Genomic DNA, 176,507 nt, shown 5'->3' with positions numbered 1-176,507 from the left:
GGCGCGACCAGATTGACCACCGGAATGGTCATCAGGAAAGTTAGCGCGATACCGGCAACCCAAAGTTTTTTCTGGCGGCTTTTGCGAATGGTTTCGACGGTGCGCGCATCATATCGGCGCGCGGCAACCAGTTCAAAATATTCGCGCGACAGAAGATAGCCGTTCATGGTGTAGAAGGCGATAATATAAAGCGGCCCTGCCAGAAGAAGCGGCAAAATCAGAATGTTAAGTGCAAGGGCGGTCAGTGCGAATTTAAGACCGCTGATCAGGGCTTCGGAAATGGGCTGCGGGCGGGTTTCGGGCAGGGTCGGGTAATGCTTGTCTTCGACCGCGTCGGCAATCTGATCAAGCAGCAGACTTGAAATCAGAACTGTGGCCGCAGGGAACAGCAAAATCACCAACAGGGTCAGGCCGATGCCCAGCAACCAGTCGACGGCCTTTTCAAGCCAGCCACCATCGGTGAAAAAGGTTACCGAACTCAGGCCAAACCAGATCAGGAACCAAAGACCAATAATGGTCGCAAGCGCACCGGCAACACCGATCAGAACAACTTTGCGAAAACGCGGGTCGGAAAATTGTGCGATGGATTTCAGAAAGTCGTTGATCATCGAACGTGTCGGTCCTGTTCAGTCTTGTGTCGATCATTCCCGTATCGGGAAGCATGCCTGCTATTCTAAGGGTAAAACCCTAGGCAATTAAAATTAACAGCCCGTGAAATCCTTATCAGAAGACGGGAATTTTCACCAATCGATCCTGAATGATTTTTGTCATAGCGTGCAGGTTAGGCAAAAAAAAGGCGTCCGGCCAGGGGGGAGAACCGGACGCCAGCGCTCCGATGATCTGGAGCGTGAGGAAAGGTAGGGGAGACCTTTTCCTCACACGGGGTTCCCGTCGTTTAGGGGAACCTTGTGACAGACTCATATATAGGAAGCGATCCGGCCTGCTGCCATGGGGTTGAGCCCGAAACAGGCACAAATTTTTATCGTTTAAAATGATTCCAAACCGTTGGTCATTTCATTACGAGTTCACAATAATTTCCACGCATATGCCAAGCAGTTGAATCAGAAAATATTCTTGATCCGGCAGCCGTTTACGGCCGGGAAACATCGGTTAAGAAGTGACGGGAAAAATTTCTGTGCTCAACTGCCGCGCTGTGGCCAGACGCGTTCAAATTTGAACAGTTCCGGGTCAAGCTGCATGCCTTCTTTGGTATTAAACAGCGTCACCGTGGTTTCAATCCCGGTCGGGTCGGTGACGATCCATTGACGCAGCTGCATCGGCTTTTCGGAAAAGACCAGAGTTACGCTGCCCGCCCCCGGATCGGATTTGCGCACCAGCGTGACGCGGATGGTTTCGGCCGTGCGGCGATAATCGACAATCCGGACCTTGTCGGTCAGCGAGATGTTTTCAGCCAGAATGATGCCCGCCGGGGTTTCATCAATGTCGATATAGGTCGGCGCGTTGATTTCCTTGTCATAATAGATGAAATCATGACCGGTCGCGACCAGCAGGATCTGTGCGGGCGGGTTATATTCAAACCGCATCTTGCCGGGGCGTTCCATGAACAGTTTGCCTTCGGCCGCACCGCCATCCGATGAAATCTGCACGAAATCGGCTGTCAGCGTGGTGATCCCGGCGAGATAGTCTTCGATCTTTTTGACAATCTCGGGGCTAATCTGGTCGTTTGACTGGGCGGTTGCCGGGCTTGGCAACAGGGTCAGACTGGTCAGGGCACCAAGACCGACGGCGGTGGCAAGCGCGCCAGCGGCCAAAATGGCGCGGCTTTTCTTGCCAAAGGATTTCCAGAGGGTGGATTTCCGAAGCGTCTTGGGTTCTTGGGTCAAACGGGTCATATGCCTTGTTGCCGTAACAATTTGTTGATTGCAATCATGGCGATTGCAGAAGGTGAATGGCGAATGATAAAAATCGAGCCATCTATTACGCGAAATACATATCGCATCATTTGGCCGGGAAGGCCAGCCGGGTCAAGCCATGCCCGCAAATGACCTTATTTGGCCGGTTTGGGCCATATTTGCGGAGTAAAGACCGGCTTGATCAACGGTCTAAAGGAGAACGCTTTATAATGAGCCGTATCGTCGCCATCCAGATGGACCCGATTGAAAGCATCGACATCAAGGGGGATTCCACCTTTGTCATGGGCCTTGAAGCCCAGGCGCGCGGATATGAACTTTTGCATTATCATCCCGATGACATGTTCTATGACCGGGGCCGGATCAAGGCGGAAGTCCGCCCGATGACGCTGCGGTACGAGCATGGCAACCATCATGATCTGGGGGCACCGCGCGTGATTGATCTGGCGCGCGAAACTGACGTTATCCTGATGCGTCAGGACCCGCCCTTTGACATGAACTATATCACGGCGACCCATCTGCTTGAGGCGATCCACCCGGAAACCTTCGTGGTCAACCATCCGGGCCATGTCCGCAATGCGCCGGAAAAGATCTTTGTCACCGAATTTCCCGATCTGATGCCGCCGACCCTGATCACGCGGTCCGGCGCGCGGATCAAGGATTTCCGCGAAGAATACAAGGACATCATCGTCAAGCCGCTGTTTGGCAATGGCGGGGCGGGTGTGTTCCACCTGAAACCCGGCGACGAGAACCTGAACTCGCTGCTGGAACTGTTTGCCGCCCAGTCGCGCGAACCGTTGATGGTGCAGGCCTATTTGCCCGATGTGCGCAAGGGCGACAAACGCATCATTCTGGTCGATGGCGAACCGGTGGGGGCGATCAACCGTGTCCCGGCCGAGGGAGAAGCACGGTCAAACATGCATGTTGGCGGTGTGGCCGAAAAATCGATGCTGACCCCGCGTGAACGCGAGATTTGTGATCGCATCGGCCCGGAGCTCAAGAAACGTGATCTGATCTTTGTCGGGATCGACGTGATTGGCGATTACATGACCGAAATCAACGTCACCTCTCCGACAGGCTTGCAGGAAATCAACCGGTTTGACGGCTCCAAGCTTGAAGGCCTGATCTGGGATGCGATCGACAAGCGTCTGGGCTAAGTCTGCGCCAAGTCAGGCTTTTAAAAGTGCTTTGAGACGAAAACGGGCAGGTGTTGATCACCTGCCCGTTTTGTTTGCAAGCCGGTAAGGCTTGTTATTTGGCTTCGATCTCGACAAAGGTGATCGGGAAATCATTTTCGTTAATCACGTTGTGCGCAACCCCGGTCTTGCGGGAATAGGACTGCCCGGCTTTCATTTCCGACGGAAACGTTGTGCCATCGTCGTTCACAATGGTCAGGGTTCCCGTGGTCATCGGGACCACGACATAATCCATGCCATGGACGTGGTCGCCGGTTTCCGATCCCGGGGGGAAATGCCATTCGGTCACCCGGAAGGTGTCATCATCGACCTGAACGGTGGGAATGGCTTTGGGGCGCTGTGTTGTCATGGGGCTTTTCCTGTGTGTGGCGTTATTACTGCAAGACCAAAAAAGACTAACGTATTCGGGCATTTAATCAATTGCCGGTCTTTGGAAGCCTTTTGTCCATGATGCTTTTTTGTTCGAAATTCCCGGCCCAATTGATTTTAATCGTTGGCACGGATCGCACCCGGATGATCAGGTCCTGATCCAAAGGGAACCAAAACCGCGATCAAACGTATGATTTAAGGGCAATTTTGGCAGGTTAGAAAGCGCATGACGAGTACCGAGGCGAAAACACTCAGCGATCAGAATCTTTTCGGACCGTTTCTGTTCGCCCGGGGCGCTGACACCAGGACGGTGAAACTGGCCGCACTTGTGGTGGCGCACGAAGGTGCTGAAATCCCCGAACTGCGCGCAAATGGCCGTGATGTTATTGCCCCGACCAAGCTGGCAACCCTGTTTGGCCGAAGCTATTGGCGGTTTGACTTTGAACTGCCGAAAAGCCGCACTGCGGGATATAGTTTCGGAAACGAAACATACGAGGTTTGCACGGATCTTGGGGATGATCTTCGCATCGGGTTTGTATCGTGCAATGGTCAGGAAGACGGTGATCTGGACCGGCCGCTTGAAGATCGAAACGCACTTTGGGCGGATCTTGGGCACGAACACGCCAAGCAACCCTTTTCCCTGTTGCTGCATGGCGGTGATCAGATTTATGCCGATGGCGTCTGGCACTGTCATCCCGACATCATTGCCTGGGACAAGGCCAAGCGGCGCGAACGGATGGCGACCGGCTTTTCCGATGTCATGCGCGATGCGGTTCTGAAATTCTATCTGGATCATTATCTGGCGATTTATGGTCAACCCCAGATCAGCCACATGCTTGCACGGGTACCGTCGCTGATGATGTGGGATGACCATGACATTTTTGATGGCTGGGGCAGTCACAAGAAATGGTTTCAGGGCACTGCAGTCGCCAGGGGCATGTTTGCCTGCGCACGGGAGGCCTTTTGCCTGATGCAGCTTGGCTGTGCGCCGGATGAGCTGCCCAACATGGTAATGGACCGCGATGGAAAAAGCCTTGCCTGGCGGGTTGATTTCCCCGGTGTGACGATCATCGCGCCGGATTTGCGCTCGGAGCGCACACCCGATGCCATCATGGGCGAACATGGCTGGCGCGATGTGCCCAAGGCGCTTGAAACGGTGCCGGATGGCAATCGGATTTTGCTGATGTCGAGTGTGCCGGTGATCGGGCCGCGATTGTCACTGGTCGAGATGATGCTGCATCTTTTGCCCAAGGCCCAGAAATACGAGGATGACCTGCGTGATCAGTGGCAAAGCCGCTGGCACCGCCGCGAGTGGTGCCGGTTTCTTGAGCTGATCGAACAGGTCGCCAATGACCATGATCACGAAATCACGCTGCTTTCGGGCGAAATTCATGTGGCAACGCGCGGCACCTTTGAAACACGGGGCAAAACCATCCATCAGCTGGTGGCATCGGGTATCTCGCACACTGCACCACCGGTGACCTTTGCGCGGGCCCTGGGGCTTTTGGCGTGGATCGGGGACAACCCGCTTCCGGACCGGCCGACAAAGTTAAAACCGCTGCCTGAACGCAAAGGTACCTATTGTGCGGCGCGAAATTACCTTACACTGTCACGTGACGATACCAACTGGCATGCGAACTGGCATCTTGAAGGGATCGGCTGGACGCCGGATTTACGCATTTGACGGTGTTCATGGACCCAAGGGATATCAGCTGATGGCAAGGGGCTTTGGATCATGATGCAGCTTTATTACGCGCCGACTTCACCCTTTTCGCGCAAGGTGCGTGTTATCCTGCGTGAACTTGGTCTGGAAAAACAGATCAGCGAAATCCTGATTGATCCGTGGACGGATGAAGCGCTGCGCGCCCATAACCCGCTGTCAAAGGTCCCGACCCTGATCCTTGAAGACGGCATGGCGGTTTTTGAATCCGCCGTGATCTGTGATTATCTGGATCAGCTTGCCAAATCCCAGGGCATTTCAGAGGGCGTCATCCCCGAAAGCGGCCCGGGCCGCCTGAGTGCCCTTAAATGGCAGGGACTGGCCGATGGCATGATGGCGGCAACAGGGCGGCTTTATGCCGACTCAAACCGCGAAGACAGTGATCGTTCCGAAGTCGTAATGGAACGACAGGCACAAGCCATCACCTCTGGCATTGCGGCGATCCTTGACGGTCTGGCAAGCCTGCGCACCGAGGCGCCCCATCTTGGCACCTGGTCGGTGCTGGTGGCGCTTTATTACATTGATTTCCGCTGGCCGGATCGCCGGTTTGAGATTCCGGTGCGGGTACGCGACTGGATGGCGATCATGTCCGAACGCGAATGCTTTACCGAGACGACTTTTCACCTGCCACATGATGATGACTGACTGGCCTACCAACGGTTGGGATAACGGTCAGGTTTGAGATCAGAAAAAAAGCACCGCCCGTGGACAAGGCGGGCGGTGCAGGACAACGCAAGGATATGGCGCAGGGGGATGGGGGAAACTGTCCACGCCGATCATGTGCGTTGATAACAGGTTGAGGCAGACGCAATCAGGCGGCCTTTGCGCCGGATTTTTCCCATGCAAAACGCTGGAACGGTTCATCAACCGGGGTTTCGGCAACGTGGTTGATGTAATTTGACATCACTTTCTGGGCCAGACCCAAGATGATCTCAAGCACCTGCTGCTGGGCGTAACCCGCTGCATAGAAGGCATCGAGCTGATCGGCCGTGACATTGCCGCGCCCGCGGGTTATGGCAAGGGTGAAGGTACGCAGTGCTTCAAGCTTTTCGGAGGCCAACGGGGTTTCATCGCGCAGCGCATTGATGGTGTCAGCATCGATTTTCATCATATGCGCAATCGCGGTATGGGCCGGAACGCAATAGTGGCAGCCATGCTCGACATTAATCGTCATCCAGACAACGGTCAGTTCATCGGCATCGAAGCTTGTCTTCTGAAACAGGCCGTGCAGGACCTGATAGCCTTCAAGCACAGCCGGGGCTTCGGCCATGACACCGTGCAGGCCCGGGATCATGCCAAAGGCATCAAGGGAGTTTTGCAGAAGCGGCTTGGAATCGGCCGGGGCGGACTCTTTGTCGTGAATTTTGAAGTCGGACATGGCGTAATCTCCAGAATTGTTGAGTGATTGCTCAATAACGATNGGCCGACGCTACCTTGACGATTTGACATTGGCAAGTTATTTTTGAGTGACTGCTCAATAAACAAGGAAATATNGTGGCGAGACCAAGCTCATTTGATCGNGAAGATGCNCTGGCNAATGCGCGNAACCTGTTCTGGCGCAAGGGGTTTCATGCGACCTCGCTCAAGGATATCGAAGCGGCCCTGTCGCTTAAGCCCGGCAGCATCTATGCCGCCTTTGGCAGCAAGAAGGAGCTGTTTTCCGAGGCGCTGAACTATTATTCGCGCGGTGTCGAAGACGAATTTCAGGCCTTTCTGGCGCAATCCGACTCCCCGCTTTCGGGACTGATCGGCTATGTGCGCAGCATTACGCAGGGCGGCATGAACAAGATGCCGTCAAATGCCTGCATGGTATTCAAGACAGCCCTTGAGCTGGCCAATGACGACTCCGATCTGAAAGACCTGGCCGCACAGAAACTGGCTGGCATGGCCAAACTGTTTGCCGGGGCCTTTGAACAAGCCCGTGCAAAAGGCGAAATCGCCCCGGATGTCGATCCGCATCGGGCCGCGCTCAAGTTGCAAACCAGCATTACCGGCCTGCGCGGCATGATCGAAAGCGGCCTCCCGGCGGATGACGTACAAAACCTGATCGACGATATCATTGCGGACATGGAACGTTTGCGGGTGGCGCATTGAGTCCCCATCTGCATTGATTGGGTGCGACAAACGCCATCAGACGTGCTATCGCCCCACCTTAACGCCCCATCCTAACGCCAGAACCGCGAACGGAACTGCAAAACAAATGACCGAACCGACCATTACCAAAGCCATGCGCGAACGCGCCTGGGTCCGCGCCGAACGGATTGAGGGCGAAGACCCCAAGGAAGTCCGCAAGCACGCGGCCAGTGGCATCACCATGAAAAAGGCCAGCTTCGGCAAGTTTCGCAATTTCGGCTGGACCGTGGTGAATGAAGAAGCCGTGCCCTGCCGCAAGGAATTCCTGCCGCCGCGTGAAACGGATACCGACGCATCGAAATAACTGCCTATCGCAAATGTGATGGGCGATGCCGTCGTGGTGAATTGACACGGCCGGTGATGAAGGGCGCTATGAACCGATGGTTCTTGCGCCTTTTTTAATGCCTCAACTGGTTTTGCCCCGATGACACCCCGAACTGACTCGATTTCGTTTGGACAACTTGACGATGTCGCGCCCGTGACCCTGATTGCCCATATGTCCGATCCGCGAATGGCCGACCATATGCCGTTGCTTGACGGTCCATGGGATCAGGATGACGTTGCGAAGTTTCTAACCGCCAAGCAGGCCTGCTGGAAGCGGGATGGTCTGGGGCACTGGGCGATCTTTCTCGGCCTCGAGTATGTCGGTTGGGGCGGTTTTCAGAAAGAAGGTGATGATTGGGATTATGGTTTGGTGCTGCGCCCCGAATGGTTCGGGCTTGGCATGGCGATCACCAAAAAGGCGCTTGATTTCGCCCGATCTGATCCCCGCATTCCGTCGGTCACCTTCCTTTTGCCGCCGACCCGCACCAAGCTTGGGGTCCTAAGGCGCATTGGTGCTGTTGATGAAGGAACGACTTTTCTGCACGGGGCGTGCTTTCGCAAATTCAGGCTAAAAACCAGATAACATGATCGCGTGAAACAGAAGTCGGAGTTAATCACCCGGATCCCGAGACAGGTTGGTTAATGCCGCGAGAAGCTGTTTCGGGTCGGACTCAGCGACCTGGTTTTCCAACTGATGCTGCGTTTCCTGCCAGATCGGAAAGGCGCGCGCCAAAAGCGCCATACCATCCGAGGTCAATGCAAGAAGACGACTGCGTCTGTCATTGGGATCGGGGGCGATTGTTACCAAACCTCGCCGTTCAAGCGGTTTGAGGTTGGCGGTCAATGTGGTGCGATCCATCGCCAGAAGATCAGCAACATCTTTCATATGCGGTGGGTGCGGCCGGTTTAGCGACATCAAAAGCGAATATTGCCCACTGGTCAGATCAAGCGGCCGAAAGGCATCGTCGAACCGCCTGGCAATGGTGCGCGCTGCGCGCCGGACATGCAGGCAAAGGCAGGAGTCCCGAACCATTATGGTGTCGGCAAACGGGACCGTCTGATCGTTATGGTTGAAATCTTCTTTTGACATGGATAAATTATGTTGATATCAACGTATTTGTCAAACGGGAAAATCATAATTTACTGATAAATGCGCCGTTTGATCGTCGCCGCCGAACAGACACATTCTGCCAGGCAAGGAGGATGCCCCATGCAGAAGATCAGCCCCTTTTTGTGGTTTAACCAGACTGCAGAAGAAGCCGTGAATTTTTATGTTTCGGTTTTCGCCGATGCCAAAATCGGCGAAATCATGCGTGCAAGTTCCGCTGGTCCCGGCCCGGAGGGCAGCGTTCTTACCATTCGTTTTGAACTTTTTGGTCGGCAATTTACCGCCTTTAACTTTCCCTCAGATTTCGAGTTTACCGAAGCTGTTTCCTTTGTGGTCGATTGCAAGGACCAGGCAGAGGTCGATTACTACTGGGATTGCCTGTCTGAGGGCGGAGAACCGCGCGATTGTGGCTGGGTCAGGGATCGGTTTGGTGTGTTTTGGCAAATCACCCCGACCCGCCTGATTGAGCTGATGACGGACGCGGACCCGGTCATCGCAGCACGTGCGGCGAGTGCCATGATGACCATGCAGAAAATTGATATTGCCGCGCTTGAACATGCGGTCGCGAACGGCTGACCGATCTGGCTCCGTTTCGCTGCAACGACCAAATCCCCCTTGCACCACCACAGCCAGGATAATTCTGATGTCAGAAAAACAAGCCAAGGACCGTCAGGCGATTGCTAATCTTTTTGATCGTTGGGCGACGGCCAATCGCGACAAGGATATCGATGCGATCATGGAGCTTTATCACCCAGATATCTGTTCCTATGACGCGGCTGGACCGCTGCAATTTACCGGTGCCACCGATTACCGCGCCCATTGGGAAAAATGTCTGTCCCAAGATTCTGAGATGGTTATCGAGATTCAAACACCAAACATTCGCGTCTCTGGTCATCTTGGTGTTGCGCACTTCCTGATCCGTTGTGGCATGCGCGCACAGGATGGCAGCGAACAGGCAAGCTGGATGCGTTCAAGCACTCATCTTGAAAAGCGCGACGGCCAATGGCGCATCGTGCATGAACATTTTTCCGTGCCGTTTGACTTAGAAAATTGTCAGGCCCAGTTCGGGCTTGAACCATAAGTCGCCCCACCGATCCTCTCTTGCGAAGGAAGCCCCGATGAAAGTGATCAGCTATTTGAATTTTGACGGCAATTGCTGCCCGGCAATGGAGTTTTATCAATCTGTTCTGGGGGGTGAACTGATCGTCGTTCCCTATGGCGATACCCCGATGGCCGGTGACATGCCCGATATGGCCGACAAGATGGCGCATGCCTGCTTGGTCGGTGATGGCTGGAACATCATGGCCTCAGACTGCCCACCGGGTAACTTTGAGGCGATGAAGGGCATGAACATCTCGATTCATGCGCCGACCGCTGCCAAGGCCCGCGAGTATTTCGATGGTCTTGCCGTTGGTGGCACTGTGATTATGCCGTTTGAAGAAACCTTCTGGTCGAAGGGGTTTGGTCTGGTGAATGACAAGTTCGGCACGCCCTGGATGATCAATACCGATATGGGCCCGGCATAGGCAGTCACTGACTGCCAAGCCACTGTCGCTGAACGATATGTTGCCTTGATACCTATTTCCCGTCAAAGTAATGCAACTTTGGGTTACGGGGGCGGCCAATTGACAGCGCGGGTTACGACAGTTGCCTTTGCCGGGATTGAAACCATACCGGTCGACGTTCAGGTGCAGATGGCAAGTGGTTTGCCGGCCTTTACCGTGGTTGGCCTGCCCGACAAGGCGGTGTCCGAGGCGCGCGAACGGGTGCGATCTGCGCTTTCGGCCATGGGTCTGGCCCTGCCGCCCAAGCGGATTACCATCAATCTCGCCCCGGCCGACCTTTTGAAGGAAGGATCGCATTTTGATCTGCCGATTGCGCTGGGTATCCTCGCCGAGATGGATGTCATCGGCCATGACGATATCGAGCGGTTCCTGGTGCTGGGCGAATTGGGGCTTGATGGCAGTATCACCAAGGTGGGCGGGGTTTTGCCCGCCGCCATGGAAGCCGGAATGCAGGAATGCGGGGTAATTTGCCCAGAAGCCAACGGGGCGGAAGCACTTTGGGCCGGTGATCTGGAAATCCTGGCGGCCCCAAGCCTTGTCCGGCTGATCAATCATTTCAAGGGCACGCAAATTCTGCCGCGGCCGATCCGCCGCGATGCGGATGAGATCAATGATTTCCATGGCGATCTGCGCGATATCAAGGGGCAGGAAAGTGCCAAACGCGCGCTTGAGATCGCGGCAGCCGGTGGCCATAACCTTTTGATGTCGGGCCCGCCGGGATCGGGGAAATCGATGCTTGCCGCGCGCTTGCCGGGTATTCTGCCCGATCTTGATGCCAGACAGGCGCTTGAAACCACGGTCATTCATTCGGTGTCGGGCATGTTGCCAGAAGGCGGCCTGATCCGAACCCGCCCGTTCCGGCAACCACATCATTCAGCCTCGATGCCAGCCCTCGTTGGCGGGGGCCATCGGGTGCGGCCGGGCGAGATCTCATTGGCGCATAATGGTGTGCTGTTTCTTGATGAATTACCGGAATTTCAGCGCAATGTGCTTGATGCCCTGCGCCAGCCGCTTGAAACCGGGCAGGTGTCGGTCGCGCGCGCCAATGCACATGTGACCTATCCCGCACGCGTGCAGCTGGTGGCGGCAATGAACCCGTGTCGCTGTGGTTATCTGGGCGATAACGAACTGGCTTGTACCCGGGCGCCACGTTGTGGCGAGGAATATCAGGCAAGGCTTTCAGGACCCCTTCTGGATCGGTTTGATATCCAGATCGAAGTCCCGGCGGTCAAGCCCGAAGACCTTGATTTACCGGGCAAAGGCGAAACCAGCCAGACGGTGCGCGAACGGGTGTTTCTGGCACGCGAACTGCAAATGTTACGATATAAAAACGAAAACATCTCAACCAATGCCGAGGCCGATGGTGAAACCCTGCAAAATGCCGCCGGGCTTGATGCGGATAGCCGCGGATTGCTGCAGGATGCCGCACGTCAGATGAAGCTGTCAGCCCGCGGATATCACCGGATTCTGCGGGTTGCCCGCACGATTGCCGACCTGTCAGGCAGTGGTGCTGTCAAGCGTGGCCACATCGCCGAGGCGCTGAATTACCGCCAGATGGTCTATCGCCGCTAAGCTCCTGCCTGCATTGACAGCAAACCGAAGTCTTACTGATCTTCCCACCAGCGCGGGAATTCCGGCAATTCTGCATCCAGATCAACCGGCGCGCCGATGAGTGGCGTGACGAGGTGATAGGATTTGCCTTCGCTGGCCGCAGCAAAGCGATCAAACGGTTCTTTCCAGGAATGGTTGGAAATGGCGAATTTGCCAACATGGGCCGGCATAAGGGCCTTGGTACCGAGTTCCTCGGCCGCAATGGCGGCTTCTTCCGGGGTCATGTGGATATAGGCCCAGCTTGGATTATATTGGCCGCCATCAAGGGCGACGAGGTCAAAGCCGCCGAAATTTTCGCCGATTTCGGCAAAGTGCGGGCCATAGCCGCTATCGCCGCTAAAGAACAGGCGCTTGTCATCCGAGATCAGCGCGAACGCCACCCAAAGCGCCTGATTGGAGGCAAACAGACGGCGGGTATAGTGACGGGCTGGCAGGGCATGCAGGGTCAGGCCCGGATCAAGCGTCAGGCTTTCATTCCAGTCCAGCTCATGGATCTGGCCTTCGTCATAGCCCCACATCTTGAAATAGGCGGCAATGCCCAGTGCGACGACCGCATGGCGGGTTTTGGGGCGGAGTGCGACAACCGCATCGTAATCAAGATGATCCCAGTGTTCGTGGGTGATCAGAAGATAGTCGATGTCGGGCATGTCATCGGCCATGTAGGGCGTTGCCCCGTCAAAGGCCTCGTTGGTAAAGGGCACAGGGGCGGCGTAGGTCGCAAAGACAGGATCAATCAGGATCGATCGCCCGCCAAGCTGGACATAAAATGACGAATGCCCCAGCCAGATGACGATGTCGCGGTTGATATCAAGCGCCTTGAGGTCGATCTTTTTGCTCGGCAACGGGTTGGCCGGGCGCAGATCGTCAGGCTTGGCTTCCGTCAGGTTACGCCACACCATGCCAAGGAAACTGACATCCTCGGTAAAAAGCGGGGTGTCCAGCTGATTGCGAAATTCGCCGTCAACATAGTTGGGCGAGGCCGCGACCTTTGCACTGTGCATATCCTCGGTCGACGGGCCGAATTTCGGATGCTGCAAAAAGGCGCAGCCACCCCCGGCAAGAACGATTGCGAGTATTGCCACAAAGAAGATCATTTTCGTCATGTGTCGGTCCCGTATCGCTCTTTGTCAGGGGAATTGAAAGGATCAGTCGCCGGACTTTTCGATCTGGATCGTGCCGGAAAGGGACGTGATCTGATCCGCGCCAGAAACGGCGTGGCCCAGCTCATACAGGCCCGAAGCAGAGCCAAAGCCCTTATAGAACATCACGACATCGCCCCAGGGCGCGTAATAGGCAAGTGTGCCGACATTGGCCTTTTTCACAAGCGGGGTGTCGCTGGTTGCGAGTTTGTTTGGCGGATAGAAGATCTTTTCAAGTCCGCCATAATCCTCGACCTCAATCGTCATCGGCAGCTGGGCATAAAGCTCCTTGGAGGCCGTGCTGTCATTGAGTTCATAGGCAATCGAAACGCCATTGGTGCTTACGGTGATTTGCATGGGTTTATCCTCCGTCGCGTTGGCCGGCACGACAAGACAGAGCAAAACTGCCAACAGCGAAGCCGTGGCAGTACAGAATGAGCGTAGATGTCTCATGGTGTCTCCTGTCTTTTCCGGTCAGAGCACGGACGTTTTGTGTGGGGAAGTGGCAAGCGCATCCCGGCGATCAGACCGGGATGCGAATTGTCGAACGGCGATGCTTACTGGGTCTGAACCGTCGGGCGGAACAGGATTTCGTTCACATCGACATCTTCGGGCTGGGAAATCGCAAAGGCGACCATGCGTGACATGGTGCTGGGCGGAACACCGATATCATTGACGATGTCGGTCACGGCTTCGGCCAGACCCGGCTCAGTAATGTGGCTGGTCAGTTCGGTCGAAACCGCACCCGGCGAAATGGTGGTGACACGGATGTTGTAGTCTTTGACTTCCTGACGCAGGCCTTCGGAAATGGCGCGCACCGCATGTTTGGTTGCGCAGTAAACGGCACCCGTAGCAACGGTGATGTGACCATAAACCGACGAAACGTTGATGATCTGGCCGGATTTCTGCTCCTTCATGTAAGGCAGGGCGGCGGCGATGCCATAAAGCGTGCCCTTCATGTTGACATCAATCATCTGGTCCCATTCATCAACGCGCAGGCTTTCCAGCGGGGAAAGCGGCATCAGGCCGGCATTGTTAAACAGGACATCGACCTTGCCAAAGGTTTCCTTGGCGGTATCGACCAGTTTCTGAACGTCTTCGCGTTTGGTGACATCGGTTGCAACGGCAATCGCTTCGCCGCCGGCATCCTTTATTTCCTTGACCAGCTTTTCCAGACGGTCGGCACGGCGCGCACCCAGCACGACTTTCGCACCTTGGGCTGCAAGATCGCGTGCAGTGGCTTCGCCCATGCCGCTCGATGCGCCGGTGATGACAAGCACTTTACCTGAGATGTTCTCGGTCATTTTCCTGCTCCTTGGTTTTGGCGGGATCCGCAATGGCGTGGATCGAAATGTCCGCGCCCGGACCCTGCACCAGAATTTCATCGGACCCGCCACAAATGGCCGATCCCGTTTTTGATGTTGCCGATTGTACGCAACTTCGCGTGCGGGCGTTAAAATGATCCTGCGGAATTCTTGCCTATTCCTCCTTATATAAAGAGCATCGTGTTGCCGTTCTGTTTGCCGCTGTGCTAAAGAATGATGACAAATTCCAAAGGGTGAGACTTGCGGTCCTGCCCGAAACCAAGAGAGTTCCGGCGATGGTCGATATCGCAAAACAGACATCCAGCAAGCAGCCAGAGACCAGTGGAAAGTCACAAGAAAACCGTGAGTTTCCGGGGCTGGCAGGGCGCATAGCCAAATGGGCGGCGGGTGAAAATGCCGTCGAGGGCTTGCTGCCCGGATTGACCCTGCATCGCTGGGAAATGCCGACGGCCCAGACCAGCTATATGCTGGCACCAAGCATTTGCCTGATCGGACAGGGTCGTAAACGCGTGATGCTGGGCGAGGATGTTTTTGACTATGACGCCAACCAGTTCCTGATCACCTCGGTCGATCTGCCGGTGGTGTCAAATGTGTTGGAGGCGAGTGTTGAAAAACCCTATCTCGGCCTGACGCTTGACCTTGATATCCGGATGATGGCGCAACTGATCACCAATTCGGAAATGCCCTTGGCACGCCCGCAGGTCGACCGTCGCGGGATTGCGACAAGTGCGGTGTCCGATCCGTTGCTTGATGCGTTTAACCGCCTGCTTGATCTGATCAATACGCCGCGCGATATCCCGGTTCTGGCGCCGCTGATCAAACAGGAAATCTATTACCGGCTTTTGATGGGCGAACAGGGTGCAAGGTTGCGTCAGATCACATCATCGGAAAGCCACAGCTATCAGATTGCGCGCGCGATTGACTGGCTTAAGAAAAACTATGATCAGCCCTGCAAGGTCGAGAATCTGGCAGATCTGGCGGGGCTGAGCAGCTCGGCCTTTCACAACCATTTTCGCAATATCACCGCGATGAGTCCGCTTCAGTTCCAGAAACGCATGCGGCTTAATGAAGCACGGCGTTTGATGTTGCTGGAACGTATGGATGCCTCCACAGCGGCCTTTGAGGTCGGCTATGAAAGCCCGTCGCAGTTCAGCCGCGAATATAGCCGCCATTTCGGCCTGCCCCCGTCGCGCGATATCAAATCGCTGATGCAGGCGGCAGAGTAGGAAAAACTGTTTTTGTAGGGACTCAGGCGGTCTGGAGGATGTCCGGGCGGCTTTTACGTTCGATCTTGTAGACCGACGAGGGCGGGACATTGCGGACCGTGGTGCCGATGCGCGTCGCCTGCAGATCAAGGCGGGCCAGAATGGCAGATGGCACCGGACAGCGCGGGCCATAGGTGAACTGGTAAAACGCGCCGTCTTCGCGCAGATATTCAAAACTGCCCGATAAAATCCCCATGATCTGACGCGGCTTCATCGACAAAAGCGGCAGGCCGCTAATCGCACTTGCCAGTTCGCCCGGACCAAACAGGCCCTGGCGGCCCAGCCGGCAGGCATCCATCTGCAAAACGCGGGCCTTGGGATACCGTTCTGCCAGCAAGCGGGAGAAATCCGGTCCGGCTTCGATCAATGTCAGATCATCCTGCGGCACACCGCGATCAAGTAAAGCACGCGTAAACACACCCGTCCCCGGTCCAAGTTCCAGAACCGGGGTGTTGTGCGCGGTGACTTCGGACGTGATCAGCCTTGCCAACGCCGGGCTTGAGGGCGAAATGGCTGACACTTTTCTGGGATCGGTGACCCAGGCACGAATAAACGGCAACAAATCCGACATCGACTGGCCTGTTTTGGTTGCGAAGAAGGCGGCATTAGTGAGCGCGCCCTTTATGTCGCTACAGGTGCATGTTTGTGTTCATTTTGCGAAATGCCACCCCGCCGGTTGCGAGGTGGCATTTTTAAACACGTGATCAGGCAGCGCGATTGCGGCGCAGGATGTCGATGATTTCGGCCTTGTGCGGGTCGGCATGAAAGGCATCGGCCATGATCATGACACCCTTGGTGCCGTCATTGGCCTCGATCATGAACAGGGTTGCCTCGTCACCGGGATCGGTGCCGTGGTCGGTGCTGTTGGAATGGACAAGGCGTAGCTCGTCGGGGGTATAGAGCTTGCCGGTGCCGTCACTGCGCACACCGTCTTCCTCGGCCATGAAATGATGTTCAAAGCCGTGGTCTTTTGCGTTTGCCTGAAGATCAGCCAAGGTCATTGCGGGCCTCCTTGATCAAAATTCCTGATATCTAAGGAACGCAATGACCGGCTGCTTGTTCCGGAGGTAGTCGCGCTATCCTTGCTTGCGGCGCAAATGATCGACCAGTTCGGCCTTGTCCGGATCGGTGTGGAAGCTGTCGGGCACGATCAGCATGCCGCGCGTGCCATCCTTGGCCTCGATCATGTAAAGCGTGGCATCGTCGCCCGGATCGGTGCCGGCATCAACCGACCGGCAATCAATGATGGTCAGGTCATCGGCGTGATAGCGGGTTTCACGGCCATCACAGGTGACGTGATTGTCCGATGCGCTGAAAACATGGGAAAAGCCGCGTTCGCGGGCGAGATCCTGCAGTTCGATCAAATTCATGGGGGCCTCCGATCTTGTGCGTTGGGGTAGGATAACCATCCTAGCAAAGATCGGGGCCAATGGTATTGCGCAAGCGCAAAACAGTCCAAATGGGCGGGCGAAAACCACCTAAAACCTTACGAAATCTGCATTTTCATGCCTTCGTGGCTGGCGACAAAACCGAGCCGTTCATAGAAGCGATGGGCATCCTTGCGGGTTTTATCGGTGGTGAACTGCAAAAGCGCCGCACCTAGTGATTTCGAAATCGAAACGGATTCAATGATCAGCTTTTCGCCAATTTTCTGACCGCGCGCAGAACTCGCCACCCGGACCCCTTCGATCTGGGCGCGCAGCTGTCCGCGACGCGACAGTCCGGCAATCAGGGTCAGTTGCAAACAGCCGACAATATCGGTGCCTTGAACGGCGAGCAGGTATTTGTTGGGCAGCGCATCGGTCGATTGGGATTCCATGCCATCAAACGCGGCGTAATAGGCATCGGGCAGCGGATCGGTAAATTCCTCGCGGGTTTTGCCTTTTTCGTCATCGGCCAGAAGGGCGACGATGGCGGGCAGGTCATCGCGGGTGGCATAGCGAAACGTGATGTCGGCAGCTGCGGTGGTGTTTGACATTAAAATCCCTTTCCTGATGGCGGGACATCATGGGCAAAGCTCGGTGATTGCACAAGTCGCCAAAGGTCTGGGATTGTTCACTTTTGGTGTATGGGGTGGCCGCCAAATGGCAATGATGCCGCCTGCTGGTGTGTCAGGCGACATCATTGCGTGTACTGCAGGAACCGTCAGAAGAAACCGGCACGGGGATGGGGGGATGATGCCGATTCCACGCCAAGGATTCCCGCAATCATATGGACCAACGCAGCTTACGGTTTAAGCCAAACCGCCATTGGCGCGGATGGTCTGACCGTCGACCCAACCGGAATCCGTTCCGGCCAGGAAGGACACCACACCGGCGATGTCACCCGGTTCCCCAAGCCGTTCAAGCGGCGGCATTTTGGAGAACTGGGCGATCTGCTCATCGGTCTTGCCACTCAGGAACAGTTCGGTTGCTACCGGCCCGGGGGCGACGGCATTGACCGTGATCTGGCGACCGCGCAGTTCCTTGGCATAGACGGCTGTCATGGCTTCGACCGCGGCCTTGGTGGCGTTATAGACGGCATAGCCCGGCAGTTTGAGGTGAAGGGCTGTGGTCGAGAAATTGATCACCCGGCCATGATCACGCAGATGCTTGGCCCCTTCGCGCAGCATGTTGAAGGTGCCACGCACATTGATATCCATCATCGCGTCATAGGTGGCGTCATCCATGTCGGCAATCGGCGTGGTCATCATGACGCCGGCATTATTGACAATGACATCCACCCCGCCAAATTCGGCGATTGTCTTGTCAAAAAGGGCTGTGACCGCATCCGGGCGGGCGATATCGGCCTTGACCGCAAGCGCCTTGTGGCCCTGGGATTTCAGGCTTTCGGCCAGTTCCTCTGCGGCCTTTGCAGAATTGGCATAGTTGATGACAACGGCAAAGCCATCGGCTGCCAGACGCTTGGCGAGGGCTACGCCAATACCGCGCGAGGCGCCGGTGATGATGGCCGTTCTGTTTTCATTGGCAGACATAGAAAGTCTCCTGGGTGGCTAAGGGGGCCTCAAGGGCATGGCCCGACTATGCCCAAGATGACTTTTCGGATAATTAGCCTATATTGGAATTGATTATTCGAAATCAGATAACAATAGGCGTGTGGATGGACCGGTTTGAGGAAATGCGCAATTTCGTGCGCGTGGTGGAGCGCAAAAGCTTTACCAAGGCCGCCAGTGATCTTTTGGTCCCGCGTGCGACCATGACCAACTCCATCCAGCGTCTTGAAGAGCGGCTGGGCACGCGGTTGCTGGAACGTACAACACGCACCGTCAATCCGACCCATGACGGGGAAGCCTATTATCAGCGCTGTATCAGGATTCTCGCCGATCTTGAAGAAGCCGATGGCAGCTTTACCAATGCTGATCCCAAGGGATTGTTGCGCGTGAACCTGCAGGGCACGCTGGCGCGGACCTTTATCATTCCGGCCCTGTCGGATTTTCGGGGTCGCTATCCGGGGATCGAGCTGGTGCTGGCCGATGGCGACCGGTTTGTCGATTTGGTGCATGAGGGCTTTGATTGCGTGCTGCGCAGTGGTGATCTGGCGAGTTCATCCATGATCGGGCGGCGCTTGGCACTTTTGCATGAGGCGACTGTGGCAAGCCCGGACTACTTTGCGCGTGTTGGCATGCCCGAAACAATTGATGACCTTAAAACGCAGGGCCATCAGATGGTCTGTTTTCTGTCGGGTGCGGATGATCAGCCGATCCCGCTTGATTTCATGGTGGATGGCAAGGTGTGCGAGGTCATGCTGCCGGCGAGCATTTCGGTCACCGGGGCGGATAGCTATGCCGCCTGTGCCGCCGCCGGATTGGGGATCGTACAGGTGCCGCGCTATCGCGTGGCCGAGGACCTCAGATCGGGCAAACTGATTGAAATCCTGCCGGATTGCCCGCCGGATCCCATGCCGGTTTCGATCCTTTATCCGCAAAACCGCCAACTTTCGGTGCGGGTGCGGGTGTTTGTCGACTGGCTGAGCGCACTTTTCGCGAAGATCGATTTCGCTGAGTCAGTCCGGGTTTGACTGGTTGGCAAGCAGTTTGATCCGGTTTCGCAATGAAACCAGATGCGCCTGCCAGTAATGGGTCATCATCGGCTTGAAGCGGTTGTTATTCAGGCCATTGCGGCCGGGATGGGCCATGGAAAGCTTTTCAAGGCCCAGATGTTCAAGCGTGATGCGGGTGTAGTCGCCCTGAGCGCTAAAGCGGATATCAACCAGTGTTGCCGGTTCTTTTGCGTCGGCCATCGGCCATTGCCATTCAAACGCAAGGCGCTTGCCCGGTTCCCATTTGGTGACCTTGCCGGCACGGACGATGAAATCGGGGCGGCGTTTATCGACTTCCTGCAAATAGCGCACGCCATCACTTTCGCCAAATTCCATGATGCCCGGACGATTGCCAATCAGGCGGTTGCGCGGCCCCTGCTTCCACCAGTGATCAATCTCAGCTGTGAACTGTTCAAAGGCCGTGGCGGCGTCACATTCAACGCGAAGTGCAACAAAGGTTTTGGCTGACATCGATCATCCTGTTTAACAGCAACGCCGCTGGTTTGGCGGGCAACGATCTTTCTTTTGCAGAAAGCCCGCATGCGGACAAGCAAAACCCGACCCGGCGGGGATTTTGCGCCGGATCGGGTTTGATAAGGATCGGGATGTTCTGGATGGAACGGCTTAGTAGCCGATCTCGCGATTGACCAGACCGCGCGGGGTTTCACCGCGCGCCAGACGATCAAGGTTTTCGGCAATCTGATCGACGGATTCTTCGAACCGGGTGGCAGCCGCGATATGCGGCGTGATGCGGATTTTCGCATGATCCCAGAACGGATGGCTTTCGGGCAGCGGTTCGGTCGCCGCAACATCGAGAAACGCACCGCGCAGATGGCCGGTATCAAGCGCGCGCAGCAAATCGGCCTCGTTAATCATCGCACCGCGCGCCGCATTAATGATCGCAGCCCCCTTGGGCAGGAAGGAAAGCGTGCTGCTGTTTAGCACATTTTCGGTCTCGGATGTGCGCGGCAGCAGGCAGATCAGGATATCGGACTGACCGAGGAATTCGGCGAGCGTTTCCTTGCCGGCATAGGTCGCAATGCCCTCGATCGCCTTCATCGAGCGGCTCCAGCCCGACACGGAGAAGCCAAGATTGGACAGCGAGACGGCAACGGCAGACCCCAGCGCACCCAGCCCCATCACACCGACCCGGCATTGCGAAATGCGTGCGACGTCATGCTGGGTCCAGTCGGCCTTGGCCTGCTGGGCGCTATAAACATCAAAGTCGCGCATGAAGTGAAGGGCTGCATAAAGATGATATTGCACCATCTGATCGGCCATGCCGGCATCTTCCAGGCGAATAACCGGCAAGTCTGTTGGCAGGCTGGGGGAGGAAACCACATGATCCACCCCGGCGCCGAGCGAGAAGATGGCTTTCAGGTTCGGCAGCGTCTTGATCAGACCCTGCGGCTGTTTCCAGAACAGAGCATAGTCAATCGTTTCAGGATCGTAACTGTTGTCTTCGGTCACGATATTGGCGTCCGGCAGACGATCGACCATCACGCTTTTCCACTTCTCATCATCGCCGGCAGCGGAAATCAGAATGTTGAGCGGGGCGTTGGTGGTCGACATCGGGGTCTCCTGGTCAAAACTTCGTAAGTTGGGGCGAAAATTGGGCTGCAAAACGGTTTGCACATATCAAACGCGCCAGAGCGCAAAGCGTTCCGGCGCGGTCAATACAGTCTGTCATGGACCGGCCCGCTTTCACAAGGCCGGTTGGGCGCTTTTACCTGCCAAAATCAGTGGGCAAAGATCATGGCCGGATCGCGGAAAGTCTTGAATTCAAGGCCATTTCCCGCCGGATCTTCGACAAAGAAGGTGCCCTGCTCGCCCGGTTCACCCTTGAAGCGGATCTTGGGTTCGAGCAGGAATTTGACATTGGCGGCCTTCAGCTTGTCGGCAAGCTGATGCCATTTTTCCCATTCCAGAACCGCCCCGAAATGCGGGATCGGCACTGCATCACCATCGACATCACCCGATCCCTTGTTCTGGCCTGCTTCCGGGCGGACATGGGCGGACAGCTGATGGCCAAAGAAATCAAAATCAATCCAGGCCTCGGTCGAGCGGCCTTCGTCACAGCCAAGAATATCGATATAGAACGCGCGCGTGTCGGCAATCGATTTGATCGGGAAGGCTAGATGGAATGGGGGCAGTGACATGGATGTCTCCTAGATAATCTAATGCTGTGTTGTTAGAGCCAGTCTAAATCAGCATAATACCGGGCGTAAAATCAGAAGTTCTGAATTTATCATCAGGAAAGCTATTGCTATGGCCCTGCGCCCGACCACCCCGCCGCTAAATGCCCTGCGCGCCTTTGAGGCCGCCGCCCGGCTTGGCAGCTTTGCCCGCGCGGCCGAGGAACTTTCAGTGACGTCGGGTGCCATCAGCCAGCAGGTCGCCAATCTTGAAGCCAGCCTTGGCATTAGCCTGTTTGAGCGCAGTGGCCCGAAACTGAGCCTGCGTGAAGCGGGCCGGGCCTATTTGCCCAGTTTGCGCCGTGCGCTCGACGAGATCGAGGCCGCCACCCTTGATCTGGTCACCCATGGCGCGGGGGAGCGGAAGCTGGTCATTGGTGCGCTGCATACATTGGCCAGCTGCTGGCTTATTCCAAAATTAAATCGATTTCAAAATGAACATCCTGATATCCGCCCGGTGATCGAGACGCTGGCGCTTAATTTCGCCACTCCGGAACGCAGCCCCGACCTTGGTGCGCGCCAGATCGATGTCGGGCTATATTTTGGCGACGGTCGTTGGACCGGGATGATTTGCGACAAGCTTTTTGATGAAATTCAAGTGGTTGTCGCCAAGCCCGGATATGTTGCTTCAGGTGATGAGACGGGCGAAAACAGCCCCATCGACCCGGTAGAGCTGATCGGACGTTACCCAAGACTGGTCCACACCACTCGGCCCAAGGCATGGCATGACTGGGCGCAGGCCAATGGTGTTGTCCTTACAGGCGGCCCCGGACCGGCGTTTGAGCACTTCTTCATGCTGATCGAGGCAGCCAAGGCCGGCATGGGAATCGCCCTTTTACCAAGGGTTTTGATCGAAGGACCACTGGCTGAAGGCAGTCTTGAAATCGTTAGCGAAGCCGGCCTGAAATCACGTGGCGCATACTACCTGATCACGCCCGAAAGCCGCCAGGACGTGCCGGAAGTCCGCGCCTTTCGTGACTGGGTGCTCGGTTTTGCAAGCCAATCCAGTTTGTCAGAATAATCCGACAAGTATCTGAAAGTATGGATGGATGTTCCGTGCGTCGGGGGATTAGGCGCGGCGATAGATGCTGTGCAGCAGGTGATCTTTCTTCGGACCGGTGATTTTTATTTTTGTTTCGAAATGATCTGGCCCGTTCCAGATCATGCAATGGTGATAAAAGTCATCCCCACAGGGATGAATGTCACGGGCACAGAGACCAGAATCGCCCCCATCACCCTCCTCGCCAAATTGCAGCAGCACATAGCGATTTCCGAAACTTAGGGGGTCGCGGAACAGAAGCTCAATCGCTGCCGGGTCTTCGTGCAGGACGAAATCATATTCGCGGTAGCCATCAAACCGCTTGCCATCCGTGCGGGTCAGAAACCCCTCTTCGCGATAGCGCAGCACATTGGGTTCGGCTGGATCGGCAGCATGAAACGTGACATCGCCGGTAAACTGCCCGGCCTCGCCCAGATCGCGCACAAGCGTCCAGTTGCCGGTAAGGGCCTGGAAAATCTCGGCTGCGGTGGGGGTGTTGGATGCCATCGGTGATCTCAGATCCATGTCAGGACAAAAAAGGCAGGGCGCGCGATGCGGAACCCTGCCTTTTTAATGGTGTTTCAGTCGCTTAGGCGCCCGGCAGCATTCGCGGCAGTTTCTCGCCGCCCAGAATATGGACATGCAGGTGTGGGACGTCCTGGCGGCCGTGTTCACGGGTGTTGGCGATCAGGCGGTAGCCGTCTTCCACCACGCCGGCTTCCTTGGAGATTTTGCCGATTGCACGGGTATAGGCGATGATTTCAGCGTCCGAGGCATTCAGCGCAAAGTCGTCATAGCTGGTATAGGCGCCCTTGGGGATGACCAGCACATGGGTCGGGGCCTGGGGCGCGATATCATTGAAGGCCAGCACATGGTCATCTTCATAGACCTTGGTGCACGGGATTTCACCGCGCAGGATTTTGGCGAAGATGTTTTCCGGATCGTAGGGCTGAACGGCCATGGTGATGCTCCTGAACGCTATTTCTCAACTTTGATCGTCATATTGGACAGGCTTGTCGCCCGGTGCAATTTCGATTTTGCGAAAGTGCGACCATTTTCCAATTTCCGTCATTCCGGGCGGAGCAAGGCGGAGGCCCGGAATCCATGGTAGCGGTTGTATCGATATGGATGCCCGCCTGCGCGGGCATGACGGGTGTTGGGGTAATCCTTAGTCGCTTTTGCGCGATGCCTTCTCAGTGATACCTGAAATGCCCTGACGCTCTGCCAGGATCTTCCAGACATCTTCGGGATTTACCCCCTGGTCGGCCCAAAGCACAGTCAGGTGATAAAGAAGGTCGGCACTTTCCGATGCGACCTTGTCCGGGCTTTCGGCCAAAGCGGCAATCACGGTTTCAACGCCCTCTTCGCCGACTTTTTGGGCGATTTTGGGCGTGCCCTTGGCAAACAGCTTGGCGGTATAGCTGGTTTCCGGGTCCGCACCCTTGCGCGCGGCAACGGTTGCGTAAAGCGCATCAAGGATATGTTGGCTTTTATCCGTATCGGGCATGATTTCAGTCCTCGCGCACCGGAATACCGGCAGCTTTCATGTGTTCCTTGACCTCGCGAATGCGATAGGTGCCGAAATGGAAGATCGAGGCGGCCAGAACGGCTGATGCGTGGGCATCACGCACGCCTTCGACCATATGATCGAGCGTCCCCACCCCGCCCGAGGCAATAACCGGCACATGCACGGCATCGGCAATGGTACGTGTCAGCGGGATGTTAAAGCCTGACTGGGTGCCATCGCGATCCATCGAGGTGACAAGGAGCTCGCCAGCGCCATATTCGACCATTTGTTTTGCAAACGAAACGGCATCAATCCCGGTGGGTTCGCGCCCACCATGGGTAAAGATTTCAAACTTGTCCGGGCCGGTCGATTTGGCGTCGATCGAGACCACAATGCATTGCGATCCGAACTTGCGCGCTGCTTCGCGCACGAAATCGGGGTTTTTCACCGCTGCGGTATTGATCGAAACCTTGTCCGCACCGGCGAGAAGCAGCTTGCGGATGTCTTCAAGGGTGCGCACCCCGCCGCCAACCGTGACCGGCATGAAGCAGGCCTCGGCCGTGCGGGCAACCACATCAAAGATGGTATCGCGGTTGTCACTTGATGCGGTGATATCAAGGAAGCAGAGCTCATCCGCGCCCTCGGCATCATAGATGCGCGCCTGTTCGACCGGGTCGCCGGCATCGATCAGATCAACGAAATTGACCCCTTTGACGACGCGGCCGTCCTTGACGTCAAGACAGGGAATGACACGGGTTTTCAGCATGGTCTGTTTCCTGTTGGGTCGGTTACGAAAGGGCCGCGATGGCCTCTGCCAGATCGATGCGGCCATCATAAAGCGCACGACCGGAAATCGCGCCATCAATGCCCGAACTTGTGTGTTTTTTGACCGCGATCAGGTCATCCAGCGACGAAACCCCGCCCGAGACAATCACCGGGGTCGAGATTTCCGATGCCAGGGCCACGGTGCTTTCAATATTCGGGCCACCCATCGCACCATCGCGGTCGATATCGGTAAAGATGATCGCCGCCACACCGCAATCTTCAAACTTCTTGGCGAGTTCAAGGGCGGTGACTTTGGATGTTTCTGCCCAGCCTTCAACCGCGACATAGCCATCACGCGCATCAATGCCGACCGCAACCCGGCCCGGCCATTTCGCACAGGCTTCCTTGACGAAGTCCGGATTGCGAAGGGCAACCGTGCCCAGGATCACGCGGGTGATGCCTTTGTTCAGCCAATAATCAACCGTTTCCATGGTACGGATGCCGCCACCAAGCTGCGTCTGGGCCTTGCCAGAAACCGCAGCAAGGATCGAATCCACTGCTGCACCATTGACCGGTTCGCCCGCAAAGGCGCCGTTCAGATCAACGATATGAACCCAATGGCAGCCTGCGGCGACAAATTCGCCGGCCTGTGCGCCCGGGTTATCGTTAAACACGGTTGCCTTATCCATGTCGCCGCGCAGCAAGCGCACACAGGCGCCGTCTTTCAGGTCAATTGCGGGATAAAGGTTCACTGATCGGTGTCCTGTATTTTTTTGGTGTAGTAATAGCCTTCGACCATCTTGCCATCGACCATCGCGTAATAGGGATTGATCCCCCAACGGACATATCCAAGCCCGTTATAAAGCGCGATGGCGGCCTGCTGGGTTTCCCGAAGGTCGAGTTTCAAAACGCTATAGCCCGCTTCACGGGCGAAATATTCAATCGAACGCACAATCGCCTTGCCGTTGCCGCGCCCGCGCGCCCAAGGGGCGACGAAATGGCCGGAAATCTGGGCCGAATGGCGCTGTGCTTCGAGGTTGGCCGGTGTTTCGATCAACTGGGCGGCACCCGAAATAATGCCATCAACGCGCGACACAAACAGATGACGACCCGGCATCAGCAACACGCCGCGCCAGTATTTTTCCATGTCCGGACGATCCGGCGGGGTGAGCCAGCCAAAGCCGCCACCTTCGACAATCGCCTGGGTGCAGGCATCGACAATGTCGGAAAGCTCGCCCGCGGTCAGTTCGGTGACGCGTTCAGCACTTACACCCGGTTCAATGGTATCTGATGGTGCGATCATGGCTTCCACCCCAGGAAGTTCCCGATGATGGTAAGCCCGGTCTTCTGGCTTTTTTCCGGGTGGAACTGGGTGCCAATCATGTTGTCACGCCCGATCATGGCTGTCAGATCCCCGCCATAGGAAACCGATGCCAGACGCTGATCAGGGTTGGTGACATGCATGTGATAGCTGTGCACGAAATAGGCGTGATCGCCGTCCGAAATGCCGTTCAGCACCGGGTGCGCCTTGCCCGCCGGATCAAGCACCAGCTCGTTCCAGCCCATATGCGGGATTTTAAGGGTCGGGTCGCTGGGCTCGATCGCAACGACTTCGCCAGCAATCCAGTCAAGGCCATCAGTCACTTCAAATTCGCGGCCGACGGTCGACATCAACTGCATGCCAACACAGATGCCAAAGAACGGCTTGCCGCCCTTAATCACCTGTTCGGTCAAAACATCAACCATGCCGGTGACGGCATCAAGACCGGCACGGCAATCGGCATAGGCGCCAACGCCCGGAAGCACGATATGGCTGGCGTTGCGGACCTTTTCCGGGTCATCGGTGACAATGATCTCGTCAGAAAAGCCGGTTTCACGCGCAGCACGCTCGAACGCCTTGGCGGCAGAGCGCAGATTGCCGGAACCGTAATCAATAATCGCAACACTCATGGGTAGGATGGGCTCCCGGTTGAGGGGGTGGAGGTAAGGGCAGCTGCGGAGTGTGGGACGCGCAGCCGGGAATTTTTCGAACGCTCAAAGCAGCGATGTTCGGCGTCAGATTCATCATGACCTGCAACGATATCGACCATCTGCCAGCCTTTGGCGGCCAGCTTGCGACGACGCAGATCATTGGCAATCAGGCCAAAGCCGATCCCGGTCACAAGCGCCAGGGTAAAATCCATTTCCGGCCCGCCATCAAACAGCTCGACCGCAAAAGTGCAGAGGAATGAAACCGCGACAAGCCCGATAAAGCCCAGCCACAGGCGATGATACAACGCCCAAAGGCCCGACAGCAGAAAGGCCCAGAAATTGAAGCCTTCGCGGATCAGGATGGCGTTTTCCATCGGATCGACATCGCCGGGATGGGTATGGACTGTGTAAACCTTCATCGAAAACCGGTTCTTTGGACCGATGGCATTTTTGGGTTTTCATGCCACCGGTTATTTTCGATCAGACCGAACTGATCCGCTTACAAGGAGCCGCCAAGCGTGCCCTTGGTCGAAGGAATGGCATCGGACTTGCGCGGATCAATTTCGATTGCCACGCGCAGCGACCGTGCAAGCGCCTTGAAGGCACTTTCGATGATATGGTGGTTGTTCTCACCATACAGGTTTTCGACATGCAGCGTTATGCCGGCCGCCTGGGCAAAGCCCTGGAACCATTCACGGAACAGCTCGGTATCCATATCGCCCAGCTTGTCGCGGGTAAATTCGACATTCCAGATCAGATAGGGACGGCTTGAAATATCAAGTGCGACACGGGTCAGGGCCTCGTCCATCGGCAGCAGGCAGCTGCCATAACGCGTGATGCCCTTCTTGTCGCCAAGCGCCTTGGCAAAGGCCTCACCGATTGCAATGCCGCTATCTTCGGTGGTGTGGTGGAAATCAATATGCAGGTCGCCCTTGGCCCGGACTTTAAGGTCCATCAGGCTGTGACGCGAAAGCTGTTCGAGCATGTGATCAAGGAACCCGACCCCGGTCTCGACGTCGTAAACGCCGGTCCCGTCAAGGTTCAGTTCAACCATGATCTGGGTTTCGTTTGTGTTACGCTCAACGCGGGCCTTGCGCATGCAAAGCTCCTTTCCTGCAGATATTGATGCATATGACGGGTCGTATGTAGCAATAAAGCTGTGGAAAAGCCAGTTTTAGGTGCCTACGTATTGGCCGCAAAATCACACGAATTCGTGTGGCCTGCCGCCAGACTGCCTTTTGACCGCGCTGATAGCCTGTTTTGGTCCTAAACGAAGTCGAATTTATCGACGTCAAACAGGCCGCGATCGGTCATTTTCAGGTGCGGGATCACCGGAAGTGCGAGGAAGGCGACCTGCAGGAACGGTTCGGGCAAGACACAGCCCAGATCCTTGGCCGCCTTGCGCAGATCAATCAGGTGTTCCTCGACGGTTTCAAAAGGCTCAAGGCTCATGAGCCCTGCGACCGGAAGGGCCAGTTCGGCGGTGACCTTGCCACCGTCAGCCACCGCAAAGCCGCCGCCCATTTCAATCAGGCGATTAACCGCTGCGGCCATGTCGGCATCATCTGCACCGACCACGGTGATATTGTGGCTGTCATGCCCGACGGAGGATGCAATCGCCCCGCGTTTCAGGCCAAAGCCGCGCACGAAGCTGCGCCCGATATTGCCATTGATGCCATGGCGTTCGACGACCGCGACCTTGATCACGTCGTTATCGAGATCGGGTTTAAGGCCATTATCGCCAATTTCAAGCGTCGCTTCATCACGGAAGGTCAGGATTAGCCCCGGCTTGACCTTGATCACCGGTGTCTGGTTCTGCCCCGGTTTGGGATCGCAGGCAAAGGCCTCTGCCGAGACCGGGGTGGCCTTCATTGAGTTCAAACCGACCGGATCGATGGTTTTGCGTTTGGCAAACAGGTCCTTGGTCACAAGGCGACCACCGGCAATGACATCGGTGACGTTGCAGCTATCAAGATCATCAAGGATTGCGATATCAGCCCGCCAGCCCGGCCCGATCAGACCGCGGTCGCGCAGGCCGAAAATGCGGGCTGCCGAGTGGGACGCTGCGCGATAGGCATGATGGATCGGGCAATTACGCGCCTTCAAATGACCAATTAATCGCGCAACAAGACTATCAAGATGACCTTCTTCGCCAATATCAAGCGGGTTGCGGTCATCGGTGCAGAGTGCGACGAAGCTTGAGCTGTTTTCATCGAGAATTTCGGCCAATGCTTCGAGGTCCTTGGATACCGATCCTTCGCGGATCAGGATCGCCATGCCTTTGGCGAGTTTTTCGCGGGCTTCCTCGGCCGAAGTGGCTTCGTGATCGGTGCGGATGCCTGCGGCCATATAGCCATTAAGATCCGATCCGCGCACCAGTGGTGCGTGACCGTCAATATGACCATCCTGAAAGGCTTCGAGCTTGGCCATGATGCCCGGATCAAGATTGAGCACGCCGGGATAGTTCATCATTTCCGCCAGACCGACGACCTTTTCGTGCGAGCGGAACGGCAGAAGGTCCTCGATTTCAAGCCGCGCACCGGCGGTTTCGAACGCGGTGGCCGGAACGCACGATGACAGATTGACCCGCACATCCATAACGGTCTGCTCGGCGCAATCAAGGAAGTATTTGATGCCCTCGGACCCTAGCACATTGGCGATTTCGTGCGGGTCGCACAGGACCGTGGTCACGCCATGCGGCAGGACGCAGCGATCAAATTCAAGCGGGGTGACGAGTGAGCTTTCGATATGCAGGTGGGTATCGATAAAGCCGGGGACGGCGAATTTGCCGGTGCAATCAATCTCGGTCTCGCCGGTATAGCTGTCATGGGTGCCGACAATCCGGTCGCCGACGATGGCGATATCGGTCTCGGTGACCTTGCCCGTTATGACGTCCAACAACCTGATATTGCGCAGGACCAGATCCGCCTTGATTTTGCCCTGACCGGCAAGGATGCATTTGCCAAGATGGGTTTGGGTAAGGTCGGTGCTGGTCATGGGTTCTGGTCCTGTCATTCTTGAAATTCTTTTGCGCCCCCAAGGGTAAAGCATGTGGCCCTTGAGCGCTTTGAAATTTTTATGGAATGGACGATTGAAACTGTGTTTGCGTTTTGGGGAAAGAGTGTGCGCCGCCTTGGCCCTTGACCGGGGCGTCTGCCGTGCTAACTCTTGGGCGAAGCAATCGAGAAGATTCAAGGATTATTCATGAGCGAACAACAAAGCTGGCATGGCACGACGATCCTGTCCGTGCGCAAGGGCAATGAAGTCGTGGTGGCCGGTGATGGTCAGGTCTCGCTTGGTCCGACGGTGATCAAGGGCAATGCGCGCAAGGTGCGCCGGATCGGCCAGAAGGGCGAGATCATGGTGGGCTTTGCCGGGGCAACGGCGGATGCCTTTACCCTGCTGGAACGTCTGGAAGCCAAGCTGGATCGTCATCCGGGCCAGACCATGCGCGCCTGTGTCGAACTGGCCAAGGACTGGCGGACGGATCGTTATCTGCGCAAGCTCGAAGCCATGATGGCCGTCGCCGACAAGGATGTGTCACTAGTTCTGACCGGCCAGGGCGATGTTCTTGAACCCGAAGATGGCATCATTGCCATTGGATCGGGCGGTAACTATGCGCTTGCTGCGGCCCGGGCCCTGATTGATCAGGATCTCAGTGCCGAGGAAATTGCGCGCAAGGCGATGGCGATTGCGGGTGAGATTTGTGTCTACACCAATGGCAATGTCCTGCTTGAGAAAATCGATATCGAGGAAGCAAAGTAAGGCGCTGGTTGATCCGGGCCTTTCACCTGCCTCCGTCGCAAAAAGATACGGAATAAATTTATGACCCAACATTACAGCCCGCGCGAAATTGTTTCCGAACTGGACCGTCACATCATCGGTCAGAAGGATGCCAAGCGCGCGGTCGCCATTGCGCTGCGCAACCGTTGGCGCCGTCAGCAGCTTGACGAAACCATGCGCAATGAAGTGCTTCCGAAAAACATCCTGATGATCGGTCCGACCGGTGTCGGTAAAACCGAAATCGCGCGCCGCCTTGCCAAACTGGCAGAAGCCCCGTTCATCAAGATCGAAGCAACCAAGTTTACCGAAGTCGGTTATGTCGGGCGCGATGTTGAACAGATCGTGCGTGATCTGGTGGAAGTTTCCATCGACCTGACCCGCGAAAGCATGCGCAAGAAAGTCCGTGCCAAGGCGGAAATGCAGGCTGAGGAACGTATTCTTGATGGTCTGGTCGGGGAAACAGCATCGCCGGAAACCCGTCAGAAGTTCCGCAAGATGCTGCGCGAGGGCGAGCTTCAGCAAAAAGAGATCGAAATCAACGTTCAGGAAAGCAGCACGGCCTCGATGCCGACCATCGATATCCCGGGCATGCCCGGCGCACAGATGGGCATGATGAACCTGAGCGACATGTTCGGCAAAGCGTTTGGCAACAACACCACGCCGAAACGCATGACGGTCGAAGAAGCCTTTGAACGCCTGATCGATGAAGAAGGCGACAAGCTTCTGGATAATGACAAGGTCACCGCCGAGGCGATCGAAAATGTCGAACAGAACGGCATTGTGTTCCTGGATGAGATCGACAAGATCACCGCACGTTCCGAACGCGGCGGGGATGTATCGCGCGAAGGTGTTCAGCGTGACCTGCTGCCACTGATCGAAGGCACCAACGTTTCTACCAAGCATGGCACGGTCAAAACCGACCATATCCTGTTTATCTGCTCGGGCGCGTTCCATCTGGCCAAGCCATCCGACCTTCTGCCGGAATTGCAGGGCCGTTTGCCGATCCGTGTTGAGCTGAAGGCGCTTACCGAAGGTGACTTCCGCCGCATTCTGCTGGAACCGGAAGCGTCCCTGATCAAGCAGTATATCGCGCTGATGAAGACCGAGGACGTCACACTCGACTTCACCGATGATGCGGTCGACGAGATTGCCCGGATTTCGGCCAATGTAAACGAAACCGTCGAAAATATCGGTGCGCGTCGCCTGCACACGGTGCTTGAAAAGCTGCTCGATGACATCAGCTTTACCGCCACCGACCGAGGTGGCGAGACGTTCAAGGTCGATGCCGATTATGTCCGTGAACAGGTCGAGGATCTGTCCAAGGATACCGATCTTTCGAAGTTTATTCTGTAATCGAAACGTTCGACTAAGTTAGCTTCAAATCAGATACGCAAAAGGCCAGCACGATGTTGCTGGCCTTTTTAATTTAACCCTCAGCCACCGAAATTTGGTCTATGCTAAGATCTTGGGAATGCATCGATTTTGGGGGCGATCATGTCTTATGACGTCGTTTATCTGGCAGACAGACCTGATTGCGTAGACGCCTGTGCAGCTTGGGCATATGGGCGTTGGGGTGTGCAAAAGCCTAACAGCAGTCTTGAAAATGCCAGGGCGTACTTCGCCCAGTGTCGTCAAAAAGATGCACTGCCCCTGACCCTTCTGGCAATTAACCGGGAAACCGGTTTGCCCATCGGCATGGCAAGCTTATGGCCGCAGGACGGGACAGATTGGCCGGAAAAGACGCCATGGATTGCGGCTGTTTACACGCTGTACCGCTATCGTGGGATTGGGATCGCGAGATGTTTGGTGAACCGTCTGCTTGATGAGGCAGAGCGTCTCGCGATTAAAACGGTGTATCTCAAAAGCGGTTCGGCTGCTGAGATGTATCGCGGTTTCGGCTTCGAGGAGCTTGATCGCCAGCCTTCATTGACGGCAGAAGAGGGCTATAAGACCCTGTTTTACAAGCACATCTGACTGCTATCCAAAGCAGATCAGGCGGTGTGGAGTTTCCGGACGTTATCGCCGGTTTTGGCCGGCAGATAGACCGTAAAGACCGATCCGACACCCTGTTCGCTTTCGATCTGCATGGTGCCGCGGTGGCGTTGCACCAGATGTTTGACGATGGCCAAGCCAAGGCCGGTACCGCCAACCGCGCGCGAGCGGGCGGTATCGACGCGATAGAAACGCTCTGTCAGGCGCGGCAGATGTTCACGGGCGATGCCATCGGAATGATCGCGGATGGCAACGGCCATGATGCGGTCATGGCGGAAACGCGCCAGCGCACCCGGCGGGTTTTTGGCCAGACTGATCGAGACTTCGACATCGGTATTGGCGTGGCCGTATTTGATGGCGTTTTCGACCAGATTGACAAAGACCTGGGTCAGTTCCTTTTCCTCGCCGACCATACCAGTATCGTCAAGGGTGCTGGTGACACGGATATTCATGCCCTTGTCCTGCGCCTTCATGGCAAGGCTTTGGGCGACCTTGCCAATGATCTTGCCAACATCGCAATCTTCAGAAGGCGGGGTATGTTCGTTCAGCTCAATCCGGGCAAGCGACAACAGATCTTCGATCAGATGCTGCATGCGCTGGGCCTGATCGCGCATGACCGGCAGGAACTGATTGAGCGCATCCGGATCGTCCTTGGCCGGGCCTTCGAGCGTTTCGATAAAGCCAAGCAGTACCGAAAGCGGAGTACGCAGTTCATGCCCCGCATCGGTTGCGAAGTCTGCGCGCATCTGCTCAAGCTTGCGAAGTTCGGTCAGGTCGGAAAATGTCAGAACATAGTTCCGATCCCCGGTCGCCGCCGGCAGACGCGCGGTCAGCACATCAAAATGACGGTGCGCATCAGATGCCAGAACAAATTCCGCATGCTTCATGGTTTCGCGTTCATTGGCGACATCATCAAAGGCATCAAGCAGGATCGGGTCACGAATGAAACGCGTCAGGTCGCGACCGGTTTCAAGGTTGTGAAACAGCCCCTTTGCCGCGCGGTTAAAGCCGGTGACGACACGCTGGCGATTGACCATCACCACCGGGTTTGGCAGGTGATCAAGGATTTCGGCATCGGTGCTGGTCTGGGCTTCCAGAAGGGCGATGCGATCACGGAAGGCCGCGGCAATCTGGGTATAAAGTGATGAAAGTTCGGATGCGGCCGCAAAACTGATGTGTTGCGGCGGGGTGCCTTTATAGCGGTCGCGCAGATCGGTGGCATAGCGGGCCACGCGGCGCAGATCGCCAAAATAGATGCGCAACATCGCCACCACGCCAAGCCAGGACAGCAGTGCCGACAGGATCGCCGTTCCCACGCCAAGCTGCCCCATCGACGCAAGGACGATGAAGACGATGCCGACCGGAAAGGCAATGGCCAAAGCCGTAAGTATCAATTGGCGGAAACCCAATTAACGCTCCTGTTTAAACGAGGTGGTGGGGGTTTATCACGCGTGTTGTAAAAAGTGGACCTAAAATGGTTATGCGCCGGTAAAGATCAAATAAAAGTTTGATGACAGTTTTCTAAGCCCTGAAGTGATTGAAAATATCTGTCGGGTGCGCGGCAAACCCGCCATCTGCAGCGATGCAATCGGGTAGATGTGTCATGTAGGGAGCGGATCGGACTCCGCCAAGCGGCGGGCCATTGGTTAACGGCCCGCCGCTTGGGGATATTGTTCGGTACTTTACACCCTGGATCAGATGATCTCGGCACCCTGATCGAAGCTCAGACGTGGCTGGCGCGGGAAAAGCTTGCTGCCATCGCCATAGCCGATGTTAAGCAGGAAGTTGCTTTTGTACGTGGTGCCGGCAAAGAATTCGGCGTCGACCTTTGCGTTGTCAAAGCCCGACATTGCACCGCTATCAAGGCCAAGGGCGCGCAGGGCAAGGATGAAATAGCCCGCCTGCAGGGTGCCATTACGAAATGCGGTGGTGTTGATGGCATCTTGCTTGCCGACAAACCAGGAGCGGGCATCGGTATGCGGAAACAGATCGGGCAGTTTTTCATAGAATTCCATGTCATGGGCGATGATCGCGGTCACCGGTGCAGTCATGGTTTTTTCGACATTGCCCGGTGCAAGGCAGGGTTTAAGCCGTTCGCGCGCAGCATCGGTGGTGACAAAGGTCACGCGCATCGGTTCGCAGTTGGCACTGGTCGGTGCCAGAACCGTCAGGTCCCAAGCCTGTTTGAGCAGGGCCGGATCAACCGGTTTGTCCTGCCAGACATTGTGGGTACGGCCATTACGGAAGAGAAGGTCAAGTCCATCGGAATTAAGCATGGGGCCTCTTCAATGAAGGTATTAGTCAGACTATCGATATAGATAGTTCATCAGTTATGACGCAATGCACAATTGGCAAGACCTCATATGAACTGTGGAAAAACAATCAGTTCACTGGTATTTTCGACGTCAAAATGACCCTGCATAACGCTCTGCGTTGGACAGGGGGCGGGTTTTCTACTGGGGGGAGACCCGAGGACGCAAACGGGTTGCGTCCCGGCGTGGGTGGATCGCAAATTACTGGAAACAGATATGGCAGTTGAGACCAAAGGGCACGGCGCGATTATGACATCGATGCGGGCAAGGCCGTCACGCAGCTTGCAACGCCTTCTTGTGGGGGTCTCTTTCGCGGTTGGACTTGGTTTTGGTGCGACAACCGGCTTTGCCCAGGTGGCTTCAGACCAAGCCCCGGCGACCGAGGATGCGGTTCAGGAAACACCAGCTGCTGCTCCTGCCGCTGATGAAGTCGAAGCAGAAACCCCCGAAGCCGACGTAGCGGAAACCGAAGCGCCATCAAGCGAAACCCCGGCGGCGGAAGCGCCTGAGACAACTGCACAGGACGCAGCGCCGGCTGACACATCTGAGGAAGTGGTTGCAGCTGGTGGAGATGCGAGCTCGGCCGTGGTCTTTATGTATCATCGCTTTGGCGAGGGGGAATATCCCTCTACCAACATCACGATGGAACAGTTTGCCGCCCATGTGAAGGAACTGACAAGCGGCCCCTATACCGTGATGGGTGTACCCCAGATCGTCAGTGCGCTTGCCGATGGGGCGGGCCTGCCGGATCGTACGATCGGCATTACGGTTGATGATGCTTATCGCTCTGTTTACGAGAAGGCTTGGCCGGTCTTTCGGGAGAACGACCTGCCCTTCACGGTGTTTGTATCTACCGAACAGCTTGATTCGGGTTATGCCAATTATATGACCTGGGACATGGTGCGTGAATTGTCCAAGGCGGGCGTGACCATCGGTGGCCATAGCCAGAACCATGCCCACCTGCCCGATTTTGATATTGATCGCGTCAAGGCGGAGCTTGCCAATTCAGCGGCCCGCTTTGAAGAAGAGCTTGGCTACGTGCCGGAAATCTTTGCGTACCCGTATGGTGAAGCCAATAACGAGGTGATCGCAGCGGTCAAGGAAGCCGGTTATCGCGCGGCCTTTGGTCAGCAAAGCGGTGCGATGCATACGAGCTCAGACTTCATGTATCTGCCGCGCTTTGCACTTAATGAGCATTATGGGGCGATGGATCGCTTTAATCTGGCGGCCAATTCCCTGCCGCTTGTGGTCAGTGATGTGACGCCGTCGGACTATACCCTGACACGTAATCCGCCGGCATTTGGCTTTACCCTGGCGGAACCGGCACCATCGATGAATTGTTATCCGTCCGAAGGGACGCCGACCATGTCGCGGCTGGGTGAAGAGCGGGTTGAAATCCGCCTTGATGCCCCGGTTTCAAGCGGCCGCTGGCGGATCAATTGCACCGCCATGGGATCGGAATCACGCTGGCAATGGTTCGGGATGCTTTACACCGTTCCATAAGAACCGGCAGGGTTTTGCAAAATCCTGTGGCTGAACGCAGTCCTTGAAATTATAATCAAATCAACGCCATGTCCGGATTTCCGGCATGGCGTTTTTCGAAGATTGCGGCGGGATTCATTGGGTTCTTGCGCGCGCTTGGGGGACAATGTAGGTTAACCACACTTCTTACCCGTAATTAATTGGTAATCACAGTGTCAGGTGCCTTAAATCGAAAGAGTGTCCTTCTGATCATCTCGGGTGGCATTGCCGCCTATAAGGTGCTTGAGGTGATCCGTCGGTTGCGCGATCGCGGGATTGATATCCGTGCGATCCTGACCAAGGGCGGGGCAGAATTCGTGGCCCCGCTTTCGGTGGCGGCACTGACCGAAAACAAGGTCTATCAGGATCTGTTTTCCCTGACCGATGAGGCCGAAATGGGCCATATCCGCCTGTCGCGCGAGGCCGACCTTGTTCTTGTCGCCCCCGCCAGTGCCGATATTCTGGCCAAAATGGCCACAGGCCAGGCCGGTGATCTGGCGACCACGGCCTTACTTGCGACCAACAAGCCGGTGATGATTGCGCCTGCGATGAATGTCGAGATGTGGAACCACCCGGCGACACAAGCCAATATCGCAACCCTTGAAAGCCGCGGCGTGATCCGTGTTGGCCCGTCTGCAGGTGATCTTGCCTGTGGCGAAACCGGATCGGGGCGCCTGGCCGAACCGGCCGAAATCATCGCAAGTGTTGTTGATTTTCTTGAGGCGCAAGACGCGCCAAAGCCACTTTCTGGCAAAAAGGCCGTCGTGACCAGCGGCCCGACCCATGAACCGATTGATCCGGTGCGCTATATCGCCAACCGGTCCTCGGGCAAGCAGGGCCATGCCATTGCCGAGGCGCTGGCACAAGCTGGGGCGGATGTAACGTTGGTAACGGGTCCTGTGACCTTGCCCGATCCGGCGGGTGTCAAGGTCGTGCGTATTGAAACCGCGCGCGAGATGCTCGGTGCCGTTCAGGCGGCCTTGCCTGCCGATATTGCGGTTTGTGCTGCGGCGGTGGCCGATTGGCGAACAGCCGATGAAGCCGGTCAGAAGCTTAAGAAAGATGGATCGGGTGTGATCCCCGACCTGAAGCTTTCGGAAAATCCCGACATTCTGGCAACCATCAGCAAGGCCGGGGCAACCCGCCCGGGGCTTGTGATTGGTTTTGCTGCCGAGACCGAGAATGTCACCGATCATGCGCGGGCCAAACGGGCGCGCAAGGGCTGTGACTGGATCCTTGCCAATGATGTAGCACCGGCAACCGGTACCTTTGGCGGCAATGATAACGAGATTTGCCTGATTTCAGGTGACGACGAAACAACAGATGAACGTTGGGAACGCCAAAGCAAGACCGGGGTTGCCCGTGCTTTGAGTGCCCGCATCATCAAACATTTTTCCTGAAGGGCATCGCCCGGCCGGAAAGCAGAAAGACACGACCGGCAGATGATCCTGCCGGATAAAGACAAGGATTAGGAATGTCGCTTTTAAGCGTTGATTTGAAACAGCTTCCCCATGGTGCGGATCTACCGTTGCCGGAATATGCCACCGCGCAGTCAGCAGCCGTGGATTTACAGGCCGCGATTGACGGGAAGCTCGTTTTGGAGCCGGGCAAACGGGCCATGGTTGAAACCGGGATTGCCATTGCCCTGCCCGCAGGCTTTGAGGCGCAGGTTCGCCCGCGTTCGGGCCTTGCGGCCAAGAACGGGGTTACGGTTTTAAACAGCCCGGGCACGATTGATGCCGATTATCGCGGCGAGATCAAAGTCATCCTGATCAATCATGGTGACGCAGCCTTTGAAATTGAACGCGGCATGCGTATCGCCCAGCTGGTTGTCGCCCCGGTGACGCAGGTCAGCTGGAATGCTGTAGAAGACTTGGATGAAACCGCGCGCGGTGCGGGTGGTTTCGGTTCGACCGGAACAGCCAGCCCGGCCAAATAGGCCCGGGGAAACAGTGCTGGTCAATCAGGTTTGACGCTATCTGGTTGTGTCGTCTGGGGGGATGGCAGAACCGCAAGGGGAGTTGAGTGAAAAGATGCTAAAGCTTTCTAAGAAGATGCTGTTTGCGATCGAGGCGGTCGTGGACATTGCCTATAACGCGGCGGGTGAGCCGGTCCAGAGCCGGGACATCACCGCGCGTCAGGGCATTCCGAAACGCTATCTCGAACAGACCCTGCAGCAATTGGTGCGCGCAGACATTCTGGTCGGTGTGCGTGGTCCGCGCGGTGGATATCGCCTGGCACGCGAACGCCGCCGCATTACGCTTGCCGATATCGTATCCGTCATCCGGTCGATGGAAACATCCGACGACCCGATCGAGGATCCGGCAGGATCGCCATTGGGCAAGGAAGTCGTCCGGCCGCTGTGGCGGGAGTTGCAGGACGAAATGATGAAGCAGCTTGAAAAGATCACGGTCGAAGACCTGTGCAACCGTGCACGTGATGCCGGCCTGCGCAGCGGGATTGAAGAGTCCCCGGATTTCATCATTTGATCTTATCGACCGGCGGCGGTTTGTTGTATCGTCATTCAACAAGAAACTGCTGCTATTGACGGTAAAACTACAAGTTTATGGAACGTTGCCGGGCGCTGAACATGTAAAAAATCCTTCTATCCATTTGACCTGGATGAATAGCGAGATAAATACATGTTAAATATGTGCTTGAAGGCAAAAATACAGAAACGTGCGAGGAAAACATGACTGAGTTTCGCGGCAAGATTTACGACAGCATCATCGACACCATTGGCGCAACCCCGCTGGTGCGTCTTTCGCGTCTGGCAGAGGCCGAAGGTGTCAAAGCCGACCTGATCGGCAAGCTTGAATTCTTTAACCCGCTGGCCTCGGTCAAGGACCGTATCGGCCTTGCGATGATCGAAAACGCCGAGAAATCCGGCAAGCTGAAGCCGGGCGCAACCCTGGTCGAGCCGACCTCAGGCAATACCGGTATCGCGCTGGCTTTCGTTGCTGCTGCCAAGGGCTACAAGCTGATCCTGACCATGCCGGAAAGCATGTCGCTTGAACGTCGCAAGATGCTGATGCTTCTGGGCGCGCAGATTGATCTGACCCCGGCGGCCAAGGGCATGAAGGGTGCGGTTGCCCGTGCCGAAGAGTTGGTGTCGGAAATTGACGGTGCCATCATGCTTCAGCAGTTCGACAATCCGGCAAACCCGGACGTTCACCGCAACACCACCGCAGAAGAAATCATCAAGGATACCGCTGGCAAGGTGGATATCTTTGTTGCCGGTGTCGGTACCGGCGGGACGCTTACGGGTGTTGGTGAAGTGCTTAAAAAGCATAACCCGAACATCCAGATTGTTGCGGTCGAGCCGGAAGACAGCCCGGTTATTTCCGGTGGCGCACCGGGCCCGCACAAAATCCAGGGCATTGGTGCCGGCTTCATTCCGGGCAACCTCAATACCGATGTGATTGATACCGTGATGACCATTGGCAACGAGACCGCCTTTGCCACCGCGCGCAAGCTGGCATCGATCGAAGGCCTGCCGACCGGTATTTCGTCGGGGGCAGCCGTTGCAGCCGGGGTCGAGCTTGGCCAGAAGCCGGAAAACGAAGGCAAACGGATCGTTGTGATTATCCCGAGCTTTGCCGAACGCTATCTTTCGACCCCGTTGTTCGAAGGTCTGCAATAAGAATGTCAGCCAAAGCGCTGTTGATCAAAGGCCCGGTTTCTACCGGGCCTTTTTCATATCAATTTTTGTATGCCTCTGGATGTTGAAAGCCATGGACCCAATGTGAAAGGGTCCTAACCCTAGGGATTTGATTGCCGGTGCCTAGGGGAAGAACGGGTTTAGAGATAGCGACGATGTATTTGCTTCGCATCGCCTTTGCGATGGTCATCATATTTGGTTTCGATATCAAAACGGGTCACGCCGACCATGGCGAGGATAATCTTCGCATCGCGGTGGCCGACGATGTTCTTGAAGATTACAAACGGTTTCTTGATGGCCGCGATCCCCTTGATATCGAGGTGTTTGAAGGCGAATACAGCCGTCGCGATGTTGTTGAAGTCGTTCTGATCCAGCAGGCCCTGCGTCGCGGCGGGTGGCGTGGCGATATCACCCTGATTGCTGGCGGCGGCTATGTCCGGATGATGAAATTGCTTGCCGATGGCGATGCCGATATTACCGGATCGACCACCTGGCTGGATGATATCGAGAAAAAGGCAGGCGAGATCGCACCATCGCGCGCAATGATCCCCAAAGGCCGGTTTGAAGCGGGCTTCTACATGCTTGCCGATAATCCCGAGCGGTTGAAGGTCAGAAATATTCGCGGCCTTCGCTTGTTGCGCGCGGCATCCAATCGTAACTGGGTGCCCGACTGGCAGGCGCTGGCGCGATTACGTGTCGCCGATCTGATCAATGTGCCGTCATGGAAACTGATGGTCGAGTTCGTCGCCACTGATCGTGCCGACTTCCTGCTGGCACCATTCCAGCCGGGGCCAGACATGGAGCTTGTCGTGGACGATGTTCGGATGTTGCCGATCCCGGATTACAAGATCGCCCTTGAAGGTAGCCGGCATTATGCGGTCAGCGGCGTCCAGCATTATAGCGACACCCTTTTGACTGCGATTGATCAGGGGCTTCTGGAGCTTGATCGCATTGGCCGGATTGAACAGGCCTATCGTCAGTCGGGTGCTTTCCACCCCGGGGTCACGGACTGGACCATGATTGGTCTGGACGGGTTCGGGCAATCGCATCTGATGCCTGAACGGCAGGCAGGCCGTTCTCACATTTACGTGGAAAACCAAATCTTTTCCTTGAGCGATGCTATCCGCAGGCTATATCCAGAAACAACTGCCTTCTAGTCCGGCCTGACAGGATACATAGACCGCGTGAGTGATTTCGATTTTAGCGAAAATGAAGTGCAACGCTATGCCCGCCATATCGTCCTGAAGGAGGTTGGCGGCACGGGGCAGATGAAGCTCAAGCGCGGGCGGGTTCTGATCGTCGGTGCTGGCGGGCTGGGATCGCCACTTGCGATGTATCTGGCAGCTGCCGGGGTTGGCACAATCGGCATTGTTGATGCCGACACGGTCGAGCTTTCCAACCTGCAACGCCAGATCGCGCATGGCATGAAGGATATCGGCACCCCCAAGGTCGACAGTGCCAAGGCGACCATGGCCGATATGAACCCGGAAGTAACGGTTCATGCCCATAATATCCGACTTGATGCGTCAAATGTCATGGATCTGATTGCCGGTTATGACGTGATTGCCGACGGGTCGGATAATTTCGATACGCGGTTTTTGCTTAATGATGCCTGCTATCTGGCCGGCAAGACGCTGGTTTCCGGTGCTGCCCTGCGTTTTGATGGGCAGGTTTCGACCTTCAAGGCCCATTTGGGCGCCCCCCATCCCTGTTATCGCTGCATCTATCATGCCCCGCCGCCTGAAGACGCCATTCCGTCCTGTGCGCAGGGTGGTGTTCTGGGATCGGTTGTCGGCATGGTCGGCGGAGTTCAGGCGACCGAGGTGCTGAAAGAACTGATGGGCATCGGCGATAGCCTGTCGGGGCAACTTTTGATCATGGATGCGCTGTCGGCATCTTTCCGCAAGATCAAGGTGCCACGCGATCCGGGTTGCCCGACCTGTTCAGAAAACGCTACAATCAAGGACCTTTCAATCCATGAGCACTGAGTCTGATACGCCCAAAAAACTCTCCCTCGTGGTGTTTTCCGGATCTTACGAAAAGGTTCATTACGCACTCGTAATGGCATCTGCGGCACTGGCATCAGGGCGCGACGTCACGCTGTTCTTCACCATGGAGGCCAGCCGGGCGCTGTTTGCACCATCGGGGTGGCGTCATCTGCGCACCGAGGTTGACGGGGCAACCGCGACCTCGATTGATCTCAGCTACTCGACACGCGGCATCGGCACGTTTGAAGAATTGCTATCGGCCTGTGCCAGCCTCAATGCCAAATTCATGGTCTGTGAAATGGGCCTGCGCGCCCTTGGGCTTGAAGACCAGGCCAAGCGCGAAGACCTGTCGATTGAGGCTGGTGGCGTGGTGACGTTTCTCAATGACGCCAAACAGAATGGCGAGATGCTGTTTATCTGAGAATGCGTGCTGTCAGCTTGAAAGCAGTTTGACGCCAAGTCCCGCCAAACAAAGTCCTGCACCGCGTTCGATCCATATTTTGAGCGTTGCAATGCGGGCCTGCACAGATGGCAGGGTGAGCGCAATCGCCACCAGTGCAAACCAACCCATGTGACAGGCCGCGATATAAATTCCATAACCGATTTCCTGAACCAGTTCTGTGTCTGGTGAGATCACCTGACTGAACAGCGAGACGATGAACAGCATTGTTTTCGGGTTAAGCGCATTGCAGGCAAAACCGATCCAGAAAGCCGATCCGTCGCGCCGTTCCTCAAATTGGTCGGGTTGCGTCGCGCAGTTGTCACGGACATCCTGGTTTTTCCAGCACTTGGGAGCGATAAACACCGCCCGGATATCTGGCCATAAGGCTGAAATGCCAAGCCAGATCAGATATGCTGCACCAAGATAACGTAGCGTACTTAGCACCCAGACATTGTTGGCAAACAACACGCCCATCCCTAACAGCGTATAGGCGAGATGGACCGAAACCCCGCTTCCGATTCCAAGGGCACATAGCACACCAGCGCGCCGCCCGCGCGCCAGCGCAATACGAGTGACCATGGCAAAATCGGGCCCCGGACTGATAACGGCCAGAATGGTAATGATGCCAACAGCAATGATTTCGATGGACAGGAAGTCCGACGTGCCTTCAAACATGATACTGATCCGATTTCGTCTTGATCTGTGAATAAATTCAGTATCAATCTGTATTTCAGACCAGAAAATCGAAAATTATTGGTATTTATTGTGAGTAATATTCACAGAAAACGCAGCTTGCCACCGCTGGCAGCCCTGCCCGCGTTTGAAGCGGCTGCCCGACACCAAAGCTTCTCGCGCGCAGCAGAAGAATTGAACCTGACGCATGGGGCGGTCAGTCGGGCTGTGGCGCAGATTGAAGAGCGACTTGGGATTCAGTTGTTTGTACGGCGTAATCGGCGGGTATGGTTGACCCCGGCGGGGGAACGGCTTTTGCGGGCAACCGGTAGCGCGCTTGATGGTCTTGAGCACGCTGTCGAGGATATCCATCGCCACGACGGAAATTCGCCAATTCTTACGGTGTCTTGCGAGCCCAGCCTGGCGATGCGTTGGTTGATGCCGCGCCTTGGGGCATTTCGCGAAGCATTCCCGGACTTGAACATTGACCTGCGCATGGCTGGCGGGCCGGTGGATTTGCTTTCAGATGGCTGCGACGTGGCCATTCGCCGGGCCGATTACGGTATTTCCGATCATTACATCACCACCCACCTTTGGTCCGAATATGCCGGCCCAGTCTGTGATCCCGAATGCTGGGAAACTATTCTGGACCGGAATTTGTCAAATGCGCGTTGGTTGCACACCCGGACACGTCCCGAAGCATGGGATGATTGGAAACGGGCTAGCGGAAGTGATGCACTTCCGGCGAGTGAACAGTATTTCGACCATTTCTTTTTCGCTCTGCAGGCGGCGGTCAACCGGCTCGGAACCGCGATCGGGCCGTTGCCGCTGGTAGCAGATGACCTGACAGCCGGGCGTTTGATCGCACCGCTTGGGATGGTTGCGACCGGATATGATTATGTGTTGATCACACTGGATGTCCCACAGCGTGACCCGCGGATCGCGGTGTTTTTTGATTGGCTGATGACGACAGCCCGCGAGATGGAGATGCCACCTAAGGCCGGATAACCGTCGCTGGCTGGAACATTCACCTGATTTCAGGCGTTCAGAGAGTTCCTGAAACCAGACAGGCCCGAACATGTTGACCGACCTTCCCTATTTCGCGACGGCGGAAAAATATTTCGATATCGGCGTGATTGATATGATCGCGCGCCTGTGCGCAGCCACGGTTATCGGCATGTTGATCGGGCTGAACCGTGATGTGAATGGCAAGCCGACCGGCATGCGCACGCTGGCCCTTGTGTCACTCGGGGCGGCTGTTGTTGCGGTGGTCGCCGTTCATTTTCAGGATCTGATTGATCATCCCGACGCGCTGTCGCGCGTTGTTCAGGGGATTTTGCAGGGTGTCCTGACCGGTATCGGCTTTATTGGCGCGGGTGTGATCCTGCGTCAGCCAAAAAGCATGTCGGTGTCCGGCCTGACGACGGCGGCGACCGTCTGGATGACAGCGGCCCTTGGCATTGCCTGTGCGCTGGCAGCCTGGCATATCGTTGTGATCGCCTCTGTTCTGACCTTTCTTGTCCTGATCGCACTTAAGCCGATCGAGACATTGCTGGTGCGCTGGGTCGGCACGGGTGACGGGGAAAATGCCGACAATCCCGAACAGCAGAAATCAAACGCCAAAAGCTAGCATCCAAGCTCGGCGCCAGACCGGCGCTTAAGCGGTGGCGGGTTATTTCGCCATCAATGGGTTGGCAAGGGCGGTGTCGGAAAAGACGGGGTATTTGGCGCGCGCATTGGGTAACTGATAGTGCCACCATTCGTGATCGTAAAACTCGAACCCGGCGCTGACCATGATGCCAAGCAACAAAAACCGGTTGGCTTCGGCCTGTTTGGAGATCAAATCCGAACCGTGATACGAGCGGATATGCATTTCATCAAACCCTGCCCCCATATCCAGTTCCTTGCCGTTTTGATCAATCAGGGTTAGATCAATGGCCACACCACGACCATGTGGCGATCCGAAATCCGGGTGGGCGACGAAATCGGGGTTGGGCGTATGGTTCCAAAGCGCACGCTGTGCTTCCTGGGGCCGGAATGCATCAAGAATGCGGAGCTTGACCCCCTGACGGCGCGCCATGGCAGAGGCCTTTTTCAGGCACTTGGCCGCATCCGCATGAAGATAGCAGGCAGATCGTGTATAAATCGGTGCCCCGGTGAAATTGCGATCCGTGGCATAGACGATATCAATTTCGACATCATATTCTTGTGGCGTAATTTCGACCAGCGCCATCGCCGGAGGCCCCCTGTTCTTGTCGTTCACCGATTACATAAAGAAAATGCTGACTGGACAGTCGCACCGATTGGATACGGCCGACCATAGCGCATCCGATGCGCCAAAGCCAAAGGCCGAAAGGTCCGGACCGACGATTTTGGCAATTGATACCGCCTCGACGTCGCTGTCGACCGCTGTTCTGATCGATGGCGTGGTCAAGGGCGAGCTCTATGAAGACATGGAACGCGGTCAGGCCGAACATCTGATGGGCTTTATCGCCAAAACGCTGGAAACCGCAAAAGTCGATTTTGCCGACCTTGATGGCATTGCCGTGACGGTGGGACCGGGTGCCTTTACCGGCATGCGGATCGGCCTTTCGACTGCACGTGCGCTTGGTCTGGCGCGCAAGATCCCGGTGGTTGGTGTTAGTTCGCTTGAAGCGGTGGCCTATGGCGTGTCCGAACGTGATCAGCAGGGGCGCAATATCCTGGTCGCGCTTGATAGCAAACGAAACGAGATTTTTGCCCAGGCCTTTGATGGCAAGAAACGTCCGCTCAGCACGCCGGAGTGTGTCGCGCCGCGTCAGGCGCTGATGATGGCGCCACCCGGCGACACGTTGTTGGCCGGTGATGCAACCCCGCGTCTTTTGACCGCTGCTGCCCATGCGCCCGATGCGTTTTATGATTGCACGGCACCCGGCCTGCCGCGCGCGGGTAATGTCGCACGGATCGCGGCCGAGCGATGGGAAAGCGGGGAAAACCTCGCACCCGTGCCGCTTTATTTGCGGGCGCCCGATGCACGTCGCATCGAAGATCAGGGACCGCAGAAAAAGAAATGACCCCGGCCAACCCCAATGATGGCAGTGCTGATGGCAAGAACCCGCAAATTGCGCTGGTGCCATTAACAGCAGCCTTTGCGTCGGTGGCCAGTGCGCTGCATGCCAAGGGGTTTGACGATGCCTGGGATGAAGATGCGATCATTCGATTGCTTGATGTGCCCGGCGCATTCGGGATTCTGGCCTATCGCCCCGGTGATGCGGCGAAAAATGCCGAAGACCAGCCCCTTGGTTTTGTTTTGATGCAAACCGTTCTGGATGAGGCGGAAATCAATACCATCACGGTCGATCCCGATGCCCGCCGGATGGGGGTTGGGCGTGCGTTGCTGGATGCTGTTACCGACCGGCTTCAAGAATGTGGTGTTAACCGTATCCTGCTCGAAGTGGCAGTCGATAATGATGGCGCGATTGCGCTTTATCGTCAGAACGGCTTTAGCGAGGTCGGCCGACGCAAGGGATATTATGCGCGTGCCGGTGGTCGGAAAGTTGATGCGCTCGTTCTTGAGCGCCTGATCTAGACAATTTTTCGCGATGCCGATTGCCTATGCCAACCATGCAAGGAAGTTTGGTTTCCCAACATGGTCTTAGGCAATTTGGAGTAATTTTAATAAGTTATATCCACATAAATAGTGTGGTTTTGAGCGCCAACCTGTTGTAGTGTAAGCCTGCATCGGAACTGGTGGTTTCACGAACCTTTGCGGATTGTGAGCCGATAAGTTCCCGGTGTGTCAGCGATTTCGACCAGTTCGACGACTTCGTCGCCCATCTCGGTTACCGAGCGCGGAACGTTTTTAAGCGGTTCACCGGCGCCAAGGGTAACTTCAAGAACCTGACCTGCTGTCATGGTTTCGAGTTTGAGACGGGTGCGCACAAATGTCATCGGGCAGACGTCATTTGTGATGTCTATTTTCTGGTCGGGGGTTGCGGTGGCCATGCCGGTCTCCTGCCTTGATGCGCAACTGTGAAGTAGCGTCCTTCATCGCGGGTGGCAAGTGGCCACGGGAATGCCGATATGATTGTGATTGCCGGTGGTTGATACCGGCGATTTACAAGAAGCGGAATTTATCGCGAATTCGACCTTGCGATATGTGGCGGATTTTTCAATATTTAGCCACAAGAGATCGATGCCTGAGACACGTCTCGGCTGGGGACAGGTGGAACCGGAAACGGAAACGAGAAACAAGACAATGCTTGCAGAATCAACTATCGAGCAGAAATGCATCGACGCGGGCCTGAAAATGACAGGCCAACGCCGGGTGATTGCCCGTGTGCTCTCTGAGTCCGAAGACCACCCGGACGTTGAACTGGTTTATCGTCGGGCGACCGACATTGATCCGAAGATTTCGATTGCGACGGTTTATCGCACCGTGCGCCTGTTCGAAGAGGCAGACATCCTTGAAAAGCACGATTTCGGTGACGGTCGTGCCCGTTACGAGGAACTGACCGAAGAACATCATGACCACCTGATCAACATGCGTTCCGGTGAGGTGATCGAGTTTTCGAACGAAAAAATCGAAAAGCTTCAGGAAGAGATCGCCAACGAACTGGGCTATCGCCTCGTTGGGCATCGTCTTGAGCTTTATGGTGTTCCTTTGAAAGACGGCAAGTAATTCTGCTGTTCAATCGCGCACGCGACTTGTGATTTTCAAGGCCACTTGCTGATATCGGCAAGTGGCCTTCATATTTTTGTTACCTGTTCTTCACAAAGCCTTCACTCGCTCTTCACGCAGTTCTTGCGCAATATCCGTGCAGTTGAACGAAAGGGTGTTGTCATGCGTGACGAAAAACAGCTTCAGCGGCTTGAGGTTCGCCTTGCCGAGAATGAAACCGAAATTCTCGCCAGCCAGAAGCTTCGCTACAAAGTGTTCTATGAAGAGCGCGGCGCCAAACCGACCGATGAAATGGCTGCCGAAAAGCGCGACTTCGATCACTATGATCCCCTGTGCGACCATCTTCTTGTTCTTGATCACACGCGCGGTGCGGGTGCCGATGCAGTTGTCGGCACCTATCGCCTGCTGCGCCAGTCGGTTGCCAATGAACATGGCGGCTTTTACAGCGCTGATGAATATCACATTGAAAGCATGCTTAATGCGGTGAAGGAAACCGGCGAGATCATGGAACTGGGTCGTTCCTGTGTCGAAGCCGAATACCGCACCATGCCGACCCTGCAGCTTCTGTGGCAGGGGATTGCTGCCTATGTGTTCAAATACGACATCAAACTGATGTTTGGCTGTGCGTCCTTCCACGGCACCGACCCGGATGCCTTCAAGGATGTTCTGACCTATCTGCATCACAATCACCTTGCCCCCGAAGACATGCGCCCGCGTGCGATTGCCGATCGCTACGAGCCGATGATGCGAGCCGAGATCGATGGCATCGATCAGCGCCAGGCGCTGCGCGACCTGCCGCCGCTGATCAAAGGCTATCTGCGACTGGGTGGTTTTGTTGGTGACGGGGCGGTGGTCGACCATCAGTTCAACACCACCGATATCTGCATCGTGTTGCCGACCGAAAAGGTGACCGATCGCTATTACAAGCATTACGAACGTACCGCGAGGGTGTCGTGAACTGCTACGTGTGTGCTGCCATCCGCCTGATGGCCTATGCGCTTTTGACGCTGGTTCTGTTGCCGGTTCAGATGGTCGCCATTTCGGCGCGATTGAAGCTGGCCGACGAATTGCCGCGCTTCTATCACGCGCTTTGCCTGCGCATCCTGCATATCGAAGTCCGGGTTTCGGGTGTTGATATGATGGATGGTCCGGGCGTGATCGTTGCCAACCACGCATCCTATCTTGATATCCCGGTGCTCGGCGCTTTGACCCGCGGCAGCTTCATTGCCAAAACCGAAGTCGCCGACTGGCCGGTCTTTGGTTTGCTTGCCAAACTTTCGCGCACAACCTTCATCGAACGCCGTGCTGCACGCTCGCGCGAACAGAATGACCAGCTCAGCCAGCGTTTGCGTGATGGTGACAAGCTGATCCTGTTCCCGGAAGGCACCAGCAATGATGGCAACCGGGTGTTGCCGTTCAAATCAACGCTGTTTGCCTCGGCCGAGCGGGTGATGCCCGATGGGTCGCCGGTACGCTTCCAGCCGATTTCGATTGCTGCCACCCGTCTTGACGGGGCGCCGATTGGTCGTGATTTGCGGGCGTTTTATTCCTGGTACGGGGATATGGACTTGGCCCCGCATTTATGGCAGTTTCTCGCGCTCGGCAAGGTGACGGTTGAGATTGTTGTCCATCCGCCCGTGACGCTGGCAGATGCAGCCGGATCACGCAAGGAACTTGCCCGGATGTGTGAAGCCCGCGTTGCCCAGGGACATCAGGCAGCTTTGCGTGGCCTGCATCAGGGTGTGCCGGTTCAGTTGATTGACAGCGATCTGTCCGGTGAGCTTATTGGCAGTTCGCCGCTTGCGATCATTTCGGAAGATTTTCGACTGTTTGGCCCGGATCGACAGTTCGGCTCCTGATCGTTTTGCCGTATAATGCACCGGTTGATGTGAAATTCGGTTTCACCTGACCGGGATTTCAGATAACGAGATGTCCGACGGGTTCCGGTTATTGATGATGTGGAACCCAGGCGCGGTGTGAGCGATCACACCGCTTTTCGGCGTTTTGAGAGAGCGAAACGGATCTGGCGTGACTGAACCGAAGAAACTTTTTGTGAAAACCTATGGCTGTCAGATGAATGTCTATGACAGTCAGCGCATGCAGGATGTTCTGGCACCGCTGGGTTACCAGTCGGTCGACAGTGCCGAGGGGGCCGATATGGTCATCCTCAATACCTGCCATATCCGTGAAAAGGCCGCCGAAAAGGTGTTCTCCGATCTCGGGCGCGTGCGCAAGCACAAGGAAGCCAAGGAAGCCAATGGCGGCGACAAGATGATTGTCGCGGTGGCGGGATGTGTTGCGCAGGCCGAGGGCGCTGAATTGATGAAGCGCGAACCCATGGTCGACATGGTGTTTGGTCCGCAGACCTATCATCGCCTGCCGGAAATGGTGGCGCGCGCCAACCGCGCGATTGGTCGCAACCGCATTGTTGATACCGATTTCCCCGCCGAAGAAAAATTTGACCATCTGCCCGAACAAGTTTCCAGTCAGGGTTATTCGGCGTTTCTGGCCATTCAGGAAGGGTGCGACAAGTTCTGTACGTTCTGTGTTGTGCCCTACACCCGTGGCGCGGAATATTCCCGCCCCGGTGCCGATGTGATTCGCGAAGCCAAACAGCTGGTGGCGCAAGGCACGCGTGAACTGACCCTTTTGGGGCAGAATGTGAATGCCTATCACGGCGAAGCGCCCAATGGCGGGGAATGGACCCTTGGTCGGTTGCTGCGCGAGCTTGCTGAAATCGACGGGTTGGATCGCATTCGCTACACCACCTCGCATCCGCGCGATGTGGATGAAGATCTGATTTCTGCCCATCGCGATATCAAAAAACTGATGCCGTTCCTGCATCTGCCGGTTCAGGCTGGCGGTGACCGGGTTTTGCAGGCGATGAACCGCAAGCATACCAATGCGGACTATCGCGAGATTGCCAAACGGCTGAAGGATGCCTGCCCGGATCTTGCGCTGTCGTCGGACTTTATCGTCGGATTCCCGGGTGAATCGGACAAGGATTTCGAAGACACGATGGAAATCGTGCGCGATATCACCTTTATCCAGGCCTTCAGCTTTAAATACAGCCCGCGTCCGGGCACACCAGCATCGGCAATGGAAATGCAGGTGCCTGAAAAAGTCAAAACCGAACGGATCATGCGCCTGCAGGCACTTTTGGCCGAACAGCAGTTGGTGTTTAACCAGAACAGTGTCGGCAAGGAGATGGATGTTCTTCTTGAACGTCGTGGCAAATATGAAGGCCAGCTGGTGGGCAAAAGCCCCTATATGCAGCCGGTCCATGTCAGCGGTTTGCCGGAATCGGCGCTTGGACAGATCGTTCGCTTGAAAATCACCGAAGCGCTGCCTAATTCCCTTGGCGGCGAACTGGTCGACGCCACCCGTAGCGACCAGAAATCTGAAAGGAACGTTGCGTGAGCGGCACCCCCACGAAAAGCAAGACCAACACCAAAACCAAACATGCCCCCAAGGATTCCGATCAGATCGAGTTTCAGGACAATGCGCTTGCGCAGGTTTTGTATGGCCCGCAGGCCGAAAACCTGACACGTCTGTCGGAACGCACCGGGGTTCAGGTTTCAAGCCGCGGGCTGGTGGTGATGCTGGCCGGTGATCCGGCAAAGGTCGCCCAGGCCAAGAAGGTCCTTGCCCAGCTTTATGCGCGCCTGCGTGATAAGGAAATTGATCATATTGATGTCGAAACGGTAGACGGTGCGGTCCGCCTTTCCGAACCGGACGACGCCGATCCCTGGAGCGGCCAGACCAAAGACATGTTTGGTGGATCACGCCTGACGATCCAGACCAAGAAGCGTCGCATTTCGCCGCGCTCCAAACGTCAGAAAGACTATGTCGAGGCGATCCTTGATAACGAGCTGATCTTTGGCATCGGTCCGGCGGGTACCGGCAAGACCTATCTTGCGGTCGCGATGGCGGTGCAGGCATTTATTCTTGGTCAGGTTGATCGCATTATCCTGTCACGTCCGGCAGTCGAGGCGGGTGAACGTCTTGGGTTCCTTCCCGGTGATTTGAAAGACAAGGTCGATCCGTATCTGCGCCCGCTTTATGATGCGCTTCATGACACGCTTCCGGGTGATGTCGTGATCAAGCGAATGGAAAGTGGCGAGATCGAAGTTGCCCCGCTGGCCTTCATGCGTGGCCGTACCCTTTCGCATGCTTTTGTCATTCTTGATGAGGCGCAAAACACCACGCCGATGCAGATGAAAATGTTCCTGACCCGTCTGGGTGAAGGATCGCGCATGGTGGTGACCGGCGACATGACCCAGATTGACTTGCCGGACGGCACGAAGTCTGGTTTGCGCGATGCGCTTGAAACCATCGGCGATGTCAAAGGTGTCGCAACGATCAAGTTCGATCAGCGCGATGTCGTGCGCCATCACCTTGTGACCAAGATTGTACAGGCCTATGACGCGGCTGATGCCCTGCGCGATCGCCTGAAAAAGGGCTATCGCGGTGAAAAGGACAGTGCAGCCAAGGATGCGGGTGATGACCGCACCGCTTGAACTGGACCTTGAGGTCGAAGCAGGCGACTGGCAGCGCGAAGAGATCGCCGCTATCGAGGCTGCCGTGATCGCGGCCCTTGATGGTGCGCTGGCTGATGGTGCGCTTTGGGATGATAACGTGGTCGCGACCGACGGCACGGAAGATGAAGGCGATGGCGCATCGCTTTTATCAGTTGCCCCGGTGATCGAGATCGGCGTGCGGTTATCTGATGATGCGTCGGTTCAGATCCTTAACCGCGATTACCGCGACAAGGACAAGCCGACCAATGTGTTGTCCTTTGCTGCCCTCGAAAGTGCCGAGGATGCCGAGGCCTTCATGATGGCGCCTGATATGCCATTGATGCTTGGTGATATCGTGATTGCGCGTGAAACCTGTGCTCGTGAAGCCGTTGAGCAGCAAAAGCCATTGAAAAATCATCTGGTTCATCTTGCGGTTCATGGCACGCTACATCTTGTCGGCTACGATCATATGGTTGATGATGAAGCCGAAGAGATGGAAGAACTTGAACGTCAAATTCTTGCCGGACTCGGGATTGATGATCCCTATGAGCCGATTGAAGATGAACCTAACTAGAATACGGTTTGTTTGAATTAAAGGATGTCGAAACCGACCCATGAACGACTCTAGTCAACGCGACGACGACCACGAGAGTATGCGCCCTCGCACCGGCGAGGATACAAATCAGGACGCCGAGAACGGCTCCTTATGGGACAATGTGGCCTCGGCCCTGGGCTTCAAGCGGGGCAAGTCCCGCAACGGCGAAGCGTCGCTCAGCGACACGCTTGAAGAACTCGCCGAGCGGACCGAGCAGGATGAAGAGCCGGTCTCGCTGCACGAACGTTCCCTTTTTGAAAACATCATTGCGCTCCGCGACATGACGGCAGAAGACGTCATGATCCCGCGTGCCGACATTGTGGCGGTGGCCAAGACCATTATCCTTGATGACCTGGTCGAAGTGATGGTCAAAAAGGCCCATTCACGTCTGCCGGTTTATGGCGATACCCTCGATGACATTGCGGGCATGGTCCATATCAAGGATGTGCTGGGCTGTGTCGCGGCTGGTCGGGAATTCAGCCTGCAGTCGCTGTTGCGCCGGGTGTTGTTTGTCTCGCCCGCGATCCGGGTGCTGGATCTTCTTTCGGAAATGCGGCTGTCGCGCACCCACATGGCGCTGGTGGTCGATGAATTTGGCGGGATTGATGGTCTGATCACCATCGAGGATCTGGTCGAGGAAATCGTCGGTGAGATTGATGACGAACATGATATCGACCAGACGCCCAAGCTGATCCGTCTTTCGGATGGCTGCTATATCGCCGATGCGCGGTTCGAAGTCGAAGACCTTGAAGAAAAGCTGTCCTTTGGTTTGCTTGACGAGGATGAGGACGAAGATATCGACACGCTTGGCGGTCTTGTCTTCTCGCTGGCCGGGCGTGTTCCGGCGCGCGGCGAACTGATCGAACATCCAAGTGGCATTCAGTTCGAGGTTCTGGACGCTGATCCACGGCGTATCCGCCGTCTGCGCATTCATATGATGCGCCGCGAGGAGGATCAGGAACCCGCAGCAGCACCAGACGCGCAGGAAAAAAAGGATGATTGATGCCATGGCGCGCCGGATTGCCGGTCTTTCAGGCTGGCGCAGGCGTTTTGTCTGGCTGTTGTCCGGGGCGGTGGCGGTTTTGGCTCTGCCGCCCTTCTTTATTATCCCTGTTCTTCCGATCTGTTTTGCGGTTCTTCTTTGGAGCCTTGAGGGCGTTCGCTGCAACAAGGGCGCACTTTCTGCTGGCTGGTGGTTTGGTACCGGCCATTTTGCCGCAGGCTTTTACTGGGTCAGTCATGCCTTTCTCGTACAGCCGGAAATCTATGGCTGGATGATCCCGTTTGCCTTGCTGGGGCTTGGCGGTGGCTTGGCGATTTTCCCGATGCTGGCGGTCTGGGCCAGCTGGCGTCTGGGCGATGGCCCCATTCGGCGCGCGGTGTTGCTCGCCGTTTTCTGGGCGGTGGTCGAATATCTGCGTGGTCACTTGCTGACCGGTTTTCCCTGGAACCTTTTGGGGCATGTCTGGGCGATTGATGCCGCCCCCATGCAGTTTGCCTCGGTCGTCGGGGTTTATGGCTTGTCCTTTGTGACAGCCCTTTTTGCAACCTTGCCTGCGACCATTGTTGCCGGGAAGCCGGGTAAGATCGCGGCTCTTGGCGGGATCATGATTGCGGTGGTCCTTTGGGGTGGTGGTGTGGTGCGCCTGATGATGGTCGGGCCGGTTGCACCAGATACTGCCCTTTCGGATCTGCCGGCCGATGTGCCGATTGTTCAGATCGTTCAGCCCAATATTCCCCAGCGCGAAAAATGGCGCCCGGAGCTGCAAAACCAGCATTTCACACAGTTGCTTGAGATGTCGCGTCGGCCCGAAGGTCTGCGGCCTGATCAAAAGCGGATTGTTATCTGGCCTGAAACGGCAGCGACCTTTTTTGTCGAAACCCAGACAACGGCGCGCATGCAGATGGCCGAAATACTGGGGCCTTATGATATCCTGATTACCGGCGCGCCCCGGACCTATCCGCGTGATACCGATGAATACAAGGTCTGGAACGCCATTCAGGTGATTGATGCTGGTGGCCATATTGTCGCCAGCTTTGACAAGTTTCATCTGGTGCCGTTTGGCGAGTATGTGCCGTTCCGGTCAATCCTACCCTTCCCGAAACTGACAGCGGGCCGAACGGATTTTTCGGCCGGGCCGGGACCACAGACCCTGTCTGTAAGGGGGATGCCCAGCTTCTCGCCACTGATTTGCTATGAAGTAATTTTCCCCGGCGCTGTGATTGACGATGACAAACAGCCCGACTGGTTATTAAATGTTACCAATGACGGGTGGTTTGGCCACAGCGCGGGCCCATATCAACATATGGCAGCGGCCCGTTTCAGGACTATTGAGGAGGGCCGCCCCCTCGTAAGGGCAGCCTATACAGGGGTATCGGTGACGTTCGATGCTTATGGACGCAAGGTGGACAGCCTGTCCTTAGGAGAGAGGGGTATCCTCGTGCACCCCCTTTCGAGTGATAAAAACCATACAACAGTATATTATTTGTGGCGTGACTTGCTATTTTACGGTATTGTTACCTTCTTCGCCGTTCTCGCTATGGGATATAGACGCAAAGTAAAATCCCTCTAGGCGGCTGAAAAATTTGCCGAACCGTCCAGAAATTGTCCCTCAAAACAAGGACGGATCAGGTCGGAGTGAGAGAAGGAACTACCTCAAAATGTCGCCTAAGGATGAAACTAAGATGGTAAAGAACACACGTGGTCGGGGCCGTGGCCGGACTGCAAGTGGGGCTCCAAATCCTGTCGATATTCACGTTGGTGCGCGTGTTCGACTGCGCCGGACGCTTCTTGGCATGAGCCAGGAAAAGCTTGGCGAAGCGATTGGCCTGACATTCCAGCAAGTGCAGAAATACGAACGTGGTGCCAACCGTGTCGGTGCATCGCGTCTCTATGATCTGTCACGGGTTCTTGAAGTGCCTGTATCATTCTTCTTCGACGACATGCCCGACGAAATTTCGTCCAAATCGGTGCATGAACGTCGTGAAATGTCCGAAAGCCCGGACCCGTTTGACAATGATCCGATGAACCGTCGTGAAACGTTGGAACTGGTGCGTGCCTATTACCGGATTACCGATCCGAACCAGCGCAAGAAAATCTTTGAACTCGTCAAATCGATGGGTGCATTGCAGGGCACTGATTCCGATCAGAAATAATCGGATTACCCGATCATTTGGGACACAGGACGTAGTTCACAGAACGTGAATTACGTCCTTGTCTTTATAAGTAAAATTAACCCGCATGTAAGATCATCCGGGTTACGGTTTTACGTCGATGATGCTTGACCTTCACAAAGTGATCAGGCACAAGCGACGAAATAGTTTGGCTTCTGGCTGAACACTGTGGACGGATTTGGACCGCTTGCCACCACATTAAAAAAGGCTAAGTGGGCGCTATCGATACGGCCTCGTATCGGGAGCCCTCCGGTCCAGTTTTGGAAACCCATTACCGGAGAAGGTCTTATATGTCTCTTTCCGATTATCTATTTACCAGTGAATCCGTCTCGGAAGGTCATCCGGACAAAGTCTGTGATCGCATTTCCGATTCCATCGTTGATGCTTTTCTTGCTGCGGATGAAGATTCGCGCGTTGCCGTTGAAACCCTTGCCACCACCAACCGTGTGGTTCTGGCAGGCGAAGTACGTGGACCTGAAAGCGTGACCAAAGAGGTCATGATTGAAAAGGCCCGTCAGGCAATCCGTGACATCGGCTACGAGCAGGATGGCTTCCACTGGAAGACCGCCGAGATCGAATGCCACGTGCATGAACAGTCAGTTGATATTGCACAGGGCGTTGACTCCGCTGGTGAAAAAGACCTTGGCGCTGGTGACCAGGGCATCATGTTTGGTTACGCTTGTGACGAAACCGATGAACTGATGCCGGCACCGATCCAGTTTTCGCACCGTATCCTGCGCGCGATGGCTGCTGATCGTCACTCGGGCAAAGCCCCGCAGTTCGGTCCGGATGCCAAAAGCCAGGTAACCCTGCGTTATGCCGGTGGCAAGCCGGTTGCTGCAACCTCTGTTGTTGTGTCGACCCAGCATGCCGAAGGCCTGTCGCAGAACGACGTTCGCGAACTGGTTCTGCCTTATGTCGAAGCTGCCCTGCCGGAAGGCTGGTTGCCGCCGGCTGATGAAATCTACATCAACCCGACGGGTCGTTTCGTGATTGGTGGTCCTGATGGTGATGCCGGCCTGACCGGTCGCAAGATCATCGTCGATACCTATGGTGGTGCGGCCCCGCATGGTGGCGGCGCGTTTTCGGGCAAGGACCCGACCAAGGTTGACCGTTCGGCTGCTTATGCTGCGCGTTATCTTGCGAAAAACGTTGTTGCCGCTGGTCTCGCGGAAAAATGCACCATTCAGCTTGCTTACGCGATTGGCGTTTCGAAGCCGCTCGCACTTTATGTCAACAACCACGACACCGGCAATGTTGACGAGACGAAACTCGGCGACGTTCTGCGTCAGCTGATGGATCTCAGCCCGCGTGGCATTCGTGAGCATCTTTCGCTTTGCCGTCCGATCTATACACCGTCTTCTGCTTATGGTCACTTTGGCCGTCAGCCGACCGATGATGGTGGCTTCTCCTGGGAGCGCACCGATCTGGTTAGCGATCTGAAGTCGGCATTCGGCGCCTGATTGGCAGAAAGCGCGTAAAACTGCGATTTGCCAAAATCGCATGACGTGATAAGAGGCGGGCGGCCCGGAAATAACGGGCCGCCCGTTTTGATTTAAAGACGACCTGACCCGCAAATCCCGACCCTGATCGACAGAAACGACCATGCGCAACAAAGACCGCCCGATCCCGACACCTGATCGTCCGAACTTCTATGGCCGTCGCGGCAGCCGACCGCTCAAGGATTCCCGCAAGGCTCTTGTCGATGCGATGTTGCCCAAGATCGGCATCACCTATCCGGACGAAGCCGGGATTGATCCCAACAGCTATTTCGATGGTACGCCCGATCAGCTTTGGCTGGAAATCGGCTTTGGCGGGGGTGAACACCTTGCCGGTCAGGCCGAAGCCAATCCGGGCGTCGGGATCATCGGTGCAGAGCCGTTCATGGACGGGGTCGGAAGCCTGTTGCGCCATCTCGATGAGCGAAATCTTTCCAATGTTCGCGTGGTTGCCGATGATTCGCGCCCGCTGCTGTATAAGCTGGTGGATGCCTGTTTTGATCGGGCCTTTTTACTGTTTCCTGATCCGTGGCCAAAGAAACGCCACGCAGAACGACGCTTTATCGGGCCAAAGAATTTGGCACTGCTTGCCCGTCTTCTGAAAGACGGGGCGGAGTTCCGGGTGGCCAGCGATGACATGCAGTATATTTCCTGGACCCTGCAGCATATGCACAACCATCCGGATTTCGAATGGCTGGCCGATGGCCCCGATGACTGGCGCACCCCGCCAAGCGATTGGGTCAAAACCCGCTATGAGCAAAAGGCACTGCGTCAGGGCAAGAAATGTAACTATCTGCGCTTCCGCCGCAAAAAGCGTGCTGCCTGAAGCCGTGCTGCCTGACAATTCAGTTTGAGAACACCCGCCTGTTTCAGGCGGGTTTCTTTTTGGAAATCCCGTTTGTGATTAGGTGACTGTACGTCAGCATAAACAGGATTATATTGAGAATGATTTTCATGTGCGATAGAGTGCGTGGCTCATCTTCTTGATGTCGATGTCAAACCAGCGTGTTTTGGCCCCACCTTAATGCCGGTTTGCAGATCAGTCCAAAGGTCCGACCCGTGCCACATTGGGATGTAAACAAGCTCTTTCGAACCTATCATTCGCGGCTTCTGCAATTTGTGCGGCGGCGCAAACTGTCGTGGCACATGGCAGATGACATCGTGCAGGACACGTTCCTGCGCATCATTGCAACGCCATCACTGCCCGAGCAGGATTTTGCCAAGTCCTATCTGTATCGCACCGCGAATAATCTGGTGATTGATCATTTCAGGCGTGAACGGATCCTGAGCTTTGTCCCCGATCCGGACAAAGCATTCGAAATGCTGGCAGACGATACCCCGTCGCCCGAACAAATCGCCTGGTCTCGTCAGGAGCTGAAACGGTTGCAGAAAATCTTGCAAAAGCTCCCCAAGCATCACCGCGACGTTTTCATTCTGGCCCGTATTGAAGGTCTGACATATGTGCAGATCGGTGAAAAACTCGGCATTCCCAGCCAGACAGCTTTTAGCAGAATGGTTCGTGCACTTGGCCTGATCAAAGAAGCGATGGATCAGGCGGAAAAAAAGTGATCGGGACTTCGGATATTTCGCGCGTTCGTTCGTTAAAACCTATAGAGCGGAATTATCCCTGTGTTCGGGTAACGCGGTTAGAGCTGCACCGCACAGTTGAAACCAGAAAATAACCAGACAATGGCACGAGCAAACAGCATGAACTCTTTGCAAGATCCGGTATCAGAGCAGGCAGCCTATTGGTTCGCCTTGCTGCTTGATGGCAGTGAAAGCGAAGAAGATCGCCAGAAATTTGCGCAATGGGTGGCGCAAGACCCGGCGCATCCAAAGGCATTTTCCGATATCGAGCGACTGTGGAGTGGTAGTTCAAGCCTTGATTTCACGTCTTCGACCCATATCGGACGCCGCGCCATGCTGGGAGGTTCACTGGCGGCCATTTTGCTTGCAGGAGGCTGGGGGGCATATCGCTACCACCCGCTGGCCGATATCAGAACGCAAACCGGGCAGCGACGTGAAATCAGCATCCCCGGACAACGCGGACGTAGCATTATTGCCAGCAACAGCATTCTTTCTTTCGTGTCCGATGGCCGCATGACCGGCGTCGAAATACATCAGGGCGAAGCATGGTTCGAACATGAAGGTGATGATGGTGCCTTTTTCGTCCGCGCCCAAAACGGAAGAACCCTATCGACCGGCGGAACGTTTGATGTTGCTGCCTATGATGGCAAGATAACGACGATCGCCGAAACCAATCCGCTTATGATCGATATTGCCGGTGGGCGTCACACCCTCGCAGAGGGCAATACCATGACATACGATGCCACTGGCGTTTCACGGTCGGCGCATCCGGTTGATGTGCACTCGGCGCTGGCCTGGCGTCAGGGGCAATTGGTCTTCATGGGTGAGCCGCTTGCCCATGTTGCCACGGTGCTTGAGCGCTGGCAGCCGGGCAAGATCGTTATTATGGGTGATGCATTGAAAAGGCGGCCGGTAACGCTGGTCGTCGATCTCGACCGGTCACGTGACGTCGTGCCGGTTCTTGCAGATGTCTTGCATGTCGATGTGACCCGTTTCACCGATTATCTGACCGTTATCCGGGACGTCTGAGCCAGATTTATGGGTACAGACCCTGAAGCCAGATAACCAAAATAGTTGCAAATAACAATTATTTTCAAAAAAGATCATTTTGTTTCAGATAAGTGCAAAACCCCCTCGTCTGAGAAAGTAGCGAAACAGCAATGCGACTAAGTTGCATTCGTGAAATCAGGAGACCATAATAAAATGCCTTCAGATGGGGTGGGTCGCCTCGGCGATACCAAAAAGACAACTCTCAAAACGGGGACATCCTTGGGGGATGTGACGGCCTTGGCGTTTGGTGCGCTGGGCTGTGGATTGATTGCAATAGCGCCTGTTGGGGCAGCAGCACAATCAATCGAAAAAACTAGCGCTGACATGCCGTCAGCATTTGAGATCGCACAAGCCAATTCATCTTCTTCAGCGCTTTCCAACGAGACCCATGCGTTTGACATCGCGCCACAGCCGCTTGCGATGGCGCTGGTGGCCTTTTCAAGAATTTCCGGGGTTGATGTTGCAATTGACGGCTCTTTGCCCGACGGGGTTCAAAGTACTGCAATATCGGGCGAAATGAGCGCGACCGAAGCATTGGACAGAATGTTGTCGCAAAGTGGTCTCGTCTGGCAGGTGCTGAACGCAACGACGATCTCGGTTATCGATCCAAGCCGTACAAGCAATAATGGCAATGACTTCGTGACAGCGCCCGTCGTTGTGAAGGCACGCCGTCGCGCCGTGGGGCCAAATGGTGTTCCCGACGAGGTTTATTCAACCCCCGGCTCTGTAGCGGTGATCACGCAGGAAAGCATGCGCAAAGCCCCGGTGCGTGAGGCACGCGAGATTTTCAATAATGTTGCCGGTGTGGATATTGCAAATGATGCCCAAGATCCGGGTTTGACGGTCAATGTGCGTGGTCAGCAGGAAATGGGCCGGGTAAACGTCAATATTGATGGTGCGCGTCAGAACTACAATCAGCTGACACATGGCACGTCATCACGTGTTTATGTCGATCCGGCGCTTCTGGCCGAGGTTGAGGTCGAGAAGTCTGATTTGGCGAAGAATGGTGGTGCGGGTACATCTGCCGGGATCGTCACCATGCGAACGCTTAATACACAGGATATTCTCGACCCGGACGAGGATTGGGGCGGCAAAGTCAATCTTAGCCGCGGTACAAACCAGTACGACTTTGCGGGCGACGTTGCCGTTGGTGCACGTGTTTCGCCAAAGTTTGATCTATCTGCGGCAGTTAGCCGGAAAGTCGTCGGTGATTATCGTCCCGGGACGCATAACCCGGGCCTTTATCAGGAAATCGATAGCTCACCAAAATATGTCGATGTTTACAGTTCGCGCCCGGAATACAGTTATGTCCGGCAAACGTCGGGGCTGGTAAAGGCGAACCTTTTTCTGACGGAAGATCAGGAGATAAATCTTGGTTACGTCGGAAGCAGCACGTCATACACAAAGTCGAGTGATTCGACGAACAACTACCAGGACCACAATAAAACGGACGTTCATACCCTAACCGCCAAGCATGTCTGGAACCCGGAATCAGACCTGATTGCCATGAATAGCGGCGTCTACTGGACACGGACACAGAACCACCAGTTCCGACCGGCGCGATACAATACAAGCGGCGCCGTTACGACGGACTCCTTTGATAACCAATATACACTCGATACGTTGGGCGGTGAGGTGTCAAACAGTAGCAGCTTCGACTTTGACCTGAGTAGCGACATCGCCAGTCATCTCGGTCTGGATTACGGTGTCGAGTATTTTCAGGACACGGCGAAAACAAGTGCCGAGCTTGGCGGTCTTGGCGGCGCGGGTGCCGCGTATGAAATCGAAGGTGGCACCCCGGCCGGCGAACGTGACGTTTCCGGGGGCTTTGTTGCCGCCACTTATGACCTTAACAACATGTTCGAACTGCGAGGTGGCCTTCGCTATGACCGATACTCACTGACCGGTGATTCCTATTGGTGTGAGGAGCAGAACTCCGCCAATCTCTGCGAGGATGGTGGCACGCCACTGAACATCGATCTTAGCGAAGACGGGTTTTCACCATCGGTTGGTGCCAGTGTCAACGTGACCCCGGGAATTCAGCTATTTGCAAACTATCGCCGGAACATGCGTGCCCCGACCATCATGGAATCAATGATCAAGGGCGATCATATTGGTGACAATGCCGGGTTGCCGTTTTACTCCAACGCAAACCTGAAGCCTGAAGAAAGCGAGACGAAAGAAGTTGGTGTCAACTTCAGCTTTGACAATGTGCTTCGCCAAGGCGACGGGTTCAGGGCAAAGGTTGCTTACTATCGGACCGCAATTGATAACTACATCACCTTGGCGAACGTCCCACAGCCAACCCCAAGACGAACGAACCTTGGGGTTATTACGAATACTTCGGTTGAGGCCGAGGCAATCGTCAATTTGACTGACCCGGTATACATCAATGGCACTGAAGCCGAGCTGTCTTACGATGCTGGAGAATTTTATCTCGGTGGTACGATTTCGATCTCGGATACCGATCTGTCAGGCAACCACAATCCATATGTTCTCGACGCAGCATACGATCCCTATGCCGCGGTAAACTATACCCAATTGGGTGCAACCTATCTTTCCTACAGCGATGTAAATTATGGGACCGCTGATAGGCTTTTCGGGATTTATGCAATTCCAAAGCGAAAATACACGGTCGATGGTGGGTTCCGACTGTTTGATCAGGACCTTGTTCTTGGAATGCGGGCGTCATTTGTTTATCCGCAGGATAACTTCGGCAGCAGCAACTCGTCCTCAATCGTCTCTGAGTATTTCAAGTACCGGGTGTTTGATTTCTATAGCTCCTATGAAATCAACGAAAACCTCACACTGAGATTTGCGGTGAACAACATGCTTGATGAGGCCTATGTGCAAGGGACCGGCGGAACATTTGCCCCGGCACCAGGACGAACCGCCATACTGACTTTTAGCGGCAATTTTTAACGTAACGCCGCATCGGCAAGATGTTGAACCCAACCAGGCATGTGCCTGGTTGGGCTTTCGTGTTTGTCAATTTAAACTACTGATATTACACAATTTTTTCCGTTGACTCTTAAAGATAATAAGAGTCATTCTCATGACGTTATCCACTAAATGGGTAGCTTTATGACAGGAGAAACTGACATGACTATTACGATTGATCTCAACGCGGCATCTTCGGGTGCTGGTGTAGACCTGCATGGGGTTATTGAAGACTTCAACACCAACTTCTCGCTTGGTTCGGGCAACCACGGTACTTTCTATGATGGCTTTGCACCGTCGAGCTATTACGGTGGTTCACAGTTCCTTGCGACCGACCAGGATAGCAGCAGCAGCTACACCGGTTCTGTGCTTGCGACTGCGGGAAGCTCTGACTTTGCCTACGACATCAACACGCACACGATCGCGGGCAATCTCGACAAGCTGTCCTTTGGCAGCACCTTGGGTGTCGCGGACAATGGAACCGAATTTGATTTCACCGATTCTCCGGTTGATATCTCGGGCCTGAACCTGTCGAACAGTGACACCAATGGTGTCCTTGTCGACATCTATTCCGGCAGCACCGACACGCTGGAATCTGTTCTTGATTCCGGTGTTGAAATCAACGGCAGCGCCGGCGATGACGTGATCGGCGGTTGGGCCGGTGATGACATTCTGACCGGTAATGGCGGTGCGGACACCTTTGAGTTCGATACCTCGTCAAGCTTTGGCGACGACACCATCACCGACTTCACCGATGGTACCGACGTTCTTGATATCGACTACAGCTCGGTCACCATCGGCGATGACGGCGCAGGCAATGCCGTGATCACCCATGCCAACGGCACCGTCACCCTGACCGGTGTTGATTTCAACGACCTTGATGCAACGGACTTCGTTTAACAAAACGGCCCGTCCCGCAAGAAGCGGAACGGGCACAAGGTCTTGATTGCAGGGTGCCGCGAAACAGCGGCACCCACCCCAACCTACCCTAGATCACTGGTGTATCAAAAGCGTGTTTGTCAAAGCATCCCAAAGCCCCACCCAGCCTTCGACGCATTCCGGCCCGATGAGCCGTGCCCTTGGCGCATTGCGCGGTGCCTTTCTGGCCGTCGGCGCGATGAGTGGTGTGTCCAACCTTTTGATGCTGACCGGCCCGCTTTTCATGCTTCAGGTCTATGACCGCGTTCTGGCAAGCCAGAGTATCCCGACCTTGATTGCCCTGATCGGGCTTGTGGTCGGCCTTTATCTGTTTCTTGGTGCCGTGGATGCCCTGCGCGCGCGCATGCTGGTCCGGATTGGCTGGCGGGTCGATGAACAGATCGGGCCGATGGCGCTTGCCAGTACCCTGGATCTGCGTTTGAAAAACGGTCGTGAAAACACCCAGCCGCTTGGTGATCTTGATCAGATCCGGCAGTTCCTTGGCGGTTCCGGGCCCGTCGCGATATGCGATTTGCCGTGGATGCCGCTTTTCCTTGGGATTGTTTTTGCCTTTCATCCCTGGCTTGGCGTACTGGCGCTTGTCGGCGGGGTGGTTCTGATTGTTCTGACCCTGATCAGTGAATTTGTAACGCGCAAGAAAGTCGCGCGGATGAACAGCCAGATCGTCAGGCGCAATGCACTGATTGAAGCCGGGCGGCAAAATGCCGAAGCCATTCGTGCCATGGGCATGGAAGATGCCTTTCGCGGGGCATGGGCCAAGCAAAACAATCTGTATTTAAACGACAACACCGCAGTGGGTGACGTCAACTCGACGTTCTCGGCCTATATCAAGGTCATTCGTCTGGCATTGCAATCCGGTGTATTGGCACTTGGTGCCTATCTTGCGATCAAGCAGGAAGTCACCCCCGGTGCGATGGTCGCAGCATCAATTTTAACTGCGCGTGCGTTGTCACCGGTTGAACAGGCCATCGCCAACTGGCGCGGATTTGTCGCGGCCCGACAAGCTCGGGGTCGTCTTGATGCGCTTCTGCCCGATATTTCCGATAAAGCGGACACCACAACTCTGCCCGCGCCGTCTGAGGGCCTTTCGGTTTCCGGTCTTGTGATCGGCACGCCCGGTAATCAGAAAGCTGGCAAAGACAAGGTTCTTTTGCGGGTTGGCGAGCTTTCCCTAAGCGCCGGCGACGGGCTTGGTGTGATCGGGCCAAGTGGTTCGGGAAAATCGACGCTTGGGCGGGCACTTGTTGGCATGGGGGCGTTTCGCGGAGGCAGTATCCGCCTTGACGGGGCGGAGTTATCGCACTGGAACCCGGTCGATCTAGGCCGCCATATCGGCTATCTACCCCAGGATGTGGCGCTGTTTGACGATACGATTGCGCGCAATATCGCCCGGTTGCAGGCTGACGCAACCGACAGCGTCATTGTTTCGGCCGCAAAGGCAGCTGGCGCCCATGAGATGATCCTGTCCCTACCCAATGGCTATGACACCCGGATTGGCAGCGGAGGAGTTGTCCTATCAGGCGGGCAGCGGCAACGCATCGGCCTTGCCCGTGCCTTGTTTGGTGATCCGTTCCTGATTGTCCTTGATGAACCCAATGCAAGCCTCGACAGCCTGGGTGAGCAGGCATTGCTTCAAGCGGTCAGGGATGCGCGTGCCCGCGGGGCGATTGTTGTTCTGATCGCCCATAGACCCAGTGCACTTGCGACCGTGAACCTCGCGACTGTTATCCAGGACGGACGTCAGGTGGCCTTTGGCAAGCGCGACGACATCATGCGTAAAACCGTCAGACAGGTGGGAGAAACCGCATGACCAGATTACAGCTTGCCACCGGGCCGAGCGGATCGGCAGATCACAACGTGATCTCGCCAGCAATTGCAACATTGCGCCGTCATGTTGTTTGGGGTGGCGGGATTGTCGCCGTGCTGTTTGCCAGCTGTGTGTTGTGGCTTGTTTTTGCCGAGCTTTCTGGTGCGGTGGTAGCCACCGGCAAGCTCGTTGTCGAAAGCAACGTCAAGGACGTGCAGCACTCAGAAGGCGGCATCGTTGGCCAGATCAATGTGAAGAATGGCGACCGGGTTGCGGCCGGTGATCTTCTGATTCGGCTGGACGATACAATGGCACGCGCAAGCCTTGGGATTGTTGAAACACAATTGTCGGCCTTGATTGCCAGACGCATGCGCCTGAGTGGCGAACGTGACAACCTGTCCGCCCTTGAAGTGCCTGCGGCCTTTATTGATCGCCAATCGGAGCCAAAGATATCCGAATTGATCGCGGCCGAGGTCAGTTTGTTTGCCGCCCGCAAGAACAGTCTTGAAGGTGAAAAGGAACAATTGCGCCAAAAGCTTTCCCAGCTTTCTGAAACGGTTGTCGGCCTGACTGCACAGAAAAACGCCAATGAGGAAGAGCGTCATCATATCGTTGATGAACTGACCGGTCTTGAAACCCTGTTTGCCAAACAACTTGTGCCGATCACGCGGGTTGCTGCCCTGCGCCGCGAACGCGCAAGCCTTGATGGTCGACATGGCGAATTGACGGCCCAGATTGCTGCAACACGCATGCAGATTTCCGAAACCGAGATGCAAATCCTGCAGCTTGACCGTGATCGGCAGACAGAAGTTCTTGGTGAGCTGACCGATATTGATCAGCAAATTGCCCAATTGATGCAGCGTGAAATCGCCCTGCGGGACCAGCTGCGCAGGATCGATATTCGCGCGCCTTATGACGGGACGATCTATCAGCTTGCCGTGCACACGGTTGGCGGTGTGATCGGTCCGGGCGACAGGATCATGGGGATTGTCCCGGATCAGGACGAGCTGGTGATTGAGGCAAAGGTCAATCCGCGTGACATCGAACAGGTCGTTGTCGGCCAAAAAGCCATGTTGCGCTTCACGGCGTTTAATCAGCGAACCACCCCGGAACTGACCGGACAGGTATCCTTTGTCTCAGCCGATCTCGATCGCGATGAACTGACCGGTGAGACATATTATAATGTAAGGGTGCGCATCGAAGCCGGTGAAGTGGCCAAACTTGACGGCCGTGAATTGGTGCCGGGCATGCCCGTTGAGACCTTCCTTGCCACCGGGGAACGATCAGCCCTCAGTTATCTGTTCAAACCATTGTCGGATCAGTTTGCCCGCGCGTTTCGCGAGGACTGATTGTGACCGTGGAATGATTTCGCACGGTGAATGTCAGATATCAGCCCGCCTAATCCGTCTTGAAAACAGGGAGCCGAACGGCAATGGACCATTCGGCCGGACTCAGGATCGGACTTAGGAAAGGGCAACGGCAATGAATGCTGTATCAGGTCAGGCAATGGCGGGCATGACCCGTCTTGAAGAACTCAAGCAATCGACGCGCAGCGCGCATCAGTCGGTCGATGACATGGTTATGGCCATGGAGCCGTTCGATAGCCGCGACAACTATCTGCGCTTCTTGCGCTTGCAACATATATTTCATGGCCGGATGAAATCACTATATGCGGCAGCTGATCTGAATGATGCCATTCCGGGCTTGGCGGAGCGCAGCCGATATGATGCCGTCTGTGCCGATATGACGGACCTTGGGTATGACGCGGATGAAGACTGGAGTCGGATGCCGATTAACGCCGATGGCGCGGAAAGGGTTGGCTGGCTGTATGTTTGTGAAGGCTCATCGCTTGGGGCGGCCTTTTTGCTTAAGGCAGCGGACAAGATCGGCCTGCATGCGCAATTTGGCGCCCGTCATCTGGCCGGCCATGTCGAAGGGCGCGGCAAGTACTGGCGTGAATTTGCGGAGCAGGTCAATGGCTTGGCGCTTGATGCAAAGGACGAGCAGGCGGTGCGGGACGGGGCTGTAAATGCCTTTGCCTTCTTCCGTGGTTTGGCCGCCCCGCAGCCGTCGGTTTGAACCCGCGCGGAATCCTTGGGTTGAATGGTGTTGGCTGCCGGTATCCTGACTTGATTTTTGCACAAACCGGCTGTATAACGCCGCCAAGCTTTTTGTAAATTCTGACAAAGAGTGGGCCCCGCGCCCGCTCTTTTGTGCTTTTTGGGGTATGGCATCGCTTTATGGCTGAGCTGATTGGACAACAGTTAAAAGACCCGTTGATGGCGAAAATCGCAGAGATTATCGAGCCGTCAATCAACGCACTGGGCTTTGAGCTGGTTCGCGTTTCGATGACGGGTCAGGACCACAATATCCTGCAGATCATGGCGGATCGTCCGGACGCGAAAGGCAGCATCAATGTTGAAGATTGCGCCGAAATCAGCCGTACGGTTTCTGCCCTGATGGATGTCGAGGACCCGATTTCAGGTGCCTATCACCTTGAAGTCAGTTCCCCGGGTATCGACCGCCCGCTGACCCGTGCTGCGCACTTTGATGTGTGGAAGGGCTTTGAGGCAAAGGTCGAGCTGGTGATGGCCATGGATGGTCGTCGCCGTTTCAGCGGTGTGCTGGATGGGATTGAAGATAATGCGGTCGCCCTGATTGTGGATGGCGAACGTGTCTTGTTGCCGTTGGCCGATATCGCGAAAGCGAAATTGGTGCTGACAGATGAATTGATCGCGCACGTCACCGGCGACCGCCGGAATGACGACAACGCAGAATAGAGGTTGGATATGGAAGCAACTTCGGGAATGCCGCGGCCGGAACTTTTGCAGGTCGCTGATGCCGTCGCTCGTGAAAAGGGCATTGATCGTGACGAAGTTCTCGGTGCCATGGAACAGGCCATTCAGAAGGCCGGTCGTTCCAGATATGGTCACGAGCATGACATTCGTGCGCATATCGACCGTAAAACCGGCGAAATCAAACTCGCCCGTTACATCGAAGTCACCGATGAAATCGAAAACGATTTCACCCAGATGTCGCTCGAACAGGCACGTATCCGTGACGAGAACATCAATCTTGGTGAGTTCCTGGTTGATCCGCTGCCGCCGATTGATTTTGGCCGTATCGCTGCCCAGACCGCAAAGCAGGTCATCGTGCAGAAAGTGCGCGACGCAGAGCGCGAACGCCAGTTCGAGGAATACAAGGACCGCGCAGACGAAGTCATCAACGGTGTCGTCAAGCGTGTCGAGTTTGGCAACGTTCTTGTCGATATCGGCCGTGCAGAAGCCATTCTGCGCCGTGAAGAACTGATCCCGCGCGAGACCGTGCGTCAGGGTGACCGGGTTCGTGCCCTGATCCTTGATGTTCGTCGTGAACAGCGTGGCCCGCAGATATTCCTGTCGCGTACCCATCCGACCTTCATGGCAAAACTGTTTGCCCAGGAAGTTCCGGAAATCTACGACGGCATCATCGAGATCAAATCGGTTGCCCGTGACCCGGGTTCGCGCGCGAAAATCTCGGTTCTGTCTTCGGACAGCTCGATCGATCCGGTCGGTGCCTGTGTCGGTATGCGCGGTTCGCGCGTTCAGGCCGTTGTTGCCGAACTGCAGGGCGAAAAAATCGACATCATCCAGTGGTCGGAAGACCCGGCAACCTTCGTTGTGAATGCTCTGGCCCCGGCCGAGGTCACCAAGGTTGTTATTGATGAAGAAACCAACCGCATCGAAGTCGTCGTTCCGGACGATCAGCTTAGCCTTGCGATCGGCCGTCGTGGTCAGAACGTACGTCTGGCTTCCCAGCTGACCGGTTGGGATATCGACATTCTGACCGAGGAAGACGAAAGCGAACGTCGTCAGGAAGAAGCACGCAAGCGTGCGGAAATGTTCATCAAGGCCCTTGATGTTGACGAAGTTATCGCCCATCTCCTGGTCGCCGAAGGCTTCACCTCGATCGAGGAAGTCGGTTACGTGCCGTTGGCAGAACTGGCCGAGATCGAAGGTTTTGAAGAAGAAATCGCCGAAGAGCTGCGCAACCGCGCACGTACCTTCCTTGCCGAAGAGGCCGAGCGTCTTCAGAAGCGTCGTGAAGAGCTCAAGGTTGCTGATGATCTGGTTGAATTCCCGGGTCTGTCGCTGGCTGTTGTTGTTCGCCTTGGCGAAAACGACGTCAAAAACCTTGAAGATTTCGCAGATCTCGCAAGTGACGAGCTGATCGAATATGTCGGGGATGCCGATACCATTACCATGGATCAGGCCAACGACATGATCATGGAAGCCCGTCGCAAGCTTGGCTGGTTCGAAGGTCTTGAAGAAGAGACCGAAGAAACGGCCGAAAGCGAAGAGGCCTAAGGCCGATCGGAGGATGCCATGTCGCATCGTAAAGGCGGCAAGGTAGCCGAGGTTCCGGAACGCCGGTGCATTGTCACCGGCGAAGTCCGGAACAAGGAAGATCTTCTCAGGGTTGTGATCGGGCCGGATGGTTCGGTTGTTCCCGACCTTGAGGAACGGCTGCCGGGACGGGGATTATGGTTGTGCCCGTCGCGGGATGTGATAAATACCGCCTGTGCAAAGAACGCTTTTGCCAAGGCGGCGCGGCAAAAAGTCGTGGTCGACACCGCACTTGCAGACCGGATCGAAGAACTGCTGACACGCAAATGCATCGATCTGTTGTCGCTGGCGCGACGTGCCGGACAGGCTGTTGCAGGATTTGAAAAGGCACGTGCCCAGATTGCCGAGGGCGCAGCCTTGATATTGGCGGCACGCGATGGTGCCGCAGACGGAAAATCAAAGATCGAGGCCAAGGCCCGGGATCTGCCGATTTATTCCGTTCTGGATGCTGCTGAAATCGGCGCGGCCTTTGGTCGTGAAAAAGCAGTACATGTGGCCGTTGCGCCAGGAGGCCTTGCCAACCGGTTGGGGCGTTCGTGCAAGCGGCTTGAAGGATTTCGCGCTGTCTGACATCAGACCAGCGCCAGACGGACAGGACAGGATCGGAATATGTAGCCGATCCCGCAGGAAATGAGGAAGTTGTACGGATTATGAGTGATCGCGATCAGGAGAAGAAACCGCTGAGCCTCAACAGATCGAAGCTTGAATTGAGCAAGACGGTCGAGGCAGGTCAGGTTCGCCAAAACTTCTCGCATGGACGGTCAAAATCTGTGACCGTCGAAGTGCGCAAGAAGCGTACATTCGAAAAGAACGAATCCGGTCGCTTCCGTGAAGTGAAGAAGGACCTGGTCGAAGAGCAGGCCCCGGCAGCAGAAAAGCCGGAACCGGAAGTCAAGAAAGAGCCGGTTGAAGAGCCGAAATCGCGTCAGGCCGTTGATGATCACGGCAACCTGACCGATAGCGAACGTGCTGCCCGCATGGCTGCTTTGAAGGCTGCTGAAGAGCGCCGCAAGCAGGACGAAGCGGACGCAGAAATTCGTGCCCGCGAAGAAGCCGCACGCAAGGCCGAGGAAGAAGCCCGCAAGGCAGAAGAAGCCAAGGCTGCTGCCGAAGCCAAGCAGGAAGAAGCACCGGCCAAGTCTGAAAACGACTCCCCTTCTGTGGAAGAAGTCGAACAGCAGCTTGCCGCAGCGACCGCAAAGGGCAAAACTTCCAAGCCGAAACCGGCTGCCAAGCCGAAGGCAGAAGAAAACGTCATGCAGGGTGAGCCGGCAGAGCCGCTTGTCCCCGAAGAGCGTCGTCGTTCCGCCCCGGCAGATGGCAAATCCAAAAGCCGCAAGGAAATCGAAGAAGAAAATGCCCGTGTGGCAGCCCGCAAGCGTGCCGAGGAAGAAGCCGGCAAAGCTGCGCGCACCAAGGGTGACGATGGCCGCCGTCGTGGCAAGCTTTCGATCAACAATGCCATGAGCGGTGACGAAGGTGGTCGCCGTCGTTCCATGGCATCGATCAAGCGCCAGCAGGCCAAAGCAAAAGCGCGTGCCCAAGGCCCGCAGAAGCCGAAGGAAAAAGTCGTGCGTGATGTGGTTATCCCGGACGTTATCACCGTCCAGGAACTGGCCAACCGTATGGCTGAACGTGCAGCAGACGTGATCAAGACCCTGATGAGCATGGGCGTTATGGCGACCATCAACCAGAGCCTTGATCCAGATACCGCACAGCTGGTTGTCGAGGAATTCGGCCACAACATGCGCCGTGTTTCCGATGCCGACGTTGAAGAAGCATTGGTCAGTGCAGATGACAACGAAGAACAGCTTGTTGGTCGTCCGCCGGTCGTGACCGTCATGGGCCACGTTGACCATGGTAAAACGTCGCTGCTTGATGCGCTGCGTTCCACCGACGTTGCCGGTGGCGAGGCTGGCGGCATCACCCAGCATATCGGTGCCTATCAGGTCACCATGGCAACCGGTTCGAAAATCACCTTTATCGATACTCCGGGCCACGCCGCATTTACCGAAATGCGTTCGCGCGGTGCCAAGGTAACCGATATCGTGGTTCTGGTTGTTGCTGCTGATGACTCGGTCATGCCGCAGACGATTGAAGCAATCAGCCATGCCAAGGCTGCTGGTGTTCCGATGATTGTCGCGATCAACAAGATCGACAAACCGGGTGCCAACGCATCGAAAGTGAAAACCGAACTGCTTCAGCACGAAGTCGTGGTCGAGGAAATGGGCGGTGACGTCCAGGCTGTTGAGGTTTCGGCCAAACAGCGCACCGGCCTGACCGAGCTGGAAGAAGCCATTCTGCTGCAGGCCGAGGTCCTTGACCTCAAAGCCAACCCGGGACGCGTTGCGGACGGTGTTGTTGTTGAGGCCCGCATGGAAAAAGGTCGCGGTCCGGTCGCAACCGTTCTGGTTCAGCGCGGTACGCTGCGCACCGGTGACATCTTTGTCACGGGTCCGGAATGGGGTCGTGTCCGTGCTCTGATCGACGATCACGGCAACCGTGTTTCGGATGCCATTCCGGGCATGCCGGTCGAGGTGACCGGTCTGAACGGTGTGCCGTCTGCCGGTGACGACTTTGTGGTTGTTGAAAACGAAGCCAAGGCCCGTGAGGTCTCTGACTTCCGTCAGCGCCGCATTCGTGAAACCCAGGCTGCTGCGATGAAGAAATCCGCACTCGAGAACATGTTCTCGCAGAGCGGCGAAGTTAAAGAACTCCCGATCGTCATCAAGGGTGACGTGCAGGGTTCTGTCGAAGCCCTTATCGGCACCTTGCAGAAACTTGGTAACGAGGAAGTCTCAGTCCGTGTTCTGCATAGCGGTGTGGGCGGTATCAACGAATCCGACGTGACCCTGGCGCGTGCATCGAATGCGCTGATCATCGGCTTTAACGTGCGTGCAAACCAGCAGGCCCGTGAACAGGCCCGTCGTGACAACGTCGATATTCGTTACTACTCGATCATTTACGATGTTGCTGATGACATCAAAAAGATGCTGTCGGGCATGCTGTCTCCGGAAGTTCGCGAGAAGTTCCTGGGTTACGCAGAAATCCGCGACATCTTCACCATCTCTGGCAACAAGATTGCCGGTTGTATGGTCACCGAGGGTATCGTCAAACGTGGCGCAGGCGTCCGCCTGCTGCGCGACGATGTCGTCATTCATACCGGCGAACTTTCGACGCTCCGTCGCTTCAAGGACGAAGTCAAGGAAGTCCGCGAGGGCTATGAATGCGGTATGTCGTTTGCCAAATACAACGATATCCAGGCTGGCGATGTCATCGAGTGCTTCGAAAACGAGGAAATTGCCGTCGAACTTTAAGACGGTGAGGAACTGAAATGGCGAAGCAACCGGCCAAAGCACCAAGTCAGCGACAGCTCCGTGTGGCGGAAGAAATCCGTCAGGCGCTGTCGCAGGCATTGGAGCGTGGAGACATTTACGATCCGGATCTGACACGTCGCCCGGTAACCATCACGGGCGTCAATCTTTCACCGGATATGCGCAATGCTATGGTATCTTTCACCCCGCTTGGCGGCGGGGAAGCAGAAACGTCGATGAAGGCGTTGATGCGTCAGAAAGGTCACCTGCGCAATCATGTGGCCCATACGGTTCACATGAAATATGTGCCTGCATTGCGATTTGTCGAAGACAAGAGTTTTGATGTCGCTGACCATCTGAGTGCCCTTCTGCGCGACCCGCATGTTGCGCAGGATCTTGTGGACGATCGGTCGGGTGACCAGGAAGATGAGGACGACTGATGGCGCGTCGCCGTCGCGGTAAAAGCATTAATGGCTGGCTGGCGGTCGATAAGCCCTTGGAGATCACGTCATCAACCGTGGTCAATCAGGTGCGCCGTCTGTTGGACGCCAACAAGGCCGGACATGGCGGAACGCTTGACCCGCTGGCGTCCGGTGTTCTGCCAATTGCCTTTGGCGAAGCAACCAAAACGGTTGCCTATGTCATGGATGGCAGTAAAAGCTATCGTGTGACGCTGAAATTCGGCGAAGCGCGCAGTACGGACGATGCGGAAGGCGAGGTGATTGAAACCTCTGACCATCGTCCGACTGAAGACGAAATCAAGGCTGTGCTGGGTGAATTCATCGGTGAAATCCAGCAGGTGCCGCCAAAGTTTTCGGCGATCAAGGTCAATGGCAAGCGTGCCTATGACCTTGCGCGCCGCGATGAAGATGTGGTGTTGCAGCCACGTCCGATTCTGATCAAGGATCTTCGACTGGTCGACATGCCAGATCGCGATCATGCCGTGCTTGACGTTGTGTCGGGCAAAGGCGCGTATATGCGATCTTTGGCGCGCGATATCGCGCTGCGCCTGGGTACTGTCGGCTACATCGCCGCGCTTCGCCGGACTTCGGCGGGGCCGTTTTCGGAAGGGAACGCCATTCCCCTGCAGGAACTGCTGGATATGGACCCGGACGAGGTGATGAAGAAACTGCTTCCGGTTGAGACCGCGCTGGACGACATCCCGGCGCTGGCCCTGACCGAAGTCGAGGCGCAACGCCTTTCCTCTGGCCAGCCTGTCGGGCTGTTGCCGGTGGCAAAGCGCAATGCCCTTGAAAACCCCGTCGTGCAGGACGAAATCGTCTGTGCCATGCTCGATGACCGCGCGGTAGCGCTGGCTGAGATCAATGGTGGCGAAATCCGTCCTGTGCGTGTTTTTAATCTCTAAAGGCGAAAGGATGCCTGATGTCGATTACTGCTGAACGCAAAGCTGAGCTGATCAAAGAATACGCTCAGAAAGACGGTGACACCGGTTCCCCCGAAGTCCAGGTTGCTATCCTGACTGAACGGATCAAGAACCTTACCGAGCACATGAAAGAACATAACCACGACTTCCACAGCCGTCGTGGTCTTCTCATGATGGTTGGTCAGCGTCGCCGCCTGCTGAAGTACCTGCAGCGCAAAGACCAGTCGCGTTACGAGACCGTTATCGAACGCCTCGGTATTCGCCGCTGATATCAAACTGCGGCGGAGGGTGACCTCCGCCGTCGTTTTTTTTATTGTTCCGGTGGATCGGAACACGAGAAGCAGGGTCGGATGGGCCGACCCGATGCTTACGCCGGACCCATTACTCATGACGCTGTCATGCAAGCCTCATGAGTAATGTGTTCGGAACTCGTGTACTATTTCGGGTCCGCCAGAGGTTTGTAAGAGGAAGAGAAAATAATGTTTAATGTCGTCCGTAAGGAAATGCAGTGGGGCAATGCCAAGCTGGTTCTTGAAACCGGTAAAATTGCCCGTCAGGCAGATGGTGCCGTCAAGGTGACCTACGGTGAAACCGTTGTCCTGTGTACTGCTGTTGGCGCCAAACAGCCGCGCCCGGATGTCGACTTTTTCCCGCTGACGGTTAACTACCAGGAAAAAGCATTTGCTGCCGGCAAGATCCCGGGTGGTTTCTTCAAGCGTGAAGGCCGTCCGTCCGAAAAAGAAACCCTTGTTTCGCGTCTGATCGACCGTCCGATCCGTCCGCTGTTCCACCCGCAGTACCGCAACGACACCCAGATCGTTTGTACCGTTCTGTCGCACGACATGGAAAACGATCCGGACGTGGTTGCGATGATTGGTACCTCGGCTGCGCTGACCATTTCCGGTCTGCCGTTCCTCGGCCCGATCGGTGCGGCACGCGTTGGTTACAAGGATGGTGAATACCTTCTGAACCCGTCGACCGAAGCGGTTAAGGAAAGCGACCTTGATCTCGTTGTTGCCGGTACCCGCGACGGCGTGATGATGGTTGAATCCGAAGCATCCGAACTGTCCGAAGACATCATGCTTGGCGCAGTCAAATTCGGTCATGACCAGTTCCAGGGCGTTCTCGACCTGATCATCGATCTGGCTGAAGAAGCTGCCAAAGAGCCGCGTGACGTTGCCGGTCTTCCGGATGGTTATGACGCGCTGGTCGAAAAAGTTGCCGCTCTGGGCACCGAAGGCCTGACCGCTGCTTACGCAAATGTTGTCAAACAGGAGCGTTCGGCTGCTGTTGCTGCTGCGAAGGCAGACATCGTTGAGAAACTTGGCGATGAAGTTCCTGATGAACTCAAAGGCAAGGTTTCCTCGATCATCAAGGATCTGGAAAAAGACATCGTTCGCGGTGCGATCCTGAAAACCGGCAAGCGTATCGATGGCCGTACCGGTGCTGACGTTCGTCCGATCATGGGCGAAGTTTCGGTTCTGCCGCGTTCGCACGGTTCCTCGATCTTCACCCGTGGTGAAACCCAGGCACTGGCTGTTGTTACCCTTGGTACCGGCCAGGACGAGCAGATCGTTGACGCGCTTGACGGTGAATACCGTGAAAGCTTCATGCTGCATTACAACTTCCCGCCGTACTCGGTTGGTGAAGCTGGCCGTATGGGTTCGCCGGGCCGTCGTGAAATCGGTCACGGTAAACTGGCATGGCGCGCCCTGCACCCGCTGATGCCGGGCAAGGACGCCTTCCCGTACACCACCCGTATCGTTTCCGAAGTGACCGAATCGAACGGTTCTTCCTCGATGGCAACCGTTTGCGCAAGCTCGCTTGCAATGATGGATGCCGGTGTTCCGCTGGCACGCCCGGTTGCGGGTATCGCCATGGGCCTGATCAAGGAAGCCGACGACTTTGCCGTTCTGTCCGACATCATGGGTGACGAAGATCACCTTGGCGACATGGACTTCAAGGTTGCCGGTACCGAAAACGGTATCACCTCTCTGCAGATGGACATCAAGATCACCTCGGTGACCGCAGACATCATGCAGATCGCATTGAAACAGGCCCGTGATGGCCGCCTGCACATTCTGGGCGAAATGGCGAAAGCCCTTCCGGAAGCACGCGGTGAAGTTTCGGGCAATGCACCGACCATTACCCAGTTCTCGATCCCGAAAGACAAAATTCGTGATGTCATCGGTTCGGGCGGCAAGGTCATTCGCGAAATCTGCGAAGAAACCGGTGCAAAAGTCGACATCGAAGACGATGGTTCGATCACTGTCGCACATACCGACGGTGCCAAAGGCAAGCAGGCCGTGGATTGGATCAAATCCATCGTTGCGGAACCTGAATTGAATCATATCTATGACGGTAAGGTCGTTAAGGCTGTTGATTTCGGCGCATTTGTGAACTTCTTCGGTGCGCGCGACGGTCTTGTTCACATCTCCGAACTGGCACCTGAGCGTGTCAAACAGGTTTCGGACATCGTGAAAGAAGGCGACCAGGTTAAGGTCAAAGTCATCGGCTTCGATGACCGCGGCAAAATCAAGCTGTCGATGAAACGTGTTGACCAGGAAACCGGTGCTGACCTCGACGCAGGTGACGCCGAATAAGCTAACGGGATGCCGGACGACGATAAAAACGCGACGTCGTCCGGCGCTCTGCACGATATCTTGGTATCGTGGGCAAATGCCGAATGGGAGAGACGAATTTGAAAGCCCTTAAACCGCTCGTCATGTCGGGTAAAGAGGTCTTGCCAGTTGTTGAAGGTGGCAAAGGCGTTGCTGTATCGACGGGTAAAAGTTCCGGCGCATGGGCTGCTGCCGGTGGTATCGGGACTTTTTCCGCTGTGAATGCCGATTCTTATGACGAGAACGGCAATCTGGTCCCGATCGTATATGCAGGAAAAACCCGTAGCGACCGCCATCAGGAACTGATCGCCTATGGTATTCGTGGCGGGATTGCGCAGGCACAAATCGCGCACGAAATGCGGAACGGCGAAGGTCGTTTGCATATGAACGTTTTGTGGGAAATGGGCGGTGCTGAACCCATTCTCCATGGTGTTCTTGAAGGGGCCAAAGGCCTGATCCACGGGGTGACCTGTGGCGCGGGTATGCCTTACAAGATCGCCCAGATTTCCGCGCAATATGGCGTGCACTATTATCCGATCGTGTCATCAGCGCGTGCATTCCGTGCGCTGTGGCTGCGGTCTTATAAAAAGATCCCGGAATGGCTTGGCGGCGTGGTCTATGAAGATCCGTGGCGTGCTGGCGGCCATAACGGTCTGTCAAACTCCGAAGATCCGCTGGTCCCCGAGGATCCGTTCCCGCGTGTTGCAGCCCTTCGTGAATTCATGAATTCCGTTGGCCTCAATGATGTTCCGATCATCATGGCTGGCGGTGTCTGGTTCCTGCGCGACTTCGAAGACTGGATCGACAATCCGGAAGTAGCCCCTGTGGCCTTCCAGTTCGGGACGCGCCCGCTTCTGACCCAGGAAAGCGAGATTTCCGATGACTGGAAATCCCGTCTGACCAAGCTTCAGAACGGCGACGTATCGTTGCACAAATTCAGCCCGACCGGTTTCTACAGCTCGGCTGTGCGCAACGACTTCCTCGAAGACCTGCATCAGCGTTCTGATCGTCAGGTACGCTATTCGCGTACGGCAGAAGCCGATTTGCATGTCGGTATTCCGCTGGGCCGTCGTGGTCGTCCGATCTATGTGCGCGAAGACGATGCCGACAAGGTTAAGGCTTGGCTTGAAGCCGGCTACACCGAAGGCATGCCGACCCCGGATGACACCATGGTGTTTGTCACCCCGGAAAGCGCACTTACGATTAAGAAAGACCAGATCGATTGCATGGGCTGCCTGTCGCAGTGCCAGTTCTCAAACTGGGAACAGCATGAAGGCACCACCGGCAAGCGTGCTGATCCGCGGTCCTTCTGTATTCAGAAGACGCTGCAGAACATCGCACACGGTGCAGATGTCGAGCACGAACTGATGTTTGCCGGTCACAATGCCTACAAGTTTGGCGAAGACCCGTTCTATGCCAACGGCAACATTCCGACTGTGAAAGAACTGGTCGACCGCATCATGACGGGCGACTGATCCAGACGTCAGAACCAAATAAAAAGGGGCCGGTTTTTACTGGCCCTTTTTGTTTGTATTTAGCGTTATTTCATCCCGCGATTATAGTTGATCAAAATCAAAGAACAACGCGTTCGGGTTCTTTAGTCTATGCCAAGAATTCAACAGGGCCATTGTGATTGTGGCCCGACCACGACAAAGGGGCAAAGCTATGGGACATACATCGCGTCCATATACCAACGCGCTTAACCGGCTCAAGGATGCCAATCTGCGTCCGACGCGTCAGCGTCTGGCACTGGCTCGTTTGCTGTTTGATGATGGCCATCGTCACGTCACGGCAGAACAGCTGCATTCCGAAGCCATGAGCAATAATATCAAGGTATCGCTGGCAACGGTTTACAATACCCTGCACCAGTTCACCGATGCGCGCCTTCTCAATGAGATCGTGATTGATTCGGGTCGGTCCTATTTCGATACCAACACCGAACCGCATTATCATTTCTATTGCGAAGAAGACGGCATGCTGTCCGACATTCCGGCCGGTGACGTCAAGATCGCCAACATTCCGAACATGCCCAACGGCACGGAACTGGCATCGGTTGATCTGGTGTTCCGTCTGCGTCGCAATCAGGCGGCACAGAACGCGGCCTAAGATATACCCGCCGTCCTTCGCGCAGCCTTGCGCAGGTGACAGGCAGATGAAATCTGGCGTCTGATCAGTGCAATTGCCCCTGCTCTGCTTGACGACGGTGGATTTGACGACAAATAAAGGGCGGCAGAACCACTTGGTTCTGCCGCCTTATTTTTTGCGACTTTTGCCCATACAACACGGCTGTATTGGGCGAACAATAACAAGGATCAGCGCACATGGCGCTTAAGGGAACACGTACCGAGGCAAACCTGCGCGCGGCCTTTGCCGCCGAGGCGCAAACCAACCGACGCTATCTTTACTTTGCCCAGCAGGCTGACATTGAAGGTGAGGCCGAGGCCGCCGAGCTTTTCCGCACCGCGGCCGAGGCCGAAACAGGCCATGCCTTTGGCCATCTGGAATTTCTCGAATCTGCGGGTGATCCCCTGACCGGTAAGGATATGGGCACAACCCGCCTGAACCTCGAAGCCGCGATCGCGCAGGAGAAGGACGAGGCCGAAACAGCCTATCCGGAAATGGCCCGCATCGCCCGTGAAGAGGGCCTTGAAGATGTGGCGGCCTGGTTTGAAAGCCTGGCACGGGTCGAAAGTGCCCATGCCGATCGCATTGAGCGCCTTCTTGCCCGGATGGGTAGTCAGACGGATGCAAGCTGATTGAACCTGATCGCCAGAACGTGATTTGTGATCAAGGCTGAAACCAACGAGTTTTGGGGCATCCCAACCAAAACCGATGACAGGAAAACCGATGTTTGTCGTTTCGCTGAGCTACAAGGTGCCGCTTGAACAGGTTGATGCCCATATCGAGGGCCATATTGCCTGGCTCAAGCAGGCCTATGCCAAGGGCATGTTTTTGGCATCCGGGCGCAAGATCCCGCGCGATGGTGGGGTGATCCTGGCCAAGGGTGATCGCGCAGCCCTTGAAGACGAACTGACACGCGATCCGTTTCATCAGCATGATCTGGCCGACTATCACATCACGGAATTTGATCCGGTGATGGTGGCAGACGGTCTTGAGGCGCTTAAGGCCTAGCCTTCGATCAGGTCGGGGTTGGATGAATTGTCCTTCAACGCCACACCCGACAGGCCCATCTTGCGCGATTCGGTCATCAGATAGGCGATCTTTTTCGCAGCCTTTTCCGGGGTCAGACCGGCCGGGCGGATGTTTGAAACGCAGTTGCGATCTGCGTTCGAACGTCCGCGCTTTGGTCCCCATGTCAGATAACAACCAAGCGAATCGGCACTCGACAGACCCGGGCGTTCGCCAATCAGCATCACTGTTAGTTTCGCCCCTAAGGCCGCACCAATTTCGTCACCCAGTCCGACGCGCGATTGGGTTGCCAGCGTCACCGGTGCGACCGACCAGCTTTCACCCAACTGATCAAGGATCAGCGACAGGGTATTGGCCGCATGGTCATGGGTGGCGCGGGCCGACAGACCATCAGCCAGAATGAAGGCAACGTCATAGTCCCCGGCATGTTGGCCCAGCGTCGCAGCCGACTCGTCATCAAGCAAACGACCCAAATCGGGGCGTTGCAGATAGGTCGGGCGATCCGGGGCGGCGGAATGAACATCGAGGATTGGGTGATCAAGCCCATCAAGCTGGGCACGCACGGAATCGGCCTCAAAGGCCATATGCACCGAATCTCGGGCGCGTGCATGCGCCATCTGGAATTCCAGCAACCGTTCGGTTGGCAAGCCGTCACCGACCCGGCCAAGGCCGATACGGGCATCGGTATGAACCCGAAGGGCATTCCACGGATCAAGGCCGCTCGGGATTTTCTTGTTGGTCAGATTGCTCATTTAAGCGGCCCCCGACCAAGCCAGAAGGTTCTGGGCTGCTTGCCCGTCAAGCTGCGGGCGGGTGCGGCCATTCTGATCAAGGATTTCCATCTTGCGCAACCAGGCGGCAAATTCCGGTGCCGGCTGCAGACCCAGCACAGAACGCAGATACATCGCATCATGGAAGCTGGTGCTTTGGTAATTAAGCATGATGTCATCCGCACCCGGCACCCCGATAACGAAGTTGCAGCCTGCAACCCCCAGAAGGGTTAGCAGGTTGTCCATGTCATCCTGATCGGCCTCGGCATGGTTGGTATAGCAAACATCACATCCCATCGGCACGCCAAGCAACTTGCCACAGAAATGGTCCTCAAGACCCGCACGGGTGATCTGCTTGCCATCAAACAGATATTCCGGGCCGATAAAGCCGACCACGGTGTTGACCAGAAGCGGTGAGTATTTGCGTGCGACGGCATAGGCGCGTGCCTCGACGGTTTGCTGATCGATGCCTTCGTGGGCATCGGCCGAAAGGGCAGCACCCTGTCCGGTTTCGAAATACATCACATTGTCGCCAACCGTGCCGCGCTTAAGTCCCTTGGCGGCGTCTTCGGCCTCGGCCAGCATGGACAGATTGATGCCAAAGCTTTCATTGGCCTTTTGGGTGCCAGCAATTGATTGGAACACCAGATCAACCGGCGCATTACGCGCCATGACATCAATCGCCGTGGTCACATGGGCCAAAACGCAGGACTGGGTCGGGATATCGATCCGTTCACGGACCTCGTCGATCAGTTTAAGAAGCTCGATCATTGCTTCCGGGCTGTCGGTGGCCGGGTTGATGCCAATTACCGCATCGCCACTGCCATGCATCAACCCATCAAGGATCGAGGCGGCAACGCCGGCCGGATCATCCGTCGGATGGTTCGGCTGCAGACGGACCGAAAGATGGCCGGGCAGGCCGATCGTATTGCGAAAGGCGGTCACGACATGGCATTTCTTGGCAACGGCAATCAGGTCCTGATTGCGCATCAGTTTTGAAACCGCCGCCACCATCTCCGGCGTCAGGCCGGGTGCGAGATGTTTAAGCGCTTCAGGCGTGGCGTCATCGCCCAGAAGCCAGTTGCGAAATTCACCCACAGTCATCGAGGATACCGGTGCAAAGGCATCCGCATCATGATCGTCAATGATCATGCGGGTGACGTCATCATCCTCATAGGGAACAAGGGCCTCGCTTAAAAACCGTTTGAGCGGCACATCAGCCAGCGCAAAGCGCGCCGCCACCCGTTCTTCATCCGAGCTTGCGGCAAGACCAGCCAGCACATCGCCGGACCGAAGCGGACTTGCCTTTGCCAACAGGGTTTTCAGGTCGGGAAAGGTAAAGCGTTCAAAACTGAATGGCGCGCCGGTCTGCAAGTTCTGCCTCCTGAAGCATGAAAGACATCGCCAGGGAATTTTACCCCCGTTCGCAAAGGAAAATAGCGTCAAACATGACGCTGTTGCGATGCATGATCATCATTCGTCCATGGAAGCAGAAAATGCCTCAAATGCAAAGTTTTTAATCACAAGGAAAGCTGCGCCTTCCTATTGAGCAGCCAGTGCGGTGTCTGCCAGATCGTTGTGACCAACAGCGGTATTGTGACGGCTGTTGGTTTCATCGCTGGGACCGCGCAGCACGATGTGCGGATGGCCGAGCGAGTTGAGCTCGACATGACCATCGACCTGATAGACATCGCGCAGAAGGTCGCTGTCGATCACATCCGAGCACGGACCAAACGCCACCATCCTGCCATCGCGAATGGCCATGGCCTGATCGCAATATTGCAGGGCGTGGTTCAGATCGTGAATGGCGATCAGAACGATGATGTTCTGGCCTTTGGCGACGTCACGCATGAAGGACAGGACTTCCATCTGGCGATGCAGATCAAGGGCTGAGGTCGGCTCATCCATCAGAAGGATCTTCGGATCACGCACCAGCGTCTGGGCAATCGCGACCAGCTGGCGTTGCCCGCCGCTCAGCTCGCCAAGATTCCGGCCGGCAAGATCACCAATACGAAGGGCGGCAAGAATCTCATCAATCCGGGCCAGTTCCTCGGCGCGCACGCGCAGGCTCGAACCCTGTTTGGCGGCGAGAATGACCGACTCATAGACTGACAGAACGGCGGTCGAGCCGGTATCCTGTGGCATATAGCAAATCGTATTGCGATCCGGGCTATGTGATCCAAGATCGACAACACCGCCGCCCTGTGCAAGGCCGGCAACACGGCGAAACAGGCTCGACTTACCAGCCGCGTTCGGGCCAATGACGGCGGTCACGGTGCCGGGCTGAATGGTCGGGGTGGTGACACCGGATACCACCTGCACCTTGCCATAGCGGGTTCCGATATCTTCAAGACGCAGCGTTACCATGATTTCCTCCGACTTGCGAAGATCAGCGAGAAGAAGAAGGGCACACCGACAAGGGCGGTGATCACCCCGATCGGCAGGATCGCACCCGGGATCAGCAATTTCGACAGCACCGATGTCGCCGACAGGATCAAGGCGCCGCACAGAATGGATGCCGGAAGGAAGAAGCGTTGATCTTCACCGACCAGCATGCGGGCAATATGCGGCCCGACAAGACCGATAAAGCCAATCGTGCCGACGAATGAGACCGGAATGGCGGCCAGAAGGCTTACGATCAACATGGTTCGCAGACGAAGCCCCTGCACATTCACGCCAAAACTTTCCGCCTTGGCATCGCCGAGCCGAAGGGCAGTCAATGCCCATGCCTGACGGGTAAAGAGCGGAATGGCAATCACGACCGCAACGGCGGTTACCGCCACCTTGGTCCAGGTTGCCTTCACAAGTGACCCCATGGTCCAGAAGACAACAGCCGCCAGGGCCTGCTCACTTGCCAGATACTGCAAAAGGGCCAGAAGCGCGTTGAAGGTAAAGACCAGCGCAATCCCCAGAAGCACGATGGTCTCGACCGTCACACCGCGCAGGCGGCTAAAGAAATGAATGATCAATGCCGTGCCCATCGCCATGATGAAGGCATTGAGCGGAATGATGAAATCAACAAAGGCCGGCAGAAGCGCAACACCGAGTACCAAGGCCAGAGCCGCGCCAAACCCGGCGGCGGCCGAAATGCCCAGCGTAAAGGGGCTGGCCAGCGGGTTGGCAAGGATGGTCTGCATTTGCGCGCCTGCGGTCGACAGGGCAGCACCCACGGTCAGCGCCATGAGCGCGACCGGCATGCGGATATCCCAGATCACCACGCGCAGCTGATCGGTGGCTGACCATGGATCAAGCAGGGTGGCGATCACGTCCGATAACGGATAATTCGCCGGGCCCGTGGCCAGATCGATGGCAAACGAAAGAAACAATGCCCCCGCCATTGCAAGCAGGAGCAGAAAACGACGCAGGGAGCGTGCCTTGTAATGCACGCTCCCGGCTTCGACGCTGATTTGGTTGGTCGTCATTAGTTTGTGGCTGTATCGCTGATCGAGATGAAGTAGCCTGGCTGGTAATCCAGCGGCAGGAAGCGTTCGTGCAGTTCCTTGAAGGTTGCTTCTGCATCGATGTCAGCAAACAGGTCCGGGTGGAACCATTTCGCCATCTGTTCGATCACAACGAACTGGTACGGGCTGTTATAGAACTGGTGCCAGACGGCATGGACTTCACCGTTTTCGACCGCTTTGACGCCGGTAAAGGCCGGGCGTTCCATCAGGCCAACCAGTTTACGGCGTGCTTCAACCATATCGGCATCCGGGCCAAGACCGACCCATGCGCCACCCGGGGAATAGGCTTCCCAGCTTGCACCGGTGCCGACGAACTGATCGGGGTTGGACGCAACAACCTGTTCCGGGTTGATCGTGCCAAAGGTGCCCGGAATGATCGATGCCGCGATGTTCACGCCACCGGCCATTTCAACCATGGTGCCGAAGTTTTCGTTACCAAACGACATGCAGCATTCATCGGAATAACCCGCCGCGCGTTCAATGAAGACCTGCGGTTTTTCCGGGTTTGCCTTGGCAATGCGGTCGGTGACGTTCTTGATGCTGTTGGTGCGGAAGGTGATGAATTCCGCAGCACGGTCTTCCTTGCCGGTTAGCTGACCGAGGATTTTCATGCTGTTGTCGGTGTTTTTCATCGGCGCTTCGCGGAAGTCGATATAGACCAGCGGAATGCCAACAGCGGCGAGTTTTTCGTCAAAACCGCCATCTTCGGTCGCACTTTTGGCTTCCAGGTTCATGATCACGACGTCCGGGTTGACCGAAATGGCCTGTTCGATGTCGAACGTGCCGTCTTTCATGCCACCAAAGGTCGGAATGTCGTCAATGCGCGGATATTTTGCAGCATAGATGTCGTAGGTCTGCGGATCGGCCTTTTTCAGGTCGTCGCGCCAGCCGACAACACGCTGGAAGGGGTCTTCGCTATCAAGCGTTGCCAGACCATAAATCAGGCGTCCTTCCCCCAGAATGACACGTTCGACCGGCAGTTCGACCGCGACTTCACGTCCGGCAATGTCGGTGATCGTGACGGTTTCTGCGGCTTGTGCCGTTCCTGCCAGCAGTATGGTAACTGCGGCAAATGCACCCAATATTTTCATTCCCATTCCCTCAAAATTAGGATTGCCTGAGGCCGGGATTATCAGTTATTAAGAATGCAAATCAATATGTTTCGCAAAAATAGTGAAAATTTTTGATTTATTAAAAGATAATAATATTCAATTTAGAGTTGAGCAACGCGGCAGGTTTCTGCCGTTTTCGGCCAAGAGAGATCCGGAAAAATGAGCCACGCCAGCAATTACAATCTGCGCGAAGAGATCAAGGAGTACTGGTCGATGCGCGCAGAAACCTTTGATCAGCAGCCCGGCCACGAGATTTTTTCAGAGTCCGAACGCAGTGCCTGGCATGCCCTGTTTGAACGCCATTTTGGCAAGGGTGACGGGCGCAAGGCGCTTGATCTGGCAAGTGGGACTGGCGTGATCAGTCATCTGATGCATGATCTTGGCTTTGATGTGACCGGCATGGACTGGTCGGAAACGATGCTTGAAAAGGCACGCGCAAAATCAAAGCAGCGCGGATCGAACATCCGTTTCCTGCTCGGCGATGCGGAGCGGACCCTTGAAGACGATGACAGCTATGACGTGATCGTCACCCGTCATCTGGTCTGGACGCTGGTCGACCCGGCGGCGGCGTTTGCGGAATGGTTCCGGGTTCTGAAACCCGGTGGCAAGCTTCTGGTGGTTGATGGCGATTTCGTTTCCCCGACCTGGGCGACGAAATTCAACAAGGCAATGGCTGGTTTCCTTGAAAGTCTGGGTCTGCGCAAACCGGTTGAACCGGTGGCACATATGCAGACCCATCATGACATTCTGGCCCGCGTGCATTTCTCAAACGGGGCAAGGGCCGACGAAGTCAAAGCCATGCTGAGCCAGACCGGGTTTGATCCGATTGCGGTGGATTTCGATCTGAAACAGATCCACAGCGCTCAGAAAAAACATATCAGCTTTGCCAAGGGGCTGGAGCGCGGCGCACAGCATCGCTATGCCATCTGTGCGCAAAAGCCCCTCGCGAACTAGGCGTCAAACCGGCTCGACAACGACTTCAGTTTTGACTGAATTGGCAAGAAAGCACGCTTCGTGCGCCCGGTGATGCAGGTCCGCGACAAGTTTTGCATCCGGTGCCTTGCCGCCATAACGGATATCGGGACGCAACGTCACCTTGGTGATCATGGTTTTGCCATCGACGTTTTTCATCTCGCCGATCGCAGCATCGGCATAATGATCGACCACCAGCCCGTCATCGGATGCGAAATGCAGGAAGAACAGCATGTGGCAGCTTGATAGGGCGGCGACAAAGGCTTCTTCCGGGTCGACATTTTCTTCCAGCGAATAGGGCAGCGGCACCACATGTGGGGATGAAGATGCCGGAACTTCGACCCCGCCATCAAAGCGCCAGACATGACCGCGTGAATAGCGGCGATCGGTAAAAATTTCGGCTTCCTTGCGCTGCCAGATGACTTCTGCGCCAAAGCTGCTCATGCGGGGCTCCTCGGTCTTCAGGATTGATCAATCGGGATCAATGTGCCGGCGGTGACGCCGATATGGGTGCTCAAAACCTTGCAGGCGGTGGCGATATCCCCGGCTGCGATGGCATCAAGAATTTGCTGATGTTCTTCGTAAAATGCACTTCGCGGTCGCGATCCCTTTGGCTGCAGGGCATAGGCGCGCTTGGCCTCGCTGCGAAATCCTTCGATCATTGTGAGAAGCCTTTGATTGCCGCATGCGCCATAAAGGGTGGCGTGAAATTCCTGATCCAGCTCAGCCAGCATGTCAGGATCGTCTTCTTCAAACAGGTCCTCATTCAGGCGCTTGGCCTTGCGCAGGGCTGACGGGCTCAGATTGGGGGCAGACAGTTCAAGTGCGGTGACCTCTAGCGAGATGCGAATCTGACAAAGCTCGCGCACGTCCTTGCCGCGCAAACCGGTGACAGCAAGGCTTCTGTCCGGGCGCTTTTCAAGCAGGCCGGATTCGTGCAGTCGTTCAAGCGCGTGGCGGATCGGCTGGCGACTGACACCAAAGCGCGCAGCGAGTTCTTCCTGCTTAAGCACGGTACCTGGCGGCAAGCTGCCAGCTTCGATCTCTTCACGCAGGGTTTGTGTAATCGTATTTGTATCCATGGATCCAAACTATGACGGGATGCATTTTTCGTCAACAAGAAGTGTGCGTGGGTCGAAGGTGATGGGCGGCCAAGGAGTAAGTTGTGCGGTTGTTAGCGGTGTGTGCAGATGTGTGAATGCAGCGCGCGATTACTCGGCGGGGATGGCTTCCGTTTGCGCATCGGCCATATCGCAATGGCTTTGGATGAAGTCGATGATACGGTCGTGGGCATGATCAATGTCTTCATTGACGATGCCGTGGCGTTCGGATTTCAGCATCTGGACCTCGATCTCGGCACCCTCATTGGTGCTGGTTGCCAGACGCCGGATCATGTTGGCGCTGGCCGGATCGACGACCTTGTCACCATCGCCCTGCAGGATCAGGGTTGCGCAGTCCAGATCCGGCAGGCGGCGCTGCATCTCGGCCACGGTCTGGCGCAATTGATGCAATCCACCAATCGGGATATTGCGGTAATTGATCTCGGGATGCTCGGATTCGTTGGGCCGGAAGCTGAGCAATTCCTGCGCAGACGGCATCCAGCCCATCAGCTTGTTCGCACCATACAGCAACGGCACAAACATCAGATTGCGATTGCGGAATTTAAGCGGCGTACCCGCCAGAACAAGTGCGCGGAGTTTTTCGGGTTTGTCGGCGGCATGGATGGCCGAAAGTGCGCCGCCGGTCGAAAAGCCGACAATGATCACCTGATCACAAAATGGACTCAGGATTTCATAACCGCGCCGGACCGATGCCAGCCAATCGGTCCATTTGCGTTTTTGCAATTCATGGGGTGATGTGCCGTGTCCGGCAAGCCTAACCCCCATTACTGCGTGGCCCATGGCCGCAAACTTTTCACCCAGTTCGCGGAGTTCCGCCGGTGATGCTAGAAAACCATGTACCAGCAATACACCGCAGTTAAATCGCGTCTGCCCGTTCGGCAGCAGCAAATAGGGGCGGCTATCGGCGGTCGCGGTTTCCTGACTGTTGATCGCATCATATTTCGGTTTCTGGAACTTGGTGTGGTTCCACTGCCAAGCCAAAATTTCGTCATCAAAGCGACGATGGGCGATGTCGGTCGGACTTAGATGATCCACCTCGATCCGCGCACGTTCAAGCGCCTGCCAGGCGGCATGGATCGGTGCCATTTCATTGGCATAGACCATGATCGGATTGTCCATGCGGATCTGATCAAAGCTGGCCTCGGCCTGCAATTTCGGCAGGAAGCAGTATTTCTGATCGCGACGTTCAATCAGGCCCAACTGAACCGCACTGTCGATAAAGAAGCGGATTTGCGGGCAGTTGAGTTCGAAAATGCCGACATAGTCCGCCGGATTGCGCATGCCGCGATGCAGATGGACATTCTCCGCCTGCTGGATGTTCTTTATCGCCAGATAAAGGGTGCGGTCAAAGTGGCTGATATCGATCTCGGTCACGCCATCCTCAAGCCACATCATGATCAGGCGCGATGCCAGATGGCTGACATTGATCGTGAGGTTGGAATACATCACCGACATGCAATGATCGCGGAGCGGCTTGATATTGCGCGTAATGGCAAATTGCGGAATGCGGTCGGTGATCTTTTCAAGCGTCTTGGCCGGTTTGAACAGATCATCCATGCAGGTGGCCTGCTCAACCCGTTTTGCCAGCAAACGACGGTCAAGCCAGTTGAACTGATCACGTGGATCTACCGGGTCGCCGAGACGGATGTCCATATCGGTCTTCTTGAACATCAGATTGCCTTCGATGATCATTTCCTCGGCCATCTTGGGGCTAAGCCCGCCGGTAAACATGTCGGCTGCGCGGGCCAAAAGGTTCTGATCCACACGTAGCGGATGGAAGGTGATATTGGCCGGAAACATCAGGGTCGGCTTGGCAAGGATCGCGCGCAAATCATCTTCGCTGCGCTCCAGAAGGGCAGCCCAGCGTTTGAGTTCGTGGGTTTTGCCCTTCTCGATCAGGGCGGACAGCCCGATCTTGAAGCCATCAATGCAAAGTCCAAGCAAGGCCGCACCGGTATGGTGCGCGCGTCTGGTGTCAGCTGATCTGGAATATATGCTGTAATCAGGGCGTTTGGGGTGCGGGCGTATCTCGGTCAGAACCCGGCGATCCTTGACCATGCCGCCCTCGGGAAAGACCACTACCTTGCCACCGCGCAGGATTTCTTCGGCCAGAAACGGCAACAGCCGTTCATAGTCATTGGGCACACCACCAAGGGCGCGCAGATAACGGGAGAATGTGTTGTCCTGGGCAAAGAATTCGCCCGATGCGATGGATCGGCAATAGACCCCGGTTTCAAGCGCGATGAGGAACTGCGGGATAAAGGTTTCAAACCGCGCGAAGTGGTTGAACATGAAAATGTCACCCTGCGACAAATGGTCGCGCGGCCCGTGCATCTTGATGTTGATGTCGATATTGGCCCGCAATGCCGTCATCGCGCGAATGGTCCATTCGCAGGTCTTCGGGCTGATGGCGAATTGTTCGCGTTCGATGTCGCGGAATGTCTGAACCATGCGTGGCAATATCCCGGCCCAGGGTCGAAACCCTGATATAAGGCGTTGGTTTCTTGGACGATTTTATCTGTTATTGATGACTTCGTTATTAAGATAGATATGTGTCGCAATTCCCGGTTTTGGAAGGCGTGCCGTCTTCGATTTACGAAGAATTGATGCTTGAGCGACCTGTCTTTCGTATAATCCCGTGACTTGCCGGGCCGCATTCTGCCCGCGTGTTCCTGTCAAAAACGGTCTGGTGTCATCGCCACCTCATGATCCCGACCCCATGATTGGAGGCCTCGTGCCTGTTCCCGACCCTGCCCCAGATCCGGATCAATCAAGCCAGCCAGTCAATCAGGATGTGGTGCAAGGATCGATTTTTTCTGATCGCAATTTCCTTTTGTTTCTTGTCGGGCAATGCATCACGACCCAGGGGCTGTGGATTCAGAAAATCGCCATGTCCTGGCTGGCATGGTCGCTGACCGGGTCGGCTTTCTGGACCGGGATGATCGCAGCCCTTAATTTCGCGCCGGCCTTTTTCCTCGGTCCGATTTTCGGTGTCATGGCCGATCGGGTTGATTTGCGGCGGACAGCCATGTTGCTCAATCTTGGGCAGGCCGGTGTTTCGTTCCTTCTGATGGGGCTGTCCTATGCCGACATGATGACACTGCCCTGGATGGTGGTGCTGGCCGGGTCGATGGGGATCCTTGGCAGTGCGATGACGCCCATTCGCCTGTCACTCGTGCCGGTGATTGTGCCGCGCGCCTTCATGAACCGGGCAGTGGCCTATGCCGCGATGAATTTCAATATTTCACGGCTGGTCGGGCCTGCTGTCGGTGGTGTGGTGATCGCCACTTGGGGCACAGGGGCGGCTTTCATGATCAATGCGATCAGTTATCTGCCGATGGTGTTTGTCATCTCGGTGGTGACCATTCACATGGAACGCGCCCCTGATGCCAAAAGCCGGCGTATCTGGACGTCGCTTGTGGATGGGGCAAGCTATGCGCTGAACCATCCAATGATCCGATCGGTACTGGCGCTTTCCTGTTTCGTCTCGCTGGTCGGGACCGGCATGGTCGAACTGATGCCGGTCTTTGCCGAGGCGGTCTATGATCGCGGTGTCACCGGGCTTGGCATGTTGGCATCAAGTGCCGGGATTGGGGCGGTGGCATCAACCTTTATCCTGTCGCGGATTGCATCAGATGCCATTGCCTATCAACGTGTCACCATTATCGGTGCCTTTGCGGCAGCCATTGGTATGACCGGGCTTGGATTTGCGCCGTGGTATGAGATGGCGGTGGTTCTGGTCGCACTGACCGGGGGAGGATTGACGCTGGTCGGTGTCGGCTCGCAGACGGCGCTTCAGCTCACGGTCGATAACCGCCTGCGCGGACGGGTGATGAGCTTCTGGAGTGCGACAAGCTTTGGCGGCATGGCGCTTGGCGGAACGTTATTAGGTGCTATTTCCGAAGCAGGTCACATTCAATATACCGCACGCGGATCGGGTGTTTTGATCCTGTGTGCGGCTTGTGTCGGACTTTGGCGGTTGTATCGGATCGGCGCTTTGCCGCACACGGGTGCATTGCGGTAAAGGATTATTAAGGCCTGCCATCCTATGGTGATCCATCGTGAGAAGATGGGGATTTCCAGATGCGTTTGGTTGGGATTGTCGGACTGTGCTTGCTGCTTTCGGCCTGTTTTACCACAGGTAATTCTGCAACCCGGCCGAGCGGGCCGATGCCAAGTGACACGGTTCAGACCCTTGCCAGCGTCAATATCCCGTCTTCCCGCCTGAACAACTTCACCCCCACTGACAAGTTCCTGCAATGCGTGCCCTATGCACGCGAAGTTTCCGGCATCCAGATTTATGGCGATGCCTGGACCTGGTGGGGTCAGGCTGGCCAGAAAAACTTCCAGCGCGGCAACCGTCCGCAAGTTGGTGCCGTTCTTGCGCTGCGCAAGACCTCGCGCCTCAAACTCGGCCATGTTGCCGTGGTCTCGGCCATTCTTGATAGCCGAAAGATCCTTGTGAACCACGCCAATTGGGGCAGCGATTCACGCACGCGCGGCAAGGTGCATTACCGCCAGCCGGTGGTCGATGTATCGCCCAATAATGACTGGTCGGAAGTCCGCATGATGAACACGCTTGGTTCATTCGGCAGTGTTTATCCGGCCCATGGCTTTATCTATCAGCCGCGCGAAACTGCCGAGGCGAACTAGGTCTTTTGCCCGGGCGCCGAGCTGGCGCGACGTATTCCCCCGCATCTCAAAGAAAAGTGGCGAAGCCCCCACGGATAGAGAGCTTCGCCAATTAAACCCGTGCGGGCGGCACGGGTTCGGGGGTTGAACCCGACAAGGCGTTCAGAAGCACCGTTCTGGCGGTGGCGGACCCCTGTGCAGTGGAATTTCCCGCACCGACTTGGCGGCGGAGTCTGCCCTGCAACATTGGGGTGTCATTGAGTTCTGAGACGCCTCGAATTCAAATTATCTATAAAATGACGTTTGGTCTGTTAATTACGCCGGGATTGGGCGTTGAAATCAACGGGAAAATCGTGGAGTCAAAGAGATTCCCCGATGTTTCTACCTGTATGACGATTAATTATCTGATTCAAATAGGAAAATATTATCTATAAAATGGAGATACTTGAGTGGAATTTATGTCTTCGAGGAGAATTTCCGTGCAGGTAAACCTGAATCCGAGTGCGTTTTCACTCGGACCGGTTCGTTTTGTCGAAAAACGGGCGGGGAATTTGGGAAATGATGTGGGTCGGTGCACTCGGAAAGGCGTCTAGGAGCGGACCATTTTACCGGGCTTGTTACCGATCCATTTGACATGCCGGGCAAGGGTGGCAGCGGCGACGTCGATCTGGTTGCTGCGCAGTGCGGCGAGGATCGCACGGTGGTCCTGATCGGTCGGGGCTTCCCATTCCATGCGAAAGCCCGAGAACAGGAAACGCGCGCTGGCCGCATGCAGGTCATCAATCGTCGCAAGCAATCTGGGCATGCCACAGGGTTCAAGGATCACGCGGTGGAACGCCTTGTTGGCCTGTTCCCAGGCATGAACGTCAGCGGCATTTTCGCCAGCGCGATTATGGGCCTCTGCCACATCAAGGATTTCGGGGGTCAGATGCGGGGCGGCATGACGCAGGGCAAGGACCTCAAGCGATGCACGCATTTCGGCGACTTCACGGACCTCGGCAACATCAAAACTGGCAACCCGAACCCCGCGACGCGGCTCACTGACCGCAAGGCCCTGTGCCTCAAGCCGACGGAATGCTTCGCGTACGGGTACATGGCTGGCACCGAATTCCTCGGCGAAATGGTCCTGACGCAGTTTCATGCCCGGTGCGAATTCGCCGGAAATGATCCGCTCTGCCAGTGCCCGGGTAATGCGGCCCGCGACCGTGGTGTCTGTGCTGCGCTTTGTCATGTTTTATAGATAATTTGTGACAATTGATTTGTCGACCGGATTGATGTGCAACAATGTTGTGCGGTGCAATATACTCTAGAACAATTGTCGTTCCCCGCATCGCACATGCGAACCCAAAAGGGGCAGAGAGGCGCCATCATGATGGAACAGACTGCCAAACGAGATTTCCCCGAAATTGATCCCTCCTTGCTGCAAACAGACCCGAAAACCGGTCTTGCGCAGGACGAGGTAAGAAAACGGACCGAGCAGTTCGGTGAAAACCGGCTCAAGGATGATCAGACCAGCGCGCTCAAGAAGCTTTTGTCATTCTTCTGGGGGCCAATCCCCTGGATGATCGAAGGTGCCGCCATCTTGTCGGCCGTGGTGCAGCACTGGTCGGACTTCGCGATCATCATGGTGATGCTGGTGCTGAATGCCGGGGTCGGGTTCTGGCAGGAATTCAAGGCCGATAACGCCATCGCTGCCCTCAAACAACGCCTTGCCCCGGATGCCCGCGTGTTGCGCGGAGGCAAATGGTCTGACCTTCCGGCACGTGAACTGGTGCCCGGTGACATCATTCGTATCAAGCTTGGGGATATCATTCCCGCCGATGCCAAACTGTTGACGGGTGATTATTTGCGGGTTGATCAATCCGCGCTGACCGGGGAGTCGCTTGCGATTGATAAGAAGATCGGCGATGACGTCTTTTCCGGTGCGGTGGCGCGTCAGGGGCAGATGACTGCGATGGTGACTGCCACTGGCATGGCGACCTATCTTGGCCGGACGGCAAGTCTGGTCAAAAGTGCCGGCAAACAATCACATTTTCAGCGCGCGGTATTGCGCATCGGTAACTTCCTGATCCTGATCACGCTGGGGCTGATTGCGCTGATCATGACGGTGGCCCTGCATCGCGGTGATCCGTTGATGGAAACCCTGTTGTTTGCCTTGATCCTGGCGGTTGCGGCCATTCCGGTTGCCTTGCCAGCGGTTCTGTCGGTGACGTTGGCGGTTGGGGCTGAAAAGCTTGCGCGGATGAAGGCGATTGTTTCGCGCTTGGTGTCGATCGAAGAACTGGCAGGCATGGACATCCTGTGTTCTGACAAAACCGGCACCCTGACGCAAAACCACCTGACGGTGGGATCGCCGGTTCTGATTGATGCAAAGGATGAAGCGACCCTGATCCGGGCTGCTGCCTTGGCGTCGGAGGCCGATAGTCACGATCCGATTGATAGTGCGGTCTTTGCCACCCTTGGCGATCCGGCAAAGCTTGATGGATATGACGTCACGACATTCCGCCAGTTCGACCCGGTTCGTAAACGCGCCGAGGCCGAAGTCACCCATGACGGCCAGTCCATCATGGTGGCAAAAGGCGCGCCGCAGGCGGTTCTGACTCTTCTGTGCGGCGATGAGGCATCCGATATTGAAAGTGTCGCGGTCTATCGCCCGGTGATGGAGGCGATCAAGACCATGGCCGAGCACGGATACCGTGCCCTTGGCGTGGCGCAGCGTGATCAGGACGGTAACTGGCAGTTTCTGGGATTGCTGCCGCTATTTGATCCGCCGCGCGAGGATGCGGCATCGACAATTGCCGAACTGCGGAGCAAGGGCGTTGATATCCGCATGATCACCGGCGATCACGAGGCCATTGGCCGCGAAGTCGCCGGGCAACTCGGACTGGGTCAGAATATCATGCCCGCCGATGCGGTGTTTGACCAAAACAACCGCGCCCGCGATCCGTTGGCCATTGAACAGGCCGATGGGTTTGCGCGCGTCTTTCCCGAACATAAATATGCGATTGTCCGCCAGTTTCAGGATCGCGGCCACATCGTTGGCATGACCGGCGACGGGGTGAATGATGCTCCTGCGCTTAAACAGGCCGATATCGGTATTGCCGTATCCAATGCCACGGATGCTGCGCGTGCGGCCGCCGATCTTGTCCTGACCGCGCCGGGGATATCCGTGATCACCAGTGCGATTGAAGAATCGCGGCGCATTTTCGAACGCATGGGCAGTTACGCGACCTTCCGGATTTCCGAAACGATCCGTGTACTGCTGTTCATGACGATTTCGATTTTGGTGTTTGATTTCTATCCCGTGACGGCGGTGATGATCGTGTTGCTGGCGTTACTCAATGACTTTCCGATCATGATGATCGCTTATGACAATGCCGATGTCGCCGAACGCCCGGTGCGATGGAATATGGGCAATACACTGACCATGGCGTCACTTCTGGGCGCCATCGGGGTTGTCTCGTCCTTTACCTTGTTATGGGTCTCGGAAATGTGGCTGCATCTGCCACCCGCGGAAGTTCAGACACTGGTGTTCCTGAAGCTTCTGGTGGCAGGGCATCTGACGATCTATCTCACCCGGCACAAGGCGTTCTTCTGGCAGAAACCCTATCCCAGCATGAAGCTGTTTCTCGCGACCGAGATCACGCAGGTTATTGGCACGCTGGCCGCAGTTTATGGTTGGTTCGTGCCGCCGATTGGCTGGTATCACGCGTTGGTGGTCTGGGGCTATGCGCTGTGCTGGTTTGTCGTTGCCGGCTTTATCAAGGTCTGGGTCTATCGGCTTTTGACCCACCGCCATCATAGTCATCACAGCCATCTGGCCCGGGTTGAGGGATCGCTTCATCGCGGCCGGTAAGATTGGCGCAGACATGAAAAAAGTCGGACCATTATGGCCCGACTTTGATTTCTTGTTTTGATCACGCTTATTCGGCGGCGATATCGCAATGCTCGTCTGGCATATCGGCAAAGGCGTCACGGAGCGCGTTTGACCAGGCATCTGACAGGGCGCGAAAACCGTTGTCTTCGGCCTCGATCCGGCGGATTTCGGAAAACTGGCAGGCATCATCTGGCAGCACCGCCAGATCAAGCGGCATGCCGACGGATAGGTTGGAGCGCAGCGTTGAATCCATCGACAGCAGCACCGCCTTGACCCCGTCCTGTATCGGGGTGTCTGGCGTGATCACGCGATCAAGGATCGGTTTGCCGTATTTGTGTTCGCCGATCTGAAGATAAGGGGTGTCGGACGTGGCTTCGATGAAGTTGCCCGCGGCATAGATCAGAAACAGGCGCTGATCGCCGCCCTTGCGCTGACCACCAATCATGATCGAGGCAGCACTGCTTTCATGGTGCTGCTCAAGCGTATCATGGTATTTCAGTTGCACCTTCTGCATGGCTTCGCCGACCAGTTCGGCTACGCGGAACATGCTTGGTGCGCTCAGGATGCAGTTGCCCGGTTCGGTTTCGGGATCGTCGATGGCCTCGTGCAGGGTGCTCATCACCGCCTGGGTGATGGCAAGGTTGCCAGCCGAAAGTGCGACAATCGCGCGTTCACCGGGCACTTCCCAAGTGAACATCTTGCGATAGCGCGAAATGTTATCAAGGCCCGCATTGGTCCGCGTGTCCGAAAGGAAAACCATCCCTTCGTTCAGCATCAACCCGACACAGTAGGTCATCTTTTTGTCGTCCGACTATTGTTGTGACTGCGCAATGACGACTGTTACATCCAAATTTTCATTCGCGCCACCAGTATGTACGCCCCTAACGGGTGTGGCGACTTGGCCATCAAGCCCCGCGCCGAGCCGGATGTAATAATCGGTCGGGCAGCACTTGTTGGCCGGATCGAACCCCACCCAACCGAATTCGGGCAAATGCAATTCCGCCCATGCATGGGATGCCTCATGCGGTTTGCCATCCTGATCGGCAAACAGATATCCCGATACATAGCGGGCAGGAATGCCAAGATGGCGGGCAGCCGAGATCAGAACATGGGCATGATCCTGACAAACACCCTTGCCATCGGCCAACGCATCCGCCGCCGTAGTATGGACGTGGGTTGTGCCAGGCGCATATTCAATGGCATCTGCCACAGCACCGGCAAGGGCATGTGCCAGATCAAGTTTTGTGCCGTCCTTGGACTTTTTGGCGACTTTTTCGGCAAGTTTGCGGATGGCGGCACTGGATTTCGTCATGGGTGTCGAGCGCAGGAACACGTCGGGAAAGGCCCGTTCCTTGTGACCGCGCAAAACGCCGGCGGTGTCGGTGGTTTCGACCTCGCCAGTGACGACGATTTCAATCGCGTCGACAGGGCCGTTTGAGGTAAGCGTGCTGATGACATCGCCATTGCCGTCGGTGAATTCCGATCCGATGGAGCATCCCTCAGCCGTGATCGACCAGTTGATGATTTTCTGGCCTTCGAACTCGGCCGGGGTCAGCTTAAGACTTTGCACCGCGTGATAGGCCGGCATTTCATAGCGATAGTGGGTTCTGTGTTCGACGGTCAAGCGCATCTTACTGCCCCCCGAAATGATAGGCGTCAGCAATCGCCAGCGACAGGATACGGTTGCGGCCTTGGAAATCGTTCAGGAATTCATGCAGCCCGGTCGAGAAGATCTCGTCCATGTCGCTTTGCGTCAGCAGGGAATACATCTCGACCGCCTGGCGGTGCACGCTATGGCGCTGGCCATAATGGCGGGCCAGCCGTTCAAGATGCTGGGTAATCTGTTCAGCGCAATGGGCAAGGGACCGTGGGCTGAACGGATTAAGGATCAGGAAATGCGCAATCCGGTGCGGTGAATAATCATCACGATAGACCCAGTGGAACGCTCGCAATGATGACGCCGCGCGCAGAACTGTGGTCCATTGATAGTTATCGACACCATCGCCAACCATGCTGGTTTCCGGCAGCAGAACGTAATATTTGACGTCAAGCAGTCGGGCGGTGTTATCGGCCCGCTCGATAAAGGTGCCCAGACGGATGAAGTCATAGCCGTCATTGCGCAAAATGGTGGAATCCGTGGCACCACGGAACAGCGCGCCCTGTTTTTTGACCCAATCGATGAATTCCGGCAGTTCATTCTTGGCCAGATTGTGCATCGACGGACGGCGAAGCTCCATCAGGGCATTGTTCAATGCTTCCCACATTTCGGCGGTGATGGCGGTGCGCATGGCGCGTGCATTGGCGCGCGCATATTCAAAGCAATTGATGATCGATGACGGGTTATCACGGTTAAAGATCAGGAAATTGGCGACCTCTTCCTGGCGCAACGGGGCATCGGGATCATATCCCGCTGCGCAACCCGATGCTGACAGAACCGATTCCCATTCCGACCGGTTGCCAGTGGCGGCCGCAGGCATCAGCGCCATGCGATAGCCCATCTCCATCAGGCGGGCCATGTTTTCGGCCCGTTCAACATATCTCGACAGCCAGAAAAGGTTGTCTGCGGTACGACTAAGCATCTCTCAACCCTTTCCTTTTAATCGCTCATGATCCAGGTGTCCTTGACCCCGCCGCCCTGCGACGAGTTCACGACAAGCGACCCTTCGCGCAAAGCAACACGGGTCAAACCACCCGGTGTCAGGCGCACATCATCGCCAACAAGGCAGAATGGCCTGAAATCGACATGGCGGGGTGCGACACCGCTTTCAACAAATGTCGGGCAGGCCGACAGCGACAGGGTCGGCTGGGCGATGAAATCACCGGGATCGGCTTCGATCCGTTTGGCGTAGGCCGCCTGTTCTTCCTTGGTCGATGCCGGCCCGACCAGCATGCCATAGCCACCTGACCCGTGGACTTCCTTGACCACCAGTTCACCCAGGTGTTCAAGCACGTATTTCAGATCATCGGGCTTGCCGCATTTCCAGGTCGGAACGTTATTGAGGATCGGCTCTTGGCCCAGATAGAAGCGAATCATATCAGGCACATAGGTATAAACCGCCTTGTCGTCGGCAACACCGGCCCCCGGTGCAGAACAGATCGCCACCCCGCCCGAGCGATACACATTCATCAGGCCGGGAATGCCAAGAACCGAGTCAGGTTTGAAACAGAGCGGATCGATATAGGCATCATCAATGCGGCGATAGATAACATCAACCCGGGCCGGACCGCGCGTGGTGCGCATATAGACCCGGTCTTCATGCACAAACAGGTCCTGCCCTTCGACCAGCTCAACCCCCATCTGATCGGCAAGGAAGGAATGTTCATAATAGGCACTGTTCATCGCTCCCGGGGTCAGGACGACAATGTTGGGATCACGGTCGCATTTGCGCGGTGCGATGCTTTTAAGGGTTTTCAAAAGCATGTCCGGATAGCTTTCGACCGGCTCGATCCGAAGGCTTTTGAACAGATCAGGGAACATGCGCATCATGATTTCGCGGTTCTCAAGCATATAGGACACGCCAGACGGCGTGCGGCAGTTATCTTCGAGAACATAAAAATCTTCGGGGCCGGTGCGCACGATATCGACACCGACAATATGGCTATAGACATTGCGCGGTGGATCAATGCCGATTACGGCTGGCTCGAACGCCTCGTTACGAAACACCAGATCCGCCGGAATGATGCCGGCCTTGATGATTTCGGCATTGTGGTAGACGTCATAAAGAAACGCATTCAGCGCCCGGGCGCGCTGTTTGACGCCACGGTCAAGCTTGCGCCATTCCTGGGACGTGAAGATGCGTGGAATCAGATCAAAGGGAATAAGCCGTTCGGGATCCCCGCCCTCGCCATAGACGGCAAAGGTGATGCCGATCTTGCGGAACAGGGTTTCGGCTTCAAGGCGCTTTTGTTCGAGAACCTCGGGGCCGCTTGCTTCCATCCAGTCAACCAAGGCGCGATAAGGTTCGCGAATTTGGTCGTCAACACTCATCTCGTTGAACATGCATACTCCCCTTTATTACCCTTTGATTAAAGGGCGGCAGGCAGGGGACGGTCAAGGATGTTCACGGTTGAAATGACAGATTTTTCAGCAAACTACTGATCTGATGAAAAAATAAACTCGGTGATCAGATGGTTTGTACAAAAAACGGGCGGACTTCACATCCGCCCGCCTCAATCAGGCTTTTGCCGGGCGTAGAACATGGGTGTGATCAGCGGCATATAATCTAGAGTCGGTAAAATCTTTCCGACCGAAAACTTCGCCCACCATGATCAGTGCGGTCCGCGTGATGCCGCTTCCTTTGACCTTTGCGCGGATATCGCCAAGGGTGCCGAAAATGTATTTCTGATCGGGCCAGGTCGCGCGATAGGCAATCACAACCGGGCAGTCCTCACCGTAATGCGGCGTCAGGTCGCGCACGACATTGGCAAGGTTGTTGATCGACAGATGCACCGCCAGCGTCGCACGTGATTTGCCAAGTTCCTTGAGGCTTTCACCATCGGGCATGCTCGATGACCGCATGGCGGTCCGCGTCAGGATCACTGTTTGCGAAATATCTGGCAGGGTCAATTCCGCACCGATTTCAGCGGCCGTCGCGGCATAGGCCGAAACGCCCGGCGTGATGTCATAGGGTATGCCCAGATCATCCAGACGGCGGATCTGTTCGGCAATGGCGCCATAAATCGATGGATCCCCGGAATGTACGCGCGCGACATCCTGACCCTTGGCGTGGGCAGCCTCGATCTCGGCTATGATTTCATCAAGGTTCATGGGGGCTGTATCGACCACATGTGCGCCATCGGGGGCAGCCGTGACGATTTCTTCAGGCACCAGTGACCCGGCATAAAGACAGACCGGGCATTTTTCGATCAGACGCAAGCCACGCACAGTGATCAGGTCCGGGGCACCGGGGCCGGCGCCAATAAAATGAACAGTCATTAGTCTGCCTTGTCGTTTTTTGGGGTGTCGGAAGTGCTGTGCGCAGATGTGCTCAGGACCGGTGCCTTGGCGGCGTCCGGGCCCTTTTTGGCATAGCCGCGCGGGGTATAGACCCATTCGTTTTCGCCGCGTGTGATGTGGCGGCTGTTGCTGGACCCGACCAGCACGGTGGTCAGCATGTCGACCATGTCGACTTCTAGTTTCGAAAGCGGAACGACCGTGATTTCCTCATCCGGGCGGCCAAGCTGCCGGCCAAGAACCACAGGGGTATCATCCTGGCGGTGTTCAAGCAGGATATCACGCGCTTTCGCTAGCAAGTCGCGGCGGCGCTTGGATACCGGGTTATAAAACGCAATCACGAAATCGCCCTCGGCTGCGGCTTTCAGGCGGCGCAGGATATCCTCGCGCGGGGTCAAAAGGTCTGACAGCGAAATCGCGCAGAAATCATGACCCAGCGGCGCACCGATCCGCGATGCCGCCGCCTGCAGGGCGGAAATGCCCGGTGACACCTGCACCGCGACCCGGTTCCAGTCGGCGCGATCTTCGCGATCAAGCAATTCAAACACCAGGGTGGCAAGCGCATAGATGCCTGCATCCCCCGATCCGATCAGGGCGACATCCTTGCCGGTAGCAGCCAGTTCCAGCGCATGACGGGCACGGGCTTCTTCGGCGCCAAGATCTGAATGATGGCAATCCTTGCCATCGATCAGCGGGCCCAGAAGATCAAGATACATCTGATAGCCGACAATGTCGGTGGCACGTCCGATCAATGCGGTGGCCTCCGGGCTGCGCCAACCGATCTGACCCGGTCCGATGCCAACAATCGAAAGTCGGCCCTGCGCGGTTCCGACGTTCTCCGGGATGATGTCATCCTGGGACAGGGCAACGGCACAGGTGGATTTCTTGGTCTTGTGCTTGGGCACGATCAGCTTGCCCTTGGCACCGACAGTTGCCAGTGCAGCTCCCTCGGCAACGCCGTGGCAGCCGGTTTCGGCAAAGACGACGTCAGACGGGGTGACAAGTCGGTCTGCCTCTGCCTCAAGGGTTTTGGCATCAAAGAATCGTGCCGGTACACCAAGACGGCTTGCCAGTTCATGGACGCAAGCTTCATCGGCCTTCAGATCAATCGAGCTCACACAGGCAATCGCCTTGGGGCTCAGACATTGTCCGGCCAGTGTTTCCATCACCAGATCATAAAGATCATCGACCGGGCAGCCGCGTTCGCAGCCAACACCCAGTGCCAGAACCGGCGGATGATAGGTGATCGCGGTCTCCGGTCCGTTTTCTTCGGCATCCGACTGATCGGTTGCGCGTGCGGTGGCGGTGATTACGACCCTGCCGTCATCAGATTGGGCAATCGCGCTGTTGGTCAGCCATGCGGCCGATCCGGCCTCGATCTCGAGCCTTGCGGATGCCCCCGCCAGAAGTGCTGCCGTTGCCGGTTTGACGGTTTCGGGGGTGCCCAGTTTCCAACCGGCTGGCGGTTCATCAAGGGCAAGACCAAGCATTGCATCGCCCGGCGTGGTGATGGCGGCAAAGCCGCCCAGTCGATCAGCCAGATCGCGCGCCAAACGGTTGCCGCCGTGATGCCCACCCAGAAGCGGGATGAAGGTATCACCGGCTTCATCAACGGCAATAACCGCGGCGTCCTGCCACTTGCCACTCAGCAACGGGGCAAGGGCGCGGATCAGGATGCCCGATGCGCAGACGCCAATGATGACATGCCCGGTCGAAAAGGTTTGTTGCAGATGCGCAATGGTATCGTCAAAGGCGATATCGACATCGCTTGTCGAAACCCGGGTGCGCAGGCCATGCACGGTCGCACCTTGCAGGTTTGATGCAATCTTGCGCGCGGTCGGAAGAGCGCGCTGGGTCAGGCAGATCACCGCAATCGGGGCAATCGGATCGGTCGGCAGTGCCGGATTGTTGTTATTGTTCTGGGCGGTCATCGCCATGCGTCTCCGCGACGGTGGATCAGGATCATGGAAAAGTACGGGGCCTTGGCATCGTCTGGCAAATCGCCAAGCGGCACCATTTTCTGGGTCTCAAGCGTTGCGCGTTCGATATAGCGCGCCCGATCCGTCAGGCCGAGTTCATCAATCACGGCACGAACCTTGGCAAAGTGACGACCCAGTTTAATGATCGCAGCGGCATCGGTTTTGGCGAGCTGTTCGCGCAGGCGGTCGGCATCAAGCGGGCCGGGAATGACTTGCAAGACATCGTTCTTGGCGGCAAGCGGTGCGCCAAGCTGGGCGGCACAGGCCATCATGGAGCTGACACCCGGAACGGTTTTGACCGGATAACCGGCCTCTGCCAGACGGCCAAACAGATACATGAAGCTGCCATAGAAGAACGGATCTCCTTCACACAGAACAGCAACGGTTTTGCCATCTGCCAGATGCTTGCCGATTTCAAGTGCGGCTGCGTCATAGACCGGATCAGCGGGCTTGCCCATTTCAATGCGAATGGCGATTTCAATCCGGCCGTCGGGGATGTGTGGATCAACGATCTGACGCGCCAGACTGACACCGTCCTCAAGGGCTGGATAGGCAATCACATCGGCCTTTTGCAGGACGTTATAGGCCTTAAGCGTGATCAGATCCGGCTCGCCCGGTCCGATGCCAAGCCCATAGGCCGTTCCGGCCACCGGAAGGGGCCTTGCGGGACGTTCCGCACTGCTCATGCTTTTACTCCGAGGTAATGGGTGACCGGGGCCAGATTGCTCCATCCCTTGAAACCGCCGCGCGGCACCAGCCGGGAAACCGACAGGCGCGTCAGGCTGCCACCATTTTTATTGTAAAACCGTAATAATTGTTCTTCGCCTTCGAGCGTCACCGTATTGGCCACCAGCCGTCCATGGATTGGCAGCAGGTCCCAACAGGTATCAAGCAGGCCATCAATGGTGATTCCCCCGCCGATGAAAATGGCATCGGGCTTGGGCAGGCGATCGGTAAAGGCCAATGCCTCTTCAATTGATTTCTGCTCGACCGCCAGGCTTGGCACGCCAAGGCGAATGGCGTTCTTTTTGATGAGTGCACAGCGTTCTGCGTCCCGCTCGATCGCAACTGCCAGACCCCCCATGCGCTTCCACTCAATCGAGATGGAGCCACATCCAGCGCCCAGATCCCAAAGCACGCCACCCTCAAACGGGGCGAGAGAAGATAAAGTCTGCGCACGGATTTCCGATTTCGTGATCATGCCATCATGGATAAAGGCATCATCAGGAAGACCGGGACCCTTGGGCAGCGGTTTGGCGTTGGGGCCGGCCTCGAGATCAATCATGATCAGATTGAGCGGATCAATCGGCTTGATGTCGGGCATCGATGTTGCCCGCGCCTGCCAGGTTTGTGCGGTCTGGGTGGTAATGCGTTCTTCCGGGCCACCAAGGCGTTCGCAAACCGACATGCGGCTCTGATCAAAGCCAGCCTCACACAGCATGACGGCCACCAGAGCCGGCGTCGATCCATCAGCACTCAGTGCAATCAGTTTGCCGTGCGGGCGCAGATGGCTGCGCAGGCTTTCGGGGTCGCGGCCATGCAGGGTAATGACATCACAATCGGCAAGCGGCCAGCCAAGGCGCGATGCCGCCAGTGAAATACTTGACGGCGCCGGGATGGCGTAAACCGGTTCCGGCCCGAAATAGTTGATCAATGTATTGCCAACGCCGAAATACATTGGATCACCACTGGCCAACACCACAGGGTTCTGATCAAGACAATCCTCGATCAGGGGCAGGTTGGCTTCAAACGGTGTGATCCATTTGTTCTGGGTGGCGATGTTGCTGCCCGGCAGCATGGCAATATGGCGTTTGCCACCAAAGATGACGCTGGCTTTTTCAAGGATTTGGTGGGCAAGTGGGGAAAGGCCGTCATAGCCATCCTCACCAATGCCAATCACCGTAATGCGGCCCTTGATCGGGGATTGTTCATTCATGACAACCCGCCTTTCTTGCGATCAAGCGTGCCATCGGGTGTGGCATCATCATCGCGAGCCATGCGGGCCAATGCGTTGACGGTGGCCGCTGTTACCGCACTGCCGCCAAACCGGCCGCGCAGCGTGACAAACGGAATGCCGTTGGCATGGGCAATCAGGGCATCCTTGCTTTCCGCTGCACCGACAAAGCCGACCGGCATGCCGATAATGACTGCGGGCTTCGCCATCCGGTCATCGTGGATGGCTTCAAGCAAATGGAAAAGGGCGGTCGGCGCATTGCCAATCGCGATTATTGCGCCTTCGATATGATCTTTCCAGCCCTCGACAGCGGCAGCAGACCGCGTTGTTGCCAGCTCGGCTGCCAGACCATGCGTATCGCCGTCATTCAAGGTGCACAGCACCGGATTTTCGGCGGGAAGAAGCCGGGAAATGACGCCATGGCGGACCATTTCCGCGTCACAGAGAATAGGTTTTCCGGCCCGAAGCGCGGTGATGGCTGCCGATGCCACATCCCTGCCAAAGGTGATCTGATCGGCCATTTCGACCATGCCACAGGCATGAATAATGCGAATGGCGATCGGGCGTTCATCCTCTGAAAAGCGCGCAAGCTTTGCCTCGGCCTCGATGGTGGCAAAGCTTTTGGCGTAGATTTCCTGCGGGTCACGCAGATAGTCAAACATTACCGCGCCTTTCAGGGGACAGGGATCGACCGGTCAGGAACCGGTCGGCTTTTTCGCATCGTCACGATCATGGGCGTGGCTGTGCCCGTGATCATGGCTGTGGCCATGGCTATGACCGTGATGATGATGTCCGTGGCCATGATGATGGTGGTGACCATGGTCATGGCTGTGCCCGTCGGTACCGATGCCCATCACATGATGGTGGTGGCCAACCTGCGGGGTGCCGACATCGCCTTCATAACCAATGATCTGCTCGCGGTATTTGCACAGCTGGCAGTTCATGTTGTTATCGCCGGTATCGATCTCGGCCAGGCGCTCGGCAAAGCTTTCAAGCACCATCGGGTGATCCTTGAGATAGCCCGCCTTGATGAATTCAACATCGCCAAATTCGGCTGCGACTTCATCGGTATGGGTATAGATGCGATCAATCAGGATGCCGGCAAACAGGAAGTACGGGAAGACGACAACGCGCTTGTAACCAAGCTTCATCGCTTCGCGCAGGCCCGCATTGACGCGCGGATGGGCAACGCCGGAATAGCTGATTTCGGTCCGGCCAAAGCCCATGCCTTCTTGTAGCATGCGCGCGACTTTATAGACGTTGGAATTGGCGTCCGGGTCGTTGGTGCCGCGCCCGACCACCATCAAAAGCGTGTCCTTGCGCTCGATGCTGTCATCAGCGTCGACAAGTGCTTCTTCGATGCGCTCTTTTGCTGCCATCAGAAGTTTGGGATCAATGGCAAGATCGCGGCCAAACAGGACTTCGATATCCGGGTTCTCATGGGCGAAATTGTTCACTTCGCTCGGCAGGTCGTTTTTAACGTGACCGGCAGCAAACAGCATACCCGGCAGGGCATAAATCTTTTTGTGACCCATGGCTTTGAGCTTTTCAAAGCCGTCACGCAGGATCGGGTGGGCAAATTCGAGAAAGCCGCTTTCGACATCGTAGTCGGCCAGGTGGGTTTGTTTCATCGTTTCAACCATGGCGTTGAACTGTGAAACCGCGCGTTCGTCGCGCGAACCGTGACCGCAAATCATTACTGCGCCTTTGGGGGACATAAAAGGCTGCTCCTTTGTCTCTCTCTGATGGTGTTCTTCGCACGACATTTTTGCCATGCGGTACCCGATGCCACCCCCGTTTTCACCGATTGGCTTGCGGAATGCAAGCGGCAGGTACGCCAAGATGATGCGCAAGGGGCACGGGCGATGAAAATACTACTTATTGTGGGCTGCTATCGGCCCGGTATCGAAGATGTTGTGGCGTGATGATCTGGCTTTCTGTTCTCTTGGCTGTTCTGTAATGGGGTCCCGTGGGGTGCCGGGCGATGGTTGATTGCCTTTACGTGGTTCAGGGCAGGCAGGATTTATCAAGACGATGTATGATAAATTAAAATTTTGTATGAAACGTTTCTAGCAAACCGAAAACCTGATGGCAAATTCCCTGATTCCATTGGGACTTATACCTACCCATCGTCATTGGCATTGACGCCTTGTCGATCACCGCGCACATTGCCGCCATGGAACCGAACTTCACCGATTTTCTGATCCCGGAGCCCGCGTTTTTCGGGCCGCTTTTCACAATGCTGGTGTTGGCACTGGTGTTGGATGCGGTGTTTGGTGATTTCCCATGGCTGTTTTCGCGGATCGGGCACCCGGTTGTCTGGGTTGGCAATCTGATTGCCTGGTTTGAAAAACGTCTGACCCGACCAGATCGCAGCAATGCCGACCGGTTGCTGCGCGGCACGATTACAAGCCTTGCGGTTATTGCTGTTGCTGCCGCCTTCGGTGGGGTGGTGCAATTTATCTCCGCATTTGGGGAAGTCTTCATGGTGTTTGAGGTGCTTCTGGTCGCGGTTCTGATCGCGCAGAAGGGCCTTTATCAGCATGTCAAAGCCGTATCGATCGCGCTTAAGAAAGATGGCATCGCCGGTGGCCGCAAGGCGGTTTCAATGATTGTCGGGCGCAATCCCGATACGCTGGACGAGGCCGGGGTTAGCCGGGCCGCCATTGAAAGCTGTGCGGAAAACTTTTCGGACGGCGTGGTGGCACCTCTGTTCTGGTATGTTATCGGCGGGCCGATTGGCATTTGTGCCTATAAGGCGATCAACACGCTTGATTCGATGATTGGTCACCGCAATGACCGCTATCTTTACTTCGGGCGTTTTGCCGCGCGCCTTGACGATGTGGTGAATTTTATCCCGGCCCGAATTGCTGGTGGTGTGATTTGCCTTGCCGCGTGGATCGGTGGCAAAACCAGTGGCAAAGCGGCGTGGGAAACCATGCTGCGCGATGCCAAAAAACATAAATCCCCCAATGCGGGTTGGCAGGAAGCCGCCTTTGCCGGCGCCCTTGAAATCGCCCTTGCAGGGCCGCGCCAATATGGCAGTGAAGTGGTGGCTGACCCCTATATCGGCGATGGTCGCCGCGATCTGACAGCGTTGGATATCGACCGGGCATTGAGGCTTTTCACAACCTCCTGTCTGATCAATGGCGCTTGGCCGATTGTTCTTAAAGTGATCTGGGTCTCGCTATGAGTGCCGGGCAACGCGCCAGTGACATTCCGCTTGGCCGCGAGTTCCATGACGGCATCCTGCAAAACCCCGTCAATCGTCTGATCCTTGACCGGTTTTCTGCGCTCGGGATCGAAGACTGGTGGTTAACCGCTGGCTGCCTTGCCCAGACGATCTGGAACATCAAGGCCAACCGTGCCCCGGAATCTGATATTGCCGATTATGATCTTTTTTATTTCGATCCCGATACGGAATGGCAAGCCGAAGACCGCGTGATCGCCCAAGGAGCTGAACTGTTTGCAGATATCGCGGCTTCGGTGGAAATCCGCAATCAGGCGCGTGTGCCGATCTGGTATCCGGAAAAGTTCGGTGTGCCATATGGCGCCGTGCGTGCGGCCAGCGACGGTATTGACCGCTTTGCCTATCAGACAAGTGCGATTGGCGTGCGCAAGGATGCAAACACGGACGGCATTGATGCCTATCGCATCTATGCGCCGTTCGGTCTTTCGGCCGTGATGGAAGGTCGGGTTGTCCCGAACACGGTTCTGCCGGTCAAAAAGGTTTATGAAGCCAAGGTGACCCGTTGGCAGAAAATCTGGCCGGATCTGATCATCGAGCCTTGGCCTAATGACGATGATTTGGGGTCGGACGCTTAATCCTTGCCCTTGTTCATCCGTGCGATGGTCGATGTGGTCGAAAAGCCATCTTCAAGGTTGGCCAGAACCACTTTGCCGCCATAGGCTTGAACGATTTCAGCACCGACAACCTTGTCGATGGTGTAATCGGCACCTTTGACCAGAATGTCAGGCTTGATGGCCGAGATCAGCTCAATCGGCGTGTCCTCGCCAAAGATCACCACACCACTGACTGTTTCAAGGGACCCCAGAACGGCGGCACGTGCGGCCTCGGACTGAACCGGGCGGGCTTCGCCCTTCAGGCGTTTGACCGACGCATCGGAATTCAGACCGACAATCAGGCGATCACAGTTTGCCCGCGCCTGTTTCAGCAGGCTGAGATGGCCCGGATGCAACAGATCAAAGCAGCCATTGGTAAAGCCGACTGTGTATCCCTTGCGCCGCCAGCGTTCTGCGCGATCGACCATACGATCAAGCGGCATAAGTTTGGCTTCACCGATCATCAGATCATGATGATGCAGGGTGGAAATCAGCTCGTCGGGATAGACAACAGCAGTGCCGATCTTGCCAACCACGATACCGGCGGCAACATTGGCAATGCGCGCGGCATCGGCAAGGCTTGATCCGGCTGCAACCGCCGACGCAAGGCAGGCAACGACCGTATCGCCAGCACCCGACACATCAAAGACTTCGCGCGCTTCGGTTGGCAGGTGAAGCGCCTCGCCATCCTTGGTGACAAGCGTCATGCCATCCTGACTACGGGTAAGCAGGACATTCTCGATGCCGCATTCGGTAATGATTTTGGTCGCGGCTGCAACCGCATCTTCATCGCTAATGACGGCAATGCCGGTTGCTGCTTCGGCTTCTGCGCGGTTGGGCGTTACCACCGTTGCTCCGCGATAGATGCTGTAATCATTGCCTTTGGGGTCGACGATAACCGGCTTTCCTGCCGCGCGCGCAGCTTCAATTGCCGCGGCGACAACATCGGCATGCAACACGCCCTTGCCATAGTCTGAAAGAACAATCGCCGCAACATCCGGGGCCAACTGACCAGCCAGGGTCGAGATGTTGCTGATAGTGGCCGGAGCAATGTCATTTGTGGTTTCGTTGTCAGATCGCAACAATTGCTGTCCGCCAGCGATATAGCGGGTCTTGATTGTCGTCGGGCGGTTGCGTTCCGTCTGGATATAGGGCTCAACACCGTTGTCGCCTGCGACATATTCCATGACTTCGCGACCGGGCAGATCATCCCCCACCAGCGACAGGAACTGCACCGACGCACCAAGGGCAGTCGCATTGCGCGTGACGTTCCCCGCCCCACCCAGCATCGCACTTTCGCGTTCCACCCGAATGACGGGAATGGGTGCTTCGGGCGAAATACGGGTGACCGACCCGTAGACAAACCGATCCAGCATGACATCGCCAATACAAAGGACTTTGGCATCGGTCAGTTGTTCAACCTGTTGGGCCAGATGGCTAAGATCGGTCATGGTCGCAATTCTTTGTTTTGTCAGAGTATTCAGGCGTTTTGGTTGGTCGCCGGTTATTTCTTCGTCAGGCCAAGCGTGTGTTCAAGCGCACCGACCAGCATCTGGCCAATCTGGATATGCATTTCTTGGATGCGGGCGGTGGTGTTGCTCGGAACGATCATCAGCGGGTCACACAGATCCACCATGTCGCCACCGGTCTTGCCGGTCCAGCCGGTTGCAATCAGCCCCATTTCCTTGGCCTTGGCCAGTCCAAGATTGACGTTCTTGCTGTTGCCCGACGTCGAAATGCCAATCGCGACATCATCCGGGTTACCTAGGGCTTCGATCTGGCGTGAAAACAGGTGATCAAACCCGAAATCATTGCCGATCGCTGTCAGGGCGGAGCTATCGGTGGTCAGCGCAATCGCCGGCAGCGCGCGACGATCATTGATATAGCGAACCGTGAATTCGGTGGCGATATGCTGGGCGTCGGCAGCAGAACCGCCATTGCCGAAGAACAGCAGTTTGTTGCCGTCATTCAGCGCATCGGTGCAAATCTCGACCAGTTCAATAAAGGCATCACGCGTGTCTTCGCGGGTCTTGTTGACCAGATCAAGATGCTCGTCAAACTCGGCGTCGAAAAAGGCTTTGATATCCATGGGTAATTCAGGTCCTGTTCGCTAAGTCGTCTCAGCCGTGTTTCGCAATCAGATCGCGGAAATATTCGATGGTAGATCCAAGGCCCGCTTCAAGTTTCACGGTCGGTTCCCAGCCATCAAGGGTATTGCGCGCAAAGGTAATATCTGGTTTGCGCTGCAACGGATCATCTGCCGGAAGATCCTTGAAGATCAGCTTGGATTTGGCGCCGGTCATTTCGATCACCCGTTCGGCAAGTTCTCGAATGGTAATTTCATGCGGGTTGCCAAGGTTCATCGGGCCGGTAACAGTTTTGTTCGTTGCCATCAGCCTTACAAACCCCTCAATCAGATCGGTGTAGAAGCAGAAGGATCGGGTCTGCTGGCCATCGCCATAAATGGTGATGTCTTCGCCATGCAGTGCCTGAATGATGAAGTTAGAAACCACACGGCCATCCTGCGGATGCATGCGCGGGCCATAGGTGTTGAAGATACGGGCGACCTTGATATCAAGGCCATGCTGACGGTGATAATCAAAGAACAGCGTTTCTGCGCAGCGCTTACCTTCATCGTAGCAGGCGCGCGGGCCGATCGGATTGACGTTGCCGCGGTAATCTTCAGTCTGCGGATGGACTTCCGGATCGCCATAAACTTCGCTGGTCGAAGCCTGGAAAATCTTGGCGCCCACGCGTTTGGCAAGGCCCAGCATGTTGATCGCGCCATGCACGCTGGTCTTTGTTGTTTGGACCGGATCGTGCTGGTAATGTATCGGCGATGCCGGGCAGGCAAGGTTATAAATCTCGTCCACTTCCAGATAGAGCGGAAAGGTGACATCGTGGCGCATCAGCTCGAAATGCGGTTTGTCGAGCAGATGGACAATGTTGTCTTTGGTGCCGGTAAAGAAATTATCGACGCACAGAACGTCATTGCCTTCTTCAAGCAGGCGTTCACACAAATGAGAACCAAGGAACCCTGCGCCACCCGTTACCAAAACGCGTTTGCGTCGCCACATATCGTCTTCAACCTTATCGCTCTGATATCAAAACGGCCTGAAACTAGCAGCTTGGTTGGTGGAAAGCTACGACTTATCGTTTCGTCGACATGTCTGAAATTGCCCGATATTCCCGTTTGGTTTCAACTTGTATGAATGCTAAATACATAACCTGTTAATGGACGGGCGTTATCGTGGTTTGGGCAGATTAGCGGCTGTGATTCCGTCAAAACAATCTTCTGGTTATTGCATTCATGTCTGATAGCTCACTTCCATCGCCCGAAGCCTTCCTCGTTGACTATGTGCGACGCCTTGAGCGGCGCAAGGACGGCGTTGGTGCAATCCATGTGCATTTTTCCAAATTGTTGCCCTTTAACCGCCGTGATCACCACATCCGGACAGCCATTACCGCGTTTGAGGAAATCGTCCCCGAAGTCACCGGGCGTATCTTCACCCTGTCCAACCAGGATCTGATTTTCATCTTTGATGCAGCAGAGATGGACGAGGTCAATGCCGTCATCTTCCGGCTGAAATTCCTGTTTAATGATGATCCGCTGATCAGTGATGGCAAGGATGAAAGCGGCGCGCCTGCCACCTTCACCGACTATTACGACGTCGGTCAGCAATATAAGGAATTCCTGCATCTGACCCAGATGCTGGTCCGGGCCAATGCCAATCGCCCGAAAATAGTCAGCAAGGCGGCCGAACGTCACAATGACCATCCGGAACTGAGCGACGATCGCGCACCGCTGACTCCGAAAATCTTGGGACGAATTGATGAGTCGCTCCGCCGTGCCGATTTGTCCAACCTGATGCGGCGTCAGGCGATCTGTGCCGTGGTGGGTGACGCGCACCCGACGCCGGTTTTCCATGAATTGTTTATTTCTATCAAGGATTTGCAGGATACCCTGCTGCCTGATGTCAATGTGCTGTCAAACCGCTGGCTGTTTCAGCATCTGACCGAAATTCTTGATCGCCGGATGCTCTCGCTTCTGACGCGATCAAATGACGCATCGGTAACGGGTTCGGTCAGTATCAATCTGAATGTTTCGACCCTGCTGTCACCCGATTTCCTGACCTTTGACAGTAACGTCAAGGCCGGTCAACGTGGCACAATCGTGCTTGAGCTGCAAAAGATCGATATCTTTGCCGATCTTGGCGCGTTCTTCTTTGCCCGTGATTTCTGCCGTGATCGCGGTTATCGCATCTGTATTGATGGCATCAGCCACCTGTCCCTGCCCTATATCAACCGCAACAAACTTGGCGTTGATATGATCAAGATGCTGTGGGATCCGGAAATGGAAAACATGGATGACGAACATCGAGAAACGATGCGCGCGGCCGTGGCTGAATCCGGTGATACCCGCGTTATTCTGTGCCGCTGTGATGATGAACGTGCGATCAAGTTCGGTCATTCGATCAACATCACCATGTTCCAGGGCCGCCATGTCGAGCAGCTTATGAACGAGCGGACAAAAAAATAGCGCCGGATACCCGGCGCTATTGGGCGTTTGATCAATCAAGTCGGGCGATCAGGCATCAACCGTCGTCCTTGCCATCGATCCCGGCTTTCTCAAAGGTCGCCATACCGGTGTGGCATTCCGCAGCAGCACGCAAAAGCGGGATGGCAAGTGCTGCCCCAGACCCTTCGCCAAGGCGCATGCCGAAATTGATCAGCGCTTCCTTGCCGAGCTTTTCAATCAACCTTGCATGGCCGGGTTCTGCCGACACATGCCCGACCAGACAATGATCAAGGGCATCCGGGCGCATCGCGGCCAGAACAGCTGCCGCAGCGCAGGAAACATACCCATCAAGCAAGACCGGAACCCGTGAAAAACGTGCGGCAATGATCGCACCGGCCATGGCGGCAATTTCACGCCCGCCGACACAGCGCAAAACATCAAGGCCGTCATGCATCTGGTTTTTATGCAGGATGATGGCATCGCCCACCACGCGCGTCTTGCGGCTCAGGGTCGTGTCATCAATTCCGGTGCCGCGCCCGGTCCAGTCTGCGGCGTCTCCGCCATAAAGCGCGTGCGAAATTGCCGCCGCCGAGGTGGTGTTGCCGATACCCATTTCGCCAGGCACAAACAGATCCAGCCCCTTTTCAATCGCGCTCATGCCAAAGGCCATCGCCTCGGCACAGCCTTCATCATCCATCGCAGGCTCATTGGCAAAATCGTTGGTCGGAATTTCAAGCGCGACTTCCATGACACGCAGTTCCGCATCGACCGATTTGCAAATCTGGTTGATCGCAGCCCCGCCATTTATGAAGTTTTCGACCATCTGCTGGTTCACACTGGCCGGGAAGGCCGAAACGCCTTGCGCCACGACACCGTGACTACCGGCAAAAACCGTGACACGCGGCCGCGACATACGCGGGCGTGATGTGGCCTGCCAACCCGCGAGCCACAGGCTGAAATCCTCAAGCCGTCCAAGCGACCCTGCAGGCTTGGTCAATGTCGGCTCGCGTTCACGAACAGCGGCTTGCGCTTCCTGATCGACATCGGGAAGTTCGGCGAGAAGGGCGCGAATTTCCTCAAGATTTTGCGGCGGGTGTTTCGGATTGAACATGTGGGTCTCCGGCTGGCGGCATCGGTGCTTGATGTGTTCCGCTTGGCTTCCGCGATGGTAAGGATTAGGCTCGGAAACCAATTTATTAAAGCGGTTCAGGAAGTCAGCCCAAACTAGGCCCGGGCGCAACAGATTGCCAGTTTGAAAATCGGAAATTTATGGTGTCCAAAGATCATAACCAAAACGAAACAAATATGCAAAGCGCAGATTCATCGGGCCAATCCACCCACGACACCGGGGCAGATGTACCAATTACGGTTTCGCCGATTTCCGACTTCTGGCGTGCTTCGGCGTTGCTAAGCCGTGTTCCGGTTCGGGGGATTGATGATTTCCGCGCCGAGCTGATCGCACGGTCGGTCTGGTCCTGGCCGCTGGTCGGGCTTTTGTTGGCCGGGTTTGCCCTGCTGCCCGCCATGCTGGTCTATACCCTGACGGCCAATACACTGATTTTTGCGATTGTAGCTTTGGCTGGCATGGTTTTGTTGACCGGCTCAATGCATGAAGATGGCATGGCTGATTGTGCCGATGGATTTGGTGGCGGGTTTGAACGCGCGCGGAAACTTGAAATCATGCGCGACAGCCATATCGGCACTTACGGCGTTGTTGCCCTGATCCTGTGTTTTGGCCTGCGGCTGATCCTGCTGTCTGCGGCGGGTGATGCCGGGCAGGCAGCCATTCTGTTTCTGGTTATGGCAATCGTATCGCGCGCAGCCATGCCGGTTGTGATGCATGTCCTGCCCCCGGCACGCGCTGATGGTTTGAGCCAGGGGGCTGGCAGACCAAATCTGATGATGGTGGGGCTTGGCGTTAGCCTAGCCGCGATTCTTGCGCTTGTTTTATCGGGGGTCTTGGCGACGCTGGCCATTCTGCTTAGTGGGATTTTGGCGGTTGGTCTTGTCGCTCTCGTGGCGAAATGGCAGATCGGTGGTCAGACGGGCGATGTCCTGGGCGCGACCCAGATTATGACCGAACTGTTTATCGGCATCGCCTTTATCGCCATTCTTTGATCAGCCAGCACAGCAATTAAAAGGAAAGCCGTGAGTACTTTGAAAACAACCCGCTGGTGGCTGGTGCGTCACGCCCCGGTCGAAAATCCCAGACGGCTGGTCTATGGCCAAAGTGATATGCCAGCCGACCTTTCCGATCAAAAGGCGCTTGCAGCGTTAGCACGTCAACTGCCGAAAGATGCAGCATGGGTAACAAGCCACCTGTCGCGTACACATGCAACAGCCCGCAGTCTTCAGGGCTTTATGGATAAGGACATATCGCCACAGGCAGAAAGCGGTTTTGCCGAGCAACATTTCGGTGATTGGGAATTACAGAACTGGAACGATTTGCCCAAGGGCGAAACAACCCGGTTCTGGACGGATTTTGCCCGTCAACAACCGCCAAATGGTGAAAGCTTTGCTGATGTGGTTGCGCGCGTCGGTCCTGTCTTTGGGCGTCTCAGCGCGGATTGGGCCGGACGCGATATTGTTGCGGTCGTTCACGGCGGCACGGTGCGGGCGATGCTCGCCAATGCGTTGGGCTTGTCACTTGAAACCGCACTGGCGTTTCATATCGACACCCTTGGCCTGACCACGCTTGAATATATCGACGGGGTCGAGGAGCCGGGCTGGCGCGTGACCGGGGTCAATCAGCGCTTTTTTGGTCAGGCTGAAGCCAGTTCGATGTCGGACGCCATATCATCAAGCGCATGTTCCGCCAGATAGCGGTCGACCATATCCGGGCTCAGATCATATTTTTCGCAGATGTCGAAAACATCGCGCAGATAGGCCTGATAATAGGGTACCGGACGGCTGCGCGATTTGCCGCGCAGCTTGGCAACATTGGGAAAATCACCAGCAAAGGATGCGTTTTCAATCACCTGAATGACGGTGTCATCAATGATTGCGGCCGGCATCCCGCAATAAGTCTTGCCACAGGCGGACAACATTTTGCTCGCGGTCGGAACCGAAATACCAGGCTGGGAAAGAAGTTCGTTCAACTCTTCCTGACCAAAATCCGAAATCGACATCAGGGTCACAAGGGTCGGCATATCGCGGACAAGCAGCGACAGTGCGTTCACCCGAATGCCACGTTCATGGGACCAGATGATGGTCGCGATCACGCCTTTTCCCGCATCCTTGGCAAAGATTTCACGTACATCGCGCCGTGCCAGCGTAATCTCGCCTTCGGTCGCGTATTGTTCGAGAAATTCCTGAAAGGATTGATCCGGGCTGTTCAGACGGCCCAGCAACCCCAGCCACATGTCCTTGCGAGACGACGTGGTCCAGGTTGGCGCGTTCAACTGTCGGATTTTGGTTAGATGAGAACGAATAGCCATTGGTCTTGAAAAATCCAGATTACCCCAAGTAGTTTCGGCCAAGCGTGTTCCTTGGCCAGCCGGGAGATGTCTTTAACCCCGGGTTTCACCAGATCGCGGATTTTTCCGTCTCTGACTCCAGTTCAACAATATGATGTTGGCTGAAATGGTATGACCTCTCAAGAAGACAATTCTTACAAATACTGACCTTCCGATTAGGGTGCGTGCACAACGAAGGGTTAAGTACCCAGAATGACCTTTGGCATTTTTGGCAAACCTGATAGGTTCGCCGCACCGTTCGGTGATGGGAAATCGGTGCAAGGCCGATGCTGCCCCCGCAACTGTATCGGGTTGGGAGATCCGGGTCGGCGCTATGGTGCCAGACCAGCCACCGGGCAACCGGGAAGGCGGATCGCTTTCATGCCCGCAGCCAGGAAACCTGCCGAAGGTGTCACTATTCTTTAGATGGTGGCGACGCAATCGGGCCTCGGTGGGAGGCCATGGCGAGGAAGAAACGGGATGACCCAGAATTTACCCCCCACAGCCCCCCTTGGCGCGACGCATCTTATCCTTGGTGGGGCACGATCCGGCAAAAGCCGGTTTGCTGAAAACATCATCAATCAGGCAGGCGGCGGAACCTATATCGCAACCGGGCGGGCCTGGGATGATGAAATGGCTAACCGCATTGATCTTCACAAACAATCGCGCGGCGACCTTTGGCAGACTCTTGAAGAGCCGCTTGAACTTTGTTCGGCCTTGCAGACCTGTAATGTCGCGGACGGCAAGCCGGTTCTGGTCGATTGTCTGACCTTGTGGCTGACCAATCTGATGCTCGAAGATCGCGACATTGATAACGAAATCAGGGCCCTTTGTGATCTGGTACCAACGCTTGTCGTGTCGGTCCTTTTTGTTTCGAACGAGGTCGGTTTTGGCATCGTGCCGGAAAATGCAATGGCACGTGCCTTTCGCGATCATGCCGGGCGCCTTCATCAACGTATCGCGGAACGGGTAGACAAGGTCACTCTGGTGGTCGCCGGCATTCCGATGCAGGTCAAATAGTAACATAAAGAATTGATTTTTAAGGATTTTACAAATGGCACAATTGGGCAAGATCCCGGCAACCGTCATTACCGGTTTTCTGGGCGCTGGCAAAACAACCATGATCCGCAACATGCTGGAAAATGCTGATGGCAAACGCATTGCGCTGATCATTAATGAATTTGGCGATCTCGGTGTCGATCGCGGCATCATCAATGGCTGCGGAATCGAAGGTTGCGCGGAGGATGATGTGGTTGAACTGGCCAATGGCTGCATCTGCTGCACGGTGGCCGATGACTTCCTGCCAACCATCCAAAGCCTGATTGATCGTGAAACGCCGCCAGATCATATCGTTATCGAAACTTCTGGTCTTGCCCTGCCAAAGCCACTGGTAAAGGCGTTTAACTGGCCGGAAGTCCGATCGCGCGTGACGGTTGATGGTGTGGTGGCTGTTCTGGATGGTGCAGCGCTTCGTGATGGCCTTTTTGCCCATGATCATCATGCGGTGCAGGCCCAGCGCGAAGCTGATGACAATCTTGATCATGAAAGCCCGCTTGAAGAATTGTTCGAAGAGCAGCTTCACTGTGCCGATATGGTGGTTCTGAACAAGACGGACCTTCTGACGGATGCAGAACGCAGCAAGGTCGAGGCCGACATCCGGGCAGAGCTGAAAAAGCCGTCGGTCAAGATCATCGCGACCGCTCATTCACGGGTGGAGAATGCCATCCTGCTGGGGCTTGGTGCGGCGGCTGAAGACGATCTTGATAGCCGTCCGAGCCATCATGACGATGGTCATGAACATGATCATGATGATTTCGACAGCTTTGTTGTCTTGCTTGATGCGATCAGTGATCCGGCAAGCCTTGAAAAGCGTCTGATTGATGTTGTGCGCCAGTTTGACGTTCTGCGGATCAAGGGCTTCCTTGATGTGCCGGGCAAACCGATGCGCCATGTGGTTCAGGGTGTTGGTGAACGTTTCCAGCGCTATTTCGATCGCCCGTGGGCGGACGGGGAAACCCGCCGCTCGGAACTGGTGGTAATTGGTCTGCATGGCCTGGATCGCGATGCGATCGAAGCCGCCATCAAGGCCGCCTGATCCCATTTGATCTAGTGAAACCTACCCTGACCGGATGCAAACAGCCATCCGGTCAGGGCACCCTTTTCGACATACCGACGCAAGGATACGGATCGCGCGATGCATCTTTTGGCAGCCCAGCCCGGAATGGTCACGGACGGCAGTGAGGCCGTCGACCTCGGACAGCAACCCGGCGATGTGGTGATCCTGTCAGCCGCGGAGTCTGAACTGGCCTGTCTTGCCGGGGCGCAGGGGCGTTTGTTCGAGGCATTCGGGGACGCGACCCCTTCCTTGCGTTTGGCAAGTTTGCTGCAGCTTGGCCACAACATGTCGGTCGATCTCTATATCGACGATGTGCTCTCTGATGCCAAATTCATCATCGTGCGCATCTTGGGTGGGCGCGGCTATTGGGATTACGGCATCGAACAACTGGTCGCCCTTGCGCGTGCCAAGGACATCCCGCTGGTCCTGCTGCCCGGTGATGATCAACCCGATGCGGAGCTTTTATCGCTTTCGACCGTCAAGGGGCGTGAATATCAGAATATCTGGCGCTACCTGATCGAAGGCGGACCACAAAATTCCGAGAATTTACTTCGTCTTATATACGAAAACCTAAATTCAAACGTGAACTGGAACTGGTCGCCCGCCGCCCCGCTGGTCAAGGCCGGGGGATATTGGCCGGGAAAGGCGCAAGCCGGTCTTGATGAAATCCGCGCGAATTGGTTTGAAAATCAACCAGTTACACCGATCATCTTCTATCGCTCTTTGGTGCAGGCCGCCAATCTGGATGTTATTGACGCGCTGGTTGAGGAACTTGGTGCCAATGGCATGAATCCATTGCCGATTTTCGTCGCCAGCCTCAAGGATCCGGTGGCAGCAGCATTGGTCGAGGATTGGCTGGCCGAAACCAGCGCGGATTTGATCCTTAATACCACCGGCTTTGCGATATCTGTTCCGGGAGTGGAACGAAAAGGCGGGCCGTTCGACGCGGTGGACGCCCCGGTTTTTCAGGTGGTGCTATCGGGCGGTGGCGGGGAAGCTTGGCGTGACGGCGTCAATGGTCTGGCCGCGCGCGATATCGCGATGAATGTCGCCCTGCCCGAGGTCGATGGTCGTATCCTTGCGCGTGCCGTGTCGTTCAAGGGATCGGCTGGCAAGGACGAGCTCACCCAGATCGATCTGGTGAAATACATCCCGGTGCGTGATCGCGTGGCCTTTACCGCCGAACTTGCTGCCAACTGGGTACGCTTGCGCAGAACTGATACAGCTTCGCGCAAGGTTGCGATGGTTATGGCGAACTATCCCAACAAGGATGCCCGTCTGGGCAACGGCGTCGGGCTTGATACACCGGCCGGCATGATCGAAACCCTTCGTGCCATGCAGGGCGAAGGGTATGCGCTTGATGATCTGCCAGCCGATGGCGATGCCCTGATTGCGGCGATCAAGGCCGGGCCAACCAATGATTTCAAATCGCTTGCGACCCGCGATATTCGTGTGACCCTATCGCGCACGGACTATCAAACGGCGTTTGATGCCCTGCCGCAATCTATCCGCGATCAGGTGTTAGAGGCTTGGGGTGACCCAAAGAACGATCCGTTCTATCTCGCCGATCAGGATGCCTTTGCCCTTTCGATCTTGCCGCTTGGCAATGTGGTGGTCGGCTTGCAGCCCGCGCGCGGCTATAACATCGATCCGCTTGAAAGTTACCACTCGCCCGATCTGGTGCCGCCGCACAACTATTTCGCGTTTTATATCTGGCTGCGACATGTGTTTGGCGTCGATGCGATCATTCATTTTGGCAAGCATGGCAATATGGAATGGTTGCCGGGCAAATCACTGGCACTTTCCGAGGAATGCTTCCCTGAGGCCGTCTTTGGCCCGACCCCGCATTTTTATCCCTTTATCGTCAATGATCCGGGCGAAGGCACACAGGCCAAGCGCCGCGCACAGGCAGTCATCCTTGATCACCTGACTCCGCCTTTAACGCGGGCGGAAAGTTACGGGCCGCTCAAGGATCTCGAAGCGCTGGTTGATGAATATTATGACGCCGCTGCAGTTGATCCGCGCCGCCTTGTGATCCTCAAACGTGACATCCTTGAACTGGCGATCCGCATCGGGCTTGACCGTGATTGCGGGATTGAGGCCGGCGAAGACGAAGAAAGTGCGCTTGCCAAGCTTGATAACTATCTGTGCGAGCTCAAGGAACTTCAGATCCGCGATGGCCTGCATATCTATGGCAAGGCCCCTGAAGGTGATCTTCTGACCGATCTGCTGGTTGCCCTCGCTCGTCTGCCGCGCGGGTCGGACACCGGCCCCAAGGCATCCCTGCATCGCGCAATTGCCAAGGACATCCTTGATGATCCGGCCTTTGACCCGCTTGATTGCGCCTTTGCCGAATTCTGGCCGGGGACCAAGCCCGACGTGCTGGCAGCCTATGATGCGGGTGATATTGGTCCATGGCGCACCACCGGCGATACCGTGGAACGGATCGAGCTTCTGGCACGCGATCTGATCAAGGGCGCGGTGAAGGCTGATCCGGCATGGTTTGCTGTATGTGACGTTATTTCTGATATCGAAACAAATATTCGCCCCTCTGTGACCGGCTGTGGCCCGGCGGAGATCGAGGGCCTTTTGCGGGGTCTTGCTGGCAAGTTTGTTGAACCCGGCCCATCTGGTGCTCCGACCCGTGGGCGCCCGGATGTATTGCCGACCGGGCGCAATTTCTATTCGGTCGATACCCGCACCGTGCCAACCCCGGCGGCCTGGCAGTTGGGCTGGAAATCGGCCGAGTTGTTGCTGGAACGCCATGTGCAGGACCATGGCGAATGGCCAACTGCGCTTGGCCTGTCGGTCTGGGGGACCAGCAACATGCGCACGGGCGGAGATGACATCGCGCAGGCACTTGCCCTGATGGGGGTGCGCCCGACTTGGGATAGCGCATCGCGCCGGGTAACCGGTTTTGAAATCATGCCGGCATCGGTACTGGGTCGGCCGCGTGTGGACGTGACCCTGCGCATTTCCGGCTTCTTCCGCGATGCCTTTCCGGGCCTGATTGATCTGTTCGACAGTGCCGTGCGTGCGGTGGCCGATCAAGCCGATGAACCGGCTGATACCAATCCGATTGCCGTGCGTGTGAAGGCCGAGGCCGAAAAACTCCGCAGCCAAGGTGTCGCGGATGATCAGGCTGCCCGACAGGCCGGTTTCCGCGTGTTTGGCTCAAAGCCCGGTGCTTATGGTGCCGGTCTGCAGGCGATGATTGATGAAAAGCTTTGGGAAGATGAAGACGATCTTGCCGATGCCTACCTTGCCTGGGGCAGCTACGCCTATGGCAACGGGGCAGAGGGCACGGCGGCACGCGATCTGTTTGAAACCCGGCTTTCGAAGGTCGACGCAATCGTCCATAATCAGGACAACCGCGAACATGATCTTCTGGACTCGGATGATTATTATCAGTTCGAAGGTGGAATGACATCGGCTGTACGCAATCTATCAGGCAAGCAGCCGACAGTTTACCACAGTGACCATTCCCGCCCGGAAAGCCCGAAAATCCGCACGCTGGAAGAAGAAATCGCCCGTGTTGTGCGCGCACGCGTGGTTAATCCCAAATGGATCAAGGGCGTGATGCGCCACGGCTATAAGGGCGCATTCGAGATGGCAGCAACAGTTGATTATCTGTTTGCCTTTGCCGCGACGGCGCGTTGCGTTGCCGATCATCACTTCGATCTGGTCTATGACGCCTATCTTGGCGATGCCGAGGTGCGCGATTTTATTGCCGATCACAATGCGGATGCGTTGCGCGATATCAAGGATCGGCTGCGTGAGGCGATTGAACGCGGGCTCTGGCAGCCGCGGCGCAACAGTGTTTCCGCCGATCTGGGAAGCTAACGGGTCAACTGCTGCTTGTTATTGGAATCACGGGAATTTTACCGTCGGAACAAACCGGGCAGTTGAAACGTTACGTTTTCGCACCATATCTCAATTAACCAACTGTTAATAAGTTGTGAGGGACGGGGCACCCCTATCGGATCGCCTGCACGGGAAGCAGGTTGATTGAACAGATCGGAGGCCGCGATGGATATCAAGACCAACGTTCGTTTGCCTGATTATCTGCAAACTCCAATGCCTGCCCATGACAGGCATGCAGATATCATCAACTTCCTGCTTTCTGATTTTGACATGCCCGGCTGGCTGCGCGCCGACTTGCACGGCAATGGCCGCTATCGCCCTGCCCGTGGGGCCATTCGCGCGGTTCTTGAGGTCCGCGAGCGTTTCAACGGCGTGCATCGCCCGGTAACGTTCGATGAATTTCATGCAGGCATGACGGAACTTGCCCACCATCTTCCCGGTCCGGATCAAACCAAATTTGAAATCAATGCCAAGGTGAAGATCTACTGGCGCTACCTGCAAGGGGTCGAACGTCAGGTCTGGCGTACTGCCATTGCCGTAGCCCACCTGCGCCTTGATCATTTCCCGGTGGTGCGGGATTTCAAAACCCTGATCGAACAGGTCGCGATCAGCCGTGACTGGCTGGAAAAACGCCTTGAGGTGGTTGAGAAAAGCTTCCAGAGCCCGGCAACCCCGCGCAACGACGCGGTTCGCAAGGCGCTGCATCGATTGCGCCGCATGTCGCCGGGGGATCGCCTGCAGCTGTTTAACAAGGCCCGGATGCGCCGCCCGGAACTGCGCAATATCGACATGCGCGAACCCGATAAATGGGCCGATCTGGTGACCGGCGATCTTGGATTGACCACCGGCGAAAGTGCCAGCTGGTAACTGCGTCCCGGCCCAACCGATTTCAAAAGCGCGATCTTACGGGTCGCGCTTTTTGTTTGCGGGATTGTCTTGGCCGATGCAGGCGGGCAAAATCGATCTGCAACGTTTCATGGCAGGTGGCGTATCGCGTGAAGAACTTGATTTCAAAATCCTTTTTGCTCCCGGCAGTGATGGTTGCCGGTCTGCTGGCGAATGGTTCATTGGCGCAGGCTGATGACGCCTTGCACTGGACATCTGTGCCAAACGGCCGGTTTCACTGGCAGCTTCAGGGAACGCTTGATGTCGATGACGTCATCCGCGTGGTCGGTGCTGATCTGTTCGATACGTCGGCTGATCAGGTCGCAGCCTGGCGCGCGGCCGGGCTTTATCCGATTTGCTATATTAATATTGGCGCGGTTGAGGACTGGCGGGGTGACGCCAACGACTTCCCGCAAGACGTGATTGGCAGCCCTTATTGGGGGTGGGATGGCGAAAACTGGCTTGATATCAGCCGGTTCGAACGGTTTGCCGATGTGATCACGGCCCGTCTTGATCTGTGCCGGGACAAGGGATTTTTGGCCGTTGAGCCCGATAACATTGATGCCTTTGAAGCGGATCAAAGCAGCAAACCAACCGGTTTTGACATCACACGTAGTGATCAGCTGCGCTATGTGAACTGGTTGATCAAAGAGGCCCATACGCGCGGCCTTGCCATCGGGCAGAAAAATGCTGCCGACCTTGTGCCGGATCTTGTCGATCAGATGGATTTTGCCCTGCTGGAATCGGCCCACCGTCTTGGTTTCATGGGTGAATTTGATCCCTATGTCGCGCAGGGGAAGCCGGTTTTTGCTGTCGAATATATCGATGAAGGGGCCGATGCAGCGGCCTTTTGTCCGGCGGCGGATGTCCACGGATTTCAGGGCGTGATTGCACGCACGGAGCTTGATCACGCACCGCAAAACTGCCCTTGATCCCGGAGGTGCTTTCGCCGCATTCTGGGGCGGCATTTCAAAGGGAAGAAACAATGACTGACAAAAGCCAGCCAGACGTCGATGTCAACGCGCGCCATGATGAAAAAATGAAGAAAATCAAGGCCGCGCGCGACAAGATGATGGCCCAGAAGATCGATAAAAAGGGCCTGATCATTGTCCATACCGGCAAAGGCAAGGGCAAGTCATCCTCGGCCTTTGGCATGGCGATGCGCTGTGTCGGCCATGACATGAAAGTCGGCGTTGTTCAGTTCATCAAGGGCGGTTGGGAAACCGGAGAGGCCAAGCTTCTGAAAAAATTCCCCGATCTTTGTGAATTCCACGCCATGGGGGCGGGCTTTACCTGGGAAACCCAGAATCGCGCGCAGGATGTCGCGCTGGCGCGTGAAGCCTGGAACAAGGCGTTGGAAATGCTGCGTGATCCGAGCTACTCGATGGTCATCCTTGATGAGATCAATATCGTCCTGCGCTATGATTTCCTACCGCTCGAGGATGTGCTCGAAGCACTGGCCAACAAACTCCCCGATCAGCATATCGTGCTTACCGGCCGCAATGCCCCGGATACCCTGATTGAGGCCGCCGATCTGGTCACGGAAATGACCATGGTCAAACACCCGTTCCGCGAACAGGGCATCAAGGCACAGATCGGCGTCGAGTTCTGATCAGACTTCGATCTTTTACAGGAAAGTTTTGAAACCGGAATGAGTGCGCAATCTGTTCCCGCCCTGATGTTGCAAGGTACCGGTTCCGATGTCGGGAAATCCTTGCTGGTGGCCGGATTGTGCCGGGCCTATGCCCGCCGGGGTCTACGGGTACGACCATTCAAACCGCAAAACATGTCGAACAATGCCGCCGTCACCGATGATGGCGGCGAGATTGGTCGTGCGCAGGCGCTTCAGGCGCGTGCGGCGGGGGTTGCGACGACGGTTCATATGAACCCGGTCCTGCTCAAACCGCAAAGCGATATCGGTGCGCAGGTGGTCGTGCAGGGTAAGGTCCTGACCAGCGCCAAGGCACGCGATTATTACCGGTTGAAACGCGATCTTCTGCCCAAAGCGATCGAAAGCTTCGAGATCATGGCATCGGATGCCGATCTTGTCCTGATCGAAGGGGCCGGCTCACCGGCCGAGGTCAATCTGCGGGCATCCGACATTGCCAATATGGGCTTTGCCGAGGCGGTGGGTGTTCCGGTCATTCTGGTGGGTGACATTGATCGCGGCGGGGTGATTGCCTCGATAGTTGGGACGCATGCGTTATTGTCCGAGGATGATCGCCGTTGGCTTAAGGGCTATGTGATCAACAAGTTTCGCGGCGATGTTTCCCTGTTTGAGCCGGCGACTGGCATCATTGCTGAAACCTGCGGCCTTGAAAGTTACGGTATCGCAACATACTGGCTGAATGCCCATAAACTCCCCGCCGAAGATGGTGTGGCGCTTGAGAAGGCCGGGAAATATCACCGCGAAACCGGGGAAGAGGCGGGCGCAGTTCTGCGCATTGCCGTGCCGCATCTGCCGCGCATTGCCAATTTTGATGACCTTGATCCGCTGGCGGCCGAGGATGATGTCGAACTGCTGGTGATCAAACCGGGGCAAGTAATCCCGGGTGATTGCGATCTGGTGCTGTTGCCGGGTTCAAAATCGACCATGGCCGACCTTCGGTTCCTGAAAGAACAAGGCTGGAATATCGATATCCTCGCCCATCACCGGCGTGGCGGGCATGTGATTGGTATTTGCGGCGGCTATCAGATGCTGGGCCGTATGGTCCATGATCCCAATGGCGTCGAAGGTGCCGCCGGCAGCGAGGCCGGGCTTGGCTTGCTTGATATTGAAACGGTGATGGCTGGCGACAAGACGCTGCGCAAGACGCGTGGTCTGACCATCGGCGATGATGCCGGGCTTGCTGCCGGGACACCTGTCGATGGCTATGAAATCCATATGGGTCAAACAGATGGACCGGATCGGGCGCGCAGCTGGCTTGATCTGAATGGTGTTTCTGATGGCGCGATCAGCAGTGACGGCCGGGTTCTGGGCTGTTATCTGCATGGTTTGTTTGGCAGCGATGATTTCCGCCATGCCTTTCTGGGGCGGTTACGCTCGGGTGATGCCCATCAGACGACGCATTTCGAGGCTGGCATTGACGCTGCCCTTGATGAACTGGCCGATCATCTGGAAGCCTGCCTTGATCTGGATGGTATGCTGGAACTGGCAAAAAGCCGCGCCTGACAGGCCGGGTTTAAGCTTTCTGTCAGTCATGACCGGTACGTATGGCAAAATTGCACTTCCCGGCGCTTGAAGCTCTTTACTTCGCACGCGTTGCATGGTTTGAGATATCTTGCAGTTCCGGGTTGGAAACGAACCGGGTTATTTGCGGTTTTGGGAATGTTTGCGACCCCGGGAAGGGTCTTTGTAAAACGTTCATCCTTGGTCGGGTATCTTCACGTTCATGCGTCAGTTATATCATTTTTGGCTCTCACCTTTTTCGCGCAAAGTCCGTCTGGTCCTGGCCGAGAAGAAGCTCGATTTCGAACTCACGGCCGAACCGGTCTGGGAGCGGCGTGACGATTTCCTGCTGCTTAATCCGGCGGGTGAGGTCCCTGTTCTTGTCGAAGAAGACGGCGCGGTGTTTTGTGACTCCACCGTCATTTGCGAGTATCTCGACGAGGTCTATGAGGACGAGCCGAAACTGTTCGGATCGGATGCCAAGCAGCGTGCCGAAATCCGCCGCCTTGTCGCGTGGTTTGACGGTAAATTCAATCGCGAGGTCACCGACCATTTACTCGGTGAGAAGCTTCTCAAACGCTTCTTTTCAACCGGCACGCCCGATACCAAGGTCCTGCGCGCCGGGCGCACCAATGCGGCCTATCACATGGACTATATCGGCTGGCTGTTTGAACGCCGCAATTGGCTGGCCGGTGATCACCTGACCATGGCCGATCTGGCGGCTGCCGCACAGGTATCCGTGATCGACTATATGGGCGATATCAACTGGTCCAAACATCCCCGCGCCAAGGACTGGTACATGCGGATCAAAAGCCGCCCCGCGATGCGCGATATTCTCGCAGACCGACAGGCCAGCTTCCCGCCATCCAGCCATTATGCGGAACTGGATTTTGAATGACGAATTCATCCATATCTGATGAATTCTACCCTGCCGGAGGCCTCAATACGGCCAGTTACGATCTTCGCGCTGATCTTGATCGTAAGATTTTCGAAGATCCCATTCCCTTCTATTCCCGTCTCGCAGAAAGCCTCGCACACGAGAACGGTGTGCTTGAACTGGGCTGCGGCACCGGGCGGATCAGTGCCGCGATTGCCAGGCTCGGTATCGCGGTCGAGGGGCTTGATCTATCGCCTGCGATGCTGGATCAGGCGCGTGCCAATTACCCCGATCTGACATGGCATCTTGGCAATATGTGCGACTTCGATCTGGGACGTCAATTTGATCTGGTCATCATCCCGTTTCGCGGGCTTCAGGAAGTCACCGATGCAACCGATCAGCGACGTGCCCTTGAGCGCGCCTTTGCCCATCTGAAACCGGGCGGGGCAATTGCGCTTGATCTGATGGATCCCGATTTGCGCTATTGCTTGCCCGAAGGCGATCCGGACCCGCTGGAGCTTCCCGTCTTTCCAATGCCTGATGGTGTCGGTAAGCCGGGCAGTCGCCTTCGTATCACGGCGATGGAACGCACCAATGATCCCCTGACCCAGAAGTTCAGCGAACATTGGCGCTTTGAAGAAATCAATGATCTGGATGAAGTGATTAAGCGCGAGGATTGCTGGCATCATCTGCGCTGGGTTCATCGCAGTGAAATGCGCCTTATGTTGGAGTTGTCCGGTTTCGTTTCGATAACGGAATTTTCGGATTTTCAGGGCAATCCGCCGAAATATGCCAGCAATCAGGTCTGGATGGCAAAACGGCCGGACTGATGCCCGGCCGCTATTATCAGGTATATTGGCTTTGATCGGTTTGGCGATCAGTTTCCGGCAAACTTCTCGGCACTGGTCATGGTTTCCGCACGTTCGTCACTGGTTAGCGGCACCAGACCGTTATCAGCAAGCAAGCCTTCTTCGCCAATCACTGCTTCGGAGACATAGGTCGAGATGAACTCGCCCAGGCTCTGGACCAGCTGCTGGTGGTCATCCTTGACGTAAAGATAAAGCGCGCGCGATGCCGGATAGCTGCCATCAAGGATGGTTTCGTAATCCGGCTCGATGCCGTTGATCGGAACGCCCTGCAGGCGCTCGCGGTTGCGATCCAGATTGTTAAAGCCCATCACGCCATATGAGGTCGGGTCTTTTTCAAGCTTGCTGATGACAAGGCGGTCATTTTCACCAGCCTCGATATAGGCGCCATCTTCGCGCAGCGTACGGCACAGCAGGCGGAAGCTGTCAGGGTCGGATGCCTCAAGGCTTGCGATATCGGAAAATGTCGCGCAGCCCTGATCAAGCAAAAGCTGACCCATAAGATCGCGTGTGCCAGATGTCGGCGGCGGGCCATAAACGCGGATTTTAAGATCCGGCAGGCTCGGGTCGATATCGGACCATTTTTCATGCGGGTTCGGAACGCTTGCGCCATTAACTGGGACTGTGCGCGCTAGCGCCAGATAAAGCTGGCGGGCGGTAAGTTCCATGGCCGGCGCTTCGCGTGAGCCCAGCATGACAATGCCGTCATAGCCGATCTTGATTTCGCTGATATCGCGGACAGAGTTGGCCGCACAAATCGCGGTTTCCGACCCTGTAATCGGGCGCGATGCATCAACAATATCGGGGAACTGTTCGCCAATGCCGCCACAAAACAGCTTGAAGCCGCCGCCAGATCCGGTGCTTTCAACCACCGGGGCTGGCGCGCCGGTTGTCTTGGCGAAATGCTCGGCGACCTTGGTGGTCAGCGGAAAGATCGTCGAGGATCCGACAATCCTGATCTGATCGCGGGCTTCTGCAGCCGGTGCCGCCAGAAGTGCGATTGATGCGGCAAGGGTAGCCAAGGCAAGCGTGCGACGCATTTCGTCCCCCAAAAAACTTTCCGGTGATGGACCGGCAAATGGTTCTACCGGTCATATACAAGGAAATCGATCACCGTGAACCTGTTTTCTGAACTGACGGAGAACCGTCAGTCCGATCCGGTGCGAACATCCATCTTCTCTATATTCGCTTTTGCCGCATCGGCAACAGGGGTTCCGTTTGAAAGTTCTATGACAGTTAGCCAATCACGCCGCGCCAGATCCTTGTCACCAGCAATCTGATGAAGTTTGCCGCGCTCAAAAAGTGCCTGCACATTCTGAGGTTCTCGGCCCAGAACATATTCGATATCGGTCATTGCCAAATCGTAACTTTCAAGCAGGCGCCACGCCGATGCCCGGTAAATCAGGGCTTCGCTATGATCGGGCTGAAGATCAAGGGCGGCGTTCAGGTCATCAATCGCCTCCCAATACTGCCCGGCAAGACCAAGCGCCATGGCACGATCGACCCAAAGCTGCGGGTTGTTGGGCACCAGCTCAAGCGCGCGGCTTTGATCGCGCCAAGCAAATTCAAGGTTATCGGCCATCATCCAGGCCTGCCCGGCCTGCGCCAGCATACCGGCAACCACACCCGGTCCGGCCGTACTGTCCTTGGCCAGCGCATCAAGGCGTGTCGCGGCCTCTTCATATTTGCCAAGCGATATCAGGGCGACAGCAACGCAATGGCGGGCCGGTTCCCCGCCGCCCAGATCACGCCAGGCAATCGCACTTTCAAACCCGTCTTCGGGTTTAAGCTGGGCAAGCTTGATGCAGTCGCGATATTGCTGGCTTTCTTCCTGTGTCATGCCGCCGTTGCTTTCGGTCTGGGCACGGGCATCGGGCATGGTTGCGCCGATGCCAACCACCCCCGCCAGACACAGCAAGCCTGTGGCGCGCGCGCGTAGCGAGGTACCGGAAAGTGGTGACATGAAAAAAGCTCCGTCTTTGGCAAAAATTTCTTGCAGCCACCATAGAAGATCAATCGGTCGATCCACCATGATTGATTGCGCATATCTGAAGTCTCACAACATGAAAACGGCAAGATAATGATTGTTGTTCCCAAAGCGGGCGTTTGCGGGAACAAATCCCCCTGCCAAAAGGTTTTGTCTGTATGTGGCAAGGCCGCTACTGTGCCTTCAAACTAAATCGCCGTTATAAAAGGTGCCTTGATGACCAATAAGCTGTTCTGTTTCGGATTGGGGTTTTCTGCCCGCCTTGTCGCCAAAGCGCTTCAGGCAGAGGGTTGGGAAATTGCTGGCACCACCCGAAGTGCCGATAAGGCCGAGCAGCTGAAGGCCGAGGGTATCGAGCCTTTCATCTTTGCCGATGATCAACCGATTGCCGATGTCGCGACGGCCCTTAAGGGCGTAACGCATGTTCTGGCATCTGCCCCACCCGGTGGGCAGGGTGATCCAGTGATCCATCACCATGGCAGCGACCTTGCAGCCCTGCCGTCTGGCACCTGGATCGGATACCTTTCGACCACCGGAGTTTACGGTGATCGCGACGGTGCCGAAGTGACCGAGGAAGATGAACTTACACCGAGTGGCAAGCGCGGGCGTCGGCGTGTGGCGGCGGAAAAGGCATGGTTTGATCTTGGCCGTCGCCATGACCTCTGTGTGCAAAGCTTCCGCTTGGCCGGGATCTATGGTCCGGGGCGCAATGCACTTGAAACCGTGCGATCAGGTCGGGCACGCCGGATCGTCAAACCCGGTCAGGTCTTTTCACGCATTCATGTCGAAGACATCGCCCAGACGGTTCTGGCCTCGATCAAACAACCCAATTGCGGGGCGGCCTATAATGTCTGTGATGATGACGCGGCCCCGCCGCAGGATGTCATTGCCCATGCTTGCGGGTTGCTGGGTGTCGATCCGCCGCCCGAACAGGATTTCGCCACCGCCAAGCTCAGCCCGATGGCAGCAAGCTTCTATGAAGACAACAAACGGGTTTCAAATGCGCGGATGAAGCAGGAACTGGGTATAAAGCTGCGCTATCCGGATTATCGGGCCGGTTTGATGGCACTTCATGATGAAATTCTGGCCAAATTGCAGGCCAGGGACGAAAATGTTTAATAAAACCGCATTGTTGACGACAATAGCGGGTCGTATATAACCCAAGAGCCTGCGGAAAATCATATCGTCGCCTGTTTTAGCACAATATGATTTTCCACAGGACCCGTTTCGGACCGGATCGCCTGAGCAGTCCGGACCCCAAGGCCACCGAGTACCGGCACGTGATGAGGATATCGTCCGCATCTTCCCGACCGGCAAGGAGAGAGCAAGCATGGATCGTCGTATTGTAACCGTCTTTGGCGGCACCGGATTTGTCGGACGTCATATCGTCAAGCGTCTGCTTGAGCGCGATTATATTGTTCGCGTCCCGACCAGAAGCTTTGAACGCGTCAAGAAACTCAAGCCGATGGGCTATCTGGGCCAGGTTGTCCCGGTCCATTGCGACGTGCGCGACGAGGACAGCATCAAGGGCGCGCTTGAAGGATCCGAAGCAGTGATCAACCTGCTGGGCATTCTTTATGAGCGCGGCAGCAAGAATTTCCTCAACATCCACGTCAAGGCGGCCAAACGCATTGCCGAGGAAGCCAAGGCAGCCGGCGTAAAAACCCTTCTGCACATGTCGGCACTGGGTGTGGATAAAAACAGCTCGGCCAATTATGCGACCTCGAAGCTGGCTGGTGAAAAGGCCGTGCGCGAAGTGTTCCCGGATGCGGTGATCTTCCGCCCGTCGGTTATCTTTGGCCAGAATGACAACTTCCTGAACAAGTTCGCCACCATGGCGCGTTTCTCGCCGGTTCTGCCGGTTGTTGGCGCCCCGGGCCTGCCGAAAGTTGATCTCGGCGAAGGCAAGGTTGATCTGCACGGCGAAGGTGGTCCGAAATTCCAGCCGGTCTATGTTGGCGATGTTGCCGATGCCTTTGTCGCAGCCCTGACCGAAGGCAAATCTGCCAGCAAGACCTATGAGCTTGGCGGACCGGAAACCTATTCCTTCATGGCACTGCTGCAAGACATGCTGCGCATCACCCGGCAGCGAGCCATTCTGATGCCGGTTCCGTTCTGGCTGGCCTCGATCAAGGCATTCTTCCTGCAGTTCCTGCCGGTACCGCCGATTACCCCGGATCAGGTCCGGTTGCTGAAAACCGATAACGTTGTTTCCGAAGGTGCGGACGGTTTTGCTGAACTTGGCATTACCCCCAATAGCCTGGAAGCAATCGCACCGTCCTATCTGAAACGCTTCTGCCCGCCGCGCAAATCAGGCGAGTTCCGTCGTTTTGTCTAAGGCGAGAAAGCGAAAGATTCAAAAAAACCCCGCCGATCTCTCGGCGGGGTTTTTTGATGGGGGATTGTACGCCTGCCTATTCGCTACGAACCCGGGCGACGAAATTGTTGGCTTCCGTCTGCAGGCTGTGGGCCTTGGCCAGAAGGTTCTCGGAAACTGTGCGTGCCGATCCCGACATTTCACGGAATTGTTCGGCGGCACGCGAAACGTCGGCCATGTTTTGCGATACATGGCGCACCCCGTTTGCGGCTTCTTCCGATCCGTTGGCAATTTCGCCGGTTGCCGCCCCTTGCTGACGCATGGCTTCCCCGATCGAACTTGAAATGCTGTCGATTTCGGAAATGGTGCGGGCGATGGTTGAAATCATTTCAACTGCCTGACTGCTGACCGCGCGCATTTCGCTGATCTGCTCGCTGATATCCTCGGTCGCGCGCTGGGTCTGGGAAGCCAGGTTTTTGACCTCGTTGGCGACAACGGCAAAGCCCTTGCCAGCATCACCCGCACGGGCACTTTCGATGGTGGCATTAAGTGCCAGAAGGTTGGTCTGATCGGCAATGGTCGTGATCAGTTCGATCACCTCGCCAATCCGATCCGCCGTTTCCGACATCTGGCGAACGGTTTCATCGGATTTCTGGGCTTCGGTGACGGCGGTTTGTGAAATCTCTTCGGCCTTGGCGACCTGTCGTTCGATCTCGCGGATCGACGCCGACAGTTCCTCGGTCGCGGACGAGACAGAACTCACATTGCTCGATGCGTTCTGGGATGCCTCGTTGACCTCTGCTGCGCGGGTGACGTTATCCCCGGCATTGCGTTCCATATTGTCGGCGGTGTCGCGCATTTCATTGACCGCGGTCAGAAGCTCCGCCACCAGCGAATTGACCGAACTTTCAAACCCGTCGGCCATTTCATGCAGTGCCGTACGCCGTTGTTCTTCGGCGCGTTCTTCGGCTTCCTTGTTTTGCGCGCGCAGGCGTTCGGCCTCGCGGGCGTTTTCGCGGAACGTCTCGACCGAACGGGCCATATGGGCGATTTCGTCTGATCCGTTATCCTTGACCTCGGCATCAAGGTCACCCTTGGTCAGACGCGTCATCGCACCATTCAGGCCAATCAGGCGGCGCAACAGATTGCGGCTGACATAAAGCCACAGGATCAGGGTCGGAATGACGATGGCGGCAATGGCGACAACGATCATGATGATCTCGGCGGTGGCAATCGTTGATGCGACGCCGCTATTGGCGACATCGATCTTTGCGCGCATTTCGCCCAGAAGGCGCTCGGCCGTCAGGGCAATCTGTTCGGTGATCGCCGCGTTTTCATCAAGAATGGTATTGAGTTCCGCCACCGTGGCAAATTCTGCCTCGCGCAGCGAGAACAGGTTTTTGGGCTTTGACGGATCAAGGGCGGCCTGCAATTCGGTCAGTGTGGCCTTTGCGGCTTCTTTGGCTTCGGGGTCGGGCATCAGATCAATGCCCTTTTGCAACTGGGTCAGGATCGGGTTGATGGCGAACTTGACCTTATCAAGCGCATCCTTGTCACGTGCGGCAACGACCTGTTCGGCAAGGCCCGGGATCTGAAACGCAATCGCGCGCAGATCGCTCATGTTCTGGGCATCAAGTGCATCGACATCGAGAAGCTTATCAAGCGTATCAAACGCCTCGTCTGACTCTTCCGGCCGTCCGACCAGCGCATAAAGTGCGGATGCGCTGTTGGTCAGCGACATGTTGGCATCGGTATTAAGCCCACGTGCTGATGCCTCGATCGCATTGGCACCGGTCACGATTTGATCAAGCAACGCCCGGGTCGTCACTTCATTGGCAAACAGGGATGTCTGCATGTCTTTAAGGTCGCGGATATTACCGACCAGCGTTTCCGTCTGACTGGAAAACTCGCCAAGAATGCCGGCATCAACGCCAAGTGCGCCAAGGGCGGCAATGTCTTCATTGAGCGCAGATGCGATCTGATCAAGTTCGGCGCTGGCGGCTTCGATTTCATCGGCGTTCTGCGCAACAGCAACGTTGCGCGCGATGTTGCTCACCAGATTGCTGCGCGCATAAAGGCCCTGTCCGGTGACAAGGGCCGGAATGGCTTCATCGGCCACGACCGATTGTTGTGATTGTGTGATGCGAAAGGCAAAAACGGCCAAAGCAGCGGCAATAACGGCGAGCAACGCGATGGGCACAATCGCCATCATCAAGCGTCCTCGCAAACCAAGGTTGCCAGTCATTCTTTAAATTCCCCCAAAGGCACATATCCTGTCCGGCGGCTTTTGCCTTTGCTTCGGACCTAAGGACGTTTTTCCCCTGTGTCAGGCAACGGATCGCGCAATTTGATATTGCTGCGTAAACGCGTTACCCGCCCCACGGGAAAAACTATTCAGAAGCGGCAATGCGCTGGCAAGATTAATCGTCTCGCGTGGAACAGTTTCGTGAAATGTTTGAGAATTCCGGCCTTTTGGGCCGGGAAATGACTATCTATGGATTTTTAATATTCGGAATAATTCTACCCAAGGGCGTTACGTCTGCATTGGGTAGAATCACTAAAAGATCGTGCAAGCAGCTCCGGCGTCAGATTTGATCAAGAATCTCATGCACGCGCTTGATGATCTCTTCGCGTGACGGCGCCTGAATGACCGGCTCACCACCGGGACGTTCGATCATGATGACCGGGATGCCCAGATTGCGTGCAGCCTCGATCTTGGCATAGGTCGCATCGCCGCCGCTATTCTTGCTGACAATGACATTGACCTCGTGGCGTTCAAGAAGCTCGGTTTCGCTTTCAACGCTGAACGGGCCACGGGCAAACAGCCATTCGCCATGTTCCAGATCGAACGGATCGCGCGGGGCATCTACGGTACGGACAAGCAACCATGTTTTTTCAAGCCCTTCAAAGGCATGCAGGTTCTTTGCCCCGCTTGCAATCAAGGCGCGCGTGCCGATTTCGGGCAGGATTTTCGCGGCTTCCTCGATCGATTTTACCGAAATCCAGTTGTCCTTGTCGGTCTTTTCCCATGCCGGGCGGTGGAATTGAATGCAGGGCATGGCGACCGCGTGACAGGCCTGGGCGACATTGTGCGATATCTCGGTGGCATAGGGATGGGTGGCGTCAATCACCAGATCAATCTGTTCGCTTTTGACATAGGAAATAATGCCTTCGGGTCCGCCGAAACCGCCAATCCGGACCGGCACCCCATCGGGCAGGCTGGGGGCGCTGGTGCGCCCGGCAAGCGAAAGCTGCAGGCGGATATCGCCGCCAAATTCATGCAGGAGGTCTTCGGCAATGCGATTTGCGTCTCCGGTCCCGCCAAAAATAAGGATGTGTTTCGGACGGCTGGCAGGACGGGCGAGGGACATGGGCAGAAAACCTTTTTGTTGCTTTGTCGTTTGGTCGGATCAGTTGATAACCGGGCTGCGGGACCAGTTTAACGATCCAATCGTTACGATGGCACCGGTCGGAACCGATCAAAATCGCCAATGCCGTGGCGGGCAACGATGGTGCCGCTGCGATCGGTAATGACGATTTCGACCGCTGATGCCCCATCAAGTGTGGCACGTGCGGATTCGCAGGCCTGACGGGCGATGGCATCTGCAATAGGAACGTTTTTCGCCTGACAAAGTTCCAGAACCTGTTTGGCTGTATTGGCGCTGCGACATTGCTCTTGCAGGCTTTCATCACCGCCACATGCCCCCACTATTTGCGCCAGCCGGTCGAAATCGACCTGTGACCTGCTGGAATGCAAATCAAGATGGCCCTGTGCAAGCTTGACCAGCTTGGCAAAGCCGCCGGCAATGCTGACAAAGGGGATGGGATTTTTGCGCAGATATTTCAGCATCCCGCCGACAAAGTCGCCCATATCCAGAATGGCTTCCTCGGGCAGGCCGTAAAACGCGCGAATGGCGGCTTCCGACGTTTTGCCAGTTGCCCCGGCCACATGTCCCCGTCCTGTGGCGCGTGCCACATCAATCCCGCGATGGATCGAATGAATCCACGCCGAACAGCTAAACGGAATGACAATCCCCGTCGTGCCCAGAACCGATAATCCGCCAACAATGCCAAGGCGCCCGTTCCATGTCTTGGTGGCGATCTCGGCACCGCCGGGAATGGATATCTCGATCTCGACATCAGGATTTACGCCAAACTGATCGCAAAGATCTTCGATCTGTCCGATCATCATTTCGCGCGGTTTAGGATTGATCGCGGGCTCGCCCGGCGGTAATGGCAATCCCGGTTTGGTGATGGTGCCCACCCCGTCACCGGCATGAAATGTGATGCCGCTTCCGGGCTTTCCAATGCGCACGGTCGATATGATTTCCGCCCCGTGCGTAACATCGGGATCATCACCGGCATCCTTGATCACACTGGCCCGCGCCCAACCATCGCCCTTTTCCGCCTTGACCAACTTAAAGGACGGGGTTTCCCCACGCGGCAGGATGATGGTAACCGGATCGGGAAATGCGCCGGACAGCAATGCCTGCCACGCGGCACGGGTTGCGGCGGTGGCACAGGCCCCCGTCGTCCATCCCTTGCGCAGTGGTCCGTCCGGTTTTCGCGTCATCAGATGATTTTTTCCTGTCAATCCTGCCGGTGTTTTCGCTATTGAGGGCGCGGGTGAGATTCGCTTGGGAAACTCAATTAAACATCATTAATTATGTTGTTTTAAAAGTTATACGAAAAAATATCGGAAATATGTTGTGCGTATCGTTTGATTGCTGTTTAACATATCTTCTTGATGTGGTCCTGCACAGAGGGCTGCATTCCATTTAAGTAGAAGTAATACGTGATGACGAACCTTGGTGTTGATTTTCCGGTTTTTGAACCGGGTTGGGTATGGCTTGTTGGCGCGGGGCCGGGTGATCCCGGTCTGTTGACGCTGCATGCCGTCAATGCCATGCAACAGGCCGATGTCGTTGTCTATGATGCGCTGGTTGATGAACGGATTTTGAACCTTCTGCGCAGTGATGCCGAACGCATCTATGCCGGCAAGCGCGGCGGGCGTCCGTCATCCAAGCAAACCGATATTTCCCTGCAGCTTGTCGAACTGGCCAAAAAGGGCCTGCGTGTTCTGCGCCTAAAGGGCGGCGATCCGTTCGTCTTTGGCCGCGGCGGGGAAGAGGGCATGACGCTTGTCGATCACAATGTGCCCTTCCGCGTTGTGCCGGGCATTACCGCGGGCATCGCCGGTGCGGCCTATGCCGGTATTCCGACCACCCATCGCGATTGCAACTCGTCGGTCACCTTTGTCACCGGCCACGGATCAAGTGGCGATGTTCCGGACAACATCAACTGGGCGGCCCTTGCCAAGGGTGCGCCGGTTCTTGTCATGTATATGGCGATGAAACATCTGCGCCGGATTTCATCAGAACTGATGAAAAATGGTCGGGCGGCGGATGAACCGCTTGCCGTGATCAGTCAGGCCACCACACCGGGGCAGGGTATTCTGATCACTACCCTTGAAAAGGCGGCTGATGATGTTGAACGCGAAGGCGTTGAACCGCCTGCGGTGTGCATCCTGGGCAAGGTTGTCGGTCTGCGGGATCGTCTGAATTGGCTTTCGCCGCAGGATGATGTGACCGCCGTGCGCCATGTGCCGTTCGAACAGGTGCTTGACCTGATCACCACACCGGCTGATCCCCTAAAAGACTAGTTTTCGAGCCATCCGTTCAGGACGGCAACAGATTGATATATATCGTTGCCGGGGCGATTGGCGATTGTACAATCGCAGCAATTCTTTTGACCCGGATGGATCATGGACGAACAGCAGGTATTGATACGCATCCTTGAAAGCGGTTGGGCACAATGTGCCGATATCGTGCGCACGGATGGCGGCGTGCTTTTGACGGCGCTTGTGGCGGGCCTTGTCGGCAGTGCGACCCATTGTGTCGGCATGTGTGGTCCGTTCGTCATCAGTCAGGTCACCAGCCGGATGGAACAGCTCCCGGTCGAGAAAATGAGCGAGTTCCGCCGTCTCACCGGTGCGGCCCTGCTGCCCTATCAGCTTGGCCGTTTGTCGACCTATTGCCTGCTGGGCATTCTCGCCGGCTATTTCACTGACAGCATCAGTGCCCTGACCCGTGTCTGGTGGATCGGGCCGGTCCTGCTGATTGCAGCCGGTTTGTTTTTCCTCCTGTTTGGCATTCTCGGCCTCATGCCCCATTTGGGCGGCTTGTTGCCATCAACCGGTGAATCGCGCTGGTGGAACAAACTGGTGGGCAATCATGCCCGTGGGCTATTTGCCGCCCCCTATGGCTGGCGGGGTTATTTGCTCGGTGTGATGCTGGGCTTTATTCCCTGTGGTTTGGTCTATGGCGCGCTTGTCATGGCGGCTGCCACCGGGGCGGCGCTCAATGGCGGGGTGGTGATGCTGGTCTTTGGCCTTGGCACCGTGCCGATGCTGTTTGTCACCGGTTTTGTCGGACAATATGCCGCACAGCGGTTCCGGGCCCTGATGGTGCCGGTTGGGCGTGGGCTTATGATTATTAACGGTGTGATCCTGTTTGCCTTGGCGGCAGCGACACTTGCCTAACGAATGGCCGGCATACCAAAGCCCCATGTTTTCAGGGGATTGTGATCAAGTGTGAGCTTTCCCACAGGGGCTGACCTTGCAAGAATGACCGGGATATTTATAGTGCCGGGTCAGTTTGTGACGCACAAAGATCGGTTGTCCGTAACGACATAACCGGCAAAGACATGAGGGTGGACGCGTGAGCAAAAAGACGCTTCTGGCAATTCTGGGTATTGCCCTGGTTCTTGGGATCGGACTGACCTATCGTCTGATGATGATGGGAACCGAAACCGGATCATCAGGTTCGGCTGCCATCGGCGGGCCGTTCGAACTGGTCAATCAGGATGGTGAAACCGTCACCCAGGAAGACTTTGCGGGCAAATACATGCTGGCCTATTTCGGCTATACCTTCTGCCCGGATGTCTGCCCGACCGAATTGCAGGTCATGGGCACCGCCCTTGATATGATACCCCAGGACATCGCCGATGAAATCACCCCGGTCTTCTTCACCGTCGATCCCGAACGCGACACGGTCGAAGCAGTTGCCGAATACGTCCCCTATTTCCATGAACGCATGGTCGGCCTGACCGGCACGGTCGAACAGACGACGGCGGCTGCCAAGGCCTATCGGGTCTATTACGCCAAGGCGATCCCCGAAGGTCAGCCCGAAGACACCGACAGCTATCTGATGGACCATTCATCGTTTGTGTATCTGATGGATCGCGACGGCAAATTTGTCCGTCACTTCAATTACGGCACCAGCCCCGAAGACATGGCAAAGGGTGTGACCGAGGCCGTCAAAAAGAACGGCTGAGGATGTGATTGAGTTTGGCTCCCAAGCCGCGCAATGCCATGATCATGGCAAATGAGTTCGGTTCGGTGAACCAGTCACACCAAATTAGTAGGTCCTGACCCTAAATGCCTGACACCATTCCGGGGATCGTGATCGCGGCCCCCGCGTCCAACAGCGGAAAAACTGTGATTACACTGGCGCTTTTGCGCGCCCTGACACGTAACGGACACACGGTTGCCGCGGCCAAAACCGGTCCGGACTATATTGATCCGGCATTTCAGGCTGCTGCCTGCCGCGATACCTGCATCAATCTTGATCCATGGGCGATGACGCCCGATCAGATCAAGGGCCTTGCGACCGACCACGTCAAAGGCAAAGCCTTCTTGATGTGTGAAGGGGTGATGGGCCTGTTTGACGGGGCGGCGAATGGCGATGGCTCAACCGCTGATCTTGCGGCCCTTGCCGGGTGGCCAATTGTTCTGGTGGTCGATGTCAAAGGGCAGTCGGCATCAGCCGCAGCCGTCATTTCAGGCTTTGCCAAATTTCGCGATGACATCAATGTCGCCGGTGTGATCCTTAACCGTGTTGGCAGTGACCGCCACAAACAAATGATCGTTGATGCCTGCGCCAAACATCTGCCCGACCTGCCGGTTCTGGGCGCGGTCCGGCGTAGCGAAGATCTGATCCTGCCCGAACGCCATCTTGGTCTGGTGCAGGCGGGTGAACATTCCGAACTTGATGCATTTCTCGATCGTGCCGCTGATATCATCAGCGAAGATGTCGATCTTGATGCCTTGATCGCACTGATCAATCAGAAGGCCGGGAAGACCAAGAAAGCCGGAAAGTCTGGAGAATCCGCGAAGGCTGAACAAAGCGCCCCGCTGATTGCCCCGCTTGGGAGCTATATCGCGGTGGCGCGGGATGCGGCCTTTGCCTTTAGCTATCCACACCTTCTGGATGGTTGGCGCGCAAGCGGTGCCAGGATTTCCTTTTTCTCGCCACTGGCCGATGAGGCACCCAACCCCGATTGCGATGCGATTTATCTGCCCGGGGGCTACCCCGAACTTCACGCCAAAACACTTGCCGCAGCCAAGGCTTTCAAGGCCGGGATGCGGGATGCAGCCCAAAAGGGTGTCCTGATTTACGGTGAATGCGGGGGCTATATGACTCTTGGCAAGGGCCTTGTCGATGCCAGTGGCACGCGCCATGAAATGCTGGGACTATTGCCGCTTGAAACAAGCTTCGCCTCTCGTCGGCTGCATCTTGGCTACCGGGAAGCGCAGCTGGGCATTCCGACCCCGTTTGGTCCGGCGGGCATGAAGTTGCGCGGCCATGAATTTCATTATGCGACGACGCTCTCGGAAGACGGTATGCCGTTTTGCCGGATGAAAACGGCAACCGGTCTTGATCTGGGGCCAGCGGGGCTGGTGGAAGGCCGTATTTTCGGCTCCTTCTTCCATATGATCGCACAGAGTTGATCAAAGCGGTATCAGACGTGAATTCATCGGGGCATACGTGGTGCCTAGACTGTGTTATGTCTGATCGACGGCCCGATTGAGAGAGACCATGGATAAAAAAGCCCCTGCTGCGATAGGACCTGAACCGTTCTGGGAAACCAAGACACTTGCGGAAATGACGCAGGAAGAATGGGAATCCCTGTGCGATGGCTGTGGCAAATGTTGCCTGCACAAGCTTCAGGATGAAGAAGACGATTTCGTCTATTACACCTCTGTCGCCTGCCGGCTGCTTGATTGTCATAGCTGCCGCTGTAAGGATTATCCTAATCGTACCGAACACGTTCCCGATTGCGTCCAGCTTTCCAAGGAAAATGTCGAAACCCTGACATGGATGCCGTCAACCTGTGCCTATCGCCTGATGGCAGAAGGCAAACCATTGCCCGACTGGCACCCGCTAAAGACCGGTTTCCCGGACTCAGCCATTATGGCGGGCATGTCGGTGCGCGGCATGGCCATCCCCGAAGACGAAGCCCACCCGGACCTGACCCGCTATATTGTGAAATGGCCCGCCTGATACGATTTGGCGTTGTAGGGGGCCTTAGGCTATCAGCAGGATGACGTTACGTTTCCTTGCAATGGGTGCCGTGCTTTCCCACCTGAATGAAATCAGAAATTGAAATCATCAGGAACGGGCGATGTTTGGCAGCAATGACAGTGTGAGAGAAAAAACCCAGATCTTCGATGCGCTCAATCGGTCGATGGCGATTATCGAGTTCGATCTGGATGGCAACATTATCACTGCCAACGAAAACTTCCTGCAAACCATGGGCTATACGCTCGACGAGATTGTCGGCAAGCATCACCGCATCTTCATGCCGCCGGAAATCTTTGATGAAACGGAATACAAAGCCTTCTGGGCAGAACTCCGTTCCGGCCAGTTTGTTTCTGGCGCCATGCCAAGGCGTAAGAAGAATGGCGACATGATCTGGCTTGAGGCAAGCTACAACCCGATTCTGAACCGCCATGGCAAGCCCAAGAAGGTGGTGAAATTTGCCTCTGATATCACAGAGCGCCGCGTTGAACGTGCGATGTGGCAAAGCGTTTTCAGGGCCATCGAAAAATCACAGGCAACCATCGAGTTTGAGCTTGATGGCACGATCATTTCGGCCAACCAGATGTTTCTCGATGTCATGGGCTACAAGCTTGAGGAAATCCAGGGCAAGCATCACAGCATCTTCATCGAACCCGAATATCGGAACTCTCAGGAATACAAGGATTTCTGGAAAACCCTGAATGCCGGTGAATACAATTCCGGCGAATTCAAACGCATTGGCAAAGGCGGCAGGGAAGTCTGGATTTCCGCATCCTACAACCCGGTTCTTGATCCGGTCGGGCGACCGTTCAAGGTTGTCAAATTTGCCACCGACATTACCGCGCAAACCAAGCTGCTGCTTGATCTGAAACGCATCATCGACACCAACTTCAGAGAAATCGACGGCAATTTGGGCGAGCTCAACAGCACCGCTGATCAAAGTGTTTCGATGTCCGAGGAGACCTCAAACACGGTGCATACGGTTTCGGCCAGTGCCGAGCAGATGGCGGCGTCGATTGCTGAAATTTCACAAAGCATGAGCCAGTCGCGCTCGGAAACTGAACGTGCCTTTGCCGAAACGGTGACAGCCAATGAATCGACCCAGCGCATGGCCCAAGTTGTCGATGCCATGGGCAATATTGTCGAAGTGATCCGCAATATTGCCGGGCAGATCAACCTTCTGGCGCTCAACGCAACGATTGAAAGTGCTCGCGCGGGCGAGGCGGGCAAAGGGTTCGCCGTGGTCGCAAACGAGGTCAAAAACCTTGCCAATCAGGCGGCCAAGGCGACGGAGGATATTTCCGAAGAGATTTCAGGTATTCAGGCCATCTCGGGTGAGGTTGTCGGCGCATTGGAAACCATTCAAAGGGCAGTGGAAACGGTCCGTGATGGTGTGACCAGCATTTCTTCCGCAGTCGAAGAGCAAAGTGCTGTGACGAGCGGTGTGACCGAAAATATGCGTATGATGGCGTCATCCGTAGAAGGGTTGACCAGCAACTTGGAAAACATTCGTGTATCAACTTCACGGGTGGCGGAATCGGTCAAGAAAACTCAGGAAGCGGCCTCTGTCCTGGCCAAATAACGCTGACCAAAATCGTCTGAAGGCATCGGCACGTCACGGTGCCCGTGCGGTTTGAATCGCGTGGCGGCGGTGTCAATTTTCAAAGACGAATCCTCCAAGACTCGACCCGATCAAAAATCCCCGGACAACTTCAAAGATGACCCATACTCATTAATGCAACCGGAATACTATACAAAAGAAGTGTGTTTTGGAAAATGACTGTTTCGACAGAATGAACAACGCAGATTTCTGCGGATAAGGGCTATTTATTAAATTACTATAATTTGTGAAACAACAGGCTGTAATAATTGAAACAGTTGTTGGAATTGCTTCGTTCTTGCTTGCCACTGGATATCATAGGTTGGTTTTCAAGGGGCAAAAGTTCAATTTTTCTTGCGCTACACTAATGTATATGATTTGATCTAGTGATCAGTTGCTCCGGGGTGGGGTAATTGATCTTCGGTGCAGTTTTCCGCCGTTCGTGCAGCATTTCAGATCATTCAGGATTTCCGGCGCAAAGGTCGAAGAACCGTCAATTGTTCCGATACTGACTGTGAGCCACCTATTTTGGGTTGGTGAGAAGTTATGATCTTCCTGCAAGAGCGAGCCGTATAACCTGTAACGATGCATAGAACAGCGTTGCTGTAGTCCCGGTCACACGTCCCGCATGTGTGTCGGGATTTTTGCTTAAGTACAATCTTGACCAAACGGTCGAACAAAATGATCCCGCAAAAAATGACGGGATAAACGGGAAAGTCCCGTCAACCAAAAGGGTATCGAAGTGGGTATTGGAATTTTTAAGGGTGAGAAGGAAGCGCGCAGCGAACAGCAGGTTGCTGCCGCGCTCGGACGCTCAATGGCGCGCATCGAATTTGATGCCAACGGTAATATTCTGGGCGCTAACGAAAATTTCGAAAAGTTGATGGGTTACAAGGCGTCCGATATCATCGGTAAACACCATGCGATGTTTGTTCCCAAAGAAATCGTCAATTCGGCAGAATACAAAGACTTCTGGAAGAAGCTCGCGGCTGGTGAGTTTCTGAGCGGTGCATTTCCGCGCAAACGCCGGGACGGATCTTTGATATGGCTTGAGGCAACCTATAACCCGATTTTTGACTCAAAAGGTCGGGTTACTAAAGTCGTCAAATTTGCTACCGATATTACCGAACGCCGCAACGAGCGGGCTTTGCTGCAAAGCGTGTTTGACGCCATCAGCACGTCGCAGGCCGTGATCGAATTTGATCTGGACGGCACGATTCTGACTGCCAATGAAAACTTCCTGTCTGTTCTCGGCTACAGCCTTGATGAAATCAAAGGCAAGCATCACAGCATGTTTGTTCCGGCTGATCAGCGCAATTCTTCCGAATACCGGATATTCTGGGAGAACCTTAATCAGGGTAAATTCCAGTCCGGTCAGTTCCAGCGTGTTGGCAAGAATGGCAATCCGGTATGGATTGAGGCCACCTATAACCCGGTTCTTGATGCCGTCGGCAACCCGATCAAGGTTATCAAGTTCGCCACGGACATTACCGAGCAGACCAAGCTTTTGATTGATCTCAAACAGATGATCGATGGCAACTTTGCCGAAATCACCGGCAATATCGACGAGCTGAACGACCGCACTGCCAAAAGTGTTGATGCCTCAAGCAACACAATGGACCTCACTCGGAACGTAGCCGCCAGTGCAGAGCAAATGGCGGCATCTATTGCTGAAATCTCGCAGAGTATGGCGCAGTCCCAAGGTGAAACCGAACGGGCTTATGAGCAGACCAACACCGCTAACGAAATGACCCAACGCATGACCGGTGTGGTCGATGAAATGGGCAATATCGTTGAGGTTATTCGTAATATTGCAGGTCAGATCAACCTGCTGGCGCTGAACGCGACGATCGAAAGTGCGCGTGCTGGCGAAGCTGGCAAAGGCTTTGCCGTGGTCGCCAACGAGGTCAAGAACCTTGCCAATCAGGCTGCCCGTGCGACCGAGGATATTACCCAGGAAATCACCGGTATTCAGGATATTTCCGCCGAAGTGGCAGGTGCGCTTGAGACCATTCGTGGTTCTGTTGAAACGGTCCGCAATGATGTCACAAACATCTCTTCGGCCGTGACCCAACAGACAGCGGTTACTGAAAATGTCAGTGCCAGCGTGCGTGAGATGGCACATTCTGTCGAAGACATGTCGCAGAACCTAGAAGCGATCCGTGCAACGACCCATACCGTTGCAGCCTCGGTACAGCGGACCCGTGAAGCTGCCGAGGTGCTTGCGCGTTAAATCCGGCCAAATCACTTTGAAAATGCCTTTTGGGGCGGGACCGTTTGGTTCCGCCCCTTCCTTTTGGAATATGACAGTTCGAAGATGATCATTGTGACAAACGCAGAACCCCTTGCCTTGTGATGCCCGAAATCACAAGAATGTCGGTCTGAAACTGGTATAGTTGATCCCGATAGGGGCAATGGCGGGGCGATAAGGCAATGAACAGCGATCATCTGCGCATTGATGTTCTTGGCGTTGGCGAGGCATTCGATCCGAATTTTGAAAATTCATCTGTTGTCGTGTCTGCGGGCGATTTCCGTCTGCTGATTGATTGCGGGGCGACGGCGGCCGGCCATCTGATGGGTAAATTCCCTGATCCCGATGCAATTGATGCGATCTATTTTACCCATATGCATCCCGACCACATTTTTGGTCTGGTGCCGATCATGCTGAACTGGCGCGATGACGGGCGTTCCAAGCCGCTCCGCATTCTGTGCTCGCCGCAATTGCGGACCCATCTTGAAAAACTGATGGAGCTTGGCTTTACCGGTCTGGGATCGGCCTGGCCGTTTACCATCATCTGGCATTCGATTGCCGATACATCAAAAATCGGTCCGTTTGAATGTCGCTTTGCGCGGTCCGACCATAGTGTCCAGAACCATGCCATCCTGCTCCGATATGCCGATAAGGGCTTTGCCTATTCCGGCGATGGCAATGTCACGGCCGATACCGCAGCGCTGTTTACCGGTGCGGATCTGGTGTTTCAGGAAACCTATCTGATCAAACATGATCCGCAACATGCGGCCCATTGTGATCTTGAAACGGTTTTGAAACTGGCATCCGACATGCCCGGTGCGCGGTTCTGGCTTTATCATGTCAAACGCGATGTGCGGGCCGAGATGGCCCAGGTCATTCACGGCAATGAGCAGGTCCGCATGGCCGTGCCGGGTGAAGTGATTGAAATCCGCTAGGTGGCGGAAGTTCCCGAAAACATCTCACAGATATAAAAAATGCCCGGCACATGGCCGGGCATCCTTGCATTTCACGATAGCCGTGTCTGATCAATGGACCGCGCGCGGTTCCATGTCGTGCTGGCGGATGGCAGCATCCGCAACAGCATGGTTTTCAAAGGACGCGATATGCGTCCCGTCAGCGGTAAATACGCCATAGACCAGTTCATCACTGTCTTCTTCGGTATTGGGGACCTGACGCACATAGGCAAAGTCATGGATACCCAACAGGGCGAAGTCACCATTTGACAGAAGGCCGGTATCCTGACCGATCCTCTGCGGGCTCTTTGTGTCGTGGTTGTCTGTCCGGTTTGTCATTTTAACCACTCCTTGGTTAGGCTTTGCCGTTTTCTGTATCGGCAGTGCTGTCCTCTTCCTCGACCTTCATGTCTATGGTGCGGGAAGGCACAGCTTTTTTCTTGTTCGATCCAATCGCGATTTCACGCACGACCGGTTCCGGCAAAGGTCTGTTGAGATCAACATGCAAAAGACCGTTATCAAGATGCGCGCCGACAACTTCGATGCCTTCGGCAAGAACGAAGGAGCGCTGGAACTGGCGTGACGCAATGCCACGATGGATATAGACACGTTCGCTGTCATCGTCGGTATGTTTGCCACGGATGATCAGCTGATTGTCTTCGGTGGTTACCGACAGGTCTTCTTCGGCAAATCCGGCGACCGCGACGGTAATGCGCAGTTTGTTTTCACCGATCTGCTCGATGTTATAGGGCGGATAACCCTCGGCCTTGGTTTTCGAGACCTGATCCAGAACGCGTTCGATCTGATCGAAACCCAAAAGCAGCGGGCTGTTGAACATTGAAATTCGCGACATTTGCAGCACCTCCTCCGTCAGAGCGAGTGTGGTTATATTCGGATCCCGCGCAATCTGCGTTTTGGGCATCCGGGCGTCCGACCCGAAGCATTCGGCACCAGACATTTTCATCTATTCAAATAAATGTGGTTTTCCCCGCAATAGTCAAGCCTTGCCTGCGTGTGGCCGCCTTCCGCGCACCTATTTCTTGGTCTTTGTCAGATCGGGTATGGCATCAAGTGCGTAATAGGCCACCGACTGGTTCTTGCCACGCAATGCAACCTCATGCACGGCGGCGTTTTCCGGCAAGGGAATCGGCCCATGATCAAACAGTGCCTTTGAAATCACCAATGGCACGCCATGTCCTTTGGTCTGGGCTTCAAGGCGGGCGGTGGTGTTGATGGTATCGCCAATCGCGCTGATATTTTCGCGGCCGGGCGGGCCCATTTCCCCGACAATCGCCTTGCCCATATGCATGCCGATCCCGATGCGCAGCGGATGGGGCAGTTCGGATTGCAGATGTTCATTCAACCCCTCGATCCGGCGCAGCATTTCAGCCCCGCCTTCGAACGCTTGCAGGATGGTACGTTCGATATCGTCACTTTCATGACCATAAAGCGCCATCAGGCCATCACCCGTGAACTGCGCGTAATAACCGCCCGTCGCACGCAGCGCCTCGGTCATCTCGGCAAAGAACTGGTTTAAGATGAAAAGCACGTCATAGGGCATCTTGCTTTCGCCAAGCTTGGTCGAATCGCGCAAGTCGATAAAGATGCAGACAACCTGTCTTTCACTGCCCGAAAGCCCGCCGGGGCGGCGGCCATCGCGCGCGGTGGCATTGGGCGGCAAGAGTGGTGCGACCGCCAGATCATTTTGCGGCCTGATCTGACAGGCAAGGCGCATGCCCTTGGGCGCCTGGATGCTTTTAAGCGCTGCTGCCTCGATCTGGCCGGGGGCTGCCAGCTGATCGGTGCCCGATCCGCAATGAATGCGGCACGTGGTGCAGCGCCCATGCCCGCCACAGACCGATGCCATCGGAACCCCGGCATCGCGCAGCGCTTCAAGTGCGGTGGCCCCGGGGGGGACACGCACAAAACGCCCATTGGGCAGGCTTAGCATCGGGCCACGTTTGACTCGATCAATGGTCTGGCGGATTTGCCGCACGCCAAACGGTGCCAGGGCCAAGGCGATACTGATGATCGTGAAAGGCACAATCGCGTTTTCATAAAACGTGATGGCGGCCTGATTGACATTGGCGGCATCAATCACACCAAACACGTATTTGCGCCCGCCTTCCTCGGCCCGCCGGACAACTTCGGCGGCGGCGGCCGCATAGCCCGCCAGTGACAATGTCGGGATCAGGATGGCAAGGGTACCAAGCGTGTTGCGCCATTTCGGATAGAACGGTTTAACCCGAAGCCAGAAATGAATGCCGATACAGCCGTGCGCCCAGACGACAATGACGGTGATGGCCTGAAGAATCCCCTGAAACGGGATGAATACCGCCAGATCGAGCAAGACACGCTCATGCGGGGAATCGACATCAAAGCCAAGATCAATGACCCGGGTCGCGATGATATGGCGAAATATAAGAAACGGAATGCACAGACCCAAAATCATCTGCGCCCATTCGGATTTGCGCAGACGCAGGGTACGGCGGCTGGTCAGGCGCCCGGTGGCAAGGAAGAAGTGCGTCACCAACGACAACAGCAACAGAATTTCAAGCGGCAGGAACTGCCAGACTTCGGTGGTGTATTCGCCGAATGCCTGCATCAATTCCGGTGAAACGATGCCTGCGGCATGGTTCAACAGATGCATCAGCACATAGGCAAACATGGTCAGGCCGGAATACAGCCGCAAATTCTGGATCATCGGTTCAGGTGCCCGTTGTTTATTCGCTCGTCTCTCACGCAGTCCAATCGGGCGTCGACATTCTGTGGTCGATCATGTCCTTTTGGCGTAGTCCTGTTGTGACAGGATCATGCAACACCTTTGGTTGATAAAGTGTTTTATCTGTTCAGGCACGAAAAAAGCCATCAGCAAAACTGATGGCTTTTGAAATTGTATGTCGGCACGCGGCTGAAATCAGTCCTGGATCAGGCGGCCGATTTGATGCGCTTCCGGGTCATGAATTTGACGATTGAACGTGCGAAATCAACGCTGGTGATCGGCGTTTCAAGCGACTTCATGGCAGCAGCATGCACATCATCCGGGATAAGATCATAGCGCGCCTGCAGAAGTGCGGTTTCATAAGGTTTCATGAATTCTGGGTGCGGCTGGATGGACGCGGCATTGGGTCCGTACTGCAAACCGGCATAGGGGCAGAAATCCGAACTTGCCCAAACGCTTGCACCTTTTGGCGGTTCGACAACCTGATCCTGATGGAAGGCGTTGATACGGATGGTCGCCGGGCTATCAGAAAGCCAGTCGCTGTTGCTGGCATCGACCGCATATTCATGCACACCAACGCCCCAGCCCTTGTCAGACTTGATCACCTTGCCACCAAGTGCGGTTGCAAGGATCTGATGGCCAAAGCAGATGCCAAAGACCGGCTGACCGGCATCAACTGCATTGCGCAGGAATTCCTGCAGGCGGATCATCCACGGGGTGTTTTCGTAAACGCCATGCTTGGAACCCATGATCACCCAGCCATCAGCATCGCCGATGGAGGCCGGGAAAACGTCTTCAAGGACGGTCCAGGTTTCGAACTCAAGGCTCGGGTCAACATCGCCAAGCAGCTTTTCAAGCATCCCGGGATAGGATGCGAAATCGCTGCGAAGTTCTTCCGGGGCAAATCCGGTCTCAAGAATGCCGATCTTCATTTGGAAACCTTTATGGACGTCAATATGGCGCTACAAGGGTCACAGCTCAGTCACATAATCGACCCTGAAGCTCAGTTATGGGATTTTAACGCCAAAGACAAGCCCGGTGCTGCGAGAATTTAGCCAAATTTTGACCGGAAATGCGAAACCGCCCGGTGGAACACACGGGCGGTTGCAAAACCTGCGGCCAAAGGCCGGGGGGACCAAACCGGCAGCAGATTATAGGTTAGGGCTTATTTGTTCAGACCGGCCGCACGGGCACCGCCCATACCGACAATCATTGCCACAACAAAAATGATCGTATCGGTATGTCCGAATGCCAGCGCACTCAGGGCCGGACCGGGGCAATAGCCGACCAGACCCCAACCGGTCCCGAACAGAAGACCGCCTGCGATCAGTTTGGTGGTAATGGCACGGTTGGTCGGAAGGCTCATCTCACCGCCACACACAGCTTCGGTACGGTTCTTGGCAAACTGGAAGATCGGAATGGCAACTGCCAGACCACCGCCCATGACAAAGGCAAGGCTCGGGTCCCAGCCACCATCGGCAATCGCCCAGATATCAAGGAAGCCAAGGACCTTCTGCGGGTCAATCATACCCGAAATATAAAGGCCAAAGCCGAAAATCATGCCGCAAATCAGGGAAACAATCGTACGCATTACATGCCTCCCATCAGATGACGGGTGACAAGGACGGTGACAAAACCAGCCGCCATGAAGGACAGGGTCGCAACCAGCGAACGCAGCGAAAAGCGCGACAGGCCGCAAATGCCATGGCCACTGGTGCAGCCACTGCCGATCGTGGTGCCAAGACCGACCAGAAGACCGGCAACAATGATCACCGGAAGCGAGCTTGTCACAACACTCTGGGCTGCGATCTCGGTGGCATTCATCAGAATGAACGGACCGACAACCAGACCGATGACAAAGGCAAGGCGTTCAAACACGGCCGAGCCACCCTTGGTCGGGGTCAACAAGCCGCCAAGAATGCCGCTGATACCGGCAATCCGGCCATTGAGCAAAAGATAAAGGCCAGAGGCCAAACCAATAAGTCCGCCGCCAATCAGGGCGGAAACCGGCGTGAAGTTTTCCATCATCCAATCCATTGAAATCGAAATTTATATTAATGTATGAGAATGCATTAATTTTATCAATGGGCGTCGATAAATTTTTGTCTCATCCATAAGGGAACGCTGAGATAGCGCGCTGTTTCAGAACATTTTTAAACTGGGGATGCTAAGGCAGAATTCAAGATAAGAAGATGATGATCCTGCAAGGCAGGGTTGAAGCCGTTCTGAGAGAGTGGCGGGCTTTTGGACGTGGCGTAACCGTTCCCTGCCAATACACAACAGACCATCTTGATGTTTAAATATGCGAATGGTTCGCAAAATAAATTGCAATTCGGGGGTGCCGGTGATAACCCCGAAAGACCCTGACAAATGTTTGGGCGGGTCTGCTTGACCCCCGGCATCGGGTGCGAACATCAACAAGACGGATAAAGAACGTGCATCCGGATCAGAACATCCATGTTGCCTGTATCGGGCCTGATAAAATGGCCCCGTCACTTGCCGATCGGGACCGCTTCGCCCCGGTGATTTTTGAACGGCTCGGCCAATATGAGCTGCCCGATGTTGATCTGACGCGTTATGCCGCCCTTGCGATTTCCATTCATGCCGATTTGCGCTTCTTGCTCGCCAACAAGGATGTGCTGGCGCGCTATCTTGATTGCGGCGGTGTTGTGCTTTGGAGCGGCCCGATGGCCTATCCGGTGATTGACGGGGTTGGTGAATTCATCCCGCGCCCGAAACGCAATCTGGCGGGGCTCAGGATTACCCGATTGGCAGATCCCCCGCTGTTTGACGGTGTAACCGACGAAGATCTGACATTCCGTCGTGGCGTTGCCGGTTTCTGGGGGCGCGGTCATAATCCGGCACCCGATGGGGCCGTGCTGCTCAACGGGATGGATGAAGATCCGATGCAGGCCCCCATCGACTGGATCTGGCACCGCCCGGAAGGCGGGATTATCATCTGTCACGCGGGAAATGATTTTCTGACCTTTGCCCAGGCCGGTGTTGGCACGACGGCAGACAGGCTTGCCCCGAACTTTGCCAAATGGCTGACAATTCAGGTGCAGGCAACAGCAAGGCAGGAGGAACGGGTATGAGCACGGCCATGAATACTTCAAATCCATCCCGCCCGAAGCTGATCGCCCTTGATGGCGGCATGGGCTATCACAAGGCAACGCTCGAGGATCCCCGGATTGCGCCGCATATCGATGAAGTCATCTATATCCGCGATCTGCGTGACGAGGATCTGACAGATGCCGCTGGCCTGATCATTTCATGCCGCACACCGGCCGAGGTCATCGTACCGCACGCCAAGCGCATACGTGCATTCCTTGATCGCGGTGGCATGGTGGTCGCCATGGGCGATACGGAGCAGGAAAAATGGCTGCCCGATGTATCGCGCGAGCAGGTCGAAACCAATTTCTGGTGGTGGCTGGAACCGGGCGCGGACCTTGGCCTCGAAATCGCGGCACGCGAACACGACATGTTTGCCGATCTCGGCAAGGCCGATGTCAGTTGGCATCTGCATGATCTGTTTGATGTGCCGCCCCATGCCAGATCACTTGTGGATTACAAGGACGGTCGGTCGGTGCTTTATGAAGACACGACCAGCTTTGCCGGTCATCTCATCGTCACCTCGCTTGATCCGATGTATCACCACGGGGCGTGGTTCATGCCGGCCACTACGCGCTTTCTCTATGGTTTTATCCCATGGATTCGCCGCACACTTGATGCCAGGGCCGCTTTGTCCTGAGGCAAAATCCTTGAGGTCGGCTAAAAGGCTGATTTCAAATGATTTAATCTATCTTGCCAAACTCCGAAAATAGGAAGATATAGCATTATCTTTGGTTGTGGTTTCGGCACATCGCCCAAACCCCCTTTTTTTCGGATTTCTCAGTTGGGTCAGGACCTGTCCATTTTGTTGAAATGGTCGCTCAGATCTTTACGGATACGCGAAGCAAAACCGCAGGAAGATACATATCTTTCAAGGTTTTGCGACAAAGTTGCCGTACAGATCCGAGCGATCCGCAGGACAGCCGTTATGTTTGCGACCTCCTGCGTCAAATCCCTTGTCCGGGATGCCAACCCGCTCTGCGGGCTTTTCCTTGGATTTCACAAACATAACGGCTGCCATTGCAGCAAAATGGACAGGTCCTGACCCAAGATGAGCAAAGATCGTGTGTCGGCCAGTCGGCGGCTTGATGTCGCACTGGCATTGGTATCGCAGGGCGACTACATCGCGGCAATTGATGTTGCGCGTGCTGCATTGGCAGCCGACGGGGAATGGGACGAAGCCCATTTTACCCTGGGCGATATCTATGAACGCGCCGGCGAAACCGATAACGCCATCGAAGCTTTCCGTCAGTATCTGATGCTTGATCCCAAGGATCGCATGGGGGCGGAAGTCCGCCTGACATTGCTGGGTGCTGCCGCCCTTCGTGATCGTCTGCCGCCCGATTATGTTCGTGCGCTGTTTGACGATTATGCCCCGCGCTTTGAAATCAGCCTGCGGGATCGTTTGGCCTATCGCGGGCCGGAGCTTCTTTTTGAAGCCCTGCGTTCGCATTTGCCCGACATGCTGCGCCCGCTTGAGGTGCTTGATCTTGGCTGCGGTACGGGTCTCGTGGCCGAAGTATTTGCGGGCCACGTCGATGCCATTGACGGCATCGATCTGTCACCGCGCATGATCAACCGGGCGCGCGCCAAGGGGCTTTATCGCACGCTCGTTGCCGGTGACATTACCGACATCCCGGCTGAAATGGGCACGGAATACAGTCTGGTGATTGCGGCAGACGTTTTGAACTATCTTGGCGATCTGGTACCGGCCCTGCGTGCTGCACATGCACGAATGCGGCCCGGCGCGCTTTTGGTCTTCACGCTCGAACATGGCGAAGCCTTCCCGTTTGACCTTGGCCCCGGCCAGCGGTTCCGCCATCACCAGCGCGCGATTGGCGAATGGCTGGCAGAATGCGGCTTTGATGTCTTGTCCGATACGCTGGGTGTCCTGCGTCAGGAAAAGGGCAACCCGGTCGAAGGCCGGATTATTGTTGCCCGCGCCACTGACGCCCTTGGCCTGATGGCCGGCGATCTGATCATGCCAGGTGATCCCGATCAGGCATCGGGTCAGATCCTGCATTAATCAAGGCGGCTTTTACGCGATCCAAACACAAAACACCCCGTAACCATCGGTCACGGGGTGTTGTTGTTTCTGATCGGGATATTGCTTGGTCTTAAACCGGCACGCCGCGAATCACCGCCACTTCGTGATAGAGCGGCACATTCGAATCCTTATTGATCATTTGCTGGGCCTTGGTGGCTGAAAGCGGCTGCGTGCCTTCCGGGTCGGCATAGAATTTACAGACTAGCTGCTTTTCAAGCCCGGTTCCGCTCAGTGCCTTTTCCAGGGTCACAAAGAACGAAATATCGGTGCCCGCATGCTGCAGCACGATTTTCGAGGCGATCTTTTCGGGCTTATAGCCATTGGCTTCAAAGCATTCGCAGATGATCTCCGTGCCGATGCGACAGCCGAAATTCATCACCAGTTCGGCATTGGGCGCATGTTCACGAATGCGGCGCATCAATGCTTCATTGAGCCCCAGCCCGACGGAGTTATAAGGATACTCGTCAAACAGGCTCCAGGGGTAATAATGCGCGATATGGTCTTCGGCCTCGTCGCCAGCGCCTTCGGCAAGCTCAATCGACTGGGCCTCGCGAAAGGCGGTCAGGCGTTCGTCGCCCGGCTCACCCACCTGCGGGATGCAGGCAATCACCACATCGGTATTGGCAACCTTTTCACGCGCCTCGTCGGTATCGACAAGGCTGACGCTGCCATGGACCGGTTCGAAATGTTTGGCATGTTCGGGCGACAGGCTTTTGATGTTGCGCTCTGCCAAAACGACAAGGCGGGGATCAAGGTCGCTGCCATAAACGCGCTTGGCACCGCAGTTTCGCAAGATAAAGGCAACATTGATGCCGGTCCCGACCCCGACTTCATAAACGGTCTTGCCTGCAAGATTAGCGCGCGAAAGACCTTCCTGAAACGTCTGTGTCCAGGGGTCATCGGGATCAAAGGCAAAGTCGGGTCGCTCGGGATCGTTTTCGTATGGGCTGGGTGTCTCGCTGCTCTCGTCGGCGGGATCTTCTAACATAATGCTTCCTGTTATTTCGTCTGTCGCATCAGCCGGTCGCGGGCATAAGCCAAGCATGTCAAATGCGCCAAACGACCCGGTGACAAGGTAACCAGATGGCTTTGGCGCGACACACCACCCGCAAGGTGCGGGCTACCGTGATCCACACCCCTGTGCCGATGCGCAGCGCTTTATTTTATTCTCGCCGCGCTCAGCTACGCGACGCGATGCCATAAGCATCATGGGCGGGAGTTGCGCCGGCAATGGCATGCCGGCGGTGTGGGCAGGTCGAAGGCGTGCCCGTTAATCGCTATCAGTTGATGCGGGCAAACTGTTTTGCATCACTTGCCAGCTGCACCTCATCGGCCAGTTCGCCAAGCGAGTCCGCCAGACGTTCACAATTGCAGTCTGCCCCAACCAGAACATTAAGCGGCGATGCGCTGTCTTCGCGGCCAACCAGTGCCTGCATGATCCGCAGAAGGGTCGGGGCCGGTGACAAACCGTTGCAATCAATTGTGTTCGATACTTGCATGTCGTCTTCTCCTTGTCTGGCAAACAGGAGCTCCGGCACACCGTCGGGACGGTGATGAATGCCAAAGCATGACGTGTTCCCAATGCCCACAAGAACCTGCGGACAACCGAACAGAAACACTCTCGACCTTTGCGCGATCCCAGCATCAAGCCACCCTACGGTGGCGTCCTTGGCGTGACAGAAGGCCTTGTTCAGGACCGGCTCTGTCGGCTGGGCGGTCTCAAGGGTCAATTTTGGCAATCAACCCGTTCTGGTCTTGAATGTCATTTCGCATTGCGACTGTCGCGCATCAGCACAAGTCATTCTTTTCAATGCGGTAGGTTGCAAAATCACATCGCGTGATGGGTGCAAAACCATGACCAGAACACACCGGAAAATTCTCCGGATCGACCTTGTTGAATTCAATCGTAGCAGTCGGCGGGTGGGTGTCAAGGAGGGATTTGATCATATTTTACGCAACTTGACGCGAAGATTAAATTTTAATCACCTGCGTCAGGATTTGCTGACTGGGTATCTACAGTATTTCAACGCCAAGTTTATCTATTTCCAAAACCACAAAACATTTCCCGCCACTTGCGATATTGCAAAGCTCTTCAAAGTAGTATTGCGATTTAGTGCTATCTTTGAACTCGCTGAATGCGAGCTTTTGGCCTCGCTTCGGATCAGAGTAGTAGCAATCCCAATCGTCAAAGGCTAACAAGCATCCGTGCTGAAATTTTCCATTCAGAAAATCTAAACAAGCTTTTGTGGAAGAGTGATAGTCGCAGTCAAGATAAGCTAGGGCAATCTTTTCGTGTTCTTCAAAGCTGAAGTTTGGTAGCGTGTTTTCGTAAAAACCTTTTACTGTTCGTACACGATGTTGGTCTTTTTTTACGGTGCGTAAGAAGGCCTCCTCGCTAGTTGCGTTCATCGACTTCCGCCAAATCTTCTGCCGGTCTATGCCCTCAGGTTCTGGCATTCCCTCAAAAGAGTCAAATGCATAGAATTTGCTTATTTTGTTTGGCCTTCCAGGTAGGCCAAGAGTTCTTAATGCCATCCGGAAAGTATTTACTTCGTGGCATCCAAACTCTGCATAGATACCATCTACTCTATTAACTTGTAAGTAATATTGGGCTTGTTTGAAAAAATCATAGCGAGCAGATAGGGAAAAAATTACCTCGAATTTTTTCGGAATACTTGTAACTTGGGACTCTTTGTATTTCAGGTGTAATGCCGGTATTATTCCGTGGACGTTTCTAAGGAATCCATTTAAGTATTTAGCATCAATTTCTTTGAGGAACGTCTTCATATTTCTTCTTTCATAAATGGAGAAAAATTTTATCAATAACTACAAGAGTAAAAATTAATCATCTATACTAAAGACAGTATAATATATTTCGTTTTGATTTCATTTAATTTTCGTATCTTCAGTTCGATTTTCATTTTTATCATGTCTTTGGACGGCCGAATGCCGTTTTTTGCTGTTTGAATAGCTTTCTTAAGCACGCTTATAGTTTTTTTGCTTGGTAAGAAGGAGCTTCTTGTCTGAAGCATCAAATCTAAGGAAGCCCACCTTATCTTGCCATGAGCGCGACTCTCCAAACAAGGAAAATTGTTCAATACGAATTTGACGGATTGGTTGCGTCTTGGCTGAAAATTCACAAAACATGTTAGTAGAGCTATTGTTTCCCGGTTTTAAGTGCCTCAAGTTGGTAGAAAGAGCTTGGGTTGTTTAATGTTGGGTGTCTTTTAGTTATTCTTAAGCCGTTTTGCTACTCTTAAGCCGTTCAGATTCAGAAAAGGATCCTTCATCGGCCAGATTCTTGTTGAGGCCAATCAGCAGATTTTTCGTGATCATTTTGATGGGTATGATCATGTTCGCAATTTTCGTTCACATAAAATCACTAAGCGCAACTCCCCTGATAACCATGATTTAGAATTGTCAGGGAGCTGCCTTCATCAAAGAAAAAACTTTTGGCGCAATAGCCTAATCGCGGAAACCGGGGTCCAGGCGGTCGGCAAGGCGCATTTGTGCGTCCCACTCAAGCGCCACATCACCATCGTCATAGGCCATCTGGCTGAACTGTTCGGAGACGCGTTTGATCACCGCATCATCGATCTTGCGAAGCGGTCGACCCATAGCCAGCGTGGACTCCTGAATCTCGCACGCGCGGTTTAGATAAAACATATTGGAAAACATTTGTCCGGCGGTTGCCCCCACCGTCAAAAGACCATGATTGCGCAGGATCAGCGCGATGTTGTCGCCAAGCGCTTCAACGATTCTCTCGCGTTCTTCAAGATCAAGCGCGATGCCCTCATAATCGTGATAGCCGATCTGGCCATAATACTGCAGCGCGATCTGATTAAGTGGCATCAGCCCTTCTTCAAGGCACGAAACCGCAAATCCCGACCGCGTGTGGGTATGCATCACCCAGGCTGCATCATGGCGGCCGATATGCACAGCACTATGGATGGTAAAGCCGGCCGGGTTCACCCGATAGGGGCTGTCTGCGACCTTGTTGCCATCGACATCGATCTTGACCAGCGAGGACGCGGTAATTTCCTCCCACATCAGGCCATAAGGATTGATCAGAAAGTGCCCCGGTTCGCCCGGCACGCGGGCCGAAATGTGGGTATAGATCGTATCGGTCATCTTGTAGTGCGCGGCCAGCCGGTAACAGGCGGCCAGCTCAATCCGGCACTGCTTTTCAGCCTCTCTGATATCTGGGTCGCTCATGACGCTGCTCTCGGCGTCCTTTTGTGTCGCGATATGCATCCCGGCCTCCTGTGATCTGATCAAACGGCTTTACTCTTTGATATACACTTGTTTAACTGACGATGAAACCAAAGCGCAAATTTTCTTGTGTCGGCGCCCGTAAACCGGGTGCGCTACGCGGGATCTAAAGCGTTGAAAATGACTGTTCAGGGGGCTTTTACGAATGGCGGCGGCAGAACCAATTTATGGTGTTCTTCTTAGCGATGCGATGGATCTCAAAAGCTATTACTCGCTTGATTTCGGTGATGCGGCCCCTGATGTCCGCCTGCTTAATCCTGATGAAGTCACCAACCCGGATCTGATCCGCTTTGCCGTCTGCTGGCTGCCGGGGCCAGCGGCCTTTTCGCCCTATCCCAACATCGAAATGGCGATGTCTGTCGGGGCCGGGGTGGATGCCTTGCTGAAACATCCGGGCTTGAACAAAGACGTCGCCATTTGCCGCGTGCGCGATCCCAATCAGGCCGATCTGATGGCGGGTTATGCGGTCCATGAAGTCGTGCATGTTGAACGTGGCTTCGCCCGGATGCAGCAAAGTCAGGCCAAGGCGGAATGGGCGCCACCTGCGATTCGCCCACCGCGCGATCTCAAGGTTGCGGTACTTGGTCACGGCTCCATGGGGGCCAGTGTTGTCAAGGCGTTGGCGGCATGTGGTTTTAGCGTCTCGGTCGCCTGTCGCCGTGCGCCGACCGACCCGGTTGAGGGCGTGGACTATTTCACCGGCAACGATTCGGTTCTGAAATCCGTCGTGGGTCAGGATGTGGTGATCAACGTCTTGCCACTGACGGACGAAACCGAAAATGTCCTTGATGCCGACCTGTTTGCCAAAGTCGCCATGGGTGCCTGGCTGATCCAGATCGGTCGCGGCGAACATCTGGTCGAGGATGATCTGGTTGCCGCCCTTGATAGCGGACAACTCAGTGGCGCGACCCTTGATGTCTTTCGCACCGAACCCCTGCCGTCCGATCATCCTTTCTGGGCGGATCCGCGCCTGCGTATCACGCCGCATATCGCCAGTGATACAACACCGCGCATCGTTGCCGAGCAAGCCTTGCAATCGGCACGCGAGCTGCATAGAGGCCAACCGCTCAGCCTGGCGATTAGCCGCGGGCAGGGCTACTGAGCAGCTTGGTCGGGTTGGGTAAATCCGATTGCAGTCTTGAAACCCGATTAAAATTAATCAATTGTATAACAGTGTGCGAAGGCAAAGCTGTCGGCACACGATCCGTCAGCCTTTCGGGAACCGGGAATGAGCCGAAAAACATTTCAACGCCTGTCGCTTGATGTGCGCCGCCGCAGTTTGATGGAGGCAACGCTGACCTGTGTTGCCCGCCACGGTCTGCACGGGGCATCGGTGCGCCGGATTACCGAGGAAGCCGGGGTCACTGTCGGGCTGGTGCGCCATTATTTCGGCAGCAAGGATGACATGATCCGCAATGCCTATGCCTATCTGGTCGGCCAGTTAACCGCGCAGGCCAGCGAAAGCGCACGTGCCGCCGAAGGCACGCCCGAGGCCCAATTGGCAAGCTTCCTGCGCGCCAACATGACCCGTCCGAACATGGACGAAGAAACCGTGTCGCTGTGGGCGACCTTCATTGGTCGTGTGCGTCATGATCCGGGTTTTGCCGAAATTCACCGTGATGGCTACCGCGAATTTCTAAGCGTCCTTGAAACCCTGATCGAGCCGGTCCTGATCCATCACGGCTGCCCGTACAGCGTGGCAATTTGCCGCAACCATGCGATTGCGCTCAATGGCCTGATTGATGGCCTTTGGATGGAAGGGGCGATCAATTCTGGTCTTTATGCCCAGGATATCCTGCCCGACCTGATCACGGGGGCTGCTGAACGCCTGCTTGAATTGCCTGCCGGGGCGCTATCCGTGCCCGATATTGCGCTTCAATCAACCGGCCATCCGACACACCGCGAACAACAAAGTAAGCCGTCATGAGATATGCCAAGATTACCGATCGCCTTGCCGAACTGGGCGGGGCGAAATGGGCCGTTCATAACACCGCGCGTGATCGCGAGGCCGAAGGGGCAAAAATCATCGAACTGACGATTGGCGAGCCTGACATTCCCGTCGACCCGGCCCTGATTGACGCGTGCGAGGCCTCCATGCGGCGCGGGCGCACCCACTATTCCAATGGCCGCGGTGAGGTGGGGTTGCTCGATGCACTGGTCGAAAAATACAAACCCGTCTGGCCGGAAATTACCCCCGAAAACATCCTGTGTTTCCCGGGCACGCAGACCGCCCTTTATACCGTCATGACCGCGCTTGTGGATGCCGGGCAAGGGGTGCTGGTCGGCGATCCCTATTATGCGACCTATGCCGGGGTGATCCGCGCGTCGGGCGCGGAACTGCAATCCGTTCCGCTCTCGATCGAGCATGGCTTTATCATGCAACCGGATGATCTGCGCGCCGCCATCACCAGCGAAAGCCGCGTGTTGCTGCTCAATACGCCGCACAATCCGTCCGGCGCGTTGCTTGATCGCGCAACACTGGTCGAACTTGGCAAGATCGCCATTGAACATGATCTGTGGATTGTCTGTGACGAGGTCTATGAAGATCTGGTGTTTGAAGGCACCTTCGCATCCCCGCTTGAAATCGCAGAACTGCGTGATCGCACCATCGTCACATCCTCGATCTCGAAAACCTATGCCGCCACCGGCTTTCGCAGTGGCTGGGCCGCTGGTCCCGCGGAACTCTGCACCAAGGTGCTGCCGATTTCCGAGACCATCCTGTTTGGCAATCAGCCCTTCATCGCCGATGCGACTGAGGTCGCCCTTCGCGGCAATTTCGATACTGCCAAACGCATGTGCAAAAGCTACGCCGCCCGCGTTGACATGATCGAAACCGAGCTTGCCGGTTGCACCGTCCTGAAACCGGGCAAGGTATCAGGTGGCATGTTCGCCATGATCGATGTCGGCAGCACCGGCATGAATGGCGAAGAATTCGCCTGGGGACTTCTTGATGTTCAAAATGTCGCGGTCATGCCCGGTGCATCCTTTGGCGAAAACGCCAAAAACCTGATCCGCGTGGCCCTCACCGTGCCCGACGACGAACTACGCGAAGCCATCAAACGCATCCGGGCCTTCGCCGAAAAATCGGCCTAAGGCCCGGTTGTAAACGTTTTGGCTTACGCCTTGGGCATATCACCACGGATGATATAGGCAAGTGCCGCAACCACCTGTTCGGGTTCGCGGGCAACACCATTGGCCGCACCATCAACTTCCTTAAGCGCATGATCATGCTCGGCGGGGTGCAGCGTAATATAAGGAATGCCAAGGGCGGACGCCTGACCGGCATCAAAGGCCGCATTCCATTGCTTGTATTTCTCGCCAAAGCGGATGACGGCAAGGTCGGACTCTGCCAGCAAGGTCTTCGTGCGCATGGCGTTGAGCTGCGCGCCCTTGCGGTCGTGCCAGAACTTGTTGTCTTCCGCGCCAAACACGGCAACGCCGCAATCATCTGAATCTTCATGCACGGTGATCGGTGCTACCAGCTCGACCGGAAGGCCAGCTTCTTTCACACCCGTTTCAATGCGCTCGCGCCAGTCACTGTGAATTTCGCCCGACAAATAAACGGTCCAGACTTTGCTCATCTTTCTCTCCCTTGGTGGTCGTTATGATGGGGTATGTCAGACCCTAAAACGACAAAACCCGTCGCCAAAGGCAACGGGTTTTGAATGGTGGAGCCGATCAGGATCGAACTGACGACCTCTACAATGCCATTGTAGCGCTCTCCCAACTGAGCTACGGCCCCACTTTGTCCGCGACGCAGTCTGGCAAGCAGGCTCTGCGGCGCGGCGCATATTTAGAAGGTTCGCCAAATGTTGGCAAGACCCTTTTTCAAAATTTCTTAGCGATCGTCGTCGTCTGATTCGACATGCTCATAGACTTCGCCAAGATCATCATCATCTTCGCCAAGATCGGAAGCATCTTCGAGAATATCATCGTCGACATCGACATCGGTATCATCGTCAAGATCGTTGACGTCATCGACGTCTTCGTCTTCTTCCGGTGCCGGTTTGGCAACAGCGGATTTCTTGACCTTGGTTACCCCGTCAGGCGTTTTGCATTTCGGGCAGACAACCGGGGTCCGGTTCAAGTCGTAATACTTGGTACCACAAGCGAGGCAGTGACGTTTCTTACCGCGTGCTGACATTACGGCAAATCCTCTTAATTACCGTTATCAATTAAGAAAAAGACTGTGTGTCGCAAACGCGCAGCAAGGCTGCGCACAGCGTCTTGTCCGAAAGGCCCAATTGCCATCTTGTTGACCCCTTGTCAAAAGGAAATTGCGCGTTTTTACCTTTGGTAGGGTGCTGGGTTAAATTTGCCTCACATTGATGCAAATTCCCATACCGAATTTCGGGTTCGATACTGGTGCCTGCCAACCGCTTGTGCTAGAGCATTGGTCCCCTGATTGAAAGGCCCGCGCGCGCCTGAAAACATGGCCGCTGCGCAGTGGGTTTTCAATCAGCGATTTTGTTGATGGTAAAACAGTGACTGGCAGGTACGCGCCCATGAGTTCTTCGCAAACCAAACGCCCGCTTTCCTCGGCCAAGGCCGGGCCGCTTTCGGGTGATATCCGGGTTCCGGGTGACAAATCCATTTCCCATCGCTCCCTGATGTTTGGTGGTCTGGCAATCGGTACGACCAAGGTCACCGGTCTGCTCGAAGGCGAAGACGTTCTGGCAACCGCAGACGCCATGCGCAAGCTGGGCGCAACCGTCACCCGCGATGACGATGGCACCTGGCATGTGACCGGTGTTGGTGTTGGCGCACTGCGTGAACCCGATAGCGTGATTGACATGGGCAATGCCGGAACCGGCATTCGTCTGATGGCCGGCATCGTTGCCACCCATCCGATCACGACGTTCTTCACGGGTGACGCGTCGCTCTGCAAACGTCCGATGGGCCGTGTTGCCGATCCGCTTTCCGAATTTGGCGCGCAATTCATCACCCGTGATCGTGGTCGTCCGCCGATGGCAGTGATTGGCACGGATGAGGCAAAGCCCGTGACCTATACCCTGCCGATGGCATCTGCGCAGGTGAAGTCGGCCGTGATGCTGGCGGGTCTGAATACGACGGGCACCACCACCGTGATCGAACCCAAACCGTCGCGCGATCATACCGAACGCATGCTGCGTCACTTTGGCGTGGATGTTGATGTGAAGGTCAATGACGATGGCGGTCGCACCGTCAGCCTGACCGGTCCGGTCGAAATGAAGGCTGCCGACATTGTCGTTCCGACCGACCCAAGCTCGGCCGCTTTCCCCTTGGTTGCGGCCCTGATCAACCCAGACAGCAACGTTACCATTCGTGACGTATGCCTGAACCCGCTGCGCACCGGTCTGATCACCACCCTTGTTGAAATGGGCGGCGACATCACCATCACCAACGAGCGTGAAGAAGCTGGTGAAACCATCGGCGATCTGGTGGTGACCGGCAAAAACCGGCTCAAGGGCATTGTCGTTCCGGCCGAACGCGCCCCGTCGATGATTGATGAATATCCGGTGCTTGCGGTGGCTGCGGCCTATGCGGACGGTGAAACCCGCATGTGCGATCTTGAAGAGCTGCGTGTGAAGGAATCTGATCGTCTGGCGGCGGTGGCAGCCGGTCTTGAAGCCAATGGCGTGATCCACCGGATCGAAGGCGATGATCTGATCGTTACCGGCGGTGTGGTGCCGGGCGGTGGCATGGTGGAAACCCATCTTGATCATCGTATTGCGATGTCGTTCCTGGTTCTGGGTCTTGGCGCTGAAAAGCCGGTTGCGGTCGATGATGCCAACCCGATTGCGACAAGCTTCCCGAACTTTGAAACCCTGATGGGGGATATGGGCGCAAAATTTGCCCTGCATTCCTGATCGGGCCGACCAATATATAAGTCACTGATGTAAGTCACAGCGACCATTCTGACCGGCACTTATATAAGCAGCATCAATCACAGGGAGTGACCCATATGATCATCGCCATTGATGGGCCGGCCGCGTCCGGCAAGGGGACCTTGGCACGTCGAGTCGCAGAGGCAATGGACTATGCCTATCTGGATACCGGCCTGCTTTATCGTGCGACCGGTGCGAAAGTTCTGGCCGAAAATGGCGACCCGGCGGATGAAGCCGTCGCGGTTCGTGCGGCAGAAAATCTCAGTGCCGCCGATCTTGAAGGTGACGCGCTTCGCAGCGAGGAAGTCGGCACGGCCGCCTCAAAAGTTGCAGCGATTCCAAGGGTTCGCGAGGTGTTGCTTGATTTCCAACGCACCCTTGCCACCACCCCGCCGGGCGGTAAACGCGGTGCGGTTCTTGATGGACGTGACATCGGAACCGTGGTCTGCCCGGACGCGCCGATCAAGTTTTACCTGACAGCGAGTGTGGAAGAACGTGCAAACCGTCGGTTCAAACAGTTGCAGGAAAAAAATCCCGCTGCTATATACGAGCGCGTTCTTAAAGAGCTTGAAGAACGGGATGCCCGAGACAGTGCTCGCGATGTCGCACCGCTCAAGATGGCAGATGACGCAATCCATATTGATACGGACCGTCTGAATGCCAACGCAGTGTTTGATGCCGTCATGGCACATATCCATACCCATATGGGTGCGGATGACTGATCAAAAGGCGTTTTAACCGTCAGGCGTTGAACGATCCCGAGGTACCGGTCACATGGCCTGTCCCTAAGGTGAACGACTTGTGCGTTCACCTTTTCGTGTATGGAAGGTTCGCCTTCACATGCGTTCGGGTTTGAACAGTGAATGACACATCGCCGCGATTTTGCGGCAAAGACCACCGGACACAACCGGTTGGCCAGAATATAGTGACGATACTCGAAAGGAAGTCTGGTTTATGACCACCGCTGAAGAAGCACAATTCTCGACTGGCGAAGATTTTGCCGCCCTGCTGGCTGAAACCCTTGGTTCTGAAGACGAAGGTTTTGTTGGCCGCGTAATGACCGGTTCGGTCGTTAAAAAAACTGACGATGATGCCATCGTCGATGTCGGCCTGAAATCCGAAGGCCGCGTTCCGCTTAAAGAATTTGGCGCAGGCGAAGTAAACATTGGCGATACCGTTGATGTTTATGTCGACCGCTATGAAAACAAGGATGGCCTGATCGTCCTGTCGCGCGAAAAAGCGCGCCGCGAAGAAGCTTGGGTTGAGCTGGAAAAACAGTTCTCCGAAGGCAAACGCGTCGACGGCACCATCTTTGGTCGTGTTAAAGGCGGCTTCACCGTTGACCTGTCGGGCGCAGTTGCGTTCCTTCCGGGTTCCCAGGTTGATATCCGTCCGGTTCGTGACGTCACCCCGCTGATGAACAACCCGCAGCCGTTCCAGATCCTGAAAATGGATCGTTCGCGCGGCAACATCGTTGTTTCGCGTCGTGCCGTTCTCGAAGAGACCCGTGCAGAACAGCGTGCTGAACTGATCCAGAACCTTCAGGAAGGTCAGGTTCTTGACGGCGTTGTCAAAAACATCACCGATTACGGCGCGTTCGTCGATCTCGGCGGCGTTGACGGCCTGCTGCACGTTACCGACATCGCTTGGAAACGTATCAACCATCCGTCCGAAGCCCTTCAGATCGGCCAGACTGTTAAAGTCCAGGTTATCCGCTTCAACAGCGAAACCCAGCGTATCTCGCTTGGCATGAAGCAGCTTGAAGCTGATCCGTGGGAAGGTGTCGAAGCCAAATACCCGGTCGGTTCGAAGTTCGAAGGTCGTGTCACCAACATCACCGATTACGGCGCATTCGTCGAACTCGAAGCTGGTGTCGAAGGCCTGGTCCACGTTTCCGAAATGTCCTGGACCAAGAAAAACATCCACCCGGGCAAAATCGTTTCGACCTCGCAGGAAGTCGAAGTCATGGTGCTCGACGTCGATGCCCAGAAGCGTCGTATCTCGCTTGGCCTCAAGCAGTGCACCTCGAACCCGTGGGATGCCTTCCTGGCAGCTCATCCGGTCGAGTCCGAGATCGAAGGCGAAGTCAAGAACATCACCGAATTCGGTCTGTTCATCGGCCTCATGGGCGGTATCGACGGTATGGCTCACCTTTCGGACCTGTCATGGGACCGCGCTGGTGAAGAAGTCATCAAGGAATACAAAAAAGGCGACATCGTCAAAGCCAAGGTTCTTGACGTTGACGTCGAAAAAGAACGCATCTCGCTCGGCATCAAACAGCTTGCTGGCGATCCGTTCAAAGATGCCGTTGTCGGTATCAAACGTGGCGACGCTGTAACCTGTGAAGTTACCGAAGTTAACGACGGTGGCATCGAGGTTTCTGTTGGCGACACCGAACTCAAAGGCTTCATCCGTAAAGCTGAGCTGGCGCGCGAGCGTTCTGAACAGCGTCCGGAACGCTTTGCAGTTGGTGAAAAAGTCGACGCACGCGTTACCGCAATCGACTCCAAAACCCGCAAGGTTTCCCTCTCTGTCAAAGCTCTTGAAGTTGCTGACGAGAAGAAAGCAATGGCGGATTACGGTTCGGCAGACAGCGGTGCATCGCTCGGTGACATCCTCGGCGAAGCTCTGCGCAAGAAACAGGAAGGCGGCGAATAAGCCACCCTCCGGGAATACGCTCTGCAACATTGCAGAACGAAAAGACGGGTCGCGCTTTGCGCGGCCCGTTTTCTTTTGTCCGGATTTTGCGGCCGCAGTCTGATGCTGAATTCTGATGCAGCAGACCGATGCTGACCGGTCCGGGAACGCACCCGCCTGATGCGCTAGGTGGGCGCTTTCAGGTCGCCAAATTGTATATCATCAGGTTTATGGGCCGGATTTTTCCGCCGACTCTGCTGATATCGGTGTTTTTCGCGAAAATTTTGATTTTAAACGCTTTTTGTTCTTGCCTTCCGCGAAGAGAAAAACCATTTGAAGAGACAGGTTTAAGGGGTCACACTCTTCTAAGTATTTGATTGAACAATTAGAACCGGAATACCTTGATGGCGCTTGATGCCGATATTCTGCTTGATCGACGTCGACTGAAAAAATCCATCTTTCGCTGGCGCGTGGTGGCGGTGATTGCCGTGCTTGCGGTGATCGTCGTCGGCTTGTCGGGCACCGGTGTGAAGGACAGTGTTCTTGGCGGTCTCGGGTCGCGGATTGTTGAAGTCACCATCGAAGGTGTGATCACCGAAGATCCCTATCTTCTGGATGCGCTCAGCGCGATCGAAGAAGACAGCGACGTTGTCGGGGTGATTGTTCATATCAACAGCCCGGGCGGCACCATGGTTGGCGGCGAAACGCTGTTTGAAGCGCTGCGCCGGATCGGGGAAACCCGTCCGATTGTTGCTGAAATGGGGACGGTTGCGGCGTCCGGCGGTTACATGACCGCGATTGCCGCGGACCACATCATTGCCCGCCGTGGGACAATTACCGGGTCGATCGGGGTGATTTTCCAGTCGATGAATTTCAATGGAACCCTTGAGAAACTCGGTGTTGAACCGCTGACCGTGAAAAGCGGTCCGCTGAAAGCTGCACCCAATCCGTTCGAACCCGTTGATGATGTTGCAAAATCGGCCATGCAGGGCCTGATTTCGGACATGTTTGACGTGTTTGTTGAGATGGTTGCAACCCGCCGCGATATGCCGGTGGATACCGTGACCACCCTTGCCGATGGCCGGGTTTATACCGGTCAGCAGGCGGTGGCGAACGGACTGATTGACGAAATTGGAGGCCGTCGTGAAGCCTTGCGCTGGCTCGAAGAGGAAGCCGGTGTCACGACGGATGCGCAGGTAGTGCCGCTTGAAATCGAATACCCGGAAGACGATTTTATGAGTGCTGTTCTTGAGGGAAACCTTGGAAAAGTGCTGTCATCTGAGGGGCTTAAACTTGACGGTTTGCTGACGGTCTGGCAACCTGAGTGATAGCTTCTCTAAGATATAATCTAATCCGTGGTTGAGTGAGACTGTCAGCACCAACAGGATGGGGCCTGGAAATGACAAAATCTGAATTGATTGCCCGCCTTGCGGAGATGAACCCGCATCTCTATCAGCGCGACGTTGAGCGGATTGTCGCCACGATCTTTGACGAGATCACCGACGCGCTTGCGCGCGGCGACCGGGTCGAGCTTCGCGGCTTTGGCGCATTTTCCGTAAAACAGCGCGACGCCCGTGTCGGCCGTAACCCGCGTACCGGGGATGCCGTCCCTGTCGGTGAGAAAAAGGTTCCCTATTTCAAAACCGGCAAACAGCTTCGCGAACGTTTGAACTGATCCCTGCCTGATCTGTTTCCGACCGGCGATCGGGCGTGTCTCGCATTTGCGTCACCCGCAACCCGTCCGATCCAGTCTGCCTGTGTGGGACACACAAAAACTGTGTGACCGTCACCATGGCATTTGTCCGGTTCTTGCCCCATACTGATCAGAACATTGATCAAACGTGACCTGCTGCCGGGTTCTGACCCGTCCCGTTTTCGGGATGGCAAGGCGCGGCACAAGGAGCTTAAGAATGCGCTTCCTGTACTGGATTATTTCCATTCCGCTTGCCGTATTGATTGCGGTCTTCGCTGTGTCCAACCGGGCTTTGGTAACGATTTCGCTCTGGCCCTTGCCGTTTGAAGTCGATCTGCCGCTGTTCCTGCCGATCATGGTTGCACTGTTGATCGGGCTTGGCATCGGCTTTGCCTTTGAATGGTTGCTTCAGGGCAAGCATCGCCGGGCAGCACGCCGCATGGATAGCGAGCTCAAGCGCATCAAGACCGACGATCCAACGCTCGCCACGCCAAATACCGACCAAAAGGCGATTGGCCACAGCTAGGCGATTTGAAGGGCTCCGTTTCGGGGCCCTTTTGCTGTCTGGAGCCAGGACTCGGTTGCGCGCTGGTGATCCGGTGCATGGCGCCGTTGCAGGATAACCGCCCGATTTGACATTGGCCTTTGCGCCCAAATCGGCTAAGCCATGTCCGGTCCGCCCGCGCAGGGAAATCTGCCAGTCCTTCTGCCAGTTCTTTTAACGGATGTGGGCCAAGAAACTGCCAGCCCACTACCGTTTGCCACCGCCCGTTTGATGGAGGACCGCATGACCCAGACCCTTGCCGCCAAAGACCGTATTTTCTGTGCGATTGATACCACCGACCTTGATCATGCGATCTCGCTGGCATCAAGTCTGTCGGGCATTATTGGCGGGGCCAAGCTGGGCAAGGAATTCTTCGCTGCCCACGGGCCACAGGGCGTCAAGGCGGTTGCCAAGGCCGGCATGCCGATCTTCCTCGATGTCAAATATCACGATATCCCCAATACGGTTGCGGGCGCGGTGCGCGCGGTAACGCCGCTGGGCCTTAAGATCGTCAATGTCCACGCGGCCGGCGGTCTGGAAATGATGAAACGTGCAGGTGATGCGGCGCGCGAAGCTGCCGACAAGGCCGGTGTTGAGGTGCCATGGGTGATTGCGGTCACCATCCTGACCAGCATGGATCAGGGCGATCTTGATGATGTCGGCCTGAAAGGCCCGATCGAAGAACGCGTCGTCAAACTGGCCGAACTGACCCAGAAGGCGGGCCTCGATGGGGTTGTCTGCTCCGCACAGGAAATCACCCCGGTGCGCAAGGCCCTTGGTCCCGACTTCAAACTGATTACGCCAGGTATTCGTCCAAGCTGGGCCGCAAGTGACGATCAGAAACGCATTGTCACCCCGGCTGATGCGGTCGCCATGGGCAGTGACGTTCTGGTAATTGGCCGTCCGATCACCAAGGCCGATGACCCCGTTGCCGCAGCGCAAAAAATCGTCGCCGAACTCTCCTGATTCTTCGTCCTGCATCGTAAAAGCGTGCAGCTTGTCCAGCGTCTGATGTGGTCGGGCGGTGACAAGCTGCCATGCAAATTTCGCGATGGATTTGCGCCAGACATTATCTCAGAATTGAATCGTTTCAATAATTGGTGCATGATGCGTATCTCGCAGTTGCACAAAAGTTTGGCCGAGCAGCCTGCGTCACCTGATCCAAAGCTATTGCCCGCGCCAACGTTGTTCTGGATATTCTGACATGACGAATACCGCCACCCGCCCCGGATTTTTCGGGAACCTGCCGATTCTGGCGCTCGCTCTTGCGTCTTTCGGGATCGGCACGACCGAGTTTGTCATCATGGGGCTTCTGCCCGATGTTGCGCTTGATCTTGGCGTCAGCATTCCCGATGCGGGCTTGCTGGTGACGGGTTACGCACTGGGCGTGACCTTTGGCGCGCCGTTTCTGGCGATTGCCACGGCGCGGATGGACCGCCGTCGCGCTTTGCTGCTGCTGATCTCGATCTTTATCCTCGGCAACTTCCTCTGTGCGATTGCCCCGGATTACTGGCTTCTGATGGCGGCCCGTGTGGTTACGGCCTTCTGCCATGGCGCGTTCTTTGGTCTGGGGGCGGTTGTGGCCTCCAACCTTGTCGCACCCCATAAACGCGTGCAGGCGATTGCCCTGATGTTTTCCGGCCTGACTTTGGCCAATGTCTTGGGTGTGCCGTTTGGCACCGCCCTTGGTCAGGAACTTGGCTGGCGCTCGACCTTCTGGGCAGTGGTGGCGATTGGTGTCTTTGCTGCGGGTGCCCTTTATATTGCGCTTCCGCGCAAGATTGCCGCCTCGACCGGAAGCCTGTTGCTTGAAGCAAAATCACTTGGCAAGCCGCAGGTTCTGCTGGCGATGCTGATCTCTGTGCTCTCTGCGGCCAGCCTGTTTAGCGTCTTTACCTATATCACCCCGATGCTTCAGGAAATTACCGGCATCACCCCGCGTCAGGTCACCTATGTCCTGTTGCTGTTCGGGGTTGGCTTGACGCTGGGTAACTATATTGGTGGGCGTCTGGGCGATTGGCGTTTGATGCCTGCGATCATCATCGCCTTTGTGCTGCTGATCGCGATCCTTGCCATGTTTACCGAAACGCTAAGCTCGGTCATTCCGGCCGTCGCAACCGTGGTGCTTTGGGGTGTGGTGGCCTTTGCGCTGGTCTCCCCGCTTCAGATGCGCGTGGTGAACGAGGCATCCGATGCGCCCAACCTGGCCTCCACCCTTAATCAGGGGGCCTTTAACCTCGGCAATGCGGCGGGTGCCTGGTTTGGCGGTATCGCCATTACCCAGGGCGTTTCCTATCAGCATATCCCGTGGCTGGGGGCCGCGATTGCGGTTCTGGCCCTGCTATGCACAGTCTGGAGCCATCTTTTGGATCGTCGCGACGAAGTCTTTGCCGAAAGCGGTGCCAGCGCCTGAGTTAGGTGCCTGATCAAATACAAAACCCGTCAACCATGGGGCTGACGGGTTTTTCTTTTGTCCGCTGCAGGCTTAACTATCCGATCCAATGGCGCACCTGATCCCAGCTTTGGCTGATGGTCGTGCCGTACTGATCAATGATCAGCTTGATCGATATCGCAATCGAGGTGACGACAAGCAGCGGTCGTACCAGACGCGCACCCACCTTCATCACCATATGCGATCCGATCTGCGCGCCGATCAAGGCACCCACGGCCATAGCACCACCGACAATCCAGACGACCTCACCCCCGGCGATAAACATCACAAGCGACGCAAAGTTCGACGTGAAGTTCAGGATCTTGGTGTGGGCGGTTGCCTTGGTCATGTTGAAACCAAGCAGGGCGACAAAGGCGATGGAAAAGAACGACCCGGTACCCGGCCCGAAAAAGCCGTCATAAAAACCGATGGCAAACCCGGCGGTAAAGGCAAAGGTCGTCTTGCCGATGATCTGATGCGCATCAATGTCGCCCACGCGTGGCGAAAACAGGAAATAAAGCGCAATCAGGATCAAAAGAGCCGGCAGGATGGTCATCAGAATGCCGGGGTCGAGCATCTGCACCAGAACCGTGCCGACCGCCGACCCGGCAAAGGTCAGAACAATCGCCAGCACCATATCGCGCGGATTAACATGTCCCTTGCGAATGAAATTAAGCGATGCGCTGAAACTGCCAAAGCTGCCTTGCAGCTTGTTGGTCGCCAATGCCTGGGCCGGGCTCACACCCGCCCACAGCAGGGCCGGGATGGTAATCAACCCTCCACCCCCGGCAATCGCATCGACAAAGCCGGCAAAGGTGGCAACTGCAAACAGGATCAGAAGAAGATCAAAACCAAATTCCATCGGGGGGCTTTCACAAAGGGGCGCGACTGTACGGTGGGGGCGATACAGTCTGTCAAAACAGCGCACATCATATGGCTTTGCGCGTACGCGTCCAGTGGGATTGATTTCAGTCGTTGAATTGCCTGCAAGTGCTGGTCTAGAAAGTGAAACACCGTTCTTTATATGAGTTCCAGACATGCCCGAATTGCCAGAGGTCGAAACAGTTACCCGTGGTCTGACACCCGTCATGGAAGGACAGGTTGTCGATCATGTCGTGCAGCGGCGCGCAAACCTGCGGTTTCCGTTTCCCGATGGCTTTGTCGACCGCATGGCCGGGCGCCGCATCAATCAGCTGACCCGGCGGGCGAAATACATCCTCGGCTATCTTGATGATGGTCAGGTGTTGCTGGTCCATCTTGGCATGTCCGGCCGCATGACCATCCACAATGATCCGGCTGTGGGAGTGCCTGAACCGGGCAAGCACGATCATGTCGATTTCGTCATGGACGACGGGGCGGTGGTGCGGTTTAACGATCCGCGGCGCTTTGGCGTGATTACCCTGATCAATGGGGATGAGGTCGCAACCCACAAGATGCTGGCGGGCATCGGGCCGGAGCCACTTGGCAATGCCTTTAACGCCACGGTGTTGGCCGCGGGCATCGCCAAACGCGCAAGCCCGATCAAGACCGTGTTGCTGGATCAGAAACTGGTCGCCGGTCTTGGCAATATATATGTCTGCGAAGCGCTGTTTCGATCCGGCATTGCCCCGGACCGTCTGGCAAAGGATCTCAAACCTGGCGAGATCGAACGGCTTTACCGCGAAATTCGCCTTGTCCTTGAAGATGCAATTGCCGCTGGCGGCTCAAGCCTTAAAGACTATCGCCAAAGCGATGGCGAGCTTGGCTATTTCCAGCACAATTTCCGCGTCTATGGCCGCGAAGGTGAAACCTGCATTGCCGATGGCTGTGATGCCACGATCGAACGCATCGTGCAGGCCGGGCGGTCGACCTTCTTCTGTCCCAGCTGCCAGAAATAAGCCGCGTCATCAAACCGTCTTCGTATCGCCACACCATCTTTGCTGGCGGATGTGCCAGACTGCTGTAACGTCATTCTGACGGGGTGGCATATCTCCAAGCCATGCCGGCATTCGGGCTTGGCAAAATCACTGACAGGTTCGGTTGCGGCGCGCGGGTAAAATCGGTAAAACAGTATCAAAATATGGTTTCAGCCGAATCGGTCCAATCACGCCACAGGAATCCGCACCGGAGTCCCACGGACCGAACAGCGAATAAAGGATCACTTGCATGTCTTATGAAAACATCATCGCCGAGAAAAAGGGCAATGTCGGCCTGATCACGCTTAACCGCCCCAAGGCGCTCAATGCGCTGTGTGATGCGCTGATTAAGGATATTGGTGCGGCACTTGATGATTTCGAATCCGATGAAGACATCCGTGCGATTGTCATTACCGGGTCGGAACGGGCCTTTGCGGCCGGTGCCGACATCAAGGAAATGGCCGATTACGACTATATGGATGTCTACAAAAACGACTTCATCACCAAAGGCTGGACGCGCGTTGCATCCTGCCGCAAGCCGACCATTGCCGCAGTCGCCGGATTCGCACTTGGCGGTGGCTGTGAAATGGCGATGATGTGCGACATCATGATTGCAGCTGACACCGCCAAGTTCGGTCAGCCGGAAATCACCATCGGCACCATCCCCGGTGCCGGCGGCACCCAGCGCCTGACGCGCGCAGTTGGCAAGTCCAAGGCGATGGAAATGTGCCTGACTGGACGTATGATGGATGCCGAAGAAGCGGAACGTGCCGGCCTGGTCGCGCGAATCGTTCCGGCCGACTCGCTTCTCGACGAAGCGCTGCAGCTGGCCGAAAAGATCGCCTGCTTCTCGGGCCCGGTTTCGATGAAGGTCAAGGAATCGGTCAACAAGGCCTATGAAATGACCCTGACCGAAGGCCTGATGTTCGAGCGTCGCGAATTCCATTCGACCTTCGCACTCGAAGATCGCGCCGAGGGCATGAAAGCCTTTAGCGAGAAGCGCAAGGCAGAGTTCAAGCACCGTTGATTGTTTAATCAGCGGTCAACTTGACCCCCGATTCCGTGCCTGCATATCTGCCTTGCGGGGCAAAAGACTCAGAAGCCGCAGAAATTGAGGCGTTATGGCTGTATCGGGGGTTGACGAGGGTTTCGGACAGAGCTATAAGCCGCGCTCCGAATTACGTAACATTTGTTTGAAGAGACAGGTTCGCAATGGCTCACCATAAATCGGCCAAGAAGCGCATTCGCCGCAACG

The 176,507-nt window shown here is 55.7% G+C and carries 175 protein-coding genes, 1 tRNA gene and 1 riboswitch; of the genes, 102 read left to right on the top strand and 74 right to left on the bottom strand.

Annotated features, from left to right (window positions below; translation table 11 throughout):
* Together CMO10_RS01120 and CMO10_RS01115 are read right to left on the bottom strand one after the other, a co-directional pair.
* Positions 1–608, bottom strand: a 608-nt coding sequence (locus CMO10_RS01120) for an EI24 domain-containing protein (protein ID WP_297018503.1), incomplete at its 3' end; no start/stop codon positions are given.
* Positions 609–1,139: 531 nt separating this feature from the next.
* Positions 1,140–1,853, bottom strand: a complete 714-nt coding sequence (locus tag CMO10_RS01115) for a LolA family protein (RefSeq protein ID WP_297018502.1) — start codon at positions 1,851–1,853, stop codon at positions 1,140–1,142.
* 230 nt (positions 1,854–2,083) lie between these two features.
* Between CMO10_RS01115 and gshB the strand changes: the two genes are divergently transcribed.
* Positions 2,084–3,028, top strand: coding sequence for a glutathione synthase (gene gshB / locus CMO10_RS01110; protein ID WP_062957088.1), 945 nt, complete (start codon positions 2,084–2,086; stop codon positions 3,026–3,028).
* Positions 3,029–3,122: 94 nt separating this feature from the next.
* On the opposite strand, the gene CMO10_RS01105 is transcribed toward gshB, so the two are convergent.
* Positions 3,123–3,416, bottom strand: coding sequence for a cupin domain-containing protein (locus CMO10_RS01105; protein WP_297018500.1), 294 nt, complete (start codon positions 3,414–3,416; stop codon positions 3,123–3,125).
* Positions 3,417–3,662: 246 nt separating this feature from the next.
* Between CMO10_RS01105 and CMO10_RS01100 the strand changes: the two genes are divergently transcribed.
* Both CMO10_RS01100 and CMO10_RS01095 read left to right on the top strand, forming a co-directional pair.
* Positions 3,663–5,120, top strand: a complete 1,458-nt coding sequence (locus CMO10_RS01100) for an alkaline phosphatase D family protein (RefSeq protein WP_296996906.1) — start codon at positions 3,663–3,665, stop codon at positions 5,118–5,120.
* Between the two features lie 51 nt (positions 5,121–5,171).
* Positions 5,172–5,801, top strand: a complete 630-nt coding sequence (locus CMO10_RS01095; protein ID WP_297018498.1) for a glutathione S-transferase N-terminal domain-containing protein — start codon at positions 5,172–5,174, stop codon at positions 5,799–5,801.
* A 166-nt stretch (positions 5,802–5,967) separates the two neighbouring features.
* Here CMO10_RS01095 and CMO10_RS01090 read toward each other — a convergent pair whose 3' ends face one another.
* Positions 5,968–6,534 (bottom strand): carboxymuconolactone decarboxylase family protein, encoded by a 567-nt coding sequence (locus CMO10_RS01090; protein WP_297018496.1) that lies wholly within the window; start codon positions 6,532–6,534, stop codon positions 5,968–5,970.
* A 116-nt stretch (positions 6,535–6,650) separates the two neighbouring features.
* Here CMO10_RS01090 and CMO10_RS01085 point away from each other — a divergent pair, with 116 nt between their 5' ends.
* The 3 genes from CMO10_RS01085 to CMO10_RS01075 all read left to right on the top strand — a co-directional run bounded on the left by CMO10_RS01085 (position 6,651) and on the right by CMO10_RS01075 (position 8,196).
* Positions 6,651–7,250, top strand: a complete 600-nt coding sequence (locus CMO10_RS01085) for a TetR/AcrR family transcriptional regulator (RefSeq protein WP_297018494.1) — start codon at positions 6,651–6,653, stop codon at positions 7,248–7,250.
* Between the two features lie 106 nt (positions 7,251–7,356).
* Positions 7,357–7,593 (top strand): hypothetical protein, encoded by a 237-nt coding sequence (locus tag CMO10_RS01080; RefSeq protein WP_297018493.1) that lies wholly within the window; start codon positions 7,357–7,359, stop codon positions 7,591–7,593.
* Positions 7,594–7,713: 120 nt separating this feature from the next.
* A complete protein-coding gene (locus tag CMO10_RS01075) occupies positions 7,714–8,196 on the top strand; it encodes a GNAT family N-acetyltransferase (protein ID WP_297018491.1) in 483 nt (160 codons plus the stop codon).
* Between the two features lie 27 nt (positions 8,197–8,223).
* Here the strand turns inward: CMO10_RS01075 and CMO10_RS01070 are convergent, their stop codons facing one another.
* Entirely contained in the window at positions 8,224–8,703 is a 480-nt protein-coding gene (locus CMO10_RS01070; protein ID WP_297018490.1) for a MarR family winged helix-turn-helix transcriptional regulator, read from the bottom strand.
* A gap of 120 nt (positions 8,704–8,823) precedes the next feature.
* Between CMO10_RS01070 and CMO10_RS01065 the strand changes: the two genes are divergently transcribed.
* The 4 genes from CMO10_RS01065 to CMO10_RS01050 all read left to right on the top strand — a co-directional run bounded on the left by CMO10_RS01065 (position 8,824) and on the right by CMO10_RS01050 (position 11,858).
* Complete coding sequence (locus CMO10_RS01065; protein ID WP_297018488.1) at positions 8,824–9,297, top strand: VOC family protein; 474 nt, start codon at positions 8,824–8,826, stop codon at positions 9,295–9,297.
* A gap of 67 nt (positions 9,298–9,364) precedes the next feature.
* The gene (locus CMO10_RS01060; protein WP_297018486.1) at positions 9,365–9,802 is read left to right on the top strand and encodes a YybH family protein; all 438 of its coding nucleotides are present in this window, start codon (positions 9,365–9,367) and stop codon (positions 9,800–9,802) included.
* Between the two features lie 37 nt (positions 9,803–9,839).
* Positions 9,840–10,247, top strand: a complete 408-nt coding sequence (locus CMO10_RS01055) for a VOC family protein (RefSeq protein ID WP_297018484.1) — start codon at positions 9,840–9,842, stop codon at positions 10,245–10,247.
* 99 nt (positions 10,248–10,346) lie between these two features.
* Positions 10,347–11,858, top strand: a complete 1,512-nt coding sequence (locus CMO10_RS01050) for a YifB family Mg chelatase-like AAA ATPase (protein WP_044830247.1) — start codon at positions 10,347–10,349, stop codon at positions 11,856–11,858.
* A 32-nt stretch (positions 11,859–11,890) separates the two neighbouring features.
* Here the strand turns inward: CMO10_RS01050 and CMO10_RS01045 are convergent, their stop codons facing one another.
* The 3 genes from CMO10_RS01045 to CMO10_RS01035 form a co-directional block, all read right to left on the bottom strand.
* A complete protein-coding gene (locus CMO10_RS01045; RefSeq protein WP_297018481.1) occupies positions 11,891–13,000 on the bottom strand; it encodes an MBL fold metallo-hydrolase in 1,110 nt (369 codons plus the stop codon).
* A gap of 42 nt (positions 13,001–13,042) precedes the next feature.
* Positions 13,043–13,393, bottom strand: coding sequence for a cyclophilin-like fold protein (locus CMO10_RS01040; protein WP_297018480.1), 351 nt, complete (start codon positions 13,391–13,393; stop codon positions 13,043–13,045).
* A gap of 200 nt (positions 13,394–13,593) precedes the next feature.
* Positions 13,594–14,340, bottom strand: a complete 747-nt coding sequence (locus tag CMO10_RS01035; protein ID WP_297018479.1) for an SDR family oxidoreductase — start codon at positions 14,338–14,340, stop codon at positions 13,594–13,596.
* 296 nt (positions 14,341–14,636) lie between these two features.
* Between CMO10_RS01035 and CMO10_RS01030 the strand changes: the two genes are divergently transcribed.
* Positions 14,637–15,587: an AraC family transcriptional regulator gene (locus tag CMO10_RS01030; RefSeq protein ID WP_297018478.1), complete on the top strand. Its 951-nt coding sequence runs from the start codon at positions 14,637–14,639 to the stop codon at positions 15,585–15,587.
* Positions 15,588–15,609: 22 nt separating this feature from the next.
* On the opposite strand, the gene CMO10_RS01025 is transcribed toward CMO10_RS01030, so the two are convergent.
* From CMO10_RS01025 to CMO10_RS01005, 5 genes are all read right to left on the bottom strand, one after another.
* Positions 15,610–16,197, bottom strand: a complete 588-nt coding sequence (locus tag CMO10_RS01025; protein WP_297018476.1) for a class I SAM-dependent methyltransferase — start codon at positions 16,195–16,197, stop codon at positions 15,610–15,612.
* 133 nt (positions 16,198–16,330) lie between these two features.
* Positions 16,331–16,627: a hypothetical protein gene (locus CMO10_RS01020; RefSeq protein ID WP_044829994.1), complete on the bottom strand. Its 297-nt coding sequence runs from the start codon at positions 16,625–16,627 to the stop codon at positions 16,331–16,333.
* 75 nt (positions 16,628–16,702) lie between these two features.
* Positions 16,703–16,996, bottom strand: coding sequence for a hypothetical protein (locus CMO10_RS01015; RefSeq protein ID WP_044829995.1), 294 nt, complete (start codon positions 16,994–16,996; stop codon positions 16,703–16,705).
* Between the two features lie 116 nt (positions 16,997–17,112).
* Positions 17,113–17,604, bottom strand: coding sequence for a GNAT family N-acetyltransferase (locus CMO10_RS01010; protein ID WP_297018472.1), 492 nt, complete (start codon positions 17,602–17,604; stop codon positions 17,113–17,115).
* 255 nt (positions 17,605–17,859) lie between these two features.
* Entirely contained in the window at positions 17,860–18,600 is a 741-nt protein-coding gene (locus CMO10_RS01005; protein WP_297018471.1) for an SDR family oxidoreductase, read from the bottom strand.
* Positions 18,601–18,725: 125 nt separating this feature from the next.
* Between CMO10_RS01005 and CMO10_RS01000 the strand changes: the two genes are divergently transcribed.
* A complete protein-coding gene (locus CMO10_RS01000; RefSeq protein ID WP_297018470.1) occupies positions 18,726–19,643 on the top strand; it encodes a LysR family transcriptional regulator in 918 nt (305 codons plus the stop codon).
* Here the strand turns inward: CMO10_RS01000 and CMO10_RS00995 are convergent.
* The 3 genes from CMO10_RS00995 to CMO10_RS00985 all read right to left on the bottom strand — a co-directional run bounded on the left by CMO10_RS00995 (position 19,629) and on the right by CMO10_RS00985 (position 21,823).
* On the bottom strand, positions 19,629–20,135 hold the full coding sequence (locus CMO10_RS00995) for an SRPBCC domain-containing protein (RefSeq protein WP_297018469.1): 507 nt from the start codon (positions 20,133–20,135) through the stop codon (positions 19,629–19,631). The genes CMO10_RS01000 and CMO10_RS00995 overlap by 15 nt on opposite strands.
* Before the next feature lie 153 nt (positions 20,136–20,288).
* The gene (locus CMO10_RS00990) at positions 20,289–21,236 is read right to left on the bottom strand and encodes a 2-hydroxyacid dehydrogenase (protein WP_297018468.1); all 948 of its coding nucleotides are present in this window, start codon (positions 21,234–21,236) and stop codon (positions 20,289–20,291) included.
* Between the two features lie 167 nt (positions 21,237–21,403).
* Positions 21,404–21,823 carry a VOC family protein gene (locus CMO10_RS00985; protein WP_297018467.1) on the bottom strand — a complete coding sequence of 140 codons (420 nt, stop codon included), beginning with the start codon at positions 21,821–21,823 and terminating at the stop codon, positions 21,404–21,406.
* Between the two features lie 109 nt (positions 21,824–21,932).
* Here CMO10_RS00985 and CMO10_RS00980 point away from each other — a divergent pair, with 109 nt between their 5' ends.
* Positions 21,933–22,880: a LysR substrate-binding domain-containing protein gene (locus CMO10_RS00980; protein WP_297018466.1), complete on the top strand. Its 948-nt coding sequence runs from the start codon at positions 21,933–21,935 to the stop codon at positions 22,878–22,880.
* A 48-nt stretch (positions 22,881–22,928) separates the two neighbouring features.
* Here the strand turns inward: CMO10_RS00980 and CMO10_RS00975 are convergent, their stop codons facing one another.
* The 10 genes from CMO10_RS00975 to ade all read right to left on the bottom strand — a co-directional run bounded on the left by CMO10_RS00975 (position 22,929) and on the right by ade (position 30,138).
* Positions 22,929–23,405, bottom strand: a complete 477-nt coding sequence (locus CMO10_RS00975; protein WP_297018465.1) for a DUF6314 family protein — start codon at positions 23,403–23,405, stop codon at positions 22,929–22,931.
* An 82-nt stretch (positions 23,406–23,487) separates the two neighbouring features.
* A complete protein-coding gene (locus CMO10_RS00970; protein ID WP_044830002.1) occupies positions 23,488–23,859 on the bottom strand; it encodes a histidine triad nucleotide-binding protein in 372 nt (123 codons plus the stop codon).
* 207 nt (positions 23,860–24,066) lie between these two features.
* Positions 24,067–24,405: a phosphoribosyl-ATP diphosphatase gene (locus CMO10_RS00965; protein WP_297018464.1), complete on the bottom strand. Its 339-nt coding sequence runs from the start codon at positions 24,403–24,405 to the stop codon at positions 24,067–24,069.
* 4 nt (positions 24,406–24,409) lie between these two features.
* Positions 24,410–25,171, bottom strand: coding sequence for an imidazole glycerol phosphate synthase subunit HisF (gene hisF, locus CMO10_RS00960; RefSeq protein ID WP_120223844.1), 762 nt, complete (start codon positions 25,169–25,171; stop codon positions 24,410–24,412).
* Between the two features lie 22 nt (positions 25,172–25,193).
* Positions 25,194–25,922: a 1-(5-phosphoribosyl)-5-[(5-phosphoribosylamino)methylideneamino]imidazole-4-carboxamide isomerase gene (gene hisA, locus CMO10_RS00955; RefSeq protein ID WP_297018463.1), complete on the bottom strand. Its 729-nt coding sequence runs from the start codon at positions 25,920–25,922 to the stop codon at positions 25,194–25,196.
* On the bottom strand, positions 25,919–26,473 hold the full coding sequence (locus CMO10_RS00950) for a GNAT family N-acetyltransferase (RefSeq protein ID WP_044830005.1): 555 nt from the start codon (positions 26,471–26,473) through the stop codon (positions 25,919–25,921). The genes hisA and CMO10_RS00950 overlap by 4 nt, the downstream gene beginning before the upstream one ends.
* On the bottom strand, positions 26,470–27,120 hold the full coding sequence (gene hisH, locus CMO10_RS00945; RefSeq protein WP_297018462.1) for an imidazole glycerol phosphate synthase subunit HisH: 651 nt from the start codon (positions 27,118–27,120) through the stop codon (positions 26,470–26,472). Before hisH ends, CMO10_RS00950 begins: the two co-directional genes overlap by 4 nt.
* Complete coding sequence (locus CMO10_RS00940) at positions 27,117–27,560, bottom strand: DUF2628 domain-containing protein (RefSeq protein WP_297018461.1); 444 nt, start codon at positions 27,558–27,560, stop codon at positions 27,117–27,119. The genes hisH and CMO10_RS00940 overlap by 4 nt, the downstream gene beginning before the upstream one ends.
* A gap of 80 nt (positions 27,561–27,640) precedes the next feature.
* Positions 27,641–28,240 (bottom strand): imidazoleglycerol-phosphate dehydratase HisB, encoded by a 600-nt coding sequence (gene hisB, locus CMO10_RS00935; RefSeq protein ID WP_008888824.1) that lies wholly within the window; start codon positions 28,238–28,240, stop codon positions 27,641–27,643.
* Positions 28,241–28,407: 167 nt separating this feature from the next.
* Positions 28,408–30,138 (bottom strand): adenine deaminase, encoded by a 1,731-nt coding sequence (gene ade / locus CMO10_RS00930; protein ID WP_297018459.1) that lies wholly within the window; start codon positions 30,136–30,138, stop codon positions 28,408–28,410.
* Positions 30,139–30,345: 207 nt separating this feature from the next.
* Here ade and hslV point away from each other — a divergent pair, with 207 nt between their 5' ends.
* The 3 genes from hslV (at position 30,346) to CMO10_RS00915 (ending at position 32,898) form a co-directional block, all read left to right on the top strand.
* A complete protein-coding gene (gene hslV, locus CMO10_RS00925; protein ID WP_044830010.1) occupies positions 30,346–30,906 on the top strand; it encodes an ATP-dependent protease subunit HslV in 561 nt (186 codons plus the stop codon).
* A 60-nt stretch (positions 30,907–30,966) separates the two neighbouring features.
* Positions 30,967–32,277: an ATP-dependent protease ATPase subunit HslU gene (gene hslU / locus CMO10_RS00920; protein WP_297018457.1), complete on the top strand. Its 1,311-nt coding sequence runs from the start codon at positions 30,967–30,969 to the stop codon at positions 32,275–32,277.
* 141 nt (positions 32,278–32,418) lie between these two features.
* A complete protein-coding gene (locus CMO10_RS00915) occupies positions 32,419–32,898 on the top strand; it encodes a GNAT family N-acetyltransferase (protein ID WP_297018456.1) in 480 nt (159 codons plus the stop codon).
* A 17-nt stretch (positions 32,899–32,915) separates the two neighbouring features.
* Here CMO10_RS00915 and CMO10_RS00910 read toward each other — a convergent pair whose 3' ends face one another.
* Both CMO10_RS00910 and CMO10_RS00905 read right to left on the bottom strand, forming a co-directional pair.
* On the bottom strand, positions 32,916–34,325 hold the full coding sequence (locus CMO10_RS00910) for an ATP-binding protein (protein WP_297018454.1): 1,410 nt from the start codon (positions 34,323–34,325) through the stop codon (positions 32,916–32,918).
* Between the two features lie 285 nt (positions 34,326–34,610).
* Entirely contained in the window at positions 34,611–35,192 is a 582-nt protein-coding gene (locus tag CMO10_RS00905) for a malonic semialdehyde reductase (RefSeq protein ID WP_297018452.1), read from the bottom strand.
* Between the two features lie 252 nt (positions 35,193–35,444).
* On the opposite strand from CMO10_RS00905, the gene CMO10_RS00900 reads away from it, so the two are divergent.
* The 8 genes from CMO10_RS00900 (at position 35,445) to CMO10_RS00865 (ending at position 42,819) form a co-directional block, all read left to right on the top strand.
* Entirely contained in the window at positions 35,445–36,731 is a 1,287-nt protein-coding gene (locus tag CMO10_RS00900) for a polysaccharide deacetylase family protein (RefSeq protein ID WP_297018450.1), read from the top strand.
* A 191-nt stretch (positions 36,732–36,922) separates the two neighbouring features.
* Entirely contained in the window at positions 36,923–38,149 is a 1,227-nt protein-coding gene (coaBC, locus tag CMO10_RS00895; RefSeq protein ID WP_297018449.1) for a bifunctional phosphopantothenoylcysteine decarboxylase/phosphopantothenate--cysteine ligase CoaBC, read from the top strand.
* Positions 38,150–38,223: 74 nt separating this feature from the next.
* Positions 38,224–38,688 carry a dUTP diphosphatase gene (gene dut, locus CMO10_RS00890; RefSeq protein WP_297018447.1) on the top strand — a complete coding sequence of 155 codons (465 nt, stop codon included), beginning with the start codon at positions 38,224–38,226 and terminating at the stop codon, positions 38,686–38,688.
* Between the two features lie 94 nt (positions 38,689–38,782).
* Positions 38,783–39,238 (top strand): RrF2 family transcriptional regulator, encoded by a 456-nt coding sequence (locus tag CMO10_RS00885; protein WP_008888834.1) that lies wholly within the window; start codon positions 38,783–38,785, stop codon positions 39,236–39,238.
* Positions 39,239–39,441: 203 nt separating this feature from the next.
* Entirely contained in the window at positions 39,442–40,392 is a 951-nt protein-coding gene (gene cysK / locus CMO10_RS00880) for a cysteine synthase A (RefSeq protein ID WP_044830252.1), read from the top strand.
* A 173-nt stretch (positions 40,393–40,565) separates the two neighbouring features.
* On the top strand, positions 40,566–41,567 hold the full coding sequence (locus CMO10_RS00875; RefSeq protein ID WP_297018444.1) for a hypothetical protein: 1,002 nt from the start codon (positions 40,566–40,568) through the stop codon (positions 41,565–41,567).
* A 27-nt stretch (positions 41,568–41,594) separates the two neighbouring features.
* On the top strand, positions 41,595–42,398 hold the full coding sequence (locus tag CMO10_RS00870; RefSeq protein ID WP_297018443.1) for a HesA/MoeB/ThiF family protein: 804 nt from the start codon (positions 41,595–41,597) through the stop codon (positions 42,396–42,398).
* A complete protein-coding gene (locus CMO10_RS00865) occupies positions 42,388–42,819 on the top strand; it encodes a DsrE family protein (protein ID WP_297018442.1) in 432 nt (143 codons plus the stop codon). The genes CMO10_RS00870 and CMO10_RS00865 overlap by 11 nt, the downstream gene beginning before the upstream one ends.
* A gap of 12 nt (positions 42,820–42,831) precedes the next feature.
* On the opposite strand, the gene CMO10_RS00860 is transcribed toward CMO10_RS00865, so the two are convergent.
* A complete protein-coding gene (locus CMO10_RS00860) occupies positions 42,832–43,515 on the bottom strand; it encodes a LysE family translocator (protein WP_297018441.1) in 684 nt (227 codons plus the stop codon).
* A gap of 27 nt (positions 43,516–43,542) precedes the next feature.
* Here CMO10_RS00860 and CMO10_RS00855 point away from each other — a divergent pair, with 27 nt between their 5' ends.
* Positions 43,543–44,520 (top strand): LysR substrate-binding domain-containing protein, encoded by a 978-nt coding sequence (locus tag CMO10_RS00855; RefSeq protein ID WP_297018439.1) that lies wholly within the window; start codon positions 43,543–43,545, stop codon positions 44,518–44,520.
* Positions 44,521–44,590: 70 nt separating this feature from the next.
* Positions 44,591–45,142 carry an MgtC/SapB family protein gene (locus CMO10_RS00850; RefSeq protein ID WP_297018437.1) on the top strand — a complete coding sequence of 184 codons (552 nt, stop codon included), beginning with the start codon at positions 44,591–44,593 and terminating at the stop codon, positions 45,140–45,142.
* Positions 45,143–45,184: 42 nt separating this feature from the next.
* Here the strand turns inward: CMO10_RS00850 and ddpX are convergent, their stop codons facing one another.
* Complete coding sequence (ddpX, locus tag CMO10_RS00845) at positions 45,185–45,745, bottom strand: D-alanyl-D-alanine dipeptidase (RefSeq protein ID WP_297018436.1); 561 nt, start codon at positions 45,743–45,745, stop codon at positions 45,185–45,187.
* 19 nt (positions 45,746–45,764) lie between these two features.
* Here ddpX and tsaB point away from each other — a divergent pair, with 19 nt between their 5' ends.
* Together tsaB and rimI are read left to right on the top strand one after the other, a co-directional pair.
* A complete protein-coding gene (gene tsaB, locus CMO10_RS00840; RefSeq protein WP_297018435.1) occupies positions 45,765–46,565 on the top strand; it encodes a tRNA (adenosine(37)-N6)-threonylcarbamoyltransferase complex dimerization subunit type 1 TsaB in 801 nt (266 codons plus the stop codon).
* On the top strand, positions 46,562–47,080 hold the full coding sequence (gene rimI / locus CMO10_RS00835; RefSeq protein WP_297018434.1) for a ribosomal protein S18-alanine N-acetyltransferase: 519 nt from the start codon (positions 46,562–46,564) through the stop codon (positions 47,078–47,080). The genes tsaB and rimI overlap by 4 nt, the downstream gene beginning before the upstream one ends.
* 167 nt (positions 47,081–47,247) lie before the next feature.
* Here rimI and CMO10_RS00830 read toward each other — a convergent pair whose 3' ends face one another.
* Positions 47,248–47,496, bottom strand: a complete 249-nt coding sequence (locus CMO10_RS00830; RefSeq protein ID WP_044830030.1) for a sulfurtransferase TusA family protein — start codon at positions 47,494–47,496, stop codon at positions 47,248–47,250.
* Between the two features lie 253 nt (positions 47,497–47,749).
* Here CMO10_RS00830 and CMO10_RS00825 point away from each other — a divergent pair, with 253 nt between their 5' ends.
* From CMO10_RS00825 to CMO10_RS00680, 30 genes are all read left to right on the top strand, one after another.
* Positions 47,750–48,172, top strand: a complete 423-nt coding sequence (locus CMO10_RS00825; protein WP_044830255.1) for a Fur family transcriptional regulator — start codon at positions 47,750–47,752, stop codon at positions 48,170–48,172.
* A 162-nt stretch (positions 48,173–48,334) separates the two neighbouring features.
* On the top strand, positions 48,335–49,129 hold the full coding sequence (locus CMO10_RS00820) for a GNAT family N-acetyltransferase (protein ID WP_044830256.1): 795 nt from the start codon (positions 48,335–48,337) through the stop codon (positions 49,127–49,129).
* Positions 49,126–50,031: a lysophospholipid acyltransferase family protein gene (locus CMO10_RS00815; RefSeq protein WP_297018430.1), complete on the top strand. Its 906-nt coding sequence runs from the start codon at positions 49,126–49,128 to the stop codon at positions 50,029–50,031. The genes CMO10_RS00820 and CMO10_RS00815 overlap by 4 nt, the downstream gene beginning before the upstream one ends.
* A 169-nt stretch (positions 50,032–50,200) precedes the next feature.
* A complete protein-coding gene (miaB, locus tag CMO10_RS00810; RefSeq protein WP_297018429.1) occupies positions 50,201–51,592 on the top strand; it encodes a tRNA (N6-isopentenyl adenosine(37)-C2)-methylthiotransferase MiaB in 1,392 nt (463 codons plus the stop codon).
* Positions 51,589–52,692, top strand: coding sequence for a PhoH family protein (locus CMO10_RS00805; RefSeq protein WP_297018428.1), 1,104 nt, complete (start codon positions 51,589–51,591; stop codon positions 52,690–52,692). The genes miaB and CMO10_RS00805 overlap by 4 nt, the downstream gene beginning before the upstream one ends.
* On the top strand, positions 52,676–53,266 hold the full coding sequence (gene ybeY / locus CMO10_RS00800; protein ID WP_297018427.1) for an rRNA maturation RNase YbeY: 591 nt from the start codon (positions 52,676–52,678) through the stop codon (positions 53,264–53,266). Before CMO10_RS00805 ends, ybeY begins: the two co-directional genes overlap by 17 nt.
* Positions 53,267–53,345: 79 nt before the next feature.
* A complete protein-coding gene (locus tag CMO10_RS00795) occupies positions 53,346–54,290 on the top strand; it encodes a hemolysin family protein (protein WP_297018425.1) in 945 nt (314 codons plus the stop codon).
* Positions 54,283–55,860 carry an apolipoprotein N-acyltransferase gene (lnt, locus tag CMO10_RS00790; RefSeq protein ID WP_297018423.1) on the top strand — a complete coding sequence of 526 codons (1,578 nt, stop codon included), beginning with the start codon at positions 54,283–54,285 and terminating at the stop codon, positions 55,858–55,860. The genes CMO10_RS00795 and lnt overlap by 8 nt, the downstream gene beginning before the upstream one ends.
* Before the next feature lie 112 nt (positions 55,861–55,972).
* Positions 55,973–56,443 (top strand): helix-turn-helix domain-containing protein, encoded by a 471-nt coding sequence (locus CMO10_RS00785; protein WP_008888859.1) that lies wholly within the window; start codon positions 55,973–55,975, stop codon positions 56,441–56,443.
* Positions 56,444–56,751: 308 nt separating this feature from the next.
* Positions 56,752–57,924, top strand: coding sequence for a methionine adenosyltransferase (metK, locus tag CMO10_RS00780; protein ID WP_297018421.1), 1,173 nt, complete (start codon positions 56,752–56,754; stop codon positions 57,922–57,924).
* A 142-nt stretch (positions 57,925–58,066) separates the two neighbouring features.
* Positions 58,067–58,786, top strand: a complete 720-nt coding sequence (gene trmB, locus CMO10_RS00775; RefSeq protein ID WP_297018419.1) for a tRNA (guanine(46)-N(7))-methyltransferase TrmB — start codon at positions 58,067–58,069, stop codon at positions 58,784–58,786.
* 179 nt (positions 58,787–58,965) lie between these two features.
* The gene (locus CMO10_RS00770; protein ID WP_363928318.1) at positions 58,966–59,529 is read left to right on the top strand and encodes an RNA polymerase sigma factor; all 564 of its coding nucleotides are present in this window, start codon (positions 58,966–58,968) and stop codon (positions 59,527–59,529) included.
* A 138-nt stretch (positions 59,530–59,667) separates the two neighbouring features.
* Positions 59,668–60,576 carry a FecR family protein gene (locus CMO10_RS00765; protein ID WP_297018416.1) on the top strand — a complete coding sequence of 303 codons (909 nt, stop codon included), beginning with the start codon at positions 59,668–59,670 and terminating at the stop codon, positions 60,574–60,576.
* 174 nt (positions 60,577–60,750) lie between these two features.
* Complete coding sequence (locus CMO10_RS00760) at positions 60,751–63,519, top strand: TonB-dependent receptor (RefSeq protein WP_297018414.1); 2,769 nt, start codon at positions 60,751–60,753, stop codon at positions 63,517–63,519.
* 180 nt (positions 63,520–63,699) lie between these two features.
* Positions 63,700–64,437, top strand: a complete 738-nt coding sequence (locus tag CMO10_RS00755) for a calcium-binding protein (RefSeq protein WP_297018413.1) — start codon at positions 63,700–63,702, stop codon at positions 64,435–64,437.
* Between the two features lie 112 nt (positions 64,438–64,549).
* Positions 64,550–66,286, top strand: a complete 1,737-nt coding sequence (locus CMO10_RS00750) for a type I secretion system permease/ATPase (protein ID WP_297018412.1) — start codon at positions 64,550–64,552, stop codon at positions 66,284–66,286.
* Positions 66,283–67,632: an HlyD family type I secretion periplasmic adaptor subunit gene (locus CMO10_RS00745; RefSeq protein WP_297018411.1), complete on the top strand. Its 1,350-nt coding sequence runs from the start codon at positions 66,283–66,285 to the stop codon at positions 67,630–67,632. The genes CMO10_RS00750 and CMO10_RS00745 overlap by 4 nt, the downstream gene beginning before the upstream one ends.
* Positions 67,633–67,765: 133 nt before the next feature.
* The gene (locus CMO10_RS00740; RefSeq protein WP_297018409.1) at positions 67,766–68,362 is read left to right on the top strand and encodes a biliverdin-producing heme oxygenase; all 597 of its coding nucleotides are present in this window, start codon (positions 67,766–67,768) and stop codon (positions 68,360–68,362) included.
* A gap of 200 nt (positions 68,363–68,562) precedes the next feature.
* Positions 68,563–69,063: a ribosome maturation factor RimP gene (rimP, locus tag CMO10_RS00735; RefSeq protein ID WP_052657720.1), complete on the top strand. Its 501-nt coding sequence runs from the start codon at positions 68,563–68,565 to the stop codon at positions 69,061–69,063.
* 9 nt (positions 69,064–69,072) lie between these two features.
* Positions 69,073–70,629, top strand: coding sequence for a transcription termination factor NusA (nusA, locus tag CMO10_RS00730; protein ID WP_044830041.1), 1,557 nt, complete (start codon positions 69,073–69,075; stop codon positions 70,627–70,629).
* A gap of 18 nt (positions 70,630–70,647) precedes the next feature.
* A complete protein-coding gene (locus CMO10_RS00725) occupies positions 70,648–71,238 on the top strand; it encodes an RNA-binding protein (RefSeq protein ID WP_297018402.1) in 591 nt (196 codons plus the stop codon).
* An 80-nt stretch (positions 71,239–71,318) separates the two neighbouring features.
* The gene (gene infB / locus CMO10_RS00720) at positions 71,319–73,985 is read left to right on the top strand and encodes a translation initiation factor IF-2 (protein WP_297018400.1); all 2,667 of its coding nucleotides are present in this window, start codon (positions 71,319–71,321) and stop codon (positions 73,983–73,985) included.
* Between the two features lie 17 nt (positions 73,986–74,002).
* Positions 74,003–74,422 (top strand): 30S ribosome-binding factor RbfA, encoded by a 420-nt coding sequence (rbfA, locus tag CMO10_RS00715; RefSeq protein WP_297018398.1) that lies wholly within the window; start codon positions 74,003–74,005, stop codon positions 74,420–74,422.
* Positions 74,422–75,348 carry a tRNA pseudouridine(55) synthase TruB gene (gene truB, locus CMO10_RS00710; protein WP_297018396.1) on the top strand — a complete coding sequence of 309 codons (927 nt, stop codon included), beginning with the start codon at positions 74,422–74,424 and terminating at the stop codon, positions 75,346–75,348. Before rbfA ends, truB begins: the two co-directional genes overlap by 1 nt.
* A 17-nt stretch (positions 75,349–75,365) precedes the next feature.
* Complete coding sequence (gene rpsO, locus CMO10_RS00705) at positions 75,366–75,635, top strand: 30S ribosomal protein S15 (protein WP_007088414.1); 270 nt, start codon at positions 75,366–75,368, stop codon at positions 75,633–75,635.
* A gap of 210 nt (positions 75,636–75,845) precedes the next feature.
* On the top strand, positions 75,846–77,969 hold the full coding sequence (gene pnp / locus CMO10_RS00700) for a polyribonucleotide nucleotidyltransferase (RefSeq protein WP_044830046.1): 2,124 nt from the start codon (positions 75,846–75,848) through the stop codon (positions 77,967–77,969).
* A gap of 98 nt (positions 77,970–78,067) precedes the next feature.
* On the top strand, positions 78,068–79,462 hold the full coding sequence (locus CMO10_RS00695; protein WP_297018393.1) for an NAD(P)H-dependent flavin oxidoreductase: 1,395 nt from the start codon (positions 78,068–78,070) through the stop codon (positions 79,460–79,462).
* Positions 79,463–79,652: 190 nt separating this feature from the next.
* On the top strand, positions 79,653–80,093 hold the full coding sequence (gene irrA / locus CMO10_RS00690; protein ID WP_044830048.1) for an iron response transcriptional regulator IrrA: 441 nt from the start codon (positions 79,653–79,655) through the stop codon (positions 80,091–80,093).
* A 215-nt stretch (positions 80,094–80,308) separates the two neighbouring features.
* Positions 80,309–80,743: a rubrerythrin family protein gene (locus CMO10_RS00685; RefSeq protein WP_297018391.1), complete on the top strand. Its 435-nt coding sequence runs from the start codon at positions 80,309–80,311 to the stop codon at positions 80,741–80,743.
* 91 nt (positions 80,744–80,834) lie between these two features.
* Complete coding sequence (locus CMO10_RS00680) at positions 80,835–81,119, top strand: YciI family protein (RefSeq protein WP_297018390.1); 285 nt, start codon at positions 80,835–80,837, stop codon at positions 81,117–81,119.
* Here the strand turns inward: CMO10_RS00680 and eutC are convergent.
* The 5 genes from eutC to CMO10_RS00655 form a co-directional block, all read right to left on the bottom strand.
* A complete protein-coding gene (gene eutC / locus CMO10_RS00675; RefSeq protein ID WP_297018389.1) occupies positions 81,116–81,889 on the bottom strand; it encodes an ethanolamine ammonia-lyase subunit EutC in 774 nt (257 codons plus the stop codon). The two genes, CMO10_RS00680 and eutC, sit on opposite strands and share 4 nt — an antisense overlap.
* Positions 81,890–83,281, bottom strand: a complete 1,392-nt coding sequence (locus CMO10_RS00670; RefSeq protein ID WP_297018387.1) for an ethanolamine ammonia-lyase subunit EutB — start codon at positions 83,279–83,281, stop codon at positions 81,890–81,892.
* 168 nt (positions 83,282–83,449) lie between these two features.
* The gene (locus CMO10_RS00665) at positions 83,450–84,274 is read right to left on the bottom strand and encodes an ABC transporter ATP-binding protein (RefSeq protein ID WP_297018386.1); all 825 of its coding nucleotides are present in this window, start codon (positions 84,272–84,274) and stop codon (positions 83,450–83,452) included.
* The gene (locus tag CMO10_RS00660; RefSeq protein WP_297018384.1) at positions 84,268–85,329 is read right to left on the bottom strand and encodes a FecCD family ABC transporter permease; all 1,062 of its coding nucleotides are present in this window, start codon (positions 85,327–85,329) and stop codon (positions 84,268–84,270) included. Before CMO10_RS00660 ends, CMO10_RS00665 begins: the two co-directional genes overlap by 7 nt.
* Complete coding sequence (locus tag CMO10_RS00655) at positions 85,329–86,459, bottom strand: ABC transporter substrate-binding protein (protein WP_297018382.1); 1,131 nt, start codon at positions 86,457–86,459, stop codon at positions 85,329–85,331. Before CMO10_RS00655 ends, CMO10_RS00660 begins: the two co-directional genes overlap by 1 nt.
* 180 nt (positions 86,460–86,639) lie before the next feature.
* Here CMO10_RS00655 and CMO10_RS00650 point away from each other — a divergent pair, with 180 nt between their 5' ends.
* Positions 86,640–87,434 carry a class I SAM-dependent methyltransferase gene (locus CMO10_RS00650; protein ID WP_297018380.1) on the top strand — a complete coding sequence of 265 codons (795 nt, stop codon included), beginning with the start codon at positions 86,640–86,642 and terminating at the stop codon, positions 87,432–87,434.
* A gap of 3 nt (positions 87,435–87,437) precedes the next feature.
* Here CMO10_RS00650 and CMO10_RS00645 read toward each other — a convergent pair whose 3' ends face one another.
* From CMO10_RS00645 to CMO10_RS00635, 3 genes are all read right to left on the bottom strand, one after another.
* A complete protein-coding gene (locus tag CMO10_RS00645) occupies positions 87,438–87,896 on the bottom strand; it encodes an OsmC family protein (protein WP_297018379.1) in 459 nt (152 codons plus the stop codon).
* A gap of 17 nt (positions 87,897–87,913) precedes the next feature.
* Positions 87,914–88,534 carry a GntR family transcriptional regulator gene (locus tag CMO10_RS00640; protein ID WP_297018377.1) on the bottom strand — a complete coding sequence of 207 codons (621 nt, stop codon included), beginning with the start codon at positions 88,532–88,534 and terminating at the stop codon, positions 87,914–87,916.
* A 129-nt stretch (positions 88,535–88,663) separates the two neighbouring features.
* On the bottom strand, positions 88,664–91,024 hold the full coding sequence (locus CMO10_RS00635; RefSeq protein WP_297018375.1) for an alpha/beta fold hydrolase: 2,361 nt from the start codon (positions 91,022–91,024) through the stop codon (positions 88,664–88,666).
* Positions 91,025–91,307: 283 nt separating this feature from the next.
* Between CMO10_RS00635 and CMO10_RS00630 the strand changes: the two genes are divergently transcribed.
* On the top strand, positions 91,308–92,597 hold the full coding sequence (locus tag CMO10_RS00630; protein ID WP_297018374.1) for an MFS transporter: 1,290 nt from the start codon (positions 91,308–91,310) through the stop codon (positions 92,595–92,597).
* A 59-nt stretch (positions 92,598–92,656) separates the two neighbouring features.
* Positions 92,657–93,226: a CHAP domain-containing protein gene (locus tag CMO10_RS00625; protein ID WP_044830059.1), complete on the top strand. Its 570-nt coding sequence runs from the start codon at positions 92,657–92,659 to the stop codon at positions 93,224–93,226.
* A 568-nt stretch (positions 93,227–93,794) separates the two neighbouring features.
* Here the strand turns inward: CMO10_RS00625 and CMO10_RS00620 are convergent.
* Positions 93,795–94,436, bottom strand: coding sequence for a GntR family transcriptional regulator (locus CMO10_RS00620; protein WP_297018373.1), 642 nt, complete (start codon positions 94,434–94,436; stop codon positions 93,795–93,797).
* Between the two features lie 138 nt (positions 94,437–94,574).
* On the opposite strand from CMO10_RS00620, the gene CMO10_RS00615 reads away from it, so the two are divergent.
* Positions 94,575–97,061 (top strand): plasma-membrane proton-efflux P-type ATPase, encoded by a 2,487-nt coding sequence (locus tag CMO10_RS00615; protein WP_297018372.1) that lies wholly within the window; start codon positions 94,575–94,577, stop codon positions 97,059–97,061.
* A gap of 67 nt (positions 97,062–97,128) precedes the next feature.
* Here CMO10_RS00615 and CMO10_RS00610 read toward each other — a convergent pair whose 3' ends face one another.
* From CMO10_RS00610 to CMO10_RS00565, 10 genes are all read right to left on the bottom strand, one after another.
* Positions 97,129–97,878 (bottom strand): proteasome-type protease, encoded by a 750-nt coding sequence (locus CMO10_RS00610; protein WP_297018371.1) that lies wholly within the window; start codon positions 97,876–97,878, stop codon positions 97,129–97,131.
* A gap of 15 nt (positions 97,879–97,893) precedes the next feature.
* Positions 97,894–98,712, bottom strand: coding sequence for a transglutaminase family protein (locus CMO10_RS00605; RefSeq protein WP_297018370.1), 819 nt, complete (start codon positions 98,710–98,712; stop codon positions 97,894–97,896).
* 1 nt (position 98,713) lies between these two features.
* Positions 98,714–99,661, bottom strand: coding sequence for an alpha-E domain-containing protein (locus CMO10_RS00600; RefSeq protein ID WP_297018369.1), 948 nt, complete (start codon positions 99,659–99,661; stop codon positions 98,714–98,716).
* Between the two features lie 17 nt (positions 99,662–99,678).
* Complete coding sequence (locus tag CMO10_RS00595) at positions 99,679–101,082, bottom strand: circularly permuted type 2 ATP-grasp protein (protein ID WP_044830065.1); 1,404 nt, start codon at positions 101,080–101,082, stop codon at positions 99,679–99,681.
* A gap of 174 nt (positions 101,083–101,256) precedes the next feature.
* Positions 101,257–102,018 (bottom strand): precorrin-4 C(11)-methyltransferase, encoded by a 762-nt coding sequence (cobM, locus tag CMO10_RS00590; RefSeq protein ID WP_297018368.1) that lies wholly within the window; start codon positions 102,016–102,018, stop codon positions 101,257–101,259.
* Positions 102,018–103,973 carry a precorrin-3B C(17)-methyltransferase gene (gene cobJ / locus CMO10_RS00585; protein WP_297018367.1) on the bottom strand — a complete coding sequence of 652 codons (1,956 nt, stop codon included), beginning with the start codon at positions 103,971–103,973 and terminating at the stop codon, positions 102,018–102,020. Before cobJ ends, cobM begins: the two co-directional genes overlap by 1 nt.
* On the bottom strand, positions 103,964–104,701 hold the full coding sequence (gene cobI / locus CMO10_RS00580) for a precorrin-2 C(20)-methyltransferase (protein ID WP_297018366.1): 738 nt from the start codon (positions 104,699–104,701) through the stop codon (positions 103,964–103,966). The genes cobJ and cobI overlap by 10 nt, the downstream gene beginning before the upstream one ends.
* Positions 104,698–105,951, bottom strand: a complete 1,254-nt coding sequence (gene cbiE / locus CMO10_RS00575) for a precorrin-6y C5,15-methyltransferase (decarboxylating) subunit CbiE (protein WP_297018365.1) — start codon at positions 105,949–105,951, stop codon at positions 104,698–104,700. Before cbiE ends, cobI begins: the two co-directional genes overlap by 4 nt.
* Positions 105,948–106,631 carry a precorrin-8X methylmutase gene (locus tag CMO10_RS00570; protein ID WP_297018364.1) on the bottom strand — a complete coding sequence of 228 codons (684 nt, stop codon included), beginning with the start codon at positions 106,629–106,631 and terminating at the stop codon, positions 105,948–105,950. The genes cbiE and CMO10_RS00570 overlap by 4 nt, the downstream gene beginning before the upstream one ends.
* 33 nt (positions 106,632–106,664) lie before the next feature.
* Positions 106,665–107,687: a sirohydrochlorin chelatase gene (locus CMO10_RS00565; protein ID WP_297018363.1), complete on the bottom strand. Its 1,023-nt coding sequence runs from the start codon at positions 107,685–107,687 to the stop codon at positions 106,665–106,667.
* A 431-nt stretch (positions 107,688–108,118) separates the two neighbouring features.
* Between CMO10_RS00565 and cbiB the strand changes: the two genes are divergently transcribed.
* Complete coding sequence (gene cbiB / locus CMO10_RS00560; protein WP_297018362.1) at positions 108,119–109,162, top strand: adenosylcobinamide-phosphate synthase CbiB; 1,044 nt, start codon at positions 108,119–108,121, stop codon at positions 109,160–109,162.
* The gene (locus CMO10_RS00555) at positions 109,159–109,794 is read left to right on the top strand and encodes a nucleotidyltransferase family protein (protein ID WP_297018361.1); all 636 of its coding nucleotides are present in this window, start codon (positions 109,159–109,161) and stop codon (positions 109,792–109,794) included. The genes cbiB and CMO10_RS00555 overlap by 4 nt, the downstream gene beginning before the upstream one ends.
* Here CMO10_RS00555 and rfaE1 read toward each other — a convergent pair.
* From rfaE1 to CMO10_RS00540, 3 genes are read right to left on the bottom strand one after another with little or no spacing between them, the layout of a single operon-like run.
* The gene (rfaE1, locus tag CMO10_RS00550) at positions 109,791–111,263 is read right to left on the bottom strand and encodes a D-glycero-beta-D-manno-heptose-7-phosphate kinase (protein ID WP_297018360.1); all 1,473 of its coding nucleotides are present in this window, start codon (positions 111,261–111,263) and stop codon (positions 109,791–109,793) included. The two genes, CMO10_RS00555 and rfaE1, sit on opposite strands and share 4 nt — an antisense overlap.
* A 53-nt stretch (positions 111,264–111,316) precedes the next feature.
* On the bottom strand, positions 111,317–111,901 hold the full coding sequence (locus CMO10_RS00545) for a D-sedoheptulose 7-phosphate isomerase (protein WP_297018359.1): 585 nt from the start codon (positions 111,899–111,901) through the stop codon (positions 111,317–111,319).
* A 31-nt stretch (positions 111,902–111,932) separates the two neighbouring features.
* On the bottom strand, positions 111,933–112,889 hold the full coding sequence (locus CMO10_RS00540) for a UDP-glucuronic acid decarboxylase family protein (RefSeq protein WP_297018358.1): 957 nt from the start codon (positions 112,887–112,889) through the stop codon (positions 111,933–111,935).
* A 233-nt stretch (positions 112,890–113,122) separates the two neighbouring features.
* Here CMO10_RS00540 and CMO10_RS00535 point away from each other — a divergent pair, with 233 nt between their 5' ends.
* Positions 113,123–114,352, top strand: coding sequence for an EAL domain-containing protein (locus tag CMO10_RS00535; protein WP_297018357.1), 1,230 nt, complete (start codon positions 113,123–113,125; stop codon positions 114,350–114,352).
* 55 nt (positions 114,353–114,407) lie between these two features.
* Here the strand turns inward: CMO10_RS00535 and cobT are convergent, their stop codons facing one another.
* The gene (cobT, locus tag CMO10_RS00530) at positions 114,408–115,442 is read right to left on the bottom strand and encodes a nicotinate-nucleotide--dimethylbenzimidazole phosphoribosyltransferase (RefSeq protein ID WP_297018356.1); all 1,035 of its coding nucleotides are present in this window, start codon (positions 115,440–115,442) and stop codon (positions 114,408–114,410) included.
* 194 nt (positions 115,443–115,636) lie between these two features.
* Between cobT and cobS the strand changes: the two genes are divergently transcribed.
* Complete coding sequence (gene cobS / locus CMO10_RS00525; RefSeq protein WP_297018355.1) at positions 115,637–116,449, top strand: adenosylcobinamide-GDP ribazoletransferase; 813 nt, start codon at positions 115,637–115,639, stop codon at positions 116,447–116,449.
* A 30-nt stretch (positions 116,450–116,479) separates the two neighbouring features.
* The gene (locus tag CMO10_RS00520; RefSeq protein WP_297018354.1) at positions 116,480–117,154 is read left to right on the top strand and encodes a histidine phosphatase family protein; all 675 of its coding nucleotides are present in this window, start codon (positions 116,480–116,482) and stop codon (positions 117,152–117,154) included.
* Here CMO10_RS00520 and CMO10_RS00515 read toward each other — a convergent pair.
* Positions 117,094–117,768 (bottom strand): hypothetical protein, encoded by a 675-nt coding sequence (locus tag CMO10_RS00515; protein WP_297018353.1) that lies wholly within the window; start codon positions 117,766–117,768, stop codon positions 117,094–117,096. The genes CMO10_RS00520 and CMO10_RS00515 overlap by 61 nt on opposite strands.
* Before the next feature lie 244 nt (positions 117,769–118,012).
* A riboswitch (cobalamin riboswitch) is annotated at positions 118,013–118,208 on the top strand.
* Between the two features lie 58 nt (positions 118,209–118,266).
* Between CMO10_RS00515 and cobU the strand changes: the two genes are divergently transcribed.
* The 9 genes from cobU (at position 118,267) to CMO10_RS00470 (ending at position 129,527) form a co-directional block, all read left to right on the top strand.
* Entirely contained in the window at positions 118,267–118,806 is a 540-nt protein-coding gene (gene cobU, locus CMO10_RS00510) for a bifunctional adenosylcobinamide kinase/adenosylcobinamide-phosphate guanylyltransferase (protein ID WP_297018352.1), read from the top strand.
* Positions 118,807–118,840: 34 nt separating this feature from the next.
* Positions 118,841–119,881 (top strand): cobalamin biosynthesis protein CobW, encoded by a 1,041-nt coding sequence (gene cobW / locus CMO10_RS00505; RefSeq protein ID WP_297018351.1) that lies wholly within the window; start codon positions 118,841–118,843, stop codon positions 119,879–119,881.
* Between the two features lie 99 nt (positions 119,882–119,980).
* Complete coding sequence (cobN, locus tag CMO10_RS00500; protein ID WP_297018350.1) at positions 119,981–123,745, top strand: cobaltochelatase subunit CobN; 3,765 nt, start codon at positions 119,981–119,983, stop codon at positions 123,743–123,745.
* Between the two features lie 186 nt (positions 123,746–123,931).
* Entirely contained in the window at positions 123,932–124,633 is a 702-nt protein-coding gene (locus tag CMO10_RS00495; protein WP_297018349.1) for a hypothetical protein, read from the top strand.
* A gap of 128 nt (positions 124,634–124,761) precedes the next feature.
* On the top strand, positions 124,762–125,583 hold the full coding sequence (locus CMO10_RS00490) for an endo alpha-1,4 polygalactosaminidase (RefSeq protein ID WP_297018348.1): 822 nt from the start codon (positions 124,762–124,764) through the stop codon (positions 125,581–125,583).
* A 53-nt stretch (positions 125,584–125,636) separates the two neighbouring features.
* On the top strand, positions 125,637–126,263 hold the full coding sequence (gene cobO / locus CMO10_RS00485) for a cob(I)yrinic acid a,c-diamide adenosyltransferase (protein ID WP_044830083.1): 627 nt from the start codon (positions 125,637–125,639) through the stop codon (positions 126,261–126,263).
* A gap of 39 nt (positions 126,264–126,302) precedes the next feature.
* A complete protein-coding gene (locus CMO10_RS00480; RefSeq protein ID WP_297018347.1) occupies positions 126,303–127,823 on the top strand; it encodes a cobyric acid synthase in 1,521 nt (506 codons plus the stop codon).
* 220 nt (positions 127,824–128,043) lie between these two features.
* On the top strand, positions 128,044–128,718 hold the full coding sequence (locus CMO10_RS00475) for a glutathione S-transferase family protein (protein ID WP_297018346.1): 675 nt from the start codon (positions 128,044–128,046) through the stop codon (positions 128,716–128,718).
* Positions 128,715–129,527, top strand: coding sequence for a class I SAM-dependent methyltransferase (locus CMO10_RS00470; protein ID WP_044830086.1), 813 nt, complete (start codon positions 128,715–128,717; stop codon positions 129,525–129,527). Before CMO10_RS00475 ends, CMO10_RS00470 begins: the two co-directional genes overlap by 4 nt.
* Before the next feature lie 47 nt (positions 129,528–129,574).
* Here CMO10_RS00470 and CMO10_RS00465 read toward each other — a convergent pair whose 3' ends face one another.
* Together CMO10_RS00465 and CMO10_RS00460 are read right to left on the bottom strand one after the other, a co-directional pair.
* Positions 129,575–130,603, bottom strand: coding sequence for a substrate-binding domain-containing protein (locus CMO10_RS00465; RefSeq protein WP_297018345.1), 1,029 nt, complete (start codon positions 130,601–130,603; stop codon positions 129,575–129,577).
* 107 nt (positions 130,604–130,710) lie between these two features.
* The gene (locus CMO10_RS00460) at positions 130,711–131,526 is read right to left on the bottom strand and encodes a tetratricopeptide repeat protein (protein WP_297018344.1); all 816 of its coding nucleotides are present in this window, start codon (positions 131,524–131,526) and stop codon (positions 130,711–130,713) included.
* 240 nt (positions 131,527–131,766) lie between these two features.
* Between CMO10_RS00460 and CMO10_RS00455 the strand changes: the two genes are divergently transcribed.
* On the top strand, positions 131,767–132,669 hold the full coding sequence (locus tag CMO10_RS00455) for an SDR family oxidoreductase (protein ID WP_297018343.1): 903 nt from the start codon (positions 131,767–131,769) through the stop codon (positions 132,667–132,669).
* A 211-nt stretch (positions 132,670–132,880) separates the two neighbouring features.
* On the top strand, positions 132,881–133,888 hold the full coding sequence (locus CMO10_RS00450) for a complex I NDUFA9 subunit family protein (RefSeq protein WP_297018341.1): 1,008 nt from the start codon (positions 132,881–132,883) through the stop codon (positions 133,886–133,888).
* A gap of 76 nt (positions 133,889–133,964) precedes the next feature.
* Here the strand turns inward: CMO10_RS00450 and CMO10_RS00445 are convergent, their stop codons facing one another.
* The 3 genes from CMO10_RS00445 to CMO10_RS00435 all read right to left on the bottom strand — a co-directional run bounded on the left by CMO10_RS00445 (position 133,965) and on the right by CMO10_RS00435 (position 138,440).
* On the bottom strand, positions 133,965–136,112 hold the full coding sequence (locus tag CMO10_RS00445) for a methyl-accepting chemotaxis protein (protein ID WP_297018339.1): 2,148 nt from the start codon (positions 136,110–136,112) through the stop codon (positions 133,965–133,967).
* Positions 136,113–136,452: 340 nt separating this feature from the next.
* Positions 136,453–137,238, bottom strand: a complete 786-nt coding sequence (locus tag CMO10_RS00440; protein ID WP_297018337.1) for a cobalt-precorrin-6A reductase — start codon at positions 137,236–137,238, stop codon at positions 136,453–136,455.
* A gap of 83 nt (positions 137,239–137,321) precedes the next feature.
* Positions 137,322–138,440: a cobalt-precorrin-5B (C(1))-methyltransferase gene (locus tag CMO10_RS00435; protein WP_297018335.1), complete on the bottom strand. Its 1,119-nt coding sequence runs from the start codon at positions 138,438–138,440 to the stop codon at positions 137,322–137,324.
* Positions 138,441–138,665: 225 nt separating this feature from the next.
* Here CMO10_RS00435 and cobA point away from each other — a divergent pair, with 225 nt between their 5' ends.
* From cobA to CMO10_RS00395, 8 genes are all read left to right on the top strand, one after another.
* On the top strand, positions 138,666–139,529 hold the full coding sequence (cobA, locus tag CMO10_RS00430) for a uroporphyrinogen-III C-methyltransferase (RefSeq protein ID WP_297018334.1): 864 nt from the start codon (positions 138,666–138,668) through the stop codon (positions 139,527–139,529).
* 102 nt (positions 139,530–139,631) lie between these two features.
* Positions 139,632–140,408, top strand: coding sequence for a sulfite exporter TauE/SafE family protein (locus CMO10_RS00425; RefSeq protein WP_297018332.1), 777 nt, complete (start codon positions 139,632–139,634; stop codon positions 140,406–140,408).
* Between the two features lie 178 nt (positions 140,409–140,586).
* Positions 140,587–141,201 carry an SCO family protein gene (locus CMO10_RS00420; protein WP_297018330.1) on the top strand — a complete coding sequence of 205 codons (615 nt, stop codon included), beginning with the start codon at positions 140,587–140,589 and terminating at the stop codon, positions 141,199–141,201.
* Positions 141,202–141,305: 104 nt separating this feature from the next.
* A complete protein-coding gene (locus CMO10_RS00415) occupies positions 141,306–142,658 on the top strand; it encodes a cobyrinate a,c-diamide synthase (protein WP_297018328.1) in 1,353 nt (450 codons plus the stop codon).
* Positions 142,659–142,746: 88 nt separating this feature from the next.
* Positions 142,747–143,211 (top strand): YcgN family cysteine cluster protein, encoded by a 465-nt coding sequence (locus CMO10_RS00410; RefSeq protein ID WP_297018325.1) that lies wholly within the window; start codon positions 142,747–142,749, stop codon positions 143,209–143,211.
* A 121-nt stretch (positions 143,212–143,332) separates the two neighbouring features.
* On the top strand, positions 143,333–144,811 hold the full coding sequence (locus CMO10_RS00405; protein ID WP_297018322.1) for a methyl-accepting chemotaxis protein: 1,479 nt from the start codon (positions 143,333–143,335) through the stop codon (positions 144,809–144,811).
* Between the two features lie 760 nt (positions 144,812–145,571).
* Complete coding sequence (locus CMO10_RS00400; protein WP_297018320.1) at positions 145,572–147,062, top strand: methyl-accepting chemotaxis protein; 1,491 nt, start codon at positions 145,572–145,574, stop codon at positions 147,060–147,062.
* A 200-nt stretch (positions 147,063–147,262) separates the two neighbouring features.
* Complete coding sequence (locus tag CMO10_RS00395) at positions 147,263–148,015, top strand: MBL fold metallo-hydrolase (RefSeq protein ID WP_044830096.1); 753 nt, start codon at positions 147,263–147,265, stop codon at positions 148,013–148,015.
* Between the two features lie 90 nt (positions 148,016–148,105).
* Here the strand turns inward: CMO10_RS00395 and CMO10_RS00390 are convergent, their stop codons facing one another.
* The 6 genes from CMO10_RS00390 to CMO10_RS00365 form a co-directional block, all read right to left on the bottom strand.
* Complete coding sequence (locus CMO10_RS00390; protein WP_044830097.1) at positions 148,106–148,372, bottom strand: DUF1150 family protein; 267 nt, start codon at positions 148,370–148,372, stop codon at positions 148,106–148,108.
* Between the two features lie 16 nt (positions 148,373–148,388).
* Positions 148,389–148,886: an Hsp20 family protein gene (locus CMO10_RS00385; protein WP_297018315.1), complete on the bottom strand. Its 498-nt coding sequence runs from the start codon at positions 148,884–148,886 to the stop codon at positions 148,389–148,391.
* Positions 148,887–149,066: 180 nt separating this feature from the next.
* The gene (locus CMO10_RS00380; protein ID WP_297018313.1) at positions 149,067–150,737 is read right to left on the bottom strand and encodes an adenylate/guanylate cyclase domain-containing protein; all 1,671 of its coding nucleotides are present in this window, start codon (positions 150,735–150,737) and stop codon (positions 149,067–149,069) included.
* A 224-nt stretch (positions 150,738–150,961) separates the two neighbouring features.
* Positions 150,962–151,687 carry a type 1 glutamine amidotransferase gene (locus CMO10_RS00375; protein ID WP_297018310.1) on the bottom strand — a complete coding sequence of 242 codons (726 nt, stop codon included), beginning with the start codon at positions 151,685–151,687 and terminating at the stop codon, positions 150,962–150,964.
* A 233-nt stretch (positions 151,688–151,920) separates the two neighbouring features.
* Positions 151,921–152,346, bottom strand: coding sequence for a DUF6691 family protein (locus CMO10_RS00370; protein ID WP_297018308.1), 426 nt, complete (start codon positions 152,344–152,346; stop codon positions 151,921–151,923).
* Positions 152,346–152,780 (bottom strand): YeeE/YedE family protein, encoded by a 435-nt coding sequence (locus CMO10_RS00365; protein ID WP_082049921.1) that lies wholly within the window; start codon positions 152,778–152,780, stop codon positions 152,346–152,348. Before CMO10_RS00365 ends, CMO10_RS00370 begins: the two co-directional genes overlap by 1 nt.
* 410 nt (positions 152,781–153,190) lie before the next feature.
* Between CMO10_RS00365 and CMO10_RS00360 the strand changes: the two genes are divergently transcribed.
* The 3 genes from CMO10_RS00360 to CMO10_RS00350 all read left to right on the top strand — a co-directional run bounded on the left by CMO10_RS00360 (position 153,191) and on the right by CMO10_RS00350 (position 155,892).
* Complete coding sequence (locus tag CMO10_RS00360; RefSeq protein ID WP_297018305.1) at positions 153,191–153,850, top strand: hypothetical protein; 660 nt, start codon at positions 153,191–153,193, stop codon at positions 153,848–153,850.
* An 8-nt stretch (positions 153,851–153,858) separates the two neighbouring features.
* Positions 153,859–154,506: a hypothetical protein gene (locus CMO10_RS00355; protein ID WP_297018304.1), complete on the top strand. Its 648-nt coding sequence runs from the start codon at positions 153,859–153,861 to the stop codon at positions 154,504–154,506.
* A gap of 411 nt (positions 154,507–154,917) precedes the next feature.
* Positions 154,918–155,892, top strand: coding sequence for a class I SAM-dependent DNA methyltransferase (locus tag CMO10_RS00350; RefSeq protein ID WP_297018303.1), 975 nt, complete (start codon positions 154,918–154,920; stop codon positions 155,890–155,892).
* A 91-nt stretch (positions 155,893–155,983) separates the two neighbouring features.
* Here CMO10_RS00350 and CMO10_RS00345 read toward each other — a convergent pair whose 3' ends face one another.
* From CMO10_RS00345 to CMO10_RS00330, 4 genes are all read right to left on the bottom strand, one after another.
* On the bottom strand, positions 155,984–156,901 hold the full coding sequence (locus CMO10_RS00345; protein WP_297018301.1) for a 50S ribosomal protein L11 methyltransferase: 918 nt from the start codon (positions 156,899–156,901) through the stop codon (positions 155,984–155,986).
* A gap of 292 nt (positions 156,902–157,193) precedes the next feature.
* Entirely contained in the window at positions 157,194–157,652 is a 459-nt protein-coding gene (locus tag CMO10_RS00340) for a hypothetical protein (protein ID WP_297018299.1), read from the bottom strand.
* A gap of 274 nt (positions 157,653–157,926) precedes the next feature.
* The gene (locus CMO10_RS00335) at positions 157,927–158,700 is read right to left on the bottom strand and encodes a TylF/MycF/NovP-related O-methyltransferase (protein WP_297018298.1); all 774 of its coding nucleotides are present in this window, start codon (positions 158,698–158,700) and stop codon (positions 157,927–157,929) included.
* Positions 158,701–159,378: 678 nt separating this feature from the next.
* The gene (locus CMO10_RS00330) at positions 159,379–160,167 is read right to left on the bottom strand and encodes a class II aldolase/adducin family protein (RefSeq protein ID WP_297018296.1); all 789 of its coding nucleotides are present in this window, start codon (positions 160,165–160,167) and stop codon (positions 159,379–159,381) included.
* A gap of 163 nt (positions 160,168–160,330) precedes the next feature.
* Here CMO10_RS00330 and CMO10_RS00325 point away from each other — a divergent pair, with 163 nt between their 5' ends.
* The 3 genes from CMO10_RS00325 (at position 160,331) to CMO10_RS00315 (ending at position 163,278) form a co-directional block, all read left to right on the top strand.
* Positions 160,331–161,287, top strand: coding sequence for an NAD(P)-dependent oxidoreductase (locus CMO10_RS00325; protein WP_297018295.1), 957 nt, complete (start codon positions 160,331–160,333; stop codon positions 161,285–161,287).
* Between the two features lie 126 nt (positions 161,288–161,413).
* Positions 161,414–162,112 carry a TetR family transcriptional regulator C-terminal domain-containing protein gene (locus tag CMO10_RS00320; RefSeq protein WP_297018293.1) on the top strand — a complete coding sequence of 233 codons (699 nt, stop codon included), beginning with the start codon at positions 161,414–161,416 and terminating at the stop codon, positions 162,110–162,112.
* Entirely contained in the window at positions 162,109–163,278 is a 1,170-nt protein-coding gene (locus tag CMO10_RS00315) for a pyridoxal phosphate-dependent aminotransferase (RefSeq protein ID WP_297018292.1), read from the top strand. The genes CMO10_RS00320 and CMO10_RS00315 overlap by 4 nt, the downstream gene beginning before the upstream one ends.
* 23 nt (positions 163,279–163,301) lie before the next feature.
* Here the strand turns inward: CMO10_RS00315 and CMO10_RS00310 are convergent, their stop codons facing one another.
* The 3 genes from CMO10_RS00310 to CMO10_RS00300 form a co-directional block, all read right to left on the bottom strand.
* On the bottom strand, positions 163,302–163,766 hold the full coding sequence (locus CMO10_RS00310) for a YtoQ family protein (protein ID WP_297018290.1): 465 nt from the start codon (positions 163,764–163,766) through the stop codon (positions 163,302–163,304).
* 85 nt (positions 163,767–163,851) lie between these two features.
* Positions 163,852–163,927, bottom strand: a tRNA-Ala gene (locus CMO10_RS00305).
* Between the two features lie 96 nt (positions 163,928–164,023).
* Positions 164,024–164,329 carry an FYDLN acid domain-containing protein gene (locus CMO10_RS00300; protein ID WP_044830109.1) on the bottom strand — a complete coding sequence of 102 codons (306 nt, stop codon included), beginning with the start codon at positions 164,327–164,329 and terminating at the stop codon, positions 164,024–164,026.
* Between the two features lie 361 nt (positions 164,330–164,690).
* Here CMO10_RS00300 and aroA point away from each other — a divergent pair, with 361 nt between their 5' ends.
* The 8 genes from aroA to CMO10_RS00260 all read left to right on the top strand — a co-directional run bounded on the left by aroA (position 164,691) and on the right by CMO10_RS00260 (position 173,339).
* Positions 164,691–166,034 carry a 3-phosphoshikimate 1-carboxyvinyltransferase gene (gene aroA / locus CMO10_RS00295; protein WP_297018287.1) on the top strand — a complete coding sequence of 448 codons (1,344 nt, stop codon included), beginning with the start codon at positions 164,691–164,693 and terminating at the stop codon, positions 166,032–166,034.
* Positions 166,035–166,129: 95 nt separating this feature from the next.
* Complete coding sequence (gene cmk / locus CMO10_RS00290) at positions 166,130–166,774, top strand: (d)CMP kinase (protein WP_297018285.1); 645 nt, start codon at positions 166,130–166,132, stop codon at positions 166,772–166,774.
* 232 nt (positions 166,775–167,006) lie between these two features.
* Complete coding sequence (gene rpsA / locus CMO10_RS00285; protein ID WP_044830112.1) at positions 167,007–168,710, top strand: 30S ribosomal protein S1; 1,704 nt, start codon at positions 167,007–167,009, stop codon at positions 168,708–168,710.
* A 383-nt stretch (positions 168,711–169,093) separates the two neighbouring features.
* Positions 169,094–170,017 carry a signal peptide peptidase SppA gene (sppA, locus tag CMO10_RS00280; RefSeq protein ID WP_297018283.1) on the top strand — a complete coding sequence of 308 codons (924 nt, stop codon included), beginning with the start codon at positions 169,094–169,096 and terminating at the stop codon, positions 170,015–170,017.
* A 71-nt stretch (positions 170,018–170,088) separates the two neighbouring features.
* The gene (ihfB, locus tag CMO10_RS00275) at positions 170,089–170,364 is read left to right on the top strand and encodes an integration host factor subunit beta (protein ID WP_044830114.1); all 276 of its coding nucleotides are present in this window, start codon (positions 170,089–170,091) and stop codon (positions 170,362–170,364) included.
* 235 nt (positions 170,365–170,599) lie between these two features.
* Positions 170,600–170,908, top strand: coding sequence for a LapA family protein (locus CMO10_RS00270; RefSeq protein ID WP_297018281.1), 309 nt, complete (start codon positions 170,600–170,602; stop codon positions 170,906–170,908).
* 261 nt (positions 170,909–171,169) lie between these two features.
* On the top strand, positions 171,170–171,892 hold the full coding sequence (pyrF, locus tag CMO10_RS00265; RefSeq protein ID WP_297018279.1) for an orotidine-5'-phosphate decarboxylase: 723 nt from the start codon (positions 171,170–171,172) through the stop codon (positions 171,890–171,892).
* Positions 171,893–172,130: 238 nt separating this feature from the next.
* Positions 172,131–173,339 carry an MFS transporter gene (locus CMO10_RS00260; protein WP_297018276.1) on the top strand — a complete coding sequence of 403 codons (1,209 nt, stop codon included), beginning with the start codon at positions 172,131–172,133 and terminating at the stop codon, positions 173,337–173,339.
* Positions 173,340–173,415: 76 nt separating this feature from the next.
* On the opposite strand, the gene CMO10_RS00255 is transcribed toward CMO10_RS00260, so the two are convergent.
* Positions 173,416–174,219 (bottom strand): TSUP family transporter, encoded by an 804-nt coding sequence (locus tag CMO10_RS00255; protein ID WP_297018273.1) that lies wholly within the window; start codon positions 174,217–174,219, stop codon positions 173,416–173,418.
* A 175-nt stretch (positions 174,220–174,394) separates the two neighbouring features.
* Between CMO10_RS00255 and mutM the strand changes: the two genes are divergently transcribed.
* On the top strand, positions 174,395–175,234 hold the full coding sequence (gene mutM, locus CMO10_RS00250; RefSeq protein WP_297018270.1) for a bifunctional DNA-formamidopyrimidine glycosylase/DNA-(apurinic or apyrimidinic site) lyase: 840 nt from the start codon (positions 174,395–174,397) through the stop codon (positions 175,232–175,234).
* Positions 175,235–175,502: 268 nt separating this feature from the next.
* Positions 175,503–176,279 carry an enoyl-CoA hydratase gene (locus CMO10_RS00245; protein WP_297018268.1) on the top strand — a complete coding sequence of 259 codons (777 nt, stop codon included), beginning with the start codon at positions 175,503–175,505 and terminating at the stop codon, positions 176,277–176,279.
* Positions 176,280–176,507 lie beyond the last annotated feature (228 nt).

The sequence above is a fragment of the Thalassospira sp. genome, from assembly GCF_002709775.1.
GTDB lineage: Bacteria > Pseudomonadota > Alphaproteobacteria > Rhodospirillales > Thalassospiraceae > Thalassospira.
Note: the sequence above shows the minus strand (reverse complement) of the source record. Positions and strands in the feature narration are given on the sequence as shown.

Coding starts and splice junctions, on each gene's coding strand:
- CMO10_RS01115 (WP_297018502.1), bottom strand. CDS start 1,853: ATGACCCGTTTGACCCAAGAACCCAAGACGCTTCGGAAATCCACCCTC.
- gshB (WP_062957088.1), top strand. CDS start 2,084: ATGAGCCGTATCGTCGCCATCCAGATGGACCCGATTGAAAGCATCGAC.
- CMO10_RS01105 (WP_297018500.1), bottom strand. CDS start 3,416: ATGACAACACAGCGCCCCAAAGCCATTCCCACCGTTCAGGTCGATGAT.
- CMO10_RS01100 (WP_296996906.1), top strand. CDS start 3,663: ATGACGAGTACCGAGGCGAAAACACTCAGCGATCAGAATCTTTTCGGA.
- CMO10_RS01095 (WP_297018498.1), top strand. CDS start 5,172: ATGATGCAGCTTTATTACGCGCCGACTTCACCCTTTTCGCGCAAGGTG.
- CMO10_RS01090 (WP_297018496.1), bottom strand. CDS start 6,534: ATGTCCGACTTCAAAATTCACGACAAAGAGTCCGCCCCGGCCGATTCC.
- CMO10_RS01080 (WP_297018493.1), top strand. CDS start 7,357: ATGACCGAACCGACCATTACCAAAGCCATGCGCGAACGCGCCTGGGTC.
- CMO10_RS01075 (WP_297018491.1), top strand. CDS start 7,714: ATGACACCCCGAACTGACTCGATTTCGTTTGGACAACTTGACGATGTC.
- CMO10_RS01070 (WP_297018490.1), bottom strand. CDS start 8,703: ATGTCAAAAGAAGATTTCAACCATAACGATCAGACGGTCCCGTTTGCC.
- CMO10_RS01065 (WP_297018488.1), top strand. CDS start 8,824: ATGCAGAAGATCAGCCCCTTTTTGTGGTTTAACCAGACTGCAGAAGAA.
- CMO10_RS01060 (WP_297018486.1), top strand. CDS start 9,365: ATGTCAGAAAAACAAGCCAAGGACCGTCAGGCGATTGCTAATCTTTTT.
- CMO10_RS01055 (WP_297018484.1), top strand. CDS start 9,840: ATGAAAGTGATCAGCTATTTGAATTTTGACGGCAATTGCTGCCCGGCA.
- CMO10_RS01045 (WP_297018481.1), bottom strand. CDS start 13,000: ATGACGAAAATGATCTTCTTTGTGGCAATACTCGCAATCGTTCTTGCC.
- CMO10_RS01040 (WP_297018480.1), bottom strand. CDS start 13,393: ATGCAAATCACCGTAAGCACCAATGGCGTTTCGATTGCCTATGAACTC.
- CMO10_RS01035 (WP_297018479.1), bottom strand. CDS start 14,340: ATGACCGAGAACATCTCAGGTAAAGTGCTTGTCATCACCGGCGCATCG.
- CMO10_RS01030 (WP_297018478.1), top strand. CDS start 14,637: ATGGTCGATATCGCAAAACAGACATCCAGCAAGCAGCCAGAGACCAGT.
- CMO10_RS01025 (WP_297018476.1), bottom strand. CDS start 16,197: ATGTCGGATTTGTTGCCGTTTATTCGTGCCTGGGTCACCGATCCCAGA.
- CMO10_RS01020 (WP_044829994.1), bottom strand. CDS start 16,627: ATGACCTTGGCTGATCTTCAGGCAAACGCAAAAGACCACGGCTTTGAA.
- CMO10_RS01015 (WP_044829995.1), bottom strand. CDS start 16,996: ATGAATTTGATCGAACTGCAGGATCTCGCCCGCGAACGCGGCTTTTCC.
- CMO10_RS01010 (WP_297018472.1), bottom strand. CDS start 17,604: ATGTCAAACACCACCGCAGCTGCCGACATCACGTTTCGCTATGCCACC.
- CMO10_RS01005 (WP_297018471.1), bottom strand. CDS start 18,600: ATGTCTGCCAATGAAAACAGAACGGCCATCATCACCGGCGCCTCGCGC.
- CMO10_RS01000 (WP_297018470.1), top strand. CDS start 18,726: ATGGACCGGTTTGAGGAAATGCGCAATTTCGTGCGCGTGGTGGAGCGC.
- CMO10_RS00995 (WP_297018469.1), bottom strand. CDS start 20,135: ATGTCAGCCAAAACCTTTGTTGCACTTCGCGTTGAATGTGACGCCGCC.
- CMO10_RS00990 (WP_297018468.1), bottom strand. CDS start 21,236: ATGTCGACCACCAACGCCCCGCTCAACATTCTGATTTCCGCTGCCGGC.
- CMO10_RS00985 (WP_297018467.1), bottom strand. CDS start 21,823: ATGTCACTGCCCCCATTCCATCTAGCCTTCCCGATCAAATCGATTGCC.
- CMO10_RS00980 (WP_297018466.1), top strand. CDS start 21,933: ATGGCCCTGCGCCCGACCACCCCGCCGCTAAATGCCCTGCGCGCCTTT.
- CMO10_RS00975 (WP_297018465.1), bottom strand. CDS start 23,405: ATGGCATCCAACACCCCCACCGCAGCCGAGATTTTCCAGGCCCTTACC.
- CMO10_RS00970 (WP_044830002.1), bottom strand. CDS start 23,859: ATGGCCGTTCAGCCCTACGATCCGGAAAACATCTTCGCCAAAATCCTG.
- CMO10_RS00965 (WP_297018464.1), bottom strand. CDS start 24,405: ATGCCCGATACGGATAAAAGCCAACATATCCTTGATGCGCTTTACGCA.
- hisF (WP_120223844.1), bottom strand. CDS start 25,171: ATGCTGAAAACCCGTGTCATTCCCTGTCTTGACGTCAAGGACGGCCGC.
- CMO10_RS00950 (WP_044830005.1), bottom strand. CDS start 26,473: ATGATCGCACCATCAGATACCATTGAACCGGGTGTAAGTGCTGAACGC.
- hisH (WP_297018462.1), bottom strand. CDS start 27,120: ATGAGTGTTGCGATTATTGATTACGGTTCCGGCAATCTGCGCTCTGCC.
- CMO10_RS00940 (WP_297018461.1), bottom strand. CDS start 27,560: ATGAAGGTTTACACAGTCCATACCCATCCCGGCGATGTCGATCCGATG.
- hisB (WP_008888824.1), bottom strand. CDS start 28,240: ATGCGCAAGGCCCGCGTTGAGCGTAACACAAACGAAACCCAGATCATG.
- ade (WP_297018459.1), bottom strand. CDS start 30,138: ATGACCAGCACCGACCTTACCCAAACCCATCTTGGCAAATGCATCCTT.
- hslV (WP_044830010.1), top strand. CDS start 30,346: ATGAGCGAACAACAAAGCTGGCATGGCACGACGATCCTGTCCGTGCGC.
- hslU (WP_297018457.1), top strand. CDS start 30,967: ATGACCCAACATTACAGCCCGCGCGAAATTGTTTCCGAACTGGACCGT.
- CMO10_RS00915 (WP_297018456.1), top strand. CDS start 32,419: ATGTCTTATGACGTCGTTTATCTGGCAGACAGACCTGATTGCGTAGAC.
- CMO10_RS00905 (WP_297018452.1), bottom strand. CDS start 35,192: ATGCTTAATTCCGATGGACTTGACCTTCTCTTCCGTAATGGCCGTACC.
- CMO10_RS00900 (WP_297018450.1), top strand. CDS start 35,445: ATGGCAGTTGAGACCAAAGGGCACGGCGCGATTATGACATCGATGCGG.
- dut (WP_297018447.1), top strand. CDS start 38,224: ATGTCGCTTTTAAGCGTTGATTTGAAACAGCTTCCCCATGGTGCGGAT.
- CMO10_RS00885 (WP_008888834.1), top strand. CDS start 38,783: ATGCTAAAGCTTTCTAAGAAGATGCTGTTTGCGATCGAGGCGGTCGTG.
- cysK (WP_044830252.1), top strand. CDS start 39,442: ATGACTGAGTTTCGCGGCAAGATTTACGACAGCATCATCGACACCATT.
- CMO10_RS00875 (WP_297018444.1), top strand. CDS start 40,566: ATGTATTTGCTTCGCATCGCCTTTGCGATGGTCATCATATTTGGTTTC.
- CMO10_RS00865 (WP_297018442.1), top strand. CDS start 42,388: ATGAGCACTGAGTCTGATACGCCCAAAAAACTCTCCCTCGTGGTGTTT.
- CMO10_RS00860 (WP_297018441.1), bottom strand. CDS start 43,515: ATGTTTGAAGGCACGTCGGACTTCCTGTCCATCGAAATCATTGCTGTT.
- CMO10_RS00850 (WP_297018437.1), top strand. CDS start 44,591: ATGTTGACCGACCTTCCCTATTTCGCGACGGCGGAAAAATATTTCGAT.
- ddpX (WP_297018436.1), bottom strand. CDS start 45,745: ATGGCGCTGGTCGAAATTACGCCACAAGAATATGATGTCGAAATTGAT.
- rimI (WP_297018434.1), top strand. CDS start 46,562: ATGACCCCGGCCAACCCCAATGATGGCAGTGCTGATGGCAAGAACCCG.
- CMO10_RS00830 (WP_044830030.1), bottom strand. CDS start 47,496: ATGGCCACCGCAACCCCCGACCAGAAAATAGACATCACAAATGACGTC.
- CMO10_RS00825 (WP_044830255.1), top strand. CDS start 47,750: ATGCTTGCAGAATCAACTATCGAGCAGAAATGCATCGACGCGGGCCTG.
- CMO10_RS00820 (WP_044830256.1), top strand. CDS start 48,335: ATGCGTGACGAAAAACAGCTTCAGCGGCTTGAGGTTCGCCTTGCCGAG.
- ybeY (WP_297018427.1), top strand. CDS start 52,676: ATGACCGCACCGCTTGAACTGGACCTTGAGGTCGAAGCAGGCGACTGG.
- CMO10_RS00795 (WP_297018425.1), top strand. CDS start 53,346: ATGCGCCCTCGCACCGGCGAGGATACAAATCAGGACGCCGAGAACGGC.
- lnt (WP_297018423.1), top strand. CDS start 54,283: ATGATTGATGCCATGGCGCGCCGGATTGCCGGTCTTTCAGGCTGGCGC.
- CMO10_RS00785 (WP_008888859.1), top strand. CDS start 55,973: ATGGTAAAGAACACACGTGGTCGGGGCCGTGGCCGGACTGCAAGTGGG.
- metK (WP_297018421.1), top strand. CDS start 56,752: ATGTCTCTTTCCGATTATCTATTTACCAGTGAATCCGTCTCGGAAGGT.
- trmB (WP_297018419.1), top strand. CDS start 58,067: ATGCGCAACAAAGACCGCCCGATCCCGACACCTGATCGTCCGAACTTC.
- CMO10_RS00765 (WP_297018416.1), top strand. CDS start 59,668: ATGAACTCTTTGCAAGATCCGGTATCAGAGCAGGCAGCCTATTGGTTC.
- CMO10_RS00760 (WP_297018414.1), top strand. CDS start 60,751: ATGCCTTCAGATGGGGTGGGTCGCCTCGGCGATACCAAAAAGACAACT.
- CMO10_RS00755 (WP_297018413.1), top strand. CDS start 63,700: ATGACTATTACGATTGATCTCAACGCGGCATCTTCGGGTGCTGGTGTA.
- CMO10_RS00745 (WP_297018411.1), top strand. CDS start 66,283: ATGACCAGATTACAGCTTGCCACCGGGCCGAGCGGATCGGCAGATCAC.
- CMO10_RS00740 (WP_297018409.1), top strand. CDS start 67,766: ATGAATGCTGTATCAGGTCAGGCAATGGCGGGCATGACCCGTCTTGAA.
- rimP (WP_052657720.1), top strand. CDS start 68,563: ATGGCGAAAATCGCAGAGATTATCGAGCCGTCAATCAACGCACTGGGC.
- nusA (WP_044830041.1), top strand. CDS start 69,073: ATGGAAGCAACTTCGGGAATGCCGCGGCCGGAACTTTTGCAGGTCGCT.
- CMO10_RS00725 (WP_297018402.1), top strand. CDS start 70,648: ATGTCGCATCGTAAAGGCGGCAAGGTAGCCGAGGTTCCGGAACGCCGG.
- infB (WP_297018400.1), top strand. CDS start 71,319: ATGAGTGATCGCGATCAGGAGAAGAAACCGCTGAGCCTCAACAGATCG.
- rbfA (WP_297018398.1), top strand. CDS start 74,003: ATGGCGAAGCAACCGGCCAAAGCACCAAGTCAGCGACAGCTCCGTGTG.
- truB (WP_297018396.1), top strand. CDS start 74,422: ATGGCGCGTCGCCGTCGCGGTAAAAGCATTAATGGCTGGCTGGCGGTC.
- rpsO (WP_007088414.1), top strand. CDS start 75,366: ATGTCGATTACTGCTGAACGCAAAGCTGAGCTGATCAAAGAATACGCT.
- pnp (WP_044830046.1), top strand. CDS start 75,846: ATGTTTAATGTCGTCCGTAAGGAAATGCAGTGGGGCAATGCCAAGCTG.
- irrA (WP_044830048.1), top strand. CDS start 79,653: ATGGGACATACATCGCGTCCATATACCAACGCGCTTAACCGGCTCAAG.
- CMO10_RS00685 (WP_297018391.1), top strand. CDS start 80,309: ATGGCGCTTAAGGGAACACGTACCGAGGCAAACCTGCGCGCGGCCTTT.
- CMO10_RS00680 (WP_297018390.1), top strand. CDS start 80,835: ATGTTTGTCGTTTCGCTGAGCTACAAGGTGCCGCTTGAACAGGTTGAT.
- eutC (WP_297018389.1), bottom strand. CDS start 81,889: ATGAGCAATCTGACCAACAAGAAAATCCCGAGCGGCCTTGATCCGTGG.
- CMO10_RS00665 (WP_297018386.1), bottom strand. CDS start 84,274: ATGGTAACGCTGCGTCTTGAAGATATCGGAACCCGCTATGGCAAGGTG.
- CMO10_RS00660 (WP_297018384.1), bottom strand. CDS start 85,329: ATGACGACCAACCAAATCAGCGTCGAAGCCGGGAGCGTGCATTACAAG.
- CMO10_RS00655 (WP_297018382.1), bottom strand. CDS start 86,459: ATGAAAATATTGGGTGCATTTGCCGCAGTTACCATACTGCTGGCAGGA.
- CMO10_RS00650 (WP_297018380.1), top strand. CDS start 86,640: ATGAGCCACGCCAGCAATTACAATCTGCGCGAAGAGATCAAGGAGTAC.
- CMO10_RS00645 (WP_297018379.1), bottom strand. CDS start 87,896: ATGAGCAGCTTTGGCGCAGAAGTCATCTGGCAGCGCAAGGAAGCCGAA.
- CMO10_RS00640 (WP_297018377.1), bottom strand. CDS start 88,534: ATGGATACAAATACGATTACACAAACCCTGCGTGAAGAGATCGAAGCT.
- CMO10_RS00635 (WP_297018375.1), bottom strand. CDS start 91,024: ATGGTTCAGACATTCCGCGACATCGAACGCGAACAATTCGCCATCAGC.
- CMO10_RS00625 (WP_044830059.1), top strand. CDS start 92,657: ATGCGTTTGGTTGGGATTGTCGGACTGTGCTTGCTGCTTTCGGCCTGT.
- CMO10_RS00620 (WP_297018373.1), bottom strand. CDS start 94,436: ATGACAAAGCGCAGCACAGACACCACGGTCGCGGGCCGCATTACCCGG.
- CMO10_RS00615 (WP_297018372.1), top strand. CDS start 94,575: ATGATGGAACAGACTGCCAAACGAGATTTCCCCGAAATTGATCCCTCC.
- CMO10_RS00610 (WP_297018371.1), bottom strand. CDS start 97,878: ATGACCTACTGTGTCGGGTTGATGCTGAACGAAGGGATGGTTTTCCTT.
- CMO10_RS00605 (WP_297018370.1), bottom strand. CDS start 98,712: ATGCGCTTGACCGTCGAACACAGAACCCACTATCGCTATGAAATGCCG.
- CMO10_RS00600 (WP_297018369.1), bottom strand. CDS start 99,661: ATGCTTAGTCGTACCGCAGACAACCTTTTCTGGCTGTCGAGATATGTT.
- CMO10_RS00595 (WP_044830065.1), bottom strand. CDS start 101,082: ATGTTCAACGAGATGAGTGTTGACGACCAAATTCGCGAACCTTATCGC.
- cobM (WP_297018368.1), bottom strand. CDS start 102,018: ATGACTGTTCATTTTATTGGCGCCGGCCCCGGTGCCCCGGACCTGATC.
- cobJ (WP_297018367.1), bottom strand. CDS start 103,973: ATGGCGATGACCGCCCAGAACAATAACAACAATCCGGCACTGCCGACC.
- cobI (WP_297018366.1), bottom strand. CDS start 104,701: ATGAGCAGTGCGGAACGTCCCGCAAGGCCCCTTCCGGTGGCCGGAACG.
- cbiE (WP_297018365.1), bottom strand. CDS start 105,951: ATGAATGAACAATCCCCGATCAAGGGCCGCATTACGGTGATTGGCATT.
- CMO10_RS00570 (WP_297018364.1), bottom strand. CDS start 106,631: ATGTTTGACTATCTGCGTGACCCGCAGGAAATCTACGCCAAAAGCTTT.
- CMO10_RS00565 (WP_297018363.1), bottom strand. CDS start 107,687: ATGTCCCCCAAAGGCGCAGTAATGATTTGCGGTCACGGTTCGCGCGAC.
- CMO10_RS00555 (WP_297018361.1), top strand. CDS start 109,159: ATGAGTGCCGGGCAACGCGCCAGTGACATTCCGCTTGGCCGCGAGTTC.
- rfaE1 (WP_297018360.1), bottom strand. CDS start 111,263: ATGACCGATCTTAGCCATCTGGCCCAACAGGTTGAACAACTGACCGAT.
- CMO10_RS00545 (WP_297018359.1), bottom strand. CDS start 111,901: ATGGATATCAAAGCCTTTTTCGACGCCGAGTTTGACGAGCATCTTGAT.
- CMO10_RS00540 (WP_297018358.1), bottom strand. CDS start 112,889: ATGTGGCGACGCAAACGCGTTTTGGTAACGGGTGGCGCAGGGTTCCTT.
- CMO10_RS00535 (WP_297018357.1), top strand. CDS start 113,123: ATGTCTGATAGCTCACTTCCATCGCCCGAAGCCTTCCTCGTTGACTAT.
- cobT (WP_297018356.1), bottom strand. CDS start 115,442: ATGTTCAATCCGAAACACCCGCCGCAAAATCTTGAGGAAATTCGCGCC.
- cobS (WP_297018355.1), top strand. CDS start 115,637: ATGCAAAGCGCAGATTCATCGGGCCAATCCACCCACGACACCGGGGCA.
- CMO10_RS00515 (WP_297018353.1), bottom strand. CDS start 117,768: ATGGCTATTCGTTCTCATCTAACCAAAATCCGACAGTTGAACGCGCCA.
- cobU (WP_297018352.1), top strand. CDS start 118,267: ATGACCCAGAATTTACCCCCCACAGCCCCCCTTGGCGCGACGCATCTT.
- cobW (WP_297018351.1), top strand. CDS start 118,841: ATGGCACAATTGGGCAAGATCCCGGCAACCGTCATTACCGGTTTTCTG.
- cobN (WP_297018350.1), top strand. CDS start 119,981: ATGCATCTTTTGGCAGCCCAGCCCGGAATGGTCACGGACGGCAGTGAG.
- CMO10_RS00495 (WP_297018349.1), top strand. CDS start 123,932: ATGGATATCAAGACCAACGTTCGTTTGCCTGATTATCTGCAAACTCCA.
- cobO (WP_044830083.1), top strand. CDS start 125,637: ATGACTGACAAAAGCCAGCCAGACGTCGATGTCAACGCGCGCCATGAT.
- CMO10_RS00480 (WP_297018347.1), top strand. CDS start 126,303: ATGAGTGCGCAATCTGTTCCCGCCCTGATGTTGCAAGGTACCGGTTCC.
- CMO10_RS00475 (WP_297018346.1), top strand. CDS start 128,044: ATGCGTCAGTTATATCATTTTTGGCTCTCACCTTTTTCGCGCAAAGTC.
- CMO10_RS00470 (WP_044830086.1), top strand. CDS start 128,715: ATGACGAATTCATCCATATCTGATGAATTCTACCCTGCCGGAGGCCTC.
- CMO10_RS00465 (WP_297018345.1), bottom strand. CDS start 130,603: ATGCGTCGCACGCTTGCCTTGGCTACCCTTGCCGCATCAATCGCACTT.
- CMO10_RS00460 (WP_297018344.1), bottom strand. CDS start 131,526: ATGTCACCACTTTCCGGTACCTCGCTACGCGCGCGCGCCACAGGCTTG.
- CMO10_RS00455 (WP_297018343.1), top strand. CDS start 131,767: ATGACCAATAAGCTGTTCTGTTTCGGATTGGGGTTTTCTGCCCGCCTT.
- CMO10_RS00450 (WP_297018341.1), top strand. CDS start 132,881: ATGGATCGTCGTATTGTAACCGTCTTTGGCGGCACCGGATTTGTCGGA.
- CMO10_RS00445 (WP_297018339.1), bottom strand. CDS start 136,112: ATGACTGGCAACCTTGGTTTGCGAGGACGCTTGATGATGGCGATTGTG.
- CMO10_RS00440 (WP_297018337.1), bottom strand. CDS start 137,238: ATGTCCCTCGCCCGTCCTGCCAGCCGTCCGAAACACATCCTTATTTTT.
- CMO10_RS00435 (WP_297018335.1), bottom strand. CDS start 138,440: ATGACGCGAAAACCGGACGGACCACTGCGCAAGGGATGGACGACGGGG.
- cobA (WP_297018334.1), top strand. CDS start 138,666: ATGACGAACCTTGGTGTTGATTTTCCGGTTTTTGAACCGGGTTGGGTA.
- CMO10_RS00425 (WP_297018332.1), top strand. CDS start 139,632: ATGGACGAACAGCAGGTATTGATACGCATCCTTGAAAGCGGTTGGGCA.
- CMO10_RS00415 (WP_297018328.1), top strand. CDS start 141,306: ATGCCTGACACCATTCCGGGGATCGTGATCGCGGCCCCCGCGTCCAAC.
- CMO10_RS00410 (WP_297018325.1), top strand. CDS start 142,747: ATGGATAAAAAAGCCCCTGCTGCGATAGGACCTGAACCGTTCTGGGAA.
- CMO10_RS00405 (WP_297018322.1), top strand. CDS start 143,333: ATGTTTGGCAGCAATGACAGTGTGAGAGAAAAAACCCAGATCTTCGAT.
- CMO10_RS00395 (WP_044830096.1), top strand. CDS start 147,263: ATGAACAGCGATCATCTGCGCATTGATGTTCTTGGCGTTGGCGAGGCA.
- CMO10_RS00390 (WP_044830097.1), bottom strand. CDS start 148,372: ATGACAAACCGGACAGACAACCACGACACAAAGAGCCCGCAGAGGATC.
- CMO10_RS00385 (WP_297018315.1), bottom strand. CDS start 148,886: ATGTCGCGAATTTCAATGTTCAACAGCCCGCTGCTTTTGGGTTTCGAT.
- CMO10_RS00380 (WP_297018313.1), bottom strand. CDS start 150,737: ATGATCCAGAATTTGCGGCTGTATTCCGGCCTGACCATGTTTGCCTAT.
- CMO10_RS00375 (WP_297018310.1), bottom strand. CDS start 151,687: ATGAAGATCGGCATTCTTGAGACCGGATTTGCCCCGGAAGAACTTCGC.
- CMO10_RS00370 (WP_297018308.1), bottom strand. CDS start 152,346: ATGCGTACGATTGTTTCCCTGATTTGCGGCATGATTTTCGGCTTTGGC.
- CMO10_RS00365 (WP_082049921.1), bottom strand. CDS start 152,780: ATGGAAAACTTCACGCCGGTTTCCGCCCTGATTGGCGGCGGACTTATT.
- CMO10_RS00355 (WP_297018304.1), top strand. CDS start 153,859: ATGAATACTTCAAATCCATCCCGCCCGAAGCTGATCGCCCTTGATGGC.
- CMO10_RS00350 (WP_297018303.1), top strand. CDS start 154,918: ATGAGCAAAGATCGTGTGTCGGCCAGTCGGCGGCTTGATGTCGCACTG.
- CMO10_RS00345 (WP_297018301.1), bottom strand. CDS start 156,901: ATGTTAGAAGATCCCGCCGACGAGAGCAGCGAGACACCCAGCCCATAC.
- CMO10_RS00335 (WP_297018298.1), bottom strand. CDS start 158,700: ATGAAGACGTTCCTCAAAGAAATTGATGCTAAATACTTAAATGGATTC.
- CMO10_RS00330 (WP_297018296.1), bottom strand. CDS start 160,167: ATGCATATCGCGACACAAAAGGACGCCGAGAGCAGCGTCATGAGCGAC.
- CMO10_RS00325 (WP_297018295.1), top strand. CDS start 160,331: ATGGCGGCGGCAGAACCAATTTATGGTGTTCTTCTTAGCGATGCGATG.
- CMO10_RS00320 (WP_297018293.1), top strand. CDS start 161,414: ATGAGCCGAAAAACATTTCAACGCCTGTCGCTTGATGTGCGCCGCCGC.
- CMO10_RS00315 (WP_297018292.1), top strand. CDS start 162,109: ATGAGATATGCCAAGATTACCGATCGCCTTGCCGAACTGGGCGGGGCG.
- CMO10_RS00310 (WP_297018290.1), bottom strand. CDS start 163,766: ATGAGCAAAGTCTGGACCGTTTATTTGTCGGGCGAAATTCACAGTGAC.
- CMO10_RS00300 (WP_044830109.1), bottom strand. CDS start 164,329: ATGTCAGCACGCGGTAAGAAACGTCACTGCCTCGCTTGTGGTACCAAG.
- aroA (WP_297018287.1), top strand. CDS start 164,691: ATGAGTTCTTCGCAAACCAAACGCCCGCTTTCCTCGGCCAAGGCCGGG.
- cmk (WP_297018285.1), top strand. CDS start 166,130: ATGATCATCGCCATTGATGGGCCGGCCGCGTCCGGCAAGGGGACCTTG.
- rpsA (WP_044830112.1), top strand. CDS start 167,007: ATGACCACCGCTGAAGAAGCACAATTCTCGACTGGCGAAGATTTTGCC.
- sppA (WP_297018283.1), top strand. CDS start 169,094: ATGGCGCTTGATGCCGATATTCTGCTTGATCGACGTCGACTGAAAAAA.
- ihfB (WP_044830114.1), top strand. CDS start 170,089: ATGACAAAATCTGAATTGATTGCCCGCCTTGCGGAGATGAACCCGCAT.
- CMO10_RS00270 (WP_297018281.1), top strand. CDS start 170,600: ATGCGCTTCCTGTACTGGATTATTTCCATTCCGCTTGCCGTATTGATT.
- pyrF (WP_297018279.1), top strand. CDS start 171,170: ATGACCCAGACCCTTGCCGCCAAAGACCGTATTTTCTGTGCGATTGAT.
- CMO10_RS00260 (WP_297018276.1), top strand. CDS start 172,131: ATGACGAATACCGCCACCCGCCCCGGATTTTTCGGGAACCTGCCGATT.
- CMO10_RS00255 (WP_297018273.1), bottom strand. CDS start 174,219: ATGGAATTTGGTTTTGATCTTCTTCTGATCCTGTTTGCAGTTGCCACC.
- mutM (WP_297018270.1), top strand. CDS start 174,395: ATGCCCGAATTGCCAGAGGTCGAAACAGTTACCCGTGGTCTGACACCC.
- CMO10_RS00245 (WP_297018268.1), top strand. CDS start 175,503: ATGTCTTATGAAAACATCATCGCCGAGAAAAAGGGCAATGTCGGCCTG.